At 54.9% G+C, this 230156-nt stretch carries 204 protein-coding genes, 11 pseudogenes and 2 riboswitches (2 of these 217 only partly in view); of the genes and pseudogenes, 106 read left to right on the top strand and 109 right to left on the bottom strand.

Annotated features, from left to right (window positions below; translation table 11 throughout):
• The 6 genes from ttrR to GJ746_RS12735 form a co-directional block, all read left to right on the top strand.
• Positions 1-527, top strand: partial view of a tetrathionate respiration response regulator TtrR gene (ttrR, locus tag GJ746_RS12760; RefSeq protein ID WP_154680536.1) — the 3' portion only. Its footprint begins 64 nt before the window's first position; only the last 527 of its 591 coding nucleotides appear in the window; the start codon falls outside the window, past its left edge; its stop codon occupies positions 525-527.
• Between the two features lie 279 nt (positions 528-806).
• Positions 807-1478, top strand: coding sequence for a transcriptional regulator (locus GJ746_RS12755; RefSeq protein ID WP_154680535.1), 672 nt, complete (start codon positions 807-809; stop codon positions 1476-1478).
• 15 nt (positions 1479-1493) lie between these two features.
• The gene (locus GJ746_RS12750; protein WP_154680534.1) at positions 1494-2573 is read left to right on the top strand and encodes an alanine racemase; all 1080 of its coding nucleotides are present in this window, start codon (positions 1494-1496) and stop codon (positions 2571-2573) included.
• Positions 2574-2592: 19 nt separating this feature from the next.
• Positions 2593-3753, top strand: coding sequence for a M20 family metallopeptidase (locus GJ746_RS12745; RefSeq protein ID WP_154680533.1), 1161 nt, complete (start codon positions 2593-2595; stop codon positions 3751-3753).
• 17 nt (positions 3754-3770) lie between these two features.
• On the top strand, positions 3771-4232 hold the full coding sequence (locus GJ746_RS12740; protein ID WP_154680532.1) for a RidA family protein: 462 nt from the start codon (positions 3771-3773) through the stop codon (positions 4230-4232).
• A 114-nt stretch (positions 4233-4346) separates the two neighbouring features.
• The gene (locus tag GJ746_RS12735) at positions 4347-5627 is read left to right on the top strand and encodes an MFS transporter (RefSeq protein ID WP_154680531.1); all 1281 of its coding nucleotides are present in this window, start codon (positions 4347-4349) and stop codon (positions 5625-5627) included.
• Between the two features lie 94 nt (positions 5628-5721).
• Here GJ746_RS12735 and GJ746_RS12730 read toward each other — a convergent pair whose 3' ends face one another.
• The 7 genes from GJ746_RS12730 to pgtP all read right to left on the bottom strand — a co-directional run bounded on the left by GJ746_RS12730 (position 5722) and on the right by pgtP (position 12289).
• Positions 5722-6786: a tyrosine-protein phosphatase gene (locus GJ746_RS12730; RefSeq protein WP_154680530.1), complete on the bottom strand. Its 1065-nt coding sequence runs from the start codon at positions 6784-6786 to the stop codon at positions 5722-5724.
• A gap of 15 nt (positions 6787-6801) precedes the next feature.
• Positions 6802-7653: a PTS system mannose/fructose/sorbose family transporter subunit IID gene (locus tag GJ746_RS12725; protein ID WP_154680529.1), complete on the bottom strand. Its 852-nt coding sequence runs from the start codon at positions 7651-7653 to the stop codon at positions 6802-6804.
• Complete coding sequence (locus GJ746_RS12720; RefSeq protein WP_154680528.1) at positions 7650-8444, bottom strand: PTS mannose/fructose/sorbose/N-acetylgalactosamine transporter subunit IIC; 795 nt, start codon at positions 8442-8444, stop codon at positions 7650-7652. Before GJ746_RS12720 ends, GJ746_RS12725 begins: the two co-directional genes overlap by 4 nt.
• Positions 8445-8484: 40 nt before the next feature.
• Positions 8485-8955: a PTS system mannose/fructose/N-acetylgalactosamine-transporter subunit IIB gene (locus tag GJ746_RS12715; RefSeq protein WP_154680527.1), complete on the bottom strand. Its 471-nt coding sequence runs from the start codon at positions 8953-8955 to the stop codon at positions 8485-8487.
• A gap of 11 nt (positions 8956-8966) precedes the next feature.
• Positions 8967-9398: a PTS sugar transporter subunit IIA gene (locus GJ746_RS12710; protein WP_154680526.1), complete on the bottom strand. Its 432-nt coding sequence runs from the start codon at positions 9396-9398 to the stop codon at positions 8967-8969.
• Positions 9399-9605: 207 nt separating this feature from the next.
• A complete protein-coding gene (locus tag GJ746_RS12705) occupies positions 9606-10457 on the bottom strand; it encodes a MurR/RpiR family transcriptional regulator (protein ID WP_154680525.1) in 852 nt (283 codons plus the stop codon).
• 440 nt (positions 10458-10897) lie between these two features.
• Positions 10898-12289, bottom strand: a complete 1392-nt coding sequence (gene pgtP / locus GJ746_RS12700; protein WP_154680524.1) for a phosphoglycerate transporter PgtP — start codon at positions 12287-12289, stop codon at positions 10898-10900.
• 393 nt (positions 12290-12682) lie between these two features.
• Between pgtP and pgtC the strand changes: the two genes are divergently transcribed.
• The 4 genes and pseudogenes from pgtC to GJ746_RS12680 form a co-directional block, all read left to right on the top strand.
• The gene (gene pgtC / locus GJ746_RS12695; RefSeq protein WP_195908862.1) at positions 12683-13915 is read left to right on the top strand and encodes a phosphoglycerate transport regulator PgtC; all 1233 of its coding nucleotides are present in this window, start codon (positions 12683-12685) and stop codon (positions 13913-13915) included.
• On the top strand, positions 13912-15921 hold the full coding sequence (pgtB, locus tag GJ746_RS12690; protein ID WP_154680522.1) for a two-component system sensor histidine kinase PgtB: 2010 nt from the start codon (positions 13912-13914) through the stop codon (positions 15919-15921). The genes pgtC and pgtB overlap by 4 nt, the downstream gene beginning before the upstream one ends.
• Positions 15911-17161: a two-component system response regulator PgtA gene (gene pgtA / locus GJ746_RS12685; protein ID WP_154680521.1), complete on the top strand. Its 1251-nt coding sequence runs from the start codon at positions 15911-15913 to the stop codon at positions 17159-17161. The genes pgtB and pgtA overlap by 11 nt, the downstream gene beginning before the upstream one ends.
• Before the next feature lie 358 nt (positions 17162-17519).
• Positions 17520-17765: pseudogene (locus tag GJ746_RS12680) on the top strand (LysE family translocator); the annotation flags it as partial.
• A 152-nt stretch (positions 17766-17917) separates the two neighbouring features.
• Here the strand turns inward: GJ746_RS12680 and GJ746_RS12675 are convergent.
• Positions 17918-18190 carry a DUF1471 domain-containing protein gene (locus tag GJ746_RS12675; RefSeq protein ID WP_154680520.1) on the bottom strand — a complete coding sequence of 91 codons (273 nt, stop codon included), beginning with the start codon at positions 18188-18190 and terminating at the stop codon, positions 17918-17920.
• Between the two features lie 347 nt (positions 18191-18537).
• Between GJ746_RS12675 and GJ746_RS12670 the strand changes: the two genes are divergently transcribed.
• Positions 18538-18873, top strand: a complete 336-nt coding sequence (locus GJ746_RS12670) for a nuclear transport factor 2 family protein (RefSeq protein WP_154680519.1) — start codon at positions 18538-18540, stop codon at positions 18871-18873.
• Here the strand turns inward: GJ746_RS12670 and GJ746_RS12665 are convergent.
• Positions 18874-19364 (bottom strand): annotated as a pseudogene (locus GJ746_RS12665) (ISNCY family transposase); the annotation flags it as partial.
• A 201-nt stretch (positions 19365-19565) separates the two neighbouring features.
• Here GJ746_RS12665 and GJ746_RS12660 point away from each other — a divergent pair.
• A pseudogene (locus tag GJ746_RS12660) lies at positions 19566-19746 on the top strand (aldo/keto reductase); the annotation flags it as partial.
• A 526-nt stretch (positions 19747-20272) separates the two neighbouring features.
• On the opposite strand, the gene GJ746_RS12655 reads toward GJ746_RS12660, so the two are convergent.
• A complete protein-coding gene (locus GJ746_RS12655; protein ID WP_227852806.1) occupies positions 20273-21298 on the bottom strand; it encodes an alpha/beta hydrolase in 1026 nt (341 codons plus the stop codon).
• A gap of 378 nt (positions 21299-21676) precedes the next feature.
• Here GJ746_RS12655 and GJ746_RS12650 point away from each other — a divergent pair, with 378 nt between their 5' ends.
• The 9 genes from GJ746_RS12650 (at position 21677) to GJ746_RS12610 (ending at position 28867) form a co-directional block, all read left to right on the top strand.
• The gene (locus GJ746_RS12650; protein WP_154680517.1) at positions 21677-22357 is read left to right on the top strand and encodes a heavy metal response regulator transcription factor; all 681 of its coding nucleotides are present in this window, start codon (positions 21677-21679) and stop codon (positions 22355-22357) included.
• 15 nt (positions 22358-22372) lie between these two features.
• Positions 22373-23842, top strand: coding sequence for a heavy metal sensor histidine kinase (locus GJ746_RS12645; RefSeq protein WP_154680516.1), 1470 nt, complete (start codon positions 22373-22375; stop codon positions 23840-23842).
• A gap of 60 nt (positions 23843-23902) precedes the next feature.
• Positions 23903-24559, top strand: coding sequence for a flavodoxin (locus tag GJ746_RS12640; RefSeq protein ID WP_154680515.1), 657 nt, complete (start codon positions 23903-23905; stop codon positions 24557-24559).
• A 51-nt stretch (positions 24560-24610) separates the two neighbouring features.
• Complete coding sequence (locus GJ746_RS12635; RefSeq protein WP_154680514.1) at positions 24611-25267, top strand: DUF4405 domain-containing protein; 657 nt, start codon at positions 24611-24613, stop codon at positions 25265-25267.
• Between the two features lie 97 nt (positions 25268-25364).
• Entirely contained in the window at positions 25365-25844 is a 480-nt protein-coding gene (locus tag GJ746_RS12630) for a cupin domain-containing protein (protein ID WP_154680513.1), read from the top strand.
• Positions 25822-26613 carry a carboxymuconolactone decarboxylase family protein gene (locus GJ746_RS12625; RefSeq protein WP_154680512.1) on the top strand — a complete coding sequence of 264 codons (792 nt, stop codon included), beginning with the start codon at positions 25822-25824 and terminating at the stop codon, positions 26611-26613. The genes GJ746_RS12630 and GJ746_RS12625 overlap by 23 nt, the downstream gene beginning before the upstream one ends.
• Before the next feature lie 68 nt (positions 26614-26681).
• A complete protein-coding gene (locus tag GJ746_RS25505) occupies positions 26682-26810 on the top strand; it encodes a hypothetical protein (RefSeq protein ID WP_264766549.1) in 129 nt (42 codons plus the stop codon).
• A 189-nt stretch (positions 26811-26999) separates the two neighbouring features.
• Complete coding sequence (locus GJ746_RS12615) at positions 27000-27851, top strand: aldo/keto reductase (protein ID WP_154680511.1); 852 nt, start codon at positions 27000-27002, stop codon at positions 27849-27851.
• Between the two features lie 26 nt (positions 27852-27877).
• On the top strand, positions 27878-28867 hold the full coding sequence (locus GJ746_RS12610) for an aldo/keto reductase (RefSeq protein WP_154680510.1): 990 nt from the start codon (positions 27878-27880) through the stop codon (positions 28865-28867).
• 24 nt (positions 28868-28891) lie between these two features.
• Here the strand turns inward: GJ746_RS12610 and GJ746_RS12605 are convergent, their stop codons facing one another.
• Positions 28892-29785, bottom strand: coding sequence for a LysR family transcriptional regulator (locus tag GJ746_RS12605; RefSeq protein ID WP_154680509.1), 894 nt, complete (start codon positions 29783-29785; stop codon positions 28892-28894).
• Between the two features lie 312 nt (positions 29786-30097).
• Here GJ746_RS12605 and GJ746_RS12600 point away from each other — a divergent pair, with 312 nt between their 5' ends.
• From GJ746_RS12600 to GJ746_RS12595, 3 genes and pseudogenes are all read left to right on the top strand, one after another.
• A complete protein-coding gene (locus tag GJ746_RS12600) occupies positions 30098-30349 on the top strand; it encodes a DUF1471 domain-containing protein (protein ID WP_154680508.1) in 252 nt (83 codons plus the stop codon).
• Positions 30350-30483: 134 nt separating this feature from the next.
• Positions 30484-30775, top strand: a pseudogene (locus GJ746_RS25625) (Rpn family recombination-promoting nuclease/putative transposase); the annotation flags it as partial.
• Between the two features lie 83 nt (positions 30776-30858).
• Complete coding sequence (locus GJ746_RS12595; protein WP_154680507.1) at positions 30859-31260, top strand: VOC family protein; 402 nt, start codon at positions 30859-30861, stop codon at positions 31258-31260.
• 175 nt (positions 31261-31435) lie between these two features.
• On the opposite strand, the gene glgX is transcribed toward GJ746_RS12595, so the two are convergent.
• From glgX to treZ, 3 genes are read right to left on the bottom strand one after another with little or no spacing between them, the layout of a single operon-like run.
• Positions 31436-33511, bottom strand: coding sequence for a glycogen debranching protein GlgX (glgX, locus tag GJ746_RS12590; RefSeq protein WP_154680506.1), 2076 nt, complete (start codon positions 33509-33511; stop codon positions 31436-31438).
• Between the two features lie 2 nt (positions 33512-33513).
• Positions 33514-36054 (bottom strand): malto-oligosyltrehalose synthase, encoded by a 2541-nt coding sequence (gene treY, locus GJ746_RS12585; RefSeq protein ID WP_154680505.1) that lies wholly within the window; start codon positions 36052-36054, stop codon positions 33514-33516.
• On the bottom strand, positions 36051-37838 hold the full coding sequence (gene treZ, locus GJ746_RS12580) for a malto-oligosyltrehalose trehalohydrolase (protein ID WP_154680504.1): 1788 nt from the start codon (positions 37836-37838) through the stop codon (positions 36051-36053). Before treZ ends, treY begins: the two co-directional genes overlap by 4 nt.
• Before the next feature lie 146 nt (positions 37839-37984).
• Between treZ and GJ746_RS12575 the strand changes: the two genes are divergently transcribed.
• The 4 genes from GJ746_RS12575 (at position 37985) to ivy (ending at position 40808) form a co-directional block, all read left to right on the top strand.
• Complete coding sequence (locus tag GJ746_RS12575; RefSeq protein WP_154680503.1) at positions 37985-38512, top strand: GNAT family N-acetyltransferase; 528 nt, start codon at positions 37985-37987, stop codon at positions 38510-38512.
• Positions 38513-38628: 116 nt separating this feature from the next.
• Positions 38629-39513, top strand: coding sequence for an SDR family oxidoreductase (locus GJ746_RS12570; RefSeq protein ID WP_154680502.1), 885 nt, complete (start codon positions 38629-38631; stop codon positions 39511-39513).
• A gap of 331 nt (positions 39514-39844) precedes the next feature.
• Complete coding sequence (locus GJ746_RS12565) at positions 39845-40006, top strand: YqaE/Pmp3 family membrane protein (RefSeq protein WP_154680501.1); 162 nt, start codon at positions 39845-39847, stop codon at positions 40004-40006.
• Positions 40007-40367: 361 nt separating this feature from the next.
• Positions 40368-40808, top strand: coding sequence for an Ivy family C-type lysozyme inhibitor (gene ivy, locus GJ746_RS12560; protein WP_154680500.1), 441 nt, complete (start codon positions 40368-40370; stop codon positions 40806-40808).
• Between the two features lie 101 nt (positions 40809-40909).
• Here the strand turns inward: ivy and nqrE are convergent, their stop codons facing one another.
• Together nqrE and GJ746_RS12550 are read right to left on the bottom strand one after the other, a co-directional pair.
• Positions 40910-41521 (bottom strand): NADH:ubiquinone reductase (Na(+)-transporting) subunit E, encoded by a 612-nt coding sequence (gene nqrE / locus GJ746_RS12555; RefSeq protein WP_227852634.1) that lies wholly within the window; start codon positions 41519-41521, stop codon positions 40910-40912.
• A gap of 137 nt (positions 41522-41658) precedes the next feature.
• Positions 41659-43179: a cyclic diguanylate phosphodiesterase gene (locus tag GJ746_RS12550; RefSeq protein WP_154680498.1), complete on the bottom strand. Its 1521-nt coding sequence runs from the start codon at positions 43177-43179 to the stop codon at positions 41659-41661.
• 269 nt (positions 43180-43448) lie between these two features.
• On the opposite strand from GJ746_RS12550, the gene GJ746_RS12545 reads away from it, so the two are divergent.
• From GJ746_RS12545 to GJ746_RS12525, 5 genes are all read left to right on the top strand, one after another.
• Entirely contained in the window at positions 43449-44774 is a 1326-nt protein-coding gene (locus GJ746_RS12545) for a glycoside hydrolase family 10 protein (protein WP_154680497.1), read from the top strand.
• Between the two features lie 54 nt (positions 44775-44828).
• Positions 44829-45281 carry an ester cyclase gene (locus GJ746_RS12540; RefSeq protein ID WP_154680496.1) on the top strand — a complete coding sequence of 151 codons (453 nt, stop codon included), beginning with the start codon at positions 44829-44831 and terminating at the stop codon, positions 45279-45281.
• 123 nt (positions 45282-45404) lie between these two features.
• Positions 45405-45827, top strand: coding sequence for a hypothetical protein (locus GJ746_RS12535; protein WP_154680495.1), 423 nt, complete (start codon positions 45405-45407; stop codon positions 45825-45827).
• 16 nt (positions 45828-45843) lie between these two features.
• Complete coding sequence (locus tag GJ746_RS12530; RefSeq protein WP_154680494.1) at positions 45844-48951, top strand: multidrug efflux RND transporter permease subunit; 3108 nt, start codon at positions 45844-45846, stop codon at positions 48949-48951.
• Positions 48952-48962: 11 nt separating this feature from the next.
• Positions 48963-49580, top strand: a complete 618-nt coding sequence (locus GJ746_RS12525) for a TetR/AcrR family transcriptional regulator (RefSeq protein WP_154680493.1) — start codon at positions 48963-48965, stop codon at positions 49578-49580.
• Positions 49581-49629: 49 nt separating this feature from the next.
• On the opposite strand, the gene GJ746_RS12520 is transcribed toward GJ746_RS12525, so the two are convergent.
• From GJ746_RS12520 to GJ746_RS12510, 3 genes are all read right to left on the bottom strand, one after another.
• Positions 49630-50190: an RNA polymerase sigma factor gene (locus GJ746_RS12520; protein WP_154682716.1), complete on the bottom strand. Its 561-nt coding sequence runs from the start codon at positions 50188-50190 to the stop codon at positions 49630-49632.
• A 5-nt stretch (positions 50191-50195) separates the two neighbouring features.
• A complete protein-coding gene (locus tag GJ746_RS12515; RefSeq protein ID WP_154682715.1) occupies positions 50196-50633 on the bottom strand; it encodes a hypothetical protein in 438 nt (145 codons plus the stop codon).
• Positions 50634-50854: 221 nt separating this feature from the next.
• The gene (locus GJ746_RS12510) at positions 50855-51997 is read right to left on the bottom strand and encodes an alpha/beta fold hydrolase (RefSeq protein WP_154680492.1); all 1143 of its coding nucleotides are present in this window, start codon (positions 51995-51997) and stop codon (positions 50855-50857) included.
• Positions 51998-52166: 169 nt separating this feature from the next.
• On the opposite strand from GJ746_RS12510, the gene GJ746_RS12505 reads away from it, so the two are divergent.
• The 9 genes from GJ746_RS12505 to GJ746_RS12465 all read left to right on the top strand — a co-directional run bounded on the left by GJ746_RS12505 (position 52167) and on the right by GJ746_RS12465 (position 62158).
• The gene (locus tag GJ746_RS12505) at positions 52167-53201 is read left to right on the top strand and encodes a LacI family DNA-binding transcriptional regulator (protein WP_154680491.1); all 1035 of its coding nucleotides are present in this window, start codon (positions 52167-52169) and stop codon (positions 53199-53201) included.
• A 185-nt stretch (positions 53202-53386) separates the two neighbouring features.
• Complete coding sequence (locus tag GJ746_RS12500; protein ID WP_154680490.1) at positions 53387-54310, top strand: sugar phosphate isomerase/epimerase family protein; 924 nt, start codon at positions 53387-53389, stop codon at positions 54308-54310.
• 15 nt (positions 54311-54325) lie between these two features.
• On the top strand, positions 54326-55498 hold the full coding sequence (locus GJ746_RS12495; protein WP_154680489.1) for a Gfo/Idh/MocA family protein: 1173 nt from the start codon (positions 54326-54328) through the stop codon (positions 55496-55498).
• A gap of 188 nt (positions 55499-55686) precedes the next feature.
• Positions 55687-55788, top strand: a riboswitch (TPP riboswitch).
• Between the two features lie 69 nt (positions 55789-55857).
• Positions 55858-56553: a TenA family protein gene (locus GJ746_RS12490; protein WP_154680488.1), complete on the top strand. Its 696-nt coding sequence runs from the start codon at positions 55858-55860 to the stop codon at positions 56551-56553.
• Positions 56550-57278: an ABC transporter ATP-binding protein gene (locus tag GJ746_RS12485; RefSeq protein WP_154680487.1), complete on the top strand. Its 729-nt coding sequence runs from the start codon at positions 56550-56552 to the stop codon at positions 57276-57278. The genes GJ746_RS12490 and GJ746_RS12485 overlap by 4 nt, the downstream gene beginning before the upstream one ends.
• Positions 57275-58015, top strand: coding sequence for an ABC transporter permease (locus tag GJ746_RS12480; protein ID WP_154680486.1), 741 nt, complete (start codon positions 57275-57277; stop codon positions 58013-58015). The genes GJ746_RS12485 and GJ746_RS12480 overlap by 4 nt, the downstream gene beginning before the upstream one ends.
• 23 nt (positions 58016-58038) lie before the next feature.
• Positions 58039-58974 carry an ABC transporter substrate-binding protein gene (locus GJ746_RS12475; RefSeq protein ID WP_154680485.1) on the top strand — a complete coding sequence of 312 codons (936 nt, stop codon included), beginning with the start codon at positions 58039-58041 and terminating at the stop codon, positions 58972-58974.
• Between the two features lie 307 nt (positions 58975-59281).
• Positions 59282-60667, top strand: coding sequence for a diaminobutyrate--2-oxoglutarate transaminase (locus GJ746_RS12470; RefSeq protein WP_154680484.1), 1386 nt, complete (start codon positions 59282-59284; stop codon positions 60665-60667).
• A 9-nt stretch (positions 60668-60676) separates the two neighbouring features.
• Positions 60677-62158: a pyridoxal phosphate-dependent decarboxylase family protein gene (locus tag GJ746_RS12465; protein WP_195908732.1), complete on the top strand. Its 1482-nt coding sequence runs from the start codon at positions 60677-60679 to the stop codon at positions 62156-62158.
• 205 nt (positions 62159-62363) lie between these two features.
• On the opposite strand, the gene GJ746_RS12460 is transcribed toward GJ746_RS12465, so the two are convergent.
• The 9 genes and pseudogenes from GJ746_RS12460 to GJ746_RS12420 form a co-directional block, all read right to left on the bottom strand.
• Positions 62364-63554, bottom strand: a complete 1191-nt coding sequence (locus tag GJ746_RS12460; RefSeq protein ID WP_154680482.1) for a cytochrome c biogenesis protein/redoxin — start codon at positions 63552-63554, stop codon at positions 62364-62366.
• 101 nt (positions 63555-63655) lie between these two features.
• Positions 63656-64999 carry an ATP-binding protein gene (locus GJ746_RS12455; RefSeq protein ID WP_154680481.1) on the bottom strand — a complete coding sequence of 448 codons (1344 nt, stop codon included), beginning with the start codon at positions 64997-64999 and terminating at the stop codon, positions 63656-63658.
• A complete protein-coding gene (locus GJ746_RS12450; protein ID WP_154680480.1) occupies positions 64996-65736 on the bottom strand; it encodes a response regulator in 741 nt (246 codons plus the stop codon). The genes GJ746_RS12455 and GJ746_RS12450 overlap by 4 nt, the downstream gene beginning before the upstream one ends.
• An 82-nt stretch (positions 65737-65818) precedes the next feature.
• Positions 65819-66811, bottom strand: a complete 993-nt coding sequence (locus GJ746_RS12445; RefSeq protein WP_154680479.1) for an alpha/beta fold hydrolase — start codon at positions 66809-66811, stop codon at positions 65819-65821.
• 139 nt (positions 66812-66950) lie between these two features.
• Entirely contained in the window at positions 66951-67688 is a 738-nt protein-coding gene (locus GJ746_RS12440; RefSeq protein WP_154680478.1) for a glutamine amidotransferase, read from the bottom strand.
• A gap of 103 nt (positions 67689-67791) precedes the next feature.
• Positions 67792-69742 (bottom strand): annotated as a pseudogene (gene mrdA / locus GJ746_RS12435) (penicillin-binding protein 2).
• Between the two features lie 310 nt (positions 69743-70052).
• Complete coding sequence (locus GJ746_RS12430; RefSeq protein ID WP_154680477.1) at positions 70053-70685, bottom strand: LysE family translocator; 633 nt, start codon at positions 70683-70685, stop codon at positions 70053-70055.
• A 20-nt stretch (positions 70686-70705) separates the two neighbouring features.
• A riboswitch (ZMP/ZTP riboswitch) is annotated at positions 70706-70785 on the bottom strand.
• A gap of 50 nt (positions 70786-70835) precedes the next feature.
• The gene (locus GJ746_RS12425) at positions 70836-71303 is read right to left on the bottom strand and encodes a DMT family transporter (RefSeq protein ID WP_154680476.1); all 468 of its coding nucleotides are present in this window, start codon (positions 71301-71303) and stop codon (positions 70836-70838) included.
• A 9-nt stretch (positions 71304-71312) separates the two neighbouring features.
• Positions 71313-71747, bottom strand: coding sequence for a DMT family transporter (locus GJ746_RS12420; RefSeq protein WP_154680475.1), 435 nt, complete (start codon positions 71745-71747; stop codon positions 71313-71315).
• A 99-nt stretch (positions 71748-71846) separates the two neighbouring features.
• Between GJ746_RS12420 and GJ746_RS12415 the strand changes: the two genes are divergently transcribed.
• Positions 71847-72779, top strand: a complete 933-nt coding sequence (locus GJ746_RS12415) for a LysR family transcriptional regulator (protein WP_154680474.1) — start codon at positions 71847-71849, stop codon at positions 72777-72779.
• A gap of 265 nt (positions 72780-73044) precedes the next feature.
• A complete protein-coding gene (katG, locus tag GJ746_RS12410; RefSeq protein ID WP_154680473.1) occupies positions 73045-75222 on the top strand; it encodes a catalase/peroxidase HPI in 2178 nt (725 codons plus the stop codon).
• Positions 75223-75290: 68 nt separating this feature from the next.
• On the opposite strand, the gene mgtU is transcribed toward katG, so the two are convergent.
• The 5 genes from mgtU to GJ746_RS12390 form a co-directional block, all read right to left on the bottom strand.
• Positions 75291-75377, bottom strand: coding sequence for a magnesium transporter protection protein MgtU (mgtU, locus tag GJ746_RS25500; RefSeq protein ID WP_264766566.1), 87 nt, complete (start codon positions 75375-75377; stop codon positions 75291-75293).
• A gap of 12 nt (positions 75378-75389) precedes the next feature.
• A complete protein-coding gene (gene mgtR, locus GJ746_RS12405) occupies positions 75390-75482 on the bottom strand; it encodes a protein MgtR (RefSeq protein WP_154680472.1) in 93 nt (30 codons plus the stop codon).
• An 18-nt stretch (positions 75483-75500) separates the two neighbouring features.
• A complete protein-coding gene (gene mgtA / locus GJ746_RS12400) occupies positions 75501-78233 on the bottom strand; it encodes a magnesium-translocating P-type ATPase (RefSeq protein ID WP_154680471.1) in 2733 nt (910 codons plus the stop codon).
• A 155-nt stretch (positions 78234-78388) separates the two neighbouring features.
• Entirely contained in the window at positions 78389-79084 is a 696-nt protein-coding gene (locus GJ746_RS12395; RefSeq protein ID WP_154680470.1) for an MgtC family protein, read from the bottom strand.
• A 414-nt stretch (positions 79085-79498) separates the two neighbouring features.
• A complete protein-coding gene (locus GJ746_RS12390) occupies positions 79499-80014 on the bottom strand; it encodes an anti-virulence regulator CigR family protein (RefSeq protein WP_154680469.1) in 516 nt (171 codons plus the stop codon).
• Between the two features lie 289 nt (positions 80015-80303).
• Here GJ746_RS12390 and GJ746_RS12385 point away from each other — a divergent pair, with 289 nt between their 5' ends.
• Both GJ746_RS12385 and GJ746_RS12380 read left to right on the top strand, forming a co-directional pair.
• Positions 80304-81713, top strand: coding sequence for an MFS transporter (locus GJ746_RS12385; protein WP_154680468.1), 1410 nt, complete (start codon positions 80304-80306; stop codon positions 81711-81713).
• Positions 81714-81892: 179 nt separating this feature from the next.
• Positions 81893-82501: a class I SAM-dependent DNA methyltransferase gene (locus GJ746_RS12380; RefSeq protein ID WP_154680467.1), complete on the top strand. Its 609-nt coding sequence runs from the start codon at positions 81893-81895 to the stop codon at positions 82499-82501.
• Positions 82502-82505: 4 nt separating this feature from the next.
• Here the strand turns inward: GJ746_RS12380 and GJ746_RS12375 are convergent, their stop codons facing one another.
• The 8 genes from GJ746_RS12375 to GJ746_RS12340 all read right to left on the bottom strand — a co-directional run bounded on the left by GJ746_RS12375 (position 82506) and on the right by GJ746_RS12340 (position 91195).
• Positions 82506-83393 (bottom strand): LysR family transcriptional regulator, encoded by an 888-nt coding sequence (locus GJ746_RS12375; protein WP_154680466.1) that lies wholly within the window; start codon positions 83391-83393, stop codon positions 82506-82508.
• A gap of 209 nt (positions 83394-83602) precedes the next feature.
• Entirely contained in the window at positions 83603-85903 is a 2301-nt protein-coding gene (locus GJ746_RS12370) for an FdhF/YdeP family oxidoreductase (protein WP_154680465.1), read from the bottom strand.
• Positions 85904-86102: 199 nt separating this feature from the next.
• Entirely contained in the window at positions 86103-87020 is a 918-nt protein-coding gene (locus tag GJ746_RS12365) for a bestrophin family protein (protein ID WP_154680464.1), read from the bottom strand.
• Positions 87021-87221: 201 nt separating this feature from the next.
• On the bottom strand, positions 87222-88130 hold the full coding sequence (locus GJ746_RS12360) for a cation diffusion facilitator family transporter (protein ID WP_154680463.1): 909 nt from the start codon (positions 88128-88130) through the stop codon (positions 87222-87224).
• Between the two features lie 197 nt (positions 88131-88327).
• The gene (locus tag GJ746_RS12355) at positions 88328-89197 is read right to left on the bottom strand and encodes an oxygenase MpaB family protein (protein ID WP_154680462.1); all 870 of its coding nucleotides are present in this window, start codon (positions 89195-89197) and stop codon (positions 88328-88330) included.
• A 113-nt stretch (positions 89198-89310) separates the two neighbouring features.
• Positions 89311-89742: an OsmC family protein gene (locus GJ746_RS12350; protein WP_154680461.1), complete on the bottom strand. Its 432-nt coding sequence runs from the start codon at positions 89740-89742 to the stop codon at positions 89311-89313.
• An 80-nt stretch (positions 89743-89822) separates the two neighbouring features.
• Positions 89823-90293 (bottom strand): GNAT family N-acetyltransferase, encoded by a 471-nt coding sequence (locus GJ746_RS12345; protein WP_154680460.1) that lies wholly within the window; start codon positions 90291-90293, stop codon positions 89823-89825.
• Positions 90293-91195: a LysR family transcriptional regulator gene (locus GJ746_RS12340; RefSeq protein ID WP_154680459.1), complete on the bottom strand. Its 903-nt coding sequence runs from the start codon at positions 91193-91195 to the stop codon at positions 90293-90295. The genes GJ746_RS12345 and GJ746_RS12340 overlap by 1 nt, the downstream gene beginning before the upstream one ends.
• Positions 91196-91309: 114 nt before the next feature.
• On the opposite strand from GJ746_RS12340, the gene GJ746_RS12335 reads away from it, so the two are divergent.
• The 4 genes from GJ746_RS12335 (at position 91310) to GJ746_RS12320 (ending at position 96429) form a co-directional block, all read left to right on the top strand.
• Positions 91310-92161 carry a Vmh family MBL fold metallo-hydrolase gene (locus GJ746_RS12335; RefSeq protein WP_154680458.1) on the top strand — a complete coding sequence of 284 codons (852 nt, stop codon included), beginning with the start codon at positions 91310-91312 and terminating at the stop codon, positions 92159-92161.
• Positions 92162-92371: 210 nt separating this feature from the next.
• Complete coding sequence (gene sra, locus GJ746_RS12330; protein ID WP_154680457.1) at positions 92372-92512, top strand: stationary-phase-induced ribosome-associated protein; 141 nt, start codon at positions 92372-92374, stop codon at positions 92510-92512.
• Between the two features lie 183 nt (positions 92513-92695).
• Complete coding sequence (locus tag GJ746_RS12325) at positions 92696-94393, top strand: NAD-dependent malic enzyme (RefSeq protein ID WP_154680456.1); 1698 nt, start codon at positions 92696-92698, stop codon at positions 94391-94393.
• Between the two features lie 323 nt (positions 94394-94716).
• Entirely contained in the window at positions 94717-96429 is a 1713-nt protein-coding gene (locus GJ746_RS12320) for an ABC-F family ATP-binding cassette domain-containing protein (protein WP_154680455.1), read from the top strand.
• A gap of 51 nt (positions 96430-96480) precedes the next feature.
• On the opposite strand, the gene GJ746_RS12315 is transcribed toward GJ746_RS12320, so the two are convergent.
• Positions 96481-97434, bottom strand: coding sequence for a helix-turn-helix domain-containing GNAT family N-acetyltransferase (locus tag GJ746_RS12315; RefSeq protein ID WP_154680454.1), 954 nt, complete (start codon positions 97432-97434; stop codon positions 96481-96483).
• Positions 97435-97635: 201 nt separating this feature from the next.
• Positions 97636-98235, bottom strand: coding sequence for an inorganic diphosphatase (locus GJ746_RS12310; RefSeq protein WP_154680453.1), 600 nt, complete (start codon positions 98233-98235; stop codon positions 97636-97638).
• Between the two features lie 252 nt (positions 98236-98487).
• On the opposite strand from GJ746_RS12310, the gene adhP reads away from it, so the two are divergent.
• On the top strand, positions 98488-99498 hold the full coding sequence (adhP, locus tag GJ746_RS12305) for an alcohol dehydrogenase AdhP (protein ID WP_154680452.1): 1011 nt from the start codon (positions 98488-98490) through the stop codon (positions 99496-99498).
• Positions 99499-99541: 43 nt separating this feature from the next.
• On the opposite strand, the pseudogene GJ746_RS12300 reads toward adhP, so the two are convergent.
• Positions 99542-99934 (bottom strand): annotated as a pseudogene (locus GJ746_RS12300) (hypothetical protein); the annotation flags it as partial.
• A gap of 199 nt (positions 99935-100133) precedes the next feature.
• Between GJ746_RS12300 and GJ746_RS12295 the strand changes: the two are divergent.
• From GJ746_RS12295 to GJ746_RS12270, 6 genes are read left to right on the top strand one after another with little or no spacing between them, the layout of a single operon-like run.
• Positions 100134-101756, top strand: a complete 1623-nt coding sequence (locus GJ746_RS12295; protein WP_154680451.1) for a TIGR04028 family ABC transporter substrate-binding protein — start codon at positions 100134-100136, stop codon at positions 101754-101756.
• Positions 101757-101766: 10 nt separating this feature from the next.
• Entirely contained in the window at positions 101767-102711 is a 945-nt protein-coding gene (locus GJ746_RS12290; protein ID WP_154680450.1) for an ABC transporter permease, read from the top strand.
• Positions 102708-103559 (top strand): ABC transporter permease, encoded by an 852-nt coding sequence (locus tag GJ746_RS12285; RefSeq protein WP_154680449.1) that lies wholly within the window; start codon positions 102708-102710, stop codon positions 103557-103559. The genes GJ746_RS12290 and GJ746_RS12285 overlap by 4 nt, the downstream gene beginning before the upstream one ends.
• Complete coding sequence (locus GJ746_RS12280; RefSeq protein ID WP_154680448.1) at positions 103556-105160, top strand: dipeptide ABC transporter ATP-binding protein; 1605 nt, start codon at positions 103556-103558, stop codon at positions 105158-105160. The genes GJ746_RS12285 and GJ746_RS12280 overlap by 4 nt, the downstream gene beginning before the upstream one ends.
• Positions 105157-106146: a putative FMN-dependent luciferase-like monooxygenase gene (locus tag GJ746_RS12275; RefSeq protein WP_154680447.1), complete on the top strand. Its 990-nt coding sequence runs from the start codon at positions 105157-105159 to the stop codon at positions 106144-106146. Before GJ746_RS12280 ends, GJ746_RS12275 begins: the two co-directional genes overlap by 4 nt.
• A gap of 9 nt (positions 106147-106155) precedes the next feature.
• Positions 106156-107247 carry an alkylhydroperoxidase domain protein gene (locus GJ746_RS12270; RefSeq protein WP_154680446.1) on the top strand — a complete coding sequence of 364 codons (1092 nt, stop codon included), beginning with the start codon at positions 106156-106158 and terminating at the stop codon, positions 107245-107247.
• A 4-nt stretch (positions 107248-107251) separates the two neighbouring features.
• Here the strand turns inward: GJ746_RS12270 and araJ are convergent, their stop codons facing one another.
• Positions 107252-108403, bottom strand: a complete 1152-nt coding sequence (gene araJ / locus GJ746_RS12265) for an MFS transporter AraJ (RefSeq protein WP_154680445.1) — start codon at positions 108401-108403, stop codon at positions 107252-107254.
• Positions 108404-108813: 410 nt separating this feature from the next.
• Here araJ and GJ746_RS12260 point away from each other — a divergent pair, with 410 nt between their 5' ends.
• Both GJ746_RS12260 and GJ746_RS12255 read left to right on the top strand, forming a co-directional pair.
• On the top strand, positions 108814-108990 hold the full coding sequence (locus tag GJ746_RS12260; protein ID WP_154680444.1) for a hypothetical protein: 177 nt from the start codon (positions 108814-108816) through the stop codon (positions 108988-108990).
• Positions 108990-109313 carry a CcdB family protein gene (locus GJ746_RS12255; RefSeq protein ID WP_154680443.1) on the top strand — a complete coding sequence of 108 codons (324 nt, stop codon included), beginning with the start codon at positions 108990-108992 and terminating at the stop codon, positions 109311-109313. Before GJ746_RS12260 ends, GJ746_RS12255 begins: the two co-directional genes overlap by 1 nt.
• Positions 109314-109354: 41 nt before the next feature.
• Here GJ746_RS12255 and fdnI read toward each other — a convergent pair whose 3' ends face one another.
• The 3 genes from fdnI to fdnG are packed head-to-tail and all read right to left on the bottom strand — an operon-like array spanning position 109355 to position 113947.
• A complete protein-coding gene (gene fdnI, locus GJ746_RS12250) occupies positions 109355-110011 on the bottom strand; it encodes a formate dehydrogenase-N subunit gamma (RefSeq protein ID WP_154682714.1) in 657 nt (218 codons plus the stop codon).
• Positions 110004-110888, bottom strand: coding sequence for a formate dehydrogenase subunit beta (gene fdxH, locus GJ746_RS12245; protein WP_154680442.1), 885 nt, complete (start codon positions 110886-110888; stop codon positions 110004-110006). Before fdxH ends, fdnI begins: the two co-directional genes overlap by 8 nt.
• Positions 110889-110899: 11 nt before the next feature.
• A complete protein-coding gene (fdnG, locus tag GJ746_RS12240; RefSeq protein WP_154680441.1) occupies positions 110900-113947 on the bottom strand; it encodes a formate dehydrogenase-N subunit alpha in 3048 nt (1015 codons plus the stop codon).
• Positions 113948-114173: 226 nt separating this feature from the next.
• Between fdnG and yddG the strand changes: the two genes are divergently transcribed.
• Complete coding sequence (gene yddG, locus GJ746_RS12235) at positions 114174-115052, top strand: aromatic amino acid DMT transporter YddG (RefSeq protein WP_154680440.1); 879 nt, start codon at positions 114174-114176, stop codon at positions 115050-115052.
• Here the strand turns inward: yddG and benD are convergent.
• The 7 genes from benD to GJ746_RS12200 all read right to left on the bottom strand — a co-directional run bounded on the left by benD (position 115049) and on the right by GJ746_RS12200 (position 121298).
• Positions 115049-115822, bottom strand: coding sequence for a benzoate diol dehydrogenase BenD (gene benD / locus GJ746_RS12230; protein WP_154680439.1), 774 nt, complete (start codon positions 115820-115822; stop codon positions 115049-115051). The two genes, yddG and benD, sit on opposite strands and share 4 nt — an antisense overlap.
• Before the next feature lie 9 nt (positions 115823-115831).
• Positions 115832-116848, bottom strand: coding sequence for a benzoate 1,2-dioxygenase electron transfer component BenC (gene benC, locus GJ746_RS12225; protein ID WP_154680438.1), 1017 nt, complete (start codon positions 116846-116848; stop codon positions 115832-115834).
• 9 nt (positions 116849-116857) lie between these two features.
• Positions 116858-117343 carry a benzoate 1,2-dioxygenase small subunit gene (benB, locus tag GJ746_RS12220; RefSeq protein WP_154680437.1) on the bottom strand — a complete coding sequence of 162 codons (486 nt, stop codon included), beginning with the start codon at positions 117341-117343 and terminating at the stop codon, positions 116858-116860.
• Positions 117343-118725: a Rieske 2Fe-2S domain-containing protein gene (locus GJ746_RS12215; protein WP_154680436.1), complete on the bottom strand. Its 1383-nt coding sequence runs from the start codon at positions 118723-118725 to the stop codon at positions 117343-117345. The genes benB and GJ746_RS12215 overlap by 1 nt, the downstream gene beginning before the upstream one ends.
• A 106-nt stretch (positions 118726-118831) precedes the next feature.
• Entirely contained in the window at positions 118832-119758 is a 927-nt protein-coding gene (gene catA / locus GJ746_RS12210) for a catechol 1,2-dioxygenase (protein WP_154680435.1), read from the bottom strand.
• Positions 119759-119828: 70 nt separating this feature from the next.
• Positions 119829-120119, bottom strand: a complete 291-nt coding sequence (gene catC, locus GJ746_RS12205) for a muconolactone Delta-isomerase (RefSeq protein WP_154680434.1) — start codon at positions 120117-120119, stop codon at positions 119829-119831.
• A 12-nt stretch (positions 120120-120131) separates the two neighbouring features.
• The gene (locus GJ746_RS12200; RefSeq protein WP_195908832.1) at positions 120132-121298 is read right to left on the bottom strand and encodes a muconate cycloisomerase family protein; all 1167 of its coding nucleotides are present in this window, start codon (positions 121296-121298) and stop codon (positions 120132-120134) included.
• Positions 121299-121470: 172 nt separating this feature from the next.
• Here GJ746_RS12200 and GJ746_RS12195 point away from each other — a divergent pair.
• A pseudogene (locus GJ746_RS12195) lies at positions 121471-122308 on the top strand (IclR family transcriptional regulator C-terminal domain-containing protein).
• Between the two features lie 4 nt (positions 122309-122312).
• Here the strand turns inward: GJ746_RS12195 and GJ746_RS12190 are convergent.
• Positions 122313-123803: an MFS transporter gene (locus GJ746_RS12190; RefSeq protein WP_154680431.1), complete on the bottom strand. Its 1491-nt coding sequence runs from the start codon at positions 123801-123803 to the stop codon at positions 122313-122315.
• A 117-nt stretch (positions 123804-123920) separates the two neighbouring features.
• Between GJ746_RS12190 and GJ746_RS12185 the strand changes: the two genes are divergently transcribed.
• From GJ746_RS12185 to narI, 6 genes are all read left to right on the top strand, one after another.
• Positions 123921-124496, top strand: coding sequence for a TetR family transcriptional regulator (locus GJ746_RS12185; protein WP_154680430.1), 576 nt, complete (start codon positions 123921-123923; stop codon positions 124494-124496).
• Positions 124497-124686: 190 nt separating this feature from the next.
• Positions 124687-126075, top strand: coding sequence for a NarK family nitrate/nitrite MFS transporter (locus GJ746_RS12180; protein ID WP_154680429.1), 1389 nt, complete (start codon positions 124687-124689; stop codon positions 126073-126075).
• A 94-nt stretch (positions 126076-126169) separates the two neighbouring features.
• Complete coding sequence (locus GJ746_RS12175) at positions 126170-129910, top strand: nitrate reductase subunit alpha (protein WP_154680428.1); 3741 nt, start codon at positions 126170-126172, stop codon at positions 129908-129910.
• Entirely contained in the window at positions 129907-131451 is a 1545-nt protein-coding gene (gene narH, locus GJ746_RS12170) for a nitrate reductase subunit beta (protein WP_154680427.1), read from the top strand. Before GJ746_RS12175 ends, narH begins: the two co-directional genes overlap by 4 nt.
• The gene (narW, locus tag GJ746_RS12165; protein ID WP_154680426.1) at positions 131451-132146 is read left to right on the top strand and encodes a nitrate reductase molybdenum cofactor assembly chaperone; all 696 of its coding nucleotides are present in this window, start codon (positions 131451-131453) and stop codon (positions 132144-132146) included. The genes narH and narW overlap by 1 nt, the downstream gene beginning before the upstream one ends.
• A complete protein-coding gene (narI, locus tag GJ746_RS12160) occupies positions 132143-132823 on the top strand; it encodes a respiratory nitrate reductase subunit gamma (protein WP_154680425.1) in 681 nt (226 codons plus the stop codon). Before narW ends, narI begins: the two co-directional genes overlap by 4 nt.
• Before the next feature lie 141 nt (positions 132824-132964).
• On the opposite strand, the gene nhoA is transcribed toward narI, so the two are convergent.
• Positions 132965-133810 carry an N-hydroxyarylamine O-acetyltransferase gene (gene nhoA, locus GJ746_RS12155; RefSeq protein ID WP_154680424.1) on the bottom strand — a complete coding sequence of 282 codons (846 nt, stop codon included), beginning with the start codon at positions 133808-133810 and terminating at the stop codon, positions 132965-132967.
• 125 nt (positions 133811-133935) lie between these two features.
• Here nhoA and GJ746_RS12150 point away from each other — a divergent pair, with 125 nt between their 5' ends.
• The 3 genes from GJ746_RS12150 (at position 133936) to GJ746_RS12140 (ending at position 135991) form a co-directional block, all read left to right on the top strand.
• On the top strand, positions 133936-134517 hold the full coding sequence (locus tag GJ746_RS12150; protein WP_154680423.1) for a flavin reductase family protein: 582 nt from the start codon (positions 133936-133938) through the stop codon (positions 134515-134517).
• Positions 134518-134712: 195 nt separating this feature from the next.
• Positions 134713-135225, top strand: coding sequence for a MarR family winged helix-turn-helix transcriptional regulator (locus tag GJ746_RS12145; RefSeq protein ID WP_227852780.1), 513 nt, complete (start codon positions 134713-134715; stop codon positions 135223-135225).
• Positions 135215-135991 (top strand): DNA alkylation repair protein, encoded by a 777-nt coding sequence (locus tag GJ746_RS12140; RefSeq protein WP_154680422.1) that lies wholly within the window; start codon positions 135215-135217, stop codon positions 135989-135991. Before GJ746_RS12145 ends, GJ746_RS12140 begins: the two co-directional genes overlap by 11 nt.
• Positions 135992-136172: 181 nt before the next feature.
• Here GJ746_RS12140 and GJ746_RS12135 read toward each other — a convergent pair.
• Positions 136173-136996: pseudogene (locus GJ746_RS12135) on the bottom strand (helix-turn-helix domain-containing protein).
• 203 nt (positions 136997-137199) lie between these two features.
• Here GJ746_RS12135 and GJ746_RS12130 point away from each other — a divergent pair.
• Genes GJ746_RS12130 through GJ746_RS12120 form a run of 3 tightly spaced genes read left to right on the top strand, consistent with a single transcriptional unit; the run spans position 137200 to position 141825 of the window.
• Complete coding sequence (locus tag GJ746_RS12130) at positions 137200-138771, top strand: family 78 glycoside hydrolase catalytic domain (protein WP_154680421.1); 1572 nt, start codon at positions 137200-137202, stop codon at positions 138769-138771.
• A gap of 26 nt (positions 138772-138797) precedes the next feature.
• Complete coding sequence (locus GJ746_RS12125) at positions 138798-140180, top strand: glycoside-pentoside-hexuronide (GPH):cation symporter (protein WP_154680420.1); 1383 nt, start codon at positions 138798-138800, stop codon at positions 140178-140180.
• A 40-nt stretch (positions 140181-140220) separates the two neighbouring features.
• The gene (locus GJ746_RS12120; RefSeq protein ID WP_154680419.1) at positions 140221-141825 is read left to right on the top strand and encodes a carbohydrate porin; all 1605 of its coding nucleotides are present in this window, start codon (positions 140221-140223) and stop codon (positions 141823-141825) included.
• 40 nt (positions 141826-141865) lie between these two features.
• Here the strand turns inward: GJ746_RS12120 and GJ746_RS12115 are convergent, their stop codons facing one another.
• The 13 genes and pseudogenes from GJ746_RS12115 to GJ746_RS12050 form a co-directional block, all read right to left on the bottom strand.
• Positions 141866-142312 (bottom strand): hypothetical protein, encoded by a 447-nt coding sequence (locus GJ746_RS12115; RefSeq protein ID WP_154680418.1) that lies wholly within the window; start codon positions 142310-142312, stop codon positions 141866-141868.
• An 81-nt stretch (positions 142313-142393) separates the two neighbouring features.
• A complete protein-coding gene (gene nadS / locus GJ746_RS12110; protein ID WP_154680417.1) occupies positions 142394-142690 on the bottom strand; it encodes a NadS family protein in 297 nt (98 codons plus the stop codon).
• 76 nt (positions 142691-142766) lie between these two features.
• Entirely contained in the window at positions 142767-143084 is a 318-nt protein-coding gene (locus tag GJ746_RS12105; protein ID WP_014229262.1) for a type II toxin-antitoxin system RelE/ParE family toxin, read from the bottom strand.
• Positions 143085-143335: 251 nt separating this feature from the next.
• Positions 143336-143563, bottom strand: coding sequence for a tautomerase PptA (gene pptA / locus GJ746_RS12100; protein ID WP_004101884.1), 228 nt, complete (start codon positions 143561-143563; stop codon positions 143336-143338).
• A gap of 69 nt (positions 143564-143632) precedes the next feature.
• Entirely contained in the window at positions 143633-144250 is a 618-nt protein-coding gene (locus GJ746_RS12095) for a glutathione S-transferase family protein (protein WP_154680416.1), read from the bottom strand.
• A gap of 198 nt (positions 144251-144448) precedes the next feature.
• Positions 144449-145342 carry a transporter substrate-binding domain-containing protein gene (locus tag GJ746_RS12090; RefSeq protein WP_195908831.1) on the bottom strand — a complete coding sequence of 298 codons (894 nt, stop codon included), beginning with the start codon at positions 145340-145342 and terminating at the stop codon, positions 144449-144451.
• Entirely contained in the window at positions 145339-146118 is a 780-nt protein-coding gene (locus tag GJ746_RS12085) for an amino acid ABC transporter ATP-binding protein (RefSeq protein WP_154680415.1), read from the bottom strand. The genes GJ746_RS12090 and GJ746_RS12085 overlap by 4 nt, the downstream gene beginning before the upstream one ends.
• A complete protein-coding gene (locus GJ746_RS12080) occupies positions 146102-147028 on the bottom strand; it encodes an amino acid ABC transporter permease (protein WP_154680414.1) in 927 nt (308 codons plus the stop codon). The genes GJ746_RS12085 and GJ746_RS12080 overlap by 17 nt, the downstream gene beginning before the upstream one ends.
• 9 nt (positions 147029-147037) lie before the next feature.
• Positions 147038-147547 (bottom strand): GNAT family N-acetyltransferase, encoded by a 510-nt coding sequence (locus GJ746_RS12075; protein WP_154682711.1) that lies wholly within the window; start codon positions 147545-147547, stop codon positions 147038-147040.
• An 11-nt stretch (positions 147548-147558) separates the two neighbouring features.
• A pseudogene (locus GJ746_RS25395) lies at positions 147559-149832 on the bottom strand (NtaA/DmoA family FMN-dependent monooxygenase).
• 30 nt (positions 149833-149862) lie between these two features.
• On the bottom strand, positions 149863-150984 hold the full coding sequence (locus tag GJ746_RS12060) for an amidohydrolase (protein ID WP_154680411.1): 1122 nt from the start codon (positions 150982-150984) through the stop codon (positions 149863-149865).
• Positions 150981-151982: an MsnO8 family LLM class oxidoreductase gene (locus GJ746_RS12055; RefSeq protein WP_154680410.1), complete on the bottom strand. Its 1002-nt coding sequence runs from the start codon at positions 151980-151982 to the stop codon at positions 150981-150983. The genes GJ746_RS12060 and GJ746_RS12055 overlap by 4 nt, the downstream gene beginning before the upstream one ends.
• A gap of 358 nt (positions 151983-152340) precedes the next feature.
• Entirely contained in the window at positions 152341-152880 is a 540-nt protein-coding gene (locus GJ746_RS12050) for an AAA family ATPase (RefSeq protein ID WP_154680409.1), read from the bottom strand.
• Positions 152881-153134: 254 nt separating this feature from the next.
• On the opposite strand from GJ746_RS12050, the gene ansP reads away from it, so the two are divergent.
• Positions 153135-154595: an L-asparagine permease gene (gene ansP, locus GJ746_RS12045; RefSeq protein WP_154680408.1), complete on the top strand. Its 1461-nt coding sequence runs from the start codon at positions 153135-153137 to the stop codon at positions 154593-154595.
• A 46-nt stretch (positions 154596-154641) separates the two neighbouring features.
• On the opposite strand, the gene GJ746_RS12040 is transcribed toward ansP, so the two are convergent.
• Both GJ746_RS12040 and GJ746_RS12035 read right to left on the bottom strand, forming a co-directional pair.
• Positions 154642-154863: a YgdI/YgdR family lipoprotein gene (locus GJ746_RS12040; RefSeq protein WP_154680407.1), complete on the bottom strand. Its 222-nt coding sequence runs from the start codon at positions 154861-154863 to the stop codon at positions 154642-154644.
• 176 nt (positions 154864-155039) lie between these two features.
• The gene (locus tag GJ746_RS12035) at positions 155040-156101 is read right to left on the bottom strand and encodes a YncE family protein (RefSeq protein WP_154680406.1); all 1062 of its coding nucleotides are present in this window, start codon (positions 156099-156101) and stop codon (positions 155040-155042) included.
• Between the two features lie 263 nt (positions 156102-156364).
• Here GJ746_RS12035 and pqqU point away from each other — a divergent pair, with 263 nt between their 5' ends.
• Entirely contained in the window at positions 156365-158476 is a 2112-nt protein-coding gene (pqqU, locus tag GJ746_RS12030) for a TonB-dependent receptor PqqU (protein ID WP_195908830.1), read from the top strand.
• Between the two features lie 73 nt (positions 158477-158549).
• Here the strand turns inward: pqqU and GJ746_RS12025 are convergent, their stop codons facing one another.
• Positions 158550-158849 carry a DUF406 domain-containing protein gene (locus tag GJ746_RS12025; RefSeq protein ID WP_154680405.1) on the bottom strand — a complete coding sequence of 100 codons (300 nt, stop codon included), beginning with the start codon at positions 158847-158849 and terminating at the stop codon, positions 158550-158552.
• Positions 158850-159148: 299 nt separating this feature from the next.
• On the opposite strand from GJ746_RS12025, the gene rihA reads away from it, so the two are divergent.
• Positions 159149-160084 (top strand): pyrimidine-specific ribonucleoside hydrolase RihA, encoded by a 936-nt coding sequence (gene rihA / locus GJ746_RS12020; protein ID WP_154680404.1) that lies wholly within the window; start codon positions 159149-159151, stop codon positions 160082-160084.
• A gap of 42 nt (positions 160085-160126) precedes the next feature.
• On the opposite strand, the gene GJ746_RS12015 is transcribed toward rihA, so the two are convergent.
• On the bottom strand, positions 160127-161164 hold the full coding sequence (locus GJ746_RS12015) for an NADP-dependent oxidoreductase (RefSeq protein WP_154680403.1): 1038 nt from the start codon (positions 161162-161164) through the stop codon (positions 160127-160129).
• Between the two features lie 65 nt (positions 161165-161229).
• On the bottom strand, positions 161230-161805 hold the full coding sequence (locus GJ746_RS12010; protein ID WP_154680402.1) for a helix-turn-helix domain-containing protein: 576 nt from the start codon (positions 161803-161805) through the stop codon (positions 161230-161232).
• 172 nt (positions 161806-161977) lie between these two features.
• On the opposite strand from GJ746_RS12010, the gene GJ746_RS12005 reads away from it, so the two are divergent.
• Together GJ746_RS12005 and GJ746_RS12000 are read left to right on the top strand one after the other, a co-directional pair.
• Entirely contained in the window at positions 161978-162496 is a 519-nt protein-coding gene (locus GJ746_RS12005) for a GNAT family N-acetyltransferase (protein WP_154680401.1), read from the top strand.
• Positions 162493-162942, top strand: coding sequence for a DMT family transporter (locus GJ746_RS12000; RefSeq protein WP_154680400.1), 450 nt, complete (start codon positions 162493-162495; stop codon positions 162940-162942). Before GJ746_RS12005 ends, GJ746_RS12000 begins: the two co-directional genes overlap by 4 nt.
• An 8-nt stretch (positions 162943-162950) precedes the next feature.
• Here GJ746_RS12000 and GJ746_RS11995 read toward each other — a convergent pair whose 3' ends face one another.
• Positions 162951-163184 (bottom strand): YdcY family protein, encoded by a 234-nt coding sequence (locus GJ746_RS11995; RefSeq protein WP_154680399.1) that lies wholly within the window; start codon positions 163182-163184, stop codon positions 162951-162953.
• 17 nt (positions 163185-163201) lie between these two features.
• Positions 163202-164800: an ABC transporter substrate-binding protein gene (locus GJ746_RS11990; RefSeq protein ID WP_154680398.1), complete on the bottom strand. Its 1599-nt coding sequence runs from the start codon at positions 164798-164800 to the stop codon at positions 163202-163204.
• 270 nt (positions 164801-165070) lie between these two features.
• On the opposite strand from GJ746_RS11990, the pseudogene GJ746_RS11985 reads away from it, so the two are divergent.
• Positions 165071-166504: pseudogene (locus tag GJ746_RS11985) on the top strand (aldehyde dehydrogenase).
• A gap of 208 nt (positions 166505-166712) precedes the next feature.
• Here GJ746_RS11985 and GJ746_RS11980 read toward each other — a convergent pair.
• Positions 166713-166886, bottom strand: coding sequence for a GhoT/OrtT family toxin (locus tag GJ746_RS11980; protein WP_154680397.1), 174 nt, complete (start codon positions 166884-166886; stop codon positions 166713-166715).
• Between the two features lie 197 nt (positions 166887-167083).
• Between GJ746_RS11980 and yncL the strand changes: the two genes are divergently transcribed.
• Positions 167084-167176 carry a stress response membrane protein YncL gene (gene yncL / locus GJ746_RS11975; protein ID WP_154680396.1) on the top strand — a complete coding sequence of 31 codons (93 nt, stop codon included), beginning with the start codon at positions 167084-167086 and terminating at the stop codon, positions 167174-167176.
• Positions 167177-167227: 51 nt separating this feature from the next.
• Here the strand turns inward: yncL and GJ746_RS11970 are convergent, their stop codons facing one another.
• Positions 167228-167512, bottom strand: a complete 285-nt coding sequence (locus GJ746_RS11970) for a hypothetical protein (protein ID WP_154680395.1) — start codon at positions 167510-167512, stop codon at positions 167228-167230.
• Between the two features lie 558 nt (positions 167513-168070).
• Here GJ746_RS11970 and GJ746_RS11965 point away from each other — a divergent pair.
• Entirely contained in the window at positions 168071-168193 is a 123-nt protein-coding gene (locus GJ746_RS11965) for a small membrane protein (RefSeq protein WP_154680394.1), read from the top strand.
• A gap of 342 nt (positions 168194-168535) precedes the next feature.
• On the opposite strand, the gene patD is transcribed toward GJ746_RS11965, so the two are convergent.
• The gene (gene patD / locus GJ746_RS11960) at positions 168536-169963 is read right to left on the bottom strand and encodes an aminobutyraldehyde dehydrogenase (RefSeq protein WP_154680393.1); all 1428 of its coding nucleotides are present in this window, start codon (positions 169961-169963) and stop codon (positions 168536-168538) included.
• 764 nt (positions 169964-170727) lie between these two features.
• The gene (locus GJ746_RS11955) at positions 170728-172140 is read right to left on the bottom strand and encodes a PLP-dependent aminotransferase family protein (RefSeq protein WP_154680392.1); all 1413 of its coding nucleotides are present in this window, start codon (positions 172138-172140) and stop codon (positions 170728-170730) included.
• A 756-nt stretch (positions 172141-172896) separates the two neighbouring features.
• On the opposite strand from GJ746_RS11955, the gene GJ746_RS11950 reads away from it, so the two are divergent.
• From GJ746_RS11950 to GJ746_RS11935, 4 genes are all read left to right on the top strand, one after another.
• Complete coding sequence (locus GJ746_RS11950; RefSeq protein WP_154680391.1) at positions 172897-174294, top strand: cytochrome ubiquinol oxidase subunit I; 1398 nt, start codon at positions 172897-172899, stop codon at positions 174292-174294.
• Positions 174294-175304, top strand: coding sequence for a cytochrome d ubiquinol oxidase subunit II (gene cydB, locus GJ746_RS11945; protein WP_154680390.1), 1011 nt, complete (start codon positions 174294-174296; stop codon positions 175302-175304). The genes GJ746_RS11950 and cydB overlap by 1 nt, the downstream gene beginning before the upstream one ends.
• Positions 175304-175429, top strand: a complete 126-nt coding sequence (locus GJ746_RS11940) for a DUF2474 domain-containing protein (RefSeq protein ID WP_154680389.1) — start codon at positions 175304-175306, stop codon at positions 175427-175429. Before cydB ends, GJ746_RS11940 begins: the two co-directional genes overlap by 1 nt.
• A 169-nt stretch (positions 175430-175598) precedes the next feature.
• Positions 175599-175826, top strand: a complete 228-nt coding sequence (locus GJ746_RS11935) for a DUF2554 family protein (RefSeq protein WP_154680388.1) — start codon at positions 175599-175601, stop codon at positions 175824-175826.
• 13 nt (positions 175827-175839) lie between these two features.
• Here GJ746_RS11935 and GJ746_RS11930 read toward each other — a convergent pair whose 3' ends face one another.
• Both GJ746_RS11930 and GJ746_RS11925 read right to left on the bottom strand, forming a co-directional pair.
• Positions 175840-177804, bottom strand: coding sequence for a peptidase U32 family protein (locus GJ746_RS11930; RefSeq protein ID WP_154680387.1), 1965 nt, complete (start codon positions 177802-177804; stop codon positions 175840-175842).
• 248 nt (positions 177805-178052) lie between these two features.
• Positions 178053-178589 carry a helix-turn-helix domain-containing protein gene (locus tag GJ746_RS11925; protein ID WP_154680386.1) on the bottom strand — a complete coding sequence of 179 codons (537 nt, stop codon included), beginning with the start codon at positions 178587-178589 and terminating at the stop codon, positions 178053-178055.
• A 164-nt stretch (positions 178590-178753) separates the two neighbouring features.
• On the opposite strand from GJ746_RS11925, the gene GJ746_RS11920 reads away from it, so the two are divergent.
• Positions 178754-179920 (top strand): benzoate/H(+) symporter BenE family transporter, encoded by a 1167-nt coding sequence (locus tag GJ746_RS11920; protein WP_154680385.1) that lies wholly within the window; start codon positions 178754-178756, stop codon positions 179918-179920.
• On the opposite strand, the gene GJ746_RS11915 is transcribed toward GJ746_RS11920, so the two are convergent.
• Positions 179900-180766 carry a helix-turn-helix domain-containing protein gene (locus GJ746_RS11915; RefSeq protein WP_154682709.1) on the bottom strand — a complete coding sequence of 289 codons (867 nt, stop codon included), beginning with the start codon at positions 180764-180766 and terminating at the stop codon, positions 179900-179902. The two genes, GJ746_RS11920 and GJ746_RS11915, sit on opposite strands and share 21 nt — an antisense overlap.
• A gap of 216 nt (positions 180767-180982) precedes the next feature.
• On the opposite strand from GJ746_RS11915, the gene GJ746_RS11910 reads away from it, so the two are divergent.
• On the top strand, positions 180983-181879 hold the full coding sequence (locus GJ746_RS11910; protein ID WP_154680384.1) for a DMT family transporter: 897 nt from the start codon (positions 180983-180985) through the stop codon (positions 181877-181879).
• Between the two features lie 108 nt (positions 181880-181987).
• Here the strand turns inward: GJ746_RS11910 and GJ746_RS11905 are convergent, their stop codons facing one another.
• Both GJ746_RS11905 and GJ746_RS11900 read right to left on the bottom strand, forming a co-directional pair.
• A complete protein-coding gene (locus GJ746_RS11905; RefSeq protein ID WP_154680383.1) occupies positions 181988-182656 on the bottom strand; it encodes a DUF3313 domain-containing protein in 669 nt (222 codons plus the stop codon).
• 135 nt (positions 182657-182791) lie between these two features.
• Positions 182792-184383 (bottom strand): annotated as a pseudogene (locus tag GJ746_RS11900) (ABC transporter substrate-binding protein).
• 250 nt (positions 184384-184633) lie between these two features.
• Between GJ746_RS11900 and pepT the strand changes: the two are divergent.
• On the top strand, positions 184634-185863 hold the full coding sequence (gene pepT / locus GJ746_RS11895) for a peptidase T (RefSeq protein WP_154680382.1): 1230 nt from the start codon (positions 184634-184636) through the stop codon (positions 185861-185863).
• Here the strand turns inward: pepT and tehB are convergent.
• Entirely contained in the window at positions 185860-186456 is a 597-nt protein-coding gene (tehB, locus tag GJ746_RS11890) for a tellurite resistance methyltransferase TehB (protein ID WP_154680381.1), read from the bottom strand. The two genes, pepT and tehB, sit on opposite strands and share 4 nt — an antisense overlap.
• Positions 186457-186581: 125 nt before the next feature.
• Here tehB and ydcK point away from each other — a divergent pair, with 125 nt between their 5' ends.
• Entirely contained in the window at positions 186582-187562 is a 981-nt protein-coding gene (gene ydcK, locus GJ746_RS11885) for a YdcK family protein (RefSeq protein ID WP_154680380.1), read from the top strand.
• Positions 187563-187787: 225 nt separating this feature from the next.
• Here ydcK and rimL read toward each other — a convergent pair whose 3' ends face one another.
• From rimL to GJ746_RS11865, 4 genes are all read right to left on the bottom strand, one after another.
• A complete protein-coding gene (gene rimL / locus GJ746_RS11880) occupies positions 187788-188354 on the bottom strand; it encodes a 50S ribosomal protein L7/L12-serine acetyltransferase (protein ID WP_154680379.1) in 567 nt (188 codons plus the stop codon).
• A 73-nt stretch (positions 188355-188427) separates the two neighbouring features.
• On the bottom strand, positions 188428-190083 hold the full coding sequence (locus GJ746_RS11875; RefSeq protein WP_154680378.1) for a glucan biosynthesis protein D: 1656 nt from the start codon (positions 190081-190083) through the stop codon (positions 188428-188430).
• 389 nt (positions 190084-190472) lie between these two features.
• A complete protein-coding gene (locus GJ746_RS11870) occupies positions 190473-191981 on the bottom strand; it encodes a carboxylesterase/lipase family protein (protein WP_154680377.1) in 1509 nt (502 codons plus the stop codon).
• A 42-nt stretch (positions 191982-192023) separates the two neighbouring features.
• Complete coding sequence (locus GJ746_RS11865; protein ID WP_154680376.1) at positions 192024-193367, bottom strand: VOC family protein; 1344 nt, start codon at positions 193365-193367, stop codon at positions 192024-192026.
• A gap of 239 nt (positions 193368-193606) precedes the next feature.
• Between GJ746_RS11865 and pcaH the strand changes: the two genes are divergently transcribed.
• The 5 genes from pcaH (at position 193607) to GJ746_RS11840 (ending at position 199099) form a co-directional block, all read left to right on the top strand.
• Positions 193607-194347, top strand: coding sequence for a protocatechuate 3,4-dioxygenase subunit beta (gene pcaH / locus GJ746_RS11860; protein WP_154680375.1), 741 nt, complete (start codon positions 193607-193609; stop codon positions 194345-194347).
• On the top strand, positions 194344-194964 hold the full coding sequence (pcaG, locus tag GJ746_RS11855) for a protocatechuate 3,4-dioxygenase subunit alpha (RefSeq protein ID WP_154680374.1): 621 nt from the start codon (positions 194344-194346) through the stop codon (positions 194962-194964). The genes pcaH and pcaG overlap by 4 nt, the downstream gene beginning before the upstream one ends.
• 172 nt (positions 194965-195136) lie before the next feature.
• Positions 195137-196060, top strand: a complete 924-nt coding sequence (locus tag GJ746_RS11850; protein ID WP_154680373.1) for a LysR substrate-binding domain-containing protein — start codon at positions 195137-195139, stop codon at positions 196058-196060.
• A 296-nt stretch (positions 196061-196356) separates the two neighbouring features.
• On the top strand, positions 196357-198729 hold the full coding sequence (locus GJ746_RS11845; protein WP_154680372.1) for a membrane-bound PQQ-dependent dehydrogenase, glucose/quinate/shikimate family: 2373 nt from the start codon (positions 196357-196359) through the stop codon (positions 198727-198729).
• Positions 198730-198820: 91 nt separating this feature from the next.
• Complete coding sequence (locus GJ746_RS11840) at positions 198821-199099, top strand: hypothetical protein (RefSeq protein WP_154680371.1); 279 nt, start codon at positions 198821-198823, stop codon at positions 199097-199099.
• A 51-nt stretch (positions 199100-199150) separates the two neighbouring features.
• On the opposite strand, the gene GJ746_RS11835 is transcribed toward GJ746_RS11840, so the two are convergent.
• The 3 genes from GJ746_RS11835 to cybB form a co-directional block, all read right to left on the bottom strand.
• On the bottom strand, positions 199151-200269 hold the full coding sequence (locus GJ746_RS11835) for an S-(hydroxymethyl)glutathione dehydrogenase/class III alcohol dehydrogenase (protein WP_154680370.1): 1119 nt from the start codon (positions 200267-200269) through the stop codon (positions 199151-199153).
• A 22-nt stretch (positions 200270-200291) separates the two neighbouring features.
• A complete protein-coding gene (locus GJ746_RS11830) occupies positions 200292-200567 on the bottom strand; it encodes a metal/formaldehyde-sensitive transcriptional repressor (RefSeq protein WP_004101746.1) in 276 nt (91 codons plus the stop codon).
• A 198-nt stretch (positions 200568-200765) separates the two neighbouring features.
• The gene (gene cybB / locus GJ746_RS11825; protein WP_154680369.1) at positions 200766-201293 is read right to left on the bottom strand and encodes a cytochrome b561; all 528 of its coding nucleotides are present in this window, start codon (positions 201291-201293) and stop codon (positions 200766-200768) included.
• A 223-nt stretch (positions 201294-201516) separates the two neighbouring features.
• On the opposite strand from cybB, the gene GJ746_RS11820 reads away from it, so the two are divergent.
• Complete coding sequence (locus GJ746_RS11820; protein WP_154680368.1) at positions 201517-201759, top strand: DinI family protein; 243 nt, start codon at positions 201517-201519, stop codon at positions 201757-201759.
• Positions 201760-201991: 232 nt separating this feature from the next.
• Here GJ746_RS11820 and GJ746_RS11815 read toward each other — a convergent pair whose 3' ends face one another.
• Positions 201992-202189, bottom strand: a complete 198-nt coding sequence (locus GJ746_RS11815) for a hypothetical protein (RefSeq protein ID WP_154680367.1) — start codon at positions 202187-202189, stop codon at positions 201992-201994.
• Positions 202190-202485: 296 nt separating this feature from the next.
• On the opposite strand from GJ746_RS11815, the gene ydfZ reads away from it, so the two are divergent.
• Positions 202486-202689, top strand: coding sequence for a putative selenium delivery protein YdfZ (gene ydfZ, locus GJ746_RS11810; protein WP_154680366.1), 204 nt, complete (start codon positions 202486-202488; stop codon positions 202687-202689).
• 80 nt (positions 202690-202769) lie between these two features.
• On the opposite strand, the gene GJ746_RS11805 is transcribed toward ydfZ, so the two are convergent.
• Both GJ746_RS11805 and GJ746_RS11800 read right to left on the bottom strand, forming a co-directional pair.
• A complete protein-coding gene (locus GJ746_RS11805; protein ID WP_154680365.1) occupies positions 202770-203741 on the bottom strand; it encodes a sensor domain-containing diguanylate cyclase in 972 nt (323 codons plus the stop codon).
• 121 nt (positions 203742-203862) lie between these two features.
• A complete protein-coding gene (locus GJ746_RS11800; RefSeq protein ID WP_154680364.1) occupies positions 203863-204798 on the bottom strand; it encodes a LysR substrate-binding domain-containing protein in 936 nt (311 codons plus the stop codon).
• A gap of 89 nt (positions 204799-204887) precedes the next feature.
• Here GJ746_RS11800 and GJ746_RS11795 point away from each other — a divergent pair, with 89 nt between their 5' ends.
• Both GJ746_RS11795 and gap read left to right on the top strand, forming a co-directional pair.
• Positions 204888-205382, top strand: coding sequence for a GNAT family N-acetyltransferase (locus GJ746_RS11795; RefSeq protein ID WP_154680363.1), 495 nt, complete (start codon positions 204888-204890; stop codon positions 205380-205382).
• 253 nt (positions 205383-205635) lie between these two features.
• Entirely contained in the window at positions 205636-206634 is a 999-nt protein-coding gene (gap, locus tag GJ746_RS11790; RefSeq protein WP_154680362.1) for a type I glyceraldehyde-3-phosphate dehydrogenase, read from the top strand.
• Between the two features lie 84 nt (positions 206635-206718).
• Here gap and aldA read toward each other — a convergent pair whose 3' ends face one another.
• Positions 206719-208158 (bottom strand): aldehyde dehydrogenase, encoded by a 1440-nt coding sequence (aldA, locus tag GJ746_RS11785; protein WP_154680361.1) that lies wholly within the window; start codon positions 208156-208158, stop codon positions 206719-206721.
• Positions 208159-208368: 210 nt separating this feature from the next.
• Positions 208369-209160, bottom strand: coding sequence for a YdcF family protein (locus GJ746_RS11780; protein WP_154680360.1), 792 nt, complete (start codon positions 209158-209160; stop codon positions 208369-208371).
• A gap of 386 nt (positions 209161-209546) precedes the next feature.
• Here GJ746_RS11780 and GJ746_RS11775 point away from each other — a divergent pair, with 386 nt between their 5' ends.
• From GJ746_RS11775 to GJ746_RS11745, 7 genes are all read left to right on the top strand, one after another.
• Positions 209547-210872 carry an MFS transporter gene (locus GJ746_RS11775; RefSeq protein ID WP_154680359.1) on the top strand — a complete coding sequence of 442 codons (1326 nt, stop codon included), beginning with the start codon at positions 209547-209549 and terminating at the stop codon, positions 210870-210872.
• Positions 210873-211240: 368 nt separating this feature from the next.
• Positions 211241-212515: a Glu/Leu/Phe/Val family dehydrogenase gene (locus tag GJ746_RS11770; RefSeq protein WP_154680358.1), complete on the top strand. Its 1275-nt coding sequence runs from the start codon at positions 211241-211243 to the stop codon at positions 212513-212515.
• 177 nt (positions 212516-212692) lie between these two features.
• On the top strand, positions 212693-213124 hold the full coding sequence (locus tag GJ746_RS11765) for a MarR family winged helix-turn-helix transcriptional regulator (RefSeq protein WP_154680357.1): 432 nt from the start codon (positions 212693-212695) through the stop codon (positions 213122-213124).
• Complete coding sequence (locus GJ746_RS11760) at positions 213124-214776, top strand: MFS transporter (protein WP_154680356.1); 1653 nt, start codon at positions 213124-213126, stop codon at positions 214774-214776. Before GJ746_RS11765 ends, GJ746_RS11760 begins: the two co-directional genes overlap by 1 nt.
• Positions 214777-214797: 21 nt before the next feature.
• Entirely contained in the window at positions 214798-215883 is a 1086-nt protein-coding gene (locus tag GJ746_RS11755; protein WP_154680355.1) for an HlyD family secretion protein, read from the top strand.
• Complete coding sequence (locus GJ746_RS11750; protein ID WP_154680354.1) at positions 215880-217259, top strand: efflux transporter outer membrane subunit; 1380 nt, start codon at positions 215880-215882, stop codon at positions 217257-217259. The genes GJ746_RS11755 and GJ746_RS11750 overlap by 4 nt, the downstream gene beginning before the upstream one ends.
• 15 nt (positions 217260-217274) lie before the next feature.
• Positions 217275-217934 carry an O-methyltransferase gene (locus GJ746_RS11745; RefSeq protein WP_154680353.1) on the top strand — a complete coding sequence of 220 codons (660 nt, stop codon included), beginning with the start codon at positions 217275-217277 and terminating at the stop codon, positions 217932-217934.
• 48 nt (positions 217935-217982) lie between these two features.
• Here the strand turns inward: GJ746_RS11745 and hrpA are convergent, their stop codons facing one another.
• Complete coding sequence (gene hrpA / locus GJ746_RS11740; protein ID WP_154680352.1) at positions 217983-221885, bottom strand: ATP-dependent RNA helicase HrpA; 3903 nt, start codon at positions 221883-221885, stop codon at positions 217983-217985.
• A 204-nt stretch (positions 221886-222089) separates the two neighbouring features.
• Here hrpA and azoR point away from each other — a divergent pair, with 204 nt between their 5' ends.
• Positions 222090-222695 (top strand): FMN-dependent NADH-azoreductase, encoded by a 606-nt coding sequence (gene azoR, locus GJ746_RS11735; RefSeq protein WP_154680351.1) that lies wholly within the window; start codon positions 222090-222092, stop codon positions 222693-222695.
• A 37-nt stretch (positions 222696-222732) separates the two neighbouring features.
• Here azoR and GJ746_RS11730 read toward each other — a convergent pair whose 3' ends face one another.
• The 8 genes from GJ746_RS11730 to paaG all read right to left on the bottom strand — a co-directional run.
• Complete coding sequence (locus GJ746_RS11730) at positions 222733-223140, bottom strand: GFA family protein (protein WP_154680350.1); 408 nt, start codon at positions 223138-223140, stop codon at positions 222733-222735.
• A 12-nt stretch (positions 223141-223152) separates the two neighbouring features.
• Positions 223153-223749, bottom strand: coding sequence for a phenylacetic acid degradation protein PaaY (gene paaY / locus GJ746_RS11725; protein ID WP_154680349.1), 597 nt, complete (start codon positions 223747-223749; stop codon positions 223153-223155).
• 9 nt (positions 223750-223758) lie between these two features.
• Positions 223759-224685, bottom strand: a complete 927-nt coding sequence (gene paaX, locus GJ746_RS11720; RefSeq protein ID WP_195908829.1) for a phenylacetic acid degradation operon negative regulatory protein PaaX — start codon at positions 224683-224685, stop codon at positions 223759-223761.
• Positions 224686-225275: 590 nt separating this feature from the next.
• Positions 225276-226592, bottom strand: coding sequence for a phenylacetate--CoA ligase PaaK (gene paaK / locus GJ746_RS11715; RefSeq protein ID WP_154680347.1), 1317 nt, complete (start codon positions 226590-226592; stop codon positions 225276-225278).
• A 28-nt stretch (positions 226593-226620) separates the two neighbouring features.
• Positions 226621-227826 (bottom strand): 3-oxoadipyl-CoA thiolase, encoded by a 1206-nt coding sequence (pcaF, locus tag GJ746_RS11710; RefSeq protein ID WP_154680346.1) that lies wholly within the window; start codon positions 227824-227826, stop codon positions 226621-226623.
• Positions 227826-228248, bottom strand: a complete 423-nt coding sequence (gene paaI / locus GJ746_RS11705; RefSeq protein WP_154680345.1) for a hydroxyphenylacetyl-CoA thioesterase PaaI — start codon at positions 228246-228248, stop codon at positions 227826-227828. Before paaI ends, pcaF begins: the two co-directional genes overlap by 1 nt.
• Positions 228226-229659 (bottom strand): 3-hydroxyacyl-CoA dehydrogenase PaaH, encoded by a 1434-nt coding sequence (paaH, locus tag GJ746_RS11700; RefSeq protein ID WP_154680344.1) that lies wholly within the window; start codon positions 229657-229659, stop codon positions 228226-228228. Before paaH ends, paaI begins: the two co-directional genes overlap by 23 nt.
• A gap of 3 nt (positions 229660-229662) precedes the next feature.
• Positions 229663-230156: the 3' portion of a 2-(1,2-epoxy-1,2-dihydrophenyl)acetyl-CoA isomerase PaaG gene (gene paaG, locus GJ746_RS11695; protein WP_154680343.1), read on the bottom strand. 295 nt of this gene lie beyond the right edge of the window; 494 of the gene's 789 nt are visible here — the last part of the coding sequence; its start codon lies beyond the right edge, outside the window; the stop codon is at positions 229663-229665.

Raw genomic sequence — 230156 nt, 5'->3', positions numbered from 1 at the left:
AGAGTCTGGGTTATGAAGTGATGTGTTGGGCAGAGGGAGAAACGTTTCTGGCCCAGGCTAATCTCTATCAGGCCGGTGTGGTTTTACTGGATATGCGTATGCCAGGGCTGGATGGCCGGGGCGTTCATGAGGCGTTGCGTCAGAGCGGGAGTACTCTGGCGGTGGTGTTCTTGACCGGACATGGCGATGTGCCGATGGCGGTAGAGCAGATGAAGCAAGGGGCCGTGGATTTTCTGCAAAAGCCGGTTTCGGCCGAGCCGCTGCAGGCGGCGCTGGAACGTGCTCTGGAGCTCTCTTTGGAGGCGGTTTCGCGGCAAAAAATTCTTGAGTGCTATCAGCAGCTGACACCAAAAGAGCGAGAACTGGCTCTGCTGGTGGTACAAGGATTGATGAACCGTGAAATTGCGCAGGTGATGAATATTGCGGTACGTACGGTAGAGGTTCATCGGGCTCGGGTAATGGAGAAAATGCACGCCGGGAGCCTGGCTGAGCTGGTGTGGATACTACAGCTGGTTATTCAGCCTTAACTGCAAACAGCGGTGGCGGAAGGTCGCTGCTTTCTCTTCGCTAGCCGCGTCCAATCGTCATGGGCCGCACGCCGCTGAACCCGATATCGCTTTCCTCCTCATTAAAATCCTACCAGCATGAAATCATACAAAAAGTATGATTTACGGCTCTCAGCAAACAAAAAGTAAGAAAAAATTGTGTTGGCGATCACTTTTCGTTCAGTTTCGTGTTGCTGAAATTCTGTTAGTCCGGGTATACATAACAAAAAGTTTGGTCATCTAACATAAATTCAGGTCAGCATGGAAAACATAAAAGAAAATTTAGACTTCTTCATTCCGATGATGGAAGGGATTGCAAATCAGTTCGGTGAAAACTGCGAGGTGGTCTTACACGATCATTCCCAGGGACTGGAAAGCAGCATTATCGCCATTATTAATGGCCATGTTACTGGCCGCAAGGTAGGCGATCCTAGCAGTAATCTGGGACTGGAAGTGCTTCGCGGTACGGATGTGAACGGTGACCGGCACAACTATTTTACCCGCACTCGTGAGGGCAAGACTCTGCGATCTACCTCTATCTATATCCGTAATAGTAACAAACAGGTTATTGGCGCAATGTGCATTAACCTCGATATCAGCGACATATTACTGGCGGAAAAAATGCTAAATAAAATGGCCGGTCGCGCTGATATCGCTCCCGCCAAAAAAGAGGATGTTACGGAAGTCTTTGTCAAAGATGTTAATGAACTGCTTGATTACTTGATAAATGAGTGCATGACAATTATCGACGTGCCTGTCGCCAATATGTCTAAGCAGGATAAGCTCAATGCCATTAAATTTTTTGATGATAAAGGGGTATTTCTCATCAAAAAATCCGGAGAGAAAATCTGCGAGTTTTTGAATATCTCAAAATATACCCTGTATGCCTACCTGGGAGAGGTCAGAGGGGAAAACCCATCAGATGACGGTTAGCCGTCAGGAGGAAAAATGTTAACCACACCTTATGTTGCGCTGGATATGGATATTATGGAGAAAAATATTATTGCCATGACCTCCGGACTATCGCGCAATAATATTCAGCACTGGCCGCATATTAAAACCCACAAATCCGTGCGGCTGGCTAAGCTGGAACAAGAGCTGGGGGCGAGTGGCATCACCTGCGCCAAGCTGGCAGAAGCGGAAGTGATGGCGGCCGGAGGAATTACCTCAATTTTGCTGGCTTACCCGCTGATTGGCGACGATAAATGTCAGCGTTACGCCGAGCTGGCCCGCCAAATCAACATGCGCACCATTGTCGATAGCCTGACCGGCGCGCAGGGGCTGTCGCGGGCCGCGGTGAGAAACAGTCTGACGTTTGATATTGATATAGCAATTGATTATGGCGCACACCGCGAAGGCATCCAGCCAGATGAATTACTGGATTTCGCCCGCGCGGTGGCGGCGCTCCCTGGCTTAAGGGTAAGCGGCGTATTTACCTATGCGGGGACCATTTATCAATATCGTGAAGAGCCGGATATCCGCCGTGCGGCGCGTGAAGAAGCCGCTTTACTGATTAATAGTCGGGATATTCTCAATGCGTATGGTTTTGATATCAAAGTATTATCCGGAGGTTCAACGCTTTCTTCATTTTATGCCGATGAGCTTAAAGGCATTACCGAGTCGCGCGCCGGTAATTTTATTTTTGGCGATATGAATGCGATCAACGGAGGAATTTATACTGCGGAAAACTGCGCGCTGACCATTTGCGCCACCGTGGTCAGTATTCCACTTCCAGGATATGCGACAGTAGATGCTGGTACCAAATCCCTGACGTCGGATCTCTCCGCTACGCCGGGATCTTACGGATTGATTCAGGAATATCCCGAGGTCGCGCTGGTAAAACTTAATGAAGAGCATGGATATTTACGCTATGACCCGGAGAAAGTCTCACTGACCATTGGGGAACAGCTGCATATTATTCCCAATCACTGCTGCGTGGTCGCCAATCTGGTCGATGAAATATATGCCTTCCGCAATGGAATATTGAGCGAAACGATAACTATCGATGCCCGTGGCAAAAGTTATTAATTAACTGAGAGTATTTATCATGATCGATATTAAATTAACTGCCGATGAACGGCAGGAGTTAGTTACGCTCCTGTGCAGCCTGATTCAGTTTCCCTCAGAGAATCCGCCGGGCAATGAAAAAGCCGTGGCGCTATTTATTGCCGATGTTTTACGCGGAGAGGGAATTGAAGTCGATATACAGGAGGCGGTAGCCGATCGGCCGAATGTTATCGCTCGCCTTAAAGGCCAACAGCCGGGTAAGCGGTTGATCCTTAACGGTCATTCCGATGTGGTTCCCTGTGGAAGCGGATGGTCGGTCGATCCATTTGCCGCCGTCATTGACGGGGAACGCATTATCGGCCGCGGGGCGGCAGATATGAAATCCGGCGTGGCGGCAATGATGTACGCCGCTATCCTGATTAAGCGCCGCCGGTACGCTTTTAGCGGTGAAATTGTTCTGTTATTTAACGTTGATGAAGAGCGCATCAACCTGGGGATGGAACATTTTGTTGCCCAGGGCGTAGAAGCTGATTATGCGATTATTGGCGAGCCGACGTCGCTGGAGATTTGCGTCGCCCACAAAGGAGTTAGCCGTACCCGTTTGACAACTCACGGTACCGCCGGACATGCGGCGAAAACCCGCAATCCGGATAGCGCCATCAACAAAATGGCGGTACTGCTTCCGGGACTGCTTGAGGAGTGCCGCCGGGTTAAACAAAAGCATCATCCGCTGCTGGGAAATGCTTCCATGCTGGTGACCACAATTAACGGCGGCAGCGCGCCGAATATCGTCCCGCAGTCATGCGTTATTGAAATTGACCGCCGGGTGCTACCGGAAGAAAGGCGTAATGAAATCAACGATAGTTTGCAGATAGCCCTTGCCGAATCGGGTCTGAAGCCGCAGCAGGATTATTCGCTGGATAATTATCTGTTTATTCCGGCGTCGGCGATTGAAGAGTCGCATCCGCTGGTGGAGGCTGCTTTCCAGGCCGTGGACGCATTAACCGGCGCGGCGAAAAAAACGATTTTTGACGCAACCTGCGAAGCGCCTTTTTTCTCCGTGGGCTGCCAGATCCCGACCATTATTCTTGGGCCAGGGGATTTAGCGCAGGCGCACGTCAAAGATGAGTATGTAAAAATTGAAGAGCTGCACCAGGCGGCACAAATATATACGTCGCTGGCATTACATTTACTTAAATAAACTACCAGGGAAGCATTATGAATATTGAAGAGCGCTTAATCGAGCTGGGTATTTCACTTAGTGAGCCAGCGGCACCTAAGTTTTCCTATGTTCCGCTTAAACAGACCGGTAACTTACTTTACTCTTCGGGAAACGACTGCCGGGTCAATGGTGAGTTAATTTATCAGGGCACCCTCGGAAAGGAATTATCGATAGAGCAAGGGCAGGCTGCCGCTCGCCAGTGTATTATCAACATTCTCTCATCCCTGAAGAGCTATCTGGGCGATCTTAATCGGGTTTCCGGCTGTATTAAAATGCTTGGTTTTGTCCAAAGCGCCGATGATTTTAAAGATCAGCCGCTGGTGATGAACAGCGCTTCAGATTTGCTGATAGCGATATTTGGAGAGTCGGGTAAACATGCACGCTCGGCTATTGGCACTAATACATTACCCTTCGATACGCCTGTTGAAATCGAACTGATTGTTGAAATTAAAGATTAATACTAATTAGTATTTTGCATTATTAACCCTCCGGGAATATCTCCGGGCCCTATGACGGCATTATTCTGCATTAAGCAGCATTGTGCCGTGGTTAACATTACAAAAGGATAATATATGTCCAGTCAAGCAAGCCCTCGCCTGAAGCGTTTGCAAATTATGGCATTATTGTTTTTGCTCGTGGCGGGTATTATTAATTTTCTCGACAGAACTTCACTTTCAATTGCTAATACTACCATTCGTGAAGAGATGGGGCTGACGGCAACGGAGATGGGATTGCTGCTGTCGGTATTCTCCTTCGGCTACGCTCTGTGCCAGTTACCGATTGGCATGGTGATGGAGCGTTTCGGCATCAAGAAAGTGTATGGTTTCGGCATCTTTCTGTGGTCTGCGGCCCAGACCGCGCTGGGATTTGTCGGCTCCTTCAGCCAGATGATTGTTGCCCGTATCTTTCTGGGTATAGGGGAGTCACCGCATCTGCCTACCGGCGTTAAAGTCGTCAATGACTGGTACAACATTCGTCAGCGCGGCGTGCCGATGGGGATTGTTAATATGTCGTCCACCCTGGCGCAAGCGCTGGCACCGCCGCTGCTTATCGCCATGATGCTGGCTTTCGGCTGGCGCATGATGTTTATCATCATTGGGGTGAGCGGTATTATTCTTTCAGTTCTCTGGTTTATCTTTTATCGCAATCGCGAAGATGCCGGGCTGTCGGCGGAAGATATCGCGCATCTGGAAGAAGAGACGCCACCCTCCAGCAAAGAAAAGGTGACCCTGAAGGACTGGGCCGGTCTGTTTAAGCAGAAATCTATGTGGGGCATGATCATCGGTTTTAATGGCGTCGGCTACATGGTGTGGTTGTTCCTGACCTGGCTGCCTTCTTATCTGGAAATGTCTCGCGGGTTGAGCCTCGAGAAAACCGGCTGGGTAGCGGCGATTCCGTTCCTGTTCGGCGCTGCCGGGATGCTGGTGAACGGGGCCGTAGCCGACTGGGTAATGAAGCGCGGCGCCGATAAAATGAAAAGCCGCAAATGGATGATCTGTCTGGGACTGCTTTGCGCCGCCGGTTTTACCTTGCCCGCGGCGTACACTGACAGCACGTTTATGGCCGTCGCCTGTATCAGTATGGCCTTATTCTCAATTCATTTTGCCGGTACATCGGCCTGGGGACTGATTCTGGTTTCGGTTCCGTCGCGTCTGGTGACCTCGGTAAGCGGCATTCAGAATTTCGGTGGCTTTATCGGTGGCTCTTTTGCACCGATTATTACCGGTATGATTCTGGATAATACTGGGTCATTTACCCTGGCGCTGGTTGCTTCTTCTATTATTGCGTTTATGGCATCGCTGGTATACTTCTTTATGGTTAATAAACCAATCGTGGATCCAGCAGCACAATAATATTGAGAGTAGGGAATCAGACAACCCACGGTAAGCCTCCAGCATTGCACTGGAGGCTTACTTATATTGCTATTTTCAGTCAGTGCATGGTGGATTAATGTGGCTGTGAAACCAGATAGTTATCCTGCATTTTCTTAAAGTCGGCGTCGCTGAAGCCCAGCTCATTTTTAATATAAGCGCTAACGCTACCGGATATGGCTTTCATGGTCTTTAATGCTTCAACAATAAAGGCTTCGCGAGTATCGATAAGCGTTAGCAAATAATCGAGTACATCCTGATTATCCGTAATCTGGCGATAGGCGGCCATTTTCACGTTGTTGCGTTCCAGGCGATTAGCTCCGGTCAGCATATAGTCGGCAATAATATCCTGCTCGGATACGCCAAGCATGGCGAGTACCAGTAAAGCGCCGTAGCCGGTACGATCTTTGCCGCCGCGGCAGTGCTGGATATTTGGCGCGTTATCCGCATCAAGTAGCACATTTATCACTGCTTTGAAGGCTTTTTTTGACTTCTCGCTGACGACGAAGTTTCGATATTGTTCAATAACCTGGGCGCCGTCGCCGTTAATTAACTCAGCAGGAATATCGTGGATCACGCTTTCTATCAGCGCGCGATCTTCATTGCTGGGTTCAGCGGCAAACTGGGCCGCCAGCTCGGCGGTTTGCGCGGTAGCATCCAGATGAAAGGTTTGACTTTCACCAATATGGCAATTGGGGCTTTTAGCGATTTCATTGGCGCTACGGTAATCAATTATGGTTTTAACACCCAGCGCCTCCAGATAGGCCTGAGCCTGCTGAGTCAGATTATGCAAATGGTTGGAGCGATAGAGAACGCCCCATTTTACCGTTTTCCCGTCTGCGCCGGTATAGCCGCCCATATCGCGGAAATTGTTTATGCCGGATACCGGTAAGGTTCTTTCACCAAATAGCCACGATTGGCCCGCATGCTCAAGTATAAAATAGATACGCTGCTGCGCCTGTAAAGGATCGTCAAAATATACTGTACCGGCTGCCTGCTCGCTAATAAGGTTACGCTCGGTGGTATTGACGTCATTTTCGCGTGTCCAGTACAGCGTGGCGTTGTCTAATGGGACGGAAAAATGAATTTCAAGCTGCGTCTGGTTCTTACGAATAACTGAAAACTGCGGTGTTTCGTTCATACATCATCCCTTAACTTAATTTAAAATTCCCAGCATCGAAAAAATGACACCAATACACATCATGCCGATGATAAGCGCGACGGTATGTTTCCCTTTAAACTTTCTGACCAGGAAGAAAATACCGAGTGCAAACAGCAGGGTGAGTAAGTTAGGAATAACTTTATCAAACATCTCCTGCACTTTTATCGACTGCTCGCCAACGGCAATCACCAGCGGCGTTGATATTTTTACCGTCGTGGCAATCAGTGACCCCAGGACCATCACGCCGACGACGTTCGCGATATTGGAGATGCGCTGAATAATATTTGAATTTTTGGACTGCTCGATTAAATCGACACCCTTGTTATAACCGTAGTGAATAAAGAAGTACTTCGAGCCGACGTTGACGATGTTGAAAAGCAGAAACATCAGTATGGGGCCGATAAGATTTCCCTGGAGGGCAAACGCCGCGCCAATACTGCCGCAGATTGGCAGCCAGGTGAATTTTAACAGGCTGTCTCCCAGGCCCGCAAACGGCCCCATAAGCCCGGCTTTTACCGAAACGACGGCCTCTTTTTCTTCTTCCGACGTCTTTTCTTCCAGCGCTGCGGTAACGCCAAGGATCAGCGCGCCGGTGTTCACCTGCGAGTTGTAAAACTCAAGGTGGCGCTTCATGGCCTTGATACGCGTGGCTTTATCGGCATCGCTATACAGTCGCTCAAGGACCGGGATCATGCAGTGGGCGAAACCAATGGTCTGTAATTTTTCGTAGTTGTAGGAAAAGGACATTGACTGGATATTCCAGAAAATGCGGTTAAGATCCTGTTTTGTCAGTTTTTTGTCCTGGTTGGAATTTTCAACCACACGATAAGAGGCGACGTCGGTCATAAGTCATATCCTTCTTCAGTCTCGGTATCGGACTGTTTCTCTTTTTCCACTGGTGAATTCGCTGCGTTGTTACTATTGCTGTAGGCCATGTCATAAAGCACGGCAAAAGCCAGGGCGATAAAGGTGATTGGAATGATAGGCAGCTTCAGGTAGGTCGTCAGCATGAAGCCCAGCAAGAAGAAGAACCACATCCGGCCTTTTAACAGCATCAAAAGCAGAATACATACGCCGATCGCCGGGATCATTTTGGCGGCTACGCCCATACCGGTCAGAATGCTTTCCGGGATGGCGGCGAGAATTCGGCCCACCAGATCGCCGCCGAAATAGACCGCCAGGAAGCAGGGGACTGCGCGGATCAAGAACCACAGCGGGGTGGAGAAATAGTGGATTTTGAGCAGCTTGCCATAATCACCATCCTGGATAGATTTCTCCGCCCAGACGTTCAGGAAGCTTGCGAAGGAGCGCCAGATAATAAGAAGCTGCTGGCAAAGTATGGACACCGGAACGGCGAGAGCGATACCCGCAGCAATGCCGCCATTAGAGGAAATACCTAATGCGACGCCGATAATTGACCCGGCAATAATGTCGGGCGCGGAATAAGCACCGACGTTACCGATGCCCATCCACATTAATTCCAGCGTGGCGCTGATTGCCAGCCCCTGAACCATATCGCCCATAATGATCCCGGCGACGGTTCCCGTCAGTAGCGGGCGACGCAACATTTGCGGCCCGACGTCGTCCAGTGAGCAAATACCAGCCCAGATGGCGACCAGAATAGCTTCAATTAACATAGAGTTATCCCTGTTTTTTTAAGTTATAAATACATTGACGCTAAATTAACGTCTGCAGGTCAACTACCGGATCCTTTGGCACCATCTGTATTTCCACCGGGATATTTCTGGCGAGAATCGCTTTAAACGCCTGTTCTTCTTCCGGGGTCACGGCGACGGCCCGAGAAAGGCTCTTTCTGCCCTCCTGCATGCGCATACCACCCACGTTGAGCTTGTCGATTTTTACGCCATTTTCTACCAGGGTATTAACGTCAACGCTGTTGGTAAATAGCAGCATGGTGCGTCGTTTAATTTCCGTCTTTTGCAGAATTTCTATGAATTTACGTACGCCGAACACCTGAACTTTTAATTCCGGCGGCGCTGACATCGTTAAAACAGATTGCTGAATTTTATCGTCAGCCACTTTATCGTTGATGATTAACACCTGCTCGATATCGTGATTTTTTACCCATGTGGTAATCACCTGTCCGTGAATAAGACGATCGTCAATTCTTGCAAGATTTATCGGCATAATTATTTCCCCTACAGATCGGTTGATTGTGTGTGTTCTGTCTGTAACATTTCCCCGACGTTAAAACAGCTACCGGGGAACACCTCTTCGATAACGGCGCCAATCTCATTGAGCGGTAAATCGCGATTGCTGAGCACTTCCAGCAGCGTCGGAATATTGAATCCACAATAAAGCAGGATGTCGTCGTACGTCAGAACCAGCTCACTGGCTAAGTTGCAGGGCGACCCTCCCATCATGTCGACAAGAATGACTACGCCGTTACCCTTGTTGACCGTCTTATAGGTATCCAGCAGGGTGGCGCGAACGTCGTTGATGTTGGCCTCCGGCAGCAGTGATATGACTGCGACATTGTGCTGCTTACCGATGAGCATTTCCGCACAGGAAAGCGCGCCTTCAGCAAAGGGACCGTGGCTAACCAGAATGACAGGAATCTCAGTTTGCATGTTTTCTCCCCAGCGGATCGTTAGTTACATTATTACTAAATATTGCTTCGTTGTTAGTAATGCTATTACTTTCAGTCGAGGGAATACACAGGGCAAAAGCCCATTTATCCATTCTGCGAGGGTGATCACTCTTCAGGCATTGATCGCCATATTACGTCTGCGGGATTGCAGGCGTAGCAAGGGTAGGGAGCGGTACGACGGTATCCGTCAGGATTTGTGATTCTGATTGTAAAAACGCTGAGCGCGATTTTTGGTTTGTTTCAGCAGTCGTTCATCGTACTGTTGAATAAAAAGGTTTGTCACCAGCATGTTGATAACCGAAAGCTGAGACATTTTAGAACGGATAGGGATCAGGCGCGATACGCTCTCGCTGGTAATGGTATGCAGCAGAATGGTAGCGAGCGCCGAGATACGGCTTTGGCCCATTTTGGTTATCGCAATTGACGGAACGCCCAGCTGCTGAGCCATAGTAAGCAGCTTGACGCCTTCGAGATTTTCACCCGAGTGGGAGAGGATAATCACCAGATCATTCTCGTCCAGGGTGTTCACTATGCTGTACTGGATACTGTAATCAGCGTGGCAGCTGACATCCTTTTTTATTTTGATCAGCTGATACTCCAGCTCTTTACCCACCAGTCCGCTGCTGCCGGCGCCATAAATAACGATTTTATTGCTTTTTCTGATGAGCTGAATTGCCAGCTCTAATTGTTCTGTGTTGACGATAGCGTGCGTTTCGTCAATTGATGATTTTTCGATCAGCTGAATCTTATGATTGACGCTTTCCGTGGAGTCATCGAGGTTGATATCTTCCTGTAAAACTTTGTCGTTATTGCTGTGACCCGAAGAGGTAATCAGGTCAATTTTAAGATCGCTGAAGCCCTGATAACCGAGTTTATGGCACAGGCGCAGAATGGTGGTGGTACTGACATTATTCGCTTTGGCCAGAGTCTGAATGCTTATGCTCTTCAGCAGAGGTTTATTCGCCAGAATATAGTCGGCGACCAGGCGCTCTTTTGCGGATAAGCCGTTATTAATTTCTCTTAGCTTCAGGTCAAGCATCTGGCCACCATAACAGGAAGACGGTAATTGGGTCTGAGGCTCAGCGGAGCAAAACTCGCCTGAGCGCCAAAGTCGGTTAACCCGATTATCTTCACTCATCCGTCCGGCTCTTTCAACCTTGACGGTAAGGTCAGGTGCGCAATAATTGCTGTTGCCAGGGGCACTTAACTCTCGTGATGACGACCAAAGCTGTCGAGCGTTTTCGGCTGAAGATATCATCTCCATGGGCCTTAATTCACGATCGTACGATTTTTCGCCGGCTACAATCGCATTCCACTTAATATGCTGTCGAATATCTATAAATATGATCCGGTAAAATTATCCGCTAATAAGCAGCTGAGAAAAGAGAAGAGGTCTGCGCGAATGCCTGCGCTGCGGAAGAGTCATTTATAAGCCAGAAAAGTGCCAGCAGGCTGGCACTTATTTCCCCGGTGCTGACGTTATTGTGCGTCGGCAAGCGTTAAAGCGGCCTCTTCCTCCTGAGCGTTTTTACGCTGTTGTTCAAGCTCCAGCGCACCGCGATGAGAAAGGTAGCAGAACAGAATGCAGCAGACGATCCCGCCCATCAGCAGATAGAACCCACCGTGCCAGCCCATTTTATCCACCATTACGCCAAAAAGGCTGGTCCCTAAAGATGCGCCAAAGATGTAGCTCATAAATCCGCGCAGGCCAACCGCTGAACCTACCGCAAAGCTGGGAACAATTTCCATCGTCTGAACGGAAGCCAGAAACTGTGGAACGTAAATCAGACAGCCGACTATCGCGGCGAAAACCGTCACCATTAGCAGAGATTCACTTTTCCAGTAGCCAATCAGGCAGACGAAAATCAGCGCCATACAGATCATGGCTAACGGCATGCGGCGCCCTTTGAATAACTTGTCGGAAAGCCATCCGGCCAGCAGGGTGGAAGGAATGGCCGCCCATTCAAAAAACAGGAAAGCGACGCTCATCTGTTCTTTAGAAAAATGTTTCACCGTCAGCAGATAGATAGGCAGCCAGCTGATCATGCCGAAGCGCACCATATAGACAAACACATCCACAAGGGAGACATACCAGGCGTTTTTGTTACGCAGTACGTAGGTGCAGAAGATCTGGAATGCGCTCATGTTTTCCGGCGCTTTTACGGCTTGTTTGGTCTTCAGCACCACTTTTTCTTCCGGCATCATCTCTTCCAGCGAAGGCAGTCCCTCCTCACGCGGTGAGCCTTTACCAAGCAGCAGTACACTCAGGGCGAAAACCACCGCTACGCAGGCCGGAACAATATAGCTGGCGCTCTGCCAGTGTTCAGTGCCGAGGATAGCAAACGCGGCGCCCACGATCGGAGCCACGATCCCGCCGCCGACGTTGTGCGAAATGTTCCAGAACGCGCCTACACGTCCACGTTCGCGGCGCGGGAACCAGTTAGCAATAGTAATAAAAGAGGGGCCGACGCCCATTCCCTGAAACAGACCGTTCAGAACAACCAGCGCAGCAAAGACCCAGAACGCGGTACTGAATCCTAAACCCACGTTGACGATAGCGCACAGCACCAGGCCGCAGGCCATAAAAACTTTCGGGCTGGCTTTATCCGCGAGGCTACTCATGACGCCTTTGCTGATCCCGTAAGCAATAAGCATGCAGCTGCTGAGTAAGCCTATCTGCGTGGCGCTAAGATCCAGCTGCTCTTTCAGATAAGGCGTGGATAACGTGAAGTTATTGCGCACAATATAGTACGCCAGATAGCCCAGAAATACGCTTAGTAGCGCCTGCATACGGTATCGACCATAGGTTGCCTGAATTTTCTCAGCAGGAACCTTATTTGCCGACGGCCCTTTTTTTAATAATGAAAACATGTCGTCACCTGTATTTTATATTGGTATGAACATCAGGAGTATTCGGCATGAAGAGTGAAATAAGCGGCCATGAAACTCAAGTCGAGGAAATGTGTCAAAATTGACTCAATTTGATGATTTGATGAGTTATTTTTGACTCATTTTGAAGGGCTGAATTACCCTGGAATTAATTTTTCACTGAATTTGTCTCAGGCTTGTGCGGATATTAACAAAATCCCTGATCATTATCTGGTAATCTCTGCCGATATTCCCGGTTAGCGCTAAGAATATTTCTACGTTCGCGATTTTAAATTTGTTGGTCGTCATAAACGGGTAAGTTTTGTCTCAACACTATTTTTTCGATATTGCAATATTTTGAACGGGATCACAAACATGTCTCTTCGTCGAGGTGGAATGCCTGGCAGAACTTTTGCGCTGCTGCTGTTGGCTATGTTGTTCAGGCCCTGTGCCGCGCAAAGCGATGAGCTGGTGATGGCCACCACGTTTTCCCCCAGCGCTACGGCATGGATTATCCAGCGCTGGCAGACGGAGCCGGGGTCGGTGATGATTCGCACGCTCAACCGTACCAGCGCCTCGCTGGAACAGCTGTTGGATACGGCCAATGCGGAAAACGTGGATCTGATCCTGACTTCGTCGCCGATGTTACTCCAGCATCTTCAGGAGCATCAAAAACTGGCGCCGTTCAGCGGTGCGCCGTCTGCGAGCCAACGCCTGGTACCGGAGTCCATCCGTTCTACGTCCGTTGCGGTAGCGATTTCGGGATTCGGTTTGCTGATTAATCGCTCGGCGCTGGCGACGCGGCATCTGCCGTCACCGACGGACTGGGGCGATCTCACCGATCCCAGATATCAGGGAGCGCTGCTGATGAGCAGCCCATCGCGTTCGGATACCAACCATCTGATGGTGGAATCGCTTTTGCAACAAAAAGGCTGGGCGCAGGGCTGGAAAACGTTGTTAGAGAGCGCCGGAAACCTTGTGACAATTTCCTCACGCAGCTTCAGCGTAGCGGATAAAATTAAAAGCGGGCTGGGCGTAGCCGGTCCGGTCATCGATAACTATGCCAATTTACTGCTGAACGATCCGCATCTGGCTTTTACCTACTTTCCGCAGTCGGCCGTTTCGCCCACCTACGTCGCGGTCCTGAAAAACAGCCAGCATGCCAGCGAAGCCCGGCGCTTCATCCGCTATTTACTCAGCCCGGAAGGGCAGCGGATCCTCGCCGATGCCAATACCGGGAAATATCCTGTGACGCCGCTGGCACCGGTAAATCCCCGGGCAGCGCAGCAGGCGGTGCTGATGAATCAACCGCCGCTAAATTACCGGCTGATCCTGAAGCGTCAGCGTCTGGTTCAGCGCATGTTCGATACGGCAATCAGCTTTCGTCTCGCCCAGCTTAAAGATGCCTGGCGCGCTCTGCACAGCACGGAGGCTCGTCTTAAGCATCCGTTGCCCGAAATTCGTGCGCTGTTAACCGCTATACCGGTCGATCCGGCAAGCAGCGAGGATGAAGCCTGGCTGGCGCAGTTCGATAACAAGAGCTTTGCGGAGCAGCAAATGATGAAGTGGCAGCTCTGGTTTCTCAATAACCAGCGTCAGGCAATCAATAAACTGGAAGAACTGAAATGACGGGCCGGTCGATGCTGCAGCGTCTGCGGCAAATCAGTATCAGCAGTAGTTTACGAGGGGCTTTCCTGATGGGGGCGCTGCTGACGCTGATTGTCAGCAGCGTCAGCCTCTATTCCTGGCATGAGCAAAGCTCGCAAATACGCTACTCGCTGGATGAGTATTTTCCCCGAATCCACTCTGCTTTTCTGATTGAAGGTAATCTCAATCTGGTGGTGGATCAGTTAAACGAGTTTCTGCTCGCGCCGAATACCGCGGTGCGCCTGCAGCTGCGCAATCAAATTATTCAGCATCTGGATAAAATAGAGCGGCTGAGCCAGGGAATGCCTCCGGCAGAGCGCCAGCAGCTGGCGGTGATTTTGCAGGACAGTCGCGCGTTGCTGTCGGAACTGGATCGCGTGCTCTACAACATGTTTCTGGTGCGCGAAAAGGTGGGAGAGCTGTCCGCGCGCATTGACTGGCTACATGACGATTTCACCACCGAACTGAATTCACTGGTGCAGGATTTTACCTGGCAGCAGGGCACGCTGCTGGACCAGATTGAAGCCCGACAGGGCGACGCGGCGCAGTACCTGAAACGTTCGCGAGAAGTCCAGAACGAGCAGCAGCAGGTCTACACGCTGGCCCGCATCGAGAATCAAATCGTTGACGACCTGCGCGACAGGCTCAATGAGCTGAAATCCGGAAATGATGACGGCATGTTGGTTGAGACGCATATCCGCTATCTCGAAAACCTGAAAAAAACGGCGGAAGAAAATATCCGCGCTCTGGATGACTGGCCCAGCACGATAACTCTGCGTCAAACCATTGATGAGCTGCTGGAAATTGGCATGGTGAAAAATATGATGCCGAATACCATGCGCGATTATGTTGCCGCGCAAAGCGCGTTAGTGGAGGCCAGCCGCGCCAGAGAGGCGACGCTGGGGCGCTTCAGGACGCTGCTTGAAGTCCAGCTTGGCAGCAGTCACCAGCAAATGCAGATGTTTAATCAGCGTATGGGGCAAATTGTTCGCGTTAGCGGTGGGTTGATTTTGATTGCAACGCTGCTGGCGCTGCTGCTGGCGTGGGGTTTGAACCACTATTTTATTCGCTCGCGGCTGGTTAAACGCTTTACCGCGCTCAATCAGGCGGTGGTACAGATTGGTTTGGGCCAGACGGATGCCACTATTCCGGTTTATGGTCGGGACGAACTGGGGCGTATTGCGGGTTTACTCCGCCATACGCTGGGCCAGCTTAACGCGCAAAAGCAGCAGCTTGAACAGGAGATCGGCGAGCGAAAAACCATTGAGGCCGATCTACGCGCCACCCAGGACGAACTTATTCAGACGGCAAAACTGGCGGTCGTAGGGCAGACGATGACAACGCTGGCGCATGAGATCAACCAGCCGTTGAACGCGCTGTCGATGTATCTTTTTACGGCGGGTCGGGCGATTGAACAAGGACAAACGGAACAGGCGCGAACAACGTTAACGAAGGCGGAGGGGTTAATTAACCGCATTGACGCGATTATCCGCTCCCTGCGCCAGTTTACCCGCCGCGCGGAGCTGGAAACGCCGCTGCATCCGGTTGATCTGCGCCAGGCGTTCACCGTGGCGTGGGAACTGTTGGCGATGCGCCACAAACCACAGCAAGGCACGCTGTTGATACCGGATGAAACCGTCTGGGTTCGTGGTGATGAGGTGCGAGTCCATCAGGTACTGGTGAACGTACTGGCGAACGCGCTCGACGCCTGTCCGACCGCTGCCGAAATTAACGTGAGCTGGCAAAGGCAGGGCGACACGCTAAGCGTGTTGATTGCCGACAACGGACCCGGCTGGCCTGCGGCCTTACTCCCTTCCTTACTGAAGCCGTTTACGACCAGTAAAGCCGTGGGGTTAGGAATTGGGCTGTCGATTTGTGTTTCGCTGATGACGCAGATGGAGGGCATGTTGCGTCTGGCATCCACCTTAACGCGCAATGCCTGCGTGGTGCTGCAATTCAATTTAACGGATGTAAAAGATGTTGAGTAATGAATGTTCGATTCTGCTGATTGATGATGATGCCGATGTGCTCGATGCGTATACCCAGCTGCTTGAACAGGCGGGTTATCAGGTCTGTGCCTGCAATAATCCTTTTGACGCGCGCGAGTGGGTGCAGAAAGACTGGCCCGGCATTGTGCTGAGCGATGTCTGTATGCCCGGCTGCTCCGGCATCGATTTGATGATGCTGTTTCATCAGGATGACGAGCAGCTGCCGATACTGCTTATCACCGGGCATGGTGATGTCCCGATGGCGGTGGAGGCGGTGAAGAAAGGGGCCTGGGATTTTCTGCAAAAGCCAGTCGATCCGGCAAAACTCCTTTCGCTGGTGGACGACGCGTTACGACAGAGGCAGTCGGTCATTGCGCGTCGCCAGTACTGTCAGCAGAAATTGCAGGTTGAGTTAATTGGTCGCAGCCAATGGATAAATCAGTATCGCCAGCGCTTACAGCAACTGGCGGAGACGGATATTGCCGTCTGGTTTTATGGCGAACCGGGAACCGGACGCATGACCGGCGCGCGCTATTTACACCAGTTGGGGCGCAACGCCGAAGGTCCTTTTATCTATTGCGAACTGACTCAGGCTAATGCCCAAAAGCTGAATGAGCTTATTGAGCAGGCGCAGGGCGGGACGCTGGTATTAAGCCATCCGGAGTATCTGAGCCATGGGCAACAGCATCAGCTGGTGCAGCTGCAGAGCCTTGAGAGACGGCCTTTTCGCCTGATTGGTATCGGTAAAGCTTCGCTGATGGAGCTGGCATCCAGCGGCCAGATTGTAGCGGAACTCTACTACTGCTTCGCAATGACGCAAATTGCCTGTCAACCTCTGTCAAAGCGTCCCGATGATATCGAACCGTTGTTCCATCACTATTTACAGAAAACGTGTCTGCGCCTGAATCATCCGGTGCCGGACGTGGATAACACTCTGTTGAAAGGGATGATGCGTCGGGTATGGCCGAACAACGTTCGTGAACTGGCGAATGCCGCCGAATTGTTTGCCGTTGGCGTATTACCGCTCGCGGAAACGGTGAGCCCGCAGATACACGGCGGTGAGCCGACGCCGCTCGATCAACGTGTAGAAGATGTTGAACGTCAAATCATCACCGAAGCGTTGAATATCCACCAGGGGCGCATCAACGAGGTCGCTGAGTATCTGCTCATCCCGCGTAAAAAGCTCTATCTCAGAATGAAAAAATATGGTCTGAGTAAAGAGCACTACAAAGGGGTTTAACAGAAATCGAGGGGAGGGGGATGACTTTGTGGTCATTTCCTCTTTGTGCAAAATGTCTCCGTTTTGATTGACTGACCGACACTCCTGGAAATATTTTCTTTGATTTTTCTTTAATCGTATGACAAATATTATTTGTTCCCTTCGGACTTAGGGTATATAAAATAAAAAAGATTAAGGGCACCCATCAAAATAATAACGTATTAAAAATGATACCTTAAAAAATATATAAATTTCGGTACTACTTTTGATACCTTAAAAGTCACTTCAATAAATCAGGTTATGTGATCGCGGTTAGTGAATTAGCATAGTCGCATTTAATAAAATAGCCAAATAAACACAGTGTTTTTATTACCTGAATCTGGGAGTCTTTTATGTTTCTTTCTTACCACAGTTTATTCCAACCGGACATTCTCCCGTTGGCTGGACATTCCTGCTGGTTACAATCCACGTGTTGATTGGTACTTTGTGGTCGCTGTTGCTTATTTCAGCTACCCGCTATGCTTCTGGTATTCTGAAAAAGCCCGCGGTAGTAAAATGGATGGATCGTACGACCGGATGCCTGTTTCTATTATTTGCCGCGAAGTTGGCGATGAGTCGAAGGTAATAAAGCAGGGGATTTTCCCGCTTAGATGGGGTAGGGAAGAACAGCGCTGAATCCTGAGGAAATATAAGCAGGCAGCCTGTACGATGACGTACAGGCTGTTGACTATGACAGATGTCTCATAAACTATAATTAAGTTCTGATGACATCAATCATTATTTATAAACTTCAGCGTTTGCTTCAAAGTTTGGCCCATGCTCACGAGCAGCAGTAATAACATAGAACTTGCCGCCTTTCTCATCAGCTAATTTTGAAAGCTGGTCATGCAAGTCGGAAGGTGAGGAGAATTCTCCACCGGATGGGCCTACAGAGATGGTTCCCACATGGGTAAGTTTAAAATGATCGACTTCTTCTTTAGTGATCAACTGAGAAGCTGAGGCACCAAATGCAAATGCGGACAACATTAATGCGGCTAATACCTTTTTCATTATTTAATCTCCTCAAAAGAAAGCTCATCATAAGCTTTTTCAGTTTCAGTATAGTTGCCATTTTCAGTATAGCCACAAAATGGCGCTTAACCGGAAAATAAACACATTTCCCCCTTCAATGCTTGATGCTGAAGGCTTTCCGGCGTTCAGTTACTAATGCGTAGCAGGTATAACGATCGCGTGACTGCTGATTTGTCCGGGATAGGGCAAAGTTCAGCAGTCCGCGCTGTGCCAGAAGTGGACGATCTAGAGTAGAAAGCAGCGTCAATTTTCTCTTGAGGCCACCCTTACAATGTGATTTTATATGCTTAATTTAAGCATAAATATTCATTAAAGGGAGTTCCTGCATGTCAATAGAATCGATCGTCCAGGCGCAGTTTGCCGCCTATAATGCTCATGATATTGAAGGGTTTATCACTTGTTTTGCAGATGATTTTAAAGGGTACCGGATGCCCACTGAAACGCCTTCAACGACAGGCAAGGGACCATTACGTGAGTTTTACGTCAATAACCGCTTTAACAATCCAGAGCTGAGGGCTGAACTTATTTCCAGAATCGTATTAGGCAATAAAGTATTCGACCATGAGCTGATATATGGTTTGTCCTCTGAACCACTGGAGAGCGTGGCCGTCTTTGAAGTTAAAAACGAACTTATTACTACGGCATGGTTCTATTTTCCGTAGCCGGGCATAGCCATCATCGTTGATGGCATGTCGATTGTTGATTCTGAAAACGCTGGCTTTGTCACTGTACAATGCATCAGCCAAAGCTGCTTTTGCTCTCATATATGGACGTGTTTCGACAAATCCCCAGAAATCAGTTCACCACAACAGGCACGGCGATAGCATGGCTGCTGAATCTTTAGTGCTCGTTGTTTGCGCGGAACCCAGAGACCGGGTTTAACCATAAACGACCGGACAGTTTCCTTGGACAAATGGATATCGTGAAGTTCTGCGAGTTTTTCATACGCCAGAGTTGGCCCAACGTCGGTATAACGTTCGCGGATTATGTTGAGTGCGTACCGGGCAAGACCTGCGGGGAGCTGGTTATTGCTGGGTTTTCCACGACGACGGTTAGCCATACCAAGTGTCAGACGTTGGTCGATAACATCCTGAATGATTTTAAGTCGGTTAACTTCATCCAAAGTGAAAAACTCCGCTGCATGAGCCGTCATCAGAATCCCTCGATGGAATCTACGTGACAGACATCTTTAATTTAGCCCAGAACGGACATTACAACGTGGCTGTTACACCATTGGTGCGCATAATGTATATTATGTTAAATTGCCTGGGTTTGATCTTAAGTTCCTGTCTACACCAGTCTCCTTAATGAATCAGTAATGCTGGCGTAAGACTATGGTATTCGTGCAAGGATATTAGGCAAAGGCTTCCTGGCGGGACCGATTAAGCCAGGGGAAAGATGATTATCGCAGTACCGTGCCGCGTTTCGCCGAACAGGCGATTGAAGCCAATGAAAAGCTGGTCTCCTTGCTGGGTGAACTGGCGGCAGAGAAAGGAGTTACGTCTGCACAAATCGCTCTGGCATGGCTGCTGGCTGTTCCTATCCGCAATTGAACAACTTCGTGCTTTAGGTGGCTGGCCAGTGACCAGCAAAGTTCCATTAAGATATACCAAGCGGTTTGTTGGGTTAGTAACCAGAGCCCTCCGAATGTACGAAACATTCAGATATGAAGTTAGCTCCCCGAGGAACATACGTTTCGCAAACTAAAACCTACCACTTGCCAGAAGATAATGGTTATGATGACGGCTTCACATTTGAAGGTTTATTCAACTGATAGCGGTATTTCCAGGGGATAATCATCTAAACCCCCTCCCCTTCACTTCATAAAATAACAACGTGAATGGATTGAAAATATTCAGATTCCTACACGATTATTCTTAATGGATGCATTAGGTTTATGAATTCCATTCATAGCGTCTATTTAAGCAGCGTAATTATCTTTAATCGCAACTTCTTTAATCTTGGTCTATCGCGTGAATACTTAATGTGAAATGCGGCAGCAAGTGACTACAGCTGATGGACATCCCCCAGCCTGCGCGGCCGGGCGTCATCGAAGGCTAATTAAATATTCTTATCGAAGAAGACGTTTAACTTTTGCAAAGCCTTGTCAACGTACTCAGGAACCCAATAAGTCTCGATATGGGTAGCACCATCGATCAGGAAGAGTTCTTTGTCCTTCGTACCGGTGGTTTTCGCGAACGCATCTTTAGTCATATAGAGCGTATCCGCTTTTGTACCGGCAATCATCAGCAGCGGTTTATTGATGAGATTGATATGGTCCGTTACGTCAAAGCTCATCAAATCCAGCAGACTGTTGGTGGTGTATTTAAACGTGGAGTTCGGGTGAGAGTGAGTTTTCCAGTAGTACTCGTAGCCCTGGCGATATAAGGCAAAAGGTAATTTAGCAATCTGTTCGTCCGTCAGGTTGGCATCGCCGGAGTAAAGCACTTCTCCTCCGGCTGCTTCCTGAGCACGTGCGTCAGAAGCCTGCTGAAGACGCTGCTGGATAGTATCCAGCTGTGAATCCTGCATACCGTTACGGCGCACAAGGCCTGAATTAAACATGCTGATGGTTGCAATCGATTTAAACCGTTTGTCCGTCTCGGCAGCAACCAGTGAATAGCCGCCGCCACCGCAAATGCCAAGCAGACCGAGGCGGGCGGTATCGACACCAGGATACTGGCTGATGTAGTCAGCCATGCCGTGGATATCCTCGATGCGATTAGCGGGTTTATCCACGCTGCGGGGCATCCCACCGCTAGCGCCCTGATACGCCGCATCGGCGGTAATCGTGATGTAGCCCTGCTCGGCAAGACGCTGAGCATACAACCCGGCGACCTGTTCTTTCACGCCGCCATTAGGATGTGCGACCACCACGGCAGGGTATTTTTTGGCGGGATCGTAGTTAGCAGGGGTATAGACATTCGCAGCAATCTGGATGCCATGCAGATCGTACTTCACCGGATGAATGTTGACCTTACCGTTGATGTTCTCAGTGATGGCACCGTCATAGGCTAGCGTGAAAGGGTTTTGCTTGTAATCAGCCGCATTGACTGAGGTCACTCCGGCCATTGCCGTGAGTAGCATTGCACTAATAAGCGTGAATTTCATGGTCTCTCCCGATGAGTGTCGGCCTGGCTATACAGGAATTTGCAGGCTCAGATTAGGCGGAGAGGACTGTCAACATCGTGACAGGAAAATAACATTTTTGTCAGGAAACAGACTGGGATGGGAACGCATTTCTGACATTGCTGTCAGGTAACCGTCAGCTTTATGTTGGCAATCCGGAGGCAGAATGGTCTCACTTAGATGAGATTCACGTTCAATTTTCAGAGAAAAGGAGCGATCAATGAAAAGCCAGAATGACCCAACAAGGCCACAGCGACGCAAGCTATTGGCCGCCGCCTCGCTGATTCCCCACGTATCGGCGGCGAGCCAATCATCTCATTAAGAGGAAGTCCCGTTATGCGCCTGTTGTTAATCGAAGATGAAGAAAAAACGTCAACCTATCTCAATCGTGCGTTGAGTGAATCCGGATTTATGGTAGATGTCTCTGCAGACGGAGCAGAAGGTCTTCATTACGCGCTGGAGTTCGACTACGACGCGATAATACTGGATGTAATGCTGCCCGGGATGGATGGTTACCGGGTACTTGAAGGTGTGCGAGCAACCAAACAGACGCCGGTGCTGATGCTCTCGGCCCGCGGCTCGGTCGACGAGCGTGTTAAAGGGCTGCGTCTTGGCGCGGATGATTATCTGCCCAAGCCCTTTTCGCTTATTGAACTGGTAGCGCGTATTCAGGCGCTGGTGCGTCGCCGCTCTTCGGATGGCGCGGACATCACTCAGTTGCAAATTCATGATCTACATCTCGACCTGCTGGCTCGCCGCGTATTTCGCGCAGGAACGAGACTGGAGCTGACCGCGAAAGAGTTTTCCCTGTTGAGCCTTCTGGCCCGGCATCAGGGAGAGATTCTGTCAAAGATGATGATAGCTGAGCAGATATGGGACATGAATTTCGACAGCGATGCCAACGTGGTTGAAGTGGCCATTAAACGCCTGCGAGCCAAAGTGGATGCGCCGTTCGACGTCAAACTGTTACATACCGTTCGCGGCATGGGGTATGTCCTCGAAGTCCGGCCCGAATAAATGAAGGGGATAAGCATGCCTAAACGTTCCATCTCCGTTCATCTGGCGCTGATGTTTGCCTTATCCGCGCTGCTGATTGTGTCCGTTATCGGTATCCTGCTCAGAAGCTCCTTGCATGACTCTTTGCAAAAGCAAATGCACAACGAGCTTTTATTCCGGGAATCATTAATGAGCCCGTGGATCACTGCACGAACCTCAGCTGACGGCTGGTCAACGCTTGCCAATAAATTTACCGTATTAACCAATTCTGAAGGTGAGCGCGTTCGCTACTGGATAGTGAGCGATAATCCACGCTTTAGCATGGGGGGTGCCCCGCCGGTGGGCGTTCAGTGGTCTTCATTGCTGGAGGGCTTTAATAAAGTACCCGGGGCATCAGAAGGGGCATGCTCACTGTTTCTGTTAGTGAAAACGATCCCCGCTAACGGTGAAAGACCTGAGCTACGCTATATAGTTGCCATCGACTCCACACCGTACATGGGCACACTGAATGCCTTCACTCGGACGCTGCTTGTCATAGCCGCACTGGGCGTCGTGATTGTCGCCCTGCTGGGACACATCGTATCAAGGATCGGTCTTCGTCCCGTTGGAGCACTTAGTAAAGAGGCCCGGCATCTCGCACCGGGAGACCATGGCCAGCGCCTGAATACCCGCGCTTTGCCCGAAGAACTGCAGCAACTGGCATCATCATTTAATGGCGTGTTAGAGCGTCAGGAAATCGCCTGGCGTCAGCTCGACAGCTTTAATGCCGATGTCGCGCATGAACTCCGTACCCCGCTGACTAACCTTATCGGCCAGACGCAGCTAGGTCTCTCACGCCGACGCTCGCATGATGAACTGGAAGAATTATTGGGTTCCAATCTGGAAGAACTTGAACGTATGACGTCTATCGTTAACGACATGCTGTTCCTGTCCCATGCCCACGCGGGTGAACATGCTTCCCAGCTTACCCAGGTGTCCCTACGAGAAGAAACCCTGAAAACAGCGGAGTATGTGGAACCCTCTTTTGCTGAAAAACAGCTTTCTCTGGATATGGAAGGCGACGTCACCGCGCACATCGACCGGCGACTGTTCCACCGCTCACTGGCAAATTTACTGGAAAATAGCGCAAGACATTCGCCGTCCAATAGCACGATTACGGTTCGCTTAAGCGAAAAAGATCATCAGGCATGTGTTGAAGTTTCTAACCCAGGCGAACCGATAGCGGCAGAGCACTTACACCGGCTTTTCGAGCGCTTTTATCGCGTTGACACCTCCCGGGCCAGGAGTGATACCCATCATGGGCTGGGCCTGTCGATCGTACGCGCCGTCGCCATTATGCACCGGGGAGATGTTTTTGCCCGTAGTGAGAACGGTATCAATACCTTTGGGCTGACGTTTGCTAAACAGCCAGATGCTATGCGTCCAGAAAGACCGATATCAGAAACAAAATCGGGACGCCAGTGCGCCAGACGTGCTGACAAAATTGTCAGAGAGCCGTCAGTCTGATGTCAGGCTAACTGCGCCAGAATACCTGCTAAAACCACTGCTGATTGAAGGAAGAAAACAGTGAGAATAAAAAAAGTATTTAGCGGGTTTCTGGCGATAATAGTCATGGGGCTTCTGGGACAGCCCACGTTCGCCGCAGAGAATTCATCCACACCGTTCCGCACGCTTATTATCTGGTTTTCCCAGCCCGAAGAAATGAAGCCCGATGCCGTAGACGGTTTTTCCGGGGCCAGCGTATTACAAAAATACACGCCGGAGACAGGGAGCACGCAGTTTGTTGCGCAACTGATTCAGAAGCAGACTCTCGGTGACCTGTTTCGCATTGAAACCGCTACCCCCTACCCTCGCCAGCATGATGCACTGTTACGCGTTGCCGAAAAGGAACAGCAAACTAACGCCAGGCCATCACTAAAAACACCTCTGCCCGATCTTAGCGATTACGACACCATTTACGTTGGCTATCCCATCTGGTGGTATACCATGCCAATGGTGATATATAGCCTCTTTGAGCAAAATGACTTTGCCGGTAAAACAGTCATTCCCTTTACCACCCACGGCGGCAGCCGGTTAGCCGATTCCCTGCGACAAATAGCCCGTATGCAGCCGCAGGCCAGATTAGTCACTCGTGCACTCTCGATCTCGCGCAATGATGTTTCAGGTCCTGACGTACCCGTGCAGATTGAGCAATGGGTAAAACAAGTCCAGCCACAGCGTTAAGCCATCGACATGAAGAAAATTTATATTTTCCAGGTCATGCAGGATACGCTGATGGCGTTACTTCTGCTGGTACTGATGGGGTTCCATCTTCACGGTGAAATCGTACATGAATGGGCGGGGATTATTTTTACGCTGCTCATCATGTTGCATTTATACCTTAACCGCCATCGCTTGTGGTCACTGTCGCCGAATATTCCGTTAACGATGCAGATAGTTAACAGGGTCATTAACGCAGTGACTTTCGTTGTCATCCTGACCGCTATTGTCTCTGGCATGATGCTGTCCCGGCATATTCTTCTGGCGCTACCGTTCCACAACCCGGCGAACTGGGTGAGAAAAGTACACATGACGTCGGTCCATTGGGGAATGCTCATTCTGGCGCTGCATATCGGGTTGCACTGGAAAATGCTGGCCACGTTTTTCTGCCGGTTCCTGAACATCTCCGGCGACTCACACGTTGCAAATGTTATTATGCCGGGTGTTTTTTCGCTCATCGCACTACTGGGATTGTACGGATTACTGAGCCAGGACTATCTCGATTATTTGTTGATGAAGGTCGATTTCTCCTTTTTCGATTACGATGAATCTGCCCTTCTTTTTTATCTGCGCTATCTGGCCATTATTGTTTTATTTGCATTAATGACGCGCTTTTTGCTTTGGTCTTTTATTTTTAGAAAATGCAAAGCGGTGTCACCACATAGAGGTTAACTGACAGAATTGTCAGGCTGGCGTCAGTCTGACGACATGTCACACTGATTAGAATCATTGCAGATACTCCCCATCATCGTAGATAAGGACGCTTTGCATGATTAGACATTTACGTTATCTCGGGCTGTTACTGCCCCTCTTCACATTTTCATCCTGGGCAGCGGAGCATAATCCCGCTGTCCATATCGCCCCCGCAGGAAGTCAGAACGCAGTATATGGGCCCGCCGAGAACTTTAGCGGTCGCGTCCGGGTTGATCCTCTCTTCAAGCCAGATAAAGACATCCCTGTATCCGGGGCTTATGTCACCTTTGAACCTGGTGCTCGTTCCGCCTGGCATACACATCCAGCAGGTCAGAGGCTGATTGTGACCTCAGGTGTTGGACTCACCCAACAAGAAGGTCAGCCGGTGCAGGTTATCCGCGCCGGTGACGTTGTCTCTTGCCCGGCTGGCGTCAAACACTGGCATGGGGCAGCCCCCGGCAGTGCGATGACGCATATGGCAATAACCGGGATTGTGGATGGCAAAAACGTTGACTGGATGGAGAAAGTGACCGATGAACAATACCACGCCCATTAAGGCATTAACGGCAGCGCTATTGCTGACCTTTGGTTTTGGTCACTCGGCACATGCTGTGCCCGTCAGTAAAGGAGCCTCAGAAATGAACCACGAACAAACGGTTTCAGATACGTTGTCAGCCCGCCAGCAGGCCATCCCGTTGATTGCGGCATCGATGGCCAGCAGCCAGATGGATAAGCTGAATGCAGCCCTCAATCAGGGACTGGATGCCGGGCTCACGATAAACGAAACCAAAGAGATTCTCGTCCAGCTTTATGCCTACACGGGCTTCCCCCGAAGCCTGAATGCGCTGAGTGAACTGATGAAGGTTGCCGAAGCTCGTAAACAACGTGGCATCGAAGACGTTGAGGGTAAAGAGCCGGTTGCCCCGATCCCTGTTGGGGATGAGCTTCGCCGTGTCGGTACCGCAAACCAGACGAAAATCTCAGGCGCTCTCGTCCAGGGTCCGCTGTTTGATTTTGCCCCGGTCATTAACCAGTTCCTACAAACGCACCTTTTCGGCGACATTTTCGCCCGCGATAACCTCGACTGGCAAAGCCGCGAGCTGGCAACGGTTGGCGCATTAGCGGCCACGCCGGGCGTCGAATCACAACTGCTGTCGCATACGCGAGCCAGCATGCGGGTCGGCCTGACGGCAGCGCAGTTGCGTCAGCTGGCACAGGTTCTGCGTGAACATGGCGAAAGTGATGCAGCAACGCGAGCTGAAAAGGCTCTGCAGCAGGCGCTCGCAAACAATCAGGAGTTTGTTATGGAGCTCGAAGAAGATTAATCGCCGCGCTTGTCGGGCTGACGCTGGCGGACGTCTCCCTGGGCTCGACAGCCACCGGAACCGCAAACGTGCAGGATAAAAGCCGTGTTCTGGTGGCGTACTTTTCCCGCAGCGGAAATACACTAGTCATTGCGGGCGTCATTCACCGTAGCCTGAAAAATAGCGTCGTAGATATCTCACGCTACGAGATCGTGTAGCTCGGATGGGAGGTGGATAATGAGTACTAGAGTATTATGTGAACAATCTCATCTTTTGGAACAAAAAGCTGACCATCAGCTTTTCTCAATTAATGAACACATCTAATAAACCCTAGCTAATTACCCCACCTAATCGAATAAATCACTTTGCGTTATGCTTTTCCTGGACAACAGCTGAAGGATAACGTCATGCAAACTGTAAAACTGAACAACGGTATTGAAATGCCCCTGCTGGGCTTTGGTGTGTTTCAGATATCTGATCCCGCTGAATGCGAAAGAGCCGTTATTGATGCCATCGATACGGGATACCGCCTGATCGATACCGCCGCGTCTTACCAGAATGAAACCCAGGTCGGGAACGCTCTGAAACAGAGCGGTATCGCCCGTAACGAACTTTTTGTAACGACCAAACTGTGGCTACAGGATACCAATTACGAAGGTGCTAAAGCCCAGTTCGAACGTTCTCTGAATCGGCTGCAGCTGGATTACGTTGACCTGTACCTGATTCACCAGCCTTACGGCGATGTCCATGGGGCCTGGCGTGCCATGGAAGAACTGCAGCAGGCAGGCAAAATTCGCGCTATCGGCGTCAGCAACTTCCATCCTGACCGACTGGCCGATCTTATCGCCTTCAACAAAGTGGCCCCTGTGGTAAACCAGATTGAAGTTAACCCCTTCAATCAGCAGCTGCATGCCGTTCCATGGAATCAAAGCCGCGGTATTCAGCCGGAAGCCTGGGCGCCATTTGCTGAGGGTAAAAATGGCCTGTTCCAGCATCCCGTTCTAACGACAATTGGGCAGAAGTACGGCAAAAGCGTGGGCCAGGTTGTGCTGCGCTGGATCTTCCAGCGAGGCATCGTTTCACTGGCGAAATCGGTGCGCAAAGAACGCATGGAAGAGAACATCAATATTCTCGATTTTGAACTCAGCCCTGAAGATATGCTGCAGATTGCCGCCCTCGACACCGCGACCAGCGCCTTCTTCTCACACCGCGACCCGGCGATGGTGGAATGGCTGACTGGCCGCAAACTTGATGTTTAAGTCGCGATAAAAGAGGTATTCATTCAATGCAAAAACGTTATCTGGGTAAATCCCGACTCGAAGTCTCCGCACTTGGGCTCGGCTGCATGGGCTTAAGCCACGGCTACGGCCCGGCGACCGATACCCGACAGGCTATCGAGCTCATTCGCGCTGCGGTTGAACGTGGCGTCACCTTCTTCGATACCGCCGAAGTGTATGGCCCCTTTCTTAATGAAGAGGTGGTCGGTGAAGCCTTAAAACCATTTCGTGACCGCGTGGTCATCGCCACTAAGTTTGGTTTTACTTTTGGCGACGACAACAAGCAGCAGATTTTAAACAGCCGTCCGGAGCATATCCGTGAAGCGGTGGAAGGATCATTACGCCGTCTTAAGACTGATGTCATTGATCTTCTGTACCAACACCGTGTCGACCCGGATGTCCCTATTGAAGATGTTGCGGGAACAGTGAAGGACCTGATCGCTGAAGGCAAAGTTAAACATTTCGGTCTGTCCGAAGCGGGTGCGCAAACCATTCGTCGTGCGCATGCCGTACAATCTGTCACGGCGCTGCAAAGCGAATACTCCATGTGGTGGCGCGAGCCTGAGCAGGAGATCCTGCCGTTACTGGAGGAACTGGGTATTGGTTTTGTGCCCTTCAGCCCATTAGGCAAAGGCTTCCTGACGGGATCGATTAAGCCTGGAACCACTTTTGGGAAAGATGATTATCGCAGTACCGTGCCGCGTTTCGCCGAACAGGCGATTGAAGCCAATGAAAAGCTGGTCTCCTTGCTGGGTGAACTGGCGGCAGAGAAAGGCGTGACGTCTGCGCAAATAGCTCTGGCATGGCTGCTGGCACAAAAGCCGTGGATTGTTCCTATCCCGGGTACCACCAAACGACACCGGCTGGAGGAAAACCTGGGGGCTGCCGACATCATTCTTTCGCAGGCTGACTCTCGGCAGATAACCCAGGCGCTTGAAACCATTAAAATCGTCGGTGAACGTTACTCTCCTGAGCACCAGGCTCGCGTGGGTCGTTAATACCCGAACGGGTCTACGGACCCGTTATTCCTGGTAGCGAAGTGCATCGATCATTAGCGCAAAAGCAGGCGGATGCTGCTTACGGCTAGGGTAGTAAAGATAATATCCGGGGAAAGATGGGCACCAGTCCTGCAAAACCTGAATAAGCTCTCCTGACTTTATATAATCCTGCACCCTATCTTCAGGTATACAGGCAATGCCAAAACCGGATAACGCAGCATCAATCCTTTCCGCCTGCAGATTAAACGTGACCTGCCCTTCCACTCTGACCCGCAACGGTTTCCCTTCCTTCTCAAACTCCCAGTGGTAAAGTCCACCGGCTGTCGGCAGGCGCATATTGATACAGCGATGATTTTGTAGCTCGTGCGGCGTTTCAGGTACAGGGTTTGTAGCGAAATAAGATGGTGCCCCCACTACGGCCATTCTCATGTCCGGCCCTATTCGTACCGCAATCATGTCCTTATCCACGCTTTCGCCCAGGCGGATCCCGGCATCAAAACGCCCCTCAACAATATCGACAAAACCGTTATCAACCACCAGTTCGAGATTAATTTCCGGATATTCCCTGAGGAAGGGTTTTAGCTTCGGCCATACCAGACTTCGCGCGGCATGCTCCCCGGCAGATAAACGGATATTACCTGAGGCGGTGCCGTTCAGTTGAACAAGCGATTCCAGCTCCTGCTCCAGATCGGCAATACGCGGTTCAAGGCAGGCAATAATTCTCTCACCGGCCTCTGTAGGGGCTACGCTTCGGGTCGTGCGCGTCAGAAGGCGGATATTCAGCCTTTCCTCGAGTGTCTTCATCGCGTGGCTGAGTGCAGACTGAGAAACGCCCAGTTTACCCGCTGCTTTGGTAAAACTTCGCTCCCTTGCCACAACAAGAAAGATTTGCAGTTCGTTGAAGTTTTCTTTGAGCATCGGCGATTTCCTTATGATGGAGGAACGCCCTTCATCACACGTTCATGAAGGGGGTTCATAGACACAACCATTTTAGCCCGATTACTGACAATAATAATAATTGATATTCTGACCGTATCGAAAATCAGTCTGAATTATCAGAAGGTTTGTCATGAAAATTCAAAAAATTAACCAATCAACAATCCTGACAATTTTGTCATATCGCGGTCAGCCTTATGACAGCTTAGGTCTGTATATTTGATTTTACAGAGGAGGATAGTTCCCCTGATTCGAGTTCAGTTTCAAACATAGATTTTAAAAGAGGTATTAAATATGAAAGCACTACTTATTACTACATTGGTCATGGGGTTTATTGCAGTGAATGCCGCCTCTGCTGCTCAGGAAATTAACCAGGCTGATGGGAAAGAAAAGATGGGGGTAGTCTCAGCCAGCAATGCCTATACGCTTGATGAGTTATCGGATGTTCTTTCTCGTAAGGCTGATGAGCAAGGAGCAACGTCATTCAAAATTCTGTCAACCACGGGGAATAACCGACTGCACGGGGTTGCTGAAATCTATAAGTAATTATTAGCATCTCGAAAAGGATGTTTAACGGCCCTCTTATAGTGAGCGTCGATCTATGTTCAGAATAGAAGACAACATCAATGAGATAACCCAATGGATTGATTCAAATTTACATAAACCGCTGAAGATAATCGATTCTGTTCTTTACCGATAAGCGCAGTCCGTCCCTGTGGCTGGATGAGTTTGACGCTTTGGAACTGGTGGCAAACTCTACAGCTGTGCTTTCCCGGCAGTCATTCCGGATGATGAAATTGCTACCCATCACAGTATAGCCGCCCTGACTCTGCTTCAGAAACATATTCATCAATGAGACCAGACAGAAATGGTTGACCGGCCGGCACTCATTTTGCAGGCCGGATATCTTTTCGCAGGTAATATCGCAGGTACACTATTAGTCAGACTAACGAAACATCCGACGTCAAAGCACGAACTGGCACGGCATGCTTCACCGCTCGCCTGTTGGTCTTTTATTGTCTAAATAAAACACAGATGTCTATCAGGAAACCAATATGAAATTCAGCAACGTAAGGCTATTAGTCACAAATTACCGTGAATGTTTTGACTTCTACACCCAGCAGCTTGGTTTGGAAGCCGTCTGGGATATTGAAGATTGCTATGCCAGCTTCAAAGTAGCTGAAGGAATAGAAGGCTTCGCCCTATTTACCTCCGACATGATGGCACCGGTTGTTGGAAATACCGAAAAAACGCTCCCTACAGGATATCGTGAAAAATCAATGATTTCTTTTGAGGTGAATAATGTCGATGAACGCTATCAGGCATACTTAACAAAAGGAATTAAATTCATTAACAAGCCAATGGATATGCCAGAATGGGGCATGCGTGTGGTTCATCTGTACGATCCGGAGGAAAACTTGATTGAGTTATTTACCCCGCTAGCTACAACAAAGTAATACATATAATTAAAGAACGGTGTTAATTGTTCGAGGATAGCTACGCCGTTTCTGAAGCCTGTCTTTGATTTATTGAGCGCATATAAAACAGGGGCAAAAGCCCCTTTTTTATAACCTTTCGCCTATCGCCCATTTCGCGAAAAGCAGAGGGTAACTACATAAAAAGCAAAATGACTCAAGGTCGTCTGAATAACGCAATGCTGCGTCCCGCCAGAACAAAATCAATGGCTTCAGTAATGACTATGCGGTCAGTTTTTTCTTCAGAGGTCGATAGCTCAAGAACCCAGCCGCCTTCGCCAAACTGCGGAATCCGGAACGGTACCGCGCCCTCAAAGGGATTAAACAACATCAGCACGTCATGCCAGATCCCCTCCTCTTTTTCCAGATCGGCGCGACTGATAGCCACGCCCAGCGTTGAGCCTTCATCCCATTGTTCAGACTGTTGCAAACCGCCACCGGCGTTAAACCAGCGTATCTCGAGCCCGTCACGCCAGCTTTCACGGCGTAAAAGCGGTTGTTCTGCACGCAGAGCAAGCAACTGCTGCGCAAAATTACGCAGGGTTTTGTCCTGTTCCGACAGCGATTCCCAGTTTATCCATGAAATCTCACTATCCTGGCAGTAACCATTATTATTACCCTGCTGCGAACGACCAAACTCATCGCCGGCCAGCAGCATCGGCGTACCGTGGGAGAAAAGCAGCGTAGTGAGAAAATTACGCTTCTGGCGTTCACGCACGGTGACGATATCCGGGTTCTCGCTCGGTCCTTCTTCGCCATAATTGCATGACCGGTTATCATTATGTCCGTCGTTGTTGTCCTCACCGTTTGCTTCATTGTGTTTTTCGTTATACGAGACCAGATCGTTTAACGTGAAACCGTCATGGGCAGTAATAAAATTAACGCTGGCCCACGGGCGACGGCCGCGCAAATCATACAGATCCCCCGATCCCAGTAATCGGGCGGCAAAATCGGTGGCAACGTTATCGCCTTTCCAGTATTCCCGAACCGTATCACGGTACTTGTCGTTCCACTCTCCCCAGCCTGGCGGAAAGCCCCCAACCTGATAGCCGCCGGGTCCAATATCCCAGGGTTCACCAATCAGTTTGAGTTTCGACAAAACGGGATCCTGGGTTATCGCATCAAAAAAGCCGCCTCGCGGATCGAACCCTTCCGGCTCGCGACCGAGAATTGTCCCAAGGTCAAAGCGAAAGCCGTCAACGTGCATGGCCTGAGCCCAATAGCGCAGCGAATCCATGATCATTTGCAGCACGCGCGGATGCGAAGTATTAACCGTATTGCCGGTTCCGGTATCGTTAATGTAATAACGATGCGCATCCGGCATCGTCCGGTAATAGGAGTAGTTATCTATTCCTTTGAATGAAAGCGTGGGCCCCAGTTCATTGCCTTCTGCAGTATGGTTATAAACGACATCGAGAATCACTTCGATGCCTGCGTCATGAAAAGCACGAACCATGTTGCGGAACCCTTCAATCCCCGAGGGGCCATAGTAACGGGAGGCGGGAGCAAAGAAGCCCAGCGTATTGTAACCCCAGAAGTTTTTCAGCCCTCGATCCAGCAGATGCTGGTCGTCTGGAAACCAGTGCACGGGAAGGAGTTCAACGGAAGTGATGCCCAGACTTTTGATGTAATCCACTGAAGCGTGATGACCCATCCCCTCATAGGTGCCGCGTAGTTCAGGCGGAAGAGCAGGATTTAGCTGGGTAAAACCTTTCACGTGGGCTTCATAAATTACCGTCTCAGGCCATGATACATCAGGACGCTTCTCCCCCTGCCAGCTGAAAGCATCCGGGTCGATGACCTTGCATTTGGGGGTAAACGCAGCGCTATCGCGGGTATCGAAGCTAAGGTCTTTCTCCTCATGCCCCAGCTCATAGCCAAAATGGGCGTCGTTCCACTCAATATCGCCGACCAGCTCGCGCGCGTAGGGATCGATAAGTAATTTATTCGGATTAAAGCGATGCCCGTTTTGCGGATCGTAAGGACCATAAACGCGATAGCCGTATAGCGCTCCTGGCTGTAGATCGGGTACATAGCCATGCCAGATTTCGTGGGTATATTCTGGCAGTTCAAGCCTCGCGATTTCCGTTTTCCCGGAAGGATCGAATAAACACAGCTCTACGCGTTCAGCGTGCGCTGAGAACAGCGCGAAGTTTACGCCTTTCCCGTCAAAATTGGCCCCCAGCTGCTGGCCGTGACCAGGACGTATTTCAAAAGTTTCTTCCTTTGGCATCGTCATTCTCCACTTTCCTCACCGCTAATAAGCGTCAATAACCACCCTGCTTCTGTCGTCAGATCGAGCGCCTCTTCAAGCAGACGACCTTCGCCAGTGAAAACATCGTGAAAATATCTTCCAGCCAGCTCCTCGGGTATCGATACCGCCGTATTGCCCCATAATTTTGCTGAAGACTCAGACAGTCCATGCGCCGCGACGTCAAACACCAGGCGAGGAACAACCACAATCAGCCCCTTCTCCTGATTGATACGGGCATAGGCGATGAGATTATCCTCCCTTTCACCAGAGACTTTTAACGGAACCCAGTCACCATACTGAAAGAGCGCCGCGTGCTGCTGTCGAAGACGTAAAAAAGTGGCGGTGACGTACTGTTTCAAGCGCCCGTCACGCCATGGCTGTTCATGCAAAAATAGCGTCGGATTTCCTGAATTGAGATTTTGTGCAAGGGTTTTAAAGTCAGGCTCTCGTCGGTTATCCGGATCGACAAGGCTAAAGTTCAGTCCTTCGCTTCCCTGGTATATATCCGGTACCCCGGGTGCGGTCAGCTTTATGACCGTCTGGCTAAGGCTGTTCACCAATCCTGCGCGGATAAACGGCTGCAGCGATGTATAAAAATCATTTAAAAACAGCTGATTTTCCGCAGAGAGAAGCTGTTGCGCATAGTTGAGAACAACGCTTTCATAGCTTTCATTGCTGTCGATCCAGTCGGTTCTTTGCTTGGCCTCACGCAACGCTTTTTCCACAAACCCCAGAAAACGCTCTTCCAGTGATTTCAGCCCGGCGGTATCGTCCGGCAACAGCGCCGCGGGCCACACGCCGGCCAGCGCCTGATAAAGCATCCATGTATCCGCCGCGTTGGGGGCCGTCCCGTCGTTTAAAAAGCGCACCAGGGTTTGGTTCATCTGGCGCCAGCGGGCGAGGTTCGATGCCCACAGCTGCGGCGCTTCCGTTAAGGTATACAGACGGGCGCGGGCATCCTCACCTCGTTTAGTATCGTGGGTCGAGGTTCCCAGCAGCGCATCGGGCTGACGGGCAAGCCGAATGCGCATCTCCTGGTGAAAACGAGACAGTGAAAAAGCGCGGGGAGTAGGATCGGCCCCGACTTCGTTCAAGGCCAGATCCAGGTTATGACGAAAGAACAGCGTATCTTCAACTGATTTAGCCATTAAGGGACCGGTCAGCTGCTGAAAACGGGTTCTGAATAATGAAGCGCTCTCCAGACTGGTCTCTTCCAGCTCGCCGGTCAGAATATCGATAATGGCACCAAGAGCAGCGGGGTCGGATTTATGATCCAGAGAATTAACACGATCAACGACTTTATTTAAAAGCGTAATATCATCGGGCGTTAGCCCTTCTCTGGTGCCATAGGTGCGATACACCGGAAAAGCGATCAATAATTCTCGCAAAGCATGCCGAAGCGACTCGTGCTCAACCTCAAAACCGTTACGCTGTGCCAGTTCGCAGGCCAGATGCAGCAAGGTAGTAAACTCGCCCTCAAAATTGCGGTCCGTCATCAGCCCTTTAGCATCGCGCAGTTCTTGATGGCGATCGACCGTTGCGCCAAGCGCGTCGTCATGAACCTGCTGCAGCAGCTCGAGGTTATTATCATCCACCAGCACTTCCGCCAGCGAAGCGATAAACTCATATCCCGTCGTGCCGGAAACCGGCCAGCTGGCAGGCAGCTGCTCCCCTTTAGCGAGGATTTTTTCAACCGTTATATAGCAATCTGGCCCGGTCGCCTGACGCAGGCGCTGTAGATAACCCAACGGATCGGCAAGACCATCGATATGATCGATTCGCAATCCATCAACGATGCCTGCATGTACCAGCGCCAGAATAAGCCGATGCGTCTCTTCAAATACCGACTCATCTTCGACTTTTACGCCGATCAAACCCATCACTTCAAAAAAACGCCGCCAGGAGAGCTGTCTGGGCGCTTCCCGCCAGCACATCAACCGCCAGCTTTGCGCTTCGTGCAGTGCGGTGATTGCCTGCCGATCGGGAAATGTTAGCAGTTGCTCACAGCCCGCTATGCTTTCAGGATTAAGAGGGTAAGCCTGATCATAGTAAACGAATGCCGCTTTGCCCGTGGCAGGATCGCGCTTTAGTTCGAGCGCCCCGCTTTCCAGTTCCGCCTCAAAAGTATCGCCGAGAAACGGCAGCGTGAGAGGCCGCGTCCAGTCGATATCGAAATAGTTCGCCCAGGCGCTGTTCTTGCCATGTTCAATCACGTCCCGCCACCAGCGATTCTCCAGAGAAGTCGCCATATGGTTGGGAACAATATCCAGAATTAGTCCTATCTGCGCACTACGCAATGCCGTCACCAGACGATCGAACCCTTCGCGCCCGCCAATAGCCGGGTCGATTTCGTTAGGATCGGTAATGTCATAACCATGGGTAGAACCGGTGGTTGCCGTAAAAATCGGCGAGGCGTAAAGATGACTGATTCCGAGTGCTTTAAGATACGGCACCAGCGTCGCGGCGCGATCGAAAGTCATCCCATTGCGGAACTGAATACGATAAGTAGCGGAAGGGATCATGATGATGCTTCTCCATTAGCAAAACGAACAACAATACTGTCTGCCGTTAACGCATCGCGCCGCTCCGGCCAGCTAAAAATGACCTCTCCCGGTACATCCGGTATCGCAAAAGATTTGTCGCCGATATTCAGCGCCACAGACAGCGTAGCGCCCGGAAATAGCCAGCTCACGGCCAGCGTTTGCGGATCGGTATGCAGAATTCGGCTCTCGACGGGGCCGCCTTCGGTGAGTAGAGGGACGATATAGCGATGGCGCAGCCGCAGCAGGTCGCGCGTAAAGCGCAGCCACGACTTCCCCTCCTCGCTTGCCGCTTGTTGCCAGTCGAGCTTAGAGCGGATAAAGGTGTCTGGATCATTCGGATCCGGGACGGATTCATCATGCCCTGTATGTCCGGCAAACTCTTTTGCACGCCCTTCCCGTACGGCCTTCGCAAGCTCGCCCTTAAAATCGGTAAAAAATAGAAACGGATTCGTCTCACCATACTCTTCCCCCATGAACAGCAAGGGAATGTGGGGAGACAACAGTAAAGCGGCGAGCAAAACCCGCGTTTTCTCCGCCCCGGCAAGAGAAATGAGCCTTTCTCCCTGGGCTCGATTGCCGGTCTGGTCGTGATTCTGGATAAAATCGACAAAAAACTGCGGGGGCTGCTCTGAACACTTTACGCCGCGAGATTGTCCCGTCTGGGGAGAGATCTCCCCCTGGTAGACGAATCCTTCGGCCAGCGCTTTCGCTGCATTTTTGGCGGGCTGATGCGCAAAGTCCTGATAATACCCATGCGTTTCGCCGGTCGCGAAAACGTGAACTGCGTTATGGAAATCATCATTCCACTCGGCGGTAAAGAGCGGAGTGCGTCCATTTTCATCGCGCGGATGCAGGAATATCACGTTACGACTATCTTCGGTAGTAAGGTGGATATGACGGTCGGGAATCGCTCTGCGGATGTTTTCGGCTATTTCTATCAGCACATGTCTGGCTGAACGATCCTCAATCTGGTCGATAGCGTCAAACCGTAGCCCGTCAAGATGATACTCAGTAAGCCAGAACAGCGGCGCTTCGCTAATATATTGCCGCACGGCTGCGGTTTCATAGGCGATAGCATTGCCCCACGGCGTCATCCGCTGCTGATGGAAAAAAGCCGGCGAGAGCAAAGGCAGATAGTTACCTTCCGGGCCAAAATGATTCAGAACGATATCAAGAACCACTGAAAGCCCCAGCCCATGGGCGGCATCAATAAATGCGTGAAAATCCGCCGGTGAGCCATAAGCCGAGTGCGGCGCATAAAGTAATACGCCGTCGTAACCCCAGCCGCGCGAACCGCCAAACTGCGCAACCGGCATCACCTCTATCTGCGTGATTCCCAGTTCGGCCAGATAAGGCAGCTTTTCAATGGCGGCCTGGAAAGTCCCTTCTGGGGTAAAAGTACCGGGATGAAGTTCATAGATAACGGTTTCTTCCCACGGGCGGCCTTTCCAGTCACGGTGGATCGGTTGATAAACTCTGGGGTCGATGATCAGCGAAGGGCCATTAACATCATCGCGCTGCGCGCGCGCCGCCGGATCGGGAATGCAGGTGCCATCAGCTAAACGAAAGCGGTATTCATCACCATGCTTCAGGCCAGCAACGTCAATCTGGAACCAGCCGTCCCCTACGGCCTCCATGATAATGTCCCGATCCCGTAGACTCAGTGTCATCGTATTCTGCCCTTCCGCCCACAGGCGAAAACGGACAGTATCTGCAGAAATGAACTCCGATCCCCAATGCTTTTGAAACGATATGGATTCCATTCAATGTCCTTAAAAGACCTGTTCAGATAACGCTGCGTGAAATATAAGATTAGACCAGGTTTCGTCGAGTGTGCTGTTGGCGCTGCGGCTGTTAATTTTAACGACGTTGTCTATCATTAATAAAACGCTAAAAAACAAGGAAAGCTATGCACATTCGTAAAGGATTAAATACCGACCTCGCACGGCTGGAATATTGTGATTTTTCCTTCACCGTCAGTCATATCCTCAGTGGTCCATTTATAAATAATGACCTGCAAATCGAAGCGTTAGACAGCTCATACATTAAAAGCTATGCGCTTGATATCCAGACCCTGGAGAATCATTGCCTTAATCCGGATGCCATATTTCTGATTGCCGAGACCGAAGATGCGCAAATTGCAGGGTTTATCACGGCATCGCTCAGCTGGAACAAATTTATTTCCGTTGATTACATCGCCATTGAAAGTTCAAAACGCAGAACCGGCGCGGCCAACAAGCTAATGGCTGCAGCCCATATCTGGGCCCGCAGTATGAACGCGGCGGGATTAAAGCTGGAGACGCAAAACGTCAATGTTCCTGCCTGTCTCTTTTACAGAAATTATGGGTTTACGCTTGGCGGTTACGACCGCTATCTCTATAACGCATTAGCGGAAAAAGATGAAATTGCGCTGTTCTGGTATTACATGTTGACCTGATCCCCGGGTAAATAATTCCTGGTTTTACGCCGTTAATTATTCTTAGTTTATAAATTTTTGCTCACCTGAACGCGATGAGTGACTAATCTTAAGTTTCACTTATGAAGGAGGCCGGTATGACAACAGGAAATAATTCAACGCTACATTATCCTCTTCCGCCGTTTATCGAGCAGCCACAGCAGCCCCCAGGGCTGGCATCAGAAATGAAGCCTCTCCCCGACCATGGTGAGACCAGCTATATCGGCTCGGGGAAGCTTGCGGGAAAAAAAGCGCTTATTACCGGCGGTGATTCTGGTATTGGTCGGGCTGTCGCTATTGCCTATGCGCGTGAAGGCGCGGATGTCGCTATCGGCTACCTGCCGGAGGAAGAGTCCGATGCGGCTGCGGTGATGGCTCTGATCCGGGCTGAAGGAAGAAAAGCCGTCGCCATTCCCGGTGATATTCGGATTGAATCATTTTGCGACACCCTGGTGGAAAAAGCGGTCGCAGAGCTTGGCGGTCTGGATATTCTGGTGAACAATGCCGGCAGACAGCAGTATTGCGAATCCATCGAAGAGTTAAGTACCGCAGCGTTCGACGCCACGTTTAAAACCAACGTCTATGCTCCATTCTGGATAACCAAAGCTGCGCTTCGGCACCTGTCTGAGGGCGCGGTTATCATCAATACCTCTTCCGTTCAGGCCTTTAAACCGAGCGAGATCCTGCTGGATTACGCCCAGACCAAAGCCTGCAACGTGGCGTTTACCAAATCCCTGGCCCAGCAGCTTGGCCCCCGCGGTATTCGGGTTAACGCCGTCGCGCCCGGACCATACTGGACACCGCTGCAGTCAAGCGGCGGACAGCCGCAGGAGAAAGTGAAGAAATTCGGTGAGGATACTCCGCTCGGCAGACCGGGCCAGCCGGTAGAGATTGCGCCGCTTTATGTTCTCCTCGCCTCAGACGCCTGTTCCTATGCTTCTGGTCAGGTCTGGTGCTCGGATGGCGGCACTGGCGTAGCTTAAAGCAACAAACTGTCGCTGTAGCGTTCTGACTTAATCAGCGCGTTGCAGCGATTCCGATGACCCTTCATAGATGTAAGCGTAGAAGTCACTCTTATCATGTCACTTTACATGTTTTAAAAGCTCAACTCTTCGTAATATTCACGCTCATAAATACGCTCGAAATTAGAATAATCTCATTTATTCTCTCAGAACTATTTATTTTTTAAGCTTATTGGATATTTAGTAACCATCCGGTTTTATCCAACAAGACAATATCGCAAGGCTAAAATTTGCAAAAACAAACGCAGCGGCTAAAATAATGACAAGATAACTAAACACACAGGGAGATATTATGGGTTTTTGGCGAATTGTCTTAACGATTATTCTACCCCCGCTCGGCGTTCTGCTCGGCAAAGGCTTTGGCTGGGCGTTTATTCTTAATATTATCTTGACCATCCTTGGTTATATCCCAGGTCTTATTCATGCGTTCTGGGTTCAAACCAGAAGTAATTAATTACAGACTATTACATTTTTATCCACTTTAGATCGGATGATTTGTTGGGGATGTCATCATCCCCGACAAGCAGTACAGAAAACGATGCCCACCGGTCAGGCCGGTATCATTAACGATATTTGACCGCCGTTCAATTTGAAGAACCTCGCCAGAAGATTCCACTAAAATAATAACCTGCGGTTTTATATGCGTTCAAAGCAACGCCTCCCACAGACGGGTCATTATTTCTTACAAAACTCATGTTGCTGGTTATTTAATCGCGGGGATAGCGAGATTTTCCCCGATAATTTGCATTCACTGACAACCGAAGCCATTATTAAAAGGCGTTAAACGGAACAAGTCATTCCACAGGAGTAATGAAATGCTGAAAATGTTAACCGCGGTCGCCTTTCTGGCCGTATCAACCAGCGCTATGGCGCAAGACGAAATTACGCTGAATAATCTGGCGAAAAAGGAACCGGCTGCCTTTAGTCAGATGTTAAAAGGGCATAATCTGCCCGCGTGGATAAAGTCAGGCGGCACAACCACTCCTGCCCGAACGGTTAAGCTCGGCAGTGAGACTTATCAGGTACTGAGCGCCTGTAAACCCCACGACTGCGGGGCGGAACGCTTTGCCGTGCTCTGGTCGGAAAAATCCCGACAGATGACCGGTCTTTTCTCCACCGTAGATGAAAAGACGTCGCAGGAAAAACTGACCTGGCTTAACGTTAGCGATGAGTTATCCATTGATGGTAAAACCGTCCTCTTTGCCGCCCTGAGCGGGAGTCTGGAAAACCATCCCGATGCTTTTAACTACCAGTAGCCGGTATTGAGCACATCTGCCGTTCATACTCGAGGTGTGGACGGCAGAATATTAGCAAAACCCTATTCACCTTGCCCGCCGACTCTCCGGAACGCACCTTCCTACAGCGAGATGCCGGCAAATGACATAAAACCCAGCGACATTAATCCGGCGGTAATGAACACGCTGCCCAACCCGCGTAATCCTTTCGGCATGTTGGCATACTTCAGCTTTTCGCGAATGCCGGCCAGCGCCACAATCGCCAGCATCCAGCCAATTCCGCAGCCGGTGCCATAGGTCAGAGATTCCAGGAAGCTGTATTCGCGCTGCACCATAAAAATGGTTGCGCCGAAGATGGCGCAGTGGATGGTTAATAGCGGTAAAAACGGCCCTAAAGCATGGTTTAAGGCATGGAAATATTTGTCGATTACCATCTCAAGGATTTGTACCAGCGCCGCAAGAACGCCGATAAAGGTGATGAAATCAAGGAAACTCAGATCGACTCCTTCAATCAGGGCATTCTCTTTCAGAAGATGGTGGTAAATCAGGTTGTTGATCGGAGTCGCGATCGCCAGCAGAGCTGTTACCGTCACACCCAGGCGAAAAGCTACGTCGATTTTTTTGGAGATAGCGAGGAAAGTACACATCCCGAGGAAAAAATTGAGCGCCATGTTCTCAACAAACACCGCGCGGATAAAAATATTCAGGTGAGATTCGAACAAGACAACCTCCATGTTGTTGAGTTATTTCTCAATGATGCCAAATTTTTAGCGGAAACAGGAAATTACGACTCGGTTTTGCCGAGTCGATCACCTTTTAATTTCCTGTTTTTTGCTACGGCAGGGCTGAAGCCTTTAGCCCCCCTTCTTGTCTAGCGAAACGTGCGAGAAAGCATTGTGATGTAATCATTAACCGGTACCGGTTTCGAGAAATAGTAGCCCTGGTAGATAGCGATCCCCATATTTTTGAGCATCTCGAGCTGCTCCTTCTCCTCGACGCCTTCAGCAATAACCTGGCAATTAAATTTCTTCGCCAGATTGACCATATTCTTAACCACCAGCGCAGAAGCAGTATTGGTGACAATGTTGAAGGTAAACACTTTATCGATTTTGATGATCTCCGGATTAAACTGCTGGATGTAGCTGTAATTAGCGTGACCGGTACCAAAATCATCTAGCGAAAACTGTACTCCGATGCTTCTGAGTTTGTCCGTAACCTCTGACGTTTGCAGGGTATTATCGATCGACTCTCGCTCGGTGATCTCCAGTACCAGGCGCACTTGCGACTCTTTCATCTGCTGAATAAACGTCTGGCATAGCGTAACAATTTCGTTGTCCTGAAAGTTGACCGAACTGGTATTAAAGCAGATAAACAATCCCTTCGGGATGAGCGATTGTTGACGACGGAGCTGACGACTCACTTCGGCAAAGCAAATCGCGGTTATATCTTTTATCAAACCCGTCTGCTCCGCCACGGAGATAAATTTATCCGGCGCAATAAACCCCTGTTTGGGATGCTCCCAGCGCACCAGCACCTCGCCGCCGACAACCGAGTTGGTTTCATTGCTGATAATAGGCTGGATGTAGGGTTTGAGCTGTTTAAGCTCGATAGCCTGTCTGAGCTGATACTCAATGGTATTACGGTAGCGCAGGTAGTTTCTGAATAAGAAAGTCAGCAGCAGCGAGGCCAGAATAATCGCGATAAGCGTATATTGTTCATGGTGTATAAACGCACCAATACCGCTCGCATAGTGACGATCGGCAATAACTGAATAGTTAAACTGCTCTGAGGCAAGGCGTACGGGAACTTTGATATCCGGCGTCGTCGTTACTTTCCCCTTGCGGGTCATCACCCTGTCTTCGACCTTAAGATACAGATGCGCATCGCCATCAAGGACATTCAAAATGTTGTATAAATAATAACCATCAACGCCAACCAGAATAGTATTTCCCTGTTCATCTTGTTCAGAGTAAACCATTAAGGGCTTGGACGGCGTAATTTCGCTGCCGCTGAGCAGGCGTAGCGCTCCTTGCGTATATTGCGTGTGATCGAACTGAAACGTGCGACCGCCGAAAACTGAGGTGCAGTAAATTTCATCATGGTGCCCTAAATTTACCGTGCGCACATCCGGAATGGTGGCAACCAGCGTTCGCAGCTCCGTCAGGACATTCTCACTACACTTTGCGCCAAAAAAATGTTCAGCCTGATCGGCGGCCTGCTCTGCATGTGAAACGGTAACGTCAAGGCTCGAAATCGCCTGTTGAAGCCGTGAATGGATATCCCGGTCGACTTTTTTTTGCATTTGCCAGTAGCAAAGCCCCGTTCCCAGACTCATTACCGTAATCAGAAACAAGAGTATCCACAAACGATGGCGTAATGATGAGTAGTTCATTGTGCTAATCCAGTTCCGCTCGCCATAGGGGGCGACGGTCAATTGTTTGGCCAAATTTTAACAAATCCTGTTTAAAATCGCCCTGAACCGATCAAGTTTTAATGCATATCAATGATATATCATGGCAAACCGTTGCGTGACGCGAGAAGATGCTTAATCTGCTGCGGGCAGAAATGATCTGGCCGTTATGTCTGCCGCTAAACTATTGACTTAAAGCCGAATGATACGAAAATGACTCTCCTGTGCGATGACCAGAAAAGCTGGCAAATATGACGATCCGCTCGCGTAACACTATCCTGAATAAAATAAAAATATCCGCCGTACCAATAACTGCTGCGCTGCTGCTGGCCCACTGCGGCAGCAAACCGCCCGTTTCGCTTGTCACCCCAACGCCGCCGGCAACCAAACAACCAACCCTACCCAAAAGCCACGAACCGGTGCGCGGGGTCTGGCTGACCACCGTTTCCCGTCTCGACTGGCCGCCGCTGGAGTCGGTCAACGGCAGCATCACGGCCGATCGTCGCATCGCTCTCCAGCAGCAGGCGCTAATCGCTAAGCTGGATAATTTAAAAAGCCTCGGTATTAACACCGTATTCTTCCAGGTAAAGCCAGACGGTACCGCCCTGTGGCCGTCAAAGATCCTGCCATGGTCCGATATGCTGACCGGAAAAATCGGCGAGGATCCGGGCTACGACCCGCTCAAATTCATGCTTGATGAGGCCCATAAGCGCGGGATGCGCGTTCATGCCTGGTTTAACCCCTATCGCGTTTCGGTCAACACCCGAGCAAAAACCGTCGCCGAGCTTAACAGTACGCTGTCGCAGGTTCCAGCCAGCGTTTACGTCCTGCATCCTGAGTGGATCCGCACCTCCGGCGAGCGCTTTGTTCTCGACCCGGGGATTCCTGAAGCGCGCGACTGGATAACCAGCATCGTGGCGGAAGTGGTGGAGCGTTATCCCATCGACGGCGTCCAGTTTGACGATTATTTTTACACTGAGTCGCCTGGATCGGCACTTAACGATAACCGGACGTTCCAGCAGTACGGCCAGGGTTTTGCCGCGAAAGCGGACTGGCGTCGGCACAATACCCAACTGTTGATTGAACAGGTTTCCCGCACTATTAAGCAGCTTAATCCCGATGTCGAATTCGGCGTCAGCCCGGCAGGCGTCTGGCGTAACCGCTCCCACGATCCGGCGGGTTCCGATACCCGCGGCGCGGCAGCCTATGATGAGTCCTACGCTGACACCCGTCTCTGGGTGCAGCAAGGGTGGCTGGACTATATCGCGCCGCAAATTTACTGGCCCTTTGCCCGCGACGCGGCCCGCTACGATGTGCTGGCGAAGTGGTGGGCTGAGGTGGTGAAACCTACCAATACTCGCCTGTACATCGGCGTAGCGCTGTACAAAGTCGGTGAACCGTCGAAGAACGAGCCCGACTGGACGCGCAACGGCGGCGTGCCAGAATTGAAAAAGCAGCTTGATCTGAACGAGTCGATGCCGCAGATTCAGGGCACCATTTTGTTCAGAGAGAATTACCTCAATCAGCCGCAAACCCAGCAGGCCGTTAACTATCTGAAAAGCCGCTGGGGAGGTTGATTCATTCACCTGACAGGCCTCGTGCCTGACACTAAAACCATCGCTGGAGGATGTATGCTGAAAAAATCGATCGTCGCCTTTTCACTGTTTTGCGCTCTGACGCCCGCCGTTTTTGCGGGCAATAGCGAAAGCGAACAGTTGAATAAAAAGAATGTTATTGATTTTTATAATAAAGCCTTAAACGACAAAGACTTCTCTGCCGCCAGGCCCTATCTCGGGGATCACTATATTCAGCATAACCCGATGGCAAAAGACGGCGTGGAAGGCTTCCAACAGTTTATCGCTTTTCTGAAGAGTAAATATCCCGACTCGCACAGCGAAATTAAGCAGGCGTTTGTCGACGGAGATAACGTGATCCTGCACGTTGAGGTGACCGGTCGTGAGCCGGGCGTTACGCGAGCTATCGTGGATATCTTCCGCCTCAACGAACAGCACAAAATCGTTGAACACTGGGATGTTACCCAAAACGTTCCGCAAAAAACCGCCAGCGGCAACGGCATGTTCTAAAACCCGGCCAGGAGCCTTCTGCTAACACTCTCGCTTTCCCTTTTTTCATTCGTACAGATGATCGCTTGTTTAAACATTTTATTTACTTTACTGTAAAGTAAACAAACAGACGAGATCAGACTGATGTTCAACGAAGGAAACTGGGGAAAGCTTCTTTATTTCATTGGATTATCGTTTTTCACCTGCGGTGCGAACGCTTCGTTGCCGAAATTCATCCTGCAAGATGATAGTGTCCAGAACGTCTGTTCACACACCTCAGAGGCGGATAATTCCCGGCTCTGTCACGCCCTTCTCACGAGCCAGCCTGCACAACGGCGGCAGCGCGAACTGCACTTTTTACTGCAGCAAAATATTTTCAGTATTCAGACCTATGACTATCTGTGGAGTGAATACCAGCGCGCATCGTCATGTTCAGCAATTCGCAAATTGTTTACGAGCAACCTTCCCGATGCGGCAAGACAGGTATTGCCCTTTACTCCTCTCCCTGCGTACGACGAGCTCAGCGAACCACCTGCCGTGTTTGCTCTGCAAGAATCCCTTAACTGACCGAAGGTGAATAACAATGCTGGCCCGCTTTTTTGTCTTTCGCCCCGTTTTTGCCGCCGTCATCGCCATCTGCATTATGGCGGCCGGCGCTCTCGCCCTGCTGACCTTGCCGGTGGAACAGTATCCGGATATCGCTCCTCCTGCCGTCAACGTCACGGCGAACTATACCGGCGCTTCAGCGGAAACCGTCGAGGATAGCGTTACCCAGGTGCTGGAGCAGCAGATTAAAGGCATCGACGGGCTGATCTATTTCTCCTCAAGCAGCAGTTCGGCTGGCCAGGCGCGGATTAGCCTTAGCTTCGATCAGGGCGTTAACCCTGATATGGCGCAGGTACAGGTACAAAATGCGGTAAACCAGGCGATTACCCGCTTACCGCAGGAGGTACAGCAGCAAGGCATTACCGTTACCAAATCCCAGGGCGACAGCCTGATGGTGGTTGCCCTGTATGACCAAAGCGAGCAATTAACCAGCCTTGATATCAGCGATTTTCTCGTCAGTTCCCTGCAGGAGCCGTTGAGCCGGGTTGAAGGCGTGGGTGAAACCACCGTTTTTGGCGCGCAGTACGCCATGCGCATCTGGCTTAATCCGCTCCAGCTTACCAGCTATGGTCTGATGCCCTCGGACGTACAGGCCGCCATTGAAGCGCAGAATTCGCAGGTAACCAGCGGTGAAATTGGCTCGCTGCCGACGCTTGAGGGACAGTATCTGAACGCCACGGTGACGACGCAGTCCCGACTTGAGCGTCCGGAGCAGTTTGAGAATATTATTCTGCGCACGAATAGCGATGGCTCGGTGGTGTACCTGCGCGACGTAGCCCGTGTCGAGATCGGCGCGGAAAACTATCAAAACCAAACTACGCTCAATGGTTACCCCTCCGCCGGGATCTCGATTCAACTGGCCTCGGGAGCCAACGCGCTGGAAACCGCGGAAAAAGTTCGGGCCGAAGTCGAACGCCTCTCTTCCCGCTTTCCACAAGGCGTGGTCGCTGCCTACCCGCGCGACAGCACACCGTTTGTGACGGTATCGATCGAAAGCGTGGTGCATACGCTGATTGAAGCGATCCTCTTTGTCGTGGCCGTCATGTATCTTTTTCTTCAGAGCTGGCGGGCGACGCTTATCCCGACCCTTACGGTACCGGTCGTTCTGCTGGGGACTTTCGGTATTCTCAGCCTGCTCGGTTACAGCATTAATACCCTCACCCTGTTTGCGATGGTGCTGGCAATCGGCCTGCTGGTTGATGACGCTATCGTGGTGGTGGAAAACGTTGAGCGTTTGATGGCAGAGGAAGACCTCACCCCGCTGGAGGCCACGCTACGATCGATGAATGAGATAACCGGGGCACTAATCGGTATTGCGCTGGTTCTCTCCGCCGTTTTTATTCCGATGGTGTTCTTTGGCGGCTCGGTCGGGATTATCTATCGCCAGTTTACCGTGACTATTGTCTCAGCCATGGCGCTGTCCGCGCTGGTCGCCCTGACGCTGACGCCAACGCTGTGCGCCCATCTGCTCAAGCCAGGACACATGAAAAAAGGGCGTTTTTTCACCCTTTTCAATCGCGGCGTGACGATAAGTCAGAACCGCTACCTGGCCACGCTCCAACGAATAACCGCCCGTCCGTTCCGTTTTGTTTGCCTGGCCCTGATCCTGACCTTTTTGATGCTCTGGCAATATCAGAAGCTCGCTAGCGGATTTCTGCCCGAGGAGGATCAGGGGGCGGTCATGGTTCAGTACACGCTGCCGTCTGGCTCGCCGATGTCAATGACCGAGGAGGTTGGCGCTGATATTGCCCGCTATTTTATGACCGAGGAGGAAGATAACCTCAACGTTATTTTTATGGTCACAGGGAGAAACAATGCCGGCAGCGGGCAGAACGTCGGCATGGCATTCGCTGAGTTAAAGCACTGGGACCTGCGTCCTGGGGAGAAAAACAGCGCCCAGGCGATTATTTCCCGCGCGAACCAGTACTTTAATAAAAATGCCCGGCAGGCCAACATCAGCGTGATGTCGCCCCCGACCGTGCGCGGGCTTGGGCAATCCAGCGGTTTTGAGCTATGGCTGCAGGACAGCGCGGAAAACGGCAGCGCGGCGCTTATGCAGGCGCAAACCACCCTGCTCAATGCCGCCAGAGAAAATCCCGCTCTGGACGCGGTACGAATCAATAGTCTGGAAGAAAAGGCGCAGCTCCAGGTCGATGTCGACAGACAAAAAGCGCAGGCTCAGGGCCTGGATCAGGCCGATATCAACAATACGCTCTCGGCGGCCTGGGGGGGCGTATATATTAACGACTTTATCGACCGTGGGCGGGTGAAACGCGTGTATATGCAAGGAGACGCAGCCTGGCGTTCGACGCCGGAAAATTTATCCGCCTGGTTTGTCCGCGGCAGCAGCGACAACATGGCTTCCTTCGACAGCTTCTCGACGTTTCGCTGGACCACCGGGCCGCAAATGCTTCAGCGGTTTAACGGTTTGTCGGCCGTGCAGTTTCAGGGAGGCGCGGCGCCCGGCGTCAGCTCCGGTACGGCGATGGCTGAGATGTCCGACCTGGTCAGCTCGCTGAACGGCTTTGATCTGCAATGGAGCGGTTTGTCCTGGCAGGAGCAGTCATCTTCGGTGCAAACGCTGTGGGTCTACCTGGCATCGCTGGCCTTTATGTTTTTATGCCTGGCCGCCTTATATGAGAGCTGGTCGGTTCCCATTGCCGTAATGCTGATTATCCCGTTGGGCATTATTGGCGCCATCAGCGCTTCATTGTTTGCCGGTTATGAAAATGACATTTACTTCCAGGTAGGGATGCTGACGACAATGGGCCTCTCGGCCAAAAATGCGATCTTAATCGTTGAGTTCGGGCTGGCGCAGTTCCAGCAAGGGAAAAGCCTGTCGGAGGCCGCCCTCGAAGGCGCACGCCTGCGTTTGCGTCCTATCATTATGACCTCACTCGCATTTGTTGTCGGCGTGATCCCTCTGGTACTCTCTAGCGGAGCCGGTGCTGCCAGCCAACAAGAGATTGGGACGGCGGTCATTGGCGGTATGCTCACAGGGACGCTGCTGACGTTGCTTTTCGTTCCACTATTTTTCCTGCTGGTGCAGCAAGGAATCATGCGGCTGAAAAGTCGCAAACAGTAAGGAATCAATTGATGGCCAATCAACGCGGGCGGCCGATGAAAGCCCGCCCCCGCATTTTACAAACTGCCCGTGAGCTGTTTCTCCAGCACGGGCTGGACGTGTCTCTGGATACCATTGCCGCCGAAGCGGGCACCACGCGGCCGACGCTGTACAGCCATTTTCCCGGCGGTAAAGATGCGCTGCTGCTGGAGACGTTTGCGTTTCTGAATGACAAAATGCAGCCGCCCCTGCGCCAGCTTTTGCAGGAGCGCCAGCAGGATCTTCCCGCGCTGCTGCACGGGTTTGCTAACGTTGTGCAACAGCACTTCTATGCCCCGGAGAATATCCATTTTCAGCGCCTGCTTATCCAGGTGCTGGTGCAGAAACCCGAGCTTTACGTCACGCTTGAGCAACGACCCTCTGGCCGCGTACTGCAGGCGCTCAGTGAGATCCTTGCGCAGAAACGAGATGAGGGTCTGCTGACCCTCGACAACCCGGAACTTCAGGCGACGGCGTTTCTCGGCGCAATTATGGGCTACCCGTTGCCGGGAGCGCTCATTGCACAAAAAGCGATAGATCCTAAAAAGCTCGAGCAGCTTGCCGACTGCGCGATTGCGCTGTTTCTCAAAGCATGGGACTACAATCCATAATGCTTCACCGTTAACAATCCGGCCCTCTGTGAAAGGGCCGGATGCACGCCTAACCGGCGAGGAGCTCATCGTACAGGCAGCGCAGACGAGTGCGCAGATAGAGAACCGCCTTGTGCTTACGCGAAAGCAATGCCTGCTCGCTCGCGCCGGACTCTTCGGCCAGTTCCCGATAGCTGTAGCCCTGCAGCTCTGTTTTCTCAAACACCTCGCGCTGGGCGGGAGGTAGTTCTGAGAGCGCCTGATTCAACTCCTCCCACAGTAGCGCTTTAAGGTACTCATCCTCCGGCGTTTGTGGGACGCCAAACAGCGTCTCGGCCAGCTCATCTTCGGGAAATTCGCCCTCCTCCTCATCCTGGAAGCCTTGCGCCAGCGGCAGCTCGCGCTTTTTTCTCGCCCGATCGGTCATTTCATTTCGCGCCGCCCGGAACAACCAGGCGGCGATATTCTCCACCGGCTGCTCGACGCGGATAAGCTGATAAGTCACTTCCTGCAGGATATCGTCGGCTTCATCGTGCAGCGGGGTTCGTCCGCGAATAAAGGCTTTCAACCGTGACCGGCAGGCATTGATGGCGGAAATAAGCCGTGAGTCCGCCACGACCCCATTTTTCATCGCGCTCACTCGGGATCCGCGTGTTTAACCGGACTCTCTTGCTGCGGCGCATTTTCTTTGCGCCGTTCGCGCCAGCCACAGTGGTCGCGGTTCCAGCGGTGACCAAAGCGCTGAACGAATTCATCGCGCTGCTCGGGGCTCATGTTCATCCAGCGTTCATGCATCCGACGTCGCCCGTGCCCGATACCAAACATTCCCGGTCGAAAACCGAGACCGCCGAACAGGATCCGCGATAGCGCCAGGAGACCTAACGCCTGCCAGAAACCGATGCTCTTTACCCCAAGAATGGCCGGCAGCAGCGCATTCCACAGCGACATCACCACAAGTCCGAGAATGGCGATGAGCACTACGCCGATAATCAGCGGTTTTGCCATTCTGTGGCGGCCAAATCGGTCATGGTGTTGATGCTGGTGTTGGCGGTCGTGCCTGTCGAAATCTCTCATCATCTGTTTACCTCATTATGTTTGTGAATATAAGCCTGTGGTGAGGTAGACGAATGAGCGGACGAAATATTGCTGAAAAATTTAAAAGATTGGATAAAAGAGATACGCGTGAACGCAGTTAAATTTCTGAAAGCAATGACGTTGATGAGTGTTGCCGCGGTTGTATTCTTGAGTCCGCATTGAACCGCCCGGCGTTCAGGGCGGCTCGTCAGCTTATCGCGTTACTGTTTGTCGTTAAGCGCCTTAAGCATGAAAGGCACCGAGTTGCGTAATGACGGATTAACCGTACCGCTGTGATCCAGTCCTTCGTAAATATGCACTTCTGCATCAGTTCCGGCACTTTTCACCGCATCAGCAAAGCGTTTTTGCATCGATGTTGGCACGTTGATATCCACGCTGCCAATGCCGATAAATACCGGATGATCGACTTTCAGCGTCGGGTAAAGCATGGTATCCACGCTGGCGTTCAGCAGTGAATCCACGCCAGGCTTGAGAGAATTAGCGGCATTCAGGCCGGCCTTCATCACCTCATCGTTCAGCGGCGTAATGCACAGATTGTTCGCCTCTTTCAGCAGCGGCAGCGCTTTGTCCTGGAAATAATCGCCCGGATTTAGCTGCGGATTGCTATCGGCGGCGGAGAGATAGATATAGAAAATATACGGTATTTTCGGATCGCCGCCGGTCTGAACTTTACCGCCAGACGGCGGGAGAATATCGGAGGCGGTGGTGCCTTTCTCAAAATAAGGCGTGCCGGTTAGGACCGTCGCGCGAATATTCAGCTCCGGCGCATATTCCGGCTGATATCCCGCGGTAGCGAACGCGGCATGGGCGCCCTGCGACTGCCCTACCAGAATAAGTTCATTCTTAAGCGGAAACTGCTTCAGGGCGGCGCGTACGCCATCGAGAACGCTCCATGCTTCGCCGCGGGCATTAAGATAGTGGTGCAGGCCAGAAGAGCCTAATCCAGCGTAATCCGGTGCGACTACCGCATAACCCAACGACAGCCAGGTATTTAAATATTGCTTATCGCGATCGCTGCGCGGATTCAACGACGGCGCGCAGTGATTGGCAACGCCAACCGTACCGTGGGCCCATACCACCACTGGCCATCCTCCTTCCGGCGTTGCGCCAAAGGGAATAAACACCGCCGCGGTATCTTCACGCGCGCTTTTGCCATCAACGCCGCTGCGTGAAGGATAGTGCAGCAGATACTGCTTAGCCGCCTCGCTTAAACCATTCTCGACGTTCAGCGGCGAAACGAGCTTATCGGTGTCGGCTGCGGCAGTTGCCGGAGCGGAGCTCATTGAGAGCAGCAGTAGCGCCGAGGTTGCAGTAAGTAATTTTTTAGTGAGTGAATAAGTCATGACATCCCGTTCCAGAATTGGCGATGAACTTATTGTAGACCCTTAAGCATGAATATCAGGTCAATAAAGCCTGACTTTCCAGTGATTTTTATAAATCCTCGGTTTGTTCGCTTTTTACCGGGAAAAATAATGATAGATTTTTATCATTCATATCTCAGGAAAGACATCTATGTCAGCAAAAAAAGTGACCATGGCCGACATCGCCCGGGAGGCCAGAGTGGGTATCGCGACGGTCGACAGAGTGCTCAACAAACGTACTGCCGTCAAAGAGAGTACCGAACGTAAGGTACTTGAGTCAGCGCGCCGTTTAGGTTTTGCGCTCGAGCAGCCCCACTATCGGCTGGCCGCCGGGCAGCCGGCGATAGCCCTCAGAATGGGGTTTATTTTACTGCAGCAGTCGCACTCGTTTTATCATCAGCTGGCGCTGGCCCTTGAAAAAGCGGCCTTATCATGGCACAGCCCGACTCAGGCCCCGGTTTTTCTGCATTACGATATCAATGCCATCGACGACATGGTCGCCGCCATTTCCCGTCTCAGCGAAGAAGTGGACGTTATTGCTATTGTCGCGCTGGACAATCCGCTTATTCGCCACGCTGTCGTTCAGGCCATTGATAAAGGCGTGCATGTCTTCACCCTGCTCTCGGATATGAGTATTGCCCAACGCACCGGCTATATCGGGCTGGATAACCAAAAAGCGGGCCGCACCGCAGGATGGGCGGTGGACAGGCTATGTCACGGCGATGGGGAGATCGGCATTATCGTTGGCGATAACCGGTTTATTTGCCAGGAGAGCTGTGAGATAAGCTTTCGCTCCTACTTACGCGAACAGGGGAAAGGCGACCGGGTGCTTGAGCCAGTGCGCAGCCACGAACGCGCCGATATCGCCCGCCAGGTGACAGAAGAGATGCTGTACCAATATCCCGATCTGCAGGCTATTTACGCACCCTGCGGCGGCGTGGAGGGGATTATCGCCGCGCTACATGCGCATCAACGTCAGTATCAGGTCACCCTGATTTGTCATGGGCCGGTAGATAACGGCGAGCTGGCGTTAATCGACGGCACTATCGATCTCATGCTTGCCCATCGGCTGGACGAATTTGCCACGGCGACAATCCACGCGTTTGTTCAGGCCGCCAGCCAACCGCAGCCAAACTTTATCAACGCGCTGCAGCCGTTTGATTTACTCACCAAAGAAAATCTCTGATCGCCGGTGGCGCGTGTGAATCAGCCGCGCGCCTTCTGGTGACTTAATTTGATAAAAGACCATCATTTTAACCATCAAAATAAAGCTTGAATCACATCAAAGAATTTAAATTTCATCATTGTTGATTTTGAAATTTTCATTCAATACTGGTCATGTTTACCCCTCATTATGAAAAGGAACCGGTCATGACCATACATATTGCTAATGCGCCGTGTAGCTGGGGCGTCGATGATCCCAAAAACCCTTATCTGCCAGCATGGTCCAAGGTGCTGCAAGAAGCGGCAACCGCAGGCTATAAAAGCATTGAACTGGGGCCCTGGAGCTATTTACCGACTCAGGCCGATGAACTCCGCGCTGCGCTGAATAAGCAGGGGCTGTCGCTGGTTGCCGGCACAATCTTTGACGATCTGGTCAGCGAAGAGAACTTCGCGAATATTGTCGCACTGACGCATAACATTTGCCGCAATCTGTCGCAGGTGCCGGCGGCGGAAGAAACGGCGGGCAACCCTTTCCAACCCCCCTATCTGGTTATTATTGATTTTGGTAATCCGCAGCGGGCGAAATATGCCGGACGCGGAGATCTGGCCCCCCGCCTTTCCCCCGCCGACTGGCGGCGGATGATCGACCACATCACTATCATCAGCAAACTGGCGTGGCAGGAGTACGGCGTTCGCCCGGTTATCCACCCTCACGCCGGCGGCTGCATCGAGTTTGCCGATGAGATAGATCTGCTGGCAACGCAAATTCCCCATGATGTCGCCGGGTTATGTCTCGATACCGGACATCTCTACTATTCGGGTATGGACCCTATCGCCTGGCTGGATCGCCATTTTGACCGCCTTGACTACCTGCACTTTAAAGATGTCGATCCGAAGGTATTCGAGAGCGTGATTTCCCGGGGCATCGACTTCTTCTCCGCCTGTGCCGAAGGGGTAATGTGTCCGCTCGGCACCGGCGCGATTGACTATCCGGCCGTACGCGCGTTTCTCGATAAGCGCGGCTATCAGGGCTGGATCACTATCGAACAAGAACGCGATCCGCGTAACGTTGAAGGCAGCCTGCAGGCAGTAACGGAAAGCCTGCGCTACCTGCGCTCCGTTGGCTTTTAATCAGGAGAGAACACGATGATTAACGGTACTAAACCCGTCGGCAGGTCATTACGCTGGGGAATGGTTGGCGGCGGCGCAAGCAGCCAGATTGGCTATATTCACCGCTCAGCGGCGCTGCGTGACGGTTCATTTACCCTGCTGGCCGGGGCTTTTGATATTGACGCTCAGCGCGGGCGTGAATTTGGTCGTCAGCTTGGCGTTGAGGCCGAACGCTGTTATCCCGACTACGCGACCTTGTTTCGCGAAGAAGCGGCGCGAGAAGATGGTATTGAGGCGGTGTCTGTCGCCACGCCGAACAATACCCACTACGCCATTTGCCGCGCGGCGCTGGAAGCCGGGCTGCACGTGGTATGTGAAAAACCGCTGTGTTTTACCGGCGAAGAGGCCGATGCGCTGGTGGCCCTGAGCGAAAAGCAGCGCAAGATTATCGGGGTTACCTACGGCTATGCTGGGCATCAGCTGATTTTGCAGGCGCGGCAGATGATTGCCCAGGGGCTGCTGGGCGAGATCCGCATCATTAATATGCAGTTCGCACACGGTTTCCACAATCTGCCGGTGGAGCAGGACAACCCCAGCACCCGCTGGCGAGTGGATCCGAAATTTGTCGGCCCAGGCTACGTGCTGGGCGATCTGGCTACGCACCCGCTGTTTCTGGCGGAGACCATGGCACCGAAACTCAACATCACGCGCCTGATGTGCTCCCGCCAGAGCTTTGTTAAAAGCCGCGCCCCGCTGGAGGATAACGCCTACGTGCTGATGGAGTACGACAACGGCGCCGTGGGTTCGATGTGGTGCTCGGCGGTCAACAGCGGCTCAATGCACGGGCAGAAAGTGCGCATCGTCGGGGAAAAAGCCAGCCTGGAATGGTGGGATGAACAGCCAAACCAGCTGCGCTATGAAATCCAGGGTGAGCCGGTACGCATCCTTGAACGCGGAATGTCCTATCTTGATCCTCTGGCCCTGCAGGACGACAGAATTGGCGGCGGTCATCCCGAAGGGCTGTTTGAAGCCTGGTCAAATCTGTACCGCCGCTTTGCTATCGCCATGGATGCGACCGATCGCCGCGACGCCGCGCTGCTGGAAAACTTCTGGTATCCGGATGCGAAAGCCGGGGCGCTCGGCGTGCACTGGGTCGAGAACTGCGTACGTTCTGCGGATAGCGGAGCCAGCTGGGTCGAGTTTCGTTAAATCTGTTGCCCGGCAGCGGCGCGTCTGCCGGGCAAGGAACAGCTTTGCTTATCGCATATCTGCTACGGCCGAGCGCCGCCCGGCAAGAGTGCTCAACTATTATTTCTCGCTGGCCCATTCGTGACAACGTCACCTGTTTTCGGCATATTCACGGCATTGTAATCAAAAAGCGAATGCCGTATAACATGGGCCAAACCGAGGGGTGTCCCGTGAGGGCTGAGATGGCGTAAGCCGAACCCTTTGAACCTGATCTGGGTCATGCCAGCGAAGGGACGGGTCGGCATTTCCGCCAGTTTTGCGCCATTGCCTGTTCACACTTCTTTCTGCACGCCCGGATCTCCCTTTTATCAGGAGGTCCTGTGATTGTTCCCGCATTTACCCAGGGTATTTATGGTCGTCTGCGCCAGCAGGCCGATACCGCCTGGCAGCACTACGTCAACCATCCCTTCCTGCGTCAGCTCGCCGACGGCACCCTGCCTGAACCGGCATTCCGCCGCTATCTGACGCAAGACTATCTGTTTCTGATCCACTTTGCCCGCAGCTACGCGCTGCTGGTCAGTAAACTGCGTACTCTGCCGGAGATGCGCGCCGCCGCCGCGTCGATGAACGCCATTCTCGACGAACTGCCGCTGCATGTTGGCTACTGTAACGGATGGGGGCTGGACGAACCCGCGATGGCCACCGAACCGGAAGCCTTAGAAACCATCAACTATACCCGTTACGTGCTGGACATCGGCCACTCCGGAGACGCGCTGGATCTGCTGGCGGCGCTGATGCCGTGCGTCGCCGGATATGCGGAAATCGGTCTCGGCCTGCTGCATAATCCGGCAACCAACCTGATCGACAATCCCTATGCCTCGTGGATCCGCAACTACGGCGACGAGGGTTATCTGAACGGCGTCAATGCCGCCATTGCCCTGCTGGAAACGCTCTGGCAACAGCGCGGCGGCGAGGCGCGTTTTGCGGAACTTGGCGTCATTTTCACCACCGCCACCCGTCTGGAAGCCAACTTCTGGCAAATGGGCCTTAATGCGGTTGAGGGGAATCCGGCGTGAGTGCGCCAGCAATTGAGGTACGCGGCCTGAGCCTGCGCTTTGGCGCACGGCAAATTTTCGACAACCTGACGTTCGATATCCCCGGCGGCCAATGGATATCGCTGCTGGGGCCCAGCGGCGTAGGGAAAACCACCCTGCTACGTGTTCTCGCCGGTCTGGCAAAAGCCGCTGCCGGTGAAGTCCGCGCCAGCGACGGGCTGCCAATCGCTAAACGGCTGGCGTGGATGGGGCAGAAAGACTTGCTTTACCCGTGGTTAAATGTGCGTGACAACGTCTCTCTTGGCGCCCGTCTGCGCGGAGAGCGCGTTGACCACCGGCGCGTAGCCACGCTGTTACAGCAGGTAGGCCTTGAATCGTGCGCTAACGAACTTCCGGCCCGTCTGTCCGGCGGCATGCGCCAGCGGGCGGCGCTGGCGCGCACCTTATATGAAGACCAGCCCATCGTACTGATGGACGAACCCTTTTCCGCGCTCGATACCATCACCCGTACGCGAATTCAGACACTGGCTGCGGAGCTGCTGGTTAACCGTACCGTGGTGCTTATCACCCATGACCCGATGGAAGCCTGTCGCCTGAGCCATCGGCTGCTGGTGCTTTCTCCCGCTGCCGGCGGAATTGACGATAGCCACCGTCTATCCGGCACGCCGCCGCGTGCGCCGGACGACCCGGCGCTGCTGATCGGCCAGGCGGAACTGTTGCAACAGCTCATGAGGGCTAACGGATGAGCGCAAAAGTGTTTCGCGCCGCCGTGGTGTTCTGCGGCCTGCTGCTGCTCTGGTGGCTGGCGAGCCGCAGCGGCATTCCGGCCTTCCTGCTGCCTTCTCCCGCAGCGGTGGCCAGCGCGCTGTGGATGAATCGGGATTATCTCGGCTGGCACACGCTAATCACGTTGAGTGAGATCGTCAGCGGTCTCGCGCTCGGCGTCCTGCTTGGCGTGATCCTGGCGCTGTGCATGATCGTCTCGCCGCGTCTTCAGCGCTGGCTGATGCCGCTGGTGCTGATCAGCCAGGCGATCCCGGTCTTTGCTCTCGCCCCGCTGCTGGTCCTGTGGTTTGGTTTCGGCATGAGCGCAAAGGTCATGATGGCGGTTCTGGTGATTTTTTTCCCCGTGACCTCGGCGTTTTTTGACGGCCTGCGCCGGGTTAACAACGATTATCTCGATCTGGCGCGCACGATGGGCGCCTCTTTTAGTGCACAGCTGCGTCATGTGCGCATGATGGCCGCCCTTCCGGCGCTCGGCTCCGGCCTGCGGATGGCGGCAGCCGTCGCCCCCATTGGCGCAATAATCGGTGAATGGGTCGGTTCAGCCGAAGGGCTTGGCTACGTGATGCTCAACGCCAACGCCCGTTTGCAAACCGATATCTGCTTCGCAGCCCTGTTTATTTTAGTACTACTGACGGTCCTGCTCTGGCTGACGGTGGATGCTTTTCTGCATCGGCTGGTCTACTGGACGCCGGAATAACGATTTAACAATAAGGAATAACCATGCGTAAGCATCTTTATGCCGTGATGGCCTTCGGCACGCTGATCGGCGGTCAGGCGCAGGCTAACGAGAAACTCACCCTCGTGCTGGACTGGTATATCAATCCTGACCATGCGCCGATTATGGTAGCCGAACAGATTGGCGCTTTTAAAGAGGCGGGTCTTGACGTCAAAATTGTGCCACCGTCCGATCCGGCGCTGCCGCCACGATTGGTGGCTGCCCGCCAGGCGGATCTGGCCATTACCTACCAGCCGCAGGTACATTTTTTCGCTGATGAAGGGCTTCCGCTGGTCCGCGTTGGCACGCTGATTAATTCGCCGCTGAACACGGTGATCGCGCTGGATAAAAACATCAAATCCCCCGCCGATCTGCAGGGTAAAAAAGTGGGTTATTCCGTTAGCGGAATCGAACAGGCGACGCTGGCGACCATGGCACAGCACGTACAAGTCGATCCCAAAAGCATCAAGCTCATCAATGTTAACTTTCAGCTGACCAGCGCTCTGATGGCCGGTCAGGTCGATGCGGTCATTGGCGGATATCGTAATATAGAAGCGCTGGAACTGATGCTTCAGGGGAAAGATCCGGTGGTAATGAACGTCGAGGATTACGGCGTACCTGCCTACGACGAGCTGGTGATCGTGGCGAATCGCGATGCGGCCAACGCGCCGAAAATTAAGGCTTTCCTCACGGCGCTACAGAAAGGCGTCGCTTATTTACGCGCCCACCCGCAGGAAACCTGGCAGACGTTTGCCGCCGCGCATCCCGAGCTCAATACCGCGCTGAATAAACAGGCATGGCTGAAAACCATCCCTCTGTTTGCCCGCGATCCAGCGGCCCTGGACAAATCACGTTATGAAACTTATGAACAGTTTTTATATAACAATAAGTTGGTGAAAAAAGTCACACCGCTAAGCGATTATGCGCTTGAATTGCATTGAGAGCCGTTTCTGCTGGCGGAAATTTTTCGCCAGCAATGGTCAGCAAAACGGTAATAAAAATCGCGACAAGACTTCATTAATAATTACAATTTTAAAGGTCTTTTATCCTGTAAAACACTTCATCCCTATCAATGAGTTACGTTCACTTTTTACAATGTAAAAATAACGTAAATACCCCTTAATCAATAAAACGTTGAATGCGGATTTAAAAAGCCATATATTGTGCCCGCTTTATGCATGGCGATTCAATTTCTTACACCAATTTATTCAACCAGGGTTCAACCGTAACGCTGGTTGTGGGAGTGATATGATGACGGATAAAGTCCGTATTGATACTTTAGGCGCAGACTTATTAAATGCAAACAACGATACCTTTTTGGCCCGTCAGGCTGAATTCGAATCGAATGTCAGGAGCTATCCGCGCAAGCTGCCCCTTGCGATTACCAAAGCGGAAGGCGTCTGGCTGACCGATGCGGATAACAAACAGTATCTGGACTGCCTTGCCGGCGCCGGTACCCTGGCACTCGGCCACAACCATCCTGATGTGCTGCAGAGCATCCAAAGTGTCATTACCAGCGGCTTGCCGTTACATACTCTCGATCTGACCACTCCATTAAAAGATCGTTTCTCTGAATACCTGCTTTCCCTGTTACCGGGTGAAGGTAAAGATTATTGTCTGCAGTTCACCGGCCCATCCGGCGCTGACGCCGTAGAAGCGGCGCTGAAGCTGGCGAAAAAATTCACCGGTCGTACTTCGGTTATCAGCTTCTCCGGCGGCTACCACGGGATGACCCACGGCGCGCTGTCCGTTACCGGCAACCTGTCGCCGAAAGCGGCGGTTAACGGCATGATGCCGGAAGTGCAGTTTATGCCTTATCCGCACCAGTACCGCTGCCCGCTGGGTATCGGCGGTGAAGCGGGCGTGAAAGCGCTGACCTACTACTTCGAAAACCTGATTAACGACGTTGAAAGCGGCGTGCGTAAACCGGCTGCGGTGATCCTGGAAGCCGTTCAGGGTGAAGGCGGCGTCAACCCGGCTCCGGTCGAGTGGCTGCAGCGCATCCGTAAAGTGACTCAGGAACACGGCATTCTGCTGATTATCGACGAAGTTCAGGCTGGCTTCGCGCGTACCGGTAAATTCTTCGCCTTTGAGCACGCGGGCATTGAGCCGGATATTATCGTGATGTCTAAAGCCGTTGGCGGCGGTCTGCCGCTGGCCGTTCTCGGTATCAAAAAGCAGTTCGATGCCTGGGAACCGGGTCACCACACCGGCACTTTCCGCGGCAACCAGCTGGCGATGGCTACCGGCCTGACCACCCTGCGCCACCTGAAAGAAAACAATATTGCCGATAAAACCGCCGCCCAGGGCGAGTGGTTGAAAGGTAAGCTGGCCGAGATGCAGAAACGTTACCCGGTAATCGGCCACGTTCGTGGTCTTGGCCTGATGATCGGTATCGAGATCGTGAAGCCGAACGAAGCGCCGGACCACATGGGCTGCTTCCCGGCGGATGGCGAGCTTTCCGCGCTGCTGCAGAAGAAATGCTTCGAAGCAGGCCTGATCCTTGAGCGCGGCGGTCGTCACGGCTGCGTGCTGCGTCTGCTGCCGTCCCTGCTGATCAGCAACGCTGAGCTGGAAGTATTCTTCGATAAATTTGAACAGGCCCTGCTGGCCGCCGGCGTAAAACCGGTCTGAGTGGAGTAAGTGACCGCAATGTCCAAATTGAATCCGATTCTTGCTGGTTCTGCGCAAAGCATTGAGGCTTATCAGCAAGCGATCGCCCAGACCAGCCAGGCGGTAGCGCAGTGGCTGCAGCAGCCTGAGATGTATCAGGGGAAAAGCGTTGACGAACTACGTGAACGCATCACCCTCGATTTCAACGAACAGGGTCTGGGCAACCAGGCGGCGATTGAACGTGCGATCGAATACTTCCTGAAAGATAGCCTGTCGGTGCATCATCCGCAGTGCGTAGCGCATCTGCACTGCCCGAGCCTGGTGATTAGCCAGGCGGCGGAAGTATTGATTAACGCCACTAACCAGAGCATGGACTCCTGGGATCAAAGCCCGTCAGCGACCATCATCGAGATCAAGCTGATTGAATGGCTGCGCGCTCAGGTTGGCTACGGCGCTGGCGATGCGGGCGTCTTCACCAGCGGCGGCACCCAGAGCAATATGATGGGCCTGATGCTGGCGCGCGATGCCTTCTTTGCCCGTCAGGGCCACTCCATCCAGCAGGATGGTTTGCCGGGCGATATTCGTCGCTACAAAGTACTGTGTTCAGAAAACGCCCACTTCTCGGTGCAGAAGAATATGGCGCTGATGGGGCTCGGCTACCGCTCCGTGACGCTGGTGAAAACCGACGAATTCGCGCGGATGGACGTGGCGGACCTGAAGGCCAAAATCGCCGAGGCGCAGGCTAACGGTGAGCAGATTATGGCGATTGTCGCTACCGCTGGCACTACCGACGCGGGGGCCATTGACCCGCTGCGGGAAATCGCGGCCATTGCGGCAGAGCACCAGATCTGGCTGCACGTTGACGCCGCCTGGGGCGGCGCGCTGCTGATGTCTGAGAAGTATCGCGATCGTCTGGACGGCATTGACTTAGTGGATTCCATCACTCTGGATTTCCATAAGCAGTTCTTCCAGACCATCAGCTGCGGCGCGTTTCTGTTAAAAGAAGCCCGTCACTACGAGCTGATGCGCTATCAGGCGGCCTATCTGAACTCCGAGTTCGACGAAGAGCACGGCGTACCGAACCTGGTGTCCAAATCGCTGCAGACTACCCGCCGCTTCGACGCGCTGAAGCTGTGGATGGGCCTTGAGGCGCTGGGCCAGAAGCAGTATGCGGAAATCATCGATCACGGCGTAACGATGGCGCTGAACGTGGCGGATTATGTCGAAACTCAGCCAACGCTTGAGCTGGTGATGCAGCCGCAGCTGGCGAGCGTGCTGTTCCGTTCGCGTCCCCAGCAAATGGCGGGCAGCGATGCCGCCGCCATCGCCCTGCTCAACCAGCGGGTTGGCGATGCGCTGTTGGCCTCCGGCCGCGCCAACGTCGGCGTGACCGAGCACAACGGCGTTACCTGCCTGAAGCTGACGCTGCTGAACCCGATCGTCACCTTAGATGACGTGAAGGTGCTGCTGAGTCTGGTGGACCGTACCGCCCAGGAACTGCTGGCGCAGTAAGCTAGTTTTGCACCAAACGCTGAAAAGCCGATAATTCACTTTATCGGCTTTTTTTTTACATATAAAGAAGTGACATTGTCACTAAACTCCTGGAGGCGGTGCTGTGCACCTGTCCGGGCCACAGCTACACAGCCACCATTGGGCTGGTAGCCCGGACAAGGCGCGTTAAGCGCCGCCTCCGGGCAATGCAACTGCAATCGCTAGCTCAGGCCCTCGCCTCTTGTAACAGCTGCTGGATCATCTTCTCCTGCTGGACATAGTCTCCTTCGCCAAAAGCGGTATAGCGCAGCTTGCCTTTGGCATCGAACAGATAGTGCGCGGGCCAGTATTGATTTCCAAACGCGTTCCAGATGGTGTAACCGTTATCCGCCACGATGGGATAAGTTATCTGCCATTTATCAACCGCCGCACGTAGCGCGGGTAGTGACCGTTCCCAGGGATATTCCGGAGTATGCACGCCGATCACGACCAGTCCGGCCGCACGATATTTATTCGCCCATTCGCGCACATGCGGCAACGTGTGCTGGCAGTTAATGCAGTCCCGGGTCCAGAAGTCGATAAGAACCACTTTCCCTTTTAGCGAGGTGTTATCAAGCGGTGGGCTATTGAGCCAGGCGCTGCCGCCCTCAAGCGCGGGCATTTCGCTGGTTGGCGCTGGAGCAACAATCGGCTGTCGTACCAATTTTCGTTCCGACGGCGGCAAACCAGCGCTGAGACGCTGCTCCAGACGCTGCGTCAGTCCGTTTGCGCCCTGCAGAAAACTGGCCTCTCCGCTGGCAATCAGTATCACTGCTGCCAGCATTGCCATTCCCGCCAGCTGACGCAGGCGTTCGCTAAAGCCCAGCCCCCGGCGCAGACGCCCAATCAGCCGGGAACCGAACAGCCACAGCAGCGCCAGCATCAGCGCGCAGCCGCTACCGTAAGCCAGCAGCAAGAGACCCGTTTTTACCGTGCTACCGTGGATAAACCCCAGGCTCAGGATTGCGCCCAGTACCGGTCCGGCGCACGGCGCCCAAAGCAACCCCACGCCCAGCCCCGCCAGCAGCGCGCCTGTTCCTCCCGCGTACCGATAGCTGCTCGCGTTAATACGATTACCTAACGCCACTGCCGGTGCCGTCAGTCGCTGGGCGACCCGCGGCGAAATCAGGCTCGCACCGACCAGCGCCAGAGATAGCAGCGCCAGCCAGCGTCCGGCTTCAGTCAGGCTAACTATCCAGCTGCCGGCAACTGTCACCAGCAGCGACACGGCGGTAAACATCAGCACCATACCGCTAAGCATTAACAGCAGATACCTCCTGTTACCGCGTACGCTGGCAAAAATTAACGGAATAACCGGCAAGGCACAGGGACTCAGCAGCGTCAACATACCGCCCAAAAAAGCAATCACAATTGGCATACCCATTCTCCTCAGTTGAGCTCGCTGCCTCACCGGCAGCCAACCCATTACAACAGGCGAATGTATGGCTAAGGTGTCTGAAACAGGGGGAATTTGTCTGCTTACTTATCTGGCGTCGCCGGGGATACAGAAGGATACAAAGCATCGGCAAACAGCTGCACCGCGGCCTCCAGCCCGCCTGACTGACGATTGCGCAGAATTAATTTTCCCGCCATCTGGCCCGCTAATTGAGCAGCGATCGCCAGCCCCAGCCCGGTGCCGCCGGTATCACGATTGCGGGAGTTTTCCAGCCGATAAAACGGCTGGAGTACTGCTTCTAATTGATCTTCGGGAATACCTGGGCCTTCATCAGCAACCCGCAGCGTAATATCGCCGTTTTGCCCATATGCGAGGCTTACGGTCACGCAATCGCCGAATTTAAGCCCATTATCAATCAAATTGCTCATGATGCGGCGTAACGCCTGCGGCTGAATAAATACCGGCTGCTGGCGATCGCCGGGGATAAAGCGCACCGCTTTACCGATATCGGCATAATCACAGGCGATAGTATCGAGAAAATCATTGAGGTTAAGGCGCTGACGCGGCTCTTCCAGCGGCTGGGCTGAGCGCGCCAGGGCGATCCCCTCCCGGACCAGGCGGGTCATATTATCAAGATCCTGTAGCAGCTTATCGCGCAACTCCGGCTGATCTGCCATCTCGACCCGTAGCTTCATGCGGGTAATCGGCGTTTGTAGATCGTGTGAGATAGCCGCGAGGATCCGCGCCCGTTCCTGCAAATGTTCCTGGATACGCGCCTGCATAGCATTAAACGCGCGCGCGGCGTGGCGAACCTCGACAGGTCCCTGCTCAGCCATCGCCTCAGGCGTAGTCAGCGCCGGTTCAAGACGATCGATCGCCCGGGTAAAATGAGTCATCGGCCGTACCACCTGACGTACGGCGAGCCAGGCACAGAACAGCAGCAACAAAAACTGGACAGCCAGAACAGCCGGGAGCCAGCGGGCTATCGCCGGTAGCCGGGGCCACAGGTCAATGGTCAGCGGTGCGCCGTCGTGTAGCGTCACGTGAGCCTGAATATGCTCACGTGGCCCGGGGATTGCCACAATGCTCAGCGGCCAGGTTGCGCTAAGAGATTCTTGCAGGGTGCGCACCGCATCTCGTACCCGCCAGCTGGCAGGATAGTCACCGCTTTGTCCCGCCGATAGCTGATAGCGATAGTTACCGCGCGCCAATCGTGCTAACCACTGCGGGCGCTCGGCGGCGGGAAGGCGGTCAAGGATCGCGACGCTGGTGGCAACATCGTATTCGAGGTTACCCAGCATCACGCTGCGAGCGCTACTCATCCGTTCAAAGAGCAAGAGCGACAGCGTTAAGGTATTGGCCAACAGCAGCGCGAGGAAAATCATCAGCATCAGCCGCGACTGCAGCGTGGCGGGCCAGAGCTTCATTCACGAGCCTCGCGAATCGACACTGGAACCGAAAGTACGTAGCCTTCGCTCCGTACGGTTTTAATATAGGCTGGCTCACGGGCATCTTCACGCAGACGCTGGCGCAGACGGCTCACCAGCAGGTCAATGGAGCGTTCAAACAGCTCAGCGTCCCTTCCCTGAGTTAAATTCAGCAGCTGATCGCGATTTAGTACCCGCTGCGGGTGGTCGAGAAATACCCGTAATAGTCGATATTCCGCGCCGCTCAATGCCACAATGGTGCCGCTGCTATCAAGCAGATGTCTTGCCGAAGTATCCAGTAGCCAGTCGCCAAAGGCGATTAATCTTCCGGCCTCAGTAATTTGCAAATTCGGCGGCAGCGCCCGGGTTCGACGCAGAATCGCTTTTATGCGCGCCAGCAGCTCCCGGGCGACAAAAGGCTTAACAAGGTAGTCATCTGCGCCCATTTCAAGTCCCAGAATTCGGTCACTGTCGTCAGTACGCGCGGTGAGCATCAATACCGGAATATCATGCTGGCCGTTGCTGCGTAGCTGACGACAAAGGATTAAACCGTCGTCGCCGGGTAGCATCAGATCCAGCACGATCAGGTCTATCTGGTGAGCGTTAAGCGTCGCCCACATCGCCTTACCGTTGGCAGCGCCCGTAGCGCGATATCCCGACTTTTCCAGATAGCCGGTGACCAGTTCACGGATATCACGGTCATCATCAACAACCAGAATATGATCGATACGTTCCAAAGCGGGCTCCGGTAAGAAAAATTCCACTCAAAGAGAATATGCGCTATCGCCGGAAGCGCAACTTCGCCTACCGGCGGGAGAACTACAGACGATCGGCATCGACTATCGCCTGGACGAAAGCCTGTGGAGCTTCCTGCGGAGGGTTATGCCCGATGTTGCCTTTAAATTCACGATGTTGATATTTGCCGGTAAATTTAGCGCGATAGCTTTCAGGTGCCGGATGCGGAGCGCCATTGTTATCACCTTCGATGGTGATAGTCGGAACGCCGATAGTCGGCTGCGCCGCCAGCTTTTGTTCATAGGCGCTATATTTCGCTTCCCCTTTCTCCAGTCCTAAGCGCCAGCGGTAATTGCTGATGGTCACCGACACATGGTCGGGGTTATCCAGCGCCTGCGCGCTTTGAGCGAACTGAGCATCGCTGAACCGCCAGCCGGGCGAAGCCTGATGCCAGATAAACTTTGCAAAATCGTGAGTATTCTGCCGGTAGCCAGCCTCACCGCGCGGGGTGGCGAAATAGAACTGATACCACCAGGACAGCTCCGCCTGCGGCGGCAAAGGCTTCTCTCCAATCTGCTGGCTGCTAATCAGATACCCGCTCACTGAAACCAACGATTTCACCCGCTCCGGCCACAGGGCAGCCACGATATCAGCCGTGCGTGCGCCCCAGTCGAAGCCGGCTAAATCGGCCTGTTTGATATGCAACGCATCCATCAGATTGACGATATCCTTTGCCATAGCCGAAGGCTGCCCGTTGCGCGGTGTTGTCGGTGAGACAAAGCGCGTGGTACCATAACCGCGCAGGTACGGTACGATCACCCGGTAGCCCTTTTGCGCCAGTTCGGGAGCGACGACCGCATAGCTGTGGATGTCATAGGGCCAACCGTGCAGCAGGATCACCGCCTGGCCGTCGCGCGGCCCGAGATCGACGTAACCGATATTGAGATCGCCCGCCGGTATCTGATGCACAACGTTAAATGCGGCGCTGTCTTCAGCCGCGCAAACGCTGGCTGAAACCAGCGACGTACAGATTAGCGTCAGGGCGGCGCATTTACGGGACAAAAAAGCGGTATTCATGATAGTTGCCTCTGCATGGTTTGGATGACAGGCCTATCACAACAGCAAAATGTATCTGTACTGTGCGCACATGGGGGCTATTTTGTCGCACCGTGTATCGTTATGGGCTCAGATACACGGTGATACAAAACGGAAACAATCAGAGGCTGTCCGGCGTCAGATAATTAGCCACAAAACGAGTCAATATTGCCGAGGCCACGGGGCTTTCTTCAACTTCGCGACTCAGCTTATCCGGGTCAACCCCCTCGCTGCGCAGTACCGCCTGGCGATAGGCAATCAGCGAGCGGGCGATCGTCGGAGTGATCTCCGGATGGAACTGTGTAGAGACGGCATGCGCGCCGTAGCGCACAATCTGGTGCGAGTCATGCTGCGACGCGCCCAGTACCGTCGCCCCCTGCGGCAGTCGGGTGACCGTTTGCATATGGGTAAGATGCGCGCTGAAAGGTGCGGAATGCCCAGCCAGCAGACTATCCGTCAGCCCATCTGCAGACAGGGCGATGCTCTTACTTCCGACTTCACGCCCTGCCGGGTGATAATCCACCTCACCGCCCAGCGCGTGCGCCATAAGCTGATGCCCGTAGCACACGCCAAATAGCGGCATCTCAATCGCCATCGCCTCGCGGATCCAGGCGGCGGTCATTTCGCTCCACGGCAGGCGCTCCGTCACCATATCCCAGGAGCCGGTAATCACCGCCACGGTATCGTTATCCGGCGCGGGAAGCGGCTCGCCGGCAAAAACACGCGCCACGCTGATTTTCTTGCGCCACGGCGCGAGCAAATCGCCAAACCAGACAGGAAGATCGCCATGGTCGGAAGCTATTTCATCCGGCGGGGTGCCGGTTTGTACAATAAGAAGCGTATTTCGGCTTAACGACATCAGAGCGCCTTTTTCATCACTACACAGAGTTCTACTATGGGCAAAAGCGCCGACCGCGGCAAATAACCAATCCGTTAACGCTTATGCCCGGAGTGCATAACGTCTACTGCGCGTCGGCGCTCTCCACCTGCGGTACCGTCGATACTGCTCCCTGTTCCGCAGGCGCATTAGCCGGATCAAAGATATGGTCGAGGATGGCCCGCGCCGTCGGGCCCGCCACCACGCCATCGCCGCCGCCGTTTTCCAGAATCAGCGCCATCGCCGCCGCCGTTTTCCAGAATCAGCGCCATCGCCACCTTCGGATGCTGATACGGCGCAAACAGAGTATAGAAAATATGATCGCGCAGGCGTACCGGGATCATTTTAGCGTTATAGGTCTGGTTCTCTTTCAGGCTGAAGACCTGGGATGTCCCGGATTTTGCCGCAATCTGATACGGTGCGGTATGGAATAGCTTGTAGCCGGTGCCGTTTGGCAGGTTCGCCATGCCGTACATGCCGTTGCGCACCACGCCCCAGTAAGGCGAATGCGGGTCGCCCACCTGCGGCAGATTGCGCGGCGGCTGATAGCGCTCAATCTTATTGCCCTGCTTCATGGAATAGAGCAGATGCGGATTTTGCACCTTACCGTTGTTAATCAGGGTTGTCAGGGCCTTAACCATCTGGACAGGCGTAGCAATCCAGTAGCCCTGGCCGATGCCGACCGAAATAGTATCCCCCTGGTACCACGGTTTTTTATGCACCCGCTGTTTCCACTCCCGGCTCGGCAGCACTCCGGCATACTCTTCATTCAGATCGATGCCCGTTGACTGGCCGTAACCGAACTTGCTTAACCATTGGTGAATTCGATCGATTCCCATCTCAAATGCCACCTGATAGAAGAAGGTGTCGGCCGACTCTTCAATCGCCTTAGTTACGTTAAGCATGCCGTGACCGCTTTTCAGCCAGTCGCGATAGCGGCGCTGGGTTCCCGGCAGCGTCCAGGTCGGCGCGCCAAAGAAAGAGGTGGTCGGAGTGATGACGCCCGCCGACAGCGCCGACAAGGCCATATAAGGTTTCACCGTTGATGCGGGCGGGTACAGCCCCTGGGTGACGCGGTTAATGAGCGGACGGTCCGGGTTATCAAGCAGCGAGCGATAGGCCTGATAGCCTATGCCCCTGACGAATGGATTGGGGTCATAGCTGGGGCTGGAAACCATCGCCAGCACGCCGCCATCCCGCGGGTCGACGGCCACCACCGCTGCACGCTGCCCCTTCAGTACCGACTCGATATATTGCTGAAGATGGAGATCCAGCGTCAGGTAGAGATTCTTTCCGGCTACCGGCGGCACCTCTTTTAGCAATCGCACCACCCGCCCGTGGTTATCCACCTCAACCTCCTGATAGCCGGTGGTGCCGTGCAGCGCCTTCTCGTAGTAGCCTTCAATGCCCTGCTTACCGATATTACGGTCAGCGGCGTAGTTCTCCTCTTCACCCGCTTTAGACAGTTTTTGCAGATCGCTGTCGTTAATTTTCGAAACATAGCCAACCACGTGCGCCAGCTCGGCGCCGTAGGGGTACGCGCGCTGTTGATAGCTCTCAACGGTGACGCCGGGAAAATGAAACTCATTGACCGCAAACCGCGCCACCTCAACATCGCTTAGGTTCGATTTTAAGGTCACCTCTTTATAGCGGCTGGTGTGATGCATATCGTCGCGGAAATCGGCGATATCTTGCGGGGTGAGATCGACAATCGGCGTCAGCTGCTGCAGCAGCGCGTTCAGATCGGCGATTTTGCCCGGGATTGCCTGCAAACGATAGAGGGTAATATTTTCTACCAGAGGAATACCGTTGCGATCGAAAATCAGTCCCCGGCTCGGCGCGATAGGCAGCATTTTAATGTCGTTCTGGTTTGAGCGCGTCTGATAAAAGTCGTGCTGCTCGACCTGCAGGCGGTAGAGGTTAACGATCAGGACGGCAAAGCAGACCACCACCAGTATAAAAGCAATGACGGCACGGCGGATAAACAGCATCTCTTCCGCCGAATGGTCGCGAATTTCATCTCTCATAAGGGACATTAGCGGTCATTTACCTGGGTTTCAAAGGCCCTGAAAAGGGAAAAGCGGGGAAGAATAGCGTTATCGCGGCGGGAGCCCTACCGAAAGGTTGCTAATGATTTGGCAGAAATGTATCAGCATGTTAGATATTTTATGTGACACTGTCACAGAAAGGCATCGTTCAAAAGCGCGACGGGGGCAGAATGGTTAGCGCGCTTTTTCACTGACTGTGATGGTGAGTTTCGCCGGCGTTAGCATAGACCCCCGGCTTTCGCGCGCTGAGTATTGATAAGGCCGGAGACGAAGATCCGCTCGCTGCCGTGCGCAACGATTACTTCCGCGCCTCGAAGGCAATTTTCACCGCCATCCCGGCCAGCACGGTCGCCATCAGCCAGCGCTGAAACCGCTGCCATAACGGACGCCCCGCGAGAAACAGCGAAACCTGCCCGGCCATCATCACAATCAGCGCATTGACCGCTACGCTGATTATCGCCTGGGTAAATCCCAGCACCAGCGACTGCGAAAGGATGCTGCCGTGTCCGGGAGAGATAAACTGCGGCAGCAATGAGAGGTACATGATGGCAATTTTAGGGTTCGCCAGGTTAGTAATAAAGCCCATCAAAAACAGCTTTCGGCCGCTATCGGCGGGCAGGTCGCGCACTGCAAAAACCGAGCGCCCCCCTGGCTTCACCGCCTGCCAGGCCAGATAAAGCAGATAGACAACGCCGCTGATGCGCAACACGTCGTAAGCGTAAGGGACGGCGAAGATCAGTGCGGTAATACCGAACGCGGCGCACAGCATATAAAACACAAACCCCAGCGCCACCCCGCCGAGGGAGACCAGCCCGGCCCTTCTTCCCTGGCAAATCGAGCGCGAAATCAGATAGATCATATTCGGCCCCGGGGTTAATACCAGGCCAAGGGCAACAAGGGCGAAGGTCAGCAGCGACGGCATCTCAGGCATAGCGTATCTCCATTTAAACGAAGTGATGCCCAGGCGCGCGGCGGCGATAACCATGCTCCCCGACAGTAATCTGTCTAAAGCGCCAGTCACATGGTGACGAACAGTATGGTCGCGTTTGGCGATGTACGACAACTCTCCTGAACAGGTGGGCTAACTATCCTTCTTTTCGGCTGTTGTCGCCGTACCAGAGCGATAAATAAAGAACAGCGCCAGCCCCAGACAGACGATTGCTCCCAGCCGTCCCGGCGACAATGCGATGGTTTCATTTCCCAGCCAGCCGAAATTATCAATCAGCAGGCTCATCGCCAGCTGGCCGAAAATCACCGCCACCGTGGCCGTCGCGGTGCCGATACGCTGCACCGCCAGCACCATAATCACGATATAGGGCACGCCGCAAAACGCTCCCAGCAGCTGCCATTTCGGCACATCGAGCAGCGTTATCGTCTGCTGGGGCGCAAAGTAAAAGATCAGCAGCGCCGTAATCAAAGCGCCGACCGAGAAGGTGAGAAATGCGCTACGAAACACCCCAACCTGGCTACCTAAGCGTCCGTTAATCGCCGCCTGCATACTCAGCATCGCGCCGCCAATCATCGCCAGTAAAATCATTATGCTACTCATGTTAACTCCTCAGCTTGTGGCGATAAGGATCAGGGCAACCACAATCAACAGCAGCGCGATAATCCGCCGCCCGTCGATTTTTCGTTTTGGCGAACCGAACAGGCCGTAGTGGTCGATCAGCAGGCTTTTGCAAATCTGTCCGGCGAGGATGCCGATCATGGTCATGGCGATCCCGATGACCGGTACGGCCACAGTTAAAATGACCACATAAATCGGGCCCAGTACTCCCCCGGTCAGCTGCCAGCCCGGCAGAGAAAAAAACGAAGGGCTCTCCCTGGGGCCAAACAGCAGCATCAACAAAAAGGTCAGCGCGCTCCCGACGCTAAAAATGCTGAATGTGGCCCACAGGTCCCCTACCTGCCCGGCTAACGGGCCAAGTAGCCCGGCCTCAACCGATAACCCCATGCCGCCGACAATTACCAGAAAAATCAGAACTAACTGCATCGTTGATATCCGCTTGTTGATCAGGCGGCAAAGCATAAAGCAGCGAAGTAATGTGAAAAACGATACAATCAGGGAAACACTTTTGCGGATATTGCATTAATGAACGATGCGGGAAATGTGAATTTTCGAGCGCTACAGCTATTTATCGCCGTCTACGATAGCCAGAGCTTTTCGGTGGTGGCGCGGCGGGAAGGCGTTTCTCCCTCAATGGTGTCGCGAGTGATTCACCAGCTTGAAGACTCGCTCGGCCAGCAGTTATTTAACCGTAACACCAGGGCAGTGGTGCCCACCGAAGCAGGACGGCTGTTTGCGGTGCATGCGAGGGCCATCAGCGAACAGTTTAGCGCCGCCAGGCGCGACCTGCAGGACAGGACCCTTCAGCCGGGTGGACTGGTGCGAATCAACGCTCCGGTCTATTTTGGTCAACGCCATATTGCACCATGGCTGGCGGGGCTGACCGAGCGCTATCCGCAAATGCAAATTGAGCTGACGCTGACGGATGATTTTATTGACCCGCACCGCGAAGCGACAGACGTGATTTTTCGTATTGGTAGCCTGCCGGACTCTAATGTCCATGCCAGGGTACTTGGCATGCAGCACCTCTATCTGGTTGCTGCCCCGGGGTATCTGGCGCGGCGCGGCATCCCGGAGAAGCCAGAAGATCTTCGCCAGCACAGTACCCTGGTCTACAGCGGTTCTAACGGCCCTAATCGCTGGTTGTTCCGCCTCGCGCAGGGAGAATGGGTTCACTATCCGCAGACGCCGCAGCTGGTTTCAAACAATGCCGATGCGCTGCTGACCTCGGCGCTAAAAGGAATGGGGGTTGTCCTGTTCCCTGACTGGATGGTAAATGAAGCCATCGCCGATGGCAGGCTTATCAAGCTGATGACCCGGTACACCGTCGCGATTGGCAGTTCTCCCTCGCCGGTTTCGGCAATCTACCCTTATGCCCGGCATCCCTCACTGAATGTACGCGCGGTAATTGACTATTTTATCGACGTTTTTGGTACGCCTTTATACTGGCAGCAATAAGCATTTTTACGGACTAATATTGTCATAACTCAAACAAATAGCATTCGCACTCGATGAATATGTTTTAACGTTTCCTTTACTCACGAGTTACGACTATGTTTATCAGGCTGGTACCGGTAACTTGCCGTTTTTCACCCCGGAGAGTTCGAGTTTCATTCTGATAATTGAAAGAAAATAACTATTAAATCCGTAGACCCATTCAAATATCGTTTATTGAAAGCAGTGTATATCGTAATGACATTCACAAAAGCAAACGGAGCCTGATATGAGCACGTCTAACGATCCTTCAAATAACCCATCAGCAGGAAAATGTCCTTTCCACGCTGAAACACCAACACAGAGCGCGGGCAGCGGCACTTCTAACCGCGACTGGTGGCCAAATCAACTACGGGTGGATCTGCTAAATCAGCACTCCAATCGTTCGAACCCGCTGGGTGAAAACTTTAACTATCGGGAAGAATTTAAAAAGCTCGACTATTCCGCGCTGAAAGCCGATCTGCACGCCCTGCTCAACGACTCTCAGGAGTGGTGGCCAGCGGACTGGGGTAGCTATATCGGGCTGTTTATTCGTATGGCCTGGCACGGCGCCGGCACCTATCGTACCGTTGACGGTCGCGGCGGTTCCGGCCGTGGTCAACAGCGTTTCGCTCCGCTCAACTCCTGGCCGGATAACGTCAGCCTCGACAAAGCTCGTCGTCTGCTGTGGCCGATAAAACAGAAATACGGACAGAAAATCTCCTGGGCAGACCTTTATATGCTGGCGGGTAACGTTGCGCTGGAAAACTCAGGTTTCCGTACTTTTGGTTTCGGTGCTGGTCGTGAAGACGTCTGGGAACCGGATCTGGACGTTGACTGGGGTAACGAGAAGGAATGGCTGGCGCACCGCCATCCGGAAAGCCTGAATAAACAGGCCATTGGCGCAACCGAGATGGGTCTGATTTACGTGAACCCTGAAGGCCCTAACGCCAGCGGCGACCCGCTCTCCGCAGCCGCAGCGATTCGCGCCACCTTCGGTAATATGGCGATGAATGATGAAGAGATCGTCGCGCTGATCGCCGGGGGGCATACGCTGGGTAAAACCCACGGTGCTGCGGTGACTACCCACGTTGGCCCAGAGCCAGAAGCGGCTCCGATTGAAGCGCAGGGCCTCGGCTGGGCGAACAGCTACAACAGCGGCGCAGGCACGGACGCAATCACCTCTGGTCTTGAGGTTGTCTGGACGCAAACCCCGACCCAGTGGAGCAACTATTTCTTAGAAAACCTGTACAAATATGAGTGGGTTCAGACCCGCAGCCCGGCAGGCGCTATCCAGTTTGAAGCGAAAGACGGCCCGGAAATTATTCCAGACCCGTTTAATCCGGAAGTAAAACGCAAGCCAACGATGCTGGTTACCGACCTGACGCTGCGTTTCGATCCGGAGTTCGACAAAATTTGCCGTCGCTTCCTCAACGACCCGCAGGCCTTTAACGAAGCTTTTGCCCGCGCGTGGTTCAAACTCATCCACCGCGATATGGGGCCGAAATCCCGTTACATGGGACCGGAAGTGCCGAAAGAAGATCTGCTGTGGCAAGATCCGTTACCGGCAGCGACCCACAACCCAAGCGCAGAAGATATCGCCACGCTGAAAACAACGATTGCCGATGCTGGCCTTTCCGTCAGCGAACTGGTTTCCGTTGCCTGGGCGTCGGCTTCCACCTTCCGCGGCGGCGATAAGCGCGGCGGCGCCAACGGCGCGCGTCTGGCGCTTGAACCGCAGAACTCCTGGCCGGTCAACGCTATCGCTACCCGCGTCCTGCCCACCCTGCAGGCGATTCAGAAAGCCTCAGGAAAAGCGTCGCTGGCCGATATTATCGTTCTGGCGGGCGTAGTGGGTGTTGAACAAGCCGCCGCAGCCGCAGGCGTGCATGTCAGCGTTCCTTTTGCGCCAGGCCGCGTCGATGCGCGTCAGGATCAGACCGATATTGAAGCGATGAACCTGCTGCAACCGATGGCCGATGGTTTCCGTAACTATCGTCGCGTGGGTGGCGGACTATCCACGGAAACGCTGCTGATTGATAAAGCACAGCAGCTAACGTTGACGGCGCCGGAAATGACGGCCCTGGTGGGCGGTCTGCGCGTTCTGGGCGCTAACTTCGATGGTAGCCGACACGGCGTGTTTACCGACCGCGTGGGCGTGTTGAGCAATGACTTTTTCGTTAACCTGCTCGATATGCGCACCGTCTGGAAAGCCGCTGACGAGCAGGCTGAGCTGTTCATCGGCCGCGACCGTAAGAGTGGTGAAGAGAAGTACACCGCCACTCGCGTAGACCTGGTGTTTGGTTCTAACTCCGTACTTCGCGCACTGGCTGAAGTCTATGCCTGCAGCGACGCGCGGCAGAAATTCGTCACTGATTTTGTGGCGGCCTGGACCAAAGTGATGAACCTGGACCGTTTCGACCTGTAATCGCTTGCTCTTCCGTACTGCAATGCAAAGGTAATAGCAAAATCCCGGGCCTGTGGCCCGGGATTTTTTTATCTTATCCAGATAGTCAGTAAAATAATGATGGCCGCAATAATCGCCACCTGCATAAAGATTTTATCCAGCGATCCTTTACGCATCACGCCCCCTTTTTAGAACAGGATTTGCCAGATAGCCAACAGCAGTACCAGCAAACCGACCAGAAAAAATATCAGCGCGATGATGGTGTCCGGAGAACGATTCATCTCTGCGCCTCCCTGGCATCAGAACCACTGGCCGAATCGTTTGATATAAAAACGCTTCATTCCCTGCGCCACCAGGCAGTAGCTCAGCAGCGTGGCGACCAGCCACGGGAAATAGCTCAGCGGCAGCGGCTCCAGCCCGACCATCGTCCCCAGCGGCGAGAACGGAATGTAGATCCCAACCGCCATAATCAATACGGTGGTAAGCAGCACCGGCAGCGTCGCGCGGCTCTGAATAAACGGGATCTTCTGCGTCCTCAGCATATGCACCACCAGCGTCTGCGACAGCAGTCCTTCAATAAACCACCCGGACTGAAACAGCGCCTGCGCTTCAACGTTATTCGCCGCAAATACGTACCACATCAGCGCGAAGGTCGAGATATCAAAAATGGAAGACGTCGGGCCTATCCACAGCATAAAGCGGCCAATGTTTTTGGCATCCCATTTGCGTGGCTTGCGCAGAAACTCTTTATCCATTTTATCCCACGGCAGCGAGAGCTGGGAGAGATCGTACATCAGGTTCTGGATCAGCAAATGAATCGCCAGCATCGGCAGGAACGGAATGAACGCGCTGGCCACCAGTACTGAAAAGACGTTGCCGAAGTTAGAGCTGGCGGTCATATTCAGATACTTAATGATATTGCCGAAAGTCTCGCGTCCCTTGATCACCCCTTCTTCCAGCACCATCAGGTCCTTTTCCAGCAGGATAATATCGGACGCCTCTTTAGCGATATCCGCCGCGCTATCGACCGAAATCCCCACGTCCGCATCGCGCAGCGCCGGCGCATCGTTGATACCATCGCCAAGGAAGCCGACGGTATGGCCATTTTTCTGCAGCGTTTTCAGGATGCGCGACTTCTGCAACGGCGTCAGCTTCGCGAATACCGAACGCGTTTCCACTTCGCGCTCCAGTTCGCGATCCGTCATCGCTTCAATTTGCGCCCCGGTCAGAATACCGTGGGCATCAATACCCACTTCCAGACAAATGCGCGCCGTAACCACCGGGTTATCGCCGGTCAGCACTTTCACCGCCACGCCGTTGTCGCGCAGCGCAGTAATCGCTTTCCCCGCGCTCTCTTTCGGCGGATCGAGGAAAGTCAGCATCCCTTCGACCGTTAACCCTTGTTCATCGGCGGCACACAGCGGCGCCGTCAGGGCGGAATCATCCAGCTTACGAGTTGCGACCAGCAGCACCCGGAATCCCTGGGCGTTGTAATCCTCAGTTCTGGCTAACAGCAGCTCACGTCGAGTTGCATCCAGTTCTACAACCTTATCGCCTTCACGCAGATGCGTAGCCACCATCAGCATCTCTTCAACCGCACCTTTGCAGATCAGGCTTTTATCACCGTGGCGGACATCTTCCACCGAAACGGATACCCGACGGCGGACAAAATCAAACGGCAGTTCATCCAGCTTTACAAACCGCTCTTTGGTCGCTGGCGCTATCCTCCCTTCGCCAAAGCGCAGCACCGCCCGGTCCATCAGGTTGCGCGCCCCGCTCTGGCTGCTGCTGTTAAGCCACGCCAGCGTCAGTACCCGGTCGCTCTCGCTACCGCTCACATCAAGATGATGCTCAAGAATGATATTGTCCTGAGTCAGCGTGCCGGTTTTATCGGTACACAGCACGTCCATAGCGCCAAAGTTCTGAATGGCGTTCAGCCGCTTGACGATCACTTTGCGCCGCGACATGGCGATAGCGCCTTTCGCCAGGTTGGAGCTGACGATCATCGGCAGCATTTCCGGCGTCAGGCCAACCGCGACCGCCAGGGCAAACAGCGATGCCTCGACCCAGTCCCCTTTGCTGAAGCCGTTAATCAGCAGCACAATCGGTACCATCACCAGCATAAAGCGGATCAGCAGCCAGCTAACGCTGTTCACCCCGCGATCGAATGCCGTCTGGGTGCGCGTGCCGACGATGGATTTCGCCAGCGAACCAAACCAGGTGCGGTTTCCGGTAGCCACCACCACCGCCTGCGCCCTGCCGCTGGTGACATTGGTTCCCATCAGGCAGATATTGCCCATCTCCAGCAGGCTTTTGTGTTTGTTCGGCTCAGGAAGCCGATCGCTGCCTTTGCCGGACACGCTGGCCATAACGTCATACTTCTCAACCGGCAGGGACTCGCCGCTGAGTATCGACTGGCTGACAAACAGGTCCCGGGACTCCAGCAGACGCACGTCCGCCGGAACCAAATCACCCGCCGCCAGGAAGATGATGTCTCCGGGCACCAGTTCCTCTATCGCGATTTCCTCCTGTACCGGACCGCTATGACCTGGCCCACGGCGCAGTACCGTCGCGGTTGTACGCACCATTGATTTCAGCGCCTGCGCCGCTTTGTTGGTACGAAACTCCTGCCAGAAACGCAATAACCCGCTCAGGCTGACCATCGTGACGATAATAATGATCCCGGTCAGATCGGTCTCTTCACCGTTACGCAGCGGTAGCCAGTAATCGGTAACGAAGCTGACGGCGGCCAGCGCCATCAGGACATAGATAAACGGGTTATTGAATGCCTGCAAAAGCTGGATCAACGCCGGTGGCGCCTGCTCATGCGCCACTTCATTGCGGCCATATTCATCCAGTCGTTCAAGCGCATCTTCGCTGGTGAGCCCCTGGCGACTGCTGTTTAGCCGCGCCAGCGTATGATCCGGGCTATTAAATGCCTCAGTTTCAATGGCGAAGCTTTTTTTATGCTGCTTATCATTTTCTGACGCAGACCGGTTTATTTTCCGGTTTTCAATTTTCATGTCAGTCATGATTTATCCTCAAATTAAAGACGTCGTTATTCCTGCATAAATGACTTATGCATATTTCATTGTTACGCTATTAAACGCTTATTACTTTAATTGTCTGGGAACATTCATTATTCCCTCCTTATGCAAATCATTGCAACAGTAGAATATGCGGGAGATTAACTGCCCTCGACGCACCAGCGGACTGAAGTAATATTTTCGTCACCGCCGATTTTTGACATAATAAAATCTCGCGCCTTCCGGCAATCGGCATTGCCGACCAGTTCAAGGCGAATTTCTTTATGTCCTTGTTCTTTCGCTGCCATAGAGACCAGCCCCTGCAGGCTGAACGTCATCTCTTTGCTGATATTAAGCAACAGCTGACGAATTGCGTTTTCATGCTCGCTATTACAGATAATATTCAGAACGTAGCATTTCTCTTCTTCTGTCGCTCCGGGGATCTGATTAATTCGCTGCGCCGCTTCACGTAGCAAGATATTAGCGCAGAGAATTATCAACGTTGCCGCAGCTGCCTGCCAGAACTGGCCTAAACCGCACAGCACCCCAATTGCCGCGGAGCACCACAGCGTCGCGGCCGTATTCAGGCCGCGCACGTTCATGCCTTCACGCATGATAACGCCCGCGCCAAGAAAACCGATTCCGGAGACGACCTGCGCGGCAATACGTCCCGGGCTGTCCGGCGAAGTCGACAGAGAACTCAGAATAAAAACCGCTGCGCCAGTGGCGACCAGCGCATTTGTACGCAGGCCTGCCATACGCTGACGCCACTGTCTTTCGGCGCCAATTAGCGCCCCTAACAGCATCGCCGCGAGTAAATTTGCGATATAAGGAAACATCAACATAGTTTCCTCCATTGTTGCTGGAAGAATTAACTATGTGCTTAATTAAGCACACGACAAATTGTCGCCGGGAAGGCGATTTAACGTCGTGTTGACGGTGGAGGGAATAATGTATTTTTAAACATGAACATGACGATTATCCTCGCAGCGATGCTGCGTTTTTCATTATGGGATGCAATCGTCAGAATGAGGAGATTGCTGCCCGCCGGTTGGCAAGCAGCGCAGAAAAAATAGCGTCAGCTTGCCTTGATGTTTAAGTAAGGGTGACTGTCCAACATATTTCTCCTGTATGAATTTGTGCTCATTATAGTCATTCAATTATTTGAGTAAAGTTAAAATCTCGCTTTAGTGACGATTTGTTTAAAATGACCTTAATCCGCTCGGCTGCCTTAGATAACGCTTACCCCGGCGTTTGCCGGGGTTAATTGACTAATCAAAGACGCCATTGATTATTGACGTCACGATCGCCGTGCTTAGCGCAATCAGCACCAAATCCTTGCCAACCACCCGCCACTCGTAGCCAGGATAGTAAGGAAGTTCATTAAGCATCGACGCCGGTACCGCTTTTTTGGCAATCCCCGGCGGCAATGGTTTGCCGCGAGCCAGGTTTTTCGCTATTCCTGGAGGCAGCGATGAGTAGCCGGTTAAGCCATAGTTTACCGCCAGCGAACGCGCTCTGGAGAAACTGATATCAGAAGAGACGTGGTCTGGTTTGCCGTAATTTTTCCTCTTTCCCGGGCTCTCCTCTTTGTGCCCCTGATTACCTTTATCTACGTTTTTACCGTGATTGCCGCTATTGCCATGATTAGCGCTGTTGCTGTTGCCGCCGCCGTTTCCGTGGCCATTGCCATTACCATTGCCGGGATTAGCGATAGCAGGCGTCGCCATCAAAAACCACGAAAGGCCCGCCGCCAGCGCTGTTTGCCAAATTTGCTTTCTGGACATGATCTTTTCCTGAGTGGGAGTACTCACCTTTAATTTAGGTGAATAACCTTCGCGCAACAATTTCCCGTCATCTTAAATTTAATACACCATGGAAACCCAACCTTATGATGGTGAATTCATTCACCCCGAAGCCGGACAAAGCGCTGAAACCAGCATGCCAAACTTTGATAGTGAATTTTTCATTATTTTATTCTGCAAATGCCTTTTCACCGATGCGATTAAAAATTTAAAACCATTAACAATCAAATAACATTAGCAGGCAAACATTTTATCTGAGGAAAATAATAATATGTCTACCACCCAGGTTCTGGGCGACGCCGCGTTCGCCTCCCCAGGACAGCCCCACTCCAGCCTGACCGCTCGCATCGATGCGCTGCCCGCCTCCGTTGGCCTGTGGTCATTTATCACCCTTCTGGCGTTGGGCGGCTTCTTCGAGCTGTACGATCTTTTTCAGACCGGGTACATCAGCACCGGACTACTGGCAGAGGATATTTTTCATACCGGTGAGAAAGGCATTTTCGGTATTTCCGACCAGGCCGCGTTCGCTTCATCAACCTTTATGGGACTGTTTATCGGCGCCAGCCTGCTTGCGCCGCTGGCGGACAAGCTGGGACGTCGCCTGACCTTTATGTTCGCCCTCGCCTGGTACGGCGTCTTCTCCCTGATTATGGCCCTGCAAAGCAGCGCAGAAGGCGTTATTTTCTGCCGTTTTCTGGTCGGCGTCGGCCTCGGTATTGAGCTGGTGACGATCGATACCTACTTAAGCGAATGGGTACCGACGCATCTGCGCAACAAAGCTTTCGCGTTTGCCTTCTTTATTCAGTTTTTATCGGTACCCGCCGTGGCGCTGATGTCATGGATGCTGGTACCCGTTACCCTTTTTGGCCTCACCGGCTGGCGCTGGGTGATTATTTTCGGCGCACTCTGCTCGCTGATCATTTGGGTTATTCGCAAAAAGCTGCCGGAATCGGCGCGCTGGCTGGATGAAAAAGGCCGTCACGAAGAGGCTCATAAGGTGATGTGCGAAATGGAACAGCGCTGCGGCGTTGCGCCATCACCGCGCCACCGCGTTGAACAGCTAGCTAATGCGCGTAAACCCGGAAACTTTAAAGAGATTTGGGCTCCGCAGTACCGCAAACGCACCATGATGCTGATGGTGATGAACTTCTTCCAGGCCATCGGCTTCTTTGGTTTCGGCAACTGGCTGCCGGCGCTGCTTTCCGGTCAGGGGGCAAGCATTACCCACAGTCTGCTGTATGCGTTCTTTATTAACCTCGCCTATCCAATAGGCTGTCTGTTCTGCACCCGTTTTGTCCATCGTTTTGAAAATAAATGGCAAATCGTGCTTTCAGCGCTGATGACGGTGGTGTTTGGCACGCTGTTTGCCCTGCAGAATAGTCCGGCGCTGCTGGTGATTTGCGGGTTTATGATTACCTGGTCAAACGCCTGGCTGACCATCAGCTATCACGCCTACCAGGCTGAAGTTTTCCCCACCCACATTCGCGCGCGGGCTGTCGGCTTCTGCTACTCCTTCAGCCGACTGTCGACGGCGATCACCAGCATCTTGATCGGTATTATTCTGCAATATGCCGGTACGCCGGGAGCCATTAGCTTTATTGTCGCCAGCATGCTGATGGTGATGCTGTCAGTGGGCATCTTTGGTCCGAAAACCCGGGGGATCAGACTGGAGGATATTTAATAGCAAGCGCCGCCGGGATTTAGCCGGCGGCGCGTGTAGGCAGACTCTTATCAATAGCGGAGAAATCGTCAGCGCCATTACGACTCTCAGCTCTCAGGCGCGAGCGGCGTTTTGGCTTGAATTTATCCACCCACAGATGGCAGGCTAAGCGCGAATAATCGTGACTCGGGCAGGAAAAAATGGATCACCCGTCAGCAAAAAATATCATCGCATTGTATGAGAAACAGTGGGCAACCTTCCAGGCCCAGCGCTCAACCAGCCTGTTTGAAAAACCCTGGCTGGACCAATTTTTGGCCCATCTAAGACCCGGCGGAACGATTCTGGATATTGGCTGCGGTAACGGCTCGCCGATCGCTGAATATTTTCTGCGCCGGGGTTTTCCCGTGACCGGCGTAGATGCCTCTCCTTCAATGATTGCCCGATGTCGGCAAAAGTTTCCCATGGGCCGCTGGCTAACCGGCGACATGCGCGAACTGGCGCTGGCGGAGAGATTTGATGGCGTGGTGGCATGGGATAGTTTTTTTCACCTTCCTCGGGCCGATCAGCGCAGGATGTTTAGCCTCTTCGCCGCTCATTCTGGTGACGGCGCGGCGCTGATGTTCAATACCGGTACCAGCGACGGCGAGGCCGTCGGCCAGTTTGCCGGCGAGGCGCTGTATCACGCGAGCCTGGCGCCGGAGGAGTATCGCAACCTGCTACGGCAAAATGCTTTCGAGGTGGTTAATCATAGCGTGGAAGACCCGCAGTGCGGCGGTCGTACGGTCTGGCTGGCGGTTAAGCGCCGCTAGCTTGTCAGCGTTCGCTGAAAATTACCTGCGCATCGGCAAAACATTTTTCCGCCAGCGACGATACCGGCTCTTTATTGCGCATAATCAGCGCCAGCATCGAATCGACCTCCGTCTCAACAATCGGAATGATTTCCAGATTATCGCTTAACGCTTCCAGCCCGTTATTCAGCGGCATAATCGCGCAGCAGATCCCGGCCTGCACTGCCTGGATTATCTGAAAAGTAGAGTCGCTCTCAAACACGTACTTTGGCGCCAGCCCCTTGGCCTTAAAGCTCATTTCAATCGATTCCCGGTAGTACATGCCCTTTGTCAAAAAGCCCAGCGGCAGCGCGGCCAGCGTCTCCCATTCGGGGATGGTCTCTTTAAACTGAAAATGACGGGTATCATGCAGTAAACCCATGCGGGTATTCGGCAGCCAGACCACGTTGAACAGCTGGCTATCGACGTGATGCAGATAGCAGATCCCCAGATCCAGCTGGTTACGGCTAACCCCGTCGATTATCTGTTCCGAAGTCATCGACAGCAGGCTGAACTGCAGCTCCGGGTATTTATCCGCCAGCGGTTTTATCAGCTGCATCGGATTGAGGCTGGCTAAAGGCACCATCCCCACCCTCAGCTGACCGACCATCTGCCCGCGACAAATAGCCGCCTCCGCTTCCAGTCCATCATGCGCCGCCAGCAGCGCCCGCGCCCAGGCCAGAATCCGCTCCCCCTCCGGGGTAAAGCCCTCAAAGCGTTGCCCGCGCTGAATCAGCGTCAGATTGAGCTCTTCTTCAAGATTACGGATACGCATGGAGAGCGTGGGCTGGGTGATATGGCAAGCCGCCGCGGCCTGGCCGAAATGTCGCGTCCTGTCGAGCGCAATCAGATACTTAAGCTGTTTGATATCCATTAATTATCCATGGTGAGCGCGCAGGCAAAATGTTAGTTAAATGTTATGTTCCGCGTCCATGAAATTCAAGCACCGCCGGACCGTGGCTTGCCCGGCGTTCACAAGGCTATCTGGAGTAAGGGTTGGTCGGGTCAGATATTAAGCCGATTGCGGCACAAAGGCAGACGATTCACCGCCGACGACTCCCACGCCGTCGGCGAAACGGAGCCTTAGCGAACCTCTTCCAGCGCGCGGATCTCTTTCGATCGCAGGGTTAAACGCACCGGTACTGATTTATACGACGGCGTACCGCTCTCTTTATCGAGATAATCCAGCGGTACCAGCACGTTCGCTTCAGGATAATAGGCCGCAACGGTGCCCGGTGCGATGCTGTAGGCCACTAGCGTGATATCCTCCAGCCGCTGATGGTGACCGGGCAGCGCGGAGCTGATATCCACCCGATCGCCGTGCTCAAATCCCTGCTCCGCCATATCCTGCTCGTTCATAAACAGCACGTCGCGACGGCCAAACACGCCCCGATAGCGATCGTCCAGGGCATAAATGGTGGTGTTGTACTGATCGTGACTGCGCAAAGTGACCAGACGCATCACGTCGTTACCGTCCACCTGCTGGTTTTCGTGTACGCCGTCGAAAACCGAAAACATCGCTTTTCCGGTCGGCGTCGGCCAGATACGTTCCGTTGGCGGCAGCGGCATACGAAAACCGTCGGGGTGGCGAATACGCTGGTTGTAATTGTCAAAACCGGGAATGGTCTGCTCAATCAAATCGCGGATGCGGTCGTAGTCGGCGACCAGCGACGGCCAGTCAATTTTGCTCTCCGGCAGCGTGGCCACCGCCATCGCCGCGACGATCGCCGGCTCCGAGCGCAGCTCTGACGAAGCGGGTTTCAGCTTGCCCGATGAAGCGTGAACCATCGACATCGAGTCCTCAACGGTTATCGACTGGCGGCCCGTCTCCTGAAGATCCAGTTCGGTTCGACCCAGGCACGGCAGAATAAGGGTCTCTTTCGCCACCAGAAGGTGCGACCGATTAAGCTTGGTGCCAATATGCACGCTCAGATCCAACCCGCGCATCGCCGGAAAAGCCCGTTCGCGATCCGGCATCGCCACGGCGAAATTACCGCCAAGGCAAATCAGCGCTCTGGACTCACCGTCGATCATCGCCTGTAGCGCTTTTACCGCATCGTGCCCGTGCTCCTGCGGCGGCGTAAAACCAAACACCCGCTGCAGGCTGGCCAGGAACTGAGCGCCTGGTTTTTCGGTGATGCCAACGGTGCGGTTGCCCTGGACGTTGGAGTGACCGCGCAGCGGGCAGATCCCGGCGCCCGGCTTGCCGATATTACCGCGCATCAGCAGCAGATCGGCGATCAGACGTACGTTTGAAGTGCCCTTATTATGCTGGGTAATGCCCATACCATAGGTAATAATTGTGGCGTCAGATTTGGCGTAAGCTTCCGCCACGCGCTCAAGGTCGTCGCGCGTCAGGCCCGATTCACGTTCAATCTCCTGCCACTGGGTAGTCTGTATATCCTGCGCAAAGTCAGCAAAACCCAGCGTGTGCTCATCGATAAACGCCCGGTCCAGTACCTCTCCCTGCTCTGCTTCCAGGCTTAATAGCGCCCTGGCGATACCTTTAAGCGCCGCCGCGTCGCCGCCCGCTTTGACCTGGAAGTAAGTCGATGCAATGTTGGTTGAGCCGTAGGTCGCCATCTCAATGACGTTCTGCGGATCGGCGAAACGCTCCAGCGCCCGCTCTTTTAGCGGATTGAAAACAATTATCGGCACGCCCCGGCGCGCCAGTTCATGTAGCGTTCCCATCATACGCGGATGGTTGGTTCCGGGATTGTGGCCGATAGAGATAACCAGCTCGGTCTTATCAAAATCCTCGAGCGAGACCGTACCTTTACCGATGCCGATAGACTGCGGCAGACCGACGCTGGTGGACTCATGGCACATATTGGAGCAGTCCGGAAAGTTATTGGTGCCATATTCGCGGGCAAACAGCTGGAACAGCCAGGCCGCTTCGTTAGAGGCGCGTCCGGAGGTATAGAACTCCACTTCATTAGGTTGCAGGGAGCGGAGAATTTCACCGATGCGGGCACATGCGTCTTCCCATGAAACCGGACGCAGCGTGTCGCTTGCCTTGTCGTAGGCTAACGGCTGGGTTAAGCGCCCGTAGCCTTCCAGCTCGAAATCGCTCTTTGCCAGCAGCGACGTAACGGTGTTTCGTGCCAAAAACTCGGCTGTAACCCGTTTACTGGTCGCTTCCCAGGTCACCGCTTTGGCGCCGTTTTCGCAGAACTGAAACGTTGATTTATGCTCTTTGTCGGGCCAGGCGCAGCCGGGACAATCGAAGCCGTCCGGCTGATTAGTGCGCAGTAGCGTGGCGGGGGCATCGAGCGCATCCATTTGCGTACGGACGGCGATAGCGGTGGCTTTTAAAGCACCCCATCCCCCGGCCGGACCATCATAGGGATGGACGCCGGGAACGGCGCGTCTTCTATTACTCATGTTAACTCCTGATGCGCTTTCGGCGGCGGATTGCAGGTGAAACGCCGCGTTATTTCTTATCGCCCGCTATCGGCAACGACAACGGGCTTTTGTTAACGAAAGCATAACAATCAGGCCGACGGACGTATAATCAATGTTATCTATCACGCGTTAGATTTAACTTATTTAACGAATAATAAACATACAGCGTCGGACAATATCAGGTCAGGTTGTAGTAACGATCCGGCTCAAGTTGTTCCGGCAACGGGTGCTGGCCGGTCATGTCCAGCAGGTTACGTTCAATAGTGTTGCACATCGCGTTCAGCGGCAAATCATTGGCCGCGGTACCGAACGGATCTTCCAGCTCTTCCGCCAGCGAATCCCACGATAAAAAGGTGTAGGAGATAAACACCGACACGAACGGCGTCATATAGTGAAGATCGCCGACCAGCGCGAACGGCAGCAGCGTACAGAACAGGTACACCGTGCGCTGCAAAATGAGCGTATAGGCAAAGGGTACCGGCGTGCTGGCCAGACGCTCGCAGCCGCCCAGCGCATGACCCAGCTCATCCAGCTTGTGGTCCATCAGACCGAAGTTGATATCGCTAATCTTTCCTGCAGCGCGAAGACGCCCCAGTTCATCCCCCGCCAGCAGCAGGATACGATTGGTTGGCATCGAGCTGGCCCGTATTTCCGCCACAATCTGCGGCGGCAGCAGACGCGCTAAATCGGCGCTTGGGTCGGTTTTGCGCAGCTGATGTTTCAGGCTCCAGCTAAACGCGATCAGGTAGCTCACCAGGCGCTGATGGGAAACGCTCTCCTCCGGCAGGATATTCTTCAGCTGACGCACCAGGGTTCGCTGGGCAATCAGCACCGTTCCCCAAAGATTGCGCGCTTCAACAAAACGGTTATAGCTGGCGCTATTGCGAAAGCCGAGAAAAATGGCGATGGCGATCCCCAGCAGGCTAAACGGCGCGACGGTAAGGTGGATCCCAAGCTGTTCATACCACTGATAGCTGATGATAGCGATAATCGACATCATGACGTTAAGCAGCAGGCGAAAGACGATTTTTGACAGCACGGAGCCGTGCCAGTCAAACAGACGAAGAAACCAGTGTTGTTCTGGCCGGATAATCATTGTATTACTTCCTGAAGATTCGAAAGGCTTAATAGAGGGGGTCTATTAAGCGATTTAATTTTATATTGTGCAAAAGTACGACACGGTTTAAACCGGCTATTTATCAGCGATGACAGAATAGCCGGTAAATTATGGTCCTTTTTTATTTTTCAGGCAATATTGTCCGGAAAATAACAAACCCGGCGATTGCCGTGGGATAAACTAAGTGGCAATGGCGGAGATTTCCGCACGACAAGGGTCGATATGAATCATCATATTCAGGACGTTATGATTTTTTAATACCCGAGAGCGGGCCAGGAGCGCAATATCGTGCCCTTCGACCACCGATAAATTTCCCGGCACTTCGATGTGCACATCAACCAGTATCAAATCACCGGCACGGCGGGTTTTCAGGTCGTGCAGAGCAACAACCCCGGGTGTCGCCAGAATTGTGGTTTTTATTTGCTGTTCGGTCTCGCTGTCCACGGAACGATCCATTAAGTCATGCAGCGCATCTGCCGAGAAGGTATAGCCCATCCGGGCGATCAGCACGCCGACAACCAGCGCGGCAACCGGGTCCAGCCAGGCGAAACCCGCCAGATTCCCGATGATACCCATCGCCACTACCACCGATGACGCCGCATCAGAGCGGGCGTGCCACGCGTTGGCAATCAGCATTGAGGACTGGATCCGCGTGGCGGCTCTTAGCATATAGCGGAATAAAATCTCTTTGGCGGTCAGCGCGCCAAGCGCGACCCACAGCGCGGTAATATGCACATTCGGGATAGACTCCGGATTCAGCAGTTTGTTGCAAGCGGACCACAGCATACCGATGCCAACCAGCAACAGCAGTGCGCCAATCACCAGAGAGGCGCCGTTTTCATAACGCCAGTGCCCGTAATGGTGATCGCTGTCCGAAGGTTGGCGGCTTTTTTTATTGGCTATCAGCACCACGAAGTCCGCAACTAAATCGGAAAGAGAATGAATACCATCGGCAATTAAGCCCTGCGATCCGGAAAAGATCCCCGCCAGTACCTGAAAGCTCGACAAAAAAAGGTTCACCACCACGCTAACCAGCGTTGTTTTACGCGCAACCCGTGAGCGCTGACTCTCGTCGGCAATCTGCATCATTATTAATCATCCTGACAAAAAGAAATAACCTACGCGATTTAGTTTAATTTTTCCTGAATATTCCCTGCTCGTTAAGATAATATTTAATTATTTTTAACCGACAAGAAAATATAAATGAGAATAATTTTTCTTTATACAAAATAGCCTGAGCAATAATAGCTCAGGCTATTTTTAAGATAAAACCACAAACTAAAAAGTTAAAGTTCATTCATCCGGCGCATTGCGCAATGATAAGCGCCGTTACGCACCGAAGCGCGTAATATGCGAGCAACGCCGTGGACCGCAATCCTCGCGCTGTGTCGCTGCAGCGCGCTCATGGGTAAATTGAGCATTTCCTGCGCCCACAACGGCAGCAAATCGATACCGGCGCGCATCATTACCCGCCCAACCGGTTGACTCATACGGCCCGGCAGGCGGGTCGATAGCAGCACCTCGGCGACTTCCCGGGTTCGCTCATCGTAGCGGAGTTTTGGACGCATATCCTGTAGATAGTCGGCAACCTGGCGTGGCGTTAGCGGAATATCTCGCGCCCCAAGACGACGGGCAATTTCGCCGGCTTCCTGGTAGTACTGCTCCTGGCGAGCGGCGCTAACCACGCTGCGTTTATAGCGCAGATGCGAGGCCATAAAGCTGCTGCACTCGGCGACATGAACCCAGGTCAGCAAGTCAGGGTCGCTGGCCCGGTAGGGCGTACCGTCTTTATCTTCGCCGTTCACCCGCAGATGGATCCCCTGCACTTTTGCAATCAGCCGTTCGGCGTCGACGGTGGTTCCAAAGGTCGTGGCGGAAATAAACTGGCTGGTGCGGCGCAGACGGCCGAAGATATCTTCCCGAAAGTTTGAGTGATCCCAGACGCCCGCCAGCGCTAAGGGATGGAGCATCTGTAGCAGCAGCGCGCTGACGCCTCCGCACAGCATGGAGGTGAAATCGCCATGCACCTGCCAGATAGCCGACCGTGGACCAAATAGCCCCGGCTCACCTTTAGGCTGTTCAAAATCGATCTCTTTTAACGCTATGCCGGTTAAGCCCAGAACCTGAGCTTCGATCGTTTTGCGTATGCTGACCATTATCCGTCCGCTCCTTTCCGTGAGCGAAAAAGATAGCATTAATCGGCGTTGGAGGCATTTGCCTTGATGGCTTTTAAGACGCGAGCGCCCGCCACTGGCGGGCACCTGAGATATTAAGCATTAAGCTGATAGTCGAGGCTTATCTCAGCGTTGAGAACCTGCGACACCGGGCAACCGGCTTTGGCTTTTTGAATAATGCCGTCAAAGACATTGGCTTCAATGCCTGGCAGCACAATTTTACTCTGTAGCGCAATTTTGGTAATCGCAAAACCGCCGCCGGCTTTATCCAGGGTAACCACCGCGGTGGTATCAATTGAGGTGGCAGTATAACCTTCTTCACTTAACATTAACGAGAGCGCCATGGAGAAACAGGCAGCATGGGCAGCCCCGATTAACTCTTCCGGGTTGGTTCCCTTTACCCCCTCAAAACGGGTGTTAAAACCATAAGGCTGCTGGTTCAGCGCACCGCTCTCGGTCGAGACGGTTCCTTTACCGCTTTTCAGATCCCCTTCCCAATGCGCCTGACCTTTCTTATGGATTGCCATGATATCGCTCCTTTTGGACATTAAAGGTTTTAAGTATAGAAGCCCCTTGCCTGTCTGGATGACACACGGCTATTTTCAGATCAATCTGTAGGGATATTCTTGCTCATATTAACGCCGGTAACGTGGAACCCGCTGACTTCGTAGAGACGACGAGCGCGCTGATTATCGCCAGCGACGCGCAGCTTAATTTGGCGGATACCTTTGCTTTTCAGCTCATTCTCTAAGGCCGTCATTGCTTGTTTACCCAAACCTTGCCCCTGAAATGCCGGAAAAATATAAAAATCGCAGATAAACGCGGAGCGCATCTTTTCATCCGGCTTGTACCAGAGATAGCCGACCCGGGCCGCCACTTCATTGAATAGACAGCATAAAACCTGGCCGCGGGTATTGACGCCGTCGGGTAGATCCGCGGCGATTTCACCCTGCGCCTGGGCTAACGCCGCCGCTGGTGCAAGCGCATAATTAGCCGAAATTTCCGCCGCATAATCGGCGATAAAATAGTCAAGGTAAGCGGAGTATTCTTCATCGCGCATTGAGCGAAGCTCTATCATCAAAGCGTTCCTTTTGGATCGTGAGTGTGGGCCAGCTGCTGCTGGATCTCAGCGAGAAATAGCGGCAGCGCGCTTGGCTGAAAGTCCCGCGAGAGGTAAATGCCGTATACACTCAACGCTTTTGGTCGCCATGCCGGTAAGATCTGCTTCAGTGCCCCGCTGTTAAGCGCCCTTTGCGCCTCCAGCTCCGGCAGCATCGCAATACCGCAGCCGGCAACGGCTGCTTCCATTAGCAGAGAAGATATCCCGGCACTGAGGTTACCGGAAACCGCCACCGCCGCGCTATTGCCGTCGGCGTCGCTAAACTGCCAGGTCTGACTGGCAAAATGGCTGTAATGCAGACAATTGTGGCGAGTCAGGTCGTCCGGCGTTTGCAGCGGTTCGTTCTGCTGCAGCCAGCACGGCGAAGCGCACAGAACCGAACGGCAAACCCCAAGACGGCGGGCAATCGTCCCTGGTTCAGGGTTATCGGTGATCCGAATCGCCACGTCGATCCGTTCGCCTATCAGACTCACCGGATGATTATTGATATCCAGCTCAAGGCGCAGCTGGGGATAACGGGCGAGAAAATCGGGCAACAGCGGGGAAATAAGCTGCATTGCGGTGAAGTGCGCGCAGGCAACGCGCAGCGTTCCGCTGGGGATCGCGCGCTCGCTCTGTCCGGCTATCTCATCCGATATCTGCGTCAACGCGCGCGTTTTTTGCAGCACTTTTTCCCCGGCGGGAGTCAGCGTCAGTTTGCGGGTTGAACGATGAACCAGCCGGGCGCCGGCCCACTGTTCCATCTGCTCAAGATAGCGGCTGACCATTGGCCGCGACATTCCCAACGCGCGCGCGGCAGCGCTTAAACTCCCCAGTTCGCAAATGCGCATATATACCTGCGCGGCAATAACCCGATCCATTATTTGATTCCATCTGCACGTTTTATGAAACTCAGCATCTCTTTTTTCAGGAATTTTCGCAAATCAGGAAATCCGTAGAATAACGCTGATTCACCTGACAAAGAGAAAGCGAACATGAAATTATCTGCCCTTGCTATTGCCACTACGCTGTTCAGCGCTTCAGTTCTGGCCGCCCCCTTAACGCTGCAAACTTACAATCCCCAGGAGAACGGCATTTTCGCGGTTAACTCCACCCTCGCCTCCGGTCCGCACGAAGCGGTGTTGTTTGACGCTCAGTTCAGCGTAAAAGACGGCGAAAAGCTGGTTGAAATGATCAGAAAAAGCGGGAAGAAGCTTACCCGTATCGTGATTACCTCCGGCGATCCGGATTTCTATTTCGGCCTGGAACCGCTGGTGAAAGCGTTCCCGGAAGCCAAAGTGGTGGCTACCTCGCAAGTCGTTAAACACATTAACGCCACCAAAGAGGCCAAGCTGGCGTATTGGGGCCCGCAGATGAAAGACGGTGCGCCAAAGCAGGTCTACGTCCCGCAGGCAATAACAGCGAATACCTTCACCATCGACGGGGAAAAAGTTGAGATTCGTCAGCCGCAGAGCTACGCGGCGTATGTGTGGATCCCGGCCAATAAAGCCATTCTTGGCGGTACTGGCGTAGCATGGGGAATGCACGTCTGGACCGCCGACACGCAAAGCGTGGAAAACCGTCAACAATGGATTAATACGCTCGATGAGATGGCCGCTCTGCATCCGCAACGGGTGATCCCGGGTCATTACCTCGGTACTCCGCCCGCGGGCGATCGGGCGATAATTTTTACTCGCGATTACCTGACCCAATTTGAGCAGACGCTCAAAGAACACAAAGATTCCGCAGGCGTCATCAAAGCGATGAAACAGCGCTGGCCAGGGCTCGCGGAAGAGAGTTCTCTGGAGCTGAGCGCTAAAGTAAACACCGGCGAAATGAAGTGGTAATCACGGCTTGCTCTTGCTTTTTGTCGGGGAGCGATTTCCGTCATCACATAGAGACTGTTCTTAATCTGCCGGTTCGACATTGCGCATCCCGGGAAAATGGACCACGCTGATTATCGTCGCGTTAATAAAACGCGGCGTACTTAAGGGTTAAATTTCGTCCGACGCCCGTCGGGCTTGTCCTTGAAACCGAAACAGGATAAAGGAGTAAGAATGAAATCGAACCATCAGGCACGTCATCTTCTCGGTCTGAACTACAAGCTTTCTCAGCAGAAAAAAGTGCTGCTGGAGGGCGATGCGGAAACCACGGTTAACCATATCCACGCCACCGGCCGCAAGCGCCGCGGCGGCTAAATTTTCAGCTGAATGATGATAAAAACACCGTCCTTTTTTGCGGATGGTGTTTTTTTAAGCCTATCGCCCTCATGTTTACCCTCCTTTGAACTCTTCTGCTTTATACTCTGCCCGCGGCCATTCCCTGCCAGCCCCCGCCTGTCGCCGCGCCAGGGCTGAAGCGATTATCAAGGAGCCAGTGCGATGCAATTCACTTATAAGAAAAACCGCTCTCTTTACATCCCTTACGCGGGCCCCGTTCTGCTTGAGTTCCCGTTGCTCAACAAAGGCAGCGCCTTCAGCATGGAAGAGCGTAGCAGCTTCAACCTGCTGGGCCTGCTGCCGGAAGTCGTCGAAACTATCGAAGAGCAGGCTGAGCGGGCGTGGATCCAGTACCAGGGATTTAAGACCGACATCGACAAACACATTTACCTGCGCAACATCCAGGATACCAACGAAACGCTTTTCTACCGTCTGGTCGGCAACCATATCGACGAGATGATGCCGGTGATCTATACCCCGACCGTCGGCGCCGCCTGTGAACGGTTCTCTGAGATCTATCGTCGCGCTCGCGGCGTGTTTATCTCCTGGCAAAACCGCAATAACCTCGACGACATTCTGCAAAACGTGCCGAACCACAACGTCAAAGTTATCGTGATGACCGACGGCGAACGTATTCTTGGCCTCGGTGACCAGGGCATCGGAGGAATGGGAATTCCTATCGGCAAACTGTCGCTGTATACCACCTGCGGCGGCATCAGCCCGGCTTATACCCTGCCGGTGGTACTGGACGTCGGTACCAACAACCAGCAGCTGCTGGACGATCCGCTCTACATGGGCTGGCGCCACCCGCGTATCACCGACGACGAGTACTACCAGTTTGTCGATGATGTTATCCAGGCGATTAAAGCCCGCTGGCCAGACGTTTTGCTGCAGTTCGAAGACTTCGCGCAGAAAAACGCCATGCCGCTGCTTAACCGCTACCGCCATGAAGTGTGTTCATTCAATGATGATATCCAGGGCACCGCCTCGGTCACCGTCGGTACCCTGATCGCCGCCAGCCGCGGCGCAGGCAGCCAGCTTAGCGAACAGAAAATTGTTTTCCTTGGCGCGGGTTCAGCGGGCTGCGGTATTGCCGAGCAGATCGTCGCCCAGATCCAGCGCGAAGGTTTAAGCGAAGAAGAGGCCCGTAAACGCGTCTTTATGGTTGACCGTTTCGGCCTGCTGACCGATGCCATGCCGAACCTGCTGCCGTTCCAGAGCAAACTGGTGCAAAAGCGCGAGCACCTGCAAGACTGGGACACCACCAATGATGTGCTGTCGCTGCTAGACGTCGTACGCAACGTAAAACCGGATATTCTGATCGGCGTGTCCGGCCAGCCGGGGCTATTCACCGAAGAAATTATCCGTGAGATGCATAGACACTGCCCGCGGCCAATCGTAATGCCGCTATCCAATCCGACCTCCCGCGTGGAGGCCACGCCGCAAAATATCCTCAGCTGGACCGACGGAGAAGCGCTGGTTGCTACCGGGAGTCCGTTCGCCCCGGTCACGCTCAAAGGCAAACAGTACGTTATCGCTCAATGTAATAACTCCTACATCTTCCCGGGAATTGGGCTTGGCGTTATCGCCTCTGGCGCATCGCGCGTGACCGATGAGATGCTGATGGCCGCCAGTGAAACCCTGGCGAAACATTCGCCGCTGGTAAATAACGGAGAAGGTCCGGTTCTGCCGGAGCTGAAAGATATCCAGATCGTTTCGCGCGCTATCGCGTTTGCCGTGGGCAAGGTTGCTCAGGAGCAAGGCGTGGCGGTGAAGACATCTGCAGAAGCGTTGTTACAAGCCATCGCCGATAACTTCTGGCTGCCGGAATACCGTAACTATCGCCGGACATCGATTTAATCGGTCGAACAGTACTGTACCAGGCCTGCTTTGCAGGCCTTTTTTGTTCTCTGCTCGCCAAAACCTCTCTCTTCCTCTACACTGCCAGCATCCTTCAACCAACTGAATAGAAAAGGAGGATCCCATGCTGTACTGTGAAATGTTTATTTTTTCACATACATTTGGCGATCGCACCAGCTCAAGCGTTATCGGTATCGTGCTGCGATAACTTCAGCTTGAGCGAAGACACCATAGACTAAATCCCTTCCCTCGGGCTTACCGGGTTATCGTCAGCGATGTTTGACGAGGCATTCACATGCCTGTAACTCTTGAGTAAGTTCACAATGAGTACATTACTAACTGCACAATCTCTTCATGTTGATACGGCGTTTGGCCCGCTGTTCACCGAGCTCTCCTTTACCCTGAAAAAAGGCGACCGCATTGGTCTTATCGGCTACAACGGCTGTGGCAAAAGTACCTTGCTGCAGGTGCTGGACGGGACTATCGACCCCACTTCGGGCAGTGTGGCGCTGGCCAACCATTGTCTGCTGGCGCGGGTGGAACAGCATCTCCCTGATACGCTATTAGAACAGTCTCTCCTTCAGGTGGTACTGGCAAAACTGCCCGTTATTGACCGTGAGCATCACGTCTGGCAAGCGGAAAGGCTACTGGCGGAGATGGGCTTTACGCCAGCGGAGACTCAGCAGCAGGCATCAACCCTGAGCGGCGGACAGCATACCCGCCTGCTGCTTGCGAGGGCGCTCATTCAGCGTCCGGATCTCCTGCTTCTGGACGAGCCGGGAAACCACCTCGATCTGCCGACCCTCCTGTGGCTGGAAAGCTTCCTGCAAACCTGGCAGGGGAGTTTCGTTCTGGTGTCGCATGACAACATCCTTTTGGATGTTGTAACTAATGCCAGCTGGATCCTGCGCGAAAAAACCCTGCACGCCTTCTCCCTGCCCTGCAGCGCCGCCCGTCAGGCGCTGGACGAGCAGGACGCCAGCGATGCGCTGCGCCATAAAGCCGAGCAAAAGGAGATCGACCGGATCGCTGCCAGCGCCAAACGGCTGGCTATCTGGGGCCGGACCTATGACAACGAAGATCTCTCGCGCAAAGCCAAACAGATGGAAAAGCAGGTCCAGCGCCTGAAGGAGAGCCAAACCAATCTCACCGCCGGAACGCCCTGGCGGCTAGCCCTGCAAGGCGACGCGCTGCGCGCTGACCGCCTGCTGGAGATGGAAAACCTTCCCGTTTCCCCTGCTCCGGGTCTGCCAGCTCTGTTCACTGCACGCCTGGCGCGGCTGAAAAGCGGCGACCGGGTGGCGGTGATGGGGCGTAACGGCTGCGGCAAGTCTTCACTACTGCGCCTGCTGTGGCGGCACATGCAGCAGGAAACGGCGGAGGACGGGTTACGCCTGCATCCGCGGCTGAAACCGGGTTATTACGACCAGAGCCTGCATCAGCTGGCGGATGATGACTCCCTTCTCGACGCGCTGGAGTCATTTGAACCGGCGGCGGAAACGCGTAAACGGGCGCTGATCGCCGCCGGATTCAGCTGGGCGCGTCACGGGCAAAAGGTTGTGACCTTAAGCGGCGGCGAGCGTTCGCGTCTGCTGTTCGTCGGCCTGTCTCTCGCCCGCTATAGCCTGCTGCTGCTGGATGAGCCCACCAACCATTTAGATATGGATGGCAAAACAGCGCTGGCGGCAACGCTGCGCGACTACCCCGGCGGCCTGCTGCTGGTGAGCCACGACCGTGAGCTTATCAACAACAGCTGCAATCGATTCTGGCTTATTGATGAGCACGGGCTGAGCGAATGGCATAGCGCCGAAGAGATCTATGACCTTTTACGCATCAAGGTTCGCCGTCCGGTCATAGAGAATACGACGATGAGCCGCCGCGAATCAGAAAACGATCATGATGCGCTGCTGGAGCGGTTAATCACGCTCGAGCAGCTGCTGAGTGACGATCTGGCGCGTAAACCAAAACATCAAAAACCGCAGCTGCAGGCGCAGTGGCGTGAGGAGATTGCGACAATCAATTCGTTATTAAGCTAAAGGTTCTCTCCCGGCGCGGATGTTCGCGCCGGGAGATTATTCGCTGTGGTTCTACTCTCTTTGTGTGACCCGGCTAAACTGCTGTTCGGTCATCATCCTGCCCCACTGATCCCCTTGCCACTCTTTATGCAGCGTGAAGCCAAAGGATTCATAAAGCCTGCGGGCGGCATTCAATCCGCTGAACGTCCATAGCTGCACCGCCGCAAAACCCTGGCTATCGCAAAAGTTCATGGCTTCACTTAGCAAACGCCTGCCGACTCCGCTTCCCCGACAGCTATCATCCAGAATAAACCAGCGCAGATGCGCTTCATTGTTACCCAGGTCCTCGCCGTCAATCGCCACCGACCCGACAATCTGCTCGCGGTCCACGGCCAGCCAGACCTGGCTGCGCGGGGACGCCAGACGAGTGGAAAACTCCGCCAGCCCGCTGGCGACTTTACTCTCAAAAAAGCGACCAAAATCATAGTGCTTTGCATAATACTCGCCATGCATCTGCGCGATGCGGCCAATCATCCCCGGACGGTAGCCGGTAATGATGCCGATCTCTTTTTTTGCTGGACTCGCTTTGGCGTCGCGACATTTTTCCAGCGCGTAAGCCCAGGTAGTCAGGCCCTGCGCAACGTTTTGCTGCTGCTCTTCACTTAAATGCGCCAGCGCGTTAACCACCCGCATGGCTCCGTAGGCGTTAATTTTATCCACCGTCACTGCGCCCTTCGCCGTTAACTCGAGCTGTTTAAAACGCCCATCATGAGTAGAGATTTTTTCCTGTAGCTCTCCGGCCACGATTAACCGGGAAAGCATGCGCGAGACGCTCGATTTTTCGAGCCCCAGAATCTGCACCAGCTGCGCGGCGGTCATAGCTCCACGGAGCGATATCTCCAGTAAAGTGTGAACCGCGGAAGGTGAATAGTCCGTGGCGGCCAGAGTGGTGCTCATAAAGCCCAGCTCGCGGACCATCAGGCGTGAAGCGGTACGAATTTCATTAATCAGCGAAGTCGTCGTCATTTTAAACCAGCACAGCCAATGAATAGTTGTAATATACAACCATCTTGCGCTCTATGCTGTCAATGCCTGGGACTAGCCGACTTGTCACAAACGTCAGGGCGCTATCCGCAATAGCTGGCGGTTTCGTAGCGTGTTTATCCACATCTCAGCTGTTATTTCACAGGAAAATCTACAGGCACCGGCGGATGCCTGTTTTTAAACTTATTGCGGATTTTTCTCTTTCCAGGCTTCCCATGCCGTTTTAATTTCCTGCTTCGCGGCGGCGGCATCGTTAAAGCCGTCCAGTTCTACTTTTTTGCGGCCTTCCGGCAGCTGTTTGTAAACACGGAAGAAGGCCTGCAGGCGCTCCTGCTCAATTTTTGGCAGATCGCTGATATTGTTGATGTCATCGTAGGTTGGGTCGATTTTGCTTGCCGGAACGGCAATGATTTTATCGTCTTTCTCACCGCCATCGATCATTTTCAGGACACCAATCGCGCGCAGCTTAATCAGCGTTCCCGGCGCCATCGGCGCGCGAGTATAAAATATCACGTCCAGCGGATCGCCATCCCCCGCGAGGGATTGGGTTAGCGAACCGTAGTTAGCCGGATAGACCACCGGCATCGACTGAAAACGGTCGGCAATCAGAAAACCGGTTTTGGCATCAGTTTCATATTTAATAATCCCGCCCGCGGGGATTTCAGTCACGGCGTAGAATTCTTCGGGATTGTTTTGCGGCTGCGGAAAATCCAGTACGTTATGCGCCTGAACGGCGCCAGACAGAAGAAGTCCAGCGATAAGAAGAGTTTTAATCCGATGCATTGTATTGTCGCTCTATCGTGATAAAAAATTGAAAAAAAACAATAAAGCCAAAAGATGAAACGCGCATGACCGAGAAATGGCAGAAATGTTACGAAACATTCATTAACAAAGCTGATCGATAAACCGGCATAAAAAGCTATCTCTGACCTGAATACTCATTACCCCCTTGATTTTATAGTGATTTACAACAATCCTTAGCAGGCGTAAAAACAAAACTGTGTTAATACGCTTATAATTTATAAGGAGAACAGAATGAAAGCTGCTGTCGTCACACAAGATCATCAGGTCAATGTTACGGAAAAAACGCTTCGCCCCCTGAAGCATGGCGAAGCCCTTTTAAAAATGGACTGCTGCGGCGTGTGTCATACCGACCTGCACGTTAAAAACGGCGACTTTGGCGATAAGACCGGAGTCATTCTTGGCCATGAAGGCGTAGGCGTCGTGCAGCAAGTCGGCCCTGGCGTAACGTCTCTGAAACCTGGCGATCGTGCCAGCGTCGCGTGGTTCTTCGAAGGCTGCGGACATTGTGAATATTGTAACAGCGGCAACGAAACGCTGTGCCGCTCGGTCAAAAATGCCGGCTATACCGTAGATGGCGGTATGGCTGAAGAGTGTATCGTCATCGCCGATTATGCGGTCAAAGTACCGGACGGCCTTGATTCAGCGGCGGCCAGCAGCATCACCTGCGCCGGTGTGACCACCTATAAGGCAGTGAAAGTCTCCCATATTAAACCCGGCCAGTGGATTGCGATTTACGGTCTCGGCGGCTTAGGCAACCTGGCCCTGCAATATGCGAAAAACGTGTTTAACGCCAAAGTTATCGCCCTTGATGTTAATGACGAACAGCTGAAACTGGCCGCAGAGATGGGCGCAGACTTAACGATTAACTCGCGCAGCGAAGATGCGGCTAAAATTATTCATGAAAAAACAGGCGGCGCGCACGCTGCCGTCGTGACCGCAGTCGCGAAAGCGGCGTTTAACTCAGCGGTAGATGCGGTTCGCGCTGGCGGACGCGTAGTGGCGGTTGGTCTTCCTCCGGAAGCGATGAGCCTGGATATTCCGCGCCTGGTCCTGGATGGCATTGAAGTGGTTGGTTCGCTGGTAGGCACCCGTCAGGATCTGACCGAGGCCTTCCAGTTTGCTGCGGAAGGTAAAGTGGTACCGAAAGTTACCCTGCGCCCTCTGGGTGATATCAACGCTATCTTTAAAGAGATGGAACAGGGGCAGATTCGCGGTCGTATGGTAATTGATTTCCGCCGCTAATCTTCGAACCTCTCCCGCTACGGGAGAGGTTTAATTTTTCCCCTCACACGCACGGCCCCGTCGCGCAACCGTACATCATGACCAGCGGGAATATCGGTACCAGGGCAATTGACCCCAGCGTGCTGATTGTCTGCGTTTTATCGTTAATGGACACCACGACCGGGCTGGCAAGCCGATAAGCCTCATCCAGCTCAACGGGGTCAACGTTTGACCAGAAACCGCTCGCTTTAGACAGCACGCCAGGATGTTCGTTATCCAGCGCCGTCGCTTTATATTGGTTGGTTAATAGCGTTTGTTGACCGGCATCCAGCCTGCGCTTGTCAAGCACCACCAGATATTCCGCCACCACCTCATGCTGCTTCACAACAAAATTAACCCGTACACCGGTTGCGACATTATTAAAGCGTTCGTAGAAAGTATATACCCTAAATAATTCGAGTTGCATGACACAACGATTAGCCGTTTTGAACCGCGCTTGCGCTGACTCCAAAGGGGTGACGCGGCCATCGCACAGGCAACTTGAAGTATGGCGGGTATAAATGCTTTTTATGCAAATGCTTAGCGCAAATCCTTACTTCCTTTGTTAAAACGCGCGCCCGATGATGGCCAAACAAAAGATAACAAAGGAATTCACCATGCAAAGCCATTTTCGCCTGCCCGCGCTGGCGGCACTCTTTTTAACCGGCGCGTTTTCCGCGTGGGCCGCCGACACGCCGGTTAAAGGCGGCACGTTAATTTATCTGGAGCAGCAGCCGCATACTAATCTTTATCCGCCAGCCGGCGGGTTCTATCCCAACGGCGGTATTCTTAACCAAATAACCGACAAGCTCACCTGGCAAAATCCGAACACCTTACAGGTCGAACCCTGGATTGCCGAAAGCTGGAGCGTTAACGCGGATAAAACCGAATATACCTTTAAGATTCGCCCCGGCGTGACCTTCTCTGATGGAACCCCGCTTGATGCCAATGCGGTAGCAAAAAACTTCGATACCTACGGTCTCGGCGATAAAGCACACCGCCTGCCGGTTTCCGAGGTGATAAATAACTACGACCGTAGCGAAGTCATCGATCCGCTGACGGTAAAATTTTACTTTAAAAAGCCCTCTCCTGGATTTTTACAGGGCACCGCCACCATTGGCTCCGGACTGGTCTCCCTCAGCACTCTGGCGCGTAATTTTGAAGAGCTGGGAGACGCCCGCCATATTATTGGCTCCGGTCCTTTTACGGTGAAAGATGAAAAGCCGGGGCGCGAGCTCGCTCTGGTGGCGCGGAAAGATTATCAGTGGGGGCCGAAAAGCCTGACCCAGCAGGGGCCAGCCAACCTCGACGGTATCACCTATATCGTGACGCCGGAAGATGGCGTGCGCATTGGCGCGCTGCTGGCGGGCCAGGCCGATTTTATCCGCCAGGTGCAGGCCTACGATGAAAAACAGGCGACCGATGCCGGCTTTAAAATCTATGCGGCCCCGACGCGCGGCGTCAACGATAGCCTCAGCTTCCGCCCGGATAACCCGCTTGTTGCCGACCTGCGCGTCCGTCAGGCGCTGCTGCACGCCACCGACGCGAAACAGATTGTCGAAACCCTGTTCTCCGCTAACTACCCGCAGGCGACTTCCGTTGTCGCCAGTAGCGCGGCTGGCTACGTTAATCTCCGCGACAGGCTGGCTTTCGATCCGGCCAAAGCAAAGCAGCTTCTTGATGACGCGGGATGGAAACCGGCCGTCGACGGCATCCGGGAAAAAGACGGACAGCGTCTGGCGTTAACCGTCTATGAATCCCTGCCCCAGCCGCAAAATAAAGAGGTCCTGCAGCTTGTTGCCCAACAGTGGCGTCAGGTCGGCGTTTCGCTGGCGGTGAAAGCCGGTGATGCCGGTAGCCGCACGCTGGATAACCTCGACCCGCTGAAAACGCCCCTTACCGTCTCAGAAGTAGGCCGCGCCGACCCTGACGTGGTTAAAAGTATGTTCTTCCCCAATAACCGCGACGCGCTGCTGCAAAAAGGCGGCTCCAGCGACAAAGTACAAAGCTTCCGCGACGATAAGCTCAACGCGCTGCTGACCGCGATTTCAGCCGAAGTCGAGCCGCAAAAAAGACTTCAGCTCACCGGTGACGCCCAGCGCTATCTGCTGGACAACGCCTACGTGATCCCGATTTTTGAAGAGCCGCAGGTCTTTGCCGGCGCTCCGTGGGTAAAAGGCGTCAGCTTTGAAGCAGTAGGCCGCCCGTCGTTCTACGGCGCATGGCTGGAAAAGCGCTAAGGAGCCAGCGATGAGCCACTATCTTCTGCGGCGTTCCGCACAGGGTTTACTGGTACTGTGGGCGGCGTTCACTCTCTCTTTCGTGCTGCTGCAGGTGCTTCCCGGCGATGCGGTGCTGATCAAGTTTCAGAACCCGGATCTGGGGCTCAGCCCCGGACAAGTCGCCGAAATGCGCCTCGCATACGGTGCCGACAGCCCGCTGTGGCAGCAGTATTTCCATACCCTGTTCGCCATGCTGCGGGGAGATTTTGGCTATTCGCTTCAGGCCGGAGTGGCGGTCAGTTCACTTCTCGCCAGCAATCTGCCGGAGACGTTGAGCCTTGCTGTACCCGCTTTTGCGCTGGCGATAGCGCTGGCCTTCGCCCTCGCCTTTGCTTCACGACTGCCGGGCCTGCGCTGGCTGAGCAACGCCCTGCAATCGCTGCCGGTGCTGTTTATCTCGCTGCCAACGTTCTGGCTCGGGATCGCTTTGATTCAGCTCTTCTCCTTTCAGCTTCGCTGGATCCCGGTGATCAACCCCGGGCCGTTTGAGGGGCTGATTTTGCCGGTTGTCGCCGTCGCGATACCGATTTCCGCTCCGCTGGCGCAGATCCTGATGCGCAGTCTGGATAGGGTCGCCGCCCAGCCGTTTGTCGCCGTTGCCCGCGCCAAAGGAATGAGCGAGACCGGCGTCCTGTGGCGACACGTTACCGGCAACGCCCTGCTACCGGCGCTTAACATTGCCGGTCTGCTGCTGGGGGAGCTGATCGCCGGGGCGCTGATTACCGAAACCGTATTTGGTCGCGGCGGGCTTGGGCAACTGACGCAACAGGCCGTAAATAATCAGGATATCGCAGTACTGCAGGCGGTGGTGATGATCTCCGCTCTCGGCTTTGTGTTGATCAACCTGCTGGTCGATCTGCTGATGCCGCTACTCGACCCTCGCCTGAAAACCGCCGCCGGAGGTGCCATATGAGCCTTGTAGATTATGCAACAGCCGCTCGCCGCCGGACGCCAAATTGGCGCACGCTGCGCGTTCAGCCAGGCCTGCTGCTGGCCTGGGCGGTAATGATCGTTGCCGTGCTGATGGCCGCAGTCCCGCAGCTGTTTACCGCTTATAACCCGCTGGAAGGCTTTCCCGGCGCCCAGCGTCTGCCCCCGCAGGCAGGACACTGGCTGGGAACCGATCAGCTGGGCCGCGATCTGTGGAGCCGCATTGTCTACGGCGCGGTGCATTCGCTCTCCGCCGCGCTGGCTGCGGTGGCGATTGGCCTGATCGTCGGTACCGCGCTGGGCACGCTGGCCGGGGCGCTGGCGGGACGCGTGGAATCGCTTGTCATGCGGTTGGTTGACGTGCTGTTGGCAATTCCTTCTTTATTACTGTCGCTCACGGTCATTATTCTGCTCGGTTTCGGCACCCTCAATGCCGCCGTCGCGGTTGGCGTCGCGGCAATCGCCAGCTTTGCCCGCCTGGCGCGGTCTGAAGTGGTCCGCGTACGCCACAGCGACTTTGTTGAAGCGGCCTACGGCAGCGGCGGAACCTTTTTCGCCGTTTTCTGGCGGCATATTTTGCCCAACTCGCTTACCGCGGTGCTGGCCTTCGCTACTCTCCAGTTCGGCCAGGCTATTCTCGCGCTCTCTACCCTCAGTTTTCTTGGCTACGGCACACCGCCGCCGGTTCCGGAATGGGGATTGCTGATCGCAGAAGGCCGCAACTATCTCTCCACCGCCTGGTGGCTGACCACCCTTCCCGGTATTGCGGTGATCGTAGTCGTCCTCGCCGCCAACCGCATCAGCCGTCAATTTAGCGGAGAACGCCCATGAACGTTTTGACTGTAGAAAACCTGCGCATCAGCTATCGTTCACGCCGCGAGTGGCGGGAAGTGGTGCATAACGTCAGTTTTCAGGTACAACGCGGCGAAATGCTGGCGTTCGTCGGTGAGTCCGGTTCGGGAAAAACCACCACCGCTCAGGCTATCATTGGCCTGCTGGCGGATAATGCGCGCCGCGACAGCGGGCGCATCTGTATTAACAATGAAGATATTAGCGGCTGGTCAGCGAAACGCCTCGACGGCCTGCGCGGCGCGCGGATTAGCCTGGTGCCCCAGGATCCGGGAAATTCGCTTAACCCGGTAAAAACCATCGGCGCGCAGGTGGGTGAAATCCTGCGCCTGCATCAGAAAAGCAGCGCCGCAGAGCGTAAAAAGCAGGTGCTGGCCCTGTTGGCGAAAGTCGGGCTGAGCCATCCGGAACAGCGCTTTAGTCAGTATCCGCACCAGCTTTCGGGCGGTATGAAGCAGCGGGTGCTGATTGCCATAGCCATTGCTCTGAAGCCCGATCTCATCATCGCCGATGAGCCAACCAGCGCGCTCGACGTTACGGTACAGAAACGAATCCTCGATCTGCTGGATACATTACGCCGGGAGTCGGGTACGGCGGTGCTGTTTGTCACCCACGATCTGGCGCTGGCCGCCGAGCGCGCAGACCGCCTGCTGGTCTTTCGCCACGGCGAAATTCAGGAGCAAGGCGCAACCGCCGATGTCGTTCGCACGCCGCAGCATGCCTATACCCGCCAGCTGCTCAGCGATCTGCATGGAGCGGCCCTGACCATCTCCCCCTCCGTTGGACGGCTGCTGGCAACGCCGGCGATTCGTGTCGAAAGTATCAGTAAGCGTTTCTCTATGGGCGACTCATATTTACAGGCGCTGGATGCCGTGAGCTTCGAAGTGAAACGCGGCAGCACGCATGCGCTGGTTGGCGAGTCGGGTTCAGGTAAAACCACTCTTGCGCGGATCCTGCTGGGTTTCGAACGGGCCGATAGCGGCCAAATTGCTATCGATGGCATTGATTCAGGACATCTCAGCTGCGAGGCGCTACGCCAGCTGCGGCGTAAAATACAGTTCGTCTACCAGAACCCCTTTGCATCACTGGATCCACGGCAAACGCTGTATGAAATTATTGAAGAGCCGTTAAAAAACTTCGACCGTCTGAACGCTGAAGTCAGGCGCCAGCGCGTTGAAACGATCGTCGCGCGCGTGGCGCTGGACCCGGAGCTGCTGTCTCGCACCGCACGTGAGCTCTCCGGCGGCCAGCGCCAGCGGGTCGCCATCGCCCGCGCGTTAATCCTTGAGCCGACGATCCTCGTGCTGGATGAAGCCACGTCGGCGCTGGACGTCACCGTACAGGCGCAAATTCTCGCCCTGCTACAACAGCTCCAGCAGCAGCTGGGGCTGAGCTATCTGTTTATCACTCACGATTTAGCAACGGTGCGCCGCATCGCACATAGCGTCACGGTGCTGCGGGCGGGCAAGGTCGTCGAGCATGGCGACGTCAAGCAACTGTTCAGCGCCCCGCAGCATGAGTATACCCGCGAGCTTATTGCCGCTATCCCTCAATTTTCCCCCCTGAACAAGGAGGTCGCATGACGCGTAAACGACTGGGCTTTTTCACCCGCCTGCTGGACCACGCTGCGCCAAAAGAGCGCTATCGGCTGGCCACCGAGCAAATTCGCCATGCCGAGCGCCTGGGATTCGACAGCGCGTGGATTGCCCAGCACCATTTTCATGAGCATGAAGGCGGGCTGCCGTCGCCGCTGGTGTTTCTCGCCCACGCGGCAGCGCACACCGAGCGCATTCGTCTGGGAACCGCCATTATCACCCTGCCAATGGAAAATCCGCTGCGGGTGGCGGAGGACGCGGCGGTGCTGGATCTGCTCGCCGACGGGCGGCTGGAGGTGGGCTTCGGCTCCGGCGGTACCGCCACCTCATTTTTGCCCTTCGGACTCACTATCGACCAGCGCGGGGCGGTGTTTGCCGAACACCTGCATCTGATTCAAAGCGCCTGGCGCGGAGACACTCTCTCGCACCCGGAAAATCATCTTTACCCTCAGGCGCCGCAGCTGGCGGAACGTATCTGGATTGCCACATTTTCCGTAGAAGGCGCGGTCCGCGCCGCGAAGGCCGGACACGGGCTGATGCTCTCGCGTACGCAGCCGCGCCCGGCCGGCCGACCGACGCTACCGCTGGACGCCATTCAGAATCCGATTATCGATGCCTATCTTGAGGCATTGCCAACGAACATCGAGCCCCGGATCCTTGCCTCACGAACCGCCTTTGTCGCCGATAGCCAGGAGTACGCGCTACGGGTCGCTGAACCCGGCCTGCGCAAGCAGGCCGCCCAGCATCGCGCCGCAGGACATCAAATATTTGGTGACACTGTCACGGATTTACTGCCGCAGCTGGATGCTCACGTTGGCGATCCGGCGCAGGTTGCCGCTTCGCTGGCGCGCGATAGCGTGCTGCAGCGGGTGACAGATATTTCGTTTCAGGTGCACTCCGTTGAACCGTCGCACCGCGACACGCTTCGTTCCCTTGAGCTGATCGCTCAGCATATTGCCCCGCAAATAAGATAAGGAGTCCCCATGACGCTAAGTCAGGATATATTGGCCGAACTGGCAGAGATTGCCCCCGGTTCCGCTTTAGCGGCGGCGCGCGCCGTACGCGAGGCCGCTACCCTTCATGCTCAGGGAAGTTATGAAACATTGTTCAGCCAGGTGGATAACGACTTTCCACTCGACGAGCGTTTTGCCGTTGCCGCTAAAGTGGCTAAGCTGCATGAAAGCGATGCGCTGGCCGCCCACTATGCCGGTTTTGGTATTGCCGACCCCACCACGCCGCGCCTGGTTCCGGCGCTGGCCTTCGCACGGTTGTTAACCTTTACGCCGGTAGAGGCTACGCCGTCGGCGCTGGAGGCGTTAATTCGCGCCGGATGGAGCCTGCGCGGAATCGTGACGCTCGCCCAGCTTATCGCTTTTATCAGCTTCCAGAGCCGCCTGGTTAACGGGCTGCGCCTGCTTAACGGCAAAAGCGCTCACGTTGCGGAAACTCCGGTGGTAGCGGGATTCTGGCACACCTCAGGGCAAACGATTAGCGGTAAGAAAGCTCCGGTACATTTCACCCGCGATGAGCTGCACTGGGAACCCTGGCTGGCGGCCAAACCTCTGGCGGAGTTTACGTCCGATGAGCAGGCGCTGCTGGCGAAATTTGGCCATAGCGATTCCCCCTATTTCCGCCTGCTGGCGCGCAACCAGCCGCTGCTTGAGCAGCGCACGTTAACCGATAAAGGGATTTTTTATACTCCCGGCGGCCTGCCGCGCGCCGAACGCGAGCTGGCGGCGACGGTAGCGAGCAAAGTTAACGGCTGTATTTATTGCGCTTCGGTGCATGCGCGCAAGGCCGCGCAGCTGGCTAAGGATGAAACGGCGGTGGAAACGCTGCTGGCGGTGACGCCGGGCGATAAGCTGAGCGACGGACAGACGCCGCGCTGGCAGGCGCAAATCGATTTTGCCGCCGCGGTTTCCGTGATCCCTTCTGCGCTGGCCGCCAGCCATCTTGCCGCCGTCGAACGGCAGGGACTGGATATCCTCGAGCAGCTGGATTTACTGCAATCTGCGGCCTTCTTTGCCTGGGCCAACCGGTTAATGCTGACCCTTGGCGAACCCTGGCAAGAGTAGTCCATCAGGTCAGATGCTGCTGATAGCGGGCATAAATCAGCAGCGAACTGAGGGCCAGAAACGAAAGCAGCGCGGCCGGTAAGGCAACGGAGCTCCAGCCAAGCCCGGCCGTAATCATCATCCCGCCGAACAGCGCCCCTATGGCGCTGCCGAGATTAAAGGCAATCTGCCCGCCCGCCGCGCCCAGCATCTCACCGCCTTTTGCATTTTGCAGCAGCAGAATTTGCAGCGGCGCCGACAGAGCAAACAGCGCCGCGCAGCAAATAAACGCCAGCGTTAATGAGGCGGCTTTATATTCACCCAGAAAGAATATCAGCAGTAAGGTTACGACAATAACGCCATCGGTCACGGCGGCGATACGCAGCGAGCTAAAACGAACGGAAACTTTACCGCTGAATAAATTCCCCAGCACCATCCCGAAGCCCACCAGCATCATAATAAATATAATGGCGCTTTCACCGAAACCGGAGACGTTGATCATAAACGGTTTAATATAGCTAAACCATGCGAATACTCCGGCATTGCCGAACATGGTTGCGGCAAAAATTAACCACGGCGCGGGCGATGTTAAAAAATGAAATTGCGAGCGCAAGCGCGCCGTTGATTTATCAAACAGCGTGGGTACCCACCAGGCGATTGCGACCAGTACCGCGATATCAAAGAGCGCAATCGCCAGAAAGGTATAACGCCAGCTAAACTGATGCCCAAGCCAGGTCCCGGCGGGAACGCCCAGCAAATTAGCGACCGTCATTCCGGCGATCATCCCCGCAACCGCCGCCGTCACTTTGCCCGGCGGCGCTATTTTTGACAGGATGATAGCCCCTACGCCAAAGAATGCGCCGTGCGGAAAGCCGGAGATCAGGCGCCCCAGCGCCAGCATTGAATAACTGGAAGAGAGGGTGAAGATGGCATTGCCGATAACGCACAGCGCTACCAGAAACAACATAACCGATTTTAAGGAAAAACGGCTGGAGAACAGCGCCATCACCGGCGCGCCGATAACCACGCCAAACGCATAATATGAGATCATATTGCCTGCGGCGGGAATAGATATCCCGACATCATGAGCGATTTCAGGTAATACGCCCATAATACCAAACTCCGCCATCCCAAGACCAAAAGTGCCAAGCGCTAACGAAAAAATAGTCTTTTTCATACATCTAATCACTTGTTATAAAATATACCGGCGGCATTATTGTGCATTATCCAGCGGCAAACCAGATAAAAACGCCGGGTGACATTTTTATCCATAAAACGGCGCGGTTATTTCATAAGCTTATTCGCAAGTCGGTTATTAATTGCGCATTGTCTCAGGTACTGATTATTTCGAAGAGCGGATTACCATAAAAGCGATCGCCAGGCCATTGTGTGACCAGCGGCTGGATTGCAACTATAAACCGTGTGGCAATGCCGACCTAGGACCACGCCTCCACAAAAGTGCCATCTTTTTCATATCGTTGCTGTTCTCTGGAACCCGTCTCGCAAACCTGCAACAACCAGGGGAGTCGGTATTGTTTTTTAAAGTGCCAGGTTGATAATTGAAGCACACCACTTATGGAGGCCATAATGAAACTAAACGATATTGAAAACCTAACCGTCAAAGCCCCTCCACAGAATCCATGTCAGGCATCTGACGATCGCGATGAACAGTACCAGAAGGGCAAGGAGTTTATGCACGCAATGAATGAATTTACTGCTGAAGCCGGCCTGTTATCTGATGACCCCTTCTTTGAAGGACTGTGATGAGCTTACAATTTGATGTTTATCGCAATCCATCGGAGAGAACCAATCAGCTACAGCCATATATTATGGTCATTCAACATGATTATTACAGTGATTTGTCTACCAGACTTATTCTTCCATTAGGCTATAGTATTCGGCTGGCAGGATACTACCACTCCGCGTCTCCACGGATAAATATTGATTTTCAATCTTTATTCCTGAATACACCGGGGATCACCAGTGTAGAAAAGAGCAAATTAAAAAAGAAGCATTTCGTCTGTAATTTAAAAAGTAGCCGCGGAGATGTTATTTCAGCCATTGATGCTCTTATTACCAATACCTGACCCGCTCCGGATTTAACCGGAGCGGGTTTACGACGCAAAACTTATTTCAGTCCTTCACAGCTTTCTTGCTTCGCTTCCTGACGCTCCACCTCGCGATACCAGCGCGGATGATGTTTCTTCGCCCAGCGGCGACTCACCTTCCCCTCAACCATTCCCTTAATCGATCCTTTAACCCAGAACGCCATATACATATGAATAAGAATCGCGTGAATAAGAATAATCGCCGAGGTCGCATGAATCAGCAGGCTATAGCGAATAACCTGAATCGGAAAATAGTGGGCGAAATAAGGCCGCCAGATAATCACCCCGGTTACCAGCAGCACAAAAATCATGCTCATAATAGTCCAGAACATCATTTTCTGTCCGGCGTTATATTTTCCCACCCGCGCCACTTTATGCTCATTGCCCTTCAGTACCTCAATAATCCCCTTCAGCCACGGAATGTCCTGCTTATCGGGAATGTTGTGATGGACGAAACGCACAAACATAAACATCAGGGCGACAAAAATCAGCACCCCGAAGAACGGATGCAAAATCCGCCCCATTTGCGGCGTACCGAACGTCTCGGTCAGCCACTGTAGCGTCGGGAAGAAAAATGAAATCCCCGATAGCGCGACCAAAAAGAAGCAGATAACCACCGTCCAGTGACAGGCGCGATCGATAAACTTCGTGCGCACGATCGTTTTCGATTTACTCATCATGCTTCTCCTCATCGTCATCCGCTTCCTTGTTCGGCCCAATACCGATGTAGTGATAAATCAGCCCGGCAAAGGTGGCGATAAAGCCGACGGCGGAGAGCGGCTTCAGCGCCCCTTTCCACAGATTAATCGAGGTATCGATCCGCGGCTCTTTCGCCAGGTTATGGTACAGCTCCGGCTGGTCCGCGTGGTGCAAGACGTACATCACGTGGGTGCCGCCAACGCCGGACGGATTGTAAACACCGGCATGGGGATAGCCGCGCTTCTTCAGCTTTTCCACGCGCTGGTGAGCCACTTCCAGCATCTCTTTCTTCGTGCCGAAATGAATCGCGCCGGTTGGGCAGGTCTTCACGCAGGCAGGCTCCTGCCCCACGCTGACCCGATCGACGCACAGGGTGCACTTATAGACCCGGTTATCCTCTTTATTGAGGCGCGGGACGTTAAAGGGACACCCGGCGATGCAGTAGCCGCAGCCGATGCAGTTTTCCTGCTGGAAGTCGACAATGCCGTTGGCGTATTGAATAATCGCCCCGGCGGACGGGCACGCCTTCAGGCAGCCCGGGTCCTCGCAGTGCATACAGCCGTCTTTACGAATCAACCACTCCAGCCTGCCGTTCTGCTCGGTTTCGCTAAAGCGCATTACCGTCCAGGATTTGGCGCTCAGATCGGCGGGATTGTCGTATACCCCGACGCAGTGCCCGACTTCATCGCGGATATCGTTCCACTCGGAACAGGCCACCTGGCAGGCTTTACAGCCCACGCAGGAGGAGACATCTATCAGCTTTGCCACTTCCGCTTTATAATCCCGCGCGCGCGGCGCGGGAGTGATCGGATTGGTGGCGGAGCGTTTAATAATATCCTGGGTTTCCATCGCCATTAATTCGCTCCTTACGCTTTCTCGATGTTGACCAGAAACGCCTTATATTCCGGCGTTTGCGAGTTGGAATCCCCCACGTTCGGCGTCAGGGTATTAGCGATGTAGCCTTTTTTAGCTACGCCTTCAAAACCCCAGTGCAGCGGGATACCGACGGTTTCCACCTGCTGGCCGTTAACGTTGAGCGTTTGCAGACGACGCGTCACCACCGCCACCGCGCGGATAAACCCGCGCTTGCTGCTGACCGTGACCCGATCGCCATTGGCAATCCCCTTCGCTTTCGCCAGGCCTTCGCTGATTTCGACAAACTGCTCCGGCTGCGCAATGGCGTTGAGCAGCGCATGCTTGGTCCAGGTGTGGAAGTGCTCGGTCAGGCGATAGGTGGTACCGACGTACGGGAATTTGTCCTTCTTACCTAAACGCAGGGCATCCTCTGCATACAGCCGCACTACCGGACTGGAGATCACGTTCGGGTGCAGCGGATTGGTGCCAAGCGGCGTTTCCATCGGCTCGTAGTGTTCCGGGAACGGGCCTTCCGCCAGTTTATTCAGCGCAAAGAGTCTTCCCATCCCTTCCTGCTGCATAATAAACGGCCCGGTTTTGCTGCCCGGCGGGGCGTTATTAAAGTCCGGAATATCGTTTCCGACCCACCTGCTGCCGTTCCACTGGATCAGCATCCGCTTCGCATCCCACGGCTTACCGTTGATATCCGCCGAGGCGCGGTTATACAGCACGCGTCGGTTGAGCGGCCACGCCCATGCCCAGCCCAGCGTGTTGCCAAGGCCCGACGGATCGGCGTTATCGCGGTTGGCCATCTGGTTACCCTGCTCGGTCCAGCTACCGGTGTAGATCCAGCAAGACGAGGCGGTGGTACCGTCATCGCGCAGCAGCGCAAAGCTATTCAGCAACTGGCCTTTCTTCGCCACCAGCGCGCCGTTAGCGTCAAAGAGATCCGCCAGCGCATAGCCGTTGTTCTCTTTTGCCACTTCTTCCGATTCAGGATGAGCCGGCTGTTTGTAGCTCCAGCTCATCTTCAGCAGCGGCTCGGCGCCTTTACCGCCTTCTTTGCGATACATTTCACGTAGCCGATGATAAATCCCGGCGAGGATCTCCCCGTCGTTACGCGCTTCGCCCGGCGCGTCCTGGCCCTTCCAGTGCCACTGCAGCCAGCGTCCGGAGTTGGCGATCGATCCATCTTCTTCGGCAAAGCAGGTGGACGGCAGGCGGAAGATTTCGGTCTGAATCACGGCGGAGTCGACGTCGTTCGACTCGCCGTGGTTTTGCCAGAAGGTCGACGTTTCAGTCACCAGTGGGTCAATCACCACCATGTACTTCAGCTTGCTCAGGCTGCGGACCACTTTGTTTTTGTCCGGGAACGAGGCCACCGGGTTAAAGCCCTGGCAGATATACCCCGTCACTTTGCCGTTATCCATCATATTGAAATACTTGATAACGTCGTAAGCCTGGTCCCATTTCGGCAGCCAGTTAAAGCCCCAGTCGTTCTCTTTTTGCGCCGCATCGCCGTAGAACGATTTCATCAGGCTGACGAAAAACTTCGGATAGTTGCTCCAGTAGTTCACCTGGTCCGCCAGCAGAGCTTTTGGCGTATTCGCCGTCAGATAGCTTTGCAGATCCGCCTGCTGTTCCGACGGCAGCGTCAGGTAGCCCGGCAGGCTGGTTGAGAGCAGGCCTAAATCGGTTAGCCCCTGAATATTGGAGTGCCCGCGCAGCGCGTTCACCCCGCCGCCCGCCATGCCCATGTTGCCGAGCAGCAGCTGAATCATCGCCATGGTGCGGATGTTCTGCGCCCCCACTGTGTGCTGCGTCCAGCCAAGGGCATACAGGAAGGTGGTGGTTCGGTCCGCAGCGCTGGTTGAGGCCAGCACTTCGCACACTTTCAGGAAATCGGCTTTCGGCGTACCGCAGATGTTCTCCACCACCTCCGGCGTATAGCGCGAAACGTGCTGCTTCAGCAGGTTCCATACGCAGCGCGGATGCTGCAGAGTTTCATCGCGCATCGCGTAGCCGTTCTCGTCGAACTGGTAATTCCACGATGATTTATCGTACTGCCGTTTTTCGGCATCGTAGCCGCTGAACAGGCCGTCTTCGAAGGCAAAATCGTCGCGTACCAGCAGGCTGGCGTTGGTGTAGTGCTTCACGTATTCCGCATTGATTTTGTTATTTTCGAGCAGGTACAGCAGCACGCCCGACAGGAAGGTAATGTCGGTACCGGAACGGATCGGCGCATAAATATCGGCCACCGACGCCGTCCGCGTAAAGCGTGGGTCAACGACGATAAGCAGAGCGTCGTTGTTGTTTTTTGCTTCCATCGCCCAGCGGAATCCCACCGGATGGGCTTCTGCGGCGTTACCGCCCATCACCACCACGACATTTGCGTTTTTGATATCCACCCAGTGGTTGGTCATCGCACCGCGACCAAATGTTGGAGCAAGACTTGCTACCGTTGGTCCGTGTCAGACGCGCGCCTGGTTGTCTACCGCCAGCATGCCGAGAGAGCGCACAAACTTCTGCGTCAGCATGCCGGTCTCGTTGCTGGCCGCCGAGGCGCACAGCATGCCGGTGGAAAGCCAACGGTTAACCGTGACGCCCTGTTCGTTCTTCTCCATAAAGTTGGCGTCGCGATCGGCTTTCATCAGTCTGGCGATGCGATCAAACGCTTCGTCCCAGGAGATGCGCTGCCACTTATCCGCGCCCGGCGCGCGGTACTGCGGATAGCGCAGGCGGTTATCGCTGTGGACGTAATCCAGCAACCCTGCGCCTTTCGGGCACAGCGCGCCGCGGCTCACCGGATGATCCGGGTCCCCTTCAATATGGTAAATCGCTTCTTTCGCGTTTTTCGCACCGTCGCCCAAGCTATACATTAATAGCCCGCAGCCGACGGAGCAGTATGTGCAGGTGTTGCGGATCTCTTTGGCGCGCAGCAATTTGTAATTACGCGCCTGAGCCAGAGCCATTTTGGGCGCAAAGCCCAAAGCAGCGGCTGTTGTTCCGGCCATACCGCCTGCGCAGATTTTAAAAAACTTTCTGCGGCTGACGTCCATTGTTCCCCTCCATGCGGGATGTTTATTCATCGCGGAGGGCAAAGCTAACAGTAATATCCCTGTTTTATTTGCGTTAAATCAATGTCGAAAATCGACGCCCCCTTAATAGTCAGCGACGTCAAATTTTATTACCCCGATAGTATTAAGCACGGCGGAAAATATCCCCCCGATGGCAATAAAAAGTGTTATAAATCCCGACTGCGTTCAAACCAATATCAGGTTAAATATGGAGAAGAAAAGAGCCACGCTGATTGGATTCGCCGCCATCGTGCTCTGGAGCACGATGGTCGGGTTGATTCGTGGCGTAAGCGAAGGGCTTGGCCCAGTGGGCGGCGCGGCGATGCTCTACAGCCTGAGCGGCATTTTGCTTATCTTTACCGTCGGCTTCCCGCAAATTCGCCAGATCCCCCGGCCCTATTTGCTGGCCGGCAGCCTGCTGTTCGTCAGCTATGAAATTTGTCTGGCGCTCTCGGTAGGATTAGCCGGTACGCGGCAGCAGGCTATCGAAGTGGGAATGGTCAATTATCTGTGGCCCAGCCTGACCATTTTATTCGCCATACTATTTAACGGCCAAAAAAGCAGCTGGCTGGTAATCCCTGGATTGTTACTGGCTTTATTTGGCGTTACCTGGGTATTAGGCGGTGAGCATGGTCTGAATATTGACGAAATAATCAGCAACGTGGTTTCCAGCCCGCTGAGCTATATTCTGGCGTTCGTCGGCGCGTTTATCTGGGCGGCCTACTGCACGGTCACCGCTAAATATGCCAAAGGCAAAAACGGCATCACCCTGTTTGTTCTGCTTACCGCCCTGACCCTGTGGCTGAAATTCCTGTTCAGCGAGCAGCCGCCGATGATCTTCAGCTGGCCGGTGCTGCTCAAGCTGGTCGCACTCTCAGTCGCCCTGGGTTTCGGCTACGCGGCGTGGAACGTTGGGATCCTGCACGGTAACGTCAGCCTGCTGGCCGCCGCCTCTTACTTTACCCCGGTACTCTCTTCGGCGCTGGCGGCGATACTGCTCAGCGCCGCGCTCTCGTGGTCATTCTGGCAGGGCGCCGGGATGGTATGTATCGGCTCCCTGCTCTGCTGGCAGGCGACCCGGCGCTAGCCGAGGTCACCACCGGCAACCGGCAGCGTCACTCCGGTGATATAGCTGGCCTCATCGCTGGCGAGAAACAGAATCGCATTGGCCTGTTCCGCCAGCGTCCCGTAGCGATGCATCAGGCTGCTCGCCACCGTTTGATCCACCACCTGCTGATACCACTCCTGCTCCTGCGCCGTCGGCTGCTCTTCATTACGCGGCGTCAGGCGCGCTGGCGCCTCGGTTCCCCCTGGCGCCACGGCATTAATACGGATCCCGTTTGCGCTATATTCAAGGGCCAGCGAACGAGTTAGCGCATTAACGCCGCCTTTTGCCGCCGAGTAAGGAACACGGTTCACTCCCGCCGTCGCCACGGACGAAATATTGACGATACTTCCCTTGCCCTGCTTGAGCATCCACGGTAGCGCCGCCCGACAGCCCCACAGGGTCGGGAACAGCGAGCGGCGAATCTCCTTCTCAATCTGCTGCGGCTGATATTCGGCAAACGGCCGCGCCCAGATGGTGCCGCCAACGTTGTTAATCAGCACGTCAAGGCCACCAAAATGCGCCACCCCTTCGGCAAACGCCCGCTCGGTGCTTTCCCATTGCTCTAGATCGGCCTCCAGCGCCAGTGCTTCACTGCCGGAGTCGTTCAGCGCCGCCGCCAGTTCGTGAACATAACGAGAACGGTCAATCAACAGCAGCCGGGCGCCCTCGCGCGCCGCCTGCTCTGCCGTCTGTCGGCCTATCCCCTGCGCCGCCCCGGTGATCGCCACTACTTTATTACTGAATCGCATAGCTGCTCCTTATGCCGCCGCGCTCTGGCTGGCGATAAATTTCTCATACCAGAACCCCGCCGGCGAAATGCCTCTCTCGCGCAGCGCCGTGGATACCGCATTGACCATCGGCGGTGGCCCGCACAGATAGATATCCACATCACCATCGTTGAGTATCGCGTCAGCGAGATGTTCGGTCACAAAACCGCGCTGCGGGCATCCGCTTTGCGCGTCGGCAACCACCGGCAGCCAGCGATAGGCGGGAAGCTGGCCGGTAAATGCTTCAAGCGCGTCAGTTTTCACCAGGTCGCAGTCGCGGGTCACACCATAGAGCAAGGTGACGGACCGCGTGCTGCGTTGCCTGGCCAGCGTTTGCAGCATCGATAGCAGCGGAGCTAAGCCGGTGCCCCCCGCCAACAGCAATAGCGGACGCTCGCCGCTGCGCAGATAAAAGCTGCCCATCGGGCCGCTTAGCGTCAGACGATCGCCGGGACTGGCCCGCTGCGTCAGCCACTGACTCATCAAGCCGCCGGGCACATTACGGATCAGAAAGCTCCCCTCACGCGAGCCCGGTAGAGAGCTAAACGAATAGGCGCGCACCTGCGGCGTGCCGGGAACCTGAATATTGATGTACTGACCCGCCAGAAAATCCAGCGGTTCATCCAGCACAACGACCAGCTCGATGGCGGTGTCCGACAGTAGATTGACCTGCTTTACCGCTGCGCCCAGGCTTGCCAGCGCGGTTTTGCACTGGGCCGCGGCGGCCGGCACATCAATGACGCAATCGCTGGATGGCACCATCTGACAGGTCAGCACCTGACGATCCTGCGCTTCTGTTTCGCTTAACGCCTCTTCAAGATAATCGTCACCCATACCATATTCACCGCTGACGCAGCGGCATTTGCAGGTGCCGCAGACGCCGTCTGAGCAATCCATCGGCAAATTAACCTTTTGACGATAGGCGGCATCCAGCACTTTCTCTCCGGCGTTGCACTGAATAAAGCGGGTGATGCCGTCTTCAAAATTGAGAGCAATATTAAAGGTCATAAACGCCTCTTAAATGTGGTAAACGTCAATCACCTGACGGATGTAATCGTTATTCAGCCGCACGGTTTTACGGATAATCTGCGGCTTGCCGGCGCTTTCAATCAGCGTGCAGCTGGTAGAGCCAAACCAGGTATCCGTCTGCTGATAGCGATGGCAGTAGGTGACCCAGTTGTAGCGCACCTCCATCCCCTGTTCGGTTTCGCCAAGCAGCTCAACGTTGCCGATCATATGGGTGGTTCGCGGTTCCGGCGTGCTGGCCCCTGAGCGTTCCGTTTTGATGCGGTATACCCGGTCTTCGAGGCCATCGCGGTTCGGGTAGTAAATCAGCGAAATTTCGCGCTGCGGATCGCGGGTCAGCTTGTCGTCATCGCCCCACGCGGGCATCCAGTACACCACCTGCGGGCTGTAGCAGTTCAGCCATTCATCCCACTGGCGATCGTCCAGCAGACGCGCTTCGTAATAGAGAAACTGGCGAACCTGTTCGAGAGTCAGCATCAGACCACCTCCACGCGCTGAGTGATCGACTGGTCGTAGCGCTGCTGCTCTTTTTCCAGCGCCGCCAGCATCACGTTTTGCCAGTGATGATGGTGGGCGATATACAGCGCTTCATCTTCCGATTTCACCCCACTTAGCTGCGGCCTGAAGCCCGCCTGAAGGGCGTGTTCGTCAGGGCCGTCGACCCAGTGCAGCGCCCCGCGGCTGAGGTCGCTCCATGCCAGATTCTCAGCGAGATAACCGCGCTGGCAGGCGCTAAACTCTTCCAGATCGTCGGGCGTCCCCATGCCGCTAACGTTGAAGAAATCCTCATACTGGCGAATACGCAGCGCCCGCGCCTGGTCAGATTCGCCCTTCGGCGCGAAGCACCAGATAGTGACTTCGGTTTTATCCACCGCGATGGGGCGGATCACGCGGATCTGGGTCGAAAACTGATCCATCAGATAGACGTTCGGATAGAGGCACAGGTTGCGCGTTTCGTTGACCATCCGATCGGCGCGAGACTCGCCGAACTCAGCCTGCAGACGTTCGCGATGTTCATAGACCGGACGCACTTCCGGGTTAAGCGCCCGGGTCCAGAGCAGCATATGCCCATTCTCAAAGCCGTATCCGCCACCAACGCTTTTCGACCAGCCGTTTGCGTCTACCGCATGTGTTCCTTCCGCTTCGTAGTTGCGGCGCGACATCGTGGAGGCGTAGTTCCAGTGCACCACGCTAACGTGATAGCCGTCAGCGCCGTTTTCCGCCCCCAGCTTCCAGTTGCCTTCGTAAACATAGCTTGAAGAGCCGTTAAGAACCTCCAGTCCTTCCGGAGCCTGGTCGACGATCAGGTCGATAATTTTGCGGGTTTCGCCGAGATACTCCTCCAGCGGCTGCACATCAGCATTCAGGCTGCCGAACAAAAATCCGCGATACGATTGAAATTGCGGCAGCTTTTTTAAATCATGCGAGCCTTCATGTTTAAAGCTCTCGGGATAACCGCCGGTGCTTTCATCTTTAGCTTTTAAAAGCTTGCCGTTATTGCTGAACGTCCAGCCGTGAAACGGACAGGTAAATGAATTTTTATTACCGGTTTTGCGCCGACATAACATCGCTCCGCGATGGGCGCAGCTGTTAATTAGCGCATGCAGTTCATTCTTTTTATCGCGGGTAATCATCACCGGCTGGCGCCCAAGGGTCAGGGTGTAATAATCCCCGGGCTCCGGAATCTGGCTCTCATGAGCAAGGAACAACCAGTTACCTTCGAATATATGCTTCATTTCAAAATCAAATAGCTGCTGGTCGGTAAATATAGAGCGATGGCAGCGATAAATATGTTTTTCACGGTCAACAATTAATGCATTGCTGATTTTATCTTTTAATGTAGTGAACGTTTTTTGCATGAGTTGGCCCCTCCTGCATAATTCAGGAATAGAAAAACTGATTACTCGGGATTGTGCTTTATTCTCCGGCCGCGATATAGCCGGAGAATAGCATTAACGCAGCGCTTTATTCCTGCGCGCGCAGGCGCGTACCGCGGTGTTCTTCTTCGGCGTTAAGCGCTTTACACAGGATAAAATCAAAGCGCACTTCGGTATGTTCCCCTTCCAGCTCGCGCTGCTGAATAAGCTCGCGATCGGTTACTTTTACCGGGTCGGCAATCAGGCCATCACGGGTGGCGAACGCGAAATCATCCCACAGATATTTGTCGCCGTTGAGATTGATCTGGCTGGTCAAATGTTTATAGCCTGGCGCAGAGACGAAGAAGTGAATATGCGCCGGACGATTTCCGTGACGCCCCAGCCGATCGAGCAGTTTTTGCGTCGGTCCATCCGGCGGGCAGCCGTAGCCGGAAGGCATTATGCTGCGCACGCTATAGCGGCCATCGGCGCCGGTACGGATGCGGCGACGCAGGTTGTATTCACTCTGGCTTTTATCGAAGAAAGAGTAGTTCCCAAGGGTATTTGCGTGCCAGATATCAACAATAGCATTGGCGACAGGACGGCCCTGATTATCGTTCACCTGACCATAAAGCCACATAACTTCCCCTGCATCTTTACCATCATCCATACGGGTATGCCCGTCGGCCAGCGGCGCGTTCGCCACGTACAGCGGGCCTTCAATGGTACGAGGAGTGCCGGTTTCACGCTGCGCTGCGGCATCAATAGCATCCTGACGCAGGTCGAGGAAGTGTTCAAGACCGAGACCTGCCGCCAGCAGCGCCGCCTCCTGGCGCCCGCCCAGCTCATGCAGATAATTAACCGCATGCCAGAACTCTTCTTCCGTAACGTTATATTCATCAATCAGCGTGCAGACGTTTTCCAGCAGACGGTGAATAATCGTTTTAAAACGTTCATCGCCGCCGCCAGCATTTAAACCAGCGCTTTCACGCAATAAATTTTGCACAGCATCTTGTTGTACGAATGCATTACTCATAATTATTCTCACTTATTGTTGTAGGATATTCGCCGAATGGCTTCGGCGAGAGGTTAGTGATTATTATTTATTAACGGTCGTCTTCGCGAATCGATGAAGGATGACGACAGAGCGCCTCCACGCGAATTTGTATAAATGGATATAGTGGTAAAGCCATTAAAATTTGATGCAGCTCTTCAGCATCTTTAACATCAAAAATACTGACGTTGGCGTAAAGACCGGCAACGCGCCAGATGTGCCGCCATTTACCTTCACGCTGAAGTTGTTGAGAATAGTTTTTTTCGCGCCGTTTAATTTCCTCTATTTCATCGGCAGGAAATCCCAGCGGAATATTCACGGTCATATCGACTTTAAAAAGCATAATAATTCTCCGTTACGCTTTGCGGCTATAGAACCGCAGCTTGTCTTCATCCAGTTCAACGCCAAGACCCGGCGTTTGCGGCAGCGTCACTGCGCCTTCGGCAAAGGTGAGCGGGACGCTGACAATATCGTCCTTCAGCAACAGCGGACCAAACATCTCGCTGCCCCACTGCAGGGGGAGCGTCGACCAGGCGTGCAGCGAGGCCAGAGTGCCAACGGTTCCCTCAAGCATCGTGCCGCCGTAAAGCCCGATTCCCGCCGCTTGCGCGACTTTTGCCAGCGCAAGTACGCTATTCGGTCCCCCTGCTTTGGCAATCTTAAGCGCATAGGCTCCGCTAAAGCCCTGCTGCGCCAGGCGATAGCCATCGTAGTGGGTCGCCACCGCTTCATCGGCCAGAATGGCCGCGTCAATATGATGGCTGAGGCGCACCAGCGCAGCGTCATCCTGGGCGCTGACCGGCTGTTCAATCAGATCCACTCCCATCGCCGCCAGTTCGCGGCAACCCTTTGCCGCGGCGGTGGCATCCCACGCCTGATTGACGTCAACGCGGATGCTGGCCCGGTCTCCCAGCGCTTCCACAATCGCCCGGGTATGGCGCAGGTCGGTGGTTAGCTCGCGGGCGCCGATTTTCAACTTAAATGCCTGATGGCGGCGTTCTGCCAGCAGCTTTTCCCCCTCGGCGATATCTTTCTCGGTGTCGCCGCTGGCCAGAGTCCACAGGACCGGCAGCGAAGTTGTCAGCGCCCCGCCAAGCAGCGCGGAAACCGGCAGACCAAGCGCCTTACCCTGCGCATCCAGCAGCGCAGTTTCAATGGCTGATTTAGCAAAAGTGTTGCCTTTAACCGCGCTGTTCATACGGGCGGTCAGGGCATTTAAATTATCGGCCGCCTGGCCTTTCAGCAGCGGCGTCAGGTAATGGTTAATTGCCGACACGATGGCTTCCGGGCTCTCCACGCCGTAGCTCAGCCCGCCAATGGTAGTCGCTTCGCCAATACCGCAAATCCCATCCGAACGGGTCAGGCGGACGATCGCCAGCGTCTGGCAGCCCATCGTGGTCATGGAGAGCTTATGCGGCCGAATGGTCGGGATATCTACCAGCCAGCTTTCAATACGTTCAATGGTCGCGGTCATCTTTTTGTCCTGGTGATGAAATACATAACTTTTCATACCCCTGTTCATAACGTGGGGTAACGATGCTTTTGACAATAGGACTGCGCAATAGACCCGGTCAACGGCGATAATCGAAATGTTGTGCGATTATCGACGCAGTTGTTAAATTGAGGTTAATAATGTGATCGACGTGGTAAAACCAGCACAAGGAATCGCCGCGTTTTTTACCCGCGATATAGTGATGCTCCGTGAGCCTATATCTTCAACAACAGAGGGGTTATATGAGCGAAAAAAAACCTGATACCCTCAGCGCCCGCCAGGCTGAACACGACCCTAACTTTATGCTATCCCTGGCGCGCGGGCTGGAGGTGCTGAACGCGTTTACCCCCCAGCGCCAGCGTCTGACCATTTCCCAGCTTAGCCAGAAAACGCAGATCTCACGCGCGGCAGTGCGCCGTTGTCTCTATACTCTTGCCGCGCTGGGGATGGTGCATAGCCCGGACGGCCGTAGCTATGAACTGCTGCCTCGCGTCCTGGCGGTAGGCCACGCCTACCTGGCCGGAACGCCGCTGGCTAAAGCCGCGCAGAGCGCACTGGATACTCTGGGTAAAAACCTTGGAGAGTCCTGCTCCGCCGCCACGCTCGACGGCGATAACGTTCTGTATATCGCCCGTACGGCGGTAAATAATTTGCTAAGCGTGGATATTGGTCGCGGCAGCCGTCTGCCGGCCTGGGCCACTTCCATGGGACGAGTTCTGCTTAGCGCTTTAGCGGAAGAACAACTTGACGTGACACTGTCACGGGCTAATTTAATCCGCTATACCCCGCACACCCTCTGCGATATCCCGGGTTTACGTCAGGAGATTGCCAGAGTGCGCATGCAGGGCTATGCGCTCGCCGATCGGCAAATCGAGGTGGGATTATGTTCGCTGGCGGTACCGCTACTTTCGCGTAACGGCCAGGTGGTGGCGGCGCTGAATGTTGGCGTTCCCGCAGGCAGCACTAACGCAGCGGCGCTGAAAGAGAAAGCCCTCGCCCCCTTACGACGGGCGGCGATGGAGCTTTCTCTTCAGCTATAAAGGGTTAATTTAACTCCGGCGCTTTTGCCAGACCACGCCAGATCCCCGCCGCCAGCAGCAGAAGCAGAACGCCAGCCGTCGCCAGCACGATGCTGTGGGAATTGATAAACGCCGCTCTTGCCGCTTCAAGCAGGCTTTGTGCCTGTATCGCGGGCAGCGACTGTGCCAGCTTAATCGCTTCGCTAATGGAGGATGCCGCCTGCTCCGCCGCTGCGCCGTCGATCCCCCCGGGCAGAACAATTGATGAGGTATAGCTGCGGGACAGGATCAGGCCAAACAGCGCAATGCCCAGCCCCGCGCCCAGCTCATAGGCCATCGTTTCGATGGCTCCCGCCGCCGCCGCTTTCTCCTTCGGCGCGGCGGCCATAATCGCGGAGCTGGAGGCGAGCAGCGCGCTGGCGACGCTAAAGCCGAGCAGCGTCATCAGTCCCCAGGCCTGCCACTGCTGGGTACTGAAATCGGTCATCGACAGACCGAGAAAGCTCAGGGCGCTCAGCAACATTCCGCCGGTCGCCACCTCACGCAAACCCACTCGTGACACCATCATCCCGGCGATGGGGCCGCTGAAGCCGCTTGCCACCATCAACGGCAGCATAAACAGTCCGGCTTCAAAGGGCGTTTTGTTGTGCACAAACTGTAGCTCCTGGGCCATCAGCAGTTCGAAGCCGACCAGGGTAATCAGCGCAGTCATCGCCATCATCACCCCGCTTAAAATAATGCGATGGGTGAATAAGCGCATATCGACCATCGGCCGCGCCGCCGCCAGCTGTTTACGCACAAACCAGTACAGCATCGCGGCGCCCGCAATCGCCACCATTGCGATTAACCACAGCGCCATTTGCCCTTTCAGGGCCGTTTTGGCGCTAAATACCAGCATCAGGATGGCGGCAATCAGGATCAGAGCCTGGACAAAGTTGAGGGGCTGCTCGCGTCGGGCGGGCTGGCGCGGCACCACTTTGGCATTAATCGCCATCACCAGCAGCACGATTGGCACGTTGATGAGGAATACCGCTCCCCAGTAAAAATGCTCCAGCAGCACGCCGCCAATCAGCGGGCCGAAAGCCGCGCCTCCCGAACCGACGGCCGCCCACAGGCCAAGAGCCATATTGCGCTGATGGGCAAGGGTAAATGTGCTGCGGATCCCGGCGAGGGTCGCCGGAACGATCATGGCCGCCCCTATCGCCAGCAAAGCGCGGGACGCAATCAACGTCTCCGCGGTCGGTGAAAACGCCGCCGCCAGCGAGGCGGTGCCAAAAATACCGCTGCCGAGCAGCAGCAGCCGTTTAAAGCCGATTTTGTCGCCCAGCGCCCCCATCGGCAGCACCATGCCGGCCATCACCAGCGAATAGATATCAATAATCCATAACAGTTCGTTGCCGCTGGTACCCAGCGCCACGCTTAGGGTTGGCGCAGCCACATGCAGAACAGTGGCGTCAATCGCCACCGGAATATAAACCAGCAAAATCGCCATCAGCGTAAACCATTGCCGAGACATACTACTTTTCCTCTACGTTAAAAACTGGACAACCGTCCAGCATGACGATCCTGCCCCAATGTTGAACAAGTGTCCAACTTTTTGTTACTATCGCTAAAAAAAGAGGTGAGAAACGTCATGAGCTACTTAAATCGCGATGCGCGTCGGGAAGTTATTGTGCTGGCAGCCATGCGCGTCGCGCTGAGAGGCGGATTCAGCGCGATGACCGTCCGCCAGATCGCCGCCGAAGCCGGCGTCTCTGCGGGTCAGCTGCACCACCATTTCACCTCCACGGGTGAGTTGAAGGCCCATACCTTTGTGCGCCTGATTCGTGAAATGATGGACATGCCGTTAGTCGCCGAAGATGCCACCTGGCGGGAACGGCTTTTTTCAATGGTGGGCAGCGATGACGGCAGGCTTGAGCCGTACATTCGTCTGTGGCGCGAAGCGCAGCTGCTGGCCGATAGCGACAGCGACATCAAAGGGGCCTATCTGCTTACGATGAGCATGTGGCATGAAGAGACCCTGAAGATAATCCAGCGCGGGACCGAAGCGGGTGAGTTCAGACTAAAGGACCAGGCGGAAAGTATCGCCTGGCGGCTTATCGCCCTGGTTTGCGGCCTGGATGGTATTTATGCGCTGGGTATGGAGGAAATTGATGATGCCGCCTTTAATCAATATATAAATCATTATATATCGATGGAGTTATTTTAATTACGTTTACACTTTGTAACAAATTATCTCCCCATATTATCCGCGCGTCTTCTTTCGACGCGCTTTTCTTATCTATTCTTCATTAATTACAACCGATAGATCACCCATCCCCTGGTTTTATTCCTTTTATTAATTTGCTGTTTTACAAGTTTATTCTTTTTTTACTGGTTAATGTTCATCCGAGGGCAATATGCTGAGCAAAAATGAGAAAAAGAATCATTATCTTCTAAAAGAGTGGAAACCAGAGAACCCGGCGTTTTGGGAGAATAAGGGAAAGAAAATTGCCCGCAGAAATCTTTGCATTTCCGTAGCTTGTCTGCTACTCGCCTTTTGCGTCTGGATGTTATTTAGCGCCGTTACCGTTAATCTCAACAAAGTCGGCTTTAATTTCACCACCGATCAGCTCTTTTTATTAACCGCCCTGCCGTCACTCTCCGGCGCCATATTACGCGTCCCCTACTCCTTTATGGTACCTATATTTGGCGGACGTTACTGGACGGTATTAAGCACGGTTATTCTGGTGATCCCGTGCATCTGGTTGGGAATTGCCATACAAAATACCGCTACTCCATTTTGGGTATTTATTACAATTGCCTTACTGTGCGGTTTTGCCGGGGCGAACTTTGCCTCCAGCATGGGAAATATCAGTTTTTTCTTTCCCAAAGCGCAACAGGGCAGCGCGCTGGGTATCAACGGCGGGCTCGGTAATCTCGGCGTCAGCGTGATGCAGATGATCGCCCCGGCGGTCATCTTCCTCCCTATCTTTGCTTTTCTCGGGGTTCACGGGGTTCCCCAGGAGGATGGTTCCACGCTGGCGCTAAGCAACGCGGCTCTTGTCTGGGTACCGCTGCTGGTGATAGCCACCCTTGCTGCCTGGGTAGGCATGAACGATATCGCCAGCTCGAAGGCTTCCATTCGCGAGCAGCTGCCGGTGCTGAAACGTCCGCATATGTGGCTGCTGAGCCTGCTTTACCTGGCTACCTTTGGCTCGTTTATCGGCTTTTCCGCCGGCTTCGCCATGCTGGCAAAAACCCAGTTTCCTGAGGTTAACATTCTTAAGCTGGCCTTCTTCGGGCCGTTCATCGGCGCGCTGGCGCGTTCGTTTGGCGGGATTATCTCCGACCGCCTCGGGGGCGTGCGGGTTACGCTGGTAAATTTTATCTTAATGGCGCTGTTCACCGGCCTGCTGTTCCTCACCCTGCCCGGAACCGGCTCAGGTAGTTTTGTTGCCTTTTACGTGGTGTTCATGGGCCTGTTCCTCACCGCCGGGCTCGGCAGCGGTTCTACCTTCCAGATGATCGCCGTGATCTTTCGTCAAATCACCATCGACAGAGTGAAGAAGCGCGGCGGCAGCGATGAACAGGCCCAGCACGAAGCGGTAACCGATACCGCGGCGGCGCTCGGCTTTATCTCCGCTATCGGCGCGATTGGCGGCTTCTTTATCCCTAAAGCCTTCGGCACCTCGCTGGCGATGACCGGCTCCCCGGTCGGAGCGATGAAAGTCTTCCTGGTGTTTTACGTGGTTTGCGTACTGGTGACCTGGCTGGTTTACGGTCGGCGTAAACCGGCAAAAAAATAACGAGATATTTACCGGATGGCGGCAGCCGTCTTATCCGGCCGACGGGCCCGTGCGGTCTTGTCAGGCCGGACATTATCGGAGCAGGAGAAATGTCATGAGTAAACTACTGGATCGCTTTCGCTACTTTAAGCAGAAAGGCGAGAGCTTTGCCAACGGTCACGGTCAGGTGTACAACACCAACCGCGACTGGGAGGACAGCTACCGCCAGCGCTGGCAGTTCGACAAAATCGTCCGTTCCACGCACGGCGTGAACTGTACGGGGTCCTGCAGCTGGAAGATTTACGTCAAAAACGGGCTGGTGACCTGGGAAACCCAGCAAACCGACTATCCGCGTACCCGCCCTGATTTGCCCAACCACGAACCCCGCGGCTGCCCGCGCGGCGCAAGCTACTCCTGGTATCTTTACAGCGCCAATCGGCTGAAGTACCCGCTGGCGCGCAAGCGGCTGATTGAGCTGTGGCGCGAAGCGCTGGCTCAATATCCGGACCCGGTGCAGGCGTGGGACAGCATCATGCGCGATCCGGTTAAAACTCTCAGCTACAAACAGGTACGCGGCAAAGGCGGATTCATCCGTTCCAGCTGGAAAGAGCTGAACCAGCTGATTGCCGCCGCTAACGTCTGGACGATAAAAACCTACGGTCCGGATCGCGTGGCGGGCTTTTCGCCGATCCCGGCGATGTCGATGGTTTCATACGCCGCCGGCACCCGCTATCTGTCGCTGATCGGCGGTACCTGTCTGAGCTTCTACGACTGGTACTGCGACCTTCCTCCCGCTTCGCCGATGACCTGGGGCGAGCAAACCGACGTCCCCGAATCCGCCGACTGGTACAACTCCAGCTATATTATCGCCTGGGGTTCCAACGTCCCGCAGACCCGTACCCCGGACGCCCACTTCTTTACCGAAGTGCGCTACAAGGGCACCAAAACCATCGCCATTACCCCGGACTTTTCGGAAGTTGCCAAGCTCAGCGACCAGTGGCTGGCACCGAAACAGGGCACCGACAGCGCGCTGGCCATGGCGATGGGCCACGTGATCCTCAAGGCGTTTCACCTCGATAACCCCAGCGATTACTTTCTCAACTATTGCCGCACCTACACCGATATGCCGATGCTGGTGATGCTTGAACGCCGCGAGGAGGGTTTCTACGTTCCCGGCCGCATGTTGCGCGCCGCCGATCTGGTTGACGGACTGGGCGAAAGCAACAACCCGGAGTGGAAAACCGTCGCTTACAGCAGCACAGGCGATCTGGTCGCCCCCAACGGCTCAATTGGCTTTCGCTGGGGTGAAAAAGGCAAGTGGAATCTTGAGCAACAGGCAGCCGGGCAGGCGATTGAACTCAGTCTGTCGCTGCTGGATAACCGCGATAGCGTCGTGACAGTAGGGTTCCCCTACTTCGGCGGCAATGAAAACCCACACTTTCGCAGCGTTAAGCAGGACCCGGTAACCCTGCATCAGCTGCCGGTAAAACAGCTCCCGCTGGCCAATGGCGAAACGGGCCTGGTGGTCAGCGTCTATGATCTGATCCTCGCCAACTACGGCCTTGACCGCGGTTTAGACGATAGCAACGCGGCGCAGGACTTCAATGAAATAAAAGCCTATACCCCCGCCTGGGCCGAGCAGATCACCGGCGTACCGCGCCAGCATATCGAGCAGATCGCTCGCGAGTTCGCCGATACGGCGCATAAAACCCACGGTCGGTCGATGATTATCCTCGGCGCCGGCGTCAACCACTGGTACCACATGGATATGAACTACCGGGGGATGATCAACATGCTGGTATTCTGCGGCTGCGTCGGCCAAAGCGGCGGCGGCTGGTCACACTACGTTGGCCAGGAGAAGCTGCGCCCGCAAACCGGCTGGCTGCCTCTGGCGTTCGCCCTTGACTGGAACCGCCCGCCGCGCCAGATGAACAGCACGTCTTTCTTCTACAATCACGCCAGCCAGTGGCGTTATGAGAAACTGACCGCTCAGGAGCTGCTGTCGCCGCTGGCGGACGCCAGCAAATTTACCGGGCACTTGATCGACTTTAACGTTCGCGCCGAACGTATGGGCTGGCTACCCTCCTCGCCGCAGCTTGGCGTCAACCCGCTGACCATCAGTCAACGGGCCGCCGAGGCCGGACTGAGTCCTGCCGACTACACCGCCCGGGCGCTGAAGTCCGGCGAAATTCGCTTCGCCTGCGAACAGCCGGATAACGGCAAAAACCATCCGCGCAACCTGTTTATCTGGCGCTCCAACCTGCTGGGCTCCTCCGGCAAGGGTCACGAGTATATGCTCAAATATCTGCTCGGCACCGACAGCGGCATCCAGGGCGATGAGCTGGGCGCCACCGCTGACGTGAAGCCGGAAGAAGTGGAGTGGCAGACCGCCGCCATCGAGGGCAAGCTCGACCTGCTGATGACCCTCGATTTCCGCATGTCCAGCACCTGTCTGTTCTCCGATATCGTTCTGCCGACCGCCACCTGGTATGAAAAAGACGATATGAACACTTCGGATATGCATCCGTTTATCCACCCGCTCTCCGCTGCCGTCGACCCGGCCTGGGAGGCAAAAAGCGACTGGGAAATTTACAAAGATATCGCCAGAACCTTTTCTGAAGTCTGCGTGGGCCACCTCGATAAAGAGACCGATGTCGTGCTGGTGCCGCTGCAGCACGACTCCCCGGCGGAACTGTCGCAGCCCTTCGACGTGCTCGACTGGCGGAAAGGCGAATGCGATCTGATCCCCGGTAAAACCGCACCATCAATTGCCATCGTGGAACGTGATTTTCCGGCTACTTACGAGCGTTTTACCTCCCTTGGTCCGCTGCTCGACAAGCTGGGCAACGGCGGCAAAGGCATTTCGTGGAATACCCAGAACGAGGTCGATTTTCTCGGCAAGCTTAACTACGTCAAGCTGGACGGCCCGGCGAAAGGCCGCCCGCGCATCGACAGCGCTATTGATGCCTCGGAAGTGATCCTCGCCCTCGCCCCGGAAACCAACGGTCAGGTGGCGGTAAAAGCCTGGCAGGCGCTCGGTGAATTTACCGGCCGCGAGCACACTCATCTGGCACTGAACAAAGAAGATGAGAAGATTCGCTTTCGCGATATCCAGGCCCAGCCGCGCAAAATCATCTCCAGCCCCACCTGGTCAGGACTCGAGAGCGAGCATGTTTCGTACAACGCCGGCTATACCAACGTCCACGAACTGATCCCCTGGCGCACCCTTTCCGGACGCCAGCAGCTGTATCAGGATCACCCCTGGATGCGCGCCTTTGGCGAAAGCCTGGTCGCCTATCGCCCGCCGATTGACACCCGCAGCGTCAGTCAGATGAAAGCGATTCCGCCCAACGGTTTTCCGGAAAAAGCGCTGAACTTCCTGACGCCGCATCAGAAATGGGGCATCCACTCCACTTACAGCGAAAATCTGCTGATGCTGACCCTGTCGCGCGGTGGGCCGATTGTGTGGCTCAGCGAAACCGACGCCAAAGAGCTGGGTATTGAAGATAACGACTGGATTGAGGCCTTCAACGCCAACGGCGCGCTGACCGCCCGCGCGGTGGTTAGCCAGCGCGTGCCGCCGGGAATGACCATGATGTACCACGCGCAGGAACGCCTGATGAATATCCCCGGCTCGGAAGTCACCGGTCGGCGCGGCGGGATCCATAACTCGGTGACCCGCGTCTGCCCGAAACCGACGCATATGATTGGCGGCTACGCCCAGCTGGCCTACGGCTTCAACTACTACGGCACCGTCGGCTCCAACCGCGACGAGTTCATTATGATCCGCAAAATGAAAAATATTGACTGGCTGGATGACGAAGGTCGCGATGGGGTACAGGAGGCGAAAAAATGAAGATACGCTCACAGGTCGGCATGGTGCTCAATCTCGACAAATGCATTGGCTGCCACACCTGCTCGGTCACCTGCAAAAACGTCTGGAGCAGCCGCGAAGGGATGGAATACGCGTGGTTCAACAACGTCGAGACCAAGCCGGGCATCGGCTATCCGAAAAACTGGGAAGATCAGGAAGAGTGGCAAGGCGGCTGGATCCGCGGGATCACCGGGAAGCTAACTCCACGCCTCGGCAACCGCGCCGGCGTTTTGTCAAAAATCTTCGCTAACCCGGTTTTACCGGGCATCGACGACTATTACGAACCGTTTACCTACGATTACCAGCACCTGCATAACGCGGCGGAAGGTAAACATCTGCCTACCGCCCGTCCGCGTTCGCTGATCAGCGGCGAGCGAATGGACAAAATTCAGTGGGGGCCGAACTGGGAAGAGCTGCTCGGCGGCGAGTTTGAAAAGCGCGCCCGCGACCGTAATTTCGAAGCGATGCAAAAAGAGATGTACGGTCAGTTCGAAAACACCTTCATGATGTATCTGCCGCGCCTGTGCGAACACTGCCTTAACCCAAGCTGCGCCGCCACCTGCCCGAGCGGCGCTATCTACAAGCGTGAAGAGGACGGGATTGTGCTGATTGATCAGGACAAATGCCGCGGCTGGCGGCTGTGCGTCAGCGGCTGCCCGTACAAAAAAATCTACTTCAACTGGAAGAGCGGCAAATCGGAAAAATGCATTTTCTGCTACCCGCGAATCGAATCCGGCCAGCCAACGGTGTGCTCGGAAACCTGCGTTGGCCGTATTCGCTACCTCGGCGTACTGCTGTACGACGCGGACCGCATTGAAGAAGCGGCCAGCACCGAACACGAAACCGATCTCTACGAGCGCCAGTGCGACGTATTTCTCAACCCGCACGACCCGGCGGTCATCGAAGAGGCGCTCAAGCAGGGCATTCCGCATAGCGTTATCGACGCGGCGCAGAAATCGCCGGTGTATAAACTGGCGATGGACTGGAAGCTGGCCCTGCCGCTGCATCCGGAATACCGCACCCTGCCGATGGTCTGGTACGTGCCGCCGCTGTCACCGATTCAGTCGGTGGCCGATGCGGGTGGCCTGCCGAGCAACGGCAGCATTCTTCCGGCGGTGGAAAGCCTGCGCATCCCGGTACAGTATCTCGCTAATCTGCTCAGCGCGGGCGATACCGGGCCGGTGCTGCGAGCCCTCAAGCGGATGATGGCGATGCGCCACTACAAGCGCTCCCAGACCGTGGAAGGCGTCACCGATACCCGCGCCATCGAAGAAGTGGGACTGAGCGTTGAACAGGTAGAAGATATGTACCGCTACCTTGCCATCGCCAACTACGAAGACCGTTTTGTAATCCCGACCAGCCACCGTGAAATGGCGGAAGATGCGTTTCCTGAACGCAACGGCTGCGGCTTCACCTTCGGCGACGGCTGCCACGGCTCGGACACTAAGTTCAACCTCTTCAACAGCCGCCGTATTGACGCCATTGACGTTAGCGGCGTGCATAAACATGGGGAGGGAGAGTAATGCGTATTCTCAAAGTCATCGGTCTGCTGCTGGAGTATCCGGATGAGGAGCTGTGGGAGAATCGCGAGGAGGCGCTGGCGCTGGTCCAGGCCGATGCCCCTGCGCTGCTGCCTTTTGTCAGGCCGCTGCTGGCGGCAAAGCTGCTTGACCGCCAGGCCGAATGGTGTGAAGTGTTCGAACGCGGTCGCGCCACCTCGCTGTTGCTGTTTGAACACGTGCACGCCGAATCTCGCGATCGCGGCCAGGCGATGGTCGATTTAATGGCTCAGTACGAGCAGGCCGGATTACAGCTGGACTGCCGCGAACTACCGGATCATCTACCGCTTTACCTGGAGTATTTAAGCATTTTACCGGACAACGAGGCCCGTGAAGGTTTACACAACGTCGCGCCGATTCTGGCCCTGCTCGGCGGACGACTGAAACAAAGGGAGTGCGATTACTATCAGCTGTTCGATCTCCTGCTGTCGTTGGCTAATAGTCCGTTAAATAGTGACAGTGTCACTAAACAGGTGGCGGGAGAAAAGCGCGATGATACCCGTCAGGCGCTTGATGCAGTGTGGGAGGAGGAACAGGTGAAGTTTATCGAAGATAACGCCACCGCCTGCGACAGCTCCCCAATGCAGGCTTATCAACGACGCTTTAGCCAGGACGTGGCGCCGCAGTACGTCGACGTTCATGCCGGAGGCCCGAAATGATACAGTATCTGAACGTCTTCTTTTACGATATCTACCCCTATCTGTGTGGAACGGTTTTTCTACTTGGCAGCTGGCTGCGCTACGACTACGGTCAGTACACCTGGCGCGCTTCGTCGAGCCAGATGCTGGACAAGCGCGGAATGGTACTCTGGTCGAATCTGTTCCATATCGGCATTCTCGGCATCTTTTTCGGTCATCTTTTCGGCATGCTGACGCCCCATTGGGTTTATTCGTGGTTCCTGCCGATGTCGCAGAAGCAGCTGATGGCGATGATTCTTGGCGGGATTTGCGGCGTTCTGACATTAGTGGGGGGGATCGGGTTGCTGGTTCGTCGCTTGACCAACCCGCGGATTCGCGCAACCTCCACCACCGCGGATATTCTGATTCTTTGTATTCTGCTGATTCAGTGCACGCTCGGCCTGACGACGATTCCCTTTTCCGCGCAGCATCCGGACGGCAGCGAGATGCTGAAGCTGGTTGACTGGGCGCAGGCAGTGGTAACCTTCCACGGCGGTGCATCAGCGCACCTGGACGGCGTTGCGTGGATTTACCGCATTCACCTGGTGCTGGGGATGACCATCTTTCTGCTATTCCCGTTCACCCGTCTGGTGCATGTCTGGAGCGCGCCGGTAGAGTATTTCACCCGCCGCTACCAAGTGGTACGTTCAAGGCGCTGAGCAAAATCTGCAATCATCCCGGGTCGCGGCGTAACCCGCAGACGGCGGTGAACCCGTAGCCCGGCTAAGCGCAGCGCGAGCCGGGTAACATCCACGTATGACGGGCAACGCCTTAACCGGTCTACGGTCCCTGTACGATGCTTACTTCCCCGCCTCCGGATGCGTATCAAACGCCGCCATCACCGCCGCCAGCTCCGCTTCGCTAAAGCCATATTTCGCATCATCAACGCCGAGGCCAAAACGCGTTTGCAGCGCTTCATACAGCGCCGGAACGTCCGGTAAGTCGAGCTTTTCAACCACATGGTTGTTATCCCAGTGGGTGAAGTGAAAATTAGTCAGCGTCATCTTGCCGCCGTCGGGGAAATGGCGACACATCAGCAGATGGTGGCGGAAGTGCGATTGCGGCCAGTGCGCCGACCAGAAGTTGCCCATCACATAGTCAGAAGCGTACTGGCGGGATAAATCAAAATGGTACATTGATTGCCAGTGGCCGTGATGGCTGAACTGCAGCGTCCACTCATCGCCTTCATAAATCAGGCGATATTCGCCGTGCGGCGTAGTTTGTTCCACATCCGCCAGCAGCTTAATCGGCGCAGTCAGGGTCTGGCCGCCGAAACCCACATCGGCAATCCAGCGCTCACCCTCCACCTCAACCAGCAGCAGCCGGTGAGTACGCGGCGGCATATGCGGCGGATTGGACAACACTACGCGTCCTAACAGGCTACGTACGTTGAAGCCTATCTCACGCAGGGCTCTCTCCAGCAGGCCGTTTTGCTCAAAGCAATAGCCGCCGCGCCGACCATGAACCAGTTTATCTTCCAGCGTCCGATCGTCGAGGTGAACCTCCCTCGGCAACAGTACGTCGAGGTTCTCAAACGGGATCGCGCCGTTATGGTGAATATGCAGTTGGCGCAGGGTGTTAATTGAAACATCCGGGGTGCCCGTCCAGCCCAGACGAGAAAAATAGGCGCTTAAAAATGGACTCATCAATGCCTCCAGCAATCGTGTCCGACATTTATAGCGCATTTTTCCCGCCTGACTGCGTATTTTGTGCTCCGGCCCCGCAGGTTACAGTGTATTCTGGCAACAGCCCCATTTACCAAGGAACGCATATGAGCCGTTTTCGCCACGTGGAACTCCAGTACGCCAGTCGCCTGCTTAACCATGGCCCGACCATTCTGATAACCAGCTATGATGCGCAGTCGCAACGGCGCAACGTCATGGCCGCCGCGTGGTCGATGCCGGTGGAGTTCGCCCCGCCGCGGCTGGCCATCGTGGTGGATAAAAGCGCGTGGACGCGGGAAATTATTGAGCGCAACGGTACGTTCGGCATCGTCGTTCCGGGCGTCGAGGCCGCCAGCTGGACCTACGCGGTCGGCAGCATCAGCGGGCGCGATGAGGATAAATTTAACGCCTACGGTATCCCGGTGGTGCAAGGCCCGGAGCTGGGATTGCCACTGATTGAAGAGAAGTGTCTGGCGTGGATGGAGTGTCGTCTGCTGCCGCCGACGGCGGCCCAGCAGCAGTATGATACCCTGTTTGGCGAAGTGGTTTCCGCCGCCGCCGATGAGCGCGCGTTCGTCACCGGACGCTGGCAGTTCGACGACGATAAGATTAATACCCTGCATCATCTCGGCACCGGCAACTTTGTTGCCAGCGGCCGCCACGTCCGCGCCAATACTCCGCAAGACTAAAACTCGCTCGCCTGTGCTTAATTTGCATGGGCCGACCTGAACTGCGTTGTGCCAGGCCGGGTGTAGCGTCAGCCGCTATCCGGCACAGAAGTCAATATAATGCTCGCCTCAGGCACGTCATCACTGGCGCGTTTTCACTTGATAGTTACGGTTTCTCCACATATAGTTAGGCACCATACTATATTTCAAGGGGCGATGATGGAGCTGGAACAGAAACACCTTTCGCTACTGCAGGAGGCCGAGCGTCATCAGCCAGCCGACGTCGACAATATCCGCCTCTGTTTTCAGACCCTGTCGCTCGCCGCCGCCATCGATCGCGACTGCGCTACGCTGCTGGCGCCGTGGGGTTTATCCGAGGGTCGCTTCGTGCTGCTGTTTTTACTCGATGCCGCCTCAGAAGGCCTTGCCCCCAACGCGCTGGCGGAAAAAGCGGGCGTCACTCGGGCAACCATCACCGGCCTGCTTAACGGTCTTGAACGCGATCGGTTAATCGAGCGTCATGCCGATCCGCTTGATGGCCGGGCCATGCGCATCGCATTAACCGTTGAGGGAAAACAGCTTATCAGCAGCGTCTTCGCCCGGCACAGCCGCTGGATTGGCGGCTTATTCAGCCACCTTTCGGCGCAGGAGCGCACCCAGCTATCTGAACTACTGACCAAAGTCGCCGCCGGTACGCTGGCAGGCAAAGGAGATGCCCATGGCAGTTGAAGAAAAACGTAAAGGAGCAACCCGCATTGCGGATATTGCTGATGATATTCTGCAGGCGCTGTCGCAGGGTAAACTACAGAGCGCCAACCTGACGGAAGTACTGGCTATCGATCAGCTCGCCCTTCTGCAATCGGTGTTTCCGGACCTGCCTGCAGCGTCCCTTCAGGTCGCCAGGACCTTCGCTGCTCAGGGTATTGTGAAACGGATGGCGGGTATTGCTCATCTGCTGCTGAGCGAATATGGCGAAGAAGGGATCGCGCGTAGTCTGGCGCATGGGTCGGATACGGTTCGCGGCTGGGCCTGTTTTATGCTGGGAGCGGCCGCAGACTTAACTCTTGATGAACGCTTAAACGCTATTTATCCCCTGGCCGACGATGACCACTTCGGCGTCCGGGAATGGGCCTGGCTGGCGCTGCGCCCGCACCTGGCGCGCGAGCTGGATCTCGCTTTCGAGTTACTCGCGCCATGGACATCCTCCTCCTCCGAACGCATCCGCCGTTTTGCCTGCGAATCCCTGCGCCCGCGCGGCGTCTGGTGCGCACATCTCGGCGCTTTGAAGCAGCAGCCCCAGCGCGCGCTGGCGATCCTCACCCCGCTGCGCGCCGATCCCTCGGCGTACGTGCAGGATTCCGTCGCCAACTGGCTGAACGATGCGGGCAAAGACAACCCGGACTGGGTACGAGCGCTCTGCGCGCAATGGCTGGCTGAGTCGCCCTCGCCCGCCACGCAGCGTATCTGCCAGCGGGCGATGCGAAATTTAACGTAAGGAAAAGCAGGATCTGGAGCCGTATAATCCGCACAGATGCGCAGCATCTCCCCCGGGATATTCTGCCACTCCGCGCACTATCCCGGGGGCGGCGCGCAGCGCCTTGCCCGGGCTACCGGGCCGCAGACCGCTGAGGACGCGTAGCCCGGACAGATGCTCAGCATCGCCTCCGGGGAAAGAACTAGCGCTGCAAACGCCGCCTGTCTTCGCTGGGGGTCAGGCCAAAAACTTTTTTATATAAAGTGGTAAAGTGATTGCTGTTGGCAAAGCCGCATAAATAAGCCACTTCGGTAATCGTCATATCGGTCTCGCGTAATTTTACGCGCGCCGAAACTAATCGCAGACGCTTTAAATAATTATCCGGCGTCAACCCGTCGCCTCTTTAATATGGCGAAAAGCGGTACGCGTGGTCAGATGGAATTTCTCCGCCAGCTGCTGCCAGTTATGATCTTCAAAACAGTGCTCCTGTAGCCAGGTCAGCAATTTATGCAGCTTATATTTAGTGGTGCTATATTCGGCTTCGGTTTCGGCATGCAGAATCGTCGTCACCAACTGGAAAAACGCGGCTTCGCGCAGGGCAATATTTTGCCCCTGCCGCAGCTCGGCAGAAAATATCTTATCCACCAGTTCCTTGCAGATATGGCGGGTGTCCGGCGCCAGCCAACCGTAGCAGGACGCATTCTGCGCAGAGAAAGTCTGCAATAAAGTATCGAGAGGCTGTAAATAATGAAACCCTACCAACGGGTTAATCAGCACATTAATTAACTTAAGCGTCCCTAGCTCATCATAATAATGAACGTCACCCGGCTGAACGTAAAAAACGTCGCCCTGTTGAATATATAGTGGTCTGCCATTAATAACATGTAAACCGTGCCCTTCCTCAACGATCACCAGCTCAGCAAATTCATGACTATGTTCATGGCTATTATCTTCCGGATCGCTGGCGTACATGCCCAGCTTATCCTGCGGATGGGTGAAATAATACTCAACGGTCAACATCATCATCTATAAAGTCCAAAACGGCATACGGCGCAGAGGCAAGATAATGCATTTTCCCGACCGCCACGAGCAAGATTTTTGGAATTGTGATCGGCAACCCGCCCATCTCATCATCAGTGCCAATCTGGCAAATGCATTGGCATTGCCAGAGTGGTTGCCCCCGGAGCCGGCATCTTATGCTGCGGACAAATCAACACAGAGGACGCAGTATGTCACAAACAATTCAGCATAATTCTCAGGTCTCGATGACCCGCCACCCGGATTTTCTACGTACCGCCGAGACGCTCCGGCCCGCACTGCGCCGCCAGGCGCACCCGCCGATCGCCGTGGTGGAAGCCCACGCCGACGCCACGGCGCTGTTTGGTTGGCACGCCGAGCCGGTAAGTTCCCTGGCGGCGTTTTATCAACACGAGCTGAGCAGCGGCGATAGCGTCATTATTGATTTTGGCAGCCACTTTGTTGGCTACCTGCATTTTCTCTGTCAGAGCGTCGGTAGTCCGCCGGACGCTCCGGCCCATCTGCAGTTCACCTTCGGAGAAACACTGAGCGAAGTGTGTGAACCGTTTAGCGATTACCAGGGCTGGCTTAGCAGCAGTTGGCTGCAGCAGCAGGATCTATGGCTTGATGTCCTGCCCGCCAAAGTTGACCTGCCGCGCCGCTACTGCTTCCGCTATCTGAAGGTAGAGGTCAAAGCCGTGTCGCGTAAGTTTCGTCTGCAGTTCAACCAGATTCAGGTGAATGCCGTTACCTCCGCCAGCGACGCATGCCCGGCAGCGACAACCGCCGATCCGCAGCTCCAGGCCATCGACAACGTTGCCGTTCTGACCCTGCAAAACTGCATGCAGGAGGTGTTTGAGGATGGCCCCAAACGCGACCGCCGCTTGTGGCTCGGCGATTTACGTTTACAGGCACTGGTGAACGATGTGACCTTCGCCCGTCACGATTTGGTACGCCGCTGCTTGTACCTTTTCGCCGGGCATACTCGTGAGGACGGCATGGTATCAGCCAACGTGTTCGTGCAGCCGGATGTCATTGCTGACGATACCTTTCTGTTTGATTATTCTCTGTTTTTTGTTGACGTCCTCTACAACTATCTGCAAAGCGCGGAGGATATTGCCACGGCCCACGAGCTGTGGCCCACGGCCCGTCGTCAGATTGAACTGGCGCTAAAACGCTGCGACGCCTCCGGGGTTGTGCACGATAGCGACGACTGGTGGGTGTTTATCGACTGGCAGGCATCGCTGAATAAACAAGCTGCGGCGCAGGGCGTACTGATTTACTGCCTGCAGCGCGCCGTCTGGCTGGCGGAGCGTTTCGAACCTGAGCTGGCCGTCAGCTATCGCCAGCATTTACAGCAGCTTAAAGCTGCGGCCCTTGATGTCTTATGGGATGAGCAGCAGGGCTTCTACGTCAGCGGCCCCCAGCGGCAGGTCTCGTGGGCATCACAAATCTGGCTTGTGCTGGCGGAAGTCGGCACGCCGCAGCAGCGCCGGGAGATCATGCGCAATATGGAGAAAAATCCCCCGGTTATCGCCATGAACACGCCCTATCTGCGTCATCACTATATCGCCGCCCTTCTACAGTGCGGTCTGCGCGACGAGGCTATTGCGCAGATCAAAGTCTACTGGGGAGCGATGGTCGACTACGGTGCCGATACCTTCTGGGAAATCTTCGACCCGGAGCATCCTGATTTTTCCCCTTATGGCAGCAAACTGATAAACAGTTATTGCCATGCGTGGAGCTGTACCCCGGCCTGGTTTATTCGCCAGCACGGACTTTAACAACAACAATAAGCGAGTTTATTTTTATGGCAGAAACAACCTTTACTCTGTGGCGGCAGCGCCTTGGCTATGGCATCGCCGACCTCTCCTGCAACCTTGTGTGGCAGATGATCTCTCTTTATCTGATGTTCTTTTACACCGACGTGATGGGCCTGCCCGCATATTACGTTGGCCTGATGTTCCTCGTGACGCGCCTGGTGGACGGCGTTGCCGACGTGTTAATGGGGCTGGTTATCGACAATACCGCCACCCGCTGGGGGCGCTGCCGTCCGTATCTGCTGATTGGCGCGATCCCCTTCGGACTGCTGTGTATTCTGGCCTTTTACGTGCCTGATTTCGGCACCACCGGTAAGCTGATCTACGCTTTTGTCACCTATCTGTGCCTGTCGTTTCTCTATACCCTCGTTAATATTCCATTCTGCGCCATGCTGCCGTTTCTGACGAACGACTCGCGGGAGCGCACGACGCTGTCGGCGGTGCGTATTCTGCTCGGCTCGCTCGGCGCGACTATTGTCGCGGTCGCCACTCTGCCGCTGGTTGGCGCGCTGGGGAAAGGCAATCAGGAGCACGGTTTCTTCTATACGGCGGTGGTTTTCGGCGTTATTGCCACCTTTTTTCTGCTGGTGAGCTTCTGGAACGTTAAGGAAAATATCAGCATTACTCAGGAGCGCATGACCTTAAAACGCGCCTGGGTCAGCCTGCGCGCCAACCGACCGTGGTTCGTCTTCGCCATCAATATTTTCCTGATGTGGGGCGCGTTTTTCTTCCAGACCGGGGCGCTGGTCTACTTCTTCCATTATTACGTCGGCAATAACGATCTCACTGCGATCGTCGCCGGGATCTCCACCTTCGTTCCTCTGCTGGGTACCCTCACCGTTCCGCTGCTCGCCAGCCGGATGAAAAAGCGCCACGTCTATCTGGTCGCCAGCGCGATCAACCTGGTCGGCATGGGTATGATGATGGCGGCAGGCGTTAACAGCTGGGGCCTGGTTGCCGGAGCGGTCGTGCTATCGCTTGGCGCCGGACAGCGCACGGCAATTTACTTCTCCATGCAGGCCGATCCGGTAGATTACGGGGTATGGAAAACCGGCATCAATACCGCCGGCATTTTAACCTCCATCAACGGCTTTCTTGGCAAGGTGGCTATGGCGGGCGCGGGAGCCATTACCGGGTTACTGCTCTCATCCGGCGGTTATATCGCTAACCAGACGCAAAGCGACGGCGCGATGCTGGCGATAAAAGCCTGCTACCTCTATATCCCGGCGCTGCTGATTGTGGCCTCAATGCTGTGGATTGGTCGCTTCTACCGACTCGACGACCAGTACGAGCAGATCCGCGCCGACCTTGACGCTGGACGCCGTGCGCCGTCGAACGCATCGTCCGTTGCTGGAGAAAACCACGCTCTGTAAGGCGCCCCCCCTTCATACCTCTGAAAAAATAAGGATTGATATGCGTATCTCTTTGATTAGCGCAGCGGTTTGCTGCGCCCTTTTTTCGGCTTACGGCGCGAGTGCGGCCCCGCTCACCGTCGAACAACGGCTGGCGCAGCTGGAGGCCCGGCTTAATCATGCGGAGCAGGAGGCCGGAGAGGCTAAACGTCGGGCGCAGCAGGCAGAGCTGCGCACCAACGCCGCGGTACAACGCGCGGCAGCAGCGGAAAAGCAGGTGCAGACCCTCAGTCAGCGCACCGCAGCGACTGAGCAAAAACAGCAGGCTGCCGACAAACAGCTGGCGAAAAGCAGCCTCAGCGATGGCTTCGAGTTCAACGCCTATGCGCGCTCCGGGATGCTGGTCAACAGCCACGGCAAAGGCGCGCGCGGCGGGCCGGGTGTCTCCCCGGCCAGTTCGCTCAACGGCGATGCCCACGTTGGCCGTCTCGGCAACGAGAAAGATAACTACGTGGAGCTCAGTTTCGGCAAGAAAATGACCTTCAGCGACGGGTCATGGGCGCACTTTAAAACCATGCTTGCCGACGGCGCGACCAACCCGGATCCGTGGGTACAGGATAACGACAGCCACCACCTGAACGTGCGTCAGCTGTACGTTGAGATGGGTAACTTCGCCGATTTTTCCGGGCCGTTAAAAAGCGCTTCCATCTGGGCGGGCAAGCGTTTCGATCGCGATAACTTCGATATCCACTTTACCGATAGCGATATTATGTTCCTCGGCGGTACCGGCGGCGGGATCAATGATGTGAAGTGGGGTGGTACACTACGCGGCGATTACTCGGTCTATGCGCGTAACTTCGGCGATCTGGGGAGCGATAACTACCAGGATAACGATATACAGAACCTGATGTTCACCGCTAACCACTTCTGGAACAACTGGCAATTGATGACTACGGCGATGACCGCTCAGGGCAACGATGACCTGAAGGACTCTACGTCGACAACTGGCAGCTACGCCCTGCGCAGCGATAATACGGCGAAAAACGGCTACTACGCGATGCTGGCTTATCATGATAAGCAGCGGTTCTATGGTTTGGCACCGGGGGTATCCGAAAGCGCCCTGCAGTACGGCGGCGGGCTGGGCGCCGAGGCGCGTCAACCCGGCAGCGATGGCGATCTTACCGAGAACGCAAAGTCTCTGCGCTTTGCGTCATACGGTATTTTGCCGCTGGGGAAAAACTGGGAGCTTGCACCATCGGTTATCGCCCAGCATAGCGAAGATCGCTACCGCGATGGCGACCGCTACGATTGGGCAACCTTCAACCTGCGGGTTTCACAGGGGATCACCCGCAACTTCGCCCTGCTGTACGAGGCTTCCTGGCAGTATATGGACCTGAACCCCAACGGGCGAAGCTATCGTTACGACAACGGCGTACATCAATATCAGGCGGTGAGCGGCGATTTTTACAAGCTGACCTTCGCCCCAACGTTCAAAGTTGGCGATGTGTTTGATATCAAAGCGAGGCCGGAGATACGTTTCTTTGTGACCTGGATGAACTGGGATAAAGATCTGGATCGTTACGCGATCAACGATGATTTCGGCAGTAAAGGCTTTACCGCCGGGGGGAACTGGAACTTCGGCGTGCAGACCGAGATTTGGTTTTAAGAAGGCAGCCCGTCCGGGGCAAACACATGGACGGGTTTATTTAAATACACGCTGTTACTTTGTCACTATGCCAGTTCTGTATGAAGTAAAATAAACTAATAAAATAAAAACCATAACAGGCTATAAAGATAAAGGTTGTTTTTATAATTCCAATAAGTGACTTTCGTTTTTTCTCAACGATGAGAAGATCGTGAAACCTTTCTTGCTGTTGTTCTGGTCTTAAATTATTAAGTATTTTATTTTTTATATCATCGTGAATCTTTTTAAACGTTCGCTTTTCACCTGGAAAGCTACCGTGTAGAAGAAACAAAAAAATAATGAAGAGCATAATAAATGCCAGCATCCTAATATAGGGATCAGTTACTCCCCAGCATCCAAGCGTAGCAATAAAAAGCCAGATACCATAAGTATTTGCTCGCGCTCTAAACCTATCAATATGAGTGCTGTATTTTTCGATTTCTTTCAAAATAGCATCATTGGTTTCCATACGTATTACTTTCCTTTTTAAATACTATCGGGTTTAAGAGAGAGTGCAAATTCTATAATTCCCCTTGAGAGGCATAGCTTTTTAAATAACCTTCAACAAATTGATAATCAATGGATTTCCCTGAAGCAATAAAAGCAGCTTTCTGGATGCACCGGTTGGCTGACGTCGCTTCGTTTCCCAGCTTTTTACCAGCTCATAGCTGACGCCAACAGCGGCAGCGAAGTCCTGCTGTTTTAAACCTGTGGCTTCACGTATCGCTTTCACATCAACTTCGCTGAAGGTATGAACGTGCTGCACCTTCGGCATTTGTTCACCCTTCTCAATTCTGACCATTTCTTCTGCACTAGCCAGCAGATCGGCAAACAATTCGTCTTTCATACACACCTCAAGTTGGCTCTCTGGCGCTATCGATGTTTCGATCATTAATAGCTCAGCCTCACTTCATGTTTATTGGCTAGTTTAATAATTCAGCAACCTGCCTTAACATCTTTTTCTGCTCCTGGCTTAACTCATCCTGTTCATTTTTAGGATAGATTAGTGCCAGGTAAATTCTTCCCTTTATCGTTACATTATAGTAAATCACCCGCACGCCGCCGCGCTTTCCCGTTCCGGGACGACTCCAGCGGATTTTACGAAAACCTCCGGTTCCCGAAATGGTGTCACCTGCCTCAGGATCATTGATCAGGATTTCCTGAAAGGCCCGAAATTCATCATCCGGTAACAGCGCCTGGCGTCGTTTACTGAAACCTTGTAGTTCAATAAAAGTAAACATCTCATTCCCTGATGTCCTTACGACTTACCAGACAATATACATGTACACGGTACATCAATCAAGAGATTTCATGTACCCCGTACATGATCACGCGTTTATCCATGACAAGATGTATCGCTTATGACTTCGCTTCAGTGTCTCCTCTCCCGGGGGCGGCGCACAGCGCCTTGCCTGGGCTACTGGTTCACAGACGTCTGAAAATCTGTAGCCCGGATAAGGCGCATCGCGCCGCAATCCGGGGAGGCACGGAATTACATGCTATAACCAGGCTTCTTAATCAGCTGTTCCATCTGCGGGGCAATTTCGCTGTCCCAAACCTGCTGCCAGTCGCTCTCTTTGATCTCATTCAGAGCCACGCTCACCGAGCGCTCTTTGCTATTGAGATGGCGAATCACCACCTCGGTAATATCGGCGGCCAGCGCCGCTTTTTGTTCATCATTCAGGTCGCGGGGGAAACATTTAATATCAATATGCGGCATAGCAGGCTCCTTTATTGTCAGGATGATAAAACTAGCATAACCCGCGTCATCCGGATCGCTTTATGTGCTTTAAATCAGCTCGTTGCGCCGCAGAACGGATTCGAGTTTAGGGTGGCGATAAACCGCATCTGCCACGGCGACAAATTTTGGCGTATGCGCGGCAAACCACTCCCGGCGCGGCCCCCACGCACACATCGCCGCAATATAGCAGTCCAGCAGGGTTATCTCCGCCCCCAGCGCATACGGCGCGGCGGCAAGCTGCTGCTCCAGCCACAGATAGAGCGATTTACGATAGCGAATGCAGCTTTCCCGCAGCTGCTCTGGCGCATCAACGGCCCAGCGTTCCGGGTAATCCGCAAAGGTAAAGGTGGGATAAACGTTCGCCACCAGCCAGATCAGCAGACGCTGAAACTGATGGCGCTGCGGTGAATCCAGCGCGGGAGCCAGCACCGGCCTGCTGTCGAGGATCATCAGGGCAATCGCCGCGGATTCGGTCATCACGCTGCCGTCTTCAAGCGTGAGCGTCGGCACCTGACACAGCGGGTTAATCTGTTTGAGGCGCTCACGCTGCGGGCCCGGCTGGTCAAAGCCCTCAACGTTAACAAAATGGTACGGGATATCGGCGAGAGTCAGCATCAGTTCGCTAATTGTCGAACCCCAACCCGGCACGCCATAGACGGTGATCATGTTCAGCCTCCTCATAGGTTGCCGCTCAGCAACGGCAGCGGCGACAAGCTTAGCGAATTGCAGTATAGGTTTGATTGAGGAAGGCTGCTATTTAGACACTCCAGCGAGCTACGCCAAACCGCGCGCCGCCTGATTTAACACCCTGGCGAGGATTCGCCTCCGCTGTTCCGCATCACACTCCTGCGAAACAGCGGTTATTTAGTAGGTTATTCCCGGCGGATTGACCTCCGATCGCGCCACCTCTTCGCCCTGCTCGCCCCAGCGAGCCAGCACCTTTTGATACTCTCCGCGATCGATCGCGCCGTTCAGCGCCGCCTGCAGCGCCAGCGCCAGCCCGTTACCCTTCCTGGTGGTGGTGGCGACATAAGCCTTTTTCGGCCCCAGCCCGACGACTTTGGTTTTACCGCTGAGCGCCGCTTTGTATGCCGCTACCGACTGCGGGCCAAAGAACACGTCCGCGCGTCCTGACTGAATATAGAGGTTGCCCGAAGCGTCATCGGTCAGGTAGACCGGTAGCGCAGGTTGTCGCCCGGCGGCTTCGTTTTCGGCGTTCCAGCCGAGCAAAATTCGCTCCTGATTGGTCCCCGACCCGACGATCACCTTTTTGCCTGCAAGATCCGCCGGACCGCTCACGCGGGCGATGTCGCTGGTCGATTTCACGGAAAAGGCCAGCGAATCGACGCGATAGGTCGCAAAATCAAACTTCTCTTTCCGCTGCTCGGTTACCGCAATATTCACCAGCGCGACGTCGTAGCGCCCGGAGGTAATCCCCAACGGCCAGTCCTCCCAGGCAGTGGGCACCAGCTTTAGCTTCAGCCCGAGGCTGCCGGCCAGCAGCCGGGCGATATCCGGGTCGCTGCCGATGCGCGTGCGGTTATCGCTGGCCAACAGCGCCAGCGGCGGCGAGTTGAGCGCCGAAATCGCCACCGTTAAGGTACCCGGTTCGACGAAGGCGTAATTCGCCGGGAGCTTCGCGATCGCCTGTTCGTCGCGGGTCACCGGCAGAGGCTGCTCGTTGGCGCGCAGATCGATGACCGCCTGCGATGCCGCAGATAAAGAGAGTAATGCCAGGGTCAAAAATCCGTTTCTCATGCCGCTAAGACCCTCGATAAAAACTGCCGGGTGCGCTGGTGCTGCGGATGATTCAGCACGTCGTCGCTGCTGCCCTGCTCGACTATCTTACCGTCGACCATAAACACCACCCGATCCGCCACCTCTTTCGCAAAGCCGATTTCATGGGTGACCACTACCAGCGTGGTGCCGGAGCGCGCCAGCTTTTTAATCACGTCCAGCACTTCCCCTACCAGCTCCGGGTCAAGCGCGGAGGTGGGTTCATCAAACAGCATCACCCGTGGATTAAGCGCCAGCGCCCTGGCAATGGCGATGCGCTGCTGCTGGCCGCCGGAGAGGTGCCGCGACCAGGCGTCGGCTTTATTGCGCAGCCCGACCACGTCCAGCAGTTCATAGGCCCGCGCAATCGCCTGTTTGCGGGTCGCCTGTTTATGGGCGACAGGCGCTTCGATCAGGTTTTCCAGCACCGTCAGGTGCGGAAACAGATTGAAGTTCTGAAATACGTAGCCAACGTTGACCCGCTGGCGAAGGATCTCTTTTTCTTTTAGTTCATAGAGTTTGTCGCCTTTGCGGCGATAGCCAATATAGTCGCCGTCTATCTGGATAAAGCCCTCATCAACGCGCTCCAGATGGTTAATCGCCCGCAGCAGCGTCGATTTACCCGAACCGGACGGCCCGAGGATCACCGTCACCGTGCCCGGTTCAACTTCCAACGACACATCATCAAGCGCTTTATGGCGGCCAAAATATTTACTGACGCCGGTAATGGAAATATGACCGTTACGAGAGTTGGACATGAACAGGCTCCTGTGGTTGTGGGCGACGGACGGGTTCAACGCGACGGCTGCTGCGGGCGCTATTGACCGCCGAGCGACGCTCGCTGCGGGCCAGGCCGCGCTCGACCAGGTACTGAATCAGCGACAGCACGCTGGTGATAACCAGATACCAGGCAGCCCCGACCATCAGCAGCGGAATGACTTCCTGGGTGCGGTTGTAGATCATCTGAATGGTGTAGAACAGCTCCGGCATCGCCAGTACGTATACCATCGCGGTGCCTTTCGCGAGGCTGATAATTTCATTAAAACCCGCCGGTAAAATGGTGCGCAGCGCCTGCGGCAGGATAATGCGCAGAGTCCGGCGGCTCGCCGGGAGCCCCAGCGCCGCCGCCGCTTCATACTGCCCGTGATCGACGCCAAGGAAGCCGCCGCGGATAATCTCGGCGGTGTAAGCGCTTTGTACCAGGGTCAGCCCAACAACGGCGGTGGAAAACTGTCCCAGCACGTTAATGGTCTCAAAGCTGGCCCAGCTAATAGCGGTGAACGGGATACCTATCGACAGCGTGTCGTAGAGATAGGAGAAGTTGTAGAGAATAATCAGCACCACAATCAGCGGCAGCGAGCGAAACAGCCAGATATAGCCCCACGCCAGGCTGCTCAGCAGCCATGAACTGGAGAGTCGCGCCAGCGCCAGCAGGCCACCGAGAATGACGCTCAGCACCGTCGCCAGCAGCGTCAGCATCAGCGTCTGCCCAAGCCCTTCAAGGATCACCGGATCAAAGAACCAGCGGGCAAAGACGCCCCACTCCCAGCGCGGGTTAAAGGCAACTGATTGAATCACCACCGCCAGTACCAACAGCGCCAACAGCGCACCAACCGCCCGCAGCGGATAGCGCGCGGGGACCACCTTAATCGTTTCCGGGGTATGCATATTAGCTCCTTAAGCGCTCTGGCTCAGCGCGCTGACCGCCAGCGCTTTAGTGAAACGCAGCCGACCATCAAACGGCGGCTGGCTGTACTCTTCCGGATCGCGGCTGAGATCAAACTGCGCCTCGTAGCCCTGGCTCAGATAAAGCTTTACCGCTTCCGGCTGACGAAAACCGGTCGTCAAAAAGATATGGCTGTAACCCGCCAGCAGCGCCCGACGTTCCAGCTCCTGCACCACTTTCGCCGCCAGCCCCTGCTGGCGCAGTCGCCGATGGGTCCAGATCCGTTTGATTTCTGCGGTATGGGCATCTTTCGGCTTATACGCGCCGGTGGCGATAATTTCTCCCTCCCGCTCCAGCACAATAAACAGCCCCTGCGGCGCCAGATACCATTCAGTCAGCTCGACTTCGGCATCGCGGGAAAAGTAGTCGCCGTAGCGCGCGGCGTACTCGCCGAACAGGCCCTCAATAATCGGCTGCAGCTCCGGCGCTTCCGGAGAGACATCGCGGAATAGATCGCTCATCATGCCTCCTGTTAGTCGCCGAGTCCGGCCGGGTTAATTTCCGATTGCGGGATGCTCTCCACGCCTTCGCCCCAGCGGTTCAGCACCTTCGCGTAGTCGCCGCTGCGGATAGCGCCGTTCAGCGCCGTCTGTACCGGTTCAACCAGACCGCTGCCTTTTTTCACCGTCACCGCAATATGCGCTGCCTTCGGCCAGCCGCCGTCAACGCTGCCCACCAGCCTGGTTTTGCCGGTCAGCGCCGCTTTCCACGCGCCGATCACGTTGGGGCCGAAGAAGGCATCGGCGCGCCCGGACTGCAGCGCCAGGGTCTGGGCGGCGTCATCTTTGGTATAAACCGGGGTAAACGGCTTCAGCCCTTTCTTGAGATTCTCGGCGTTCCACGCCAGCAGAATCGCTTCCTGGTTGGTGCCGGAGCCGACGATAATCCGCAGTCCGGCAATATCTTCGGCTTTTTCAATTTTGCTCAGCGGACTGGTGCTCTTGACGTAGAAACCCAGCGAATCTTTGCGGTAGGTGGCGAAATCAAACTTCTCTTTGCGCTCTTTGGTCACGGTGATATTGCTGACCGCCGCATCATATTTGCCGGAGGCGACGCCGAGCGGCCAGTCTTCCCACGAGGTGGGCACCACGTTCAGCTCCAGCCCGAGGCTGTCGGCCACCAGGCGGGCGATATCCACCTCGCTGCCGAGCAGGGTTTTGTTATCATCAGAAAACACGGTCAGCGGCGGCGAATTCAGCGCGGCGACCGCGACGGTCAGCTTGCCGGGCACCGCCAGGTGGAGATCTTTCGGCAGCTGGGCGATAGCTTGCGGGTTTTTCGCCGTGTGAATCGGCGTTTTGTTGGCTTCGATGCTCACGCCGGTGCCGTTGATCGTGACGTTCTGCGCCCAGGATGGGGCGCAGAAGGCCAGCACGAGGGCCAGCAACAGTGATTTTTTCTGCGTTTTCTGCATAGCGGGTGTTCTCTGTTATTGTTTTTGGAATTGATTGACGGGCTCTGCCAGCCCTAAACTTTCGCGCAGCGTGGTGCCGGGATACTCCTGACGGAATAATCCGCGCTGCTGAAGAATGGGTACCACCTGATCCACAAAGCGCGGGAAAGTGTCCGGCGTGCCGCCCTGGATGATAAAACCGTCCGCCGCGCGCTGTTCGAACCACTGCTGTAAACCATCCGCCACCTCTGCGGCGGTGCCAGAGAAACGCGGTCGCGGACTGGCTGCCTCCAGCGCCACCTGGCGTAACGTCAGGCCACGCTCGCGGGCGCTGCGTTTAATCTCATCGGTGGTGCTGCGAAAGCTGTTCTGCCCGAGGTCGCCGATATCCGGGAACGCCTCGTCCAGCGGATACTGGGCGAAATCATGATGCTCAAAATAGCGGCCGAGGTAATTCAGCGCGTCTTCAATCGATACCAGTGCGGCGGTGGTCTGGTATTGCTGCTCCACATCGTCAGCGCTATCGCCAACGATCACGCTGACGCCCTGGAATATATGCAGTTCGCTCTCCTGGCGTCCGTAGGCTGCCAGCTGACTTTTGACATCACGATAAAAAGCCTGGGCTTCCGTCAGGGATTCCTGATGAGTAAAAATAGCGTCCGCGTGGCTGGCGGCTAATTTTTTTCCATCAGAGGAAGCACCCGCCTGGAATATAATCGGCCTGCCCTGCGGCGTGCGGGCGATATTTAGCGGGCCGGCTACTTTGAAGAAATCGCCGTGATGATTAAGCGTATGCAGCTTACTTTTATCAAAGAACTGGCCGCTCTCTTTATTGCGCACAAAAGCGTCCTGCTCCCACGAGTCCCATAGCCCCTTCACCACCTGTAAATACTCATCGGCGATGCGGTAGCGCAGCGCATGATCGGGATGCTGCGCGCGGGAAAAGTTTTTTGCTGAACCTTCCAGCGGCGAAGTAACCACGTTCCAGCCCGCGCGGCCGCCACTGAGATGATCGAGGCTGGCGAACTGACGGGCGGTGGTAAAGGGCTCGCTGTAGGAGGTCGACAGGGTGCCAACCAGCCCCAAACGCGAGGTCACCGTCGCCAGCGCGGATAATACCGTCAATGGTTCGAAGCGATTTAAAAAATGCGGAATGGATTTTTCGTTAATATATAAACCATCGGCGACAAAAATAAAGTCCAGCTTACCCTCTTCCGCTTTTTGCGCCGTCTGTTTGACGAACTCAAAATTAATACTGGCATCCGCCAGCGCGGCCGGATGACGCCAGGCCGACATATTCCCCGAGGCGCCATGTAATATGGTGCCAATGCGCAGCTGCCGTTGTTCAGACATCGTTAATCCTTAGTCTATGACCCTGAATAATTAAAGTTCTTTCAATGCCTGCTCTGCCAGATCGGCAAAGTAGTGCGCCGCTGGCGCAATTAAACGCTCATCCGGATTAAACGCCGGATGGTGAAGACCAAATTCGCTGGCGCTGCCGATACTGACGAACGCCCCGGGAATATGCTGCAGATAAACGGCAAAATCTTCCCCGCCGAGATGAAGATCCGCATGGTGCGTGCGGTAGCCGGACTTTCCGGCCACTTCGCTGGCGAATGCCGCCCAGCGCTCATCGTTGACCAGCGCGGTCGGCCCGGCGTACCAGAACACGTCGATCTGCGCGCCAAAGGCGCTGGCAAAGCCGGCGGCAATTTCGCTTACCCGCGCCTTCACCCGCTGCTGGACTTCGCTGCTGTGGGTGCGCAGCGTTCCTTCCAGTTCGACGCTTTCGGGCAGGACGTTCCAGGTGTTACCACCCTGAATCCGCGTTACGCTAAGCACCACGGAATCGAGAGTATTCACTTCGCGGCTGGCGACGCTTTGCAGCAGAGTCACCAGCTGGCTGGCCAGCAGAATGGCGTCTTTACCTTCATGCGGCCGGGCGGCATGCGCGCCTTTACCGGTCACCTTAAACACAAAGCGATCGACGTTGGCGTAAAACGCGCCGCCGCGGGTAGCGAATTCACCCACCGGCAGACCAGGTTCATTATGCATGCCGAAAATAGCGGAAACGCCCTCCAGCACCCCGGCGCGAATCAGGGTTTTCGCACCGCCGAAGCTCTCCTCCGCCGGCTGGAACAGAATACGGACGCGTCCCGCCAGCTGCGCTTCGCGTTGTTTCAGTAGCAGGGCCGCGCCAAGGATGACGCTGGTATGAACATCATGCCCGCAGGCGTGCATGACGCCGGCATTCAGCGAACGAAACGGCACGCTGGCTGCCTCTTCAATAGGCAGCGCATCGATATCGGCACGCAGGGCAATCACCTTTTCGCCAGAACCGACTTCGGCAACCGTGCCGGTTTTCAGGTCATATGGCAGCAGGCTGATGCCGCCGCTTTCGAGCCAGTCGCGAATACGCGCGGTGGTGTCGACTTCCTGCAACGACAGTTCCGGATACTGATGCAGCTCGCGCCGCCAGCGAATTAACTGCTCGGAGAGGCTCATGGCTGCACCTCCGCGCTGTGGTGCGCCTGGGCCAGCAGACGCAGAGAGTTCACGCGCGCCGCGCCGTCGCTGACTGGCGTGTCGATAATAAATTCGTCGATATTCCACTCGGCCTGCAGAGCATCCAGCTGCTCTTTGACCTGCTCCGGGGTCCCGTACAGCACCGTCGACTCCCTGCGGGCGATGCGCGTCGGTCTGCTGCCCGCCTGGCGGGCAAACGCTGCCGCCTGAGCCTCGCTGCCAACGGTCACCCGCTGACCGTTTTCCAGCTCAACGCCCCACGCCTCGACAGATTTTGCCAATTCCGCCGCCGCTGCTACCTCTTCGGCTACCACTACCTGGACGGCGATAATCGCGTCGCGACGGCTAAGTTCACGCCAGCGGAGTAGCACATCACGCAGCAGATTTTTATCGCCGTTGAGATGGGCGGCGAACACGAAGTTCCAGTCCAGCTGCGCCGCCAATTGCGCGCTCTCCAGGCTGGCGCCGAGCAGAAAGCCGTCGGCGCGACGCGGCGGGATAGGAGTGGCGCGTACGCTCTCCTCACCGTCGGTTTCGGTCAGCGACAGCCAGTTATCGAGCTGCGCCAGCTGGTCGGCAAAAGTCCCCTTTTGCTGGGGATTAAGTCCCTGCTGCAAGGCGCGAGTGGAGAGCGGCAGTCCGCCGGGAGCTTTACCGACGCCCAGATCCACGCGGCCCGGCGCGAGCGAGGCCAGCATATTGAAGTTCTCCGCCACCTTATACGGGCTGTAGTGCTGCAGCATGACGCCGCCGGAACCAACGCGAATCCTGCGGGTCTGGCCGAGGATCCAGGCGATCGCCAGCTCCGGCGACGGGCTGGCGAGCTGGTCCGTATTATGGTGTTCGGCTATCCAGAAGCGGTGATATCCCCAGGCTTCCGCCTGTTGCGCAAGCGTTAACGTACGTGCCAGGGCCTGGGTGGCCGTTTCTCCGGCTGCCAGCGGGCTTTTATCCAGGATACTGATTCGATAAGACATTTAGCAGGCTCATATGAATTAACATGCCTGCATTATTAGAAGCGCTCGCGGCTGGTGAGAAACAATTTATTTACATGTGCTCTGCCGGAAATTAGATATGCGGTGTGGAAAATGCCCCCGGAGGCGATGCCACGTCACGACACATTCCCCGGGTTGCGGCGTAAACGCCTTACCCTGGCTACGGGTTCCCGGCAATCTGTGGTCCGGTAGCCTGGGCAGGCGCTTTGGGCCGCCCCCGGGAAAAGATGGCAGAGTGACAGAATTTCCCGGAGGCGATGCTGCGCATCTGTCCGGGCTACGCGTCCTCAGAAGTCTGCGGCCCGGTAGCCCGGCTAAGCGCAGCGCGAGCCGGGGGGGGTTATCGGCTATTCTGCCGAAGTTCGCGCACCAGGTTCTCGGTCTGCTGCTGGTTACGTAAACGCACAAAGCGAATATGTCGATACTGCGGATCCTGCATATCCGCCAGGGAACGCTGGCGATTGTTGCGCCAGGTTTTCAGCGTCCAGAGAATAATGGATTCGCGGCTAAAGAAAGATCGGCGGAAGGTTTCATAATTGCCGGTGCCGGGCCACAGCTCTTGCCTCCGGCTTGCGCGTAAAGCCGTGCGACAGACCGCCTGACGGACGGTGCGCCAGAAGCTGTAGTCCACCCACACCACCAGATCCACATCGCGCCATTTCACCGGACGGCTGCGGTTATAGTTGCCGTCCAGCACCCAACCGGGCGCGGCGAGCGCGGCAGCGAGTTTCGCGTAGAACTCATCGTCCGGCGTCCCTTGCCACTCGGGCCGCCAGTAGAGCACGTCCATTTCGATATAGGGCAGCGTCAGTTCCTGAGCCAGCCGACGCGCAAGGGTAGATTTGCCGACGCCGCTGGTCCCTACTACGTTGATTTTCATCGTGGTCTCTCGGGCAAAACGCGGGCGGTGAATAATAGCGCAATAACGATAAAACGATGAAAAAATTTCCAAGGCCAGAAACCTGCCGATCTCATTGATATTTAAGCAAGTGCGGTCCGCAAATCTTTTACGTGCGTCCATTTTGCGATACGTGTAGGATTCTCCGCCATGCCCGTTTATCTCATTCCTCAGAATGATGGGAGAACCGGCACCACGAACCATTCATGGACTATGACAGGAAAATAGCGACATAAATGAATACGAAACATTCTAGTGTGGCGGAACAACATGCTGCTAAACGCAGCTGGCTGAACTCGCAGGAGTCCGGCTATCACAAGGCGATGGGCAATCGTCAGGTACAGATGATTGCCATTGGCGGCGCCATCGGTACCGGCCTGTTCCTCGGCGCGGGCGCGCGTTTGCAAATGGCCGGCCCCGCTCTGGCGCTGGTATATCTGGTCTGCGGCATCTTCTCGTTCTTTATTTTACGCGCGCTGGGCGAGCTGGTGCTTCATCGCCCCTCGAGCGGCAGCTTCGTCTCCTACGCCCGCGAGTTCCTCGGTGAAAAAGCGGCTTACGTTGCGGGCTGGATGTACTTCATCAACTGGGCGATGACCGGGATTGTCGATATCACCGCCGTCGCGCTGTATATGCACTACTGGGGCGCTTTCGGCGACGTTCCGCAGTGGGTCTTCGCCCTCGGCGCGCTGGCGATTGTCGGCACCATGAACATGATCGGCGTGAAGTGGTTTGCCGAGATGGAGTTCTGGTTCGCGCTGATCAAAGTTCTGGCGATCGTGGCATTTCTGGTGGTCGGGACCATTTTTCTCGGCACCGGCAAGCCGCTGGACGGTAATGCCACCGGTTTCCATCTGATTACCGATAACGGCGGCCTGTTCCCGCATGGCCTGCTGCCTGCGCTGGTGTTGGTTCAGGGGGTGGTTTTCGCCTTCGCCTCCATCGAGCTGGTGGGTACCGCCGCTGGCGAATGTAAAGATCCGCAGACCATGGTGCCGCGGGCGATTAACAGCGTCATCTGGCGTATTGGCCTGTTCTACGTTGGCTCGGTGCTGCTGCTGGTTCTGCTGCTGCCGTGGAATGCCTATCAGGCCGGACAGAGCCCGTTCGTCACCTTCTTCTCGAAGCTGGGCGTGCCGTATATCGGCAGCGTGATGAATATCGTGGTGCTGACCGCCGCGCTCTCCAGCCTGAACTCCGGACTCTACTGCACCGGGCGCATTCTGCGCTCTATGTCGATGGGCGGCTCCGCGCCGAAGTTTATGTCAAAAATGAGCCGCCATCACGTCCCCTACGCCGGGATCCTGGCGACCCTTGGCGTCTACGTTGTGGGGGTTTTCCTCAACTACCTTGTGCCTTCACAGGTGTTCGAGATTGTCCTTAACGTCGCTTCGCTGGGAATTATTGCTTCGTGGGCTTTTATTGTTATCTGCCAGATGCGCCTGCGCAAGGCGATTAAAGAAGGTAAAGCGGCGGACGTCAGCTTCAAGATGCCGGGCGCGCCTTTTACTTCCTGGCTGACCCTGCTGTTCCTGCTGAGCGTGCTGGTATTGATGGCTTTCGACTATCCGAACGGTACTTATACCATCGGTTCGATCCCGCTGATTGCCGTGCTGCTGGTAGCCGGCTGGTTTGGCGTACGTAAGCGCGTGCATGACATTCACAGCACCGCGCCTGATGTTGAAAAACAGCAATAAATCACTTCTACGGTTTGCCCCAACGGGCAAACCGCGACTCTAAACCTTAATTATCTTCCACCAGCTGAGCAACATCGCTGCTGTTAATCTGGCGCTTATTGCCTGACTCATCGGTATAGCTGGTCATGCCGGTGTCTTTATCCAGCTTCGGCTTGCCCTGCGTCACAATGGTCTGCCCGCTTTTTGTTGTCATCACATAGTTTGAGCTACAGCCCGCCAGAAGCGCCAGCATCGCGCCGGTGCAAACGACCATCAATGTTCTGTTCATCTTATCTCCAGGATTAATACCACCGTCCCGCTTGCGCAGGAAAGCGGTAAGTTTAGAGCCATTAGATTTATCAGGCTAATAAGTGTTTGTAACAGAGGGTGATATCGCGGAGGTGAATGAGTATTTGAAGCCGCCTGGCAGCACAGTGACGGGAGGGGGAAACCCTCCCGTGGGGATCACAGCGCGATACGGATAACGTCATCCGGCTGGGTTGCTTCCTTCTGGCGAGTGGATTCCTGCTTCACGCTGACGTAAAGCGTTTTGCCATCGGCGGAAAGCGTGAGGCTGTTCGGGTGAGTCGGTGTTTTGAAGGTCTTGACCACTTTGTAGGTCTTACCATCGATCACGCTCACTTCACCAGCTTTACGGTGGGTCACGTAGGCTTCATTGCGCGTTGGGTTAAACAGCACCGCCAGGGATTCCGGCGCGGCGATTTTTTCCAGAACTTTACCATCGCGAATATCAACGACCAGGACTTCCGGCTGTTTGCCGTCGGTGATAAAAGCGCGATGACCTGCCGTATCAAGGCTCAGGTTCAGATAGAAGTGCTCTTTACCATCATCCTGCAGCTTCTTACGCGTCAGGATCTTATTGCTGGCGCTGTCGATTACGATCAGTTCACCGTCGGCATTAGTGGTATAGATACGGTTCGCTTCCGCATCCACCGCCAGTCCCGTCGCCATCGCGCCGGTATTAGCAATCGTGTCTTTTAGCGTCAGCTTGTCGCCATCCACCACCCAGATAACGCTCTCTTTACCGAGGCCGGTGATGTAGACAGTATTGGTTTTTTCGTTAACCGCCAGCTCACGCGGGGCCAGCGGACGGACCGTTTCGCTGCGTTGACGGGCGTCAAGCACCAGACGCCCCTTCACCTTACCGGTTTTAGCATCAATGGCCGTGACGCTGCTGTCGGTGGTGTTGCCAAACCACAGGGTCTGGGTCGCGTTGTTGATCGTCGCACCGAACGGTTTCAGATCGTTATGAATAATCTGCGTCACTTCGAGAGTCGTCGGATCGAGGCGATAAACAATACCGCCTTTATCCAGCGAACGACTCTGTGAAGTGGCAACCCACAGCGCATTCTCCTGCTGGCTGTAGGCCATCTCGTATGCGCCCTTGCCAACGGCTTTGCGCAGCATTTCCTCCGCCGCATGGGCGCTAAAGCTCCCCGCCAGCAGTAATGAAGTTAATAACAGTGAACGACGCAGACGCGGCGCGGACAGATGACGTAATGACATGACGACTCCCTTTGATAAAACAAATATATGCCTGCTCGACAGTGCTTCCGGGGCACAAAATCATTGCTTTGCGCTACTCTTATTAATGCGAATAGTAATCATTATTTATCGCAATGTGGAGTGTTAATTGCGTATAGTCGCCTCGGGATCGCGCAATTCTTGCTATTTGTTAACTCAAATCCTGTTAAGTCTTTTCAAAAAATTTACAAAAGAGTTAACATATATACATATGTTCCGTTTGGTTCGTTTTGCGAGTAACTTTGATGAAAATCCTTTCCGTGCGCGCCGCCGCGCTCCCCGCCCTGCTTTTGCCGCTTGTCTGCGCAGCTCCAGCCGCTATCGCTGCTGAACAAACCATGGTGGTCACCGCCGCACCGTCCGCGGTTTCTGAACTCGATACCCCTGCCGCCGTGAGCGTGGTTAACGGTGATGAAATGCGCCAGGCCGCGCCGCGGGTCAATCTTTCCGAATCGCTGGGCGCGGTGCCGGGGCTACAGGTACAAAATCGCCAGAACTATGCGCAGGATCTGCAGCTTTCGATTCGCGGCTTTGGCTCTCGCTCCACCTACGGCGTGCGCGGGCTGCGTATTTATGTCGACGGTATTCCGGCAACCATGCCCGACGGCCAGGGGCAAACCTCGAATATTGATATTGGCAGCCTCGAATCGCTCGACGTTCTGCGCGGGCCTTTTTCCGCTCTGTACGGCAACTCCTCAGGCGGAGTGATTAATGCCACCACCCAGACCGGCAGCCAGCCGCCAACTATCGAAGCCAGCAGCTATTACGGCAGTTTCGGCACCTGGCATTACGGCCTGAAAGCGACCGGTGCGGTCGGCGACGGCAGCCACGCGGGGGATGTCGACTATGTGGTTTCCACCAACCGCTTCACCACCCATGGTTCCCGCGACCACAGCGGCGCGCGTAAAAATCTTGCCAACGCGAAGCTCGGCGTGCGTATCGATGACGTCAGCAAGCTGACTCTGCTGTTCAACAGCGTGGATATTAAGGCCAATGATGCGGGCGGCCTCAGCTATGATGAATGGCAGAATAATCCACGCCAGTCGCCAAGAGGCGACCAGTACAATACTCGCAAAACCATCAAACAGACCCAAGCCGGTTTACGCTACGAGCGCCAGCTGAGCGAGCAGGACGACCTGAGCGTGATGATGTATGCCGGCGAGCGCGAAACCACGCAATATCAGTCGATTCCTCGCGCCCCGCAGCTCAAGCCAACTCATGCGGGTGGCGTTATCGACCTGACGCGCCATTATCAGGGAATTGATACCCGCTGGACCCACCGCGGCGAGCTGCTGGTGCCGGTTACCTTTACCACCGGTCTTGATTACGAAACCATGAGCGAGCGCCGCAAAGGTTACGAGAACTTTGTCATGAGCAACGGCGCGCCGCAGTACGGAGAACAAGGCAACCTGCGCCGCAACGAGCGCAACCTGATGTGGAACGTGGATCCCTACCTGCAAACCCAGTGGCAGCTTACTGAGAAACTGTCTCTGGACGCCGGAGTGCGCTATAGCTCGGTGTGGTTCGATTCCAATGATTACTACATTACGTCAGACAACGGCGATGACAGCGGTGACGCCAGCTATCACAAATGGTTGCCGGCAGGCTCGCTGAAATATGCGGTAACCGACGCGTGGAATTTGTACGTTTCCGCCGGTCGTGGTTTTGAAACCCCGACTATTAATGAGCTCTCCTACCGCTCCGGCGACCAGGGCGGTCTGAACTTTGGCCTGCAGCCATCAACCAACGAAACCGTTGAAATTGGCAGCAAAGCGCGTATCGGCAACGGCCTGTTGACCGCCGCGCTGTTCCAGACCGATACCGATAATGAGATTGTCGTCGACGCCAGCAGTGGCGGACGCACCAGCTACAAAAACGCCGGTAAAACGCGTCGTCAGGGGATGGAGCTGGGGCTGGATCAGCAGTTCGGCGAGAGCTGGCGTTTAAAAGCCGCCTGGACCTGGCTGGATGCGACCTATCGCACCAACGTCTGTGACGATGCCAGCTGTAAAGGCAATCGTATTCCGGGCATCGCCCGCAATATGGGCTACGCCTCCTTCGGCTATCAGCCTGAAAAGGGCTGGTACGCGGGCAGCGATATCCGCTATCTGAGCGATATCATGGCTAACGATGAGAACACCGCCAAAGCGCCATCCTGGACGGTGGTCGACCTGACTACGGGTTATAAATGGAGCTACGGCAAGATGGATATGAACCTGTTTGGCCGCGTTGATAACCTGTTCGACCGCAGCTACGCGGGTTCGGTTATCGTGAATGAATCCAACGGTCGCTACTATGAACCGGCGCCGGGCCGCAATTACGGTGTCGGGATTAATCTGGCATGGCGGTTTGAGTAACGTATCACCTCGCCATCTCAACAGGATCGCTTACTGGATCCTGTTGAGCGCTGGCAGTAAATGCTCGCTTAAGTTAAATAAGGTTTCTTAAAGACAATTCGAAAATAATCTTTTCGGCCTGGCAGGAGAAGGCGATGGAAGCGTCCAGCTTCACCTGGTCGCCTGCGGCTTCAATGGTATAGTCAACCTGCGGCGGCTCGCTGGCGGGCGCGGCGGCTTCGGCACGCTGGCGAACGGCCGCTATGATAGATTCAGCCTCTTCGCGGCTGGAGTAGTTTTTCTCGACCTGCCAGACGCAGTCCTCATTATCAATAATCGACCCTACGTCGATGGCACAGCCTTTGGTACTGCATTTATCTACAACATCTTTCATTGCGGTTACCTCTTGAAGTTTTCTTTAGAATAAGAATCCATTAGCGGAAAGCAAACCATTAATATTTGTCTGGATGATTTATCCCAATATTATACGCCACCGTAAAATGCGACTTCTTGCGCCACCGCATGGCTATATCAAGATTGTGCAGGGATAAAGCGAGTTCTTCCGCTATTTCACCAGTTCCCGCGCTCCTTGCGATCTATCGTGCTCTCCATCACACAATCCTGAGTTCTGTCTCGTCTATCTTGTTTGACAGCATTAACCTTTTCACAAAACAACGCCAACAAGGAGCTGCTATGGCACTGCCAGTGATTATCGATTGCGACCCGGGTCACGATGACGCGATTGCTCTCGTGCTTGCCCTCGCCTCACCAGAACTCGATGTTAAAGCCGTAACCTCCTCCGCAGGAAACCAGACGCCGGATAAAACGCTGCGCAACGTGCTGCGAATGCTAACGCTGCTTAAACGCCCGGATATTCCCGTCGCCGGCGGCGCCCTCAAGCCGCTGATGCGCGAGCTGATTATTGCCGATAACGTTCATGGAGAAAGCGGTCTTGACGGACCGGCGCTGCCGGAGCCGGGCTTTGCTGCGCAGGCCTGCACCGCCGTTGAGCTGATGGCTAAAACCCTACGTGAAAGCCCGATACCGATGACCATCGTCGCCACCGGGCCGCAAACCAACGTCGCCCTGCTGCTCGCCAGTCACCCTGAGCTGCACGATAAAATCGCCCGCATTGTGATTATGGGTGGCGCGATGGCGCTGGGTAACTGGCAGCCGGCGGTGGAGTTTAATATCTACGTCGACCCGGAAGCGGCGGAGATCGTTTTCCAGTCCGGCATTCCGGTAGTGATGGCCGGTTTAGACGTCACCCATAAAGCGCAAATCCACGTTGAAGATATTGAGCGTTTCCGGCGTATCGGCAATCCGGTATCCACCATCGTCGCTGAGCTGCTCGACTTCTTTATCGAATATCACAAGGATGAAAAGTGGGGTTTTGTCGGTGCGCCGCTGCACGACCCTTGCACTATTGCCTGGCTGCTGAAGCCGGAGATGTTTACCACCGTTGAACGCTGGGTCGGCGTGGAAACCCAGGGCAAATATACCCAGGGGATGACGGTGGTCGATTTCTACAACCTGACCGGTAAGAAGCCGAATGCAACGGTGATGCTCGACGTCGACCGTCAGGCATTTGTTGACCTGCTGGCCGAGCGGCTGGCGTTTTACGCCTGATCGTCATACCACCCGGCAGGCGCGATGCCTGCCGGGAAAACGCTACTCGTCCGGAGAGACGCGAACGACCACTTTGCCGAAGTTCTCGCCCTTCAGCAGGCCAATTAGCGCCTGCGGGGCGTTCTCCAGGCCGTCAACGACCTGTTCGCGATATTTAATTTTACCTGCCTGCACCCAGCGCCCCATCTCCTGCTGGAACTCCGCAATACGATGGCCGTAATCCTGGCCGATAATAAAGCCCTGCATCCGAATGCGTTTCTTCAGGATCGTCGCCATCAGCAGCGGTAAACGATCCGGACCGGCGGGCAGCTCAGTGGCGTTATAGCCGCTAACCAGACCGCAAACCGGCACGCGGGCGGAAGTGTTCAACAGCGGCAGAACTTCATCGAACACTTTACCGCCCACGTTCTCATAGTAAATATCGATACCCTGCGGACAGGCCTCGAGCAGTTTGACGGCGAAATCGGGCGCGCGGTGATCGATACAGACGTCGAACCCTAAGGTCTCCACCGCATAGCGGCACTTCTCGCTGCCGCCCGCAATGCCTACCGTACGGCAGCCTTTCAGCTTCGCTATCTGTCCAACCGTCGCGCCAACCGGCCCGGTGGCGGCGGCGACCACCAGCGTTTCGCCCGCTTTCGGCTGACCAATATCCAGCAGGCCCATGTAGGCGGTGAAGCCCGGCATGCCGAGAATACCCAACGCCCAGGACGGATGCTCAGGGTTATCGCCTAACTTGACCAGCCCACTGCCGTCGGAAATTTCATAATCCTGCCAGCCGCCATAGCCCAGCACCCAGTCGCCGGGCTGAAAATCGGCATGGTTTGATGTCACAACGCGGCTTACGGTCCCGCCTACCATCACCGCACCAATGGCTACCGGCGGCGAGTAAGACGGCGCGTCGCTCATCCGTCCGCGCATATAGGGATCCAAAGAGAGAAAGACGGTGCGCAGCAGTAGCTGCCCCGGCCCCGGAGAAGCGACATCCCCCTCTTCCAGGCGGAAGTTTTCCCCGGTCGGCTCGCCGTGCGGACGAGATGCCAGCAGCCAGCGGCGGTGGCGTTGCGGATTGAAAGCCATAACAAACTCCTCTTTTGACAAGTCTGTATTGAGGCTAGCTGCTTTCCCGACAACGCGCATTGTCATTATGAGGCAGATTGATTGAGTCGGACGACCAGATAGACACAGGGCTGGGTGGTTTCATTAATAAAGCGGCAGTCGTTAGGCGGCCCTAACTCCAGGCAATCTCCCGCCTGCATCTCATGGCGCGTACTGCCTTCAATAAACACCAGCTCGCCCTGCTGGAGCCAGATCAGCTGCCGCGCCAGCGCATAGGAAGCCGCGGGCATCGGCACATCGCTGCCCGCCGGTAGCTCCACCTGCACCAGATCGATAGGCAGGTCGCTACGCGGCGAGACGTGGCGGCGCAAATAGTGGCTTTGCGGGTCGCGCCACACCGGCTGATGAGCAAAACGCAGCAGCTTGCCTTCCTGCATCTCCGCTCGGGCGATAAGCGTCGACATGCTAATACCGAAAGCGCCGGATAGCCGTCCGAGCATCGACGCCGTCGGGCTACTTTCACCGCGCTCGATCTTGTGGATCATCGCCCGTGAAGCCCCCGCCCGCTCAGCCAGCTCGCTTAGCGACCAGCCGCGGGATTCTCGCTCGATGCGGATACGCGCGCTAATGCGCTGGTTAAGGTTGTCTTCTAAAGTATTCATATCGTGACACTATAGTGTATGACTCTGGTAGCAACAAGCGCCTGGAATACCGCGGCAGCGCGCGATAGAGCGCGACATAATAAAAATATTATGCCCAAAGCAGGTGACAGCCCGGCGTACATTATTGTAATAATATCGTACTACTATAGTGTACAAACGTTTGAGGTTTGCCATGACCATCCGCCATGCCAGCAAAGACGATTGCGCGGCAATCGCTGAAATCTACAATCACGCGGTACTCCATACCGCCGCCATCTGGAATGACAAAACCGTCGATACCGATAACCGTATTGCCTGGTTTGAAGCCCGGCAGATCGCCGGTTATCCGGTGCTGGTCAGCGAAGAAAATGGCGCAATCGCCGGCTACTCCTCTTTTGGCGACTGGCGCGCCTTTGACGGCTTCCGTCATACCGTAGAGCATTCGGTATATGTCCATCCGGATCATCAGGGAAAAGGTCTCGGTCGCAGCCTGCTGGTCGCCCTCATCGCTGAGGCTAAGCGGTTGAATAAACACGTTATGGTCGCCGGTATTGAAGCGCAAAATAAGGCGTCTTTGCATCTGCATGAAACGCTGGGTTTTATCACTACCGGTCAAATGCCGCAGGTAGGCACAAAATTTGGCCGCTGGCTGGATTTGACGTTTATGCAGCTGCAGCTTGACGATCGCCGCGATCCGGACGGCAGTGCATGAATCAAACGCTGACCCTTGCCTGTTTAATTGCCGCCGGCGTCGGGCTGGTCCTGCAAAACACGCTGATGGTGCGGATTACCCAGTCAGCTTCGACCATTCTGATCGCTATGCTGCTTAACTCGCTGGTCGGTATCGTGATTTTTGTAACAATCCTGATGCTTAGACACGGCGCCGCAGGGTTTCAGGAACTGGCGGAGAACATTAAGTGGTGGACGCTTATTCCGGGCTTGCTGGGGTCGTTCTTCGTCTTTGCCAGTATCAGCGGCTACCAAAACGTCGGGGCGGCGACCACCATTGCGGTGCTAATCGCCAGCCAGCTGGTTGGGGGGTTAGTGATTGACCTGATTCGCGCGCACAGCGTCCCGATTCGTGCGCTGATTGGCCCGCTGTGCGGCGCGGTAATGCTGGTAGTTGGCGCCTGGCTGGTGGCCAGACGCCAGTTCTAGTCATTGCGTTAATGAATCTCGCCGCCGCGGGTTAGCAGCTCCCGGCGCGCTTCCTGCTCCTCAAGCTGCTGGCGTCCATGATGGGCGATAGCGGTGCGTAAACGCTGCTGCTGAACGTAGCGCTCTTCCCGCCCCAGCTCGCCGTCATCGCTCAGCGCAATCAGTAACTCATTCATATGGGTGATGACGCTTTCAGCAATCGCTGCGTCCACGCGGGCGACAACCTCATCCAGATGCGACATGCTTCTCTCCTTATGGCTTAGTTGAGTTTAACTTTGGAAAAATCGCTGCCCATCAGGCTCACGCTATAGCCGCTGACGTTGCTACGCGTCGCGTAGAAGGTCTTTCCGGTCGCCAGTGTCAGCCATGGCGCCTGCTGATAAAAAATCTCCTGCGCCTGAGCATAAAGTTTGCTCCGCTCCTGCGGGTCGCTTACCAGGATAGCCTTTTTCACCAGCGCATCGTAGGACTTGTCGCACCAGCGGGCAACGTTAGAGCCGGTTGTGATGTTAGCGCAGCTCAACAGCGTGCCTGCAAAGTTATCCGGATCGCCGTTATCGGACATCCAGCCAAACAGCGCGCTGTCGTGCTCGCCTTTGCGCATTCCGGCGAGATATTCGCCCCACTCATAGGTGACGATTTTGGCTTTGATCCCGACCTTGCTCCAGTCATTCTGGATCATCTCTGCAACCCGACGCGAATTAGGATTGTACGGCCGCTGTACCGGCATTGACCACAGGGTAACTTCGGCCCCCTTTTCCAGCCCTGCCTGTTTAAGAAGATCTTTCGCTTTTTGCGGATCGTAGCCATAGTCCGGCAGATCTTGCTTATAGCCGAGCATATTAGCGGGGATCGGTGATTTTGCTACGCTGCCGGAGTCCAGGAATACCGCTTTAACGATCGCCTGCTTATCGGTCGCGTAATTCAGCGCCTGACGCACCAGCACGTTATCAAACGGCTTCTTCTCGGTGTTAAACGCCAGATAGCCAACGTTGAGCGCCTCAACCGAATGGAGCGCCAGATCTTTATTGCCTTTTATCACCGGGAACTGCACCGGCGACGGCGCGGGAATAATCTGGCATTCATTGGTTTGCAGCTTCGCCAGACGCGTCTCAACGTTTGGCGTAATGGAAAAAATCAGATGTTTGGTGGGCACTTCACCGTCCCAGTAGTGCGGATTGGCAATATAGCGGATTAGCGAATCCACTTTATACTGCTGCAGCGCGTAGGGGCCGGTGCCGATGGGCCAGGTATCAACATATTCCGGCGTCCCTTTTTTCAGCATCGCCTCGGCATATTCGGCAGACAGAATCGACGCAAAATCCATTCCCCAGTCGGCCAGAAACGCCGCGTTCGGCTCGCTCAGTACAAACTGGACGTGATAGTCATCAATCTTTTTGACTTCTTTAATAAGCTTATCAAGCCCGACATCGTGGAAGTATTCATAATGCCCTTGCGAAACCTTGTGATACGGATGGCTCTCATCTTTCTGCCGCAGCACCGAGAACAGCACATCGTCGGCGTTGAAATCGCGGGTCGGCTTAAAGAATTTATTGCTGTTGAACTGCACGCCTTTACGCAGAGTAAAGGTCCAGGTTTTGCCGTCAGGGGAAACGTTCCATTCGGTCGCCAGTGAAGGTATCGGCGTGTTCTTGACCGGGTCGAAGTTTATCAGCCGGTTATACAGCACCTGGGAACTGGCAACGAAGGACGGGCCGGAGCTGGCAATCTGCGGGTTAAAGGATTCCGGAGAAGCCTCAGAACAGTAAACCAGCGTGTCGTTTCCCGCCGCCCAGACGCCCGCGGTCGGCATTAGTGCGCTCAACGCCAGCGCAAGCAGCGTTTTCCCTGTAGACATGGTTATAAGCCTTATGAATTTATTATAAGTGCTTCAATAACAGCACAGGTACATTCAACCGGCAAATAATCAATTGGTATCAGGTTATGCTAAAAACGGCGTTTTCGCCGATTAATTCAGCACCGGATCAATCCGACTTCATTAGTTTCACCAATAAATGTGAGGCCTGCTAAAGGTTACGAAAAAAGCGGGCGATAACCGCCCGGCCAGCACCGTACCGTCGCACAACCCGGTACACTCAGCAAATCCTGACCCCGGAAGAAGCTAACAATGACAATAACCTGCAACCTGTACACCAACGGTCAGTGGCACGATGCTGAAGGCCACGCCACCTTTTCCCGCCGCAATCCTTTAACGGAAGAGATCGCCTCCGTTGCCAGCGCCGCAAGCCCGGCCGATGCCAGGCGTTGCGCCGATGTCGCGGGTGCGGCGTTCCTGGTATGGCGTGAAACGTCCCCCGCAGAGCGGCGACGCCTTCTGCTGGAAGCCGCAGAAGAGATGCTCAGGCACGAGGCCAAATTTATTGCCGCGATGGCGGCTGAAACGGGCGCCACTGCGCATTGGGCTGGCTTTAACGTGCATCTGGCTGCCGACATTCTGCGCGAAGCCGCTTCGTTAACTACGCAGATCGAAGGACAGGTAATTCCTTCAAACGTCCCGGGCAGCCTCGCAATGGGGATTCGCCAGGGCGCGGGCGTGGTACTGGGTATGGCCCCGTGGAATGCGCCACTCATTCTGGCGACCCGCGCCATCGCTACACCGCTGGCCTGCGGCAATACGGTGATTCTCAAAGGAGCGGAACTTTCACCGGCGACTCAGGGGCTGATTATCGATGCCCTGGCGGCGGCCGGTTTTCCGGACGGGGTCGTCAACTATCTGACCTGCGCCCCCGCCGATGCGCCGGCACTGGTGGAATCTCTGATTGCTCACCCTGCCGTACGGCGGATTAATTTCACGGGTTCGACGCCGGTGGGACGGATAATCGCCCGCACCTGCGGCGAACATCTTAAGCCGGCTGTGCTTGAGCTGGGCGGTAAAGCGCCGCTGCTGGTACTGGATGACGCGGACCTTGAACAGGCGGCGGCAGGCGCCATTTTTGGCGCTTTTGCCAACGCCGGACAAATCTGCATGTCGACCGAACGCATCATCGTCGATAGCACCGTTGCGGAAGAGTTTGTCGCGCTGCTCGCCCGACGGGCCGCCGCCCTGCCCGCCAGCCTTCTCGGTCCGGTAGTGGATATGAAAACCGTCACCCGCTGTAATGCGTTGATCGAAGACGCGCTGGCCAAAGGGGCCCGTCTGCTGGCCGGGGGTACCTCTGACTCGGTGCAAATGCGACCTACATTACTTGATGGCGTCACCCGGGAGATGCGTATCTGGCATGAAGAGTCGTTTGGCCCGGTGAAATCGATTATTCGCGTTCAGGATGAAACCGAAGCGCTGGCCGTCGCCAATGAAAGCGAATATGGGCTCTCATCGGCCATCTACAGCCGGGATAGCGCCCGCGCCTGAAATCTGGCGCAACATCTGCAAACCGGCATTTGCCACATCAACGGGCCTACCGTTCATGATGAAGCGCAAATGCCGTTTGGCGGCTGTAAATCTTCAGGCTATGGTCGCTTTGGCGGACGCGCGGGAATTGCTGAATTTACCGAGTTACGCTGGATAACGCTGCAAACGCTTCGGCGCGAGCTGCCGTTTTAAGCCTCAGGGCAGCCAGCGGTCATTGAATTTCTACAGTTGGTTAAAGACTACATCATCAAGCTGACGTTCCGCGGCGTTATTGCCGTGGAACGGTCAGGAAGCGTGGCGCCAGTATGAGCGGGGAAAATACCATTCCTCGAAAATCCGCCGTTAATAGCAGCTGTTTTTTTATACAGCCATAACGGAAAGTGAGCCATCGATTTTTATCTCAAAACAATGAGACCAGCAGCGCCATTGGAAAGCTAAACGGCCAGGTCGCGCCAATCAACAACGCTGCCAGCAGGCGGATCCAGCGACTATCTTTAGTTAAGAACCAGCTTATTACAGCACAGATGCAGCCCATAACTGCATAAAAAACCAGCATTTTCTGGTATAAAGTCATTTATCTTCTTCCTTCCCTGACAAGCATTTTTGGCGTATTGCGATGCTTTTTTGCACCCCAGAGTGCGTCAGAGATTATGGCATTTTACCACTGCTAGCAGACCTGATTTCAGAAAAACGCCCTATTCGGCTTAGTCCGATAGCGCGACCTTTAACCTCGTACTATACCTGTAGAGGCTTATTCATTAAGGTGGCGTTATGGATGTTTCCAGCAAAACCGTCATTCTGATTAATCTCGGCGCTGCGCTAGCGCTTATAGGCCTGTTATCCGTTCGTTTTGGTTGGCTTTAGCGATTTACTCAGCAATGAAACCTAAAAAAGCAGCCTTCAAAGGCTGCTTTTTTACAACGTGAAAGAACCTGTCTCACCAACAGATTGATTGTTGTGAACGGCCATCAGCTTCTGGACGTCAGGATTCCATGCCGGCAGCAGATCGACTTTTTCGCTATCCCACTCTGCCGCAACGCAGATAGCTTCCGCTACGCCCTGTTTCTCACAGCCAATAATCTGTCTGGCCGGAAAATTGCCGTAAAGAGCCACCGTGGCGCAAACCACAAAGAGAAAACCCACTATTTTTTTCAAAACAATATCAACTTCGAGGTAACAAATTGCGCCGAATGTTCGCATGAGCGAGCCTACAAAGTCAAACGCCTGCCCCTTCTCCTTCAGGTATCGCCAGCTCCATAAAAATTAACATAAAGGTTACATTTCCCGTAAATTAAAAAATTAAGGATCGCGTTAAATAATTGCCAACGTTATTTCGATACTGCCTTACATAATATTCTTAACCATTAATCCAAATAACATCTTTTTTCTTATGGTTAAATTTTCCCATTTTTACTTTAACCGTTAACACGCGTCATTCTCGATATCCTGGAAGAACCATATACTTTTAATACCGGTAAGTAATTGATCATAAAATATTATGTTTAAGCATGAATAATTTAGAAGTCAGATCATCATTTTTAGCAGGGGTAACCCCATCCAGCGTCTTTTAAAAGAACGGAATAACATAAAATAATCATTAAAATCAACATGTTAATAAAAAACCAAACAGATAAAAATCTCATAAAAGCTACATGTTGATAAAAAATACCATTTGCGTTATTTTGCGAAAAACCATAAATTCATAATCACAAGTTATGTGAAGCTTGTTTTTCTACTCATCTATTTTTGAGGTGTTACATGTCCGGAATCGCCCTTCTTATTGTGGCGTTAATTTTACTGGCTACCGCAGCTTATAATCTTTTTACTTATGTTCGCGAACGTCGACAATCTACTCTACCGAGCAAAAAAACAAAAAATTAGCCTGATAATCATTATCCAAAAAATAAATGACTGCAAACGTAATAAATTGCTGCTGTTTTGACAGCAGATAAAATCACAGCAACAAGTTTATAGCGCTAACACAACAAAAAGCCCCTGCAGCACAGGCAGGGGCTTGAGAATAATCGCGTTAGTTAGCTGAAGGAAGCATCTCGCGAGCGGCGAGTAACCGACCCCACCCGGCGCTTATCTCCGGCACTCACAATGGCTTAGCTCTTGAAGGGGCATAAGAATATTCTCATATCCCTCAGCCTCTGTTTTAACACTTACTGCCGTAGCCATGCTGAGCAAGCCAGGTTAACGCTAATACTTACCATCGCCGGTTTACCCATGCTTAATCATCACGTGCCTGATGGTGGTATAGTCCTCCAGGCCATACATTGACATATCTTTGCCGTATCCCGAGAGTTTCTGCCCGCCGTGCGGCATTTCGCTGACCAGCATAAAATGCGTATTAACCCAGGTGCAACCATATTGTAAACGCGCGCTAAGACGGTGCGCCCTGCCGACATCCTTCGTCCATACCGATGAAGCAAGGCCATACTGCGAATCGTTGGCCCAGCTGAGCGCCTGCTCTTCGTCAGTAAAGGAGGTGATGCTGACCACCGGGCCGAAGACCTCGCGCTGCACAATCGCATCTTCCTGCTTAGCCCCCGCCAGCAGCGTGGGTTGATAGTAGTAACCGTTACCGGGCGCGCGGCTACCGCCGGTGACGACCCGGATATGCGGCAGCGTGCGGGCGGCGTCGACGGCGGCGCTGACCCTGTCCAGATGCGCCTGCGAGCTTAGCGGCCCCAGCTCCGTCGTTTCATCATCCGGTGGCCCCATCTTCAGGCTGGCAACCGCTGCGCCGAGTTTCTCCACCAGTTGGTCATAGATCCCGGCCTGTGCATAAATCCGACAGGCGGCGGTACAGTCCTGGCCGGCATTATAAAAACCAAAGGTCCGTACGCCTTCCACCACCGCAGCAATATCCGCATCATCAAAGACGATGACCGGCGCTTTCCCACCCAGTTCCATATGGGTACGTTTAATCGCCGACGCGGTCTGGCCAATAATATGCGCCCCTGTAGCAATCGATCCGGTCAATGACACCATGCGGACCTTAGCGTGGGCGGTTAGCGGATCGCCAACGGTCGAGCCGCGGCCAAAAAGCACGTTGAGCACTCCTGCGGGGAAAATATCTTTTGCCAGTTCGCCCAGCTTCAGCGCGGTGAAAGGGGTAATCTCCGAAGGTTTGATCACCACGCAGTTGCCAGCCGCCAGGGCCGGAGCCAGCTTCCAGGCCGCCATCATCAGGGGGTAGTTCCACGGCGCGATAGAGGCAACAACGCCAACCGGGTCCCGGCGGATCATAGAAGTGTGGCCCTCAAGATACTCTCCTGCCGCCATCCCCGGCAGACAGCGGGCCGCCCCGGCAAAAAAGCGGAATACATCGGCCACCGCAGGTAGCTCATCGCTGACCACGCAGTGCAGAGGCTTGCCGCAGTTTAGCGATTCCAGCTCAGCCAGCGTCTGCGCATGTTCGGTAATCACCTCCGCCAGCGCTAGCAGGCATTCGGCGCGGGTTTTCGGCGTAGTCTGGCTCCAGAGGGTAAAAGCCTGGTCAGCCGCCTCAACCGCGGCATCCACCTGCTCGGCCGAGGCTTCAGCGATCGACAAAATCTCTTCGCCGGTAGCAGGATTATACACTGGTACAGTCTCGCCTTTCCCTGCCACCAGCTTACCGTTAATTAAGAGGTTATTTTGCATAGCATTATCCTGTATCGGTATTCTGTTTTCCGTTTTCAGCGCTGAGGTCGCCGTCACGGGTGAGTCACCAGTCAGAACTGGAATTAACGTCACTTGCAGCCTGCGTGCCAGGTATCAGCTCGCAGGCAATAGGCTTAGCCGCGCGCTTAAGTGACAACGTCACTTAATGGTGAGTATCGCTGCGCCAAGCTGAAGACCGCGCCGCCGGTCTTAACGCCCGCAGGGTGATATTCATCAGCGGGAAATGAAGGAACATAACCTCTCCCCAGCCTGCCTCTTTCAGGAACAGCGCTGCGCGTTCAGAGTGCATCAAACGCTGGCGGATAAAGAGCCATCAGAGTAAACGCCACCGCCCTCCCTATTGCCGATCGCCCCTGCCGGGAAAACGACCGCGCCGTAAAGATCTCTCCCTTAATAACCGTAGACGGCGCGCTGTGGCCTTCGGGGGAAATATATTCAGCTTGTGACAAGGGACGCATTACGCAAACACGAAATAGACGGGATAACTTTGTGTTTTATAGACAAGGAGTTAGCGGGAGAATACAGCTGTGCAGATGCCCCGCCAGGGTACTGCCGGAGATGATCCGCTTGCTACTTCAGGTTACCACTACGATGGCTCTGCTCATTCCCCTGCCACCAGCGTAAATCAGCTACCGGGAATTTACGCCTCTACCGGCTCCCGGCAAGCCGAATTGTTATTCATATATTGCCCGCTAATAACCGTTTATTTAACGGGGAGATCATCCGGCGGGGAATAAACAAAGCTATGCCAGCATCTCGCGGATCAGCTTACCCAACAGCTTAACCCCCTGCTCCTCTTTTTCGCCCCATCCCCAGGCGGTATTAAAGCGGAAAAATGAAGTCCAGCTGGCGGTGGTGGAGAACATTTTTCCGGGGGCAATGCTGATGTTATAGGCCAGCGCGCGGGCGCTCAGCTCCCCCGCATCGGCTCCGGCTGGCAGCTCGAGCCAGAGAAAATAGCCGCTATCGCTATGATGAATTTTTACCTCTGCGGGAAGGTGGCGCAGCAGCGCCTGCCAGGCCTGCTGTTTGCGTTCGGCAAGCTGACGGCGCAAGCGGCGTAAATGCGCGTCGTAGCGCTTGGTCGAAAGGTAATCCACCAGCGCCAGCTGCATGGGCGAACTGGTGGAAAGAGTGCTCATCAACTGTAGCTGCTGAATGCGCCGGGCGTGCTTACCCGCCGCCACCCAGCCGATACGAAACCCGGGCACCAGGCATTTGGAAAAAGAGCTACAGTGCAGCACCCTGTCGTCACGATCCCAGGATTTGGCCGGCAGCGGTTTTTCGCGGCCAAAATAGAGTTCGCTGTAGACGTCATCTTCAATCAGCATCACGTTGTAACGCGCAAGCAGCGCGACCAGCCGTGCCTTTTTCTCCGCGCTGAGGGTAAAGCCGAGCGGGTTTTGCCCGTTGGTCATCAGCCAGCAGGCTTTAACCGGATAGTTCTGCAACGCCTGCTCCAGCGCGGCAAGATCTATCCCTTCTTTAACATCGGTAGCTACCGACAATGCCTTCAGACGCAGCCTTTCCAGCGCCTGCAGCGCTCCGTAGAAGCAGGGATTTTCCACGACCACCCAATCGCCAGGTTCGGTGACGGCCTGTAGGCTAAGATTCAGCGCCTCCAGCGCCCCGGCGGTGATCACGATGTCGTCCGGGGAGATATTCATCCCCTGCAGCGCGTAGCGCCGGGCAATGGCGTGACGAAGGTCATCGTTCCCCGGCGGCAGGTTTTCAATCACGCTCATCGCGGTAGCGGTTTTGCTCACCTGCGCCAGCGAGCGGTTGAGCTGCGGCAGCGGGAACAGACGTGGATCAGGGAAGGCAGAGGCAAATGGCAGCATGGAGGCCTGACGGCTGGCCTGCAGCACCTCGAAAATATAGGTATTGATATCAACCGATTCATCGCGCGTCACCTGCGCAGGCGGCTCAGGCTGGCGCTGTTTGATCGGCTGCGGCGCGACATAATAGCCGGACTGTGGGCGCGCGATAATCCGGCCCTGGCTCTCCAACAGCTGATAAGCGTGGCTGACGGTCATGAAACTCATGCCGCTGCTCACCACCTGTTCGCGCAGCGAGGGCAGCCTGTCGCCGGGTAACCATACCCCAAGCCCAATCTGTTCGGTAATCTGCTGCGCCAGCTGCTGGTACTTTTTCATATCAAAATCCGTAGGAAAAGGTCAGCACGATTGTATATCAGATAAAAAAATAGGCCAATTTTAATATACTGACCTATTTACTGATATTAACAGCAGCAGACATTACTTAACGCTACGTAATTTGACACCACCTCACCTACCCGTACTAAGCACAATACGCAGGAGTGATTAAGTAACAACCTATTGCTATAACAGGAAGACGATTCCCCACGCTAAAAATGCCCAGAAAAACATCATAATAAGCAAAACAACGCATAAACTTCGTAATCCATTACTTGACACACCCACATCCCCTGTAAAATATCCAGAATAAATACATCAACCGTTAAATCTTGCGGATAAATAAATGGTATAACTCAAGCTGGCACTTGATTCAGTGCTTAATAAAAACCCGAGAAAAGAAATAGCCCTTGCCCGCATAGTAAATAAATACGTAGCGACAGTAAAAAATATTTCGGCATTATGGCGACAAGCAGACCATGAATTATTTAGCTGACCAATATTATAAATTTAAATATATAAACTAATTATTCAAAGATAACCTTAAAAATAATCAACCCCCGCGCAAATGTCTAATGAAAATAGCACACTAAAGGGGACCCTCAAATAGCTTGATTTTAGACTAAAAGAATATATGTCAACAATCCCAAAAAACTGATGGCAACTGTTATAGAGAAAAACACGTTTTCTGTTCCTGCTATCAACGATGAGTGAGGCCTAGAATTGCGCTGAATCAATTTTGTAGCGGAGTTCTGCATGTTCGGTCTTGATGCATTTCACCTGGCGCGGATCCAGTTCGCCTTTACCGTGTCATTTCATATTATCTTCCCCGCCATCACTATCGGGTTAGCCAGCTACCTCGCGGTGCTGGAGGGCTTATGGTTAAAAACCAAAAACCCAACCTGGCGCTCGCTTTACCACTTCTGGTCGAAAATTTTCGCCGTCAATTTCGGGATGGGCGTGGTTTCAGGTCTGGTGATGGCCTACCAGTTCGGTACTAACTGGAGCGGATTTTCAGAATTCGCCGGGAGCATAACCGGCCCGCTGCTGACCTACGAAGTGCTGACCGCCTTCTTCCTCGAAGCGGGATTTCTCGGCGTGATGCTGTTCGGCTGGAACCGCGTCGGCCCCGGTCTGCACTTCTTCGCCACCTGCATGGTGGCGCTGGGGACCATCATTTCAACCTTCTGGATCCTCGCCTCCAATAGCTGGATGCAAACGCCGCAGGGCTTTGAAATCGTCAATGGCCAGGTGGTACCGGTGGACTGGTTCGCGGTTATCTTTAATCCATCGTTCCCTTACCGCCTGCTGCATATGTCGGTGGCGGCGTTTCTCAGCAGCGCGCTGTTCGTTGGGGCGTCGGCGGCATGGCACCTGCTGCGGGGCAACAATACCCCTGCCGTGCGCGCAATGTTCTCGATGGCGCTGTGGATGACGCTGATTGTCGCCCCGACCCAGGCATTAATTGGTGATATGCACGGGCTGAATACGCTCAAGCACCAGCCGGCCAAAATCGCCGCCATTGAAGGCCACTGGGAGAATATCCCCGGCGAACCCACCCCGCTACTGCTGTTCGGCTGGCCGGATATGCAGCAGGAGCGGACCCGCTACGGCCTGGAAATCCCGGCGCTAGGCAGCCTGATCCTCACCCACAGTCTGGATAAGCAGGTGCCCGCGCTTAAGGAGTTCGCCGCGGAAGACAGACCTGACTCCACCATCGTGTTCTGGTCTTTCCGCCTGATGGCCGGGCTCGGCATGCTGATGATCCTGCTCGGCGCGCTGGCCCTGTGGCTGCGCTATCGCGGTCGGCTGTATCAATCCAGGCCCTTTTTACGCTTTGCGCTCTGGATGGGGCCTTCGGGACTTATCGCTATCCTGGCGGGCTGGGTGACCACCGAGGTGGGCCGCCAGCCGTGGGTCGTCTACGGCGTACAGCGAACTGCCGATGCCGTCTCCGCGCATGGCGACCTGCATATGTCTATCAGCCTGCTGACTTTTATCGTCGTCTACGGTTCGGTATTCGGCGTCGGCTACAGCTATATGCTGCGTCTGATTCGTAAAGGACCGCAGGACGCGCAGCCGCCAACTTCCGGCACGCCAGCTCGCCCGCTCTCCGCCGCCACCGGCCGTGAACAGCAGAAGGAGTTCCACTAATGGGTATCGATTTATCGGTTATTTGGTTTGTCATTATCGTCTTCGCCACCCTGATGTATATCGTGATGGACGGTTTCGACCTGGGAATTGGCATTTTATTCACCACTACCCGGGACGCTACGGACCGCGATGTGATGGTAAACAGCGTGGCGCCGGTCTGGGACGGCAATGAAACCTGGCTGGTGCTCGGCGGCGCGGGACTGTTCGGCGCTTTCCCGCTGGCCTACGCGGTGATTATCGATGCGCTGGCAATCCCGCTCACGCTGATGCTGATCGGCCTTATTTTTCGCGGCGTCGCCTTTGAGTTTCGTTTTAACGCTACGCCATCGCATCGCCCGTTCTGGGATCGAGCTTTTATGGGCGGTTCTATTCTGGCTACCTTCGCGCAGGGAATCGTTGTCGGCGCGGTGATCAACGGCTTCGCGGTCAGCGGTCGCAGCTTCAGCGGCGGAATGTTTGACTGGTTTACGCCGTTTACCCTGTTCTGCGGTCTGGGGCTATGCGTTGCCTATGCGCTGCTGGGCGCCAGCTGGCTGGTGATGAAGAGCGAGAATGCGCTGCACAGCAATATGCGCGTTACCGCGCGCATACTACTGCTGGCGCTGCTGGTCGTGATTATCGCCATCAGCATCTGGACGCCGCTGGCGCAGCCGGCCATTGCCGGGCGCTGGTTCAGTTTGCCCAATATTTTCTTCCTGCTGCCGGTACCGCTGCTGGTCGCGGCGATCGGCGCCTGGCTATGGCGAACGCTGCGCAACAGCGCCAGCCACCTGCTGCCTTTTGTGCTGACGCTGGGAATTATCTTTCTCGGTTTTAGCGGACTGGGGATTAGTATCTGGCCGCATATTATTCCACCGGGCATCACCCTTTGGCAGGCGGCCGCGCCGCCGCAAAGCCAGGGCTTTATGCTGGTCGGCGCGCTGCTTATTTTACCGGTGATCCTTGGCTACACCTTCTGGAGTTATTACGTTTTTCGCGGCAAAGTTCAACACGGCGAGGGGTATCACTGATGCAACGATTATGGCTTAAGCGAACGCTATGGATGGTCGCTCTGTGGGGAGGCAGCGTGCTGGCCCTGGCGGCGGTGAGTATGGGGTTTCGGCTGCTGATGACGGCAGCAGGATTGAAGTCGTGACAGCGCGCTAACCCTCTTGAATTCAGCCCGACGGTTCCATCGTTGGGCTTTTTTTCGCCCTCCGTCAGGAGCGCTGACAAAGTCTTTTCCCATCTTTGATAAACGCGTAAATAAGCTCAGCCAATCCCTGGCATAGTAGCCGTACTCGCCACAACAGAAGGGAAAAGATATGCGCGGAAGATGCGTTTCAATCTTACTGGTAGCGTACAGCCTGTTATCCGGCCACGTGCTGGCCCGTCAGCACGGACATGATTTCTTCCCACTACAGAGCCTCGAACAGCAGTTGCAACACGAAGCCGATAGCGATGAGCTGCGCAGCGCGGCGGAAGAGTCCGCCTCCAGCCTGTGCGAGCATCACCGCTGGCAAAATGCGCGGAAAGCGCAAATCTGCCAGTAGCGACTCCTGGTTGTCAGGCACCCTTGCGTTTCGGCAGGGTTTTCATCAGCTCATCGGGGCTCACGGATGCCACAACGCTACCCGGCAGCGGCATTTTCAGAATATGATTTTTTATCTTACCGACCACATGCATTTCGCACGGACGGCAATCAAACTTAAGCGTCAGCACTTCATCGCCGTGAATCAGCTGCATTGGGGTGGCTTTCCAGCTCTTAATCGAACCTTTAGCCTGTTTTGGACACAGGTTGAAGGCAAAGCGCAGGCAGTGCTTGGTGATCATCACCGGCACGTCGCCCTTCTCTTCATGGGCTTCGTAGGCGGCGTCGATAAGCTGGACGCCGTAGCGTTGATAAAACTCGCGCGCTTTGTGGTTGTAAACGTTAGCCAGAAACGACAGGTGGGTTTCCGGATACACCGGCGGCGGAACGGATACCGGCTTGCGGCTGCCGCGCACCACGGCTTTCAGACGGGCCTCGTCCAGCATTTCTGCCGTTTCACGGCGCAGCTGGTTCAGCAGGCTGTTTGGCACGAACAGCGCGCCCGGCAGGTTAATCTCCACGTTACGCGAGTAATAGATGGTCTGGCCTAATTTCGCCACGCCGTCGCGCAGGTTCGCCAGCGCCTTCTCAGCGTGGGTCGCTTCGGCAAACTCGCCGTCCAGCGTGTGGGTGACGCTCACCCCCTCTTCGCTGGTCATCGTTAACACCAGCTGTTCCTGCCAGCCGCTCAGTTCGATATCGACCGCAACCCGACGCTCGCTGGAGGTTTTAAGCAGCGCCTGCTGCCAGTTATGATCGAGATTACGGTTTAACGGCTGATGCGGGCGCACTTTGTATAAATCAGCCGGCATCTCGTTCGGCCAGACGCGATAGCGATTTTCGCCGGTTTTCTCTACCGTGTTAGCGCGAAAGCCGACGATTTCACGTTTAATCATCACGTTTAAGCCATCGCCGTTGGTCAGCGCTTCGCTTACCTCAACATCGAGAAAATCTTTGTCAACCTTCAGCACTTCACCTACCGGCAGACCGATAAACTTCGGCGAGTCAAACGCGCCAATATCGCCTTTGCGCGCATTAACAAAATAGTCGGTGCTGCCGCGATGGAAGGTTTTATCCGTTGAGGGAACAAAGAAGTGCTCCGTCCGCCCCGCCGAGGCGCGGGCCAGATCGCCGCGATCTTCAATAATGGCGTCGAGCATCTGGCGATAATGAGCGGTTATATTTTTCACATAGCTCATATCTTTATAACGGCCTTCAATTTTGAAGGAGCGCACGCCGGCATCAATCAAAGCGGCCAGGTTGGCGGTCTGATCGTTATCCTTCATTGACAGCAGATGCTTTTCGTATGCCACCACGCGACCCTGGTCGTCTTTCAGGGTGTACGGCAGACGACAGGCCTGAGAACAGTCGCCGCGGTTAGCGCTGCGCCCGGTCTGGGCGTGGGAAATATTGCACTGCCCGGAATAGGCCACGCACAGCGCGCCGTGAATAAAGAATTCAATCGTCGCGTCGGTATTATCGTAAATCGCCCTGATCTGCTGAAGGTTCAGCTCGCGGGCAAGGACTATTTGGCTGAAACCGACGTCGGAGAGAAATTTCGCTTTTTCGACGCTGCGAATATCGCACTGGGTACTGGCGTGGAGCTCAATTGGTGGAATATCCAGCTCCATCACCCCCATATCCTGGACGATTAACGCATCAACACCGGTTTCATACAGGTCAGTAATCAGACGCTGCGCCGGTTCCAGTTCATCATCATGAAGGATGGTGTTCAGAGTCACGAACACTTTTGCGCCATAGCGCCGGGCAAACGGCACCAGGCCGGCGATATCGCTCAGGCTGTTGCTGGCGTTATGCCGCGCGCCGAAGCCCGGTCCGCCGATATAGACCGCATCAGCACCGTGTAAAATCGCTTCACGGGCGATCCCGGCATCGCGGGCAGGACTCAGTAGTTCAAGATGATGGTTTTGCAGGCGCATACGCTCGTCGTTATCCATTATAGGGGGGCGAAATGGCGGCTATTGTAGTCAGAACTGCGCGCAGACCAAAACATTTTCCACCGACGCCGCAGGGGGAATTTTCAGTTTTTAGCAAAGTATTGAAGGAAAAGATATTTCCCGAAAAAAGCGCCAGAGGATACAGTCATCACGTATTCCGGATTTTCCTCGTCACGTTGTGATTTTTTGTCTCAGTCATTTGCCTGGCCGCGAGCTCTCTCGCGGCTTTTTTATTTTTCTTTCGGGTAGTGGATAAGCGAGTGGAAATGGGCGGTCTGGGAGCCGCTATTGCGGTAGGCATGCGCCAAATCACCGGCAAAACGCCTGCCTTCCCCGGGTTGCAGAGACAGCCACTCGCCATGCAGGCACAGATCCAGCACGCCGCTTATCACCACTACGTGTTCAATAACCCCTTGCTCATGCGGCGTTGACTCACTCAGCGCGCCGGGGGCCAGCGTAATAGAGAAATGATCAAAACGCAGCACCGGGTCCCATGGGAAGATGGGGGTCACTACCATCGCCTGCTGCTGAGGGTCAAACGCGGTCGGTTCGCCAGCATCATCGGCAACGATAAAAGCGGAAAACGGCACGTTAAGCCCGGTCGCGATTTTCCACAGCGTCGCTACCGTCGGACTGGATTCGTTGCGTTCAATCTGACCCAACATGGCCTTCGACACGCCGGTTTCTTCCGCCAGCCGCGACAGGCTCCAGCCGCGCTGCTGGCGCAGCGTTTTTAGCGTTGCCGACAGGTGTTGCGCAATATTCATTCAACCTCCCAATAATATCTGAGGGAATTATACGCACATTCGCCTGATTCTACAGAGGCTTTGCTCGTTCAGCGCCCACAAACTGCAGGTAGCAGAAAGTCTGTTGTGCGCTATAGCGTACAATGCTAAATTAACTTGTCCGTTATAACGCACAAGGCATTATCATGCGCTCTTTTTCTCTTCCTTTCCCAACCCTGCTTGCCGGCTTTGTCGCCGTCTTAGTCGGCTATGCCAGCTCTGCCGCTCTTATCTGGCAGGCCGCCGCCGCTGCCGGAGCAGATGAGACGCAAATCGCGGGCTGGATGACCGCCCTAGGTCTCGGAATGGGCATCAGCACTCTGGCGCTCACTTTATGGCGCAAAATGCCGATTCTCACAGCCTGGTCAACGCCAGGCGCAGCGCTGCTGGTCAGCGGTCTGCAGGGGGTCACCCTTGCGCAGGCGGTGGGCGTCTTTATCTTTGCCAATGCCTTAATTGTGCTGTGCGGCGTAACCGGCCTGTTTGCCCGCCTGATGAAAATCATTCCTCACTCGCTGGCGGCGGCGATGCTGGCCGGGATTTTGCTACGCTTCGGCACGCAGGCTTTCGCCAGCCTGCAGGGCAATCTGCTGTTATGCGGCAGCATGTTAGCCGCATGGTTGTTGTGCAAAGTCTGGCTTCCACGGTTTGCGGTGGTAGCCGCCCTGCTGGTTGGGGGGCTGGTTGCCGCGCTGGCTGGCGATGTGACAACGTCACAAATTAGCTTACACTTTGTCTCTCCTTCTTTTATCGCCCCGGCGTTTACGCCTGCTCTGCTGCTCAGCGTTGGCTTCCCCTTCTTCCTTGTCACCATGGCTTCGCAAAACGCCCCCGGGTTCGCTACTCTTCAGGCTTCAGGCTATCAGGTGCCCGCCTCGCCGCTGATTGTTGCTACCGGCGGTCTGGCGCTGCTGCTGTCGCCGTTTGGCGTCTATTCCATCTGTATTGCCGCCATTACGGCCGCAATTTGTCAGAGCCCGGATGCCCACCCCGAACCGCAAAAGCGCTGGCTCGCGGCGGCGGCGGCGGGCGTTTTTTATCTGCTGGCGGGGATATTCGGCGGCTCGATTACTTCGCTGATGTCGGCGCTGCCGATGGCGTGGATCCAGATGCTTGCCGGGCTGGCGCTGCTTGGCACCATCGGCGGCAGCCTGTTTCAGGCGTTGAATCATGAAAATGAGCGCGATGCGGCGGTAGTGACTTTCCTGGTCACCGCCAGCGGCGTGACCTTAGCCGGTGTCGGCTCAGCTTTTTGGGGACTGGTTCTCGGCGGCGTTAGCTACGTTTTACTGTCAACGCTGCGCCGCGCGTAGCTGCGAAGGCGTCAGGCCGGTGGCGGCCTTCACCCGATGGCTAAAATGACTGGCGCTGCTAAAACCACAGGCCATAGCAATATCAATTAGCGGCAGCTGGCTATAGCAAATCAGCTCCTGCGCTTTGGCCATCCGGCGCTGCATAACGTACTGATGCGGCGCCATCTTCATCGACTGGCGAAACATCCGCGCAAAATGGTATTCGCTTAACGCCGCTTCCAGGGACAGCTCGGCGAGCGTTAACTGCCGCTCCAGGTTCTCCTCAATCCAGGCCAGCAGATTGCGCAAGACGTGCGGCGCCAGCCCGCCGGTCACCGTCGGTAAGCGCCACTGAACGTTCGAATAATGCTGGATCAGATGAGTAAGCAGCAGCGTGCTGGCCGAACTTAACGTGAGCTGATTGGCCTGCTGCTGCCAGTCGTTGGCCAGCAGAAACTGGCGATAGACGGCGGTGATTTTATCGTCGCTGGAAAACGTTCTTTCCTGCAACGTGAACGAGGCCGGACTGCGGTCCCAGATCTGCTCGCCTACCCGGCGCAGATGCTCATCGGTGCAGTAAAGATGCACAAATGAGAGATCGCCGCGTATGTCCCAGGTGCTCTCGTCGCCTTTCGGCATCAGACAGAAACGATCCGGTCCGCCGCCGTTTTTCCAGCCGTGGGGCGTTTTTTGATAACTTTCGTAGCCATCGGCTATATACAGACTCAGGGTATGGTGGTCGCTTTGTACCGTAATGGTATCAAGATTGTTATACCACGCCGCCAGTTGGATACCTGAGTTCAGCTTTACCGTCTCCCGCAGTACGGCATTTTTTTGACGCAAAGTTTCGAAAGTCCCGTAAGCCATAGCCTTCACACTTCAAGTTCCGCAGATCTCTAGTCTAAGAAGAGTCGCTGACAGATACCAGCACTCACCCGCCGCTGACTCAAAATAAGCGCAAGAATTTGCAAGTCGGCAACAAGTTGATGACAGCGCGGAGCCCGCCCACGCCGCAGAATAACCGGGGAGCCAACGCGCAAGCAACTTGAAAGATAACGGGTACAACACTACAGGAGAGCCATTTTGAACGCATTACTCTACGGACTGGTCGTCGTTATCTGGGGCACGACATGGATAGCTATTTTTTTACAGCAGGGCCCGGTCGCCGCGCCGGTATCAATTTTCTGGCGCTTTGCCGTGGCCAGCGTCACGATGTTGACTATTCTGCTGGTTACCCGCCGACTGCGCCCGCTGACTCTTCGCGACCATTTTTTCTGTCTGCTGCAGGGCTGCTGCGTCTTCTGTTTTAATTTCTGGTGTTTCTATACCGCCGCCGCGTATATCAATACCGGCCTCGAGTCGGTGATCTTCTCCATGGCGGTATTGTTTAACGCGATCAATAGCTTCCTTTTTTATCGCCAGCAGCCGCCGGGCCGTTTCTGGCTGGCCGCGGCATTGGGGCTAGCGGGTATCGTGACCCTCTTCTGGGATGATTTATGGGCTAATGGTTTGAACGCCTCGCTGCTGCTGGGGATCGCGCTTAGCGCGCTGGGCACCTACGGTTTTTCCCTCGGGAATATGCTCAGCATCCGCCACCAGCGGCGAGGTCTGGAAACATTAACCACCAACAGCTGGGCTATGCTTTACGGTACGCTGGTCATGGGCGCTATTGCGCTGCTGCGCGGCGATAATTTTGCGCCACAGTGGACGTTAAGCTATACAGGCGCGCTGCTGTACCTGGCCATATTTGGATCCGTGATCGCTTTCGGCGCCTATTTCACTCTCGTAGGCCGCATCGGCGCGAGTAAAGCCGCATACAGTACCCTGCTGTTTCCGCTGGTTGCCTTGACGATCTCCACCTTCTATGAGGGATACGTCTGGCATAGCAACGCCGTGGCCGGGCTGGCGTTGATTCTGGTTGGAAATCTGGTGATGTTTGCCCGCCCTGAACAGTGGTTGTTGCGCCGCAGGCTGGCTTAGCCCCGGTGAGCTCAGGGAAAATGAGCGCCCCACTGGCGAAACGCCGCCGGACCATCCAATGAAAAAGCGCTATCGATTGATAGCGCCTTTAGCGAACGTTTCGCTGAATTAACGGTTATTCGGGTCGAATTTCACCGCGTCAATCGCCATATCATCAATCACCTGCTTCAGCGTATCGACGGTTAACGGCGTATTTTCATTGGACAACGTTTTTCCTTCGCCTTTGCGGACGACTTTAATCACCGGCTTATTCGTTGCCGCGTCGATCAGTTCGCCTTCAAAGTACAGGTTGGTATCCATGGTACGATGACCGGTTGCGGCCTGAGTCCCGGCGATCACCATCGCTACCGGGATCACTTCGTAGAACTGCAGCCCTTCTTTGCTCGAATCCACGCCGGTAATAGCGCCGCGGAAGATCAGGCTGCGTTTACCCGGAGTTGTCGCCAGTGGTTTACGCTCGGCAATAGCCTGTTTCATCTCTTTATTGGTGTAGTTCAGGATATCGCTCAGCGCCTTCTCACCAACCTGAGTCGACGGTTTGGGTACCGGGTAATATGTGATCGGATTATAAACAACGTTATCATAATTGCCCGGATTATAGTCCGGAGAAATCCAGCGCAGCTCCGGTTTACCGGAAGCCGAGGTGGTTTCTTTTAAACCGGAGTAATCTTTTAAAAAACCGGAATATTGTTCCGGTTTAGCAATTTTTGACGAACAACCGGCCAGCGCTAACAGGCCTGCCAGCGCGGCAACCTTAAAATATAAATGAGTACGCATATAGGTTAATCCCTGTGAATGCAATCTATCGGCGAGTGTTATAGCAAAATTCAGGGATAAGTTTTGTGGCAAAAAGGGTGATACGTCAAGTACCTGGATAAAATAAACCCGCCGTTGCCAGCGGGCTCTTGCGCTTTATTTTATATCAACCTGATAAAATATATGTTTACCAAATGGATCGATTTCATATCCAGAAACATTTTTGCGTACGGGCTCAAAAATAGTCGAGTGGGCAATCATCACGGCCGGCATCTGTTCGTGCATCATCTGCTGCGCCTGAAGATAGAGCGCTTCGCGTTTTTGGCGATCGGTTATCGATTTAGCCTCTGCAATAATTTTATCAAACGGCTGATAGCACCATTTAGCCGAATTGGACCCGCCGTTTGCCGACTGACAGGTAAACAATGGTCCAAAAAAGTTATCCGGATCGCCGGTCGCAGTGGTCCAGCCCATTAATGCCGCCTGATGCTCACCATCTTTCACTCGTTTTAAATATTCCCCCCATTCATAGGTCGTAATTTTGGTCTGCACGCCAATTTTCGCCCAGTCGGCCTGAATCATCTCGGCCATGCGTTTGGCGTTCGGATTATAGGGGCGCTGTACCGGCATCGCCCACAGGTCGATAGTCAGCGGCCCCGCAATCCCCGACTCTGCCAATAGCGCTTTGGCCTTTTGCGGATCGTATTCATAATCCTTCAGGTCGCTATCCGCACTCCATACGCCCGGCGGCAGCAGATTTTTTGCCGCCATTCCGGTGCCGTGGAAAACCGCTGCAATTATTGCCGGCTTGTTTATCGCCATCGCCAGAGCCTGGCGGACCTTTACATTATCCAGCGGCGCTTTTTGGGTATTAAACGCCAGAAAACCGGTGTTAAGCCCCGCTTTGCTCATCAGATTGATATCTTTGTTCCCCTTCATTCTCGGCAGATCGGCCGGATTGGGGAACGGCATCACCTGGCACTCGTTTTTCTCCAGTTTTGCGTAACGGACCGAAGCATCCGGCGTAATGCTGAAGATCAGGCGATCGATATTGGCCTTTCCCTGCCAGTAATCCGCGAAGGCGGTGAAAAGAATGCGTGAATCTTTTTGATATTGCGCCAGTTTAAAAGGACCGGTCCCAATCGGATCCATATCCACGCGTTCTGGCGTACCGGCTATTAACATCGCATCGGCATATTCCGCCGATAAAATAGAGGCGAAATACCAGGCAAGGTCGGCAACAAATGGCGCTTCAGCATGCGCCAGAGTGAAACGAACGGTATATTCATCGGGCTTGTCGATCGCGGTGATTAGCTGACCAAACTCCAGACTTTCAAAATTGGAATAATTACCGCTGGAGATATTGTGATAGGGATGATGAGGATCTTTTTGCCGCATAAATGAAAAAATAACGTCGTCGGCATTAAAATCACGGGTGGGTTTAAAATATTTATTACTCTGGAATTTAACGCCTTTACGTAAATGGAAGGTATACACTTTCCCGTCTTCGCTCACTTCCCAGCTTTCGGCCAGGCTCGGTATCAACTCCGTGGTTCCGACTTTAAAATCGACCAGTCGGTTATAAACAGGTACCGCGCTGGCATCAACGCTGGTTCCGGAGGTATAGAGCTGGGGGTTAAAGTTTCCGGCGATCCCTCTGAACAGTAGACCAGCGTTTTTGCGCTAATGGCCGAGCTTGCCGTCAGGGCCGCGAATGCCAGAGCAAAGGTCGTGAGTCTGCGTTGCATATGCTTTCCTTTTTAATTTGTCAGATGTTTATATACCCTGAATATTTCGAGTTGCCGGACAAAACGATTAACCAGGTTGAACAACGCTAGCGCTGGCACGCCTGGTGAGGCCGATAAAATGAGCCGAGTAGTAAAGCTAACGCACAGGCAACTTAAAGTATGACGGGTACTGCTTGTTGTTTTCCATTCCATACATAACACTAAAGCCTGATTGCAAACACCTGAAAACTCAAATAAAGAAGGAATCACCATGTCGTCATCTTTAGCCAGTCAATTAACCCAACGCTTCTTTCGCTACCTGGCGATAACCAGTCAAAGCGATCCGCGGGCAACCACCCTGCCCACTACCGCAGGACAACACGCGATGGCGCAGGCGCTGGCGGATGAGCTCGGGCTGCTGGGTATGGATGAGATTGTCATTGACGAGCACGCCACCGTCACGGCGGTGAAAAAAGGCAACGTTGCGGGCGCGCCGCGGATTGGATTTATCACCCATATCGATACCGTTGACGTCGGTTTGTCACCAGATATTCATCCACAAATTCTGCGCTTTACTGGTGAAGATCTCTGTCTGAATAAAGAAAAAGATATCTGGCTGCGCGTCGCCGAGCATCCGGAAATCCTCGCGTACGCCGATGAAGAGATTATTTTTAGCGATGGCACCAGCGTCCTCGGGGCTGATAACAAATCGGCCGTCACGGTAGTGATGACGGTACTGGAAAACCTGACGGCGGAGCATCGCCACGGCGATATCGTCGTGGCGTTTGTGCCGGATGAAGAAGTTGGCCTGCGCGGGGCGAAAGCGCTGGATCTTTCACGATTTGCCGTCGATTTTGCCTGGACTATCGACTGCTGCGAGCTGGGTGAAATCGTCTATGAAAACTTTAACGCCGCCGCGGCGGAGATTCGCTTTACCGGCGTCACGGCGCACCCTATGTCGTCAAAAGGCGTGCTGGTGAATCCGCTGCTGATGGCCACCGATTACATGAGCTATTTTGATCGCCAGCAAACGCCGGAGCATACCGCCGGACGTGAAGGCTACGTGTGGTTCAACGGCATCCAGGGCGATCAGAACAGTACCCTGCTGCAGGCCAGCATTCGTGATTTCGATCTTGCAGGCTTTAATCGGCGTAAACAGCAGATTGGAGAAGTGGCGCAGAAAATCGCCGCGCAGTACCCGACCGGCAAAGTAGAGTTCAACGTCAGCGATACCTATAGCAATATCAGCAATGCCGTCGGCGAAGATCGCCGCGCCATCGATCTGATGTTTGAAGCGATGGAGAGCTTAGGGATCACGCCGAAACCAACGCCGATGCGCGGCGGCACCGATGGCGCAGCCCTGTCGGCAAAAGGCCTGCTAACGCCCAACTTCTTTACCGGCGCGCACAACTTCCACTCTAAATTTGAGTTTCTGCCGCTGCGCGCCTTTGTCGCTTCTTATCAGACTGCGTTACAGCTCTGCCTGTTAGCGGCTCGTTAAGCCGGTTTGCGCGCCAGCATCGTGGCGAAACGCAGCTTAATGCGGTTACCGTTGGCGTCGGTACGGTGGAGTTCACCGACGTCTTCGTTATATTTGAGGAATTCCCAGCCCTGATAGTAGCTGCGCAGCTCGCCGGGCTTAAAGGCAAACGGGAAACCCACCGTGCACGGATAGTCTGCGCTATCCATTGCCGCAACAATCAGATTGTAGCCACCTTCCTTCGTACAGCGCTGCATATTGGCGATAAGCCCCGGGATCGTCGTCGCATCAAGGAACATCATCACCACGGTTGAAAGAATAAAGTCGTATTCGCCGTCAAAGCTCAGGGTGTTCAGATCCTGAATCGCCGTCTCCAGATTCCCCAGCCCTTCCGCCTGACGAATGCTTTCAAGATTGCTGATGCTGGCGGGATTTTTGTCCCACGCGCTAACATCAAACCCGTTAGCCGCCAGGTACAGGCTGTTGCGTCCATTACCGCAGCCTAGATCCAGCGCTTTGCCCGGTGCGATCAGCGTCGCGGCATGCAGCACCTCAGAATGAGTGCGGGTCAGGCCGTATTTATCGGTGAAGTAATTTTCGTCACGAACAATCATGATTAATCCTTATTTTTTAATCATTTTTTTAATCTATATTAAGTTGCATTTTAAAGGAACCTTCAAAAACACGCCACGGCGTTTTTTGCTATGTTTATGTTAACCATAAGTAATGAGAAAGGCAGATGCGTAAATATTCCCTCAGCGAGCAGGTCCGCCAGTTTCACTATCACGCAGACGGCATCAAACATAGCGTCAATCTGCGACAAATTGTCGCCTCTCGCGATTTCGCCGACGTGACAACCGGAGACGAAGGGGGCTGGCTGGATGACGAATCGGCCCTGAGCCACGACGGAGAGTGCTGGATTTATGATGTCAACAGCGCCGTTTTTGCCGGCGCGAAAATTGAGGGTAATGCGCGGCTGGTCGGCGAATGCATTATCAGCCATGGCGCACTCATCAGCGATAATGCCCGCCTTAATCAAGTACAGGCCAGCCATAACGCCCGAATAAGTGACAACGTCACCGTTGAAAGTTCGCACATTCGCGGCGCTTGCCACCTCGCGGACAACGCGCGCATCCTCTCCGGCTGTTTAGTGATTGCCGCCCAGGGCCTGACCGCCGACCATGATAAAATTCTGCGTATCTACCAGCAGGCGACGGTCAGCGCATCGCGCATCGTTCACCAGGCGCAAATATACGGACACGCCTTTGTCGAGCACGCCTTTGTTGAGCACCGGGCGGAAATCTTCGACCAGGCCCGGCTGGAAGGTAATGAAGAGAACGATGTCTGGATCTGCGATAACGCCAGGGTTTACGGTAACGCGAGGATTATCGCCGGGCGCGAAGAAGACGCCATTCCTACCCTGCGCTACAGTTCGCAGGTGGCAGAGAACGCGGTGGTACAAGGCAACTGCCTGCTGAAGCATCGCGTCATGGTCGGCGGACAGGCGCAGCTGCTCGGCGGGCCGATCCTGCTGGACGATAGCGTGCTGATTGAAGGTCGCGCGGTGATTTGCGGCGACGTGGTGATTGAGCATCAGGTGACCATTGGCGATGAAGCGCGAATTGAGGCAAGCGCTGGCGATATCATTCATATCAGAGGCGCAAGAGTTATTAACGGCGACGAGCATATTATCCGCACGCCCATCGTTGGTTTTCTGTAAGGTGGCGTGGTTTCTTCCCCCGGGGGCGGCGCAAAGCGCCTTGCCCGGGCCACAGCTCCCTGCGGTCTGCGGATGTTGTCGACCGCACAGATGCTCAGCATCGCCTCCGGGGAAATTCTGCAACACTCTGCGCTCTTCTCCCGGGGGCGGCGCAAAGCGCCTTGCCCGGGCTAACAAACTACACGGACCAGTAGCCCGGGTAAGGTGCCAGCCGCAACCCGGGGCTCACTCTGCGCCACAATCAATAATCAGCCCGTAGATATTCTGATCGTCGTACGAACCGTTGAGGTACTCGGCCTGTTTCAGGCAACCTTCAAGGCTAAAGCCGTTGCGCAACGCCACCTGATTGCTTTTTTGGTTCGCTACCCGACATTTAATCACAAAGCGCCGAACCGTGCCGTTGCGGGCAAAATAGCGCATAAAAGCCTGCAGCGCCTGAGAAAGCAGCCCCTGCCCTTGGTGGCCCTCATCAATCCAGTAGCCGATATAGGCGGTTTTATTGATCGGTTCAATCTGGTTAAACGAGAGTACGCCGACAATTTTCTCCTCAAGAAAGAGCAAAAACATTTTGGCGTAGCCGCGCTGGTGCAGCATCACGTTGCCCTGCACGTGGCGCCGGGTTTCATCTTCGTGGCTCACGTCAGCGGGCCAGCTCAGCGATTGCTGGAGCCAGCGCTGGTTTTTCATTACCAGCTGATGCAGCTCGGTCACGTAGCGCTCATCTACCGCGCGCAGGGAGAGCGATTCCGTGACGGGGATTTGTTCGATCGCAGTGGTATTTTCGCCAGGCATAGCGCTCTCTGAGTAAAATCTGATTAAAAGAAAAATGCCCGCAGAGTCAGCTCGGCGGGCGAAGAACGGGTCATTACCTCATGACCCGGTCATCGACGTAGTTGCGTTTGTCCGGCGCTGGCGGGAAGTACTGATACAGCCAGGTTTCGCTAATCGCCTCTCCCTGGCAGCGCAGGAACATGCGCATCTCCACCGGGTCGGTGGAATCAGAGGTCGGATACCAGTCAAACTGGATGCGGTAGCCATCAAACGGCTCTACGTAAAGAATCTCTATCTGCTTCGCTTCACCGCTCGACAGCGTAATTACCGGCTCAATGCCTTTTGGCGCAGCGGCCTTCAGATCGCCGCCGACAAAATCAATGGCAAAACGACGGGTCCATTTGTCCGGATAGTGTTCACCCGGCGCCCAGCCTTCCGGGAAACCGCCCATTCCGGTGCGCGTCGCCAGCACCCGCGCCAGCGGCGAACGGACCGGCGGCTGCGCGCTCCAGTAGAGACGATAGCGGAAGTCCAGTTCATCTCCGGCTTTGACCGGCTTCTCGGGCTGCCAGAAGCAAACGATATTATCCAGGGTTTCACCGGTTGTCGGGATCTCCATCAGGTTAACCGCCCCTTTACCCCACTGGTTACGAGGTTCGACCCACAGGCTGGGACGTTTGTTGTACCAGCCCATGATGTCCTGATAGTGGGAGAAATCGCGATCCAGCTGGAGCAGACCAAAGCCGCGCGGGTTCTTATCCTGGAAAGCGTTAAACTGCAGCTTTTGAGGGTTGTTCAGCGGGCGGCAGACCCACTCTCCGTTGCCCAACCACATCGACAGACGGTCGGAGTCGTGGATCTGCGGATGGATAGTGTCGCACATCCGGCGTTCGTTATTGCCGCAGCTGAACATGCTGGTCATCGGCGCAATCCCCAGCTGCTTGATGTCTTTGCGCGCGTAGATATGGTTTTCCACATCCATAACGACCTGCGTCTCCTGACAGTTAACGACGAACTTATAGGCGCCGGTGACGCTTGGGCTGTCGAGCAGCGCATAAACGGTAAATACCGTCGCTCCGGGCTTAACGGTTTCGAACCAGAACGAGGTGAAATCAGGGAACTCTTCCGGCGTATCGGTAAAAGTATCGATTGCCAGGCCGCGGGCGGAAAGCCCGTATTGATAGGTGCTGTCTACCGCGCGGAAATAGCTTGCGCCGAGGAAGGCGACGATATCGCGACGCGCCAGCTCAGGAGCTTTAAAGACGCGGAATCCGGCAAAACCGAGATCGCTCTGGCCTTCGAGCTGCCGGGTGTCGACGCCGGCATCATGATATTTAAACAATTCAGGACGGAAGTGAATCTCACGCGCCTGCTGAGTTTGTGAATCCAGAGAGAACATCCGCACGCGACGGCGGAAGCCCATTCCCACATGGAAGAACTGGATATCCAGCTTACGCTCGTCGATATTGTTCCACAGAGAGTGCGCCGCGTCGTACTGAATGCTGTTGTAGGCCTGCGGCGTCAGGTTGGCCAACGTCGGCGGCAGGTCACGAGGCGCGCCGCCCCAGGGTTGACGCGCTAGATCGTGAGCCATCGATTGCAGTACCGCGTAATCAAAACGCCGGGTTTGTCCGTCGGCAATTCCAGAATCCTCGGCGAATGCGGCTTTAGAGAATAGAGAGGCGACTCCTGACGTTCCGCATACGGCGGCAACAGCCATGGAAGATTTGAGAAAACGTCTGCGGTTCATGCCTGAGAGAGCATCCTTCTTCATATGTGAATTGAGACGCGACGTAACAAACCCATGCGTCGTGAATGTCGCTCACTCTAGACAAAAACGATTGATAATCCAATTGTTGACGACAGAAAATAGGTGAAAAAAATATGTCCACCGGACCATGCCGAATTGCCAATATCCAGCGGCGATGATTATTCCGCCAATTGGGGCATTCCGCGCTCAATACCGCGAGTACCGTGGAAATAGAGGATCCGGACAGGATAAATGATAGCCTTATCTTTAATTCAGCAGCGAATGCCCGATTGCCCGGCGTAATGGCGGGTTGCCGGTCACCCGCCAAAAAGCGAACGCCTTGCCCTTTTTACACGGCTGTCCCGACATGCCGCCCGTGCCGCAAGGCTTTAATCCAGAGTCACGTGATGCTTCATGACTCGCCGAAACAGCGCCAGTCGCGCGCGCATAAAACGGTTTTCCACTTTAAAACCGGCCCGCTTCTGCAGGCCTATCCGCAGCAGGCGGTCCCGTCCACGTACGCTGGCGGGCCAGCGTACCGGTCCGGGGAGGTCATGGCAGTCGTTACCGGCTAAACGGGCGAAGCTGACCCAATAGTCGGCAACCTGGGCGGCAAATTGCCGATCGTTGTCATCGGCATAATTGCGTACCGGCTCGACCAGGCCAAGATTATCAAAAACGTACGCCACTTCATTACCGTGCCACGTCCCGTACGGATAAGTTTCATGCTCGGCTTCAGCTACATAGTCGAACCAGTAACGCCAGCACGGTTGCCCTACCCGCTGCTGCGCCTGCATCACCACGTAGCCCAGAGTGGTAAAAGCCATGTCGCGGCATACTTCGCGCCCCAGCGCTTCATCGCCCTTCACGCCGGGATAAAGCAGCTTAATCAGTCCGAGGCCAAACCGGCGCTCGCGACGCAGCTTCTCGATTTGTCCGGCAATATCGACGCCAAAAACGGCCATCACGCTTGCCTCATCGCTGTTCGAGCCAATCATCACCGGCAGCGGATGCTGACGCCCGCTAAAAAACGTTTCCAGCATCGGCTGCGGTAACACGGCGTCGCCTGCTATCGGCGCCGGGCCGATGGTTAACGGTGCGGTAAGCGACCAGAACGCTTCCGCCGGAATGGCCCGCAGCTGTTCGGCACTGGCCTGCGGCAGAGAAAAATGTTCAGCAATCAGTTGCCCTTTCGCCAGCGCCTTTTCTCGCGGCAAATCCGGTAAGGTATAGCCGCTCTGGACAATCGCTTTATGAAACAGTCCCCTTGATTTTGGCGAAACCATCAGCGACAGCACGCTTCGTGCGCCTGCGGATTCGCCGAACAGCGTCACGTTGGCCGCATCGCCGCCGAAGGCGTGGATATTCTCCTGAACCCATTGCAGGGCAGCGATTTGGTCAAGCAGCGCGAAATTATAAATGCGCTCGCCGTCTTCCCCTTCCAGCGCCGGATGGGCAAAAAAGCCTAAGTGTCCCAGCCGATAGTTGACGGTGACCACGACCACGCCACGGGAGGCTAACGCCTTACCGTCATACGGCGGCAAGCTTCCCGCGCCAATGGTATAGCCGCCGCCGTGCAGCCAGACCATCACCGGCAGCGGCTGCGCGCGCGAGGCGGGTGACCAGACGTTGAGATAAAGACAGTCCTCGGAAAAGCTGCCGGGATCGCCGCCGCCGAGCTCGCGGCAATATTCAATATCCTGCCAGCTGGAGGCCGAGAAGGTTTCCGCCCGGCGTACTCCCTGCCAGCGAACGGCAGGCTGTGGCGCCCGCCAGCGCAGATCGCCGACGGGCGGCGCGGCGTAGGGAATACCGCGCCAGATATGAATGTTCTCTTCGGAGGTGCCCGTAAGCGTGCCCAGTCGGGTTTTCACTAACGGGGTGGACGAATTCTGCATGGCCTGCTTCCTTTAACAACGCATGCCAGCAGAGTACTGATTTCACAGCAGACCGCAACGTCGTTTACTGCGCTCCTCCGCCTGTTGATACAGGGAAAACTCGTCCAGCACCGGGCCGCCCAGCGCGTCCTCAAAGGCTTGCCGACTGGCGTTACCGTGGCTGCGGGCCTGGATTTCATTGCCGAGATTGGACTGAAAAATGCCGGCGGCGCTGACCGGTAAAAAGTCTTCATAGATTATCGGTTGCGCAATGACCCAGCCGCGCTCAATTAACGGCTGCGGATCGTCGCCGGCGCGAAACGCCTGGCGATGCGCTTCACCGGCGGGAGTCAGGCGGTAGCGGAAGTAAGCCAGCCCCTGCTGGCGGAGCAGAAACTCGCTGTCCGGAAACGCGCTAAAAACTTCCTGCAGATGACGCTGATGGGTGAGATTATCTTTACCTACTCCGGCCTCGGCAAGCAGTCGGTCATACAGGGCGCGGCCCTTTGGCGTCAAGGCAATACCGCGCTGTTCTATCTCGCCAAAACGAGCGCTATGCGTGCCGCTATGCTCTCCGGCGAACATCACCGGCTCTTCAAGAGCCTTAAAGCTGGTCTGGCGCAATAAAATCGGCACATCCCGGCGCGGTGGCCCTTCTATCAATGCTTTTGGAGCGATACCGCATTCGGGCATCAGTGCCTGTACCCGGTCAATGTCCAGCGTGCGCGGGGTCAGATGATTAATGTGGCAACCGGGGAAACAGACGACATCGGCAATCAGTCGATGCTCCTCGTGCAGCGCATGATAGGTATCCTCATCAACGGTAGCGTGACGATGCCAGCGAAAGGTTTCCAGCGCCTGTTCGACGAATTCGCGAGCCTCGGCTGGCGTGAACTCCCCCTTCTGTTCGTGCAGCGCAATCAGTTCGCGGCAGCGAGGCGTAAAAATATCGCGCCGGGAGAGGATTTGCGCCGCCCGCTTACGCAACTTTTCATTGGCAATAAGCTCAAGACGCAGCAGCGAAGTGAAAATACGAAACGGATTACGCACCAGCGCCGCATCATCAACGGGGCGAAACGCGGTGGAGTGAACCGGTACGCCAGCCTGCGACAGATCGTAATAGCTAACGGGATACATTCCCATAATGGCAAACATGCGGCGTAGCGTCGCCAGTTCCTCCGCCGTCCCGACGCGGATCGCGCCGTGGCGTTCAACGTTTAACCGCGCCAGCTCATCGGCATTGGCCAGCTGTTCGTGTAGCTTCGGGTTGTTCTCGAGAATGGCCAGATTAACGTCGGCCACCAGCTCCAGTAACGTCCCGTACTGCGGAACTTCCTGCTGGTACATCGCCGACATCGCCTGCGAAAAACTTTCCCGAATCTCATCAGCCGTGATGGTGTTCGCCATGATGTCTTACCTCCAGTGAATTCTTCCTGGAGTGTAGGAAAGCTGTCCGAAGACGGCGGGAAGAATTTACAAACTGTGATGCGGATAGCTACCGGTTTGATTTTATCTGACTACTTCATAACCAATGGTTATGTTAAACACCCTTTAATTTCACTTTAAATTAACAAAACATTTACACACACTGCTTGTGGAGAAATTACAACAACATGCCTCTCTACCGATAAAACGGAGTACCCTGAATGAATGACAAATGGTCACCGCGCGAAATCCTGCATCGCGATTATAGTAGCCATCCTCCCGCTTACGCGCCGGGCTACAAAACCAGCGTTCTGCGCTCGCCGCGCAATGCGCTAATCTCCCTTCAGAATTCACTTTCGGAAATCACCGGACCGGTATTCAGCAGCGATGACCTCGGTGCGCTTGATAACGATCTGATCCTTAACTACGCCAAAGACGGTCTGCCGATTGGCGAGCGGATAATCGTTCACGGTTACGTTCGCGATGGGTTTGGTCGGCCGATGAAAAATACGCTGGTCGAGGTCTGGCAGGCTAACGCTGGCGGACGCTATCGGCATAAAAAAGATCAGTATCTGGCGCCGATCGATCCGAACTTTGGCGGCTGTGGGCGAGTGCTGACCGACGAGAACGGCTATTACTGTTTCCGTACCATCAAGCCAGGCCCTTATCCGTGGCGCAATCAGGTGAGCGACTGGCGTCCGGCGCATATTCACTTCTCTCTCTCCGGTGAAGCCTGGGCGCAGCGCCTAATTACCCAAATGTATTTCGAGGGCGATCCGCTGATTAAACAGTGCCCAATCGTCAAAACCATCAATAACGACGATGCCATCAGGACATTAATCGCCGAGCTGGATACCCATGCCGCCGTACCGCTGGACTCGCTGGCTTACCGTTTTGATCTTGTACTGCGCGGCCATCGCGCAACGCTGTTTGAAAACCGCACTCAGGGAGCCGCACGATGAGAGATTTTTTACCTGAAACCGCTTCGCAAACCGCCGGTCCTTACGTGCATATCGGACTGGCGCCGGACGCCGCCGGATTTCACATTTTTGAGAAGAACTTTGGCCCGACGCTGACGACGCCGGCGACCGAGGGGGAGCGCATTACCATCGAAGGCAGAGTCATCGATGGCTCAGGCACGCCGGTACGCGACGTGATGCTTGAAATCTGGCAGGCCAACGCCGCCGGGCGCTATAACCATCCCGACGACCGCCAGCAGGGCAAAAAGCTCGATGCGGAATTTCGCGGCTGGGGGCGCAGCTGCTCCGACTTCACCAGCGGTATCTGGCGCTTTGAAACCATTAAGCCTGGTTCTGTTGTCGGCCGCGATGGCCGGGTTATGGCGCCGCACGTCAATCTATGGGTGGTCGCTCGCGGAATTAATATCGGCCTTAATACCAGGATGTACTTTTCCGATGAACAAGATGCCAACCAGGCCGATCCGGTGCTGAATTTGATTGAATGGGAAGTGCGCCGTCAGACGCTGATAGCGCAGCGCGAGGTTCGCGGCGCGGAGGTAGTCTATCGCTTCGATATTCACTTGCAGGGTGAGAACGAAACCGTCTTCTTCGACATCTGAATGCCCTCTTTTCTTTCCTGCCCCTGCTGCTCAGGGGCAACTCTTTAAGACAATTCCAGCAAAATCAATTTGTAAAATAATAACGCAAAATGTTAATAATATTTTATTATTAAGTTAACACCTTTATACAACCTAACTTTTCACTGGTACATCCCTGTTTTTAACATTGATTATGCAAAAAAATGGTCTTTTCAGTCAGCGCATTCGTTTGCGCCATCTACATACCTTCGTGGCCGTCGCTCAACAGGGAACTCTTGGGCGCGCGGCCGAAACTTTAAACCTTAGCCAGCCGGCGCTATCCAAGACGTTGAATGAACTGGAACAGCTTACCGGTACGCGGCTGTTTGAGCGCGGACGCCTGGGCGCACAGCTCACTCTGGTCGGCGAACAGTTCCTCACCCATGCGGTAAAAGTGCTCGACGCGCTCAATACCGCAGGACAGGCGCTAAACCGTAAAGAAGGGCTCAGCAGTGACATCGTGCGCATCGGTGCGCTGCCCACCGCCGCGCTGGGAATTCTGCCCTCGGTGATTGGTCAGTTTCATCAGCAGCAAAAAGATATCACCCTGCAGGTCGCTACTATGAATAACACCATGCTGCTGGCGGGCCTGAAATCGGGAGAAATTGATATCGGCATCGGAAGAATGTCCGATCCGGAATTAATGAGCGGCTTGAACTATGAGCTGCTGTTTCTCGAATCCCTGAAGCTGGTGGTTCGTCCGGGGCACCCGCTGCTGCAGGAAACCGTGACCCTAAGCCGGGTGATGGAGTGGCCGGTGGTGGTCTCGCCAAAAGGCACGCTGCCGCGGCAAAACGCCGAAGCTCTGCTGCAAAGCCAGGGTTGCAAAATCCCGACGGGCTGCATCGAAACGCTGTCGGCCTCGCTATCGCGCCAGCTGACGGTGGATTACGACTACGTCTGGTTTGTCCCCTCCGGCGCGGTGAAAGACGATCTGCGCCGCGGGCTGCTGGCCGCGCTGCCCATACCCACTCAGGGCGCTGGCGAACCTATCGGTATTCTGACCCGCGTGGACGCCACGCTCACCGCGGGTACGCAAACCTTGCTTAGCGCCATTCGTAAATCCATGCCCGTGTGATGATCATCTCCCCGGCGGTATTGCCTCGGCCGGGGGGCTATTTTGCTTCCATTCACCCTGCTGCCCTGCAACAGCATTCATCACAATAATCAATTAGTGCGAAATCATTCATTAACAATTGCGTAAATTTATTTAACAGATCTATCATAGTCGCGATTTCACCAAATGGTTCATATGAAATCAGAAAAAGAATAAAACCTGCTTCTATGAAGGTTCAGGTTACTTCATTCAAAACATATCACTTGAATAATTGACTCATCTGGTTCACACCGTTCAGGGGTGGTTAAGGAGAAAAAATGGTAACTGGCAACGTGCCGCGAGGATTCCCAAGGATCCTGCAGTGGCTTCTCGCCGGGCTGATGCTGATCATCGGCCTGGCTATCGGTATTCCTGGCGCAAAGCTCGCCTCCATCGGCGGGACTTTCTATTTCGTGATTATGGGCCTGGTGATGGTTATCGCCTCGGTGCTCATTTTCCGCAGCCGTCGCGGCGGCATCCTGCTATACGCCATCGCTTTTATCGCCTCAATCATCTGGGCTATCAGCGACGCAGGCTGGACCTACTGGCCGCTGTTCTCGCGCCTGTTCGCCCTCGGCGTACTGGCTTTCCTTTCCGCGCTGGTCTGGCCGTTTCTTTCCCGCCAACCGGCGAATAAAGGCCCGGCGTTTAGCCTGGCGGCCGTACTTGCCGTTGTGCTGCTGGTAAGTTTTGGTTGGATGTTTAAATCCCAGCCGTTGGTGAGCGCCAGCGAAGAGGTGCCGGTCAAACCGGTCGCCCCGGGCGAGGAGCAAAAAAACTGGCAGCACTGGGGTAATACCACCCACGGCGACCGCTTCGCCGCGCTCGACCAGATTAATAAACAAAACGTCAATCAGCTGCAGGTCGCCTGGGTTGCCCATACCGGCGATATTCCGCTGAGCAACGGCTCCGGCGCGGAAGACCAGAACACCCCGCTGCAGATTGGCGATACGCTTTACGTGTGTACGCCTTACAGTAAAGTGCTGGCGCTGGATGTTGACAGCGGCAAAGAGAAATGGCGCTACGATGCAAAAGCCACGGCGCCTAACTGGCAGCGCTGCCGCGGTTTAGGCTATTACGAAGATAGCCAGGCTCAGGTCCCACCTGCCGCCGCCGAGCAGCCGGCTGCCTGCTCGCGCCGTCTGTTTCTGCCGACCACCGACGCTCGACTGATCGCCATTGATGCCGATAACGGCAATCTGTGCGACGCCTTCGGCGACCACGGTATCGTTGACCTTAGCGTTGGTATGGGTGAGATCAAAGCGGGTTACTACCAGCAAACCTCCACGCCGCTGGTCGCGGGTAACGTGGTGGTGGTTGGCGGCCGCGTGGCGGATAACTTCTCCACCGACGAGCCTCCGGGAGTCGTGCGCGCCTATGACGTTCACAGCGGTAAACTGGCGTGGGCCTGGGATCCGGGCAACCCGAATATGACCGGTGAACCACCGGCGGGACAAACCTATACCCGCGGTACGCCGAACGTCTGGTCAGCCATGTCTTACGACGCCAGGCTGAACCTGATTTATATGCCAACAGGTAACACTACGCCCGACTTCTTTGCCGGCGAACGTACCGCCCTCGACGATAAGTACAGTTCATCCATCGTCGCCGTTGACGCAGCAACTGGCCAGGTACGCTGGCATTATCAGACCACCCACCACGATCTGTGGGATTTCGATCTGCCTTCGCAGCCGCTGCTGTACGACCTGCCTGACGGTAAAGGCGGCACGACGCCGGTGCTGGTGCAGACCAGTAAGCAGGGCATGATCTTTATGCTTAACCGCGTTACCGGCGAGCCGGTGGCGAAGGTAGAGGAACGTCCGGTTCCGGCGGGTAATATACCCGGCGAGCGCTACTCGCCAACCCAACCCTACTCCGTCGGCATGCCGATGATTGGCAACGAGACGCTGAAAGAGTCGGATATGTGGGGCGCAACGCCTGTCGACCTGCTGCTGTGCCGTCTCCAGTTTAAAGAGATGCGTCACCAGGGCGTCTTTACGCCTCCGGGCGAGGATCGCTCCCTGCAGTATCCCGGCTCGCTGGGCGGTATGAACTGGGGCAGCGTATCGGTTGACCCAAATAATAGCCTGATCTTTGTTAACGATATGCGTCTTGGTCTCGCCAACTATATGGTGCCGCGCGAGAAAGTAGCGAAAAACGCCAGCGGTATTGAGATGGGTATTGTGCCGATGGAAGGCACGCCGTTCGGCGCAATGCGCGAACGCTTCCTGTCGCCGCTGGGTATTCCGTGCCAGAAGCCGCCGTTCGGTACCATGTCAGCGGTCAACCTGAAAACCGGCAAGCTGGTGTGGCAGGTACCGGTGGGCACCGTTGAGGACACCGGCCCGCTGGGAATTCGCATGCATATGCCGATCCCCATCGGGATGCCGACGCTGGGCGCCTCGTTAGCAACCCAGTCAGGTCTGCTGTTCTTCGCGGGCACTCAGGATTTCTATCTGCGCGCGTTTGATACCGCCAACGGTAAGGAGATCTGGAAGTCACGTCTGCCGGTCGGCAGTCAGTCCGGCCCGATGACCTACGTATCGCCGAAAACCGGTAAACAGTACATCATCATCAACGCTGGCGGCGCTCGCCAGTCACCGGACCGTGGCGATTACATCATCGCCTACGCGCTCCCGGATCGGAAGTAAACGTCAGGGCCCCATTCGGGGCCTTTTCTTTATTCAGTCATGTTATTATTACGAATGGTTATCAATAATAAAAGCTGAACAAGGATAATGGATGAAAGGTTCAACCTGCCGCCTGTTTACAGGCGCCATCGTGTTAATCGCCACCGCTTCTGCCCAGGCGTTAAAAGCGCCTGAGGTGGATCTGCGCGATCCGAAGGTCTGGGAAGAGAAAGCGGTAAATCCGCTCGCCGACTCCCGTCAGCCCTGTGAAGTATTCAGCGGCCCGCATTGTACGGTGTGGGAAGATGAAAAATCGGATATTCAGCGCGAGCGGGAGCGTCGGGAACAGCGGCGGCAGCAGCACGGTTATGAGAACCTGCGGCGGGAGTAAGTCTTGTTAGGCAATAACCCGGGCACGCCCGGGTTATCTTTCACCAGAAGATCAATTTTCGCCGAAATGAATAACGGTGCGAATTGATTTACCTTCATGCATTAAATCAAAAGCTTCATTGATGCGATCCAACGGCATCCGGTGGGTAATAAACGGGTCAAGGCGAATTTTGCCCGCCATCGCCTCTTCGACCATTCCCGGCAGCTGGGTACGCCCTTTCACGCCGCCGAAGGCGGAACCGCGCCAGACGCGTCCGGTAACCAACTGGAACGGACGGGTTTTAATCTCCTGGCCCGCGCCGGCCACCCCGATGATCACGCTTTCACCCCAACCTTTGTGGCAGCACTCCAGCGCTGCGCGCATCACGTTAACGTTGCCGATACACTCAAAGCTAAAGTCGACGCCGCCGTCGGTCATTTCAACAATCACATCCTGTACCGGCTTATCGTAATCATTCGGGTTGATAAAGTCGGTGGCGCCCATTTCCCTGGCGAGAGTAAATTTTTCCGGATTGGTATCAACGGCCAGAATACGCCCGGCTTTTGCCTGTACCGCCCCCTGAATAACCGCAAGACCAATGCCGCCGAGGCCGAAGACCGCCACGGTATCGCCCTCTTTAACTTTCGCGGTATTGTGAACCGCGCCGATACCGGTAGTGACGCCGCAGCCCAGCAGGCATACTTTGTCCAGCGGCGCCTGTGGGTTAACTTTGGCCAGAGAAATTTCGGCTACCACGGTGTATTCGCTGAAGGTGCTGGTGCCCATGTAGTGATAAATGGGTTCGCCGTTATAGGAAAAACGGGTAGTGCCGTCCGGCATCAGCCCTTTGCCCTGAGTGGCGCGTACCGCCTGACAAAGGTTGGTTTTACCTGATTTACAGAACTTACACTCGCGGCATTCGGCGGTGTACAAAGGAATGACGTGGTCGCCCGGCTGCAGGCTGGTTACGCCTTCGCCCACTTCGACGACGATACCGCCGCCCTCATGGCCCAGCACCGCCGGGAAGACGCCTTCCGGGTCATCGCCAGAAAGGGTGAAAGCATCGGTATGGCATACGCCGGTATGGGTGATTTTAACCAGCACCTCGCCCTTTTTCGGCGGCGCGACGTCAATCTCAACGATTTTCAACGGCTGGCCTGGACCAAACGCAACGGCTGCACGTGATTTCATATCTCTCTTCCTCGTGGTGATTTTATTTTAAATAGGAGCGTAGCAGGTGCCCGACTTCCGCCATTCTGGCGGCACGCTGGTCTGGGGTCGTTTCACCGCTAACCAGTTCATCCTGGAGGTGAATTTCAACCATTTCCCCCATCAGGCCGTTAGCGGCGCCGCGAATAGAGGCGATTTGTTGCAGAATAGTCATGCAGGGTTCGCCGGACTCAAGCGCCCGCTCAAGCGCTTCGACCTGGCCGCGAATGCGCCGTACCCGGCTAAGGGCCCGCTTTTTATCTTCAGGTGAATGAGGCATGGTTACGCCCTCCATATCATATAGGGGGGTATACTATATTTATTCAGGCAAAGAGGCAAATAAGCTTGCCGCGTTAACCATAGCATAGCGGCGAGATATTGCGCCTAATCGAGGTTGAGGTACATAGATTCACAGCGTAAATCAGCGTTGGCCATATGAAAATGAAATAAAAAACCCGCCGAAGCGGGTCTCTGAGAATTAGCGTTTACGCGGCATCATTCTCAGCAGCGTGTTGTCTTTCCAGAAATAATGGTGCATCAGCGCCGCCAGCGCGTGCAGGCCGATAATAAAGTAGCCGGTATTGGCCAACAGTTCGTGCCATGCTTTCAAATTATCCACCAGCTCAAAATCGCTTTCCGCCGCGTACGGCATGGTCAGGCCAAAAGCGAACCACGGGCTGCCGCGATAGTACATCATCACCATACCTATCGCCGGCAGCGCGATAAACAGCAAATAGATAACCAGATGCCCAAGGTGCGCAAAGCCGGTCATCATGGGCGACGGTTTAGGTACGATCGGCGGCGACGGGGTTTTGAGGCGCACCAGCAAACGCACCACCATCAGAACAAAAATAGAGATTCCGCACGAGACGTGAATCATATTAATGACAGGCCGCGCGCTACGCGGGAAAAATCCTCGTAGTTCCATGGCCGCGTACGCGCCAATCACTAAAAAAAAGACCAGCCAGTGGATGCCTATCTGCAGGCCTGAGTATTTATTGCGCATGAAAAATCCTTTAGAAAACCGTTATGTCGTCAACATAACTACCTTTCATTAAAAATTCATTAACTTTTACGTACTTATAAAAAACAATTCACGGAATCAGATAGTTAAAGCCAAAACGTTAAGCGCCCCGCCAGCCATCCGGACGGAGGAATTCTACCGTAGCCTTGACGCTGTATATAATTACAGTACAATACTGCAGGTCATTACAAAAACGGGATAGACAATGTTCGTAGAACTGATTTATGACAAGAGAAACTTCGAAGGGTTGGCTGGCGCCAGAGAGATCATTCTCAATGAGCTGACGAAGCGAGTTCAGCGAATTTTTCCCGATGCCGATGTCCGCGTTAAACCGATGATGACGTTAGCTTCAATCAATACCGACGCCAGCAAGCACGAGAAAGAGCAAATTAGCCGTACCGTGCAGGAAATGTTCGAAGAAGCCGATATGTGGATGCAGGAAGATTAACGAATGACCTGCCGTCGCCGAACGGCGGGTCATATTATGGTTAACCATGACGCCATGACCGCGACAAACACGGTAGCCGGCATGGCGTACCTGGACCGGGTGATATAATGAGTTTTGTGTGGTATATGGCGCTGATATGCATTGTGATGGCGTATTTAATGATGACTTTTCTCCCTGTTTGATTCCGGGTTTTCTGCCCCCCGGTTTCATTAACTCTCTTCTCTGTACAAGCTCAGATCCCCTTGCGCACCAGCGTTGCCGCCTGTTTGAAAATCTCGTCCTCGATGCCATCCCCCTTCTGTCTGCCTAACCTCACCAGCTCTTCGACAATGCTTTCCCGGTTAATTGGCTTCTGGCCGGAAACCAGACCAATAACCGCCGCGCCAATAGCAAGCCCAATCAGTCCCGTTTGCTCGTCTTTGTTGTTCATCGTTCCGCTCCGTTATGCCCGAAAAAAGTTTAGCAGCCGCATCAGCGACTGCAAGCCGGGCATCGAGCGTTATATCGTATAAAGTCAAAGACCTGCGCAAGCCTCGCGCCCGGACGGTCGGCCACTCAGACGCGAGAAAAGTTACCCTCTCCGGGGCAGCTAAAAAGTGTGATGTTGATCAAAAACAAAAAAAAGAATTTCCCGGAGGCGTATTTGTATTACGTCCGTCACCGCGAGATGGAGTCCTGATTGGCAAGCGGATTTTTGATACCAGAATATTAAGAGGAGAAATAATCATGATCACTTACGATCGTAACCGTAATCCTATTACTAATGGTAGCCAGGTGATGATTAATGGGACGGGGAAAACCGGAAAAATTATCGCTATACATGCCAGTGGGCTAACCCCGGCTCAGATTCGTCGCAGCAAAACCGTTGAAGTTGAAGGCAATGAAGGTCAGTTCGAACCCGTTGAGCTGATTCGCCTTGGGTTCCACTAAGGATGTAAAAGACGCCGTGGCGTCCGCTAATAAATGCCGGGTGAGCGCCAGCTACCCGGCAAGCGCGCCGGGTCATCGGACTAGCGGCGTTCTGCGCCGTGGCTCACCTTCGCCTCATACATACGCCGATCCGCCACAGCCACGATCTCGTTAAGGGTCTGAGGCGACGCAGGATCGTATTCAACGCAGCCCCATGAAAACGCCAGCTGCCAGGAATTGCCCGCCTGCTGATTATAGTCGGCAACATTTTTGCTCAGCTGCTCCATCGCCCTGCCCGCAGCCTGCTGAGAGGTATTAGCAAGCAGGATAATGAATTCATCTCCGCCTTGTCTGGCAATTAAATCTGACTCCCTGAAGGTAGCTTTCATCAAGTCGGCTATTGCCGTCAGGGCTTTGTCCCCTTCTTCATGGCCCCAGGTATCGTTAATCTGTTTAAAACGATCGAGGTCGATAAACACCAGGCTCGCTGGTTCATTCCGCCGTCTGGCTGTCAACAGAGCGTAATCTGCCAGCGACATAAACCCGCGACGGTTGAACAACCCCGTCAGTTCATCGGAGGTCGCAGCGTCCAGCACTTTGAATTCATCTTCAACGATGGCGGCCAGATCGCTTAATATTTGCACTTCATGGCCGGAGAAGGCGCGCGGTTTATGATCCATAAGGCAAAATGCGCCTACGGTAGCGCCATCGGGCAGCTGTACCGGATATCCGGCATAAAAGCGGATGAAAGGCGCTTCCGTTACCAGCGGGTTATCATGAAAGCGTAAATCCTGCTGCAGGTCATTCACGATTAAAGGATCGGTCTGCAGGATAGTATGCGCACAGAAAGAGATATCTCGCGGCAACGTATCCACCTCCATGCCGGCGCAGGATTTGATATGCAGGGTGTTCTCACCCACGAGGCTAATAGAAGCCACCGGCAGATCGTAGAGCGAACGCGCAAGCCTGGTCAGACGCTCGAAGCGCTCTTCTTTTCCACTATTCAATAATCCGGATGCCCGCAGCGATTGCAGACGACGCAGTTCATCTGGATGAAGTCCGGCTAATTTCAATTTGTCTCTCTTACGTTTTCAGGATAAATGGCCCAGCGCTTACGATTACCAATACGCCTCGTTTTCTTAACAGACATTTTACATTTCTTCTATCATGAGTTAAGCATATATCGCTGACTCGTCAAACCAGATATCCGCTGCGCTCGGTCGCGGCCCATTCGCGCAGCGATTCTTTCAACCACTGGCTCGCGCCGCGTTGACCGCTTCGTTTGTGCGAATAAATCTTCACCGCAAACGGTGGAACCTCAAAGGGTAATTCAAAAATCTTAATCCTGGTGGTAGCGATCATTTTTTGCGCCGCAGAACGCGGTAGCGCCATAAGGAGTTCGCTTTCCTCAATAATGAATGGCGCACTCAGCATAGAGGGTGTTTTGATGGTGATATGGCGCGAAAAGCCCATTTTGGCGAGCTCAAGGTCAAGCACTCCCTGGCTTTCATTCCACGGCGTAACCACCAGATGCTGGGCCGCCAGATAATCTGCCAGGGTGAGCTGAGTGCGTTTTATGTTGCTGATAACGACATAGTCATCCTTCAGCCAGCCGATCTCATCCAGCTCCGGATGCTCTGCCTCATCCAGCGCGCTAAATCCCAATGCCAAATCCACCTCACCCGCCAGCAGTTCGGTCAGCGCCGGGCTATGCGGCAGGTAACGCAGCTCAAAACGCAGGCCCGGCGCCTGATGCTGTAATTTGTTCATCAGGGCTGGAAACACGCACAGGGCGGTGAAATCCGTAATCGCTATCTGTAAGCAATCGCTGCTGGCGGAGGCAACAAACTTCGGCTGTGGCGTGAGCTCCTGATCCAGGAACTTTAGCGCCGAACTAATTGCCGGGGCGAGCTGGGTTGCATAGACGCTGGGGCACATGCGATGGCCTTCACGATAGAAAAGCGGATCGTTGAGCGCCACGCGCAGCCTTGACAGGGCGTGGCTTAACGCCGATGTGCTCATCGCTAACTCTTCCGCCGCCAGGCGCACTGAACGATAGCGATAGACCGCCTCAAATACCGGCAGCAGGTTGAGATCGATACGGCGAAGCGCAGGATGCATAATATTCATCGTTTAGTGATTTCATTGCACTTAATTCTTCTAACCTTAACGTTTATGCTTGGCACTATCAAACTCACGATGGCACAACAGGTAATCCAATGAATATGATCATTCGTCCGGCACTGCCGGCGGACGCAAAAGCAATCTATGACATGATTTACGAGCTGGCGGTCTATGAAAAAGCGCCGGAGCAGGTCGTCACCACGGCAGATGAGATCAAATCAACGCTGTTCGCCAGCGATAGCAAAACGGAAGCGTTAATTTGCGAAATTGATAATAAGGTCGCCGGCTACGCGGTGTTCTTCACCAGCTATTCCACCTGGCTTGGGCGCAATGGCATCTATATGGAAGACCTGTACGTCACCCCGGAGTTTCGCGGTAACGGTGCCGGAAAAGCGCTACTCAGAACCATCGCCCAGCTGGCGGTAAAAAGAGAATGCGGCCGCCTGGAATGGAGCGTACTCGACTGGAACCAGCCGGCAATCGATTTTTATCTGAGCATCGGCGCGCTGCCGCAAAGTGAATGGGTACGCTATCGTCTTGATGGCGCAGCGTTAGCCGCTTTTGCTGAAACAGGCGCGACCGCCGAATAATGGCCATCGCGGTGGGCCTCTTCCCGGCCCACCCTGAAAACCCTCGCCAATATACCGATGATGTATAACGCTGAAACAAAAAATTATTACCTCTTCGCCCCCCGTCCTTAACCTGCCGAGTTTATTACCTTTTCTGTTCATTGTTTTCGCGTATTTCGTCGGGATGCCTGGATCGTTGGTTGCCCTATTCCGACGCCTGAACTAAGCCTGGAGAAGTTTTCACCTGACTATGCAAACCACCTGGAGATTCTTCATGAGTAAACTCGGGATTAATGGATTCGGTCGTATAGGACGTTTGGTACTGCGCCGGTTACTGGAGGTCAATAGCTCATTAGAGGTCGTTGCCATTAACGATCTGACCTCACCTAAAGTGCTGGCCTATCTGTTAAAGCATGACTCAAACTATGGACCTTTCCCATGGAGCGTGGATTTTACCGAAGACGCGCTTATCGTTGATGGCAAAAAAATCACCGTTTACGCTGAAAAAGAGGCTCAGCATATTCCGTGGAAAGCGGCAGGTGCCGAGCTTATCGTCGAGTGTACGGGCTTTTATACCTCCGCGGAAAAAGCCCAGGCTCACCTGAGCGCAGGCGCCCAAAAAGTGCTTATTTCCGCGCCCGCCGGCGAGATGAAAACTATCGTTTTTAACGTTAACGACGATACGCTGGAAACCAGCGATACTATTATTTCCGTGGCCTCCTGCACCACTAACTGCCTGGCGCCAATGGCGAAAGTTCTTAACGACGCCTTTGGTATTAAGGTCGGCACCATGACCACCATTCACGCTTACACCGGCACCCAGTCGCTGGTTGACGGCCCGCGCGGCAAAGATTTACGCGCCTCCCGCGCGGCGGCGGAAAATATCATTCCGCATACCACCGGGGCGGCGAAAGCTATCGGTCTGGTTATTCCTGAGCTAAGCGGCAAGCTAAAAGGCCACGCTCAGCGGGTGCCGACGAAGACTGGTTCGGTGACTGAACTGGTATCGGTGCTGGAGAAAAAAGTGACCGCCGAAGAGGTCAATCAGGCGATGAAAAACGCCGCGACAAATAATGAATCCTTTGGCTATACCGAAGAGGAGATTGTCTCATCGGACGTTATAGGCAGCCATTTCGGTTCAATTTACGACGCCACGCAGCTGGAGATTGCCGAGGTCGGCGACCTGCAGCTGGTAAAAACCGTCGCCTGGTACGATAACGAATATGGCTTCGTCACCCAGCTTATCCGCGTGCTGGAAAAGTTCGCAAAATAAAGCGCGGGCGGGTAGCTGCGGCTATCCGCCCGAAATGAACGACGACTTATTCACCTGCGAGAAGTGTGCCTCGCCTCTGCTGACTCAGGCCTGCAGATAGACCACCTGGGTTTGCAAATACTCATTCAGGCCGTGACGCCCGTCGGCGCCGCCGATACCCGATTTACGCCATCCGGCGTGGAAACCCTGCATCGCTTCGAAGTTTTCGCGATTGATGTAAGTCTCGCCAAACTTCAGTCCCTTAATCGCCTTCATGGCGACGTTCAGGTCACGGGTATAGATTGATGATGTTAGTCCGTAATCGCTGTCGTTGGCCATCGCCAGCGCCTCTTCGAGCGTCGCAAACGCCACTACCGGCAGCACGGGTCCAAATGTCTCTTCATGTACGATATCCATCTCCTGGCGCACATCCAGCAGCAGGGTCGGCGGATAAAAATAGCCTTTCCCGGCCACCGCTTTACCGCCCAGCGCGACGCGGGCGCCCTGCGCCACCGCTTTAGCAACCTTCTGCTCAACCCGCTCCAGCGCGGCGGCGTTTATCAATGGTCCCATGGCGAGATCGTCGCGTGATGCCGGATCGCCAAACTGCACCGCTTTCATTGCTTCGCCCAGACGATTAACGAAGCGATCGTAAATCCCCTTTTGCACATATACGCGTTCGACGCAGTTGCATACCTGCCCGCTATTGATCACACGGGAATCCACCACCGCTTTGACCGCCAGCTCAAGATCCGCATCGTCCATCACGATAGCCGGCGCTTTACCGCCCAGCTCCAGGCACACTTTGGTGATGTTTTTTGCCGCCGCCGCCATGATTTTTTCGCCCGCAGCGACGCTTCCGGTCATGCTGACCATCGCCACTTTCGGGTTACCCGCCAGCTCCTGGCCCACGGTTTCACCGCGGCCCAGCACCAGGTTAAAGACCCCTTTCGGCAGACCGATATCATGCACAATTTGCGCAAAAGCGATGGCGTTATTCGGCGTAAATTCACTGGGTTTAATCACAATGGTGTTGCCGGTGATCAGCGCTGGCGCCAGCTTGCGGGCAATCAGGAAGAAAGGAAAATTCCACGGCAGGATGCCGGTTGTCACGCCCAGAGCGCGCTTAAATACCAGAATATTTTCTCCCGGGCGGTCGCTCTGCACAATCTCACCTTCATAACGACGCGCCCACTCGGCCATGTAATCCAGGTAATCGGCAGTAAATGAGACTTCCACCGCCGCCAGCTGCTGGATTTTCCCGCCCTCGGCGACGATCAGCGCGGCGATTTCTCCAGCGCGCTCGCGTATGCCGGCAGCTATTTTACGCAACCACCCCGCCCGTTCAATCGCCGGGAGCGCTTCCCAGCCAGGCTGAGCGCGCTCAGCGGCCAGAATAGCGCGCCGCGCATCCTCGGCGCTGCCATCAGGAATCCGCGAAAGCAGCGCTTCCGTCGCCGGATTGATCACGTCAATCCACGCATCACCGCGGCCTGGTTCAAACTGTCCATCGATATACATAGGGTGCTGAACGGGTGCTGTCATGGTTTGCTCCTCAGGATTATTGTTTTTAGCAGGTGAATAAGATGTTAAAAACTATCTCCAGGAAGCGATACCAACACCATGAAGGCTCGTTTTTGTGAGGCATTTCATAAAAATGGCCCAGAGTGACGGATTAAAAATCACATTTTGATAACACGGCGTGCCCGTTTGCGATATTTCTGCCGCAAACGGGCAAATTTGCTGAAACAGACCCTAACCCAGCGTCCGGGCGTTCAGCGCATCGGACAGCAGACGGTCATTACGCAGCGTCTCCCATGCCTCCACAATCTGCGGCGGAATATCCACATGGGCGATAAATCCCTTGCCCAACGGGCCATAGCCCTCTGGGTTATCCTGCAGCCGCGGCAGCTCGCCGAGGATCAGAGCCAGATAGCGGTCCACCGGCCACAAGCCGGTCGTTTCACCGCTAAACGCCAGACCGCGCTCCGCATTGCGCAGCTCCGGCGAGCAGCCCGGCGTACTGAACCATTTCGGCGCGCACCCGGCGTCTTGCCAGACGCGGGCAAAGGTCGCCATCGTTCTGCGCTGCATGGTCGGATCCTGAATCACCACGCCCGAACGGTGCGCAATGCCCTTCTCTTCCAGCATTTGTCGGGTGAAGCGCGCGTTCTCTCCGCAGTTCGTGGAACGGTCTTCCACCACAATCCTTTCACGAGGAATCTGCCAGAACTGATGGGCTATATCGGCCAGGATATGCGACTCAGCGCGGCTGTTTACCGGTATCGCGCGATAGCGCGGGTCGTTCAGCACCGAGCGGTATAAAAACGAAGTGGAGTGGCCAATACCGCCGCTGATCAGTAGCGGAACGGCGTGACGCGCCGCCAGCTGGCAGGCGAAATCAATCGTCGGGATCACCGCATTGCCCGCCAGAACCACCACGTCTGGTTGTAGAGCCAGGGGCAAATCGTCCTGTGCCAGCCAGGCGCCCAACAGGTTCGCCGCGGCGAGTGTCGCCTCCGGCAGCGATGGAAAATGTTCTGACATGTTCTCTCCTTTTCAGCCAATCTCATCCGTTATGGGATAGTCAGCCTCATCATAAACCGACACCGCCTGCATCCGTTAATAAACGCTAATTTGTAACAAGATTGAAATAACAAGAAACGTCCAAAAAAAGAACGGTTGCACCTGAACAACTCACCATTAAATACAAATTTATTGGTGGATTAGTTTAAAAAATACGCGAAACCTCCGCGCTATCTACCATATAAAAGCATTGAATTCGCCCCTTTTGCGCCATCACAGGCTTGCTAAATGCAACTCACAACTCTAGTTTCCTTAACAATTAAATAACCTCATCACTCTCCAGGTTGCACCCGAGAAAGCTCAGGTAACACCTGATTGTTATGACTCTGGCGGGAGTACGTTGAATAATGACAAGACATGACAACAGCACCACATCCATCCTGAAAAAAAACAAAAAGGTGCTCATTGCCAGCCTGACCGGCAGCGCCATTGAATGGTTTGATTATTTTCTCTACGGCACCGCTGCGGCGCTGGTGTTCAACAAGATCTTCTTTCCAATGGTCGACCCGGTCATCGGCTTAATACTCTCCTGGCTCTCGTTCTCATTGACCTTTTTCATCCGGCCGATCGGCGGCGTCGTTTTCGCCCACATCGGCGATCGGATCGGGCGCAAGAAAACGCTGGTGCTGACGCTTTCCCTGATGGGCGGCGCGACGGTTGCTATCGGGCTGCTTCCCACCTATGAAATGATCGGATTATGGGCGCCCGCGCTGCTGATTACCCTGCGTATCGTTCAGGGGATGGGCATCGGCGGCGAATGGGGAGGCGCGCTATTGCTGGCCTATGAATACGCGCCGGAAAAGCGCAAAGGCTTCTTCGGCAGTATTCCGCAGGCGGGCGTCACCATCGGTATGCTGATGGCGACGTTCATCGTCTCCCTGATGACGCTATTCAGCGAAGAGCAGTTTCTCTCGTGGGGCTGGCGTATCCCCTTCCTGTTGAGCTCAGTGCTGGTTCTTATCGGACTATGGATCCGTAAAGATATTGATGAAACCCCGGAGTTTAAGCAGGTGAAACAGTCGGGTCAGGTGGCGAAAGCACCGCTGCGTGACACGGTGAAATTTCACTGGCGTGAAGTGCTGATTGCGGCCGGGCTGAAAGTTGTCGAAACCGCGCCGTTCTATATTTTCTCCACCTTTGTGGTCAGCTATGCCACCACCACGCTGAGCTATCAAAAATCTCAGGCGCTGGAAGCCGTCACCCTCGGGGCGCTGGTCGCTACGGTGATGATCCCGCTGATGGGGCTACTGTCTGACAAAATCGGTCGGCAAAAAATGTATACCCTGAGCGTAGTGCTGCTGGGGCTGTTTATCGTGCCGTGGTTTCTGCTGCTGGACACGCAAACTACGTGGGGCATTGCGCTCGCCACGGTTATTGCATTCGGTATTCTGTGGGCGCCGGTAACCGCAGTTCTCGGGACGTTATGCTCCGAGATCTTCAGCGCTAACGTTCGCTATACCGGCATCACCCTTGGCTACCAGCTTGGCGCGGCCCTTGCCGGAGGAACCGCTCCGCTGATCGCGACCGGTCTGCTGGCGAAATATGACGGCGACTGGGTGCCGGTGGCATGGTATCTGGCGGGAACGGTAGTGATTTCGCTTATCGCTATTTTCTGCGCCAGCCGCCTGAAACAGGCTCCAGGCCCCATCGCCGCCCGCGGTGAAACCCTCTAAAGCAAAACCCTGCCGGCAGCGAACTCCCGCTGTCGGCAATAACCGCAAGATGCCCACCATACTGCAACAAAGTCAACACACAAACGCAGCGTTTTATTCACTTTTTGAAGAGAGTCAAGATTCTAATAAATAGGGGAAAATGGTCACAACTACGGCTTTAATGCACAAAGATGCATATTCATCCGCAGCGGGCCTTCTTTTGTGTTTTTTTATTCATAAAAAACCAGCCCCTACCAGTAACGGCAGCATATTCTGTGTTTTTACCAAATACCGTCCCATTAAATTGGTGATAACATTCTCGTTACAGAGTTTACGGCTGTACCTTTCCACGGTTAACAAAATAATTATCACTGCAAAACAGGACTCTTATGGAAAAGTTATCTTACGCTTCTGAAAGTAGTACATCTCCATGGACCACCTACCTGCGCCAAATCGATCGTGTCGCGCCCTATCTCGGCGATCTCGCCTACTGGATTGAAACGCTGCGCCATCCGAAACGGGCGTTGATTGTTGATATTCCGGTGCAAATGGACGACGGTACTATTCGCCACTTCGAAGGCTACCGCGTCCAGCACAACCTTTCGCGCGGGCCGGGTAAAGGTGGCGTGCGTTACCACCCGGATGTTGACCTGAATGAAGTGATGGCGCTCTCCGCGTGGATGACCATCAAGTGCGCGGCGGTAAATATTCCCTACGGCGGCGCCAAAGGCGGTATCCGCGTCGACCCGTTCTCACTATCAGAAGGTGAACTGGAGCGTCTGACCCGTCGCTATACCAGCGAAATCGGCATTATTATCGGGCCGCAAAAAGATATTCCGGCGCCGGACGTCGGCACCAACGGTAAAGTCATGGCCTGGATGATGGACACCTACTCCATGAACCAGGGCACCACCATCACCGGAGTGGTAACCGGTAAGCCGATCCATCTTGGCGGCTCTCTGGGCCGTGAAAAAGCCACCGGCCGCGGCGTATTCGTCACCGGACGCGAAGTGGCTCGCCGCAGCGGTATCGAAATTGAAGGCGCGAAAGTCGCGCTGCAGGGTTTTGGTAACGTCGGCAGCGAAGCGGCGCGCCTGTTCGCTGGCGTCGGCGCGCGCATCGTGGTGATTCAGGACCACACCGCCACGCTGTATAACGAAGGCGGTATTGATATGGCCGCGCTGACCGCCTGGCAGGCGGAGAACAAGCAGATTGCCGGTTTCCCCGGCGCGAGCGAAATTGCCAAAGAAGCGTTCTGGACCACGCCGATGGATATTCTCATCCCGGCGGCGCTGGAAGGCCAGATTACCCGTGAACGTGCTGAAACGCTCAGCTGCAAACTGGTGCTCGAAGGCGCTAACGGTCCGACCTATCCGGAAGCGGATGACGTGCTGGCCGAACGCGGCATCGTGGTAGTACCGGACGTTATTTGCAACGCCGGCGGCGTCACCGTGAGCTACTTCGAATGGGTGCAGGATATGGCCAGCTTCTTCTGGAGCGAAGAAGAGATCAACGCCAAAATGGACCGCATCATGACCGATGCGATCGTTCACGTTTACGATAAAGCGGTTGAAAAAGAGTGCTCTTTACGTACCGCCGCCTATATCGTGGCCTGTGAGCGTATCCTGATGGCGCGTAAAGATCGCGGCATCTATCCTGGATAATATATCCTGATGTCACGTTCTGAGCCCGGTTAACCCCGGGCTTTTTTTCGCCCTTTCCCAGAGTTTGTCCCACAATAACCGCACATACCGTTAACCTGTTTTTATCCTTCAGACTTGAATTATCGTTTTTGCCAGACATAAAATCATTAGAGCTCTAACGATATTGCAGACTGACCTATGGATAACCGACAGCTTAACTTCTCCCATCTTTTGTATTTAACCGCCCATCACTGGCGGCTGGCGGTTAACCGTCGACTCAAGGACCTCGGCATGAGCCAGGCCAGCTGGGTCGCCGTTTCCGCCATTGCGCGTAACGACCAGCCGCTGTCGCAAAGCGAACTGGCCCAGGAGCTGGGCGTCGAAAGCGCAACCCTCGTTCCCCTGCTCAACCGGCTGGTGGAGCTCGGTCTGGTCGAGCGCGTTAAAACCGAACGCGATAAACGTAAACGGCTATTGATAGCCACCGCTAAAGGGCTTGAGGTTTATCGACAGGTGAAAACGGTAGCCGACGATCTGCGCGAGGAGATCCTCACCGCTATCACGCCCGAGGAGCAACAGCAGACTCAGCGAGTGCTTGAGAAGCTGCTGCGCGAGGTTGAGAAAAAATAATGCCTCGCCATAAATCCAATCCCTATGTCCCTCGCGACTGGGCGCCGCACGAAAAACCGGCGATTCTCGGCTCGCCTTCAACGCCTATCCACAGCACGCCTAAGCGGATTGCCTACGGTATCGTCGGGCTGCTGGTCTGTCTAACCGGCGCGCTGGGCAACGCGGTGGTCACCGCCAACCTGCAGCTGTTGCAGGGAACCTTTGCCGCATGGTCCACGGAAATAGCCTGGCTACCGGCGGTATACGTGATGACCAATGTCTCCATCAACCTGCTGCTGGTGAAGTTCCGCCAGCAGTATGGTCTGCGGGCGTTTACCGAAGGTTTTCTTGTGCTCTACGTGCTGGTGACCTTCTTCCATCTGTTCGTCAACGACCTCAGTTCCGCGCTGATGGTGCGCGCCGCCCACGGCATGGTGGCCGCAGCGCTAAGCTCGTTGGGGATCTATTATCAGGTTCAGGCCTGGCCTGCCCGCCATCGACTCAAAGCGCTGACCATCGGCGTCACCGGTTCATCGCTGGCGATCCCGCTGGCGCGCCTGTTCTCAACCGAACTGCTGCAAATTGACGAGTGGCGCGGGCTGTATTTCTTTGAACTGGGGCTGGCGCTGGTATCCCTGGCCTGCGTGATCTCCCTCAAGCTACCGCCAGGCGATCGCAAAAAAGTTTTTGAGAAGAAAGACTTCATCACCTTTTTCCTGCTGGCGCCGGGGATGGCGCTGGTCACCGCGGTGCTGTCGTTGGGTCGCCTGGACTGGTGGTTCGAAGCCCCGTGGATTGGCTGGGCGCTGGCGGGGGCGGTAGTGCTGATTGTCTCTGCGATCGCCTTTGAACATAACCGCAGCAACCCGTTGCTCAATATCAAATGGCTCTCCAGCGGTAGTATTCTGCGCCTGGGGCTGATTATGCTGCTGATCCGCATCGTACTGGCGGAGCAGAATACCGGCGTTATCGGCTGGCTGCAGTACGTCGGCCTGCAAAATGAACAGATGACCAACCTGGCGTGGGCCATTTTCGCCGGAATAGTCTGCGGTATTGTCGCCAGCTGCCTGACGCTAAACCCACAGCGCCTCTACTGGCCTACCGCCACGGCGCTGGCGCTAATAATGGTCGCCTCGCTGCTCGACAGCCAGTCGACGAGCCTCACCCGGCCGGATCAGCTGATGTTGAGCCAGTTTCTGCTCGGTTTCGGCAGCGCTTTTTTCCTCGCCCCGGCGATGCTGGCGGGGATTGGCGGCGTGATTGCCGATCAGCGCAACCTGGTGAGCTTCTCGGTGCTGTTCGGCATGAGTCAGAATATCGGCGGCCTGCTGGGTTCGGCCATTCTCGGGACTTTCCAGACCTGGCGGGAGAAGTTTCACTCCAGTCAGCTCGCCGACCAGATAACCACGCTCAATCCGCTGATTACTGAACGTTTACAGCAGTATAGCCAGATGTATCAAAGCCAGATTGGCGATGGCACGCTGCTCAACGTTCAGGCCACAACGCTGCTGCAAAACGCCGCTACGCTGCAGACCAATATTCTCGCATACAATGATACTTATCTGCTGACGGCGGCGATTTCAGCCGCCACGCTGGTATGGGTTTTCTGGCGCTTAATAAGATTGCGTATTACCGCCCGCATCGCGCTGAAACGCGCGACGGGAAGCAAATAAAATTTTCACTCTGGAGTTATTATGAGTCAGCAGGACGCGGCCAAACAGCAGGCCAATACCCGAAATAATATTCGCATAGTCTCTATTTTTACCGCCGCCGCCATTGGTATCGTCGGCGTACTGGTTATTCTTTACGCCTGGCAGCTGCCGCCGTTTACCCGCGAAAGCCAGTTTACCGATAACGCTTACGTTCGCGGGCAAACCACGTTTATCAGCCCGCAGGTTAATGGCTATATCACCGAGGTTAAAGTCCAGGATTTTAATCAGGTGAAAGCCGGCGACGAGCTGTTCCAGATTGACGACCGTATCTATAAACAGCGCGTACACCAGGCGGAAGCCACCCTGGCGATGAAAGAGGCAGCGCTGAAGAACAATCTGCAGCAGCGGAAAAGCGCCGAGGCAGCGATCGCACGTAACGAAGCGCTGCTGCAAAACGCCCGCGCGCAGAATCTTAAAACTCAGGCGGATTTAAAACGCGTTCAGGAGCTGACCGCCGACGGCTCACTATCCATCCGCGAGCGCGATTCCGCCCGCGCCAGCGCGGCGCAGGGGATTGCGGATATCGAACAGGCCAGGGCAACGCTGGAGATGTCGCGCCAGGATCTGCAAACCACCATCGTTAACCGTGACTCGCTGATCGCCGACGTGGCCAGCGCTAAAGCGGCGCTGGAGCTGGCGCAAATCGATCTGCAAAACACCCGTATTATCGCGCCGACGGACGGCCAGCTTGGGCAAATCTCCGTCCGACTGGGCGCCTACGTTACCGCCGGAACGCATTTAACCTCGCTGGTGCCGCCGCAGCACTGGCTCATCGCGAATCTGAAAGAGACCCAGCTGGCGCGAGTGCGCGTCGGCCAATCCGTGACCTTTACCGTGGATGCGCTGGACGGCGAGAAATTCACCGGTACGGTGCAGAGCATCTCCCCGGCGACCGGGGTTGAGTTCAGCGCTATTTCGCCGGATAACGCCACCGGCAACTTCGTCAAAATCGCTCAGCGTATTCCGGTACGCATCGCCGTTGACGAGGGACAAAACAACAGCCAGCGGCTACGTCCGGGAATGTCGGTGCAGGTCACTATTGATACTCGCGCGGGAGACAAACAATGATCCGCCCGCTCGCTCTCGCCGTTATTCTTGCTCTGGCTGGCTGCCAGTCTGCCGATATCCAGCAGGCGACACCCACGCTACAAATCCCCGCCGCCTGGCGCGCGGATATCGGCCCCACCAGCCCGGTTGAGGGGGTCTGGTGGCGCAACTTTCACGACAGTACCCTGAATCACTATGTCGACCAGGCGCTGCGCTATAACAGCGACGTGCTGATCGCTCGCGAGCGGGTAAACGAGTATCAGGCGCGGGTCTATGCTGCCGACAGTAGCCTGTTTCCGTCACTCGACGCCGGACTGACCGGCACCCGCGCGCGTTCACAGTCGGCCGCCACCGGCCTGCCGGTTCACGGTACGGTCTATAAAGGCGCTCTGACCGCCAGCTACGATGTTGATATCTGGGGCGCAAACCGCAGCGCTGCCAGCGCGGCAGAGGCCAGCCTGGAGGCGCAAAAGGCCGCAGCCGCGGCGGCGAATCTGACCGTCGCCTCGTCGGTGGCGGTCGGCTACGTCACTCTGCTGGCGCTGGACGAACAGCTGCAGGTGACGCAACAAACGCTGAAATCGCGAGAAGACGCCTTTAATCTGGCAAAACGCCAGTTTGAGACGGGCTATACCTCGCGCCTGGAGCTAATGCAGGCGGATTCCGAACTGCGCTCAACGCGCGCGCAAATCCCGCCGCTACGCCACCAGATAGCCCAGCAGGAAAACGCGCTCAGCCTGCTGCTCGGAGCCAATCCGGGAGCCGTTAAGCGTAACGCGTTCGCTCAGCTAACGCCGTTAGAGATCCCCTCACAGCTGCCGTCAACGCTGCTTAACCGCCGTCCGGATATCGTTCAGGCCCAGCGTCAGCTGGTGGCCGCCGACGCCACGCTGGCTTCATCGCAGGCGCAGCTGCTGCCCTCGATTAACCTGACCGCTACCGGCAGCCTGCAGGATCGTACCCTGCCCGACCTGCTGGATAATCCGCTACGCTTATGGAGCATCGGCGGCAGCATTCTGGCGCCGCTGCTCAACCGTCAGGCGCTGAATGCCCAGGTCGACGTGTCGATGGCCCAGCGCAATCAGGCGCTGTTTAGCTATGAAAAAACGGTACGCGGCGCGTTCAAAGAGGTGAACGACAGCCTCGATGCCATTGGCCGTTACGGCGAGCAGCTGGCGGAGCTGCAGGAGCAGGAGCACGTCGCCCAGGAGACGCTGCGTATCGCCCAGAATCGCTATCGCAACGGCTATTCGTCCTATTTAGACGTGCTGGACGCCCAGCGCACGCTGTTCTCTACCCAGCTCAGCGTGGTACAGGTGAAAAATAATCTGCTGCTGGCGCAAATTGATTTGTACCGGTCGCTGGGAGGCGGCTGGTCTGATTCATCAGGGATGTAGCACGGGAAGTCTGACATGCAGCAACGGTGGTCGGCAGTTGATAATTATCTCGAAGAAGCGTTAATCCCCAACGATCCGCTACTCAACCGGGTTCTCGCTAATAACCAGCGCGCCGGGCTTCCGGCTATTGACGTTGCCGCCAGTCAGGGTCAGTTTCTGGCCCTGCTGGTACGAATGACGCGAGCAAAACGCGTGTTAGAGATCGGCACGCTCGGCGGCTACAGCACTATCTGGATGGCCCGCGAATTGCCCGTCGACGGCGAGCTGCTAACCCTGGAGGCGGACGCGCATCATGCCAACGTAGCGCGGGAAAATCTCCGTCTGGCGGGCGTTGATAACAAGGTTGAGGTAAGGGAAGGCCCGGCGCTGGCCAGCCTCGAAACGCTGGGCGACCGCCCGCCGTTTGACCTGATTTTTATCGATGCGGATAAGCCGAATAACCCAAACTATCTGCGCTGGGCGTTGCGCTATTCCCATCCGGGGACATTGATTGTGGGCGATAACGTGGTACGCGATGGCGAAGTGGCTAACCCGGAGAGTACCGACGAGCGCGTTCAGGGCGTAAGAGAGTTTATCAGGATGATGGGCAGCGATCCGCGCCTGACGGTCACGGCGCTGCAAACGGTGGGCAACAAAGGCTGGGATGGGTTCACCCTCGCCTGGGTGAACGCCTGAGGTGACTCGCTTTCCCCGACAGCCCGCGCCAGCGGGGAAAGCGGCGGCTTAGGCCGCGATCTGTTCCATCGCCTGCAGCACCCGCTTGTCGGATATCGGATACGGCGTACCAAGCTGTTGGGCAAACAGGCTGACGCGCAGCTCCTCTATCATCCAGCGAATATCCTGTACGTCATCATCCTGACGGCGTGCCGGCGGCAGCTTATTCAGCCACTGCTGCCACGTCTGCTGAACGCTATCCACTTTAAGCATCTGCGCGCGGTCGCGGTGCGGGTCGATAACCATTTTTTCCAGACGTTTTTCAATCGCCTGCAGATAGCGCAGCGTATCACCCAGGCGGCGGAAGCCGTTGCCGGTGACGAAACCGCGATACACCAGCCCGCCCATTTGCGCCTTAATATCCGACAGCCCCAGCGCCATGGTCATATCGACGCGGCCTTTCAGGCGTTTATTGATGTTAAAGACCGCCGTCAGGATCTGCTCAACCTGTTTGGCTATCCCGACTACCGTCTCGTTCAGTTCGGCGCGCACTTTTTCATGCAGCGCGGCAAAACTCTCTTCGCTCCACACCGGGCCGCCCGCTTCATCGATCAGCTTATCAACGCCGCAGGAGATACAATCATCGATCAAATCCAGCACCTTGCCATAGGGATTAAAATAGAGTCCTAGCTTGGCTTTATTCGGCAGCTTCTCGTGCAGATACTTTATCGGCGACGGGATATTCAGCAGCAGCAGGCGGCGCAGACCGCGCCACATCTCCTGCTGTTGCTCCAGCGGGTTATCAAATAGCTTTATCGCCACGCTGTCGCGTTCATCCACCAGCGCCGGCCAGGCCTTGACTTTATAGTTACCGCGCTTCTGCTCGTAGCTCTCCGGCAGCCGGCCGAAACTCCAGATATGCAGCCCGCTCTGCTCAATACCGTCATCGGCGACCGCAGACAGCGTCTCCTGCACTTTCCCTTTCAGTCCATCCTTCAGCTCCTGCAGCGAGCGTCCTTCCTGCAGCTTCTTGTTTTTATCGTCCACCACCCGGAAAGTGATTTTCAGGTGATCGGGCACCTGATCCCACTGCCAGGCATCGCGGTCGATAGTCACGCCGGTCATCCGCCGCAGCTCGCGCTCCAGGGAATCCAGCAGCGGCAGCTCAAGCGGCGTCGCGCGGCCGAGAAACGCTTCCGCGTAGTTTGGCGCAGGGACAAAATTACGCCGCACCGGCTTCGGTAGCGATTTTATTAAGGCGATAATCAGCTCCCGGCGCAGGCCGGGGATCTGCCACTCAAATCCGGCCTCTTCCACCTGGTTAAGCAGCGGCAGCGGAATATGTACCGTTACGCCGTCAGCGTCGGCGCCCGGTTCAAACTGATAGCTCAGACGCAGCTTCAGGTTGCCCTGATGCCAGAAGTTCGGATAGTCCAGCTTACTGACCTGCTCCGCGCCTTCTTTGATCAGCATGCTCTTTTCAAAATTGAGCAGATCCGGCGTCTCGCGGCTGGCCTGTTTCCACCATTTGTCGAAATGGCGTGCGGAGATAACGTCATGGCTGATGCGCTGGTCGTAGAACTCAAACAGCGTTTCGTCGTCGACGAGAATGTCGCGGCGGCGCGACTTATGCTCCAGCTCTTCAATCTCGTTGCGCAGCTTCAGGTTATCGCGGAAGAAGGCGTGGCGGGTCTGCCAGTCGCCCTCCACCAGTGCGTGGCGGATAAACAGCTCGCGGCACAGCGCCGGGTCGATCTGGCTGTAGTTAACCTTACGCGCGGCGACTATCGGTAGCCCATAAACGGTCACCTTCTCCGTCGCCATTACCGCGCCCTGCGCCCGTTCCCAGTGCGGTTCGCTGTATGAGCGTTTAATCAAATGCTGGGCGACTGGCTCAACCCACTCCGGCTCAATACGCGCGGCGATACGCCCCCACAGGCGGCTGGTTTCCACCAGCTCGGCGACCATCGACCATTTAGGCGGCTTTTTAAACAGCCCGGAGCCAGGGAAAATGGAGAAGCGAGCATTACGCGCGCCGGTATACTCCTGTTTATCGGCATCTTTCATACCGATATGCGACAGCAGGCCGGTCAACAGCGCGGTGTGAATTTCGCGATACTCCGCCGGTTCGCTATTCACCGGCAGGCCGAGCTCTTTAACCACCTGGCGCAGCTGTGTGTAGATATCCTGCCACTCGCGCACCCGCAGGTAGTTGAGGAAATCAACGCGGCACTGGCGGCGGAACTGGTTTGAGGAGAGCGCTTTTTGCTGCTCGCCAAGATAGTTCCACAGGTTAACGAACGCCTGAAAGTCGGACTCTTTATCGTGGAAGCGGCGATGCTTCTCATCGGAAGCCTGCTGTTTATCCATTGGCCGCTCACGCGGGTCCTGAATTGACAGCGCCGAGGTGATAATCATCGCCTCACGCACGCAGCCGTGCTTCTGCGCCTCCAGCACCATCCGCGCCAGACGCGGGTCGACCGGCAGCTGGCTGAGCTGGCGGCCCATTGGCGTCAGCTTATAGGCAGTCTGCTGCTCGTCGGTGGTAATCGCCCCCAGCTCTTCCAGAAGGCGTACGCCGTCCTGAATATTGCGCTTATCCGGCGCTTCAACAAACGGGAACGCGGCAATATCGCCGAGCCCGAGCGCGGTCATCTGCAGAATAACCGACGCCAGGTTGGTGCGCAGAATTTCCGGGTCGGTAAACTCCGGACGCGACAGGAAATCGTCTTCCGAATAGAGCCGGATACAGATCCCTTCAGAGACGCGACCGCAGCGGCCTTTACGCTGATTGGCCGAAGCCTGTGAAACCGGCTCTATGGGCAGGCGCTGTACTTTAGTACGGAAGCTGTAGCGGCTGATACGCGCGGTACCCGGGTCGATAACGTACTTGATGCCCGGCACGGTCAGCGAGGTTTCCGCGACGTTGGTCGCCAGCACAATCCGCCGCCCGCTGTGGGCCTGGAACACGCGGTTCTGCTCGCTGTTGGACAATCGCGCATACAGTGGCAGCACTTCGGTATGGCGTAAATTCAGCTTATTGAGCGCGTCAGCGGTATCGCGAATTTCGCGTTCACCGCTCATAAAGATGAGGATATCGCCGGAGCTTTCACGTCCCAGCTCGTCAACGGCGTCGAAAATCGCCTGCAGCTGATCGCGTTCGGTGTCATCGGCGTCTTCAACGATGGGCCGGTAGCGCACCTCCACCGGGTAAGTTCGTCCGGACACTTCGATAATCGGCGCGTGGTTAAAGTGGCGCGAGAAGCGTTCCGGGTCGATGGTCGCCGAGGTAATAATGACTTTCAGATCCGGACGGCGCGGCAGCAGCTCGCGTAGGTAGCCGAGCAGAAAATCGATGTTCAGGCTACGTTCGTGCGCTTCATCAATGATGATGGTGTCGTACTGCATCAGCAGCCGGTCCTGCTGGATCTCCGCCAGCAGGATACCGTCGGTCATCAGCTTAACCATGGTGTTATCGCTGACGTGGTCGCTGAAGCGGACCTTATAACCGATACAGCCGCCCGGCTCCGTTTGTAGCTCCTCGGCAATACGGTTGGCGACGGTACGCGCGGCCAGACGACGCGGCTGCGTATGGCCGATTAAGCCTTTAACTCCACGACCCAGCTCCATGCAGATTTTCGGCAGCTGGGTGGTTTTACCCGAACCGGTCTCCCCCGCCACAATCACCACCTGGTGGTCGCGTACGGCTTCGAGGATTGCTTGTTTCTTCTGGCTAACCGGCAGGTTATCCGGATAAGTGATTTCTGGCCGAGCGGCTTCACGCAGCAGGACTCTCCCTGCCGCCTGTTCAATTTCTTGCGCCATCTCCTGGAGAATAGCCTGTTGAGCATCAGGATTTTTAACCTTCTTAACCCCGTGCAGGCGACGGGCGAAGCGCGACTTATCGCGCAACATCAGACCATCCAGCCGTTCATAGAGCCGGGAGAAGGTAAATTTTTGTTGTTCTGTCATAGCGTTATCGGGCAGTGCACTGCCGGGAAAAATCTCTTGTGAAGTATTGCACTAGAGTACCACATCCGCACAATTCGTGCCTTGTTCAAAAAAACTGAATACAGAGTTCGATTTATTGCGCTTTCTCTGTGGCATGATTGTGAATAAAGTGTCAACAAGCACCAGGGCAACGGCCCGTCAATCACATTAAAAAAGGAAACACCCATGAGCAAGGTATTAGTTCTGAAATCCAGTATTCTGGCAGGGTACTCGCAATCTGGACAGCTGTCCGACTATTTTGTTGAACAATGGCGTGAAAAGCACCCTGCGGATGCGATCACCGTGCGTGACCTGGCTGCAAACCCAATTCCGGTTCTGGACGGTGAGCTGGTTGGCGCTCTGCGTCCGAGCGATGCGCCGCTGACTCCGCGTCAACAAGAAGCGCTGGCGCTTTCCGACGAGCTGATCGCAGAACTGCAGGCAAACGATGTGATTGTTATCGCGGCGCCGATGTACAACTTCAACATCCCGACCCAGCTGAAAAACTACTTTGACCTGGTGGCGCGCGCTGGCGTGACCTTCCGCTACACCGAGCAAGGGCCGGAAGGTCTGGTGAAAGGCAAACGCGCAGTGGTTGTCACCAGCCGCGGCGGTATCCATAAAGATACTCCGACCGATCTGGTAACGCCGTACCTCTCCACTTTCCTTGGCTTCATCGGCATCACCGACGTGAACTTCGTGTTCGCTGAAGGCATCGCCTACGGCCCGGAAGTCGCAGCGAAAGCGCAGACCGATGCGAAAGCCGCTATCGACAGCGTTGTTGCCGCATAAGATTTGCTTCCTCCCGCTTCGCGGCGGGAGGAACACCTCACTTTTTCTCGTAGCGCAAATACCCCACTACGCCGCCGCCTCCATCCGTTGGATGATTCACGCCGTCGTTAACCTCTAAGCAGGAAAAATCGAACGGCGACACGCCGTCAATGCACGCCACATTCACGCCATACTGCTGCGGATTTGAACGCCGCTGATGAAAAGTGTAGATCCCACATACTGAACAGAAGAAGTGCACGGCTTGACCGGTATTAAAGCGATACTCCGTGAGCTTTTCCCGTCCGCGTAAGATATCGATTCCTGAAAGCGGCGCGGAGACCGCAACCGCCCCCCGCATCCGGCAATATGAACAGTTGCAGCGGCGAGCGGTGTTGAAACCATCGCTGAGTTCAACGGTAAATACCACCGCGCCACAGTGGCACTGCGCGGATAATTTTTCGGCCATAGCGTTGTCTCCTCAGGAAGATGACTTCGGACGTAAATTCTCGTCAAACGCCAGCCGCTTTCTGTCCGGTTCTGCTTCTTTTAACGGCTCCACCTGATGAAGGGTCTGCTTGCAGCGCTCCACCAGCATCTGGTACTCGCGTGTGCCCTGCTGCTTCCAGGCCATCTCCTGCTCGCTTAAGCTGCGAATAGCTTTCGCCGGGCTGCCGACAATCAGATGGTTGGCGGGCATTTCGGCGTTGGCTTTTACAAATGCCGATGCGCCGACGATGCTGTTCTCACCGATGGTGGCCCCGTCAATAATCACCGCGCTCATGCCCACCAGCGCGTTACGGCCAATAATACAGCCGTGAAGAATCGCACCGTGGCCAATGTGCCCCTCCTCTTCAACCACCGTATCCTGGCCGGGAAAACCGTGCATTACGCAGTTATCCTGGATGTTAGCCCCATCCTTCACCACGATGCGGCCAAAGTCGCCGCGCAGGCTGGCATTAGGGCCGACATAGACCCTTTTGCCGAGGATCACGTCGCCAATCAGCACGGCGGTGGGATGAACGTAGCTCTCGTCCGGTACCACCGGCGTCATACCGTCAATCTGATAAATGGGCATGGTGCCTCCTTATACGCTCGGCAGCCCGCCAAAGCGCTGGAAATAGAGCGGCCCCGGCGCGGGAAGTTCTCCCACCGAGCTTTCGCCCTTCTCGCCGACAAAAGCCAGCGCGCCGGGCGCGACCCGTTGATAAATATTGATGCACAGCTGGCGGGCGGTGTGCCCGGCCCAGTGCGCGGGCAGCAGCTCTTCGGGCAGTAACGGATCTTTGAGCACGACCCGCCGATAGAGGTGAATCAGCAGCAGCTGGATTTGAAAACTGCGTTCAGGCGTCAGTTCCGCGGGCTCGCAGTCGCGAAGCAAAGGCAGCAGCGGACGAAACAGGGTAATAAATGTTTCATACATCGCGTTCTGCTCGGTAAGATGCCAGCACTCTTCCACCCGGGCGCGCAGCGCTGCCCGGGAGAGCGCCAGCGGAGAGTGAGCTTCGAAACAGATGACGTTCTCCGCCACGCCCGCTTCGTGCAGCAGAGACTGCACGTCCGCCAGCTTTTGCGACGGCGAAGCCAGCAGGCTCGGCGCCAGCGCGCCAAACCCCTGCCACAGCAGCTGCTTTTTGACTTCTGTCAGGGTGCCTTTCTCCAGCCCCTCCGACAGCAGCAGCAGCCAGGTGCCATCCCACTCCGGCGAGCTGGCGCGGTAGATTTTGTGCTCGGCCCGGCGGGTCAGGCGCAGGCCTTTGTCGCTGAGGCGGTAAAAGCTGCGACGACCAATGCGCACGACATCGAGCCACTCTTCTTTATTCAGGCGGAACAGCGCGGTACGGACGAATCTTTCGCCGAATCCGAGTCCTTCCAGCAGCGCCGCCACGCTGCCGAGCCACACTTCTCCGCCGCGCTGCAGCAAGGAGTCACCGTATAAGGAAGCAATTAACGAAGTGCCGCTGACAGGCATCGCTTCTACGGCCTGTTGAATAAAGGTATCGAGTTTACTCATCTGATTCATTCTGTTGTGATTTTTATCCTTTTTGAATCATAGCACAGGAAATTCCGCGGGCGGTGCCGCGCCCCCATCCGGGTTAGCCAACCCAATGTCCCGATTCCCCGGCTTGCGGCGTAACCGCCTTAGCCGGGCTACCGGCCCGCAGACGACGGTGAACATGTAGCCCGGCTAAGCACAGCGCGAGCCGGGAAGAGGCCGAGCTGATACATCAATCCCGGCACACTCCCCGGGTCGCGGCGTAAACGCCTTAGCCGGGCTACCGGCCCGCAGACGGCGGTGAACACGTAGCCCAGCTAAGCGCAGCGCGAGCCGGGAAGAGGCCGAGCTGATACATCAATCCCGGCACACTCCTCGGGTCGCGGCGTAACCGCCTTAGCCGGGCTACCGTCCCGCAGACGGCGGTGAACATGTAGCCCGGCTAAGCGCAGCGCGAGCCGGGAAGAGGCCGAGCTGATACATCAATCCCGGCACACTCCTCGGGTCGCGGCGTAAACGCCTTACCCGGGCTACCACTGTCCGGGCCACGGGAGTTATGTCGTCGTGTAGCCCGGACAGGCGCAATGCGCCGCCTCCGGGAGAAAACGTTATCCGTTGGCGGCAATTTTACGCAGGTCAAACACGCGGCAGGCCTTGCCCTCGGAACGCGGAATACTGCCGCAGTTGACGATGCTGATATCGGTCGAGATCCCGACCATTGACTTGATCCGGTGGCGCAGCTGATGGCAAATCTCACAACGCTGATCGTGATTTAGCGCCAGGCCGCTCTCTTTGAGCTCCACACGCACCGAAAGCGAATCAAGATGGCCCCGGCGGTTCACTTCCAGCTGGTAGTGAGGCGCCAGATGCTCGAACTTGAGGATCTCCTCCTCCAGCTGCGACGGGAAGACGTTGACGCCGCGGATAATCAGCATATCGTCACTGCGTCCGCTGATGCGATCCATCCGGCGCATCGTGCGGGCGGTGCCCGGCAGCAGGCGGGTAAGGTCGCGAGTGCGGTAGCGGATCACCGGCAGCGCTTCCTTGGTCAGGGTGGTAAACAGCAGCTCGCCGTGTTCGCCGTCCGCCAGCGGCGTGCCGTTGTCCGGGTTCACCACTTCAGGATAAAAGTGGTCTTCCCAGATAGTCGGACCGTCGGCGGTTTCCAGGCACTCCATCGCCACCCCCGGCCCCATCACCTCTGATAAACCGTAAATATCCAGCGCCGAAATGCCCAGGCGACTTTCGATCTCCGTGCGCATCGCGTGGGTCCACGGTTCTGCGCCGAATACCCCCACCCGCAGGGAACAGCCGCTGGCGTCGCCGCCCATCTGACGCTCCAGCTCCTCAATCAGGTTCAGGCAGTAGGAAGGCGTCACCATAATCATATCCGGCTTAAAATCGCGGATCAGCTGAGCCTGTTTTTCCGTCTGTCCGCCGGACATCGGAATGACCGTCGCCCCTAAACGCTCCGCGCCGTAGTGCGCGCCGAGACCGCCGGTAAACAGGCCATATCCGTAGGCAACATGAATTTTGTCTTTCGCCGTACCGCCCGCCGCACGCAGGGAGCGTGCGACAATATTGGCCCAGTTATCAATATCGTTTTGCGTATAGCCCACCACCGTCGGCTTGCCGGTAGTGCCCGACGACGCGTGGATGCGCACCACCTGCTCCATCGGCACCGCGAATGTATCAAACGGATAGTTATCGCGCAGATCCTGCTTAGTGGTGCAGGGAAACTTGCTCAGATCGCTCAGTTCGTGAAAATCGTCAGGGTGAACGCCGGCCGCGTCGAATTTGCGGCGATACATCGGCACGTTCTCGTACGCATGCTTCAGGGTCCACTTCAAACGCTGGGTCTGCAGAGCCTGTAGCTCGTCGCGCGATGCGCTTTCAATCGGGTCTAATTGAGTTATCGTTGTCATTTTGTAGGGTACTCGCAGGTAGATTTGCTCACACTCGCTCAAGGATCATGGCAATGCCCTGACCCACGCCAATACACATCGTACACAGCGCATAGCGCCCGTTGCGGCGCTGCAGCTCCAGGCTGGCGCTCAGAGCCAGCCGCGCGCCGCTCATTCCCAGCGGGTGGCCTAAAGCGATGGCGCCGCCGTTGGGGTTGATATGCGGGGCGTCGTCCGCCAGCCCCAGCTGCCTGATCACGCCCAGCGCCTGGGCGGCGAAAGCCTCATTCAGCTCAATAAGATCCATATCGTTAATGCTTAATCCGGCGCGCTCCAGCACTTTACGTACCGCCGGTACCGGTCCAAGCCCCATCAACTTAGGTTCAACGCCCGCCGTCGCCATTGCCACAATACGCGCCCGCGGCGTCAGTCCCTGGGCAATGGCCTGCTGCGAACTGGCGATAATCAGCGCCGCGGCGCCGTCATTAACGCCGGAGGCGTTTCCCGCAGTGATCACGCCGCCTTTACGGAACGGCGCTTTAAGCTGCGCCAGCTGTTCAAGCGTGGTCTCCGGGCGGGGATGTTCGTCGTCAGAAACGATACTGACCGCCCCTTTTTTGCCATTAATCTGTACCGGCACAATCTCCTGCGCCAGAATGCCGTCGCGCTGGGCCTTAGCCGTGCGCTGCTGGCTGCGATAAGCAAAAGCATCCTGATCGGCGCGACTTATATTTAACAATTCAGCTACATTCTCCGCCGTTTCCGGCATGCTGTCAGTGCCAAATTGCTGCTGCATGAGCGGGTTCACAAAACGCCAGCCAATGGTGGTATCGAACAGCTCGGCCTGGCGCTGCCAGGGCGCGCTGGCTTTCCCCATCACAAACGGCGCACGGGACATAGATTCGACGCCACCGGCGATCATCAAATCCGCCTCTCCGGCCTTGATGGCGCGGGCGGCGAAGCCGATAGCGTCCAGTCCCGAGCCGCACAGGCGGTTGATAGTAGTACCGGGTACGCTATGCGGATAGCCTGCCAGCAGCGTCGCCATATGGGCGACGTTACGGTTGTCTTCCCCCGCCTGGTTAGCGCAGCCCAGAAGCACATCATCAATCGATGCCGGGTCGAATTCAGGGTTACGGCTCAGCAGCTCGCGCAGCGGAATGGCGGCCAGATCGTCAGCGCGTACGCTGGCCAGCGCTCCGCCGTAGCGGCCAATCGGCGTACGGATCCCGTCACAAATAAAGGCGTCGCGCATCAGAGTTCTCCTGTAATGGTGCCGCCGACGCGGTGCGATTTGCCGCGGAACAGAGCCACAATTTTTTGCTGTTGGTTAACAATTTCGATGTCATAGACGCCGGTCAGCTTGCCCTGCTGTTTGACCCGGGCCGTGGCGGTCAGCCGATCGCCAAGAAACGACGGGCGCAGAAAGTCGATACTCGCCGCCGAGGCCACCGCCGCCAGCCCCTGGCTGTTACAGGCATAGGCGAATGCGGTGTCGGCCAGCGAAAAGAGCTGCCCGCCGTGGCAGGTCTGGTGACCATTAAGCATGTTTGGTGACACCGTCATGCCCATCTGCGCATAGCCTTCGTCCATCTCGATAATCTCAATCCCCAGCGCTTTCGCGCAGGTATCACGCTCATACATTGCGCGGGCGTTACGCCAGGCCACATTGCTCATGGTGCTTCTCCATCAACGCCTTCTGGCGCAGCAGTGAACAGGGGCGATAGCGCTCTTCGCCGTAATGTTGTTGCAGATTTTCCAGCAGGCGCAGAACGCGCCCCCAGCCAAGTGATTCTCCCCACGCCAGCGGCCCACGCGGATAGTTAACCCCCAGACGCATCGCGGTATCGATATCCTCCGCGCTGGCGACGCCTTTTTGCAGCGCGTCCAGCGCTTCGTTCACCAGCATCGCCACTGTGCGCCACACCAGCAGGCCGGGATAGTCAGCGATCTGCAGCACTTTTTTGCCCTGCTGCTGAAAGTGGTAAACGGCTTTGTCGATGGCCGACTGCGGGGTGGTCACGGCGCCAGCAATAACCACCGTATCCCCCGCGCTGTGGTCATACACCACGACCGGACGGCGGTGCTGCAAGCTCAGGGCCAGCGCGGTTTCACCGGTGGTTTCCAGCAGCAGGACTTCATCCAGCTCGGTGACAACGTCACGTTTAGTGATTTTCGCCGCCCGCTCCGGCGCCACGCTGGCTAACGTTAACTGCGGCGGCGATTCAACGGGCCAGCGATAGACCCCCTGCCCGCTCTTTTTCCCCAGCCGACCGGCCAACGCCAGCTCCTGCTGCAGCAGGGACGGCAGGTAGCGACGATCCTGCCAGCAGGCGTTAAATACCGAACAGGTCACCGCAAAGTTAATGTCCTGACCAATCAGATCGGTCAGCGCCAGCGGGCCCATTGGAAAACCACCGCCGTCGCGCAGGGCGGCGTCAATCACCTCCGGCGCCGCAACCTGATCCTCCAGCGCTCGCCACGCTTCGGCGTAATAAGGGCGCGCCACGCGGTTGACGATAAAGCCGGGCGTCGAGCGACAGCGAACCGGCTGCTTTCCCCAGGCGCTTACCCACAGGCAGAGCTGTTCAACCACTTCCGCCGAGGTGGCGAGGCCGCTGACCACTTCCACCAGCTTCATCACCGGAGCCGGGTTAAAAAAGTGCAGCCCGGCGACTCGTTCAGGATGTTTTACCTCGGCGGCGATGGCGGTAATGGAGATCGATGAAGTATTGCTGGTCAGCAGCGCCGACGGGGAACACATCTCCGCCAGCTGTTTGAACAACGCTTTTTTAACGTCCAGACGTTCGGAAGCCGCTTCAATAACCAGCTGAGCTTCGGCTAAATCGCTCAGCACCTCCGCCGGCGCCAGGCGCGCCAGCAGCGCCCCGGACTGTTCGGCCGTCAGCTTGCCGCGGCTCACCCGAGAAGCCAGCCGCTGACGAATCCCGTCGATGGCGCGCGCCACCGCCTGGGGGGCAATGTCGTAAATCAGTACCGGATGCCCGGCGGCGGCGGCTACTTCAGCAATCCCGGCGCCCATGGTGCCGCTGCCTATTACCGCTACGGTGGGTAAGGTTTTGCTCATCGGCTATTTCCCGCTGAATTGAGGTGGACGTTTCGCCAGGAAAGCGCTGACGCCTTCGCGGTAATCTGCGCTACGTCCGGCAAGGCGTTGATAGTCGCGCTCCAGATCCAGCTGCCGATCGAGAGTCTGGGTTTCCGCAAGCTGCAGCGCTTTTTTAATCAGCCCCAGGCCATAGGTCGGCTGGGTGGCCAGGTGGCGCGCCAGCGTCAGGCTGGTGTCTTTCAGCTCGGCATCGTCCACGACCTGCCAGATCATTCCCCACTGCGCCGCCTGCTCTGCGCTCAGGCTATCGCCCAGCAGCGCCAGCCCCATCGCCCTGGCGCGTCCCGCTACCCGCGGCAGAAACCAGCTGCCGCCGCAGTCCGGCACCAGACCGAGCTTGCTGAACGCCATAACGAACTTCGCCGAACGCGCCGCCAGCACAATATCGCAGCCCATCGCCAGCGTAGCGCCCGCGCCCGCCGCGACGCCGTTCACCGCGCAAATCACCGGTTTCG

The sequence above is a fragment of the Klebsiella oxytoca genome, from assembly GCF_009707385.1.
GTDB lineage: Bacteria > Pseudomonadota > Gammaproteobacteria > Enterobacterales > Enterobacteriaceae > Klebsiella > Klebsiella oxytoca_C.
The sequence above is the reverse complement of the archived record's forward strand: the minus strand, read 5'-3'. Positions and strand labels throughout refer to the sequence as shown.

Excerpts from the sequence above, each read along its gene's own strand:
- GJ746_RS12130 (WP_154680421.1), top strand. The coding sequence starts at position 137,200 with ATGTCACAAACAATTCAGCATAATTCTCAGGTCTCGATGACCCGCCAC.
- pepT (WP_154680382.1), top strand. The coding sequence starts at position 184,634 with ATGTCGTCATCTTTAGCCAGTCAATTAACCCAACGCTTCTTTCGCTAC.
- GJ746_RS12415 (WP_154680474.1), top strand. The coding sequence starts at position 71,847 with ATGAACGATGCGGGAAATGTGAATTTTCGAGCGCTACAGCTATTTATC.
- GJ746_RS11830 (WP_004101746.1), bottom strand. The coding sequence starts at position 200,567 with ATGCCTCATTCACCTGAAGATAAAAAGCGGGCCCTTAGCCGGGTACGG.
- GJ746_RS12175 (WP_154680428.1), top strand. The coding sequence starts at position 126,170 with ATGAGTAAACTACTGGATCGCTTTCGCTACTTTAAGCAGAAAGGCGAG.
- GJ746_RS11935 (WP_154680388.1), top strand. The coding sequence starts at position 175,599 with ATGCGCGGAAGATGCGTTTCAATCTTACTGGTAGCGTACAGCCTGTTA.
- GJ746_RS12075 (WP_154682711.1), bottom strand. The coding sequence starts at position 147,547 with ATGAGCGATCTATTCCGCGATGTCTCTCCGGAAGCGCCGGAGCTGCAG.
- GJ746_RS12610 (WP_154680510.1), top strand. The coding sequence starts at position 27,878 with ATGCAAAAACGTTATCTGGGTAAATCCCGACTCGAAGTCTCCGCACTT.
- GJ746_RS11920 (WP_154680385.1), top strand. The coding sequence starts at position 178,754 with ATGCGCTCTTTTTCTCTTCCTTTCCCAACCCTGCTTGCCGGCTTTGTC.
- mgtA (WP_154680471.1), bottom strand. The coding sequence starts at position 78,233 with ATGACTGACATGAAAATTGAAAACCGGAAAATAAACCGGTCTGCGTCA.
- GJ746_RS12720 (WP_154680528.1), bottom strand. The coding sequence starts at position 8,444 with ATGTTAATTGAAGCTATTCTGGTCGCCATCTGGGCTGGTATTTGCTCA.
- GJ746_RS11970 (WP_154680395.1), bottom strand. The coding sequence starts at position 167,512 with ATGCGAACATTCGGCGCAATTTGTTACCTCGAAGTTGATATTGTTTTG.
- cybB (WP_154680369.1), bottom strand. The coding sequence starts at position 201,293 with ATGCGCAATAAATACTCAGGCCTGCAGATAGGCATCCACTGGCTGGTC.
- GJ746_RS12335 (WP_154680458.1), top strand. The coding sequence starts at position 91,310 with ATGAAATTATCTGCCCTTGCTATTGCCACTACGCTGTTCAGCGCTTCA.
- GJ746_RS12350 (WP_154680461.1), bottom strand. The coding sequence starts at position 89,742 with ATGGCAATCCATAAGAAAGGTCAGGCGCATTGGGAAGGGGATCTGAAA.
- narI (WP_154680425.1), top strand. The coding sequence starts at position 132,143 with ATGATACAGTATCTGAACGTCTTCTTTTACGATATCTACCCCTATCTG.
- GJ746_RS12630 (WP_154680513.1), top strand. The coding sequence starts at position 25,365 with ATGATTAGACATTTACGTTATCTCGGGCTGTTACTGCCCCTCTTCACA.
- GJ746_RS11730 (WP_154680350.1), bottom strand. The coding sequence starts at position 223,140 with ATGGCCGAAAAATTATCCGCGCAGTGCCACTGTGGCGCGGTGGTATTT.
- yncL (WP_154680396.1), top strand. The coding sequence starts at position 167,084 with ATGGATGTTTCCAGCAAAACCGTCATTCTGATTAATCTCGGCGCTGCG.
- pqqU (WP_195908830.1), top strand. The coding sequence starts at position 156,365 with ATGAAAATCCTTTCCGTGCGCGCCGCCGCGCTCCCCGCCCTGCTTTTG.
- paaY (WP_154680349.1), bottom strand. The coding sequence starts at position 223,749 with ATGCCCATTTATCAGATTGACGGTATGACGCCGGTGGTACCGGACGAG.
- GJ746_RS12735 (WP_154680531.1), top strand. The coding sequence starts at position 4,347 with ATGTCCAGTCAAGCAAGCCCTCGCCTGAAGCGTTTGCAAATTATGGCA.
- GJ746_RS12540 (WP_154680496.1), top strand. The coding sequence starts at position 44,829 with ATGCTGAAAAAATCGATCGTCGCCTTTTCACTGTTTTGCGCTCTGACG.
- GJ746_RS12310 (WP_154680453.1), bottom strand. The coding sequence starts at position 98,235 with ATGCATCGGATTAAAACTCTTCTTATCGCTGGACTTCTTCTGTCTGGC.
- GJ746_RS12445 (WP_154680479.1), bottom strand. The coding sequence starts at position 66,811 with ATGAATACCGCTTTTTTGTCCCGTAAATGCGCCGCCCTGACGCTAATC.
- GJ746_RS12740 (WP_154680532.1), top strand. The coding sequence starts at position 3,771 with ATGAATATTGAAGAGCGCTTAATCGAGCTGGGTATTTCACTTAGTGAG.
- GJ746_RS12390 (WP_154680469.1), bottom strand. The coding sequence starts at position 80,014 with ATGTCCAGAAAGCAAATTTGGCAAACAGCGCTGGCGGCGGGCCTTTCG.
- GJ746_RS12270 (WP_154680446.1), top strand. The coding sequence starts at position 106,156 with ATGACGCTAAGTCAGGATATATTGGCCGAACTGGCAGAGATTGCCCCC.
- GJ746_RS11800 (WP_154680364.1), bottom strand. The coding sequence starts at position 204,798 with ATGAATATTATGCATCCTGCGCTTCGCCGTATCGATCTCAACCTGCTG.
- GJ746_RS12570 (WP_154680502.1), top strand. The coding sequence starts at position 38,629 with ATGACAACAGGAAATAATTCAACGCTACATTATCCTCTTCCGCCGTTT.
- GJ746_RS12295 (WP_154680451.1), top strand. The coding sequence starts at position 100,134 with ATGCAAAGCCATTTTCGCCTGCCCGCGCTGGCGGCACTCTTTTTAACC.
- GJ746_RS11840 (WP_154680371.1), top strand. The coding sequence starts at position 198,821 with ATGAAAGGTTCAACCTGCCGCCTGTTTACAGGCGCCATCGTGTTAATC.
- GJ746_RS12575 (WP_154680503.1), top strand. The coding sequence starts at position 37,985 with ATGCACATTCGTAAAGGATTAAATACCGACCTCGCACGGCTGGAATAT.
- GJ746_RS12670 (WP_154680519.1), top strand. The coding sequence starts at position 18,538 with ATGTCAATAGAATCGATCGTCCAGGCGCAGTTTGCCGCCTATAATGCT.
- ivy (WP_154680500.1), top strand. The coding sequence starts at position 40,368 with ATGCTGAAAATGTTAACCGCGGTCGCCTTTCTGGCCGTATCAACCAGC.
- GJ746_RS12745 (WP_154680533.1), top strand. The coding sequence starts at position 2,593 with ATGATCGATATTAAATTAACTGCCGATGAACGGCAGGAGTTAGTTACG.
- GJ746_RS11980 (WP_154680397.1), bottom strand. The coding sequence starts at position 166,886 with ATGACTTTATACCAGAAAATGCTGGTTTTTTATGCAGTTATGGGCTGC.
- glgX (WP_154680506.1), bottom strand. The coding sequence starts at position 33,511 with ATGCCAAAGGAAGAAACTTTTGAAATACGTCCTGGTCACGGCCAGCAG.
- GJ746_RS12750 (WP_154680534.1), top strand. The coding sequence starts at position 1,494 with ATGTTAACCACACCTTATGTTGCGCTGGATATGGATATTATGGAGAAA.
- GJ746_RS12715 (WP_154680527.1), bottom strand. The coding sequence starts at position 8,955 with ATGCCGATAAATCTTGCAAGAATTGACGATCGTCTTATTCACGGACAG.
- GJ746_RS12105 (WP_014229262.1), bottom strand. The coding sequence starts at position 143,084 with ATGTTTACTTTTATTGAACTACAAGGTTTCAGTAAACGACGCCAGGCG.
- GJ746_RS11930 (WP_154680387.1), bottom strand. The coding sequence starts at position 177,804 with ATGCGCCTGCAAAACCATCATCTTGAACTACTGAGTCCTGCCCGCGAT.
- ansP (WP_154680408.1), top strand. The coding sequence starts at position 153,135 with ATGAATACGAAACATTCTAGTGTGGCGGAACAACATGCTGCTAAACGC.
- GJ746_RS11765 (WP_154680357.1), top strand. The coding sequence starts at position 212,693 with ATGGATAACCGACAGCTTAACTTCTCCCATCTTTTGTATTTAACCGCC.
- paaK (WP_154680347.1), bottom strand. The coding sequence starts at position 226,592 with ATGACAACGATAACTCAATTAGACCCGATTGAAAGCGCATCGCGCGAC.
- GJ746_RS12425 (WP_154680476.1), bottom strand. The coding sequence starts at position 71,303 with ATGAGTAGCATAATGATTTTACTGGCGATGATTGGCGGCGCGATGCTG.
- nadS (WP_154680417.1), bottom strand. The coding sequence starts at position 142,690 with ATGAAAGACGAATTGTTTGCCGATCTGCTGGCTAGTGCAGAAGAAATG.
- ydfZ (WP_154680366.1), top strand. The coding sequence starts at position 202,486 with ATGATCACTTACGATCGTAACCGTAATCCTATTACTAATGGTAGCCAG.
- GJ746_RS12595 (WP_154680507.1), top strand. The coding sequence starts at position 30,859 with ATGAAATTCAGCAACGTAAGGCTATTAGTCACAAATTACCGTGAATGT.
- nqrE (WP_227852634.1), bottom strand. The coding sequence starts at position 41,521 with ATGGAGGTTGTCTTGTTCGAATCTCACCTGAATATTTTTATCCGCGCG.
- GJ746_RS12320 (WP_154680455.1), top strand. The coding sequence starts at position 94,717 with ATGAGTACATTACTAACTGCACAATCTCTTCATGTTGATACGGCGTTT.
- GJ746_RS12360 (WP_154680463.1), bottom strand. The coding sequence starts at position 88,130 with ATGATGCAGATTGCCGACGAGAGTCAGCGCTCACGGGTTGCGCGTAAA.
- GJ746_RS12605 (WP_154680509.1), bottom strand. The coding sequence starts at position 29,785 with ATGCTCAAAGAAAACTTCAACGAACTGCAAATCTTTCTTGTTGTGGCA.
- GJ746_RS12515 (WP_154682715.1), bottom strand. The coding sequence starts at position 50,633 with ATGAGAGATTTCGACAGGCACGACCGCCAACACCAGCATCAACACCAT.
- GJ746_RS11940 (WP_154680389.1), top strand. The coding sequence starts at position 175,304 with ATGCAACGATTATGGCTTAAGCGAACGCTATGGATGGTCGCTCTGTGG.
- GJ746_RS12395 (WP_154680470.1), bottom strand. The coding sequence starts at position 79,084 with ATGGAGGAAACTATGTTGATGTTTCCTTATATCGCAAATTTACTCGCG.
- cydB (WP_154680390.1), top strand. The coding sequence starts at position 174,294 with ATGGGTATCGATTTATCGGTTATTTGGTTTGTCATTATCGTCTTCGCC.
- pgtA (WP_154680521.1), top strand. The coding sequence starts at position 15,911 with ATGTTGAGTAATGAATGTTCGATTCTGCTGATTGATGATGATGCCGAT.
- GJ746_RS12645 (WP_154680516.1), top strand. The coding sequence starts at position 22,373 with ATGCCTAAACGTTCCATCTCCGTTCATCTGGCGCTGATGTTTGCCTTA.
- GJ746_RS12475 (WP_154680485.1), top strand. The coding sequence starts at position 58,039 with ATGCGTAAGCATCTTTATGCCGTGATGGCCTTCGGCACGCTGATCGGC.
- GJ746_RS11780 (WP_154680360.1), bottom strand. The coding sequence starts at position 209,160 with ATGTCAGAACATTTTCCATCGCTGCCGGAGGCGACACTCGCCGCGGCG.
- GJ746_RS12095 (WP_154680416.1), bottom strand. The coding sequence starts at position 144,250 with ATGATCACCGTCTATGGCGTGCCGGGTTGGGGTTCGACAATTAGCGAA.
- treZ (WP_154680504.1), bottom strand. The coding sequence starts at position 37,838 with ATGGAATCCATATCGTTTCAAAAGCATTGGGGATCGGAGTTCATTTCT.
- GJ746_RS12705 (WP_154680525.1), bottom strand. The coding sequence starts at position 10,457 with ATGCTTGACCTGAAGCTAAGAGAAATTAATAACGGCTTATCCGCAAAA.
- GJ746_RS12565 (WP_154680501.1), top strand. The coding sequence starts at position 39,845 with ATGGGTTTTTGGCGAATTGTCTTAACGATTATTCTACCCCCGCTCGGC.
- GJ746_RS12260 (WP_154680444.1), top strand. The coding sequence starts at position 108,814 with ATGAAACTAAACGATATTGAAAACCTAACCGTCAAAGCCCCTCCACAG.
- GJ746_RS11755 (WP_154680355.1), top strand. The coding sequence starts at position 214,798 with ATGAGTCAGCAGGACGCGGCCAAACAGCAGGCCAATACCCGAAATAAT.
- GJ746_RS12200 (WP_195908832.1), bottom strand. The coding sequence starts at position 121,298 with ATGAACAGGGGTATGAAAAGTTATGTATTTCATCACCAGGACAAAAAG.
- GJ746_RS12535 (WP_154680495.1), top strand. The coding sequence starts at position 45,405 with ATGTTCAACGAAGGAAACTGGGGAAAGCTTCTTTATTTCATTGGATTA.
- GJ746_RS12460 (WP_154680482.1), bottom strand. The coding sequence starts at position 63,554 with ATGCCAATTGTGATTGCTTTTTTGGGCGGTATGTTGACGCTGCTGAGT.
- GJ746_RS11750 (WP_154680354.1), top strand. The coding sequence starts at position 215,880 with ATGATCCGCCCGCTCGCTCTCGCCGTTATTCTTGCTCTGGCTGGCTGC.
- GJ746_RS12550 (WP_154680498.1), bottom strand. The coding sequence starts at position 43,179 with ATGAACTACTCATCATTACGCCATCGTTTGTGGATACTCTTGTTTCTG.
- paaI (WP_154680345.1), bottom strand. The coding sequence starts at position 228,248 with ATGAGCAATGTGGCCTGGCGTAACGCCCGCGCAATGTATGAGCGTGAT.
- GJ746_RS11875 (WP_154680378.1), bottom strand. The coding sequence starts at position 190,083 with ATGAACCGCAGACGTTTTCTCAAATCTTCCATGGCTGTTGCCGCCGTA.
- GJ746_RS12005 (WP_154680401.1), top strand. The coding sequence starts at position 161,978 with ATGACCATCCGCCATGCCAGCAAAGACGATTGCGCGGCAATCGCTGAA.
- GJ746_RS12430 (WP_154680477.1), bottom strand. The coding sequence starts at position 70,685 with ATGCCTGAGATGCCGTCGCTGCTGACCTTCGCCCTTGTTGCCCTTGGC.
- treY (WP_154680505.1), bottom strand. The coding sequence starts at position 36,054 with ATGATCCCTTCCGCTACTTATCGTATTCAGTTCCGCAATGGGATGACT.
- GJ746_RS12290 (WP_154680450.1), top strand. The coding sequence starts at position 101,767 with ATGAGCCACTATCTTCTGCGGCGTTCCGCACAGGGTTTACTGGTACTG.
- yddG (WP_154680440.1), top strand. The coding sequence starts at position 114,174 with ATGGAGAAGAAAAGAGCCACGCTGATTGGATTCGCCGCCATCGTGCTC.
- GJ746_RS11770 (WP_154680358.1), top strand. The coding sequence starts at position 211,241 with ATGGAAAAGTTATCTTACGCTTCTGAAAGTAGTACATCTCCATGGACC.
- mgtU (WP_264766566.1), bottom strand. The coding sequence starts at position 75,377 with ATGCGTAAAGGATCGCTGGATAAAATCTTTATGCAGGTGGCGATTATT.
- gap (WP_154680362.1), top strand. The coding sequence starts at position 205,636 with ATGAGTAAACTCGGGATTAATGGATTCGGTCGTATAGGACGTTTGGTA.
- benD (WP_154680439.1), bottom strand. The coding sequence starts at position 115,822 with ATGCGATTCAGTAATAAAGTAGTGGCGATCACCGGGGCGGCGCAGGGG.
- GJ746_RS11850 (WP_154680373.1), top strand. The coding sequence starts at position 195,137 with ATGCAAAAAAATGGTCTTTTCAGTCAGCGCATTCGTTTGCGCCATCTA.
- GJ746_RS12180 (WP_154680429.1), top strand. The coding sequence starts at position 124,687 with ATGCTGAGCAAAAATGAGAAAAAGAATCATTATCTTCTAAAAGAGTGG.
- paaX (WP_195908829.1), bottom strand. The coding sequence starts at position 224,685 with ATGAGTAAACTCGATACCTTTATTCAACAGGCCGTAGAAGCGATGCCT.
- GJ746_RS11820 (WP_154680368.1), top strand. The coding sequence starts at position 201,517 with ATGTTCGTAGAACTGATTTATGACAAGAGAAACTTCGAAGGGTTGGCT.
- sra (WP_154680457.1), top strand. The coding sequence starts at position 92,372 with ATGAAATCGAACCATCAGGCACGTCATCTTCTCGGTCTGAACTACAAG.
- GJ746_RS12380 (WP_154680467.1), top strand. The coding sequence starts at position 81,893 with ATGGATCACCCGTCAGCAAAAAATATCATCGCATTGTATGAGAAACAG.
- GJ746_RS12615 (WP_154680511.1), top strand. The coding sequence starts at position 27,000 with ATGCAAACTGTAAAACTGAACAACGGTATTGAAATGCCCCTGCTGGGC.
- GJ746_RS12280 (WP_154680448.1), top strand. The coding sequence starts at position 103,556 with ATGAACGTTTTGACTGTAGAAAACCTGCGCATCAGCTATCGTTCACGC.
- GJ746_RS11965 (WP_154680394.1), top strand. The coding sequence starts at position 168,071 with ATGTCCGGAATCGCCCTTCTTATTGTGGCGTTAATTTTACTGGCTACC.
- GJ746_RS12140 (WP_154680422.1), top strand. The coding sequence starts at position 135,215 with ATGGCAGTTGAAGAAAAACGTAAAGGAGCAACCCGCATTGCGGATATT.
- rihA (WP_154680404.1), top strand. The coding sequence starts at position 159,149 with ATGGCACTGCCAGTGATTATCGATTGCGACCCGGGTCACGATGACGCG.
- tehB (WP_154680381.1), bottom strand. The coding sequence starts at position 186,456 with ATGATTGTTCGTGACGAAAATTACTTCACCGATAAATACGGCCTGACC.
- GJ746_RS12440 (WP_154680478.1), bottom strand. The coding sequence starts at position 67,688 with ATGTCGTTAAGCCGAAATACGCTTCTTATTGTACAAACCGGCACCCCG.
- GJ746_RS12755 (WP_154680535.1), top strand. The coding sequence starts at position 807 with ATGGAAAACATAAAAGAAAATTTAGACTTCTTCATTCCGATGATGGAA.
- GJ746_RS12520 (WP_154682716.1), bottom strand. The coding sequence starts at position 50,190 with ATGAAAAATGGGGTCGTGGCGGACTCACGGCTTATTTCCGCCATCAAT.
- GJ746_RS12060 (WP_154680411.1), bottom strand. The coding sequence starts at position 150,984 with ATGAGCCTCTCCGAGCAGTTAATTCGCTGGCGGCGCGAGCTGCATCAG.
- GJ746_RS11795 (WP_154680363.1), top strand. The coding sequence starts at position 204,888 with ATGAATATGATCATTCGTCCGGCACTGCCGGCGGACGCAAAAGCAATC.
- GJ746_RS12215 (WP_154680436.1), bottom strand. The coding sequence starts at position 118,725 with ATGCAAAAAACGTTCACTACATTAAAAGATAAAATCAGCAATGCATTA.
- GJ746_RS12650 (WP_154680517.1), top strand. The coding sequence starts at position 21,677 with ATGCGCCTGTTGTTAATCGAAGATGAAGAAAAAACGTCAACCTATCTC.
- GJ746_RS12120 (WP_154680419.1), top strand. The coding sequence starts at position 140,221 with ATGCGTATCTCTTTGATTAGCGCAGCGGTTTGCTGCGCCCTTTTTTCG.
- GJ746_RS12500 (WP_154680490.1), top strand. The coding sequence starts at position 53,387 with ATGACCATACATATTGCTAATGCGCCGTGTAGCTGGGGCGTCGATGAT.
- GJ746_RS12325 (WP_154680456.1), top strand. The coding sequence starts at position 92,696 with ATGCAATTCACTTATAAGAAAAACCGCTCTCTTTACATCCCTTACGCG.
- GJ746_RS12190 (WP_154680431.1), bottom strand. The coding sequence starts at position 123,803 with ATGTCTCGGCAATGGTTTACGCTGATGGCGATTTTGCTGGTTTATATT.
- benC (WP_154680438.1), bottom strand. The coding sequence starts at position 116,848 with ATGACCTTTAATATTGCTCTCAATTTTGAAGACGGCATCACCCGCTTT.
- GJ746_RS11995 (WP_154680399.1), bottom strand. The coding sequence starts at position 163,184 with ATGTCGCATCTGGATGAGGTTGTCGCCCGCGTGGACGCAGCGATTGCT.
- mgtR (WP_154680472.1), bottom strand. The coding sequence starts at position 75,482 with ATGAATCGTTCTCCGGACACCATCATCGCGCTGATATTTTTTCTGGTC.
- pgtB (WP_154680522.1), top strand. The coding sequence starts at position 13,912 with ATGACGGGCCGGTCGATGCTGCAGCGTCTGCGGCAAATCAGTATCAGC.
- GJ746_RS12635 (WP_154680514.1), top strand. The coding sequence starts at position 24,611 with ATGGCGTTACTTCTGCTGGTACTGATGGGGTTCCATCTTCACGGTGAA.
- GJ746_RS11775 (WP_154680359.1), top strand. The coding sequence starts at position 209,547 with ATGACAAGACATGACAACAGCACCACATCCATCCTGAAAAAAAACAAA.
- GJ746_RS12730 (WP_154680530.1), bottom strand. The coding sequence starts at position 6,786 with ATGAACGAAACACCGCAGTTTTCAGTTATTCGTAAGAACCAGACGCAG.
- GJ746_RS12370 (WP_154680465.1), bottom strand. The coding sequence starts at position 85,903 with ATGAGTAATAGAAGACGCGCCGTTCCCGGCGTCCATCCCTATGATGGT.
- GJ746_RS11990 (WP_154680398.1), bottom strand. The coding sequence starts at position 164,800 with ATGTCTACAGGGAAAACGCTGCTTGCGCTGGCGTTGAGCGCACTAATG.
- rimL (WP_154680379.1), bottom strand. The coding sequence starts at position 188,354 with ATGCCTGGCGAAAATACCACTGCGATCGAACAAATCCCCGTCACGGAA.
- pcaH (WP_154680375.1), top strand. The coding sequence starts at position 193,607 with ATGAATGACAAATGGTCACCGCGCGAAATCCTGCATCGCGATTATAGT.
- GJ746_RS12315 (WP_154680454.1), bottom strand. The coding sequence starts at position 97,434 with ATGACGACGACTTCGCTGATTAATGAAATTCGTACCGCTTCACGCCTG.
- GJ746_RS12505 (WP_154680491.1), top strand. The coding sequence starts at position 52,167 with ATGTCAGCAAAAAAAGTGACCATGGCCGACATCGCCCGGGAGGCCAGA.
- GJ746_RS11835 (WP_154680370.1), bottom strand. The coding sequence starts at position 200,269 with ATGAAATCACGTGCAGCCGTTGCGTTTGGTCCAGGCCAGCCGTTGAAA.
- narH (WP_154680427.1), top strand. The coding sequence starts at position 129,907 with ATGAAGATACGCTCACAGGTCGGCATGGTGCTCAATCTCGACAAATGC.
- adhP (WP_154680452.1), top strand. The coding sequence starts at position 98,488 with ATGAAAGCTGCTGTCGTCACACAAGATCATCAGGTCAATGTTACGGAA.
- ydcK (WP_154680380.1), top strand. The coding sequence starts at position 186,582 with ATGCGTAAATATTCCCTCAGCGAGCAGGTCCGCCAGTTTCACTATCAC.
- GJ746_RS11950 (WP_154680391.1), top strand. The coding sequence starts at position 172,897 with ATGTTCGGTCTTGATGCATTTCACCTGGCGCGGATCCAGTTCGCCTTT.
- patD (WP_154680393.1), bottom strand. The coding sequence starts at position 169,963 with ATGCAAAATAACCTCTTAATTAACGGTAAGCTGGTGGCAGGGAAAGGC.
- GJ746_RS12050 (WP_154680409.1), bottom strand. The coding sequence starts at position 152,880 with ATGAAAATCAACGTAGTAGGGACCAGCGGCGTCGGCAAATCTACCCTT.
- GJ746_RS12055 (WP_154680410.1), bottom strand. The coding sequence starts at position 151,982 with ATGTCTTATCGAATCAGTATCCTGGATAAAAGCCCGCTGGCAGCCGGA.
- paaH (WP_154680344.1), bottom strand. The coding sequence starts at position 229,659 with ATGAGCAAAACCTTACCCACCGTAGCGGTAATAGGCAGCGGCACCATG.
- GJ746_RS11925 (WP_154680386.1), bottom strand. The coding sequence starts at position 178,589 with ATGAATATTGCGCAACACCTGTCGGCAACGCTAAAAACGCTGCGCCAG.
- araJ (WP_154680445.1), bottom strand. The coding sequence starts at position 108,403 with ATGAAAAAGACTATTTTTTCGTTAGCGCTTGGCACTTTTGGTCTTGGG.
- GJ746_RS12455 (WP_154680481.1), bottom strand. The coding sequence starts at position 64,999 with ATGAAGCTCTGGCCCGCCACGCTGCAGTCGCGGCTGATGCTGATGATT.
- GJ746_RS12675 (WP_154680520.1), bottom strand. The coding sequence starts at position 18,190 with ATGAAAAAGGTATTAGCCGCATTAATGTTGTCCGCATTTGCATTTGGT.
- GJ746_RS12255 (WP_154680443.1), top strand. The coding sequence starts at position 108,990 with ATGAGCTTACAATTTGATGTTTATCGCAATCCATCGGAGAGAACCAAT.
- narW (WP_154680426.1), top strand. The coding sequence starts at position 131,451 with ATGCGTATTCTCAAAGTCATCGGTCTGCTGCTGGAGTATCCGGATGAG.
- catA (WP_154680435.1), bottom strand. The coding sequence starts at position 119,758 with ATGAGTAATGCATTCGTACAACAAGATGCTGTGCAAAATTTATTGCGT.
- GJ746_RS11915 (WP_154682709.1), bottom strand. The coding sequence starts at position 180,766 with ATGGCTTACGGGACTTTCGAAACTTTGCGTCAAAAAAATGCCGTACTG.
- GJ746_RS11815 (WP_154680367.1), bottom strand. The coding sequence starts at position 202,189 with ATGAACAACAAAGACGAGCAAACGGGACTGATTGGGCTTGCTATTGGC.
- GJ746_RS12185 (WP_154680430.1), top strand. The coding sequence starts at position 123,921 with ATGAGCTACTTAAATCGCGATGCGCGTCGGGAAGTTATTGTGCTGGCA.
- GJ746_RS12355 (WP_154680462.1), bottom strand. The coding sequence starts at position 89,197 with ATGGTCAGCATACGCAAAACGATCGAAGCTCAGGTTCTGGGCTTAACC.
- benB (WP_154680437.1), bottom strand. The coding sequence starts at position 117,343 with ATGCTGACTCTCGAACAGGTTCGCCAGTTTCTCTATTACGAAGCGCGT.
- GJ746_RS12275 (WP_154680447.1), top strand. The coding sequence starts at position 105,157 with ATGACGCGTAAACGACTGGGCTTTTTCACCCGCCTGCTGGACCACGCT.
- hrpA (WP_154680352.1), bottom strand. The coding sequence starts at position 221,885 with ATGACAGAACAACAAAAATTTACCTTCTCCCGGCTCTATGAACGGCTG.
- GJ746_RS12040 (WP_154680407.1), bottom strand. The coding sequence starts at position 154,863 with ATGAACAGAACATTGATGGTCGTTTGCACCGGCGCGATGCTGGCGCTT.
- azoR (WP_154680351.1), top strand. The coding sequence starts at position 222,090 with ATGAGCAAGGTATTAGTTCTGAAATCCAGTATTCTGGCAGGGTACTCG.
- GJ746_RS12655 (WP_227852806.1), bottom strand. The coding sequence starts at position 21,298 with ATGCTACTCACGGCAATGGCCGGAGTGACCTCAGTCAATGCGGCTGAT.
- GJ746_RS12090 (WP_195908831.1), bottom strand. The coding sequence starts at position 145,342 with ATGAGAAACGGATTTTTGACCCTGGCATTACTCTCTTTATCTGCGGCA.
- GJ746_RS11955 (WP_154680392.1), bottom strand. The coding sequence starts at position 172,140 with ATGAAAAAGTACCAGCAGCTGGCGCAGCAGATTACCGAACAGATTGGG.
- GJ746_RS12145 (WP_227852780.1), top strand. The coding sequence starts at position 134,713 with ATGATGGAGCTGGAACAGAAACACCTTTCGCTACTGCAGGAGGCCGAG.
- GJ746_RS12385 (WP_154680468.1), top strand. The coding sequence starts at position 80,304 with ATGTCTACCACCCAGGTTCTGGGCGACGCCGCGTTCGCCTCCCCAGGA.
- GJ746_RS12085 (WP_154680415.1), bottom strand. The coding sequence starts at position 146,118 with ATGTCCAACTCTCGTAACGGTCATATTTCCATTACCGGCGTCAGTAAA.
- aldA (WP_154680361.1), bottom strand. The coding sequence starts at position 208,158 with ATGACAGCACCCGTTCAGCACCCTATGTATATCGATGGACAGTTTGAA.
- pcaG (WP_154680374.1), top strand. The coding sequence starts at position 194,344 with ATGAGAGATTTTTTACCTGAAACCGCTTCGCAAACCGCCGGTCCTTAC.
- GJ746_RS12035 (WP_154680406.1), bottom strand. The coding sequence starts at position 156,101 with ATGTCATTACGTCATCTGTCCGCGCCGCGTCTGCGTCGTTCACTGTTA.
- GJ746_RS12015 (WP_154680403.1), bottom strand. The coding sequence starts at position 161,164 with ATGGCTTTCAATCCGCAACGCCACCGCCGCTGGCTGCTGGCATCTCGT.
- catC (WP_154680434.1), bottom strand. The coding sequence starts at position 120,119 with ATGCTTTTTAAAGTCGATATGACCGTGAATATTCCGCTGGGATTTCCT.
- GJ746_RS12725 (WP_154680529.1), bottom strand. The coding sequence starts at position 7,653 with ATGACCGACGTCGCCTCTTATCGTGTGGTTGAAAATTCCAACCAGGAC.
- GJ746_RS12345 (WP_154680460.1), bottom strand. The coding sequence starts at position 90,293 with ATGATAGAGCTTCGCTCAATGCGCGATGAAGAATACTCCGCTTACCTT.
- GJ746_RS12495 (WP_154680489.1), top strand. The coding sequence starts at position 54,326 with ATGATTAACGGTACTAAACCCGTCGGCAGGTCATTACGCTGGGGAATG.
- GJ746_RS12125 (WP_154680420.1), top strand. The coding sequence starts at position 138,798 with ATGGCAGAAACAACCTTTACTCTGTGGCGGCAGCGCCTTGGCTATGGC.
- fdxH (WP_154680442.1), bottom strand. The coding sequence starts at position 110,888 with ATGGCGATGGAAACCCAGGATATTATTAAACGCTCCGCCACCAATCCG.
- GJ746_RS12625 (WP_154680512.1), top strand. The coding sequence starts at position 25,822 with ATGAACAATACCACGCCCATTAAGGCATTAACGGCAGCGCTATTGCTG.
- GJ746_RS11870 (WP_154680377.1), bottom strand. The coding sequence starts at position 191,981 with ATGCAGAATTCGTCCACCCCGTTAGTGAAAACCCGACTGGGCACGCTT.
- GJ746_RS12150 (WP_154680423.1), top strand. The coding sequence starts at position 133,936 with ATGAGCCGTTTTCGCCACGTGGAACTCCAGTACGCCAGTCGCCTGCTT.
- GJ746_RS12420 (WP_154680475.1), bottom strand. The coding sequence starts at position 71,747 with ATGCAGTTAGTTCTGATTTTTCTGGTAATTGTCGGCGGCATGGGGTTA.
- GJ746_RS12600 (WP_154680508.1), top strand. The coding sequence starts at position 30,098 with ATGAAAGCACTACTTATTACTACATTGGTCATGGGGTTTATTGCAGTG.
- pgtP (WP_154680524.1), bottom strand. The coding sequence starts at position 12,289 with ATGTTTTCATTATTAAAAAAAGGGCCGTCGGCAAATAAGGTTCCTGCT.
- GJ746_RS12545 (WP_154680497.1), top strand. The coding sequence starts at position 43,449 with ATGACGATCCGCTCGCGTAACACTATCCTGAATAAAATAAAAATATCC.
- GJ746_RS12510 (WP_154680492.1), bottom strand. The coding sequence starts at position 51,997 with ATGACTTATTCACTCACTAAAAAATTACTTACTGCAACCTCGGCGCTA.
- GJ746_RS12080 (WP_154680414.1), bottom strand. The coding sequence starts at position 147,028 with ATGCATACCCCGGAAACGATTAAGGTGGTCCCCGCGCGCTATCCGCTG.
- GJ746_RS12365 (WP_154680464.1), bottom strand. The coding sequence starts at position 87,020 with ATGATTATCCGGCCAGAACAACACTGGTTTCTTCGTCTGTTTGACTGG.
- nhoA (WP_154680424.1), bottom strand. The coding sequence starts at position 133,810 with ATGAGTCCATTTTTAAGCGCCTATTTTTCTCGTCTGGGCTGGACGGGC.
- GJ746_RS12470 (WP_154680484.1), top strand. The coding sequence starts at position 59,282 with ATGATGACGGATAAAGTCCGTATTGATACTTTAGGCGCAGACTTATTA.
- GJ746_RS11865 (WP_154680376.1), bottom strand. The coding sequence starts at position 193,367 with ATGGCGAACACCATCACGGCTGATGAGATTCGGGAAAGTTTTTCGCAG.
- pgtC (WP_195908862.1), top strand. The coding sequence starts at position 12,683 with ATGCCTGGCAGAACTTTTGCGCTGCTGCTGTTGGCTATGTTGTTCAGG.
- GJ746_RS12115 (WP_154680418.1), bottom strand. The coding sequence starts at position 142,312 with ATGGAAACCAATGATGCTATTTTGAAAGAAATCGAAAAATACAGCACT.
- GJ746_RS12000 (WP_154680400.1), top strand. The coding sequence starts at position 162,493 with ATGAATCAAACGCTGACCCTTGCCTGTTTAATTGCCGCCGGCGTCGGG.
- fdnI (WP_154682714.1), bottom strand. The coding sequence starts at position 110,011 with ATGAGTAAATCGAAAACGATCGTGCGCACGAAGTTTATCGATCGCGCC.
- GJ746_RS12375 (WP_154680466.1), bottom strand. The coding sequence starts at position 83,393 with ATGGATATCAAACAGCTTAAGTATCTGATTGCGCTCGACAGGACGCGA.
- GJ746_RS12525 (WP_154680493.1), top strand. The coding sequence starts at position 48,963 with ATGGCCAATCAACGCGGGCGGCCGATGAAAGCCCGCCCCCGCATTTTA.
- GJ746_RS12710 (WP_154680526.1), bottom strand. The coding sequence starts at position 9,398 with ATGCAAACTGAGATTCCTGTCATTCTGGTTAGCCACGGTCCCTTTGCT.
- GJ746_RS12285 (WP_154680449.1), top strand. The coding sequence starts at position 102,708 with ATGAGCCTTGTAGATTATGCAACAGCCGCTCGCCGCCGGACGCCAAAT.
- pptA (WP_004101884.1), bottom strand. The coding sequence starts at position 143,563 with ATGCCGCATATTGATATTAAATGTTTCCCCCGCGACCTGAATGATGAA.
- GJ746_RS12010 (WP_154680402.1), bottom strand. The coding sequence starts at position 161,805 with ATGAATACTTTAGAAGACAACCTTAACCAGCGCATTAGCGCGCGTATC.
- GJ746_RS11905 (WP_154680383.1), bottom strand. The coding sequence starts at position 182,656 with ATGCGTACTCATTTATATTTTAAGGTTGCCGCGCTGGCAGGCCTGTTA.
- GJ746_RS12480 (WP_154680486.1), top strand. The coding sequence starts at position 57,275 with ATGAGCGCAAAAGTGTTTCGCGCCGCCGTGGTGTTCTGCGGCCTGCTG.
- GJ746_RS11845 (WP_154680372.1), top strand. The coding sequence starts at position 196,357 with ATGGTAACTGGCAACGTGCCGCGAGGATTCCCAAGGATCCTGCAGTGG.
- pcaF (WP_154680346.1), bottom strand. The coding sequence starts at position 227,826 with ATGCGCGACGCCTTTATTTGTGACGGGATCCGTACGCCGATTGGCCGC.
- GJ746_RS12530 (WP_154680494.1), top strand. The coding sequence starts at position 45,844 with ATGCTGGCCCGCTTTTTTGTCTTTCGCCCCGTTTTTGCCGCCGTCATC.
- GJ746_RS12340 (WP_154680459.1), bottom strand. The coding sequence starts at position 91,195 with ATGGATCGGGTTATTGCCGCGCAGGTATATATGCGCATTTGCGAACTG.
- katG (WP_154680473.1), top strand. The coding sequence starts at position 73,045 with ATGAGCACGTCTAACGATCCTTCAAATAACCCATCAGCAGGAAAATGT.
- GJ746_RS11760 (WP_154680356.1), top strand. The coding sequence starts at position 213,124 with ATGCCTCGCCATAAATCCAATCCCTATGTCCCTCGCGACTGGGCGCCG.
- GJ746_RS11745 (WP_154680353.1), top strand. The coding sequence starts at position 217,275 with ATGCAGCAACGGTGGTCGGCAGTTGATAATTATCTCGAAGAAGCGTTA.
- GJ746_RS12025 (WP_154680405.1), bottom strand. The coding sequence starts at position 158,849 with ATGAAAGATGTTGTAGATAAATGCAGTACCAAAGGCTGTGCCATCGAC.